Origin of the sequence: Hymenobacter defluvii (assembly GCF_017589435.1) — a bacterium.
GTDB classification, from domain to species: Bacteria; Bacteroidota; Bacteroidia; order Cytophagales; family Hymenobacteraceae; genus Hymenobacter; species Hymenobacter profundi.
This window is the reverse complement of the sequence record NZ_JAGETX010000001.1, coordinates 461372-692057: the sequence shown is the minus strand read 5'-3', so window position 1 is coordinate 692057 and position 230686 is coordinate 461372. Positions and strand designations below refer to the sequence as shown.

Sequence of the window (230686 nt, the reverse complement as noted above, 5' to 3'; positions counted from 1 at the left end):
GTGACGCGCACCGGCGTAACCAACCTCGGCGGCAACGTGGTGTGGCTGGCCGATGCTGAGCACGGTCAGCACATCTACTATGCTCACCTCGACAAACAACTCGTGCAGCCCGGCCAGCAGGTGCGCCAGGGCGACACGCTGGGCCTGGTAGGCAACACTGGCAACGCCCGCACCACACCGCCTCACCTGCATTTTGGCATCTACCGGGGCGGACGCGGGGCTGTAGACCCCTACCCTTTCATTCGCCATGCCGATGCTACCCCGGCTGCGCCGCGCACCAAGACAGAGCGACTGGGTGAGTGGGTGCGCGTGCAGGATAAAAGCACTGATTTACAGTACAGTCCCGCAAAGAAAGCCGGGCGCGTAGCGGCGTTGCGCCGCCACACTCCCCTATTGGTGGTAGGCAGCCAAACTGACTGGTACCGTGTACAACACCCCGATGGCCAACTGGGCTACGTGGCGGCCCACGCCGTGGTACCCGCTACCACGCCCCTACGTCGCGAGAGTCTTACCCGCTCCACCGACCTCCTGGCTACTCCCCTCCCCACGGCACCGATGCTGGACACCCTACCCGCCCAAACCAAAGTAGCTGTGCTGGGCGAATTTGGTGGCTACCAGCTAGTACGCGCCGCCAGCGGCAGCCTGGGCTGGCTGACAAAAACGCCTGCTTCCTGATGAACAGTTAGCTGTTCAGATACGCTTAGGACCGCATAGCAGCCGAAGGTTTGCAAAAGATAACTCAACAATAAACTCAGCAACTTCATCTTTCGCTCATGCGCCACGCTCTACCTTCGAGCCGGTGATTGGAGTACAGCGCGGCATATTCTCTTCGGAGGGTGTGCCGCGTTTGCGTTGGCGACACCCTGATGTAGCTCTAGGACTTGTTTCCAACTTAGAAATGGCGGCTAAACTTTGGCGGTCATGCTGAGCCTGCCGAAGCATCTCGCATGCTTCGGCAGGCTCAGCATGACGTTCTTTCTTCGTTTCCTTTATGTAGGAACAAGTCTCTATTCAAAACAAAAAAGGCCGCCCCGCAGTGTATGCGGGGCGGCCTTTTTGTATCAATTTTGACAACAACTACTCGGCAATAACGACGGCTTTGCCCAACGTTTTGGCGTAGGCAATGCGCCGCTCACGGCCGGTATTCGAGGTATAGTCGAAGCCCACGGCTTTGGTATCGGCTTTCACGGCGCGCCAGTTTTCGGCATCTACGTTGGCGGGCTGGGTAGCGGCACGCGGCACAGCCGGCTGCGTAAACCGGTCGTCGGCAAAGAAAGCATTCATGGCCTGTAAAATGGCAATTTCCTTGGCGCGGGTGGTAGCTGCCTGCGGGTCTTCCAGGTTGCGGGCTTCTATGAGGGCAACAGCCGGAATCATTTCCTTACGCAACGTATCGCCGGTGCTGGTCAGGATGATGAAGCGGGCCTGAGCGTTCAGAATCTTTGCGCCTTGCAGTTGCAGAATGAAGTTATCCTTGGTTTTGGCGCTGGAAAAATAGTGCGTAGTGCGCACCGTATTCAAGATGCTGCGGGTGGTAAGGCGGTTGCTTTCCGTAGGCGGCGAATACACTTTGTCGGCATTCTTGGAGTTTCCTACTTCGCGCTCGGTATTGATGCAGGAAGTGACCTGGAGCAACAAAGCAGCGGCGACACCGGAGAGAAGAAGTTTTTTCATTGTGCGGCCGTGGCCAATTAAAATCATGCGGCAAGATACGCGGCTGACTCGCTTCACAAATCAACCCACCGCGCCCGACCGCGAATTTTATACCAGAATTAACAGGCGGGCGCGTTCTTTTCTGCCTTTCTTATACGCATCAGGTAATGTCAGGGTCACACGCCCGACGCGTTCTTACAACCAGCTCAACTCCAGCCCAAGCGTCCAGCGGGGTAGCTCGGGGTAGCGCGTTTGGGCACTGGAAGTGAAGGTATCGGCCAGGCGGTAGCGGCCTACCAGCGCAAAGCGCCCGATGCCGGCGCGGGCACCTACGCCGTACGGCCAGCGCCGCACATAGCTCAGCCCCCGCTCGGATATGCGCTGCTTGCGGGCTCCATTCGGGCCGGGGCGGTCCTCGTAGAAGTGCGTGCTACCCATTACCCAGCCGCCCCAGCCCAGTAGGTCCACGTAGCGCCCAATGGCGTTGCCGCGTCGGCCGTAGTTGATGCGCACAAAGCCGTGGGCCTGCGCCTGGTGCAGCGCCAGATACTCTGTGTGGTGCTGCGCAGAAGTGGGCAGCACTTTCTGGTCGTTCTGACGCAGGTAGTACGCCAGGCGGTCGTAGCGCAGATCGGCGCCTAAGGACAGCGTTTGGTTTAGGCGCCACTTGTTGCGCAGACCCACAAAGATGTCCGCCGAGCGGCCATATTCCAGCTCTGCCCCCGTACTGGCCGAGGGCCCCACCACGGCCGCGTAGCCGAAGTAAAAATGATTGTAAAAAGCCCGGTTGGGGCCATAGTTCTCGTAGGTAGTATCGTTGGCGACATTGGCGCACAGTAGTATTCGTTGTGCCTGGGCGACGGGTAGCCACCAGGCCAGCAGCAACCCCAGCAAGCCTATTCGTTTCAGTACCAGCATCATGGCGCAGCAGTGTAGGTTTGCGTGAAGCCCCGGTAGTGCACGCGTAGCATGTCGCCGGGCTGGAGCAGGCGCCGGGGCACTTCCAGCACGGCCCGCTGAGTCACATCGCGCACCTCGTAGCGGCGCAGCACGCCCTGGCGGTTGGCAATGTGCCAGTAGAGGTAGCGCGGCGGCTCCTGAAGCACGGGTTCCTCTTCGGCGGGTGTCTCGGGGGGAGGCACGGTCGATTCCTTCCCCAGAGCGGGCACTTCGTTGGGGCGCGCGGCCGGCGTCACGGCCCGCACCGAATCGGCGTAGAGCGGTAGCGTGCGCGCGGGCACCGTTGCCGCAGCCACCCGAATGACAACGGCCACCACCGAATCGTGTCGCACAAAATCGAAGGTAGGCGCCGGGGTTGCCGCTACGCCAGACGGCGCCAGCAGAGACGCAATTTGCGGACGGCCGTAGCCGTGGGCGTAGTCATAATACGGATATAATTCCCCTGCCTTTTCCAACTTTCGAAACACCTCCATTGCCGTGAGCTGACGCTGTTGCTGCCATACACACGCCGCCAGCCCTACCATCAGCGGACTGGCAAACGAGGTTCCCTCAATGCGCTCATACCCACCGGGTGCGGCCACCAGGGCTGTGCCGAAAGCCACCACGTTGGGCTTCAGCCGCCGGCCGGCGCCGGGGCCATAGCTGCTAAAGTCGCTGTGCAGGTACGTATCAGGGTCGAGTCCTCCGACGGTCAGCACCGAGTCGCCGTCGGCGGGCGTACCGATGGTGTGCCACTCTTCGTCCTCACCGTCGTTGCCGGCGGCATTCACCACCAAGATGCCTTTGCGCGCCGCCATTTCGGCCGCGCGGGCAATTAGGCTGATGCGGCCGTTCATCTGCTCGGGAAAGTAGCGGCGGTTGGTGTACCCTAAAGAGGAGTTGATAATATCGACGCCTTGGCGGTCGGCCCACTCGGCGGCGGCCAGCCAGGCTTCTTCCTCGGCATATCGCTCCCGAAACATCTGCTCGGTGCGGGCCAGCAGAAACTCGGCACCGGGGGCCAGGCCCAGGTAGCTGCCATCGGGTAGGGCGCCTGCCACGCAGGACAGTACCTCGCCGCCGTGGTTGGCTCCGTGGTACACGTTGGGCTGACGTTTAAGAAAATCATACGTCGCCACAATGCGCTTTTCGGTGCGCAGATGCTCAAACGCCGGGTGGCTGTCTACCCCATTGAAGCCCGCGTCGAAGATGGCAATGCGAAGGCCGCGGCCGTTGAGGTGGGCCCGGCGGAGTTGCACGGCGCCCAGACTCTCCGTCTGACGACGGGCCAACTGGCGGTTGACGGTCGAAATTTGCATAGAAGCTCCTTCCGCTGCTGTGGTGTGCGCTGCTAGTTGTAGCTGACGTTCCGGCAACAGCGTCACGCTGAGCACGCCCGGCAACCGGCGCAGTACCTGCGCCTGAGCTGGCGTAGCCCGGCACACTACCCCATTCAACCACCGGCTCACCAAGGTCACCGAGTCGGCAGTGGCAGAGAGGGCGCGCAGATAGGCCGGGCGTACGGGGTAGTCGGTGCTATCAGCCGCGGGCAGATGCTGGCGCACACGTCGGGCTAGTGTCGCTGGGACGAAATAGGCTTTAGGATTAAAATTAACGCCTTTTTTGTCGCGCAACTGCACCCAATAGCGGGTGGTAGGTGCCTGCGCCTTTCCTGTCGAAGGTAGCCATACACCTATCCCCAACAGCAACTGGCAACACAAGAAGTAAATGCGTTTACTCACAAAGTTCAAAAGCCAAAACGAAACGAGGCGTAAGGTACAACGCGAATGGCATACCCGTTGGCCAAGAACTAGTGCATCATCAGTCAAGATTAGCGCATCTGTAGATATTCAATTTTCCTACTATTATTGCTGATGGCCAACTGCTCTATGCAATTTACCTTTCCCGGAAAAGCACAATATATTATCCCGGCCAGAGTTTTTGCGTATACAACACAGTTCGCCGGTAAGCCCAACGGTAGCCGGCCCATCACTTTGTTTATTCCCTGAATCTTAAATACATGACCTCTCCTCTTTCCCGTGTGGCATTGACTGCTCTTCTGGGCGGCACCCTCTTGATTGCCCCCGGATGTAACAAAAAAGAAATTGCTGCCCTTCAGCAGCAAAACCAAGAATTGACCCGTTCGCGGGAGCAATTACAGGCCGAAAAAGATGCGCTGGCTCAGGAAAAAACGCGTTCGGAAGAAGAATTGCGCTCCAGCCTGCTCAACAAAAACCAGCAGGTAAGTCAGCTCAACGAGAACCTGGGCATGACGCAGCAGCAGCTCAAGGAGCGTGAGGCCCGCATTGCGGAACTACAGCGCGTGCTAGACGAGCAGCAGGAGCGGGTGCAAAATTTGCGGCAGCGCGTAGCCGACGCACTGCTAGGCTTCAACGCCAATGATTTGCAGGTGCAGCTCAAAAACGGCAAAGTATACGTATCGCTTTCGGAGCAATTGCTGTTCAAATCGGGCTCTACCAAGGTAGACCCCAAAGGTCAGGATGCCCTCAAAAAGTTGGCAACTGCGCTGCAAGGCAACAAGGATGTGAACGTACTAGTAGAAGGCCACACCGACGATGTGCCGATTGCCCGCGGCACCGCCGGCATGCAAGACAACTGGGACCTGAGCGTGCTACGCGCCACGGAAATTACCCGCCTGCTCACTACCAACGGCCTCAACCCCGACCAGGTAACCCCCTCAGGCCGCTCGAAATATTTGCCGATTGTAGCTAATAATTCGGCCCAAAACCGTGCACTCAACCGCCGCACAGACATCATTCTGACCCCAAAACTGGACGAGTTGTTTCAGATCTTGGAGCAGAATTAGAAAGTGGTGAGGTTGTACAGTGGCGAAGTAAAAATACGGCTGTCATCCTGAGCGGAGCGAAGGACCTTATCACGTCAGAGCGACAAGCGTAACAACGACTTGTTCTAACGTGATAAGGTCCTTCGCTCCGCTCAGGATGACAGCCGCTTTGCTATTCACCACTGTACAACCTCAAAATTTCACCACTTCACCACTTCTCACAGCCCGTATTTGCTGATGAGGTAGATGAGGGCGGCCATGCTGGCACCACCCATTTCCAGCTCGCGGCGGTTTACCTTGTCGAAGGTGTCGGCGGCGGTGTGGTGGATGTCGAAGTAGCGCTGGTCGTCGCAATCGTAACCGATGAGGGCTTTCACCTGGCCTTTCAGCGGGCCGATGTCGGTGCCGCCGTGGCCGGGGCCGATTTCCTCGCTGTGGTAGGGCACGAACAACGGTGCCCAACTCTGGATTTTGGCCAGCGTGGCGGGGTCTGCCTCTACCCCGAAGCCGCGGGGCGTAAACCCACCTCCGTCCGATTCCATAGCGGCCACGTGCTTTTCGTTGGCGGCTTTGGCAAGCTCGGCATATTTCAGGCCGCCGCGGGTGCCGTTTTCCTCATTCATAAAGAATACGGCGCGCACGGTGCGCTCGGGGCGCAGGCCGGTGGCTTTTAGCAGGCGTAGTACTTCCATGCTTTGCACAATGCCGGTGCCGTCGTCGTGGGCGCCTTGGGCCAAGTCCCAAGAGTCGAGGTGGCCGCCTACACTGATGATTTCGTCGGGATATTTTGAGCCTTTCAGCTCGCCTACCACGTTGTAGCTTTTCACCTCGGGTAGCTGCTGGCATGCCATTTCCAGCTCGAAGGTGAGGGTAGGATTGGCTTTGAGGAGTTGGCTGAGCTGGTCGGCGCCGTTGGTGCTGAGGGCGGCGGCGGGCACTTTGGTCACCTTGTCGTCGTAGCTCATGGTGCCGGTGTGGGGGTAGTCGTCGTGGGCCAGGGAGAGGCTGCGCACCAGGGCGCCCACCGCGCCGCGCTTGGCCGCTTCGATGGCTCCGCGGCGGCGCTGGTCGCCAGCGTCGCCGTAGGCCCTACCCGTCTCGATGAAGGTAGGGTTCATGGGGCGATTATAGAAGATGAACTTGCCCTTCACCTGGTTGTCGGGTAGGGCGGCTAGTTGGTCCCAGCTGGTCACTTCCACCACGCCCGCTTTCAGCTTGCCCTTGGTGGCTACCGAGCCGCCCAAGGCGCACACGTTGAACTTGGTGGCTTTGCTGCCGACCTTGGCTTCGGCCTTCTCTTTGGCGCCGCGCACCCAATGCGGCACCATCACTTCCTGCAAATACACGCGGTCGAAGCCGGCTTTTTCCATGGCGGCTTTGCCCCACTCCACAGCTTTTTGCGCCTCCGGCGAGCCGCTGAGGCGCCCGCCTACCTGGCTGGTGAGCTGGCGCAGGTTCTCGTAGCTCTGCCCGCGCAGCAGGGCCTCGTCGTAAATAGTGCGGATGGCCAGCGAGTCGATTTTGGAGGCCGACTGGGCCTGGGCAGCGGGAGCCAGCAGGGCCGCCAGGGCCACGGCCGCTACCCCGCGAGAGAGAAAGCGCATGTAGAGAGGAGTATGGTAGAGAGTCAGAAAAGCAACCAGAACGAAGTCGCAATATAGAAAGCCTGCCCAGGGGAAGAAACGAAAGCGCCTTATTTCGCCCCGGCGCCGTAGTGCTGCACTGCCACCGTACCGGGGCCACCAGCGCGGGGCAGCTTCACCTCAAACAGATAATCATACTCATTATCAGCTATTTCCTGTAGTGGGCGCGTCACCTGCAACTCGTTTAGCAAGGGCAAAATCGTATTGGAGTGCCCAACTACCACCACGGTTTTGCCCGCGTATTCCTGCCGGATTTGCTCGGCCAGGCCCCGTTGGTTGCGGGGGTTGTACACAATGGGCGGCAGCCGTAGCGCGGTGGCCAGCGGGGCCACCGTCCCGCGGGTGCGGCGGGTATCGGTGGTGAAAATGGCCGTTACGGGACGGCGCTCCAGCAGTTCGCGTAGGGCCACGGCGCGCTGTTCGCCGGCTGGTGTCAGGGCCGGATCCGGCAGGTTGGGACCCGGGTCTTTCTCGGCGTGACGCACGATGTACACCGTGGTAACGCTGGCCTGGCCGGGGTTGGCCGAGCGCGTGCTACCACAACCGGCGAGCAATAGAAAAGAGAAAAAGAGAAGTAGAATGTTGCGCATAGCGGGTGGAAGTAGGGGCGCCTGGTAGCCGCCCGTGAGGGTGAGATAGTTAGAATAGACAACTGCCAAAATGAGGCCCGCTCAGCAACAAAGCAGGCGAACGGGCGCCCGCAAGTCGCTTCTACAGGCTCATAATCTGCTTCAGTTCAGCGGGGCTCACCGTGAGCAGTCCTACCTTGGGTAGGCGCCCGGTGAGGATGCGCCAGTTGGGTTCCTGCTGAAAAATAGGCCGCAACAAGGCCAGCGCGGCGGGCACTTGCTGTTTGTTAGCCAAGCTGATGGCGTGCCAATACTTCATTTCCAGGTTCTGCGGAAACATTTTCTCAGCGGCCTCATACTCGCGGATGGCGCCGGGCACATCGTTTTTCTCTACGGCCAGGTCGCCGGCGTTCATGTGTTCGTAGGCGCGGTGCAGGTTTAGCAGGCGGCGCAGTTCTTGGAGCGGCTCCGCGGCATCATCCACGCGCAGGTCGATGAGACGGTCGGCCCAGGGGCCTTCGGTGGCGGTGCCGCGCACCATCAGCAGTGCTGCCGACTGTCGCCCGCGGATGTCGCCGCCGGCGGCCTGGGCGGCATCGAGGGCCGCTAGCACGCGCTCGGCCAGGGGTAGGGCGGCGTTTTGCTCGTAGGCCTTGGCCATGGCGGCGGGCACCGTATTATTGAGCATCATGTTGGCCTGCACCGAAAACTGGTTGCCCTTGACGTGGCCGGCCTCGTCGATGCACTTTTTGCCGGTGTGGGTGGCTACGTTGCCCTTCGCGTCGAGGATGGCAACCTGTCGCACGTCGCGGCTTTCGTCGGCGGCCAGCAGCGCATCTAGCGCCTGCTGAGCGGTTTTGCCGCTTTTGAGCAGGGCCAGCCCGCGTGGCCCGAAGGATTTGTTGGTGAAAGACTGCGTCGCCACCACACCTACCCCGGCCTCGCCCCAACTCACGGACGTACCCACCGAAAACCAGTGGCTCTGCACGGCCACGGCCATATCGCCGGTTTTCAGGTCGCGGGCCACGATGGAAAACGTGTGCGCCAGCGGGTCGGTGACGGAGTATACCTGCGCGGTGGCGAAACGGCTAGCAAGCAAGGCGAGAAAACACAGGATGGTTTTGCTGAACATAGGAATGGCGTGAAGTCGGTTTCAAGATAAAGCAGAAGACGCACATACGGCCCTCCCATCATGTCTCCGGGCATATGGAAACACGATGAAAGAGCCGCATGTGCGTCTTCTTACAGTACCTGCCAACTTCCGGGCACAGCAGGACAACCTGTTACTGCTGTGCCCAGTAGCCTCTTATTTCGCCTTCAGCAAGCGGAAACTTTGAGCCGTTTCGCCCGTCGTCAACCGCACCAGGTACATACCTTCCGCCAGGTTTCGGCTGTCCACCGGGAATTGATAGTTCCTGCCGGCTTCGGCGGTACCAGCAGCAATGCGCTGGAGCAACCGGCCGGTTACGTCGTAGAGTTCGAGCACGTAATTTTGCGTTTGGGCCTGCTGGAATTCAATGACTGCTTCCTCCGTGAAGGGGTTTGGATAAATGTTGAGCTGCTTATTCATGCCTCCTACCTCATCCGTGAGGTGCTGGGCACTGCTCGTAGCGGTGGCTAGTAGCTTAGCAGAGTTGCCATCCAGAGGACAGCCGGCACTGTTGAGTTTTTCGAGCTTATCCGCTAGTGCGTTTGCTGCTTTTTTATCCTTGCTCGTGAAGGCCGCATTTACATCGCTGATAAGCTTCTGCATATCGCCCCGGTAGGGCGCGCCGTAGCCTACTGTGCTGCTACAAATATTTTGCAGCGCCGCTACCGATTGCCGGCCCAGATTGTAGTTGCCACCACCGCCGGACTTCAGCACTTCCAGCAGCGTTTTGGTCTTGAGTTCGGCGGGGGCTGACTGAAATATATTCCGGTAGAGGGTAGTGGGGGTGTAGCACCCCCACCGGTCGGGGTGGTTTTTCCAGTAGCCTAGCCCGCAGCCCTGGGCCACGGCATTGTCGTTGACCGTTACCGACACCACCGCGGAGGTAGCGGCCAGCCCTTTGTCGTCGGTGGCGACGGCCGTGAGGGCGTAGGTGCCGGCTCCTACCCCACTCCAAGTATAGGTGTAAGGAGCAGTCAGCACTTCCCCTAGCTTGGTGGTTCCTGCAAAGAATTCCACCTTCGCTACGCGGCCATCGGCGTCGGTGGCGTCGGCTGTGAGGCTGATGGTGGCCGGCGCACTGAAACTGGCGCCAGGGGCCGGCGACGTGAGACGAACAACGGGCGCTTCATTGGCTCGGATGGTGATGGTGTAGTCCTCTGCCTCACCGTAGGTCATCGACGACGATGACTGCCCGCTCGTTATCTGAGGGCTATACGTGCTCCGTACCCGCATACGCGTGGTGCCCAGGCGCGCTGTGGCCGGAATAGCAATGGTAGTTGCGAAAGGAGACGTGGAAGAAGTAGGCGAGGCATACACAAACTCTCCTTCGTCGTCGAAATCCTTGTCTTGGTTGAAATCGATCCACACGCCAAAATACATGGAGTAGTTGGCCGCCTGCATTTGCATGGCGTAGCTTTCGCCGCGGGTAAGGGTAGTGGTGAGCGTTCCAGTGGGGGCGTAGTTGGTGTAGCCATTGGCCGTACCACCTCCACAACCCGAATTGGCATTTGCCAACGTACTGAAGCTGAAGTTATTGATCAGCGTTGCGTAGTTAGTACAACCATCGGCGTACGTCGGTTGCTCGTAGTCTTTTGTGGCAATGGAGTAGGCCCCCAGGGAAGCATAGTCGGAGTTGGCCCCGAGTGCTCCCACCGTGCCGTCGATGGTTAGGTAGTAGGTGCCAGCTGGCCATGTGCCCTCCAAGGTGGCTGAAAGCGTGGCCGGGTCGGCCGTGGCTACTACGGTGCCGGCCGCGTCGCGTAGGGTCAGCAGCACGTCCAGGTTAGGATGCGCCGGATCGGGGCGGACGCTGAGGGCCAAGGGGCCGCCGGCGTGTTTGATGGAGAAGACATCTACATCCGTTGCGGTGGAGATGACGCCCTGGTTGGCCGCCCCCGACACTAGCCCGCCTGAGCCTACCACCAGTGGGGTAGCCGCAGCGAGGGTATTGCCGTGGTCATCGGCCCGGTAGCCAAAGCCGTTCATGGTGCTGATTTTCAGCAGATCATCTTCCATATTGTTGGCGTAGGGATACTCGCCCTTGCTCCACTGTGCCACCGGCACGTAATAGCCCACTCCCATGATAGGAGCCCAAGACTGCTGACCAGCAAAATAGCCTTCGGCGGGGGTAGTGCGGCCATCGTGCCCCAGATACAGGGTGTGTCCGCCCTCGTGCGAGCCGGCTTCGCCTGCCCCTTTCACTCCTTCGTTGAAGACCCAGCAGGGCGTTTCGCCGTAGCTAGTGCCACCCCAGGTGAAGGACCCGATATAGGCTACGCCCCCGGCCCCAGGGTAGAAGTTGGTGGTAGGCGTGAAAATAACCCGCATCCGTTGGTTGGCCGGTGCCTGGTTGAACACGGCTTCACTCGTGGTTACATTCAGGGCAAAGGGGCGGTAGTCCTCGCTAACCAGTTTCCACACCTCTATCATTTCCCGTTCCGACAGAGTCGCGGGGGCTGCCTCAATGGGGTTGCCGTCGTTGAAATTGTAATTCCAGAGGGTATTGGTTACCGTCTGCCCGTCAAAATCGAGGTACAGCACGGCACCGGCACCCGGCAGGCTCTCTAGGGCTGGCACGGCTGCTGCCACCGTTGCGCTGGTAGTCGATTGAGTGGCAGGGGCGATGTTCTCCCGGTCTTGGTAGCCCACGCACAGCACTTTGTCGATGTCTTCTTCCGTCAGAAACACCGAGCCGTCGGCGGTAGAGGAAAAGCGGTAGTATTTCTTTTCATCGCGCAGTATTACCGAGCCCGTGGCCTCCCGGTCCGACACCTTCAGGTAGAACGTGCTGTGCTTGGTGCTGGCTACTTCGCCGAAGAACAACTCGGCGGCTCCCTGCCGCTTACTTGCCGTGAGGGTAAGCGCCAGCGCCTTACCTTCGGGTAGGGCCTGACGCACTGCTGCGCCTCCCCCCTTGGCGCTGACCGCCGCCTGGACGGGCTTTTTGTATCGCGCGGCAACTTCCTTCAATTTGCCCAAGTAGAGCGGTTTCTGACCGTAGGCCGGCACCCACAGCCCCCCAAACAAGAGCAGAATCAATACGCAGTAGATGTTTTTCATAGAATGTAGAATGAAGTGGAAAGGATGAATGGTGTGGTTTAGTGTGGGGAAAGAGCCGGCACGACACAGCGTACCCTTTCGCTGCCGGAGAGCGGCAGCGCTTACTTTCTAGTTAGCGTAACTTGTATTTCTGAGCCTGGCCCTGCGGGCGTGGTAGTCGCCGGCGTAAAGAGGTTGGGCGAACGTATGGTCAAACGTTCCGCCGTTAGCTCATAGGTAGCGAGCCAGACCATATCCTCCCGCGAAAAGCTGAGAAACTGGCCATTAGCCTTATAGTCCATCACCGCACAAGGCTTACCGGCAGTAGCGTATACAGCAAGGGTAGCAGGACCAAACGTGATAGTGGAGCCCGGCCGGATAGCCTGACACAGCGTAGCAATACTCACTGGAGTAGCCGATTGCTCCACAACAGTCCACTCCCCTACCAGTGTAAGTGCCGAAGCCTTACTCTTTTCTGGATGCTGCACCTGCGCGCACCCCACGCAGTGCAAGGCCAAAACGAGCACTTGCACGATAGACAGCGTCATGATTAGTTTCATACCTCCCTATCACCTTATTCACAAACTATACAGGGCTAGGCACCATGCACCAGCTTCTCTATTTCTTATTCTCTCCTAATCCTTGATCCGTCCGGCAGAAGGCAGGCTAATGGGCTACCCTCTGGATATAAACTACTGGCTACTGCGCAGCTATAGGAGCATCAGCGAAGCAGAATAGATGCGGCATAAATAGACTGCATGCTAGAACTATTACCTTACTATTCAAAATATAATTAGAATGTTTATATGAAATCAGAAATATTAAAATGCTCCTCTCCTATGCTATCTACACGTGAGGGCTAGGCATCCTAACTATCTTCACTGACGGGTGCATGCTGTGGACCGCAAACAAAATTTCCTTCTTCTCGCTTACCTTGACGCTTTGTAGCATAGCTCTCCTACCTTCTTCTCATCACTCTCTTGCCTACCCCCGCTATCCACGTCCGCAACCTGACCAAACGCTACCAGGACCGCGCCGTGGTGCAGGATATTTCCTTTGCCCTGGCCGCGGGCGAAACGCTGGTGCTGCTGGGCCCCAGCGGCTGCGGCAAAACCACGCTGCTCAAGATGCTCAACCGCCTCATCGAGCCCGATAGCGGCAGCATTGAAATCAACGGCCACGACATCCGGCAGGAAAATGCCGCCGAGCTGCGCCGTAGCCTGGGCTACGTGATTCAGCAGGTAGGGCTGCTGCCCCACTACACCGTAGCCGAGAACGTGGCCGTGGTGCCCAAGCTGCTGAAACACAAACCGGAGCAGATTGCTCAACGCACCCAGGAATTGCTCACGCGCCTGCACCTGCCGCCCGCGCAGTACGCCGGGCAGTACCCGCGCCAGCTTTCGGGTGGGCAACAGCAACGCGTGGGCATTGCGCGGGCCCTAGCCGCCGATCCGCCCATTGTGCTGATGGATGAGCCCTTCGGCGCCCTCGACCCCATCACCCGCGCCGCCATCCGGCAGGATTTCCGGGAGTTGGACGAGCTACGCCGCAAAACCATTGTGCTCGTGACCCACGACGTGCAGGAGGCCTTTGAGTTGGCCGACCGGATTGCGCTGCTGAATGGTGGGCAGATTCAGCAGATGGACACGCCGCGGGAGCTACTGTTCCGCCCAGCCAACGACTTTGTGCGCCAGTTCTTTGCCGCCGAGCGGCTGGCCTTGCAGCTGCGCGTGCTGTGCTTGGCCGATGTCCTGCCTTTTCTGCCGGCTGTTCCCGCGGCCACTGAAGAAGCTCCTACCCTACCCGCCACTGCTTCGGTGCAGGAAGCCCTGGAGCTGCTCAGCGGCGCGCCTGGTAGCCAGGTAGGCATCAGCGGGACGAACAAACGAGTAGACCTTTCGGGGCTGATGGCGGGGTTTGAGCGGGCATTGGCAGCGGCGGCAGCCTGAGCTTCGGACCGCGGCTTCGCCCAACGTTGCGCCAGTTGTGGCCCCCTACCTAACAGTCGGCGCTAGTAAACCCAGGCCGCTACACGCAGTGTATTGGCGGACTTTCGGGTTGCTAAAATATTTAGTGCGCTGTACCTTAGCTAAAAAATGTACTTGATTCCGTATGGCTACCCTTAAGAAAAGTACCGCCACATTTGTACCCGATGTCATGCACGTAGCTGACTCAGACGCCATGCAAGTGCTGGATACAGAACCAGCGCCCGCGCACACCTCCGATCTGGATGCCTCGTTGTGCGCCACGTGCGGGGAGCCGCTGGCCTGGCACGAAGAAGCTTGTAGTGTGCCCGACGCCACTCCTGAAAGTCGGCCTACCCGCTCCGTCTTCGAAGTCCTGCCGGAAACCGACCCCGGCCTGACTCCGCGCCCTTTCGCCTATGCGCTGGGCCAAACCGTGCAGCCTACCCCCGATGCGCCCGCGCATACCATCGTCTGGCGCGGCCAGGTGAAAGCCCGGCACCCGCGCCTGGGGCTTATCCATCGCGTGAACGTCTACCGGCTCGACAACGGCTACTGGGACTGTTACTACGAAACCGACCTGCGCGCTGCATAAGGTCGCCGTTTCTATGCCGGGCTGCTTCTGCTACGAGGCTATTATTCGTGATTCCTACGCTGTATCCGCTACCCTACCTAGCTTCTCCAATCATCTACACCAGCCCCCGTGCAAACCCTCTCCGACCTTTTCTCCTTCTGGCACGAGCAAGCCGCTAAACTTGGTCAGCAGACCATTCAGCACATCGGCCTGACGGCGGCGGCGTTGCTGCTGGGCGTGCTGGTAGGGGTGCCCGTGGGGCTGGCGGTGGCGCGGCGGCCGCGGTGGGCAGGGCCGGTGCTGGGCTTCGCAGGTGTCTTGCAAACCATCCCGAGTATTGCGCTGCTGGGCTTTTTGATTCCGCTGATGGGCATTGGCTACGAGCCGGCCATCTTCGCGCTGTTTCTGTATTCGTTGCTGCCCATTGTGCGCAATACGGTGGAAGGCGTGCGCGGTGTAGATGCCGGTGTGGTAGAAGCCGCCCGCGGCCTGGGCCTCACCAATTGGCAAATTCTGCGGCTCGTGGAACTGCCGCTTGCCCTACCCGTTTTGTTTGCGGGCATCCGCACGGCCACGGTGATTAACGTGGGCGTAGCCACGCTGGCGGCCTACGTGGCGGCGGGTGGTCTGGGCGAATTCATCTTCGGCGGTATCGCCCTCAATAACCCCGTTATGATTCTGGCCGGCGCTATTCCGGCGGCTGGGCTGGCAGTAGCCTTTGATGTGGCACTGGCGGGCGTGCAGCGCCTGAGTGCCCGCCAGCTCACGCGGGTAGGCACGGCGCTGTTGGTGGTGCTGCCGCTATTGGGTGGCCTCTACTTGATACCCCGCGCCAGCGCACGGCTACGAGCCGGCTTCAGTCCCGAGTTTGTGGGTAGGGCCGATGGGCTACCGGGCTTGGCCACGACCTACGATTTGCACCCCAGCAACGTCATTCTGGCCCCGGCGCTGGTATACGAAGCCGCCCGCGCCGGCGAGGTAGACCTCATCGATGGCTACTCCACCGACGGCCGCATCAAAGCCTACGATCTGCGCGTGTTGCACGACGACAAGCAGGCCTTTCCGCCCTACTACGCCGCGCCGGTGGTGCGCCCGCAGGCACTGGCCGCCTACCCCCAACTGGCGCCGGCGCTGGCCAGACTGGCCGGGCAGATCAATGATTCGATGATGACTGATCTGAATTATCAGGTCGATTATCTGCACAAAGCCCCCCGCGCTGTGGCCGAAGCCTTCCTGCGGCAGCGCGGTCTGTGGTCCGCACCGCGCCCTACCCCAGCCGGCGCCCCTACCATCACGCTGGGCGCCAAGATTTTTGCTGAGCAAACTATTCTGGTAGAAATGTACGCAGCCCTCATTCGAGCCAATACTGATCTGAATGTAGCTACCAAGACCGGCCTGGGCGGCACCAGTATTTGTTTCGAGGCCCTGCGGCGCGGCGAAATCGATCTGTACCCGGAGTACACGGGCACGGGCTTATTGGTACTGTTGCAACCCTCCGCCGCCGTGCTAGACTCGCTTGGCGGCAACCCGCAAGCCGTGTATGACTACGTGCAACAAGGTTTCCGACGGCGCTACAACTTGGAGTGGCTGGCGCCGCTGGGCTTCAACAACGCCTATGCCCTGTTGATGCGGCGCCAGCAGGCCGCCAACTTAGGCATTGCCTCTATTTCGCAGTTGGGCGCCTACCTGCGGCAGTAGAAAAACTGTCGGCTCGCGGAGGCGGAGCTTTGCGAAAACGTACTTTTTTTTACTTTATTGAAACATTGTTGCATATATTTGTTGTCTAGTTATTCTTCTACCTTCTTGCTTTTTGTTATGTCTTCTGACACGCTTTTTGATGCACTGGTTGTTGGTGGCAGCGTAGCTGGTCTCAGCGCCGCGCTGATGCTGGGCCGCTCACGCCGCCGCGTGCTGGTACTGGATGCTGGCAGTCCGGCCAATCGGCAGACGCCCCACTCCCACAGCTTTTTCACCCGCGACGGGGCTACCCCCCAGCAGCTGCTTGCCATTGCCCGCGAGCAACTCCTACCCTACACCACCGTACAGCTCCGCACGGCCACCGTCACGCACATCACCCCTGACGGCCCCTATTTCAGCCTGAGCACCGAGGATGGGCAGACTTTCCGGGGACGTAAGCTACTACTTGCCACGGGCATCCGCGATGAAATGCCCGCACTGCCGGGCTTTGCTGACTGTTGGGGCATCTCGGTACTGCACTGCCCCTATTGCCACGGCTACGAAGTGCACAGCCAACCTCTGGGCGTGCTCGGCAATGGCGACATGGGGTTTCATTTTGCCCGCATGATTCAGCATTGGTCCGCTGATCTACGTGTGTTCACGAATGGGCCTTCTACCTTCACCGCAGAGCAAACCCAGCAGTTGCAAGCCCATTCTGTCCGCATTATCGAAACACCCTTGGCGGCGCTGGAGCACGAGGCGGGTCAGCTGCGCTACCTGCGCCTGACTAGCGACGAGCAGGTACCGCTTACGGCCTTGTTTGCCCACGTACCTTTTTCCCTGCCGCTTGACTTTCATGCACAACTTGGTTGCGAACTCACGGAGAACGGGCACCTGCGCACCAACGAGATGGGCGCTACTACGGTGCCCGGCGTATTTGCGGCGGGCGACCTGACTACGCCGATGCGGCAGATATCCGTTGCCAGCGCTCAGGGTGGCATGACAGGTGGTGCTCTAGACCGGGAATTGATAGCAGCAGACTTCTAACGCTATTGCTTCGCGGTAGGCGATGCAAGAGGGCGCTGGTCAACTTTACTTAGCCGAGCCAGTATCAGTACTATACTCACTGGCTACCCACATGCTCGATTTTATCCGCAATACATTTCAGGCGGCGTCACCGGCGGCGCGCACACCTTCTACTCACTCCAACGCTTCCAAAGGCCCATTTGACCCGAAGCAGCAGTCGGATGGCTTCATGACGCGAGTGCTGATTGTGGTAGGAACGGTGCTGTGCGTAGGGCTACTGTTGTGGTTTCTGTGGGCCAGCATTTCCATCCTACTCTTGAGCTTTGGATCGGTGCTGTTTGCGGTGTTGCTGCGGGCCATTGGCCGTATATTTTGCCGGATTTCCAGCAAAATCCCGCAGAAGTTAGCAGTTACGCTGGCTTTGTTACTGCTCATCGGACTCATCACTGGGTTTGTAATGCTAGCCGCGCCGCGCATATCTGAACAGGCAAGCACGCTGTCGTCTAATCTGCCGGCGGCCGTCAACAAAATTGAGAGCCAACTGGAAGAGACGCAATGGGGCCACTACATTATCGATAAGGTGCGCTCCGATGCCTCGGCCCCCAACCTCAGCCGGATGACGGGGTATGTGGGCAGCTTCCTGGGTATTGTGGCCAATACCGTGGTGCTGCTCATTGCGGGCTTCTTCCTGGCTCTCGACCCTAACCTGTACGTGAACGGCTTCACACGCTTATTTCCAATAGCCCGCCGGCAGCGGGCACGCGAGGTAGTGGGTTGCGTGGTACAGCAGTTGGAAGGGTGGCTGCTCGGGCAGTTTATTGCCATGCTGGCCGTGGGCATTCTTACCTGGGCGGGCCTAATGCTGCTAGGCATTCCGTTGGCGCTGGTGCTAGGAGTATTGACGTTTATCCTGGACTTCGTTCCCTTCATTGGGCCTATTGTGGCGGCCGTACCGGGGGTGCTGCTGGCGGTGCTGCAAGGCCCCGAAATGATGCTGTACGTGGGCTTGGTGTACCTGGGCGTGCAGCAAGTGGAAAGCTACGTGGTGGTGCCGCTGGTGCAGCAGCGCACCGTATCGGTACCACCGGTGCTGGTGCTGCTGGGGGCGCTGCTGGGTGGCGTGCTAGGTGGCTTGCCGGGTACCATCATTGCCATGCCTACCCTCGTCACGTTCATGACCCTGATTCAGGAACTCTATATTAAGGATGCACTAGGTGACCACCAGTCAACGGACGAAAACAAGTAGCCCCCACTGAAACCGCTTCTCTGTGGTTTCGGTATGGCTATGGTCCGCTTTATTCACTATTGCTTTATCAGCTTCTGCTGCGTTATCTGACCGTTTACCAGCACTTGCAGCAGGTATAGGCCCGGTTGTAGAGCTGGCACATTGCGCAGCACGCAAGCCGCTTCGGCCAGCTCATCGGGCGTGAAAACGTGTTGGTATACCTGCCGCCCATCGGCGGCCAGCAGACAGGCGTGGCCGGTAGTAGCTAAAGCGGGCAGTTGAAGCCGTAGCGTTTCACGGAAAGGGTTGGGTGCCACCTGCACCTGCCGGTCTTCCGCAGACGGTAGAGCCACGGCCGTTACCGGGGAGTAGGCACCAGTGCCGTCGCGGTCGAGCTGATGCAGGCGGTAGTACACCACGCCCGTTGCGGTAGGGCGGTGCAGATAAGAATAGTTTGTGTCGGTGGTTTTGTTGCCAGCGGCGGCCACGCGCCCTACCGGCACAAAGGTTTGGCCATCCATACTCGTTTCTACCACAAAAGCAGCAGAGTTCACCTCGCTGGCGGTATGCCACTGCAAACGCACTGCTCCACTGGTTTCCACGCTGCCGCTAAAGGACGTGAGCTGCACCGGCAACACCGTCACCGACCGGCTATTATACGCCACAAACGCCACGTCACTATCACCCGATAGCCTTATTTTAAACCTGGCTATTGCACTGTAGTTGTCCTTCGTAATGCCAAACTTACTGAGGTCGGCGCTCCATAGCCGGATAGGCCGTTCTGTTTTCGTAAAACCTAATGTCAGCGTTCGAGGCGTTTGAGACGCTTCGTAGAAGTCAGCCACCCAGTTTCCTACCGCCGGAAAATCTGTATTATACGTAACATCCACCGTATTGCCAATCAGCACATCTGCGGCATCGTAGAAGCCGTAGGTGTCCGATAGACTTGCATTTGGCGAGGCAATCTGCGTAACCAGAATATCCGGTACGCCATCGTTTAGGGCAGCGGCCTGCACATCGCGCACTACAAAGGCAATGTTACCGGCCGGCAGGTTGGCAATGCCCGTCCCGATATCCAGACCATTTGGCCCATCGGTAAGGTAGGAAGCCAACTCTTTGCTGGGGGGCGGGTTGCTGGGACCATTATCTACGCCGTCGTACAGTTGACCGAGCCCCACTTTCGTGTTGCTGTTGGGCGTGCCAATGGTTATAACGGGCAGCGCCTGAAAGCGAGTGGGCGTAATCACCAAGCCCTTATCTAGTAGTAGCTGGTCGTTGACGCCCGTAGAATAGCGCACACCATTCGCCGTAAACGACAGTAGGTTGTGGGAGTTATCAGGTTTTATAGGATTGATGCTGCCTACCCCACTCTGCCAATAGCCACCGTAAGATGTTACAATTTCCGTTACGTAGTTGATACTCGTTGTTTGGGCCAACGCTGGCGTCACACAAACACTACCCAACAGTATACTCAGCGTAAATAATTTATTCATCGAATCTATAGGTTCGTGCGAAAGTATTGCTGCTTTACCTTACTCCTCGAATTCCCTCTGAAGTACAAGTCACCATAAATTCATTTTCAATGAGAAGTGAGTTGTACATATTTGGGACAAAGGTAATAGAGACAAATATTTATATGTATATAAAAAATGTTATATTTCTAACATTATACTATCCTTTCAATCTGGGTCTTGTCGAAACAGTAAATTTTTCCAGATTTGGTCCTACCTGTTTCACCGGTAGGTAACAGCAGTGTACAGCACTTCACCTGTCCTTCAGATGGCTTTGCGTATGTTGCTGCCCTGAACTTTTCCCCTTACTCGTCTGCCTTTAGCTTATGTATGTACTGATTGTCGAAGACGAAAAAAGCCTGCACCAGGAGGTGCGCCAGTTCCTGACGCAGTCGCAGTATATTTGCGACTCGGCCCGCACGTATGCCGAGGCGTCGGAGAAAATCTTCGTGAATAGCTACGATTTCGTGCTGCTGGACCTGGGCCTACCCGACGGCGACGGCCTGGACTTGCTGCGTGAGGCCAAGGAGAACGAAAACCAGGAGGCCGCATTCATCATCCTCACGGCCCGCGGTGCCATCGACGACCGCATCAAAGGCCTCGACCTGGGCGCCGACGACTACCTTCCTAAGCCCTTCTCGCTCATGGAGTTGCAGAGCCGGATGCAGGCCATCACGCGGCGTAAGTTTGGGCTGAAGCGCCAGGAAGTGGATTTCGGCAATGGCTTTCACCTAGATGTAACGGGGCGCACGCTGCACTACCAGGGCCAGGAGGTGACGCTCACCAAAAAAGAGTTTGACTTGCTGCACTACCTGCTGCTACACAAAAACCGCGTGCTCACGCGCCTGCAACTAGGCGAACACCTGTGGGGCAACGTGCTGGAAGACGATTCCGACTCCAACTACATCGACGTACACATCAAGAACGTCCGCAAAAAACTCGGCCAGTTTGCGCCCACCGATTTCCTGGAAACTGTGCGCGGCATTGGTTACCGCATTACGGAGGGAAATTAAACGTCAAACACCCCTGTCATCCTGAGCAGAGCGAAGGACCTTATCACGTGAGAGCGACTAGCGTATCAACGACTTGTTCAACGGACATAAGGTCCTTCGCTCTGCTCAGGATGACAGGGTTTTAGCAATAGTAAACCATGCGGTTAGAAGCAAAGCTGGTCTTATTTAATGCGCTGTCGAAGCTGCTGCTGGTGCTGCTGGGCGTGGTGGTGCTGCCGCCAATTGTGAGTAGAGTATCCGTGGCGCACACCGACCAGCGCCTACGCGAGAAGCAAACGGAGCTGCTGGACCTGATCCGGCGCGACGGCATATCGGCTTTCGTACGGCAGGAGCAGAACGCCGAGGCATACGCCGATTATAATATCCTGAAACAGGAGTACATCAGCCTCACCCCCCTACCCGACACTACCCCCGAGGAACCCGTGCGGATGTTGGAGGAGCAGCGCCAGGTAGACAATGAGATTGAGGACTTTCGGATTCTCAGCCACGTATTTCGGCGCGGCGGGCGGGCCTACCGGCTGGAAATCGGGAGCAGCCTGGCTACGGTGGAGTTGCTCACCTATACACTGCGCCACCTGGCGCTGTGGGTGCTGGTGATTGGCGCCTTGCTGACGGTGTTTACGGACGCTGCTTTTGCCCACTACCTGTTGCGGCCGTTGGGTAGGCTGATCACCCAGAAACTACAGGCCGTGAACCACCCCTCGGCGTTTCCCTTTGAGCCGCTGACCACCACCACCGCCGACTTCCGCCGCCTCGACGACAGCCTCAACGGCATGATGCACAAGATACAGCGGGCTTTTGCCAAGGAGCGGGAGTTCATGTCGAACGTGTCGCATGAGCTGCTGACGCCGGTGAGTATCTTGCAAACGCGGTTCGAGAACATGCTGCAAGACCCGCGCCTGAGCCACGCGCATTCTTTGAAATTGGTGGAGTCGCAGAAAACACTCTACCGCCTGCGCAACACGGTGAAAACGCTGCTGCTCATCGCCAACATCGAAAACGAGCAGTATCTGCGCAACGAAACCGTATCGCTGGCGACGGTGCTGGCCGACGTGACCAATGAGCTGGAAGACCGCCTAGCCCAGCGCGAAATAAAGCTATTAGTGGAGTTGCACCCCGATTACGTGCTTCCCAACGCCAACCGCACGCTACTCTTTACGCTGCTGTTCAACCTGATTAGCAACGCCATCAAATACAACCGCGAGGAAGGCAGCATCACCATCACGGGCCAGCTCCTACCCGATGGCCGCTACCGCCTGGGCGTGCACGACACGGGTCCCGGTATTGCTGCTGAAAATATTCCGCACCTGTTCGACCGGTTCTTGCGCTTTCATAAAGGTGCCGCTGCGCCGGAGGGCTACGGCCTGGGCCTACCCATCGCCAAAACCATTGCTGACTTTCACGGCGCCGACCTGCGGGTGGAGTCAACTGTGGGCGAGGGCACTACCTTCATTCTGGAGTTTGCGTGAGGTAGTGCGGCCGCTAGGCTAGCACCGCTACGCACGGGAATTTTTCCTAAAAAAGACGCTCTGACTCAAATCAGAGCGTCTTTTTTTGTGATAGGCTGACTTGGTATCGACTGGTTTCACGCAGGCTTCATTTTGCTGCGCGTAGCTTTCGGACACAGAATTTTTCTCAGGCCATGAAGAAGCTGCTGCTCTTGCTACTAGCGGTGCTACTTGGGCTGATCGGTGTGTTGTGGTACCAGCAGGCAACACACCACCGGCTCCCCGTTAGCACCAGCATTCCTGTCATTCATAAATCTGACAATCCCGCCTTTGAGCACAAGCACGTGCAGGCGGTGCACACAGCTATTCTGCACCACCGGCCGCAACAGGTACTATAGCGGCCGGCTAGGCGCACTACCTTGCAGACAGGAAAAGCCTCATCCTTTGGACGGGGCCTTTTTTTTGCGCTCTACTTTCAAACCAAAGAATTCCCTACCCCAAGACCTACACTATGCGTTGCTGGCTTTAGTTGACAGTTGAAATGCAAAGGTGAAACCAGAGCCATTGCAGCGCAAGGGAGTGTTATGCTGCTAAAGCAGTTGCTTTGGCAGCATAAGCGGCCACATGACGAGCATGGGTATACATGTGTGCCACTGCGGCCGCCTGACCAGCAGCACGGGCAGCGGCTACGGCGGCTGGTTGGCTAGCGGCCCGTGCCGCCGCGTGTGCACCAAACGCGGCTTTCCGACAAGACAGCATGCTCGTCTGCCCTTGCACCCAAGCCCGCAACGTGGCTAATGCCTCGCGGGGACGCATATCGTGGGGGCATACCTGCTCAAATAAAGGTAGTACCCCCTCCGCGCAGTCAGCGGCTTCCAGCGCCAGCGCATGATGAATAGGCAAAGCAGGATTTTTAAATGGTGGTTTAGGAAAATCATGCATAAGTGTAAGCAGCTCATCAGTAACAGCCCGAGTCAACTCTACGAGGAGAAAGGATCGGGAGGTATGGCACCACGCAAGAACAGCAGAGTGAAAACTCGCCTAGCACAGCATTCGCCAACTCGCCAAGCTGCCATGTGTATCATTCTTTTAATCAACGTCTTTGCTATGCCGCAGTAAGCGCAAAGGTCTGGACCACCTGCCATTGCTGCCCATCGTGGCGAAATAGCTGGAATGCCGCTACCTCAAAAGTAGCCGCGTAGGTACGCGCCGCGAACAGGGACCGTAATTCGGGCACCTGTCCGGCGGGCAGGTCGCGGGTGGCGAGGGTGACATGGGGCGTAAAGGGCCGGGTTTCGCGGGGCACTTCTGGCAGCTGCGCCGCGCACCACGCCTGCAAGGCCGCGTGGAAAGCCCGTACGCCTTCGTCCTCCGGCACGCGCACAAACAACGTGCGGTTGCCGAACCACGCAAAATCCTCCACTCCTACCCCAAACGGCCGCTGCGTAGCAGCAAAAGCCGCCAGGGCTTGCCGCGCTTCCTGCTCGAAATCGGAGGATTGGCGCAGGGGTGGAATGAGGGTGATGTGCGGGGGTAGGCGCACGGCGTTGCGGCTGCCCGTGCGCTGGTGCACCTCCTGCTTCAGCGCCCACACCTCTGCTAGTGCGGGCTCGGGTAGCAGCAGCGCTACCAGGTACAGCGGTTTCGTGGGCACTGGAGTGGGGCCTACCCTACTCCGGGCGCGGGTCGGTGGGGGTAGCGCTGCCGATGTAGGGCGTGTGCGGCTGGGTAGGACGGCGTGGCGGGTGGTCGCCCAGCGTCAGGTCCCAGCTTTCATTGAGCTGACTGAGGCCGTAATGCGCAGTGAGGTCAAACTGGCAGGGCACCACGGAAATGTAGTTGTTGGCCAGTGCCCACTCGTCGGTGTCTTCACCTTGATCTTCATTCACGAAGTTGCCAATCAGCCAATAATAAGGACGGCGGTGCGGGTCGTGGCGCAGGTCGAACTCCTCCTGCCACTTGGCGCGAGCCTGCCGGCACAGGCGCGTACCCAGAATGGGCTGCTCCTGCTTCTTGGGAATGTTAATATTGAGGGCCGTACCCACCGGAATACCGTGGCCTAGAGCCTGCCGGGTGAGGTGCTCCACCCACTCTTCTACGTGCGAGAAATCGGCCTCGTGGCCGTAGTCGCAGAGCGAGAAGCCGATGGCAGGTAGCCCCTCAATGGCCGCCTCAATGGCTGCCGACATTGTGCCCGAGTACAGCACATTCACGGAGGAGTTGGAGCCGTGGTTGATGCCCGAAACTACTAGGTCGGGGTTGCGGTCTTTTAGGACCATGTGTTTGGCCAGCTTCACGCAGTCGGCGGGTGTGCCGGAGCACTCGTAGGCCTCGATGCCCTCGTCGGCAAACACGCGGCTGGGGTCGAGGCGCAGGGGATGGCCAATGGTGATGGCGTGGCCCATACCCGACTGGGGCGAGTCAGGCGCCACTACCACCACCTCGCCCAGGCGGCGCATCACGCGCACCAGCACGGCAATGCCGGGGGCAGTAATACCATCGTCGTTGGAAATCAGAATAAGTGGTTTGCGGGCAGAAGCGTCGGGCACGATCAGAAAGGTTTTGGATGAAAAAAGCTCGGCTAAAGGTACGCAAGTCGGCTGCCTTCGGTCGTAAAGTTTTGGTTATGCAGGTTTCCTCTCAACACCAAGCCGCTCGTTGCCGTAACTCGGACATGCTACCTTCAACTTTCTTTCTTCCCGGTATAGGGCTGCTGCGGGCCGCCCTGCTGCCCCTGGCGCTGCTGGCTGGGCTGACCGCCTGCGACTCGTCTACCACACCCACGGCCTCTAGCGGAGCATCGCCCTTTGCCGGCGACTCCCGCGCCACCGACCCCGACGCGGCCGCACAACGCATTGCGCAAACTCCGAATATGCCCGATTCGCTGCACCTGATCAGCCCCGGCCAGGCCGGGCGGCTGCGGGTGCGGATGCCCGAAAAGCTGCTCCTGGCCCGCGTACCCGCTGACCAGTTGCGCAAGCTCACGCGCACGGTGGGCGACAGCACCTACCCTGCCTACGAGATGCGCGATGCGCAAGACCCGTCGGCGCCGCCTACCCTACTGGAAATGGCCGGCAACCAGCAACGGGGTTTTTACCTGCGGCGCATCATCGTTACCGATCCGCAGTACCGCACTGGCGAAGGCGTGGGCGTGGGCTCGCCCTTCGGTGCAGCGCGTCAGCTGTTTGGCTTAACGCGGGTACGCACCACTCCCGATGGCTTCGCAGCCGTCTCACGCCAAGCCCGCATGGCCTGGCTGCTAGACGAAAACTCCCTCCCCGCTGACCACAGCACCGACATGCCTTCGGCTGAAATCCCTACCGCTACGCGTATTACAGGAGTTGTGGTGTATTGAGTTTGTAAGATTGTGCAGTTGTAAAGAAGAAAGCGTCTGTCATCCTGAGCTTGCGAAGGACCCTATTTCAGTGGAACGACCATTGTACTAACGACTCGTTCTACTGTGATAAGGTCCTTCGCAAGCTCAGGATGACAGACGCTTTCTTCTTTACAACTGCACAATCTTACAAACTCACTCAGTCACTCGTCTAGCGTCCGAAGTCGTCTTGTACGCGGACGATATCGTCTTCGTCGGAGGGTTGCTGGGGGTCGGTGTGCTGCCAGATTTCGGCGATGATGCCCCAGTCGTCGAGGCCGATAAGGCGGTGCCGCTCGCCCTGTTGCAGGACAATTTGCTCGCCGGGCGCGTAGGTTTTCAGCTCACCTTCTTCGTCGGTATCGCTGGTGATAACGCCCACAGTACCACGTACCACGCGCCAGATTTCGGCGCGGCGGTGGTGGTACTGCCACGACAAGCGCTGGTGAGGTGCTACTAGCAGGATCTTAGGGCTGAGCTTGCCCGAGATGCGCAGGCTATCCACCGACAGCCCATCGAAATAGGCATCGGCAAAAGCCTGGGCCTGTTCCTCGTCCAACACAAAAAAACCGCCCCACGGACGCGTATCGTCCTTGCGGTCGACGGTGAAGCCCTGCTGTTGCAGGTGCTCGGCTACTTCGGCAAAAAGCGCGGATTTAGCAGCGGTAGTTTCCATAAGAAGAAAAAGGTAAAAGAACCAGATAATTAAAACAGAGGCTAGTGTATGCGGCGAATCGATGACTGCCGGATGAGTAGGGACGGCGGCAGCTGCACTTGCGTGGTCCGGCCTTTCTCGTCGCCCCCTTCCAGGGCGGTTAGGAGCGTGCCAATAATATTATCGGCCATCACCTCCATGGGCTGCGCAATAACGGTAATTGTGGGCGAATACAGCCGAAAAAGGTCGGAATCGTCGAAGGAAACAATGGCAATATCCTCCGGAATGCGCAGCCCCAGGCGGCTGATGGCTTCCAGCCCATACACGCTCAGGTAATTGGTAGAGAACAGGATAGCATCGCACAGCGGATTGGCGCGCAAAAACTCGTGAATGCGCTGAATCATCTGTTCACGTTCCAGCAGAAAATCCACCTCCAGTACCAGCTCCGACAAGCCGTATTCGCGCATGGCCTGCGCGTAGCCCTGCCGTCGGCCCAGCATCTGGGTCTGCCCGGAGTTGATGGTCACAAAGGCCACCGACGAAAACCCCTGGCTCAGCAAGTGCCGTGTGGCCTGGGAGGTGCCGGCGGCGCCGTCTACCACCACGGCATTGGCCAGCACGCCCGGCAGCAGGCGGTCAAACAGCACCACGGGTTTACCGTTGCGCACCAAGGCACCAATTTCTTCTTCTACCCCGTTGGGAGGCGCCACCACGTAGCCATCCACGTGTCGCTCCTGAAACATGGTGAGTAAGTCGCTGGTCTTGGCGGTGTCGTTGTTGGTGCTGCAATAGATGATGCGGTAGCCGCGCTCCAGTGCCTTCTTCTCAATCAGGCCCGCCACCGTGGCAAAAAACGAGTTGGCAATATCCTCTACAATTAGCCCAATAACGTGGGTTTTGCCTGTGCGCAGGCTTTTGGCCAGTTGGTTCGGCTTGTACCCAACTTCCTCCACATATGTTAGCACCTTCTCAGCCAGCGCGTCGCTGATGCGGTTTTCTTTCGCTTTCCCGTTAAGCACCAACGACACAGTGGCAATGGACACATCCAGGTGCTGCGCAATGTCGCGGATCAGGGTTTTCTTTTTCAAGTATTTGGGGTCTTGGGGTCTTGGGGTCTTGGATGACGTTCAGGTATTTCATTGAACATTATCCATGACCCTAAGACTCTATTCATACACTTCTTTTGGGCGATTAGCCGCGGCAGCGCCGAAGCTTGTATTGGGCTGTGGGCCCATGGTAAGCTCCAGCGTGCCACCGGCTACTACATCTTTGTGCAGCAGGTAGCTGTTGGGGTAGGGCTTGCCGTTGAGCTTAGCAGATTGAATATAGGGGTTGGCGGCGCTATTGTTCTTCGCTTCCAGCACGAACACCTTACCTTTTGGCAGGCGAATAGTAGCCTTATCGACGATGGGGCTACCCAGTACGTAGGCGCCACTGCTGGGGCTCACGGGGTAGAAACCCATAGCCGACATAATATACCAGGCCGACATTTGCCCGCAGTCCTCGTTGCCGCTGATGCCGTCGGGCTTGTCGAGGTACATTTCGCGCAGCACCTGGCGCACCTTGGCGGCGGTTTTCCACTGCTGGCCGGCGTAGGGGTAGAGGTACACCGTGGCGTGGCTGGGCTCGTTGCCGTGGGCGTACATGCCAATCAGCCCCGATATATCCGGCGAGGCGCTTTCGCCCAGGCTACCCTGCACCACAAACAGGCTGTCGAGCTTCTCCACAAACGCCGCATCGGAGCCGAACAGTTTGATCAGGCCAGGTGGGTCTTGCGGCACCAGCCAGGTGTACTGCCAGGCGTTGCCCTCGGTGTAGTTGTTCTGGCGGTGGATGGACTGAATGGGGTCGAAGGGCAGCTGGAACTTGCCGTCGGAGGTGAGGCCGCGCATGAAGCGGGTGTGCGGGTCGAAGTACTTCTTATAATACTGGGCGCGTTTGCTGTAGTTCTGATAATCTTCCTGCTTACCCAACTTTTTGGCTACCTGCGCAATGCTCCAATCGTCAATAGCATACTCCATGGCCTTCGCTACCGACTCGCTTTCTTTGTCGGCCGGTATGAAGCCCAGTTCCTTTACGTACTTCACGCCCTCGTCGTCGCGGGTGCTGGAGGCGCGCATGGCATCCAGCAGCTGGTTGCCGTCGAGGCCGGGCGTGCCTTTCAGGTATGCTTCGGCCAAGGCTGGCACGGCGCTGTAGCCTACCATGGTGTTGGTTTCGTTGCCCATCAGGTGCCAGATGGGCAGCTTGCCCTGCTGCCGGTAAATAGCCAGCATCGACTGCATCATGTCCCCTACTCGCTCGGGTTGGGCCAGCAGGAAGAAAGACTGCGCCGTGCGATAGGTGTCCCAGAGCGAAAAGATAGTATAATTCTGAAACGGCGCTTTTTCGTACACCTTCTTATCGGTGCCGCGGTAGTCGCCGTTGGCATCGTTGAACAGGGCCGGCGCAAACAGCGCGTGGTACATGGACGTGTAGAAAATGCGCCGGGCCGTTGCGTCCTTGGTTTCGATGGTGACCTTTGCTAGCTCCTTATTCCACTCCGCATCAGCGGCCTGCTGCACCTTGGCGAAATCCCAGCCGGGAATCTCGGCCTGAATATTCGCTAGCGCATTATCGGTGCTTACCGGCGAGATGCCTACCTTCAGCAGCAAGGTACTGGGAGCCTTCGCAAAGTTGAATACGCCTTTAATAGCCTGCCCCTTTCCCGATTTACCCGTGAGCTTTTCGGCCTCGTTGTAAATAGCAAACTGCGGCACCGGCGCCGACGTCTTGATGGCGAAGTATAGGCGCTGGTCGCGGGCCCACCCTTTGGAGAAGCGGTACCCCACAAACGTCTGCGCATCTACCTGCTCTATATACGTATCGGTGGCTTTGTCGTCGATGCCTTCTTTAAGGTCGATGATAACATGGGCCTCTTTACCGCCAGCAGGGAAGGTGTACTTGTGCATGCCTACCCTTGCGGAGCTGGTCAGTTCGGCCCGGATGCCGTAGTCGTCCAGCGTCACGGCATAGTAGCCGGGTTTTGCGGTTTCGCGCTGGTGCGAGAAGCGCGAGAGGTAGCCTTGGTGGGGCGCTTTCTGCTGGCCTTTATCGGTTTTGAGCGGACCAGTGTAAGGCATGATGAGCACGTCGCCGAGGTCGGAGCCGCCGGTGCCACTGAGGTGCGTGTGCGAGAAGCCAACAATCAGACTATCGGAATAGTGGTAGCCTGAGCACCAGTCCCAGCCCTTGAAAATGTTCTGCGGCCCTACCTGTACGGCTCCAAAGGGCACATTAGCCCCCAGAAATACGTGGCCGTGCCCGCCGGTCCCAATCATCGGGTCGACGTAGGAGGTGAGTTTTTGGTTTTGAGCGTGAGTGGTGGCGCTAATTAGCAACAGTCCGCCAAGCAGCCAGCGAAATGGCCGAGCAGCGGCCTGCCGGAAGTGAGTATGCGCTTTTCGCATGCGAATAGGTTAGGATAAATGGCGATGGGAAAGCAGCCTGTATTGGGTGCGGCCGGGTGATGTGGGCCTGCAATTCTTAGTGGCAACAGTATGGCCTTACAGTATTATAGCTTCTGGCTTGCCGGGCAAATATGCTAAAAGCTTTTAGCAGTTGTTTGGTAGATCAAAATAAATACTTGATATTTTCGCTCACAAACCGCTTTTTTGCTTTAGGCTAGTGCAATGGTTTCTCTTTGCTGCTTACGACCTACGCTCTAATTCAGCTCTTTTCCTAACGCGTCAGCTACCTATTCTATAGGTCATTATAGCTGTCTTCCCTACCCTACCCCGAGCAGCTGGCCCGGGTAGCCCGTAGCTTTTCACGCGCTAATCTTCAGCTTTTCGCTCTTGCCTCGCTTTTGATTTCACTTTATACATCGACATGCTAAAACGTTTAAGTTTTCTTTGCAATCGATTTCTACAAGGGTGAACATTTTAGAGAGACAAGCCTACTTCATTGTTTTTTTCATTTCCATCTTCCACCAAATCTTACCTTATGACCTCTTCTTTATCTGTTAAACAGTTGTGTAGGGTACCGCTGCTGGCGCTTAGTGTGGCAATGGTGTTACCTCTCACACAGGCTACGGCCAACAACCATGCGGCAGAGACCTTCCGTCGTGTTGATGTGACGGTGCAGGGCCAAGTGCGGGATGACCAAGGCAACCCATTACCCGGCGCCACCGTGGTACTTAAAGGTGCTACGGGCGTAGGGGCCTCATCTGATGCGGAGGGTCGTTTCTCTCTGACGGTGCCTACCGGCAACGAAACGCTGGTCGTTTCTTCTATCGGTTACGTAGCCCAGGAAGTAGCTATTGGCGGCCGTACCACGCTGACAATACGACTGGTAACAGATAACAAGGCGCTGGACGAGGTAGTGGTGGTAGGCTACGGTACGCAAAAGCGTTCCGACGTGACGGGAGCTGTGGGTAGCGTAAGCAGCAAGGAGCTGGAAGAACGCCCTATCGTAAACGTAGCGCAGGGCTTACAGGGCCGGGTAGCGGGTGTTGATGTATCTCTGAATTCGGGCCAACCGGGTAGCAGCCCACTCATTCGGGTGCGGGGCTATGGCTCTATTAATGCGGGCAACAACCCACTTTATGTAGTAGATGGCGTATTCTGGGATGCAGGTATTACCTCGCTGAACCCCAACGATATTGCCAGCATTGAAGTACTAAAAGACGCTTCAGCTACAGCTATTTATGGTGCGCAGGGTAGCAATGGTGTTATTCTGATTACGACCAAGCGCGGCAAAAAGGGCACTCAGATTGGTTACGACACCTTCGTGAGCGTAAGCCGCATTGCCCGCAAGCTGGATGTGATGGACTCGCAGCAATTTCTGGCCACGGAAGACTTGGCGTATCAGAACATTCAGAAATATGACCCTGCTGGCTGGGCCGCTGGCCGCTACGCCAACCGTGACCCGCGTATCAAGCGACGGGCGCTGACTGCTGCCAATAGCCCGCGTCCGTTGTTTGACGACAACCTGAATCCACTCTACAACACTGACTGGCAGGATGAAACCACACAGACAGGCGTGACCCAAAGCCACAACCTGTCGTTTTCGGGCGGTAGCGACCAGCTTACGTACGGTTTGTTTCTGAACTATACCAACGCTCAGGGCACTATCCTGAATACGTTTCAGAAGCGCTATAATGCCCGCTTGGTGATTGATAACCAAGTGAAAAAGTGGTTGAAAGTGGGAACTACTATCAACTACAATAATATTGATGAGCGTATCGGCAATGACTTCGTGGGCGGCAACAACATTCCGCGCATGATGATTGAGATGATTCCTATTATGCCCGTCAGATACCCGGATGGTACCTACGCCAGGCGCCAAGACTACCCGGATATGGAAACGGGAGACAACCCGGTTGCCATTGCTCAGGAGGATGAAGAACTCCGCCGCCGGCAAGTTTTCTCGGGTAACGGCTACCTGGATTTCACGATCCTGCCGAGCCTGAATTTCCGCAGTGTCCTAGGCGCCACAATACAGAATTACAACGACCCATCCTACGCTACCACCCTGATTCAATTACGGGGGCAGCAAGGCTACGCCAGCATCAACGACTACAACGCTACTAGCTTGCAGTGGCAGAACTACCTCACGTACAACAAACAGTTGAACGAAGACAACTCGTTGAACGTGGTGGTAGGTGTAGACTCCCGCCGCTTCCGAAGCCTGGCAAATGGCAGCAGCACTACCCTATTGGTAGACAATGCGTTCAGCTTTTATAATCTAGGAACGGGCTCTACCCCCAACCCACCCAGCTCTGGCTACAATGCCGACCAATTCTTCTCCATCTTTGGACGCGTGAACTATGGCTACAAGGACCGCTACCTGCTGACTCTGACCACCCGTCGGGACGGCTCGTCGCGCTTCGGGGAAAACAACAAGAATGCGATTTTCCCATCGGCGGCTATTGCCTGGCGGATTTCGGAAGAAGATTTCCTGAAGGAAAACCGCATTTTCTCGGATCTGAAGCTGCGCTTCGGCTATGGTCGTACCGGTAACAGCGGTCCTGATTTTGGCAACTATGTGTCGCAGACGTTTTTGGGCACCAACGGCTATATTTTTAGTGGAACCCGCACAAACGGTATTACATTGGGTTCCTTAGGCAACCCAGACCTTAGATGGGAGACGGCCGATCAGTTTGACCTGGGTCTGAACGTAGGGTTGCTGCAAAACCGCGTCACCTTTGAGGCAGATCTGTACCAGCGTACCACTAAAGATCTGCTTCTCAACGCACCCGTACCACGCAGCAGCGGCTATGGCTCTATTCCGAGCAACGTAGGTAGCGTGCGCAACCGGGGCTTGGAGTTGTCGCTGAATACAGTAAATATTCAGAGCACAGACTTCACTTGGAATACGACCTTCAACGTTTCCTTCCTGCAAAACCGCATCCTACAATTGGGCGCAGCTGGCGACGATATTTTTCCTGGTCCGAACTTCCTCAACCAGACCACCGTGCTGCGCGTGGGCAACCCGGTAGGTTCGCTATTTGGACTGGAGCGTCTGGGCACTTGGAACACCAACGAAGCGGATGAAGCTGCAAAATATGACCGCCTACCCGGTGACCTCAAATGGAAGGATCAAAATAACGATGGCCAGATCAACGACCAGGACCGGGTGATCTTAGGTAAGAACATTCCTACTGGCTTCGGCTCGTTCATCAACAACTTCCGCTACAAAGGCTTTGATCTGCTTGTGGACTTACAATTCACTTATGGCAACAAGGCTATGAACTTGACCCACCACTCGGCGCTGGACCGCACCGGGCAAGCCAATAGCTACGAGCAGGCTCTGACAGGCGCCTGGACACCGGAGAATCAGAATACCAGCATTGCTGAAGTGCGTCCCTCTTACATCCGCTACGATTCGCGCATTGACTCTTATAAAGTGCAGGATGCATCGTTCCTGCGGGGTCGTAACCTGGTACTGGGGTATAACTTCTCCAACGAGTTAATTCAGAAGATTTCGCTGAGCCGCCTCCGTGTGTATGTGTCGGCGCAGAACTTCTTCCTACTCACTGATTACTTCGGCTACGACCCTGAGACGTCGACTTACGGCAATACTTTCTCCCAAGGCATTCAGTTCTTCGACTATCCCAAGGCTCGCACTTTCACAGCTGGCCTGAATGTATCTTTCTAGTTGTCAATTATCTGTTGTCAGCGATAAATCGGCATTGCTTGCCAACTGACAGCTACTTAAGAACAACTACTCTTCATTCTTTCAAACGTCTTTTCTTATGTTTTCGAATATACAACGCTTCGCCCGAACTACAGTCTTGGGCACAGGACTGCTCATGGCAGTTACTAGTTGTGATGATTTCTTGGGTGTTGATAGTCGTTCCCAAATTCGTCCCGACGACTACTACAGCACCGCCGGCCAAGCGCAAGCTGCTGTGAACGGCCTCTACAACAATCTGCGTATTGTGCAAAACGACACGGGCTATGGTGAAAGAATTTGGGTGACGCTGGAGTTGATGGCTTTACACGCTACTACACTGGGGCAGAGCTTCAACAACAACCAATTCATTAACCAGAGCATTGACCCAGCTAACCCCTCCTTCTCCAGTGTTTGGAACACCGCCTACAATGGCATCGGCGCGGCTAACCTAGCCATCACTAGGATTCCGGCCATCGACATGGATGAGACGCAGAAAACGCAACTGCTGGGCCAAGCCTATTTTATCCGGGCCTACCTCTACAACCTGCTGGTGCGCCTCTACGGTGATGTGCCTTTGCTGACGGAGCCGGTGAATGGCCCCGGCCCCAACCTCTACCCTAGCCGCAGCCCCAAGGCCGACGTCTATAATCTTATCATCAGCGACCTACAAACAGCTGAAGCAGCCGGCCTACCCGTGGTAGATCGTACCGGGCGCATCTCTCAGTCGGCCGTGAAGGCCCTACTGGCTGATGTGTATTTGACTACGGCAGGCTTCCCCATGCAAATCAAGGAGAATTACCAGAAGGCTGCTGATAAGGCCGCCGAGGTAATTGATGCGGGCAGCTATCCGCTGTTCGCCAACTACATCTCGCTACACAACAACACGGACAAAAATCAGGGTGAATTTATTCTGCAGGCCCAATATGCCAACGGTATTGCCACCAACGCTATCAGTCCCCTGATTGTACCCTACAACGTGGGCATTTCGGCGTACGGCGACGAGTATGGATCCCTGATTCCGACGGAGGAGTTTTATAACTCGTACGAAGCAGGTGACCTACGGGCCCAGGAACAACAATTTTACTTCTCTGAATATCGGGCGTTTGATAGAAGCACCAATCAACAGAAGACAAACATTGTCAAATTCAACCGGCATGCACTTTATAAGTATTTCCACTTGGAAAGCGCTTTGAACCGGAACTACAACTGCGACGAAAACTGGACGCTGATCCGTATGCCTGAGGTGATGCTTATTTACGCCGAGGCCATCAACGAGGCTAGCGCCGCTACCCCCAAAGCATACGAACAAATCAATAAAATTCGGGCACGGGCTAAACTACCTGCGTTGAGCGGCTTAAGCCAGGACGCGTTCCGTCAAGCTGTATGGAAGGAGCGTTACCACGAACTGGCGTACGAGAACAAGGCCTATTTCGACATTCAGCGTACCCGCAAAGCCTATGATGTAAAGAACAACACGTTTGTCAACGTCATCGGCTTTAAAGGCGAAGTGGGACCAGCCTTTCAGGAAAAATACCTGTTGTGGGGCATTCCGTCAACTGAAATAAACAACAATAAGGAACTCACTCAGAACCCTGGGTGGTAGGTAAGTAGAACGTCATGGCCGGGTGCGCGGCAAGTGTGGGTGGTGGTTCTGGGAATTTCTGTCACTTCGCTACCCCACCCGGCCTGACGTTCTTTTTTTGTGCTTGTGCTAATATGAAGCCAAGGTTTCTAGCACTTTTCATTCACCTCTGACGCAACCATTTGGAGAATACTTCTACATTATTACACTACCCGTTCCACTAACCAATCTGCATGCCAGGACTTTCGCTGAGTTTTTTTCTCGCTTCGCTGACGGCTCCCCCCTCGCCGGCACTACCAACGCTTGCTCCCTTACCCCAGCAAGCTGCCGTCACCCGGGACTCCTTAACGAAAAAGGGATATACCCTGATCTTTATCTCCAAAGATCCAGCCCTGAACTCCGTTACCAAGCAACGCATGATTGATGCGTTTTACACGGTATATCCGAAGGAGGCCAAGCGGTTCAACCCTAGTACCTTGAAGAAAGTCACCTTCATCGTGGATCCGGAATACAAGGGGGTGGCGGCTACCCACAATGGCATTGTGCGCTACAACCCTACCTGGCTGAAGGACCACCCGGAGGACATTGACGTGGTGACGCACGAGGTGATGCACATTGTGCAGGGCTACCCCAGCGGCTCGCTGGGCTGGCTCACGGAAGGCATTGCCGACTATACTCGGTACGCGCTCGGTATCAACAACCAGCAGGGCAAGTGGGCTCTACCTGATTATAAAGAAGGCCAGAGCTACACCAATAGCTACCGCATCACGGCTCGCTTTCTGGCGTGGCTGGAGCAAAACGGCTACCCCAAAATTGTGAACGAGATGGATGCCGCGCTGCGCGCCCACGCCTACTCGCCGGAGCTGTGGCAGCAAAAAACCGGCAAAACGCTGGACGAACTGTGGGCCGCTTACACCGCCAACCCTACGGCCGTGAAGCTGGCCTATAAGTAAACCGCTACCATGAAAAAAACAGAACGTCCTTTTGACCAGCGGGAGAAATCTTGCGTGCTCCCGGTAAGTACTCTCCGGGGTCAGCACGCGAGATTTCTCCCGCTGGTCAAAAGGACGTTCTTTATATACCCTTCAGTTACCCTACTCTTTCCCTAACCGAATGCCTAAACTCTTTCCTATTCTTTCTGCCATGCTGCTGACCGCAGCCCCTACCCTAGCGCAGGGTCCGGTGGCGACGAAAGATTACGCCCAGTGGGTGAACCCCATTATCGGCACCGATTCCAAGCCTAGCTTGTCGAATGGCAATACTTATCCGGCCATTGCGCTGCCCTGGGGCATGAACTTCTGGATGCCGCAGACCGGCAAAATGGGTAATGGCTGGGCCTACCAGTACTCGGCCGATAAAATTCGGGGCTTCAAGCAAACGCACCAGCCTTCGCCGTGGATGAACGACTACGGGCAGTTTGCCATTATGCCCATCACCGGCCAGCGGGTGTTTGATGAGGATGCGCGTGCCAGCTGGTACTCGCACAAGGCCGAGGTAGCCGAGCCCAACTACTACAAAGTGTATTTGGCCGACCACGATGTAACGACCGAAATTGCGCCTACCGAGCGGGCGGCCCGGTTCCGCTTCACCTTCCCCAAAACCGACAGCGCTTACGTAGTGATTGACGCGCTGGACAAGGGCTCGATGGTGAAAATCATCCCCCAGCAGCGCAAAATAATTGGCTACACCACCCGCAACAGCGGCGGCGTGCCCAAGAACTTCAAGAACTACTTCGTTATTGAGTTCGACCACGACTTTACCAGCACGGCCGTATTCAAAGACAAGGAATTGGCCGTGGGGCTGATGGAAGCCACCGTGAACCACGCCGGCGCGGCCGTGGGCTTCAAAACCCGTAAGGGCGAGCAGGTGCAGGCCCGCGTGGCCTCGTCGTTTATCAGCCCCGAGCAGGCCGAGCTGAACCTGAAAGAAATCGGTGACCAGAACTTTGATGCCGTGCGCCAGAAAGGCCGCGATGCCTGGAACAAGACCCTGGGCCGTATTGACGTGGAAGGTGGCACTGCCGACCAGAAACGCACGTTCTATTCCTGTCTATACCGCGCCCTGCTTTTTCCACGCAAGCTCTACGAGCTGGATGCCAATGGCAAGGTGATGCATTACAGCCCCTTCAACGGGGAGGTGTTGCCGGGCTACATGTATACCGATACGGGCTTCTGGGACACGTTCCGGGCTTTGTTCCCCTTCCTGAACCTGCTCTACCCCGACCAAAATGCGGAGATGCAGCAGGGCTTGGCCAACGACTACAAGGAAAGTGGTTGGCTGCCGGAGTGGGCCAGCCCCGGTTTGCGCAGCGTGATGGTGGGCAACAACTCGGCCTCTGTGGTAGCCGACGCCTACCTCAAAGGCATTCGCGGACAGGACATGAACGTGCTGTATGAGGCGTTGGTGCACGGCGCCAACAACGAAGGTCCGCTGGATGCCGTGGGCCGCAAGGGCGTGGCGTATTACAACAAGCTCGGCTACGTGCCCTATGATGTGAAAATCAACGAAAACGCGGCCCGCACGCTGGAGTACGCCTACGACGACTTCACCATCTATCAGTTGGCCAAGGCGTTGGGCAAGCCCAAGAAAGAAATCAACCTGTACGCCAAGCGTAGCCAGAACTACCGCAACCTGTTCGACAAGGAAAGCGGGCTGATGCGCGGCAAGAATGAGAATGGTAAGTTCCAAACGCCGTTTAGCCCCTTTAAGTGGGGAGATGCCTTCACGGAGGGTAATAGCTTGCACTACACCTGGTCGGTGTTTCATGACGTAGCGGGGCTGATGGACTTGATGGGCGGCAAGCAGAAGTTTGTGGCTACGCTGGATACCGTATTTGCCCTACCTCCCGTGTTTGATGACTCGTATTACGGCGGCACCATCCACGAAATCAGGGAGATGCAGATTGCGGGCATGGGCAACTATGCCCACGGCAACCAGCCCATCCAGCACATGATTTACCTGTATAACTATGCTGGTCAGCCTTGGAAAGCGCAGTATTGGCTGCGCGAGGTAATGAACCGCCTCTACCTACCCACCGCCGACGGTTACTGCGGCGACGAAGACAACGGCCAGACGTCGGCGTGGTACGTGTTTACGGCGCTGGGTTTCTACCCCGTGTGCCCTGGCACCGACCAGTACGTGCTGGGCGCCCCACTCTTCCCGAAGGCTACCCTACACCTGCCCTCTGGCAAAGATATCGTGCTGAATGCACCCAAGAACTCCGACCAGAACCGCTACGTGAACCAGCTGACCATGAATGGCAAAGTCTATGACAAAAACTGGCTGAGCCACGAGGAGCTGATGAAAGGCGCTACCTTAGATTTTGACATGACTTCTACGCCTAACAAAACCCGAGGCACTAGCAACGCCGCCGCGCCGTTCTCTATGTCGAAGTACAAGTAAGGCCTGACGAATATCCCACCCCCTAGCCCCCTCCCCTCCGGGAGAGGGGGGACTAATCATTAGATTCCTAGAAGTCTAGTTTCTAGAGTTAGTTCCCCCTCTCCCGGAGGGGAGGGGGCTAGGGGGTGGGGTACCGTTGCACTAATTACCCTACCCACCATTTTCCATGAATCGCAGAAATTTTCTTCACGGCTTCTCCCTTCTCTCCACTAGCGTTTTCTTCAACCAATACTCTTTCGCTGGCACCGCGCCCAAGTTTCCGGTGGTGCGGCCTACGGCTGATAAGCGCCGTTTCCGCAGCAAAGCCGTGGAGGCAGCCATTACAGAGTTTCAGAAGAAAGTGAAGGACGAGGAGCTGGGTTGGCTGTTCAACAACTGCTTCCCCAGCACCCTGGACACCACCGTGACCCACGGCACCCGCGACGGCCGCCCCGATACCTACGTCATCACCGGCGACATCGACGCCATGTGGCTGCGCGATTCCTCGGCCCAGGTGTGGCCCTACCTCCAGCTAGTGGGCAAAGATGCCGAGCTGCGCCAGTTGATTGCCGGCGTGATTAACCGCCAGACCAGCTACATCCTGAAGGACTCTTACGCCAACGCCTTCTACGACGACCCCAACAAGGTAGGCGAGTGGAAATCGGACCACACCAAAATGCTGCCCGGCGTGCACGAGCGCAAATGGGAAATCGACTCGCTGTGCTACCCCATCCGCTTGGGCTATCACTACTGGAAAACCACCGGCGACACCAAGCCCTTCGACGCGCAGTGGCAGAAGGCTATCAAAACCGTGCTGCAAACCTTCCGGGAGCAGCAGCGCAAGGACGACCGCGGCCCCTATTCCTTCCAGCGCGAAACGACCAACGCCACCGATACCCAGCCCATGAAGGGCTACGGCTACCCCATCAAGCCGGTGGGCCTGATTTGCTCGGCGTTCCGCCCCAGCGACGATGCCACGCTGTACTCTTTCTTGGTGCCCAGTAACTTCTTTGCGGTGGTGAGTTTGCGCCAGGCTAGTGAGATGATGACCAAGCTGGCCAAGGACGCCAAAACAGCCAAAGATCTTACGGCCCTCGCCGACGAGGTAGACGCTGCCCTGAAACAGCACGCCATCGTCAACCACCCGAAATACGGCAAAATCTACGCCTACGAGGTAGATGGCTTTGGTAGCCAAGTGCTAATGGACGACGCCAACGTGCCCAGCCTGATTGCCCTACCCTACCTGGGCGCCATGCCCGTATCGGACCCTATCTACCAGAGCACCCGCAAGATGCTGCTCTCCGAGGACAACCCCTTCTACTTCAAGGGCACGGCCGGTGCAGGCATTGGCGGCCCGCACGTGGGCCAGGACATGATCTGGCCTATTGGCCTCGTTACGCAGGGCCTCACCAGCACCAGCGACGCAGAAATCAAGCAGTGCATTCAAACGTTGAAGTCTACCCACGCGGATACCGGCTTCATGCACGAGTCCTTCAACAAGGACAACCCGGCTAAGTTCAGCCGCTCGTGGTTTGCCTGGGCCAACACGATTTTTGGAGAGTTTTTGTGGAAGACGTATAAGGAGAAACCGCAGCTGTTGGCGTAGCCAGCAGCAGGAAGTGTAGCACGCCCGTTTGGGGCGGGTTCTGTTGAAGGGGAGCTATTCGCACGCTTTCCTTCAGCAGAACTCGCCCCATTCTTGTTGCTTGGACCTATTTAAGCAGCTGTGCATAGGCAAACGCACATTATTCATATTACAACTATCTGTTAATAAACTAGTAAGCTAAAATCGAATGGCTTACTACTTATGTGAAGCGCAACGGGTCGGGGTCCGCGGTAAGCAGTAGGTCCACGATGCGATTTAGGTCGGCGTCGTGGGTGGTGGCGGCGGCGCGGCCGAGCTGCACCAGCGCCCGCAGGTTAGCCGGGGAGGCGTTGTCGAGGTCGGGGCTGGCGGCGCCCAGGTCGGTGGTTTGCAGGCGAAAGTACTGACTGCCTTTGCCAGCAGCGGAGAAGATGCGCTTGGTTTGGTAGTCCGTGACGGCCGCGCCGCCCGACATCAGAATGTCAATCAGGGGCTTGGGCCATTCCACCTTGCCCCAATCCTTAGCCTTATGGTATGGGTAGGGCTTATCGACCTGCCCCGTGCCCAACGACACCAGCAGCATGTCTTCGGTGGTGGGGTTGCTGGCGGCGTTGCGTACCTCGGCGTAGGCGCACAGGGCGGGATTGTTGGCAAACACGCCCCCATCAATCAGCGGGTAGGCTTTGCCGTCCAGGGCTGGTGTCAGGGCCGCCTCGAAGTAGGTAGGCGCCGCGGCGGTGGCCCGACACACATCTTTGAGCAGAAAATCATAGGCGGGGCCGTGCCGCCGGGCATCGTGCTGGGTGAAAAAAAACTCTTGCCGGGCCGTAATGTCGTAGGCCGGAATCAGGCACGGGCGCAGCAGTTGGCTCAGCTTCAGGGAGCCAAAGTGCCGGTCCAGCACCCGCCGCAGTTCTGCGTCGTCGTACTTCTCGTCGGTGAGGCTGTTACCCGAGCGCACCTTCTGCCACAGCGACACTTCGAAGATGGCGCTGCCGTTTTCCACGTATAAGTCTACGGCCTGCTGGGCCGAGAAGCGGGCTTTGGTCGGATCCTCAGCGGCCGGGCTCAGGTACAGACACGTCAGAATCCCGCCCGTGCTGGTGCCGGCCACGAAGTCGAAAAAGTCGGCGAGGCGGGCTTGGGCATTGCCGCTGCGCTGCTGTAGCTTCTGCTCCAGCGCCACCAGCACCTGTCCCGGAATAATACCGCGAATGCCGCCACCGTCGATAGAAAGAATCTTTTTCATGCTCGCTTATCCAAACGTCCGGTTCACCATGTCATCCTGAGCTTGCGAAGGACCTTATACTATGTTGAACAACTGACATACCAACGACTCATTCCAACATAAGGAGGTACTTCGCAGGCTTAAGATGACCATTTTTTAAAAGATTACTCGACAGCTACTAGCAGCCGTGGGGAGGCACTACCTATCACTTCTCTACAAACGGCAATTCTCCCAACTAGGCGAAACAACAACCCGTTGAGCAGACAAGGCTGCCCGACCGGCGTGCGTGAGAGAATCGGCGCATAGTAGAAACGTGCGTCCGCAAGGCCAGCAGGAAAGTCAAGATGACTCTTTGCCATTGATTTCTATAACACCAAAATCCCACTAAGCTCGGCGCCTAACAGCACTTATCCGTACAATCTGAGCCGCTAGCTTGGCTTTTCTACTCCTGACTTTTCTTTCTCCTGCATGGCTTCTGCAAACGACCCTACCCTACGCTCTTGGATTGACATTCCGCCAACCAGCGACTTCCCGATTCAAAACCTCCCCTTTGGTATTTTCGAGACCGACGAGCGGGGTGCCCGCGTGGGCGTGGCCATTGGCGGCTATGTGCTCGATCTGTACGCCGTGAGCCAGTGGGGCTTCTTTGATGACTTGGACTTGCAGGGCCAACAGCCAAAGGTATTTCGGCGCCGGTCGCTGAATGCGTTTATCCGGCTAGGTCGCCCCGCCTGGCGGGCCGTGCGCGAACGGGTGAGCGAGCTGCTGCGCCACGACAATGCCGTGCTGCAAAGCCCCGAGGTGATGCGCGACTGCCTGGTGCGCCAAACCGACGTGCAGCTGTTGTGCCCCGTGAAGCCGCGGCAGTTTGTACGTTTCGCGAGCCGCCTGGCTTCCAACACACCTACCCCTACCGATGAAACCAGCCCTACCCCCACGGGCAGCTATGCACCGGCAGGCAGCCTGGTGGCTTCGGACACGCGCATGCGGCGACCCACGCGCACCTACCTGCTCGATGCCGAAGACACCCTGCGCGGCCCCGTGCAGTGCCTCGACTTTGAGGTCCAGCTGGGTTTTGTAGGCGGACAAGCTACCGACCTGGGCACGACTCTATCCGTAGAGCAAGTGGAGGAAACGTTGTTTGGTCTGACGTTAGTACTGGGCTGGTATGCCCACGATTTATGCCGAGGCTCGGCGCCGGCCCCTCTGCTGGACCGTAGCTTTGGCAGCACGCTCTCGCCCTGGGTGGTGTTGCTGGATGCTTTGGAGCCTTTCCGGGTAGCTGGGGCGCTGCAACTGCCAGAGCCAGAGCCGCATTTGCGCCAGAATGGCCAGCACCATGTAGCCGTGCAGTTGGAAGTAGCCTTGCAACCCGCCGACGGCCCCGAAACAGTGGTTGCCACTCCCACCACGCGCAGCCTGTACTGGAGCATCGGCCAGCAGCTTGCCTACCTCACCAGCAGTGGCACTCCTTTGCAAGCAGGCGACCTATACACCAGCGGCACCGTGGCCGATGGCAGCCTGTACGACCTCACCGCCAACGGTACGCAGCCCCTAGTTCTCAACGATACCACCATGCGTATCTTTCTGGAGACCGATGACAACGTGCGGCTCTGCGGCTACTGCGAGCAGGAGGGCGTGCGCCTGGGATTTGGGGAGGTAACGGGCGTAGTGAGTTAAGTCATGCTATGCTGATGAGTTGATGGACTGCCGGACTGACAAACTTGTATAAAAGCTGTCATCCTGAGCTTGCGAAGGACCTTACCACGTGCGGACGACAGGCGTACCGTACCAACGACTTACCCGCACGTGGTAAGGTCCTTCGCAAGCTCAGGATGACAGCTTCTGTTTCAGCTTATTCTTTATAATCTAGAGGTCGAACGGAATGTTCGCGCTGCTGAAGATACTGCGTACTTCACCCAAGCACATACAGTGATGCATCCGTATTAACACCCATTTACCCCGCGATTAACCGCAGTTTTACAACCCTATAGGTACGCTAGCTGGTACTAGTAAGCACCGCAGTCTATTGCGCTTGCGTACCTGCTGCCTGTAGCTATAGGACCGCTTCTATACTACTCCTACTCTTTCTACTCCAAAACCAACACCTATGTTAGCAATGGAATACCGGGGTCCTAAGCGGATCCGTGCCGTTCAAAAACCCATACCCGAAATCAAGCACCCGCAGGATGCCATTGTGCGCGTATTGCGCACGTGCATATGCGGCTCCGACTTGCACCTCTACAACGGCAACATTCCCGACACCCGCGTGGGCTCCACGTTTGGCCACGAGTTTGTGGGCGAAATAGTAGAAGTGGGTGATGCCGTCACGAAAGTGAAGGTAGGCGACCGGGTGATTGTGCCGTTCAATATTGCCTGCGGCGAGTGCCACTTCTGCCGGCAGGAAATGTACGGCAACTGCAACGAGTCGAACACCGAATCCTCGGCCATCGGAGCCTTCTATGGCTACTCGCACACGTCGGGCGGTTTTGATGGCGGCCAGGCCGAGTACGCCCGCGTGCCCTACGCCAACTTTGGCCCTACCATCATTCCCGATGACATGGACCTGGATGATGCCGTGCTGCTGACCGACGTGATACCTACCGGCTACCAAGGTGCCGAAATGGCCGGCATCCAGACCGGCGACACGGTAGTAGTGTTTGGGGCTGGTCCCATTGGGATTGTAGCCGCCCGCTGCGCTTGGCTATTTGGCGCGGGTCGGGTTATCATTATCGATAAAGAAGATTACCGCCTCGAATTTGCCCGCAACTACTCGTACTGCGAGGCTTATAACTTCCAGGAGATAGGCGACCCAGCGTTGTTTATCAAGAAACAAACCGACTGGCTGGGAGCTGACTGCGTAATTGATGCCGTAGGCGCCGAGGCCGCCGGTAACACTATGCAAACCATTACCGGCCGCAAGCTGCTGTTGCAGGCTGGCTCGGCCACGGCATTGCACTGGGCTATCAACTCGGTGAAAAAAGGTGGCGTGGTGTCGATTGTGGGCGTGTACGGCCCTACTGATAACCTGATTCCGATTGGCAACGCCATGAACAAGGGCCTGACCATCCGGGGCAACCAAACGTCGGTGAAGCGCCTGCTGCCGCGTTTGATCGACCACGTGCAAAACGGCGTATTGAAGCCCAAGGAGCTGATTACGCACCGCATGCCGCTGGAAGAAGTAGCCGACGGCTACCGCATGTTCTCCCAAAAGCTGGATAACTGCCTGAAAACGGTGCTGATGCCCCCTTCCGCCAACCAGTAATTCGCCTTCCCATGAAAGATAACGCAGTGAATACCCCCATCGACCCGAAGACGATTAAGGGATGGGGCATTGATGCCGACCCCGAAAACGACCCTACCTACCCCATGCGTCGCCATCGCATGAACATCGGTGAGGACCCCCAAGCCGGCAACCGCCCCGACAACTTGCAACCCGTTGACGTGGAGGTGCTGAAGTCGGTGGAACGGCCCAACGTATCGGCCGTGTTTGGCACGCCCCGGCCGCCCAGGGGACTTAGTGGCGCAATTCGCCGCCAGACCTATAAATACAGCGAAAACGAGTACAAGCGCTGGCTGCCCCTGGTGCTGGCCGACCGCGTAGACATGGTAGAAGGCGTGTTGTCGGACCTGCTCCACGGCAAGCTGCCCAACATCTGGGCCGAGAAGGGATACGACGTGGAGATGAAGTACAACCGCACGGCTTTCCTCACCAAAATGGCCACCATCGGCGCCGTCACGGCGGGTTTGGTTGTATGGTTGAGCGCTGACTCGAAGGATAAAAAGTCTAAGCGCAACTAGCGCGCAACTACCGGCTGACAGCCAAAGAAGCCGCCGTTGGGGTAGGAAAATGTGTTTCCTTACCCCAGCGGCGGCTTCCTTGGTAGTCATGCTGTTTAGGGGGTTGATTAGTGCCACTAGGCGGACATGCTAAGCTTGTCGAAGCATCTCGCGTGCTGATGAAAGATAGTATTCAACATCAGCACGCGAGATGCTTCGACAAGCTTAGCATGACGGCCTTACGGGCTACTTCCTACCTTCCACAATCTTCTCCACAATCTCAGGGTCGAGGAGGGTCGTGATGTCGCCGAGGTTGCTGGTGTCGCCCTCAGCCACTTTGCGCAGGATGCGACGCATGATTTTGCCCGAGCGCGTTTTGGGTAGGCCCTCCACAAACTGAATCTTATCGGGCTTGGCAATGCGGCCAATTTCGGCCACAATGGTTTCGATGATGCTGGCCTCTACGTGCTTGCGGCTGATGTCGTCGTCGCAGGCGCCGTCGCGGCAGATCACGTAGGCGTAGATGCCCTGGCCCTTCACATCGTGCGGGTAGCCCACCACTGCCGATTCTACTACTGTATTATTCTGGTTGATGGCGTTTTCGATTTCGGCCGTGCCAAAGCGGTGACCCGAGACGTTAATCACGTCATCTACGCGGCCCTGAATGCGGTAGAGGCCGTCGGCCTCACGGCGGGCGCCGTCGCCGGTGAAGTAGTAGCCCGGATACACGCCGAAGTAGGTTTGCTTGGCCCGCTCATGGTCGCCGTAGGTGGTGCGGATGATGCCCGGCCACGGCGCTTTGATGGCGAGGTAGCCCTCCACGTCGTTGCCCTCAATCTCCTGTCCTTCCTGGTTCAGCAACACAGGCTGCACGCCCGGCAAGGGTAGGCCGGCGCGGGCCGGCACGCTGGGCGTAATGTTCGCCAGCGCCGAAATCATGATGCCGCCGGTTTCGGTCTGCCACCACGTATCTACAATGGGGCAGCGGCCCTTGCCGATGTGGGTGTGGTACCAGTGCCAGGCTTCCTCGTTGATGGGTTCTCCTACCGAGCCCAGCACCCGCAGCGAGTCGAGGGAGTAGGCCAGCACGTGGTTGATGTCGTGGGCCATGAGCGAGCGGATGGCCGTGGGCGACGTGTAGAACACGTTCACACCGTGCTTGTCAATCACCTCCCAGTAGCGGCCGGGGCTGGGGTAGGTAGGCACACCCTCAAACATGAGGGTAGTAGCACCCGATAGCAGCGGACCGTAGAGCAGATAGGTGTGGCCCGTTACCCAGCCAATATCGGCCGAGCACCAGTACACGTCGTTTTCCTCCACCTGAAACACGTTGCGGAAGGTGTAGTCAGCCCACACCATGTAGCCGGCGGTGGTGTGCACCACGCCTTTGGGCTTGCCGGTGCTGCCGGATGTATAGAGAATAAACAGTGGGTCCTCGGCGTCCATTTCCTCGGCGGGGCAGGTTTTTTCTACCTCCTGCACCTCGTCGTGGTACCACACGTCGCGGCCATCCTTCATGTGCACGGGCCAGCCCAAATGCTCCACCACAATCACACCGCGCACGGAGGGGCAGTGCTCCAGGGCCTCATCTACCACGCGCTTCACCGGAATTTGCTTGGCGCCGCGCTCCAGGCCATCGGCCGTAATCACTACGGTGGCTTGGGCGTCGTTCACGCGGTCGGCAATGGCATTGGCCGAGAAGCCGGCGAAGATGACAGAATGCACCGCCCCAATGCGGGCGCACGCCAGCACCGCAATGGCCAACTGCGGAATCATGGGCATGTAGAGGCACACTCGGTCACCCTTCTCTACCCCATTGTTGTGCAGCACATTGGCAAAGCGGCACACCTCCTGGTGCAGCTCGCGGTAGGTATAGCGAATCTGGCGGATTTTGGGGTCGTTGGGTTCCCAGATGAGGGCTAGTTTATTGCCGCGCGTGCTCAGGTGGCGGTCGAGGCAGTTTTCGGTGATGTTGAGCTTGGCACCTTCATACCACTTGTTGTGGCCTTCTACCAGATCAGCCGTCAGCACAGTGTCCCACTTGCGGCGCCAGGTGAAGGGCTCGGCCACATCGGCCCAGAACTGCTCGGGGTTTTCCACGCTGCGGCGGTAGGCATACTGATACTCTTCGGTCGTTCGGATGCGGGGATGGTCGGTGGGCATGGGGAAGGAATTAAGAATTAGAAAGTATGAATTATCAATCGGGAGTGGGGTGGTTCTAGACTGTCATACTGAGCTTGCCGAAGCATGACAGTCTTTACCTAAAAAACCAGCGCGGGTGTAGCGTAAACTACGCAAAACACGGGAGCAGAGCCTACGCAGCCAGCAGCCCCCGCACCTGTTCCATGAGCTGGCGGGTGCTGAAGGGCTTGGGCACGTAGAGGTCAGCGCCGGCAGCGTAACCCTTCTGCACATCGGCCTCCCGACTCTTGGCCGACAGGAAAATGACCTTGGTTTCGTGATGGCGCGGGTGGTTTTTCACGTGTTGGCATACTTGGTAGCCATCTACGTCGGGCATCATCACGTCCAGCAAAATCAGGTCGAAGGGGGTGCGGTCTACGGCCTCCAGGGCTTCCATGCCATTGCGGGCAATGCTGACCTGGTAGCCATTCTTGCGCATCAGAAATTCCAGCGACATCACGATGTTCGGTTCATCATCAACGAGTAAAATGTGGGCTTCTTTCATAGCCAAAATGGTTTTCGAGGGCGGCGGGTACTAGGACTTATTCAGTGGGCTGCGGCTGTCGTTGCGGGTGCAGCGGCAGAGTTAGGGAAAAGCTGGCGCCCTGCTCCGGCGCACTTTCCACCCAAATGCGCCCTTGGTGCAGCTCCACAATGTTGCGGGTGATGGCCAGGCCCAGCCCCGAGCCCTCGGGCTTGCGCATGGTCTGGTGCTGAGCCTGGTAAAACTTGTCAAAAATCAGGTGATGGTAGGCTGGGTCGATGCCCTTCCCGTTGTCGGTGACGCGCACGTGCAGTTGTCCGCCGATGGCTTCGGCCCCTACCCAGATGCGGCCAGAGCCATCGGCCGGGCAGGCTTTCACGGCGTTAGATAGTAGGTTGACGAGCACTTGCATCAGCCGGTCACGGTCGGCGGGTAGGTATGGCAAATCGGGCGCTACGGCTACGGTGAGCTGAATGCGGCGGGCCTGCGCCAGCTGCTCTACCGCGGCCGCGGCTTCGGTTATCAGTTCGCCTACCCCTACGGGGGTCGTAAGCAGGGTAGCCTTGCCCGACTCGTACTTTTCTAGATCGAGTACCAACGTAATCAGCCGGCTCAGCCGCTCCGATTCCTTGGTGATGGTGTGCAGGAAACGCAGGCGTTCCTCCTCGTCTAAATCGGGGTTGTCCGACAGGATTTCCGACAGTGCCCGAATGCTGGTGAGTGGGGTGCGCAGTTCGTGCGTCACGGTATAGAGAAACTCGTCCTTGCGCTCGTCTAGGGCTTGCAGCTGCTCGTAGGCCGCTTGCAAATCGGTGGTGAGACGCTGCAACTCCTGCGACTGGCGGCGCAACTGGCGGTTGGCAGCCAGCAGTTGCTGGCTTTCGCGCAGAATCCCTACTACGTTATCAAAACGCAGCTCCTCTACCCCAATGGCCGAAGACAACAGCAGGCGCGCCGAGGCCGGCCCGATGCTACCGGCCAGCAGCTTCTCGGCGTAGGCCAAGAGGCGCGGGTCGGCGTCGGCGGGGGCAATGGGCTCGGGGGGTAGGGCGTCGGGGAAGCGCGTAGCGAAGGCCTGCAACGCCTGCACGGTGCGCTTCTTCCCCAGAAAACCGCGCAGCAACGCCCGCACCGACAGCACCGGGGCTGCGCCGCGCCACTCGGCGCTAGTGGCCGGGCGTGGCCGGAAGGCATCCACGAACTCCTCAGCCTGACGTAACTCCAATCCCGTAGGCACGCGCCCCAGCACCGATACGCCCACGTACAGCCCCACGTTGAAAAACCAGCTCCAGAACAAGCCGTGCGATAGATAATCTAAGTCTGTAAGACCAAACAGTGCGAATGGTCGCAGGGCCCCTACCCCGAAAAGGCCGTCATCCATGATGGAGGCCGACAGCAAACCGGGCGCAATCATAGTAGGCATCACCAGCGTAAAAAACCACACTGCAAAGCCCGCCAGAATGCCTGCCGTGGCGCCTTGGCTGGTGCCGCCTTTCCAGTACAACCCACCCAGCACCACCGGCACAAACTGCGCCACCGCCGCAAACGACACCAGCCCGATGTTCACCAACGACAGCAAATGCCCTACCGTGGCGTAGTAGCCATAGGCCAGCAGCAGCACCAGCACCACCGCCAGCCGGCGGCTTTGCAGGGCTACTTGCCCCAAATAAGCAAACCACCGAGCCGACTCGCCCCTAGCGGCCGGCACGCGCACCAGCAGCGGCATCAGCAGGTGATTGCTCATCATCACGCTCAGGGCAATGGTTTCCACGATAATCATGCTGCTGGCCGCCGACAGCCCGCCCAGGTACACCAGCAGCGCCAGCCAGCGGTGCCCGGCGCCCAAGGGTAGGGCCAGCACGAAGGTGTCGGCATCCAGTTGTGTGCCGTAGCGCAGCACGCCGCCAAAGGCGATGGGTAGCACAAACAGATTAATAACGATGAGGTAGAGCGGAAACAGCCACATGGCTTTGCGCAGGTGGTCCTCGTTCACGTTCTCTACCACCGATACCTGAAACTGCCGCGGCAGCAGCAGCACGGCCGCCATGCCCAGCAGCAGTAGCGTGAGCCACTGCGCCCCACCAATGCCAGTGGTGTGCAGCGTGAAGAGCTTTTGCAGCCCCGGCACAGCCGCGGCCTGGTCGAACACATCGGCAAAACCATCGAACAGGCCGTAGGTAGCCAGCAGGCCAGCCGCCAAAAAGGCCACTAGCTTTACCAGACTTTCCAGGGCCACGGCCAGCACCATACCCTCGTGGCGCTCGGTAGCTTCCACCGAGCGCACCCCGAAGATGATGGTGAAGAAAGCCAATACGCCAGTGGTAATTAAAGCCGTGTTATCGTCTAGCCCGCCCAGATCGGCCCCACCGGCCATCACCTCAAACGATGTGGCTATTGCCTTAATCTGCAAGGAGATATACGGAATCACGCCCAGCACGCACACCGCCGTAGCCAGCGCCCCAAGGGCAGCACTCTTGCCATAGCGCGCCGAGATGAAGTCGGCAATGGAGGTGAGGCGCTGGGTGCGACAGATGCGGATAATCTTACGCAGCACCAGCCACCACGCGGGCGCCAACAGGGTAGGCCCCAGGTAGATACCCACAAACTCCAACCCAAAATGCGCCGCCCTACCCACCGAGCCGTAGTACGTCCAGGCGGTGCAGTACACGGCCATGCTCAGGGCGTACACGTAGGGGTTGCTCACCAAGCTCCGCCGCGCCGCCGAGCGTCGCTCAGCTGCGTAGGCCACCCCGAACAGCAACGCCAGGTAGCCAAAGGAAAAGCCAATGAGCAGGAGTTTGGACAAGGAGATGAGGTTGTGAGTTTATGAGTGATGGAGTGGTGAACAGAGCTCATCTGTCATCCTTCGCAAGCTCAGAATGACAGATGGTTCACAGTCACTACTCCACCTTTCTAACAAGCCAGCCCGTGAGTAGCACGATGCTAAGCCAGAGCAACAGCAGGTAGAGGTAGAGCACCGGGATACCCCCTACCCTACCCTCGTGGTCGAAGACGGCTAGCAGGGGAAAGTTGAGCAGCACGGCAAACAAGCCGCTCACAAACAGCAGTCGCTGCCCCCGTCGCTGCTCGGCGGCTTCAGTTGATTCGGGCATAAGTAGGTAAAATCGGTTTAGAGAGTAGAGACACAAGATGTTGTATCTCTACCTATTTGCCTCGCAAAAAAGTCCGCCGACCCAGCGGCCCGACGGACTTTTTGTACCAGACCAACTTCACTTAGTCCTTCTGTTACTCAGCCACTCGCTCGTCCATCAGACGCACGTTGCGTATGTCTTTCATGTAGATCATACCCACCACAAAGCAAATCAGCGCCACCGTAATGGGGTAGATCAGACCCAGCAAACTGCTGTGCTCTTTGGCAAACGTGCCCTCGGGTTGCGTAGCGGCCCACACGCCAATGGAGGTAGCCACTAGCGGCACAAAGCCTCCGAAGATACCGTTGCCAATGTGGTAGGGCACCGACAAGGACGTGTAGCGCACCTTGGTGGGGAACAGTTCCACGAGGTAGGCGGCAATGGGTCCGTACACCATTGTCACGAACAGCACCAGGCAGAAAATCAGGGCTGTCATGGCGGGGATGTTGGGCGTCAGGGCTTTCATCACGGCAGGCACGGCCTTACCGGCGGCGTCTACGGTGGCGGGCGTAATTTCGGTGAGCGGCCCGGCAAAGGCCTTCACACCGTAGAACAGCGGGGCGGTGAACAAGGCCCCGCAGATCATGCCCGTCATGATGATGCGCTTGCGCCCGATGCGGTCCGAAAGCGACCCGAAATACACGAACAGCGGCGTGGCCAGCAGCATGGATACCACCATGATGATGCTCGAATCGACGATATCCAGCTTGAGGGTAGCGTTCATGAAAGTGAACACCTGAAACTGGCTGGTGTAGAAAATCACGCCCTGGCCCATGGTCACGCCAAACAGCGCAATGAGTACTAAACGGCGGTTTACGGGGTTCATGAAGGAGTCGCGCAGGGGGCTTTTGCTGGTGGTACCAGTAGCCTTGGCCTTAGCAAACAGCGGAGACTCATGCAGCTTGCGCCGGATGTAGTACGAAGCAATGACCAGGAAGCCTGAGAGCAGGAACGGAATGCGCCAGCCCCATTCTTTAAAGGCGTCTTCACCTACAATCTTGCGGGTAATCAGGAGCACCGAAATACTCAGGATCAGGCCACCAGTGGCCGTAATCTGGATGAAGCTGGTGTAGTAGCCGCGCTTTTTGTCGGGGGCGTATTCGGCCACGTAGGTGGTAGCGCCGCCGTACTCGCCGCCCAGAGCCAGGCCCTGCAACAAGCGCAGAATCACAACTACCACAGGAGCCGCTACGCCAATGGTATCGTAGCTGGGGATGAGGCCGGTAACGAAGGTAGCCCCGCCCATAATCAGCAGCGTGACCAAGAAGGTGTACTTGCGCCCGATCATGTCGCCCAGCCGGCCGAAGAACATGGCCCCAAATGGTCGCACCACGAAGCCCGCCCCAAACACGGCCAGAGCGCCCAGCAGCGTATCCTCAATCTTACCCGCGTGCCCAAACAGCACCGGCCCGATAATGGCCGCCAGCGAGCCAAAAATGTAGAAGTCGTACCACTCAATAACCGTCCCCACCGAGGAGGCCGTAATTACCTGCCAGATGGTGCTGGTAGATACTTGGTTGTTGTCGTGCTCGAGGGGCGCATCCGCCACCTTTCCGTAACCGGGATTAATGCTTTGTTCCATTGAAAACGGGGAATTTTAGTGGAAAATTAAAGCGTCGGAGGCCCGGCGGTCAGGCCGTAGCGCTCCTGTTTCAAGCCGCATTTCAACTATAAATAGTTGATCGTCAGCTTGAATAAGCGGTAAGCGGGTGGCCGATTACGCGGCCGGTAAGCGCAGAGGGGAAAGCGGATTACACAAGACCATTCTTTCGACCAGCAGGAGAAATCTCACGCGCTGACACCGGATAGTACTCCTAGTCAGCGAGAATTATTTACAAGCGAAACTTCTCCGGCTGGTCGATATGGCAGATTAAGCAGGCAGGAAACAGCCTGCTCTTACAGGAAAATCTGGGTTTGCAGCGTAATTTCTGGCTTGTAGTCGAGACGGTTGAAGTTGCCCGTGGTGGGAATGTAGCCTTCAAAGTCAGGGCGGGCGCGGTAGTTGAGCGTTACTTTCGCGTTGTGGCCATCCAGCAGCACGTTCACGCCGGCATCGTACACATTCACGGCTTTGGTGTCGCCATTGGCATAGTGTAGCCCTTCGTAGTCGCTGTGCAGGTAGGCCACATAGGGTTGCAGGCGAGCCTTGGGTCCCAGCAGCTTTTGCGGCAGCAGGTAGCCTACCTGCCCGTAGAAGGAATTGCCCGTACCCGACTGTGGCACCGCGTTGCCGCGGGTGGGTGCCGCGCCATACCCGGGGTTTTCAGGCCCAATGAAGCGGACGTGGTTGGGGCCCATGTTGTAGTTGTAGTACACACCATACAGGGTCAGGGCCGTACGCGAAGCTGTATCCAGGGGCACGTCATAGAAGGCATCAACCCCGAACATCTTCAGGCTGTGCTTATCAGTACCTACCAGCCCAAACGGATTGGCTGAGACGGCCGGGGTTACGGTCACCACGCTGGAAGTGGGCCGCGAATACATGGCATCTTTATTATAGAGGAAGCCGGCACCCACGCTGAACACACGCTTCGTACCGAGGTAAGTACCCGTGAAGTAGGGCAACAGGTTGGCCTCTGGCTCCAGGAAGTTGTAACTCACATAGCCCTGGTACACGTGCTTGGTGTTCTGCGGGCTGTAGGTAGCAATGCCGGTGCCGGTATTCACGTTGTTCACAGTGGTACCCAGGTTCAGCGGGGTGCTGGCTTGGTTGGTCAGGAACGGGTCACTGACCGAGAAGCGGTAGTCGAGCTTGCCAACGCGGCCCTTGGCGTATACTCCTAGCCATCGGGCAAACTGGTCGGTTTGCTCGATGGTAGGGAAGTTGGTCAGTGGCAGATCCATCGGCAGAATGCTGGTTGTGCTGGCGCTGGTAATCCGCGAGATGCCGTTGAGGTAATGTAGGCCACCCCCTAGGCTCAGGTACTTATTCACCTTGTACTCGGTCACAGCCTCGTGAATGAAGAACTGAGGCTTTTTTCCGTCGGTTGTTGGAGTTAGCCCCCCTCCCACGGCATTCTGGTTGTTGATACCCATGTGCGTGTAAATCACGAAGCGCGGGTTAAGCTGGGCCAGAATGACGAGGCGGGAGCGACGCAGACCGAAATCAACCTGACCTTTCTGCGGTTTGCCCAGGGCACGGATGGTACCTTCGTTGTTTTTGGTGTAGCGCGTGTAGACCTGGTGCCAAGTCAGGAAGCGGATGTACTTGGAGCCATCGGGCGAGAGGTTCACCTTCAGGCCAGCACCGTAAGGCACCGATTTGGCGGGCGCGGCAGGCGCGGGGGGTGGGGTAGGCGCGGCGGGCGGCGGGGCCTGACCACCAGCAGGAGGAGGTTGCACTTGAGCTGAGGCCGCGGCAGCAGTCAGCAAAGCACCGGTAAGCAATGCGTAGCGAGAGGGGCGCATAGAGGTGGGATGGGGTGAGTGAGGGTAGCGCAGCAAGCAGAATGCTCCGGCTTGCATCAGCAAATCGATCTGACACAACTAAATAGCAAAACCCTCCTATCGAATCCGCTGCGTTGCTGTCGTTCTGCTAACCCTATAGCTCTACCCCTGCTTAAACCGCTCCCACCGAATCATCATGTACTTATCACCCAGCTCCGTAACCACCAGGCCCGCGCCCTGCACATTAGCCGGGTTCTGAAAAAACTCGGCCAATTCCTTTTGATTGAGAATTTTATAGGTCGGGTGATAATCGGTTTGACGGGGGGCTTTCACGCCGTATTTCTTCACCCAGTTCATCACGCTCACGTGGCTCACGCCCAGCAGGCGCTCAATCTCGCGGTAGCTCACGCCTTCTATATACAGTTGCAAGGCCTTGATGACGTAGTAGGAGTTTATCTCCTTGCCTACCTTAGCCACCGTGTAGTGGTAGCCGCACTGCTTGCACTTAAACCGCTGACGGCCATCGATTACACCACTTTTCGTGGCTTCGGAAGAGTTGCATTTGGGGCAAACAGGTGCTGACATAGAAAGGGCTGAAAGGGTAAGCTATAGCTATTTAGTAAATATATAGTATTTTAGCAAGTATTGAACGTCAGACCAAGCTATAGAACCTGTTCATGAGGAAACTATATGGTACAGAGCGGCTTGTTCAACCTCTCATCAGCTTACGAGTGGACCCCGAGGTATTATAGCGTAGGCATATAGTAGGTGTCTTTGATAATAAGACTACCCTTTCAGGCGCGGCTAGCGTACAAGGAGGTACTTCTCATCAAAAACCCTCTCTCCTATGACTTCCTCTGACTCTACTTCCGACCTGTCGCAACTAATCCGCTATTCGCTTACCATTGATAATCTGAATGATGAGCAAGCCGTGGGCCGCGCCCGCATGGCGCTAACTGCCCTCACCCTCATCGTCGATCAGATTGAAGCGGGCACGCCGGGTCGGGCAGAGGTAGCCACCGTCCACGCTGAAACACCGGGCACAGACGATATCCGCTTGGCCCTCCGCGAAGAAGGCTTCGAGCTGCTGGATATATCCCGGCAGGTAGGATAAAGCACTGTATTTCAGTATACCTGACAGGCCCTTGTGCGGACTGCGTGGCTCAATTACATAGTTCAGAAAGCCAATTTCAAGAGCTTGCAAAGTCACATTCACTAGTCCTCCCACGAGAGAATAGTAGTGAAGCGCAACAGGTTCGATCTTTTTAAAAGCAGAAAGCGCCTTACTTTGCATCCTTACTTGGCGGCTAGATTTCCTGACCGTATCCTCGAAACTCAGCGCCAAGCTCAACCGTTGTAGGCACATGAATCTGAACCACATCGTGTATATCAGCCGGGCCGTGCGCCCGCTCACTGACCAGGATTTGCACGAACTCCTGGAGCAATGCCGCCGTGATAACAGCAAAAACCACATCACGGGCATTCTTTTTTACAGTCACGGCAATATTGCCCAACTCTTTGAGGGCGAGCCAGAAATAACGGAGGCCCTTTTTAAGCGCATCAAGCGCGACGGTCGTCATTCGCACGTGCAGAAGCTTATAGATAAGCCTATTGATGTCCGGAGTTTCCCAGACTGGCACATGGCCTTTCATCCGCTGGAAAGCGTTGGGTTCTCGCAGCTACAAGGGTTTCTGATGCCCGACCGGGTGCCCGCCCCACCCAGTACGCTTACCATTGCCGACGCCATGCTGATTGAGCTAGTTCGCTTGGCTGTTTTTGGCACGCCTACAGAGCAGGCCTTCCCGGCATTGCCTGGCCCCACCTCCGTCTAGCTGAACCTTTAAGGCCTTCTTCTGCTTATTCAACGTACCTTCTCTTCTTTCTGCCACCCTACTCTATCCTTTTATGCGTGAACAGCACCTTCACGCCCTTCTGCACCATTTGCCTGCCGGCGTTGCTACCTTACAGGGTCTCGACCTACGGTACGGGTATTTAAACAAAGCGATGCAGGAGTTGCTGGGCACTGATGTGGCAGAAGGCCAGTGCGTGGCCGATCATCCGGGCGTACTCCCCTCCGATTTAGTGGATGTGCTACACCAAGTGTATCGCACAGGTACTCCTTACATAGCCAAAGCCTGTTCACTGCCCCTACCTACCCAAGAGGGGAAGGAGTCCGTATCCCGCTGCTACGATCTGGTGCTAGAACCCGTGCGCGACGAGGAAAACCAGGACATTACCGGCCTGGTATTGTTTGCCGTAGATGTGACCCAGCAGGAGGAAGCCAGGCAGCGAGCCCACACACTGTCGATGGAAACCCGCCGCCTCGATGCCCGCCTGCGGGTGCTGACTGAAACCGTGCCGCAAATCACGTTTTCGCTGGATGCCGAGGGTTTATATGAGTACGTTAGTCCGCAGTGGTACTACTTCACCGGCCAGCCTCCTACGGCCGACCTGAATGCCATCTGGCCCCTCCTCATCCACCCCGACGACCGGCTGCGGGTGCTCTATCAGGGCGATGCTGCCCGCAAAGCTGGCAAGGGCTGGAGCTACGAGTACCGCCTGCGCCGCCACGATGGCCAGTACCGTTGGATGCTAAGCCGCGCCCTACCCGAACTGCACGCCCCCGACCAGCCCGTGTTCTGGCACGGTGCCCTCACCGAGGTGCACGACCAGCGCGAGTTATCCGACGCCTTGCGCCGGGGCGAGGCCGAGTTACGCTTTCTGGCCGACAGCATTCCGGAGCTGATCTGGACGGCCACGGCCGAGGGCTTCATCGACTATTACAATCACTACACCGGCGAGTATTCAGGTCTCACCAAAGAAGAGCTGGGCCCTACTGGCTGGGTGAACCTGCTGGAACCGCGCAAGCAGGCCGAAGCAGCCCGCCAATGGGTGAAAAGCGTGGCCACGGGCGAGCCGTTTGAGGGCTTGTTCCGGATGCGCCGGCACGATGGGCAATATCGTTGGCACATCATCCGGGCACGGCAGCTGGCCGACGAGCGCGGCCCACGCTGGTTTGGTGCCTGCACCGACGTAGACGACCAGCACCGTCTGCGCGAGGTGCTACAGGTGCAGTACGACGAGCTGGCCCGCACCAACCGCGACTTGGATACCTTCGTCTACACAGCCTCCCACGACCTGAAGCAGCCCCTGTTCAACCTGCGCGGCTTGTTTGAAGAGCTGCGCCGCAGTGCTAGCTTCGACGACCCCGAGGAGGAACAGCTCCTCTCGATGGTAGACGACTCGCTGCACCAACTCGACAGCACCTTGCAGGAGCTAGCGGCCACTGTACAAGACCAGCGGGGCCTCTCGGCGCCAGTGGAAAAGCTAGACTTGCGCCACATCACCGATGAAGTGCTGTTGGGCCTGCGTGCCCAGATTCAGGCTTCTGATGCCACGGTTCATGTGGAAGTAACTGAGGCCCCTACCCTGCTCTACGGCCGGGCCAACTTGCGCTCGGTGCTGCATAATCTACTCAGCAATGCCCTCAAGTTTGCGCACCCCGAGCGCTTGCCGGTTATTACGTTGCGCAGCTACTTGTCCAAAAACAATAAACCGGTGCTCATGGTGCAGGATAATAGCTTGGGGATGAATATCCCCAAAACCTCGACTGCCGCATTTCAACCCTTCACCCGCCAGCACCCCCAAATAGGCGGCTCGGGCGTGGGCTTGTACTTGGTGCAGCGCATTCTTACCTCCCGCGGCGGCCGCCTAGAGGTAGCCAGTACTATGGGCGAGAGCACCACCTTCACGCTGTACTGGTTTGAAGCGTAATTTCCTTTACCTGCTTACTCCTACCTGCTACCGTGCCGCCGCTTATGTATGAGCTATACTTATTTATAGCGGGCGACTCTCCCAAATCCAGGCAGGCGCTAGCCAATATTCAACGGCTGACGGAACACCATTTGGCCGGCCGCTACACCCTCACCGTCGTTGATATTCAGCAGCACCCTGAGCGGGCACAGGAGGAAGGTCTGATTGGCGTGCCCATGCTCCTCAAAAAAAGCCCCGGTCTGGTGCGCCGTCTTGTAGGCGACCTGTCCGATCAGGAGCGGGTGTTGAAAGCGCTGGGACTCGCGTAAACACCTCACTGCCCTACCCTTCTACCCTTAACAATTTGTTAGTTGCGCACGGCAATCAGCAGTCCCAGCTCCTTGTAGCGCATATTGAAGCGCTTGGCAATGGTGGCATTGGTGAGGGAGCCTCGGTAGATATACACACCTGAGCGGAAATGCTCGTTGCTGAACAGCACCTCATTAATGCCACCATTCTGGCTGATTTCCTGCATGATGGGCGTGAAGATATTGCTCAACGCATTGGTGGCAGTGCGCGGCACCCGCGAAGCAATGTTGGGCACGCAGTAGTGAATCACATCGTACTTGCGGAACACCGGCTTGTTATGCGTGGTCACCTCCGAGGTTTCAAAGCAACCGCCTTGGTCAATGCTCACGTCAATAACCACCGAGCCGGGCGCCATAGTGGCAATCATGCTCTCGGGCACCATAAACGGCACGCGGCCATCCTCGGCATTGAGGGCACCAATCACTACGTCGGCCCGGCGGATTTGCTGGCTGAGGGCAAACGTGTCGAGGGTGCTGGTGTAGAGCTGGGTACCTAGGTTTTCTTTGAGGCGGCGCAACTTATAGAGGTGATTGTCAAACACTTTCACCTCAGCCCCCAAGCCCGTAGCGGCGCGGGCAGCGTACTCGGCCACTGTGCCTGCGCCCAAAATCACTACCTGCGACGGTGGCACGCCCGTGATGCCCCCCAGAATCACGCCCTTGCCCTCGTTGGAGCGCGCCAAGTACTCGGCGGCTACCAGCATCACGGTAGAGCCCGCTATTTCGGACATGGCCCGCACCACCGGCCGTGCCCCGGAGGGGTCTTTAATCAGCTCGAAGCTGATGGCATTGATTTTCTTGCGCAGCAGCGCCGTGATGTATTCGGCTGACAATGAACCGAATTGCAGGGCTGAAATCAGCGTTTGACCATTGCGCAGCAGCTCCACCTCCTCCAAGGTAGGCGGCGCCACTTTCAGCACGATATCCGCTTCGTAGACTTCTTTGGGCGAGTAGGCAATGGTGCCACCCGCCTCGGAGTAGTCGTGGTCGGAGTACTTGCTGGGCTCGCCGGCGCCGCTCTCAATCACCACCTCGTGGCCGCCCTCTACCAGGTGCTTCACCGCCTCGGGCGTGAGGCAAATGCGGTTTTCCTGCAACGACGACTCCCGGGGCAAACCAATAAACAGCTTGCGGCGGCGGGTTTCGATGGCCAGCATCGACTCCTGCGTGAAATAGGCGCGGCTCGCGGCCAGCGACTCAAATCCAGGGGGAACGGCTTCGGGCATTTGTTTTCGATTAAAAATTAAGAATTAAGAGTTAAAAATTAGCTTGCTGCCGGTCCATCTTCTTTCAAATGGTTAGTAGGCAGCTTTTAATTTTTACTTCTTAATTTTTAATTCTCGGGAGGAGGGTCCGGTAACGGTGAGGGTAAGAAGGAGATGATCCGGCGGCAACAAGTCAGCTATGCGGCTGGGCCATTCTATCAGGCAAAGATAACCCGAATCAAAGTATTCCTGTGCGCCCATCTGTGCAGCTTCCTGCGGGTCGTTGAGGCGGTAGAAATCAAAGTGGTAAATAGGGCGGTTTTGGGCGTCGCGGTATTCGTTGACCAGCGAAAAGGTAGGCGAGCTGATTTCGTCCGTTGGCACGCCCATGCTTTCGCACAATACCTTAATAAACGTGGTCTTACCTGCGCCCATTTCCCCTTCAAAACACAGCACGGTAGCGACGCCCAGGTGGGCACGCAACGCGGCAGCGGCTTCGGGCAGAGCCTCCAATGAGGGAATGGTAATGATCAGATCTTGCGCCATAGCATGAAATAAAGCGGCGCAAGTTCCGAAAGTTTTGCCGGAGTGGTGACATAAGAATATTCCTCCGAATAAAATACGCCCCAAGGCTGAATCCCTGAGCACGGAGCGGTTTCGTCCACCGTTCCACTGATCTACTAAAGCTTCAGCTTTGAGGCGTATGGGTAGCGAAACTGCTCCACTGATTAGCCCAGGGTCTCAGCCCTAGGCCGCATGGGTAGTGAAACCGCTATATCTTTTGTCAGCACGCAAGATTTCCCGACAAGCTCGAAATGCCATTCAACAAATAGTTTATTGTAGCTTTCTACCTCCTCCACACCACACCTACCTATGCGCAAACCCTACGCCCTGCTCCTGCTGTTGCTACCCGTGCTGGCTTGCTCGCACCTACCCACCAGCACCACTACCCACACCTACTACCCCGGCCGGGGCAACGCCTGGAAAACCCGCGCGCCTGAGCAAGTAGGCCTAAATGCCACCCGGCTCGCGGAGGCCATTGATTTCGCCAAAAGCCAGGAAACCACCCAGATTGCTCCCGATTTCAGCAACCAAGCCGAAATCTTCGGGACGCCGCTGGGGCCGCTGCCACCCGGCCGGGCCGCTACTAATGGCCTCATCCTGCGCCACGGCTATATTGTAGCCGAGTGGGGCAACACAGAGCGCCCCGACCCTACCTACAGCGTGGCCAAGAGTATGCTCTCCACGGTGTTGGGCATCACGCTGGACAAGGGAATGATCAAGGACATTCATGATCCGGTAGCGCAATATGTGACCGATGGCGGCTACGCTTCGGCCCACAACCAGCCCATTACGTGGGAGCAGCACGCCCGCCAGACCAGCGAGTGGGAAGGCGAGCTGTGGGGTAAGAATGCCGACTTCATCGGGCACGAGGCCTTTGGCAAAGGCGAGCGGAAGCCGCGCACGCTGCAAGCGCCCGGCACCTATTGGGAGTACAACGATGTGCGGATCAACCGCTTCTCGCTCTCGTTGCTCACGCTTTGGCAAAAGCCCCTACCCCAGGTGGTGAAAGAGCAGATTATGGACCCCATCGGGGCGTCGGACACATGGCAATATTTGCCCTACTTCAACTCGATAGCAATGATAAAGGGCCGGCCCCTCCCCTCGGTGAGTGGCGGCACGCGCTGGGGTGCGGGTCTGTGGATCAGCGCCCGCGACGAGGCCCGCTTCGGCTACCTGCTGCTGCGCCAGGGCCAGTGGGGCACCCGCCAGATCGTATCGCGCGACTGGGTGCGGCAAGCCACCACCCGCGGCCCCATCGGCCCCGACTACGGCTACCTCTGGTGGCTGAACACCGAGCAAAAAGCCTGGCCCCACGCTCCCGCCACCAGCTTCGCGGCCCTGGGCGCCGGGTCCAACACTATCTGGATTGACCCCGAGCACGATATTGTCGTTGTGTGGCGCTGGCACAATGGAAATCCCGATGAGTTGATTAAGCGGGTGCTGGCGGCGGTGGAAAAGTGAGGTGATGGTTTTTGATATGAGTTGATTTGTCATCCTGACGAAGGAAGGACCCTATTACGTACGCAGGAGTCATAGCATACTTGCCGTTCGCACGTGATAAGGTCCTTCGTCAGGATGACAGGACTGGTTCAGATATTCCAGCTAACTCACAACTACTTGCATCGTACCTTCGCGGGCAGTTACTCTGTCACCACTTAACGACCCGCAAATGCAAGTTTCTCGCATGGCTGGCAGCCTCATCGGCTCCGAAATCATCAAAATCGGCAACGAAGTAAACGATATGATTCGCAAGGGGGAGCAGATTTGCAACCTCACCATTGGCGACTTCACCCCCAGCATCTTCCCCATTCCGGAGCAGCTGCGCGATAATATCACGGATGCCTACGCGGCCGGTCACACCAACTACCCGCCCGCCAACGGCACGCTGGACCTGCGCACCGCCGCCGCCGATTTTCTGCGCCAGCGCCTGAGCCTGGACTACTCGCCCAATGATTTGCTGGTAGCCGGCGGCTCACGGCCGCTCATCTACGCTACTTACCTAGCCCTGGTAGACCCCGGCGACAAGGTAGTGTTCCCTACCCCCTCCTGGAACAACAACCATTACTGCCATCTCTCCGGCGCCGAGGCGGTGATGGTGGAAACGCTGCCCGAAAACAACTTTATGCCCACGGCCGCCGAGCTGGTCCCGCACCTGCCGGGCGCTACCCTGCTGGCCCTGTGCTCTCCGCTGAATCCCACGGGCACCATGTTCACCCGCGAAGGTCTGCTGGAAATCTGCGACCTGGTGGTGGCCGAAAACCAGCGCCGCCAGCCCGGCGAAAAGCCGCTCTACGTACTCTATGACCAGATTTACTGGATGCTGACCTTCGGCGATGCCCAGCACTTCGACCCCGTGAGCCTGCGCCCTGAGCTGCGCGACTACACTATCTACATAGATGGCATCTCGAAGTGCCTGGCCGCTACCGGCGTGCGCGTGGGCTACGCCTTCGGGCCGGCCGTGGTGATTGATAAGATGAAGGCTATTCTGGGCCACGTGGGGGCCTGGGCACCCAAGGCCGAGCAGATGGCTACCGCCGCCTACCTCGCCAACGACGCGGCCGTAGACGAGTTCATCCCCACGTTCAAAGACAAGCTTCAGCACAGCCTGACCACGCTGTACGACGGCTTGCAAAACCTGAAAGCGCAGGGCTACCCCGTGGATGCCATTGTGCCGATGGGCGCCATCTACCTCACGGCCAAGCTGGATGTGCTGGGCAAAACCACGCCGGCGGGTCAGCAACTCACTACGACCAAGGAGCTAACGTCCTACCTTATCAGCGAGGCGCGGTTGGCACTGGTGCCGTTCAGTGCGTTTGGCACCAGCGACACGGCGCCGTGGTTCCGTATGTCGGTGGGCGGGGCGTCGTTGGAGTCGATTGAGGCGGCGCTGCCGCGGTTGCAGGCGGCTCTAGACGCACTGCAATAGAGGTATTTCCGTTGCTTGTTCTGCCCGATGCGGGGCCGGCTATTGTTGCAGCAATAGCCAGCCCCGCATCGGGCCGATTTCGTTTTAGAGTGAATCTGCTGTATTATAGAGGTAGATTATGCTTCTATTAATAAAAGTCATGCACGAGTTGTATGATTTTACTTTTTAATAGCATATTCTTGCAATTAGGTTCATCTGAGAGTTGGTAAGCGTCTGCTGATTTGCCTTCTTTCACGAACTGATTTGCACTGCCCTCCGCCCTACCTACTTTATTGCAATACCCGTGTTTTATCTTATTACCTGTACATTTTTTCTTTCATGCGTCATTATGTTGCGCGGCTATTGACAAAACGTTTCCTTACAAGTCTAGTTGCAGTAGGATGCGTGACAACCGTGCCGCAACTACGCGCCCAGACTACTCCTACCCTCACCGGCACCGTGCGCGATGCCGCTGGGCAACCGTTGGAATACGCCACCGTTACGCTGCATCGCGCTGCCGACTCAGTGGCGGTTAAAACGGAGTTCTGTGATGCGCAGGGGCGCTTTGCCCTACCCACTTCGCCAACGGGGGAGTACCTGGTATCGGTAGCGCTGGTAGGGTACAACCGCGTTTGGAGCACGCCCGTGGCAGCAACCAGTCAACCGCAGACCCTTGGCCCGCTCGTGATGCAGCCCAGCGCCGCTGCTACCCTCGGTGAGGTGAAGGTGGAAGCGCGCCGCCCTTTGTACGAACGCGAGGCCGACCGCACCATCGTGAACGTGGAGGGTAGCACCTTAAGCGCCGGCGCTACTTCGCTGGACGTGCTCGGCCGCGCCCCCGGCATAACCCTAGACGCCACCGACAACTTAGCGCTGCGTGGCCGGCAGGGCTTGTTGGTGCTTATCGATGGCAAACGCGTCCCTATGAACGGCACGGAGCTGGCCGACTATCTGCGCGCCCTACCCGCCGAGCAACTCGCCAGCATTGAGCTGCTCAGCAACCCGCCTGCCAAGTACGATGCCCAAGGTGGGGCCGGCGTCGTTGCCATTCACCTCAAAAAAGACCAGCGCCTGGGCACTAACGGCACCGCCAACCTCAGTTACGGACGCGGGCGCTACGGTAAGTTCACCACCGGCCTCACGCTGAACCATCAGCGTAAGAACCTGAATGCGTTCGGGAGCTATACCTACACCGACCGCCGCAATTTCCTGGACCTGGATTTCTACCGGCAATTTTACGGCAGCAATATGCAGCCCGGCAGCAGCGAGCAGTTCAATCGCAATACCAGCCATTTGCAGTCCCATAGCTGGAAAGCAGGTCTGGACTACAACCTGTCGGCGCGCACGCTGCTGGGGGTGAGCGTGAGCGGGCTGGTGAGCGAGACGCCCAGCTTCAGCAACAACCAAACCTTCATTACAAATACGGGAGTGGGGGGCGGTTTCGCGAAGGAGCGCTACGCTTCTACCACCGACCAAACGGTGCAACGTCCCAACCTGGCTGGAAATCTCAACCTGCGCCACGTGTTTGCCGACTCCACCAACGCTCCAGAGTTGACTGTTGACCTGGACGTGGCCCGCTACGCCACCGACCGCCTACTGGCCCTGACAACCGTTTACGCGCTACCCGACGACCCTACCAACGTGCTGCACGGCGACCAGAAGAACCACGTCACTATTCAATCGGCCAAGGCAGATTACAGCCGTCTGCTACCCTACCGCATCCGCCTGGAAACTGGCGCAAAAGCTACGTTCATCAACTCCGATAACGACGCGGTATTTACAAATATCACTGAGGGCACCATCACGACAGTGGATACCAACAAAACCAACCGCTTCCGCTATGATGAGAACGTGAATGCCGCCTACTTCAGCCTGCAACGCGCTACTGCCCGCACCACTACTCAACTAGGGCTGCGGGCCGAGCAAACGAACACGTTGAGCCGGCAGTCGGTGGGCGACGAGCGCTATGAGCGGCACTACTTGCAGCTGTTTCCAAATCTGTCGGTGAAGCGGACGCTTTCGGAGCAGCATGAGCTGGCCCTCTCCCTGAGCCGCCGCCTCGACCGGCCCAGCTACGGGCAGCTTAACCCGCTACGGGTGTATTTTGATGCTACCTCGTACCAGTCGGGCAACCCAGCCTTGCGGCCCCAGACCAGCTATAACCTGGAGCTGACGCACACATTTCAGCAGAAATACATCAGCACCCTCGGTTACGCCCGCACCAGCAACCTTATTCAAAATGTGGTGCAGCCCGCCCCCGAAGGTGGCCGCACGGTGGTGAATCAGTTTGCCAACCTGGGCACGCTGCACTTCCTTACGCTCACGCTCACGGCGCCCGTGGAAGTCACCAAGAGCTGGACCATGTACAACAACCTGGTGTTGTTCTATGGTCGCTACCTGGGCAACCTGGCCGGCACTAACCTCGATAGGGGCCGTCCAGCTTTCACTTTCAACACCAACCAAAGCTTCAGCTTCGGGCGTGGCTGGTCGGCGGACGTAACGGGGCTGTACCAGTCGCGGGAAGTGGCGGCCTTTGAGGTGGTGCGCCGCCGCGGGCAGGTGACGGCCGGCGTGCAGAAGTCCTTGTGGGACAAGCAGGCTACCCTGCGCCTGAACGTGTCGGACATTTTCTACACTACGCCTATTCGCTCTACGGCCACTTACGACAACTTCCGCGAAACCTTCTACAACCGCTTCGACAGCCGCGTAGCTACCCTGGCCTTCACCTACCGCTTCGGGGGTAGCAAGGTAACGGCTGCCCGCAAACGCACCGTGGGAGCCGACGAAGAACTACGCCGGACGGGCGGGTTTTAAGGAAGTACGACAGGGAAACAACTACCCGCGCCGCTTTGCGTCTAAGGAGGAGAGTTCAGCTCATTCTTCCCTCCTCCTGTATGCTTCTCGACACCAAACTACCCGTTGCCTACATCCTCACGCGCATGTGGCCCGATATTATTCGGGTACTGGTCATTTCCCTTTCGTTTCAATTGCTGAAATATTTTCTGGGCGACTACCTCCCCGAAATTCCCTTGCAGCTGCCTACCATCCTGGGTAGCTTGATTTCGTTGCTTCTGGCCTTTAACCTCAACCAATCGTACGATCGGTGGTGGGAGGCGCGCAAGTTGTGGGGTGCCATCGTGAACGACTCGCGGATGCTGGTGCTGCAAATCCTGCACTTTGTGCCCAACGACCTGTTGCGCAGCCCTACCCTCGGTTCGCCTTTGCAGGCCTTTGCCTACCGTCAGATAGCGTGGTGCTACAGCCTGGGCCAGTCCCTCCGCGGCCAGGATGGGCTAGCGGGCCTCGACAAGTTTCTCCCGGAGCAAGACTTGGCTTATCTGCGCAAACACAGCAACAAGCCCGTCGGGATTCTGGCCCTGCACACGGCGCACACGAAAGAATTGTATCAGCAGGACGTTATCAACCCTTTCCAGCAAGTGCAGATTGACAGCACTATCGTGCGCTACACGGAGGCAATGGGCGGCGCGGAGCGAATCAAGAACACCGTATTTCCTTCCAGCTACCGCCAGCTCATTCATGTGCTGATCTATGTTTTCTTGATTACCCTTTCGCTGAGTTTGGTGGAAACGATTGGCCTATGGGAAATCCCGGTGCTGATGACCATTGCCGTTGCCTTCCTACTCCTGGACCGCACCGCCCGCTACCTGCAAGATCCTTTCAGCGACACGCCCACCGACACACCAATGACGGCTGTGGCCCGCACCATCGAAATCAATTTGCGGCAGTTGTTGGAAGAAGATAAAGAGAATATTCCCGCGCCGATGGTATCGGGGTCGTTTTATTTGATGTAAGCTTTCACTCATATCCCATCCACATAAGTGAGCCCCACAGCTAAGCATTGTTACTCTAATGAGTCAATGCTCAGCTGTGGGGCTCCTTCGTCACAAACATACCATCTGCTACAGCCAATCTGACCTAGCGCCTTTAATATCATTAATAGTGAATTAGAGTAGCATTCAAATTTGCAAATATCGTCAACAAACTAAGTGACAGAAGTTGATAGTGCAGAATCCTTATTACTACGATGTGCTTCGTACATAACATTGTCTTCACAATCAAACATGTCAACTACGATAGAATATCATTTGTGGCAAAATCATTCTTTACAAGCAGTATACACGCTTTTTTGATAATAAAGGTGTGCATTTACGAATGAGTGTGCTCTCACCGAGATGAAGTTTTTATGAAAAAATAGCTTTATGATGCGGCGAATTTTGAGATTTTGCTTTTAATTAGCAGCATCTGTTGAAAGCATGTTAATCGAATATGTAGTAGTAAATGAAGATTTCACCTTGTATTTATAAAGGTATAATTTGTCTCCAAAGCCTTCCAATAATAGGAAGAAGTGTAAAGTTTTAGGGGTATCGGCGAAACTTCGTTCTTTTCGCTAAACACACGAGGGTCTTTTCTCCCCTATATAACCTTCAATGCGAATATGCTACTACGCCGCCAGCTATCTTCTAAAGCTGCAAGCTATGGCACATACATCAATTTGAAGTCGTACCCATTTACGCAGGCAACTAGTAGGCAAATTGCAGGTATTCGGCCGACAAGCTCTTTGAGCAGCGTTATTAGCTATCGTTCTAATAGCCGCGAAAGAAACCCATTCTAGGTTCACCTAAAACAGTAAAATCCTTTGTTCCAACCTACTAACCCTAATTTTGCATGAAGAAACCTTTACTTCTCAGCTTTATTCTGATGCTAGCACTGCTCACGCAGGCGTGGGCTCAGAATAGAACATTAACAGGCCGAGTGACGGATCTAACTACTGGTGAAGGATTGCCAGGGGTAACCGTTCGTCTCAAAGGCACCTCTACGGCAGCTCCTACCGATGCTAGTGGCAACTATAGTATCGATGTTCCTGCCGGTGAGGCAACACTTGTATATTCCTTCATTGGGTATATCAACAAGGAAGTTTCGGTTGGCAGCCAGTCTACGCTGAATGTAGCCATGGCCAGCGACACTCAAAATCTGGATGAAGTAGTAGTCGTAGCCTACGGCACAGCCGATCCGGCCACCTACACCGGCTCCGTCACCCAGATTGGAGCCGAAAAACTTTCGCAGCGCCCGGTTACTAACATCACCAACGCCGTGGCCGGTCAGGCCGCCGGCGTGCAGGTATCGGGCGGCTCCGGCCAGCCCGGCGCCGGCCCCGACATCCGCATCCGTGGCTTCAGTTCGGTGAACTACTCCAACGACCCACTATACGTGGTGGACGGCGTGCCCTATACGGCTGGCCTGTCGAACCTGAACCCGGAAGACATCGAGAGCATTTCTATTCTGAAAGATGCTGCCTCCACGGCGCTCTACGGCTCGCGGGCCACCAACGGGGTAGTGATGGTGACCACCAAGCGGGGCAAGAAAGACCAGGTGCAGGTGAACGTGCGAGCGTTGCAGGGTGTGTCGTCGCGGGCGGTGCCCGAGTACAACCGCGTGAGCGCCCAGCAGTACTACCCCCTGATGTGGGAGGCCTACCGCAATAGCCTGGTGAATGCCACCACCACCCGCGAGCAGGCCAGCCAGCGCGCCACCAACGACATCAAAGGCCTGTTGGGCTACAACCCTTTCAACGTGCCCGACAACCAGATTGTGGGCACCGATGGTACGCTAAATCCCAATGCGCAGTTGCTGTGGGGCGACGACCTGGACTGGGAGAAAGCCTTGAGCCGCAATGGCTCCCGCTCCGACTACACCGCCAGCTTCAACGGCGGCTCCGGTAAAAGCAACTACTACGTGTCGCTGGGCTACCTCAACGAGAAGGGCTACCTGATCAAATCGGACTTCGAGCGTTTCTCCGGTCGCATGAACGTCAACTCGGACCTGACCAAGTGGCTGAAGGCCGGCGTGAACATGAACTACACGCTCAGCAACTCCAACCAGGCCAACACGGGCAGCTCCACGGGCTTCGTGAATCCGTTCTTTTTCAGCCGCGGCATCGGCCCCATCTACCCCGTGTACCAGCACGACCCCGCCACGGGCGCCTACGTGCTGGATGCCCAAGGCAACCGGGTGTATGACCTGGGCGGCTCCTCGCCGACCATGACGCGCCCCGTGTACCCCGGCCGCCACATTGTGGCCGAAACGGAGTACAACAACAACCTCTACCGCCGCAACGTGTTGGGCGGCCGTACCTACGGCGAAATCACCTTCCTGAAAGACTTCAAATTCACGGGCAACTTTGCCATCGACATCACCAACTACGAGGAGCAGACCTACGAAAACACCATTGTGGGCGACGGTGCCCCGGCGGGTAGGGCCGGCCGCCGCCTCTACAATCTGACTAGTTACACGGCCAACCAGCTGCTGAACTACAACAAAACGCTGGCCGGCGTGCACAACGTAGAGGTGCTGCTGGGTCACGAGAACTACAACCGTAGCTTCGACGACCTGACTGGTTCAAAGTCGGGCGAAGTCATTGCCGACAACACGGAACTGCAAAACTTCGGTACCACCAACAACTTCAATACCTACCACCAGGACCACCGGATTGAGTCATACTTTGGCCGGGCCAACTACACCTTTGACGACCGCTACACGGTGTCGGGCTCGTACCGGCGCGACGGCTCCTCCCGTTTCTACAAAGACGTGCGCTGGGGTAGCTTCTGGTCGGTAGGCGGCTCCTGGCGCCTGGATAAGGAAACGTTCTTCACCACGCCTACCTGGGTAGACATGCTCAAGCTGCGCTCCTCCTACGGGCAGGTAGGCAACGAGAATATTGGTGATTATTACGCCTGGCAGGCGCTGTATACGCTGGGCCGCAACAACGCCGCCGAGCCGGGCTTTTCGCAGGCAACCTTGGGCAACCAGGGCCTGATCTGGGAAAAGAACAATAGCTTCGACGTGGGCGTGGAGTTCTTCCTGTTCCGTAACCGCCTCACGGGTACGGTAGAATACTTCAACCGGACGTCCAAAGACCTGTTGTTTGAGGTGCCGCTGCCGCTGTCCAGCGGGGTAGCCAACCGCATCGAGAACATCGGCTCGATGTACAACCGGGGGGTAGAAATTCGCCTGGCTGGCGACATCATCAAGACCAAGGCCTTCACCTGGAACCTGGATGTGAACTGGACCACCTACAAAAACGAAATCACCAAGTTGCCCTACACTGAGCTGGTAGACGGCACCAAAAAGCTGAAGGTAGACCACAGCCTCCAGGAGTTCTGGCTGCGCGAGTACTACGGCGTAGACCCCGATAACGGCGACGCGCTGTACCGCGCCATCACCTATAATGAGAGCAACAGCAAGATCATTGGGGGTGACACTGTGACCTCGAACGCCAATAATGCGCGCTACCACTACGCTGGCTCAGCCATTCCCAAATTCTCGGGCGGTATCACCAACACTTTCGCCTACAAAGGCTTCACGCTGACGGCGTTGCTGACCTACTCCGTGGGCGGCAAGTTCTACGACAGCCAATATGCTAGCCTCATGAACCACGGCACCTACGGCGGCGCCATGCACGAGGACATGCTGGGTCGCTGGCAGAACCCTGGCGACATCACCAACGTGCCCCGCTTGCAGGCTGGCAACACCAACAACCTGGCCGCTGGCTCCGACCGTTGGCTGATTGACGCCTCCTACCTGAACTTCCGGTCGGTGAGCCTGGGGTATAGCATTCCGGCGGCCCTCTCTACCCGGCTCAAGCTGCGCAACGTCAACATTTTCGCCACCGGCGAAAACCTGGCGCTGATTACCAAGCGCAAGGGCATGAATGTAGCCCAGACCTTCTCTGGCACCACTTCGGCCGTGTACGTACCCGCCCGCGTACTGTCGCTGGGTATGAATCTCTCCTTATAGTATAAGAGTAATAGAACTGCTTTGTCATGAAAAAGACGATATACGGCGTTTTTCTAGCCACCGCCCTGGTTTTTTCTTCCTGCGATAAGGACTACCTGGAAACCGCGCCTACTGATGCCGTAACGGCCGGCAACGTGTTGGCTAATACCGAAAACGCTATGGCTGCCCTCAACGGCATCCACCGCCTGCTGTACTCTCAGTTCAACAGCCAGCAGAACCAGGGCGGGCAAGGTTCTATGATGATTATGATGGATGCCTTGGGCGAAGACTGGGTGCAAACCCTGGGCACCAGCTGGTGGGCCACGGAACACAACTGGATTTCGCACCGCAACGCTACCTCGGGCTCATCCTATAACCACGCCTGGTACTATTTCTACTACCGCATCATCGCCAACGCCAACGTGCTCATCAACGGCCTGGACAATGCTACCGGCCCTGTGGCCGAGAAAAATATGGTCATTGGCGAGGCGCTGGTTTACCGGGCGTGGTGTCATTTCCAGTTGGTGCAGGCCTTTGGCCAGCGGTACGATGCTGGCAAAACCAACGACCAGTTGGGCGTACCCTTGATGGTGACGGCCACCACCGAAGGCCAGCCCCGCGCCACCGTGGAAGCGGTGTACAAGCAAATCAACGAGGACCTGGACGAGGGCATTAAGCTGCTGACCGGCGTGGGCGCCCGCCCGGCCAAGTCGCACTTCAACGTAGCCGTGGCCAAAGGCATCAAGGCGCGGGTAGCCCTCACGCAGCAAAATTGGGCCTTGGCCGCTACGTCGGCGCAGGAAGCTATTGCGCAGAGCGGCGCTACCCTCATGAGCCGCACGCAGTACACCAGCGGCTTCAACAGCATCGACAACCCGGAGTGGCTCTGGGGTAGCCAGGTGCAGGCCGACCAGACCAACTACTTCTATTCCTTCTTCGCCTACATGTCGGCCAATTTTAACTCGACCGCTATCCGGCAGAACCCGAAGAAGATCAACTCGGTGCTGTACGCCAAAATTCGGCCCACTGATATCCGCAAGTCCTTGTGGGACTCCACCGGCGCCAGCATTCCGGCTCCGCCCAATGGCGTGAAGGCGAAATACGGACAGAAGAAATTCCTGGTAGCCAACACCAGCCTGAGCATCGGCGACGTGCCGCACATGCGCTTAGCGGAGCTCTACCTGATTCAGGCCGAAGCCGAGGCCCGACAGGGTATGTCGGCCGCCGCTGCCACGCACTTGGCCACGCTGTTGACCGCCCGCAACCCATCGTACGTGAAATCCACCAGCACGGGCCAGGCTCTGGTCGACGAAATCCTCATTCAGCGCCGGATAGAGCTATGGGGTGAAGGCTTCCGCTTCCTGGACCTAAAGCGCACCAACAGCGCCCTGGACCGCACCGGTGCCAACCACATCCCGCAGTGGGCCTGGGCAGTTAGAACAAACAACTTCAAGGTTGAAGCCGGAGCCAACGAATGGCAGTTCCTCATTCCGCAAGCCGAAATCAACGTAAACAAGGCCATTGTGCAGAACCCACTGTAGCGTACCTACCGTCTTGATGACAGTAGATTCCAATAGGTCTAGCCCAGTGGCTTGAAAAGACAAAGGCCGTTGCACTACTTGTGCAACGGCCTTTGTCGTTGTATGGCTTACTTAACGCCTACCTTATCATCCAGCGCGGCTCGGTATAGCTGCGGATTATTCTCCGCGTACCCCACAAATCTTCTTATTCCTTTGCCCCGGCTATCGGCTAAGATAACCAGCGGAATAGCGCTGAAGTTGAATTTTTGCTGCACGGATTCGATCTGCTTTTTATCGACGATGAGTTGCTGCCATCCCATCTGCTCTTGCCCCAAGGCCTTCTGCCAGCTTTCTGGTTGCTCATCGATGGACACACTAACCAGGTTCACGCCCCGGTCCTTGTACTCGGAGTAAAGTTCTTTCAGCTGGGGTATCTCCTTGCGGCATGGTCCGCACCAGCTGGCCCAAAACACGAGCATATTCACCTTAGCACCATTGTCCATCATCCAGCCCTGTTGCTTGTCAGGTTTCGCAAGAGGTAGGTTAGGTAAGGGCTGATCCGGATCAACTCTGTTCGCTAAATAGTTTTTGACTTTTGCGCCGAAAGCTGATGCCTGCACGTCTGGGTTGAATAGCGCCAGAATCTCGCGTAGCTCCTGCTCGGAGTACTGCTCTTTCGCATTATATATCTCCTTTATGAGGTAGTAAGAGTAGGGATTCTCTCTAATTTTCTTTTTGAAAGACTTAATTCTAGCTGCCCGTTTTTCTCCGTCAATATTGCCTAACCAACCAAAATCGGCCATCAGCAGGCTGAACATAACGTCAGTCTCTCTATTATCAAATACCATTAACCCGTCTTTATTCCGTGCATCACCTTCTATTCGCGTATGCCCTTTGTCTAAAACAATTGCTGTGCTACCATTAGAAAATGGCACGCCCGCAGCTCTTAGGCTATCTGGGTTGCTAATAGTGTAATTATGAAATAAGAGCATCCTATGTCCTAACCGTTTGAAGAACTGCTCAGTAGAAGTTGTAGTATCAAATACTGATTTAGTATCGGTATAGTGTATGGAAACCAGACTAGGAATGAAAGACGAATCAGGTTTAAGCGTGAAGCGGAAATGTCCATCCTTGCACTCCGCCGAATCCAGTAAGATTTCATACCTGTTGCCATCGGCTAAATACACCTTGCCATCTGGCATATTCTTGATATTTCCCTCGACGATAATTTCGTCAGCAGGTTTCTCTTTGGCACAAGCACACAAGCAAGCGAGTAGGCTAATTTTCACGAACGAATTTCTCATGAGTTAATAGGGTAGTAAATTGATTTCTAGAACACTGAACGTTAAAAATCTAATATATAGTATATTCTTTATCATACATTAAAAAGCGCCGCGTCAGCACCAACAGAATCGTACTGTTGGTGCTGACACGGCGCTACGCGTTACTACTACTCTCCCTACCCTTTCGCCGTGAGGGTGATGTACGGGATGATACATTCCTCCAGCGAGATGCCGCCGTGCTGGAACGTGTCCTTGTAGTAGTTCACGTAGTAGTTGTAGTTGTTGGGGTAGGCGAAGAAGTAGTCGCCCACGGTGAACACGTAGGCCGTGCTCACATTCTCGCGGGGTAGGAAGATGCGCTCGGGCTTGCGCACCACGTACACGTCGCGGGAGTCGTCGAAGCCCAAGTTTTTGCCGTGCTTGTAGCGCAGGTTAGTGTTCGTGTTTCGGTCGCCCACAATCTTGTAGGGGCGCTTCACGCGGATGGTGCCGTGGTCGGTGGTGATGATGAGCTTACCCTTCTTCTCAGCAATGGTTTGCAGCATCTCATATAGCGGCGAGTGCAGAAACCACGAGCGGGTGATGCTGCGGTACGCCGACTCATCGGCGGCCAGCTCCCGAATCATGGCCATGTCGGTGCGGGCGTGGGAGAGCATGTCCACAAAGTTGTAGACGATGACGTTGAGCTTATAATTGTTGTGCAGGTTGCTCATCTTGCCCAGCAAGTCTTTGCCGGCCTGCAAGTTGGTTACCTTGTGGTAGCTATGCTTGTACTTCTGGTTGGCGCGCTGGAAGTTGATTTCCATGAACTCTGCCTCGTGCAGGTTCTTGCCCTCGTCGTCGTCGTCGTTCACCCACAGGTTAGGGTATTTCTTCTGAATCTCGCCCGGCATCATGCCCGAGAAGATGGCGTTGCGCGCATAGGCCGTGGTGGTGGGTAGGATGGAGTAGTACATCTCCTCCGAGTCCACGGTAAACAGGTCGGCAATGATGGGCTCCAGAATCTTCCACTGGTCGTAGCGCAAGTTGTCGATGAGCACGAAGTATACGGGCGTATCGCCGGTTTCCTTGAGCAGCGGAAACACGCGCTCCTTAAACAACTGGTGCGACATGAGCGGGGCGTCCTCGTCGTCGCCGTTCACCCAGTCCTCGTAGTTTTCGGTAATGAAACGGCCGAAGTAGGTATTCGCTTCGTCCTTCTGCATGTTGAACACGTCGGCCATGCTCTTGCCTTCCGTCTCATCAATCTCCAACTCCCAGTAAGCCAATTTCTTGTACACATCAGCCCATTCTGTAGGGGAGAGCCGGTCGCCGAGCTGCATGCCTAGCTGGCGGAAGTCGCGCTGGTAGCTGCTGTTGGTTTTCTCCGACACCAGGCGCTTGTTGTCCAGCACCTTCTTCACCGACAGCAAGATCTGGTTGGGGTTCACGGGTTTGATGAGGTAGTCGGCAATCTTGCTCCCGATGGCCTCTTCCATAATGTGCTCCTCCTCGCTCTTGGTAATCATCACTACCGGCACAGTCGGCTTTATCGCCTTAATTTCGGTGAGGGTTTCGAGGCCAGTAAGGCCGGGCATATTCTCATCCAGAAACACCAGATCATAGGTTTTTTCCTGAATTTCCTCAATGGCATCAGCGCCAGAGTTCACGCCGGTTACATCGTAGCCTTTTTCTTTGAGAAAGAGAATGTGAGGTTTGAGCAAATCGATTTCGTCGTCGGCCCAGAGAATGGAATATTGCATAGGGGGGTCTTGGGGTTGCAGCGCCAAGTGGTGCTTCGCGCCTTATTGAACGAACTGTTGTAGCCTTGCATTGTCGCGCGGTGGCAAGAAATGCATTCTGGCAAGCCAGCAGCTACCGTTTCGTGAGTAGCTTTACCGTTGATTCGGCACTTTGGGTTTTAGAAAATTAAGGCAAGGCTATATTCTTCTACCCCATTATCAACCAGGAAAAACCGAAAATAGTTAGCAACCAGTGCAAAGCAGTAGCGTTGAGCTTGTGCAAATGTGCTGCATCGCTAACAGCTACGGTAGCTTTATAGCACGAACTTGGAGCTTGGCGCTACGTTCTATCATGAATAAGAAAAAAATCTTCAACGACCCTGTATACGGCTTCGTGACCATCCCCACGGAGCTGCTGTTTGACCTGATTGAGCACCCGTACTTCCAGCGGCTGCGGCGGATTCAGCAGTTAGGTTTGACCAACTTTGTGTATCCGGGGGCGCTGCACACGCGCTTTCACCATGCGCTGGGTGCTATGCACCTGATGTCGCTGGCGCTACGCTCGTTGAAGGATAAGGGTGTGAAGATTTCGGCCAAGGAAGGCGAGGCGGCCATGATTGCCATTTTGCTGCACGACATCGGCCACGGGCCACTTTCGCACGCGCTAGAGCACAGCATTTTCGATGGGGTGCCGCACGAGCAGCTCTCGTTATATCTCATGCAGCGGCTAAATACAGAGTTTGACGGGCAGCTCGATCTTGCTATCGAGATTTTCCAGGGCTCCTACCCCCGGCCGTTCTTTCACCAGCTGGTGAGCAGCCAACTGGATATGGACCGCCTCGACTACCTCAACCGCGACTCCTTCTACACGGGTGTGCAAGAGGGTAGGCCAGGCGCTGACCGTCTCATCAAAATGCTGACGGTAGTAGACGAGAAGTTGGTACTAGAAGAAAAAGCCGTGTACAGCATCGAGAACTTTCTAGTGAGCCGCCGCCTGATGTACTGGCAAGTGTACCTGCACAAAACCGTTACGTCGGCCGAACAGATGGTGATTCGCATTGTGCAGCGCGCCCGCGACCTGGCCCGCGCCGGACAGGAGGTAGGGGCATCGTCGTGCCTGCACTACTTCCTGAGTCGGCCGGTCAGCATCCGCGAGTTTGACACCGACGACAGCATTTTACAGCGCTTCGTGCAGCTCGACGACTACGACATTTGGGGCGCGGTGAAGCAATGGGCCACTCACCCCGACAAGGTGCTCAGCTACATGGCCAGTAGCATCCTGAATCGTCATCTGTTTAAAATAACCTTGCAGTCCGACGCGTTTGAGGATGATTTCAAGCTGGGTGTGACGGAGCTGATTGCCGAACATTTTCAACTGCCTGCTGATGAAGCTGCCTTACTCATGCTGCACGGCCGCATCAGCAACAACGCCTACGACGCCGTAGGCGACACCATCGACGTGCTCACCAAGCGCGGACGCGTGGTAAACGTAGCCGAGGCCTCGGACCTACCCAATATCCGCGCCCTCAGCCAACGGGTGGAAAAACACTACCTCTGCTACCCCAAGGAGATTATGTAGTGATTAACAGCTAGTTGCTGAGCTTGAAGCTAACTAGGTCACGCTCACAGTAGAAAAAGGGATATTTCTCTAATTTTGCCCCCTATGGAATTTACGGTAAGTCAGGTGGCGGAAGTGCTGCGCGGCACAACAGAAGGAGATGCCACGCAAAAGATTGATCGGCTGGCGAAGATCGAAGAAGCCCAGCCGGGTTCGCTCTCTTTTCTGGCCAACGCCAAGTACGAGCCGCACCTATATACCACGGGCGCGTCGGCCGTGATTGTGAGCCGGGACCTGGTGCTGCGCCAGCCCGTTACCGCCGCCCTCATCCGCGTCGATGACCCCTATTCCAGCTTTACTACCCTGCTGGAATTCTACCAGCAGGCCACCCGCACCGGCCGCCGGGGCGTGGAGGAGCCGACCTTTCTGGGCGCGGGCTCGGAGGTAGGCGAAGGCCACTACCGCGGCGCCTTCTCCTACGTAGGCGAGGGCTGCAAAATTGGGCGCGACGTACTAATTTTCCCGCACGCCTACCTCGGCGACCGGTGCACCATCGGCGACGGCACTATTATCTACGCCGGCGCCAAGCTCTACCCCGATACAGTAGTAGGTGCCCGCTGCGTAATCCACGCCGGCGCGGTACTGGGCTCCGATGGCTTCGGCTTTGCGCCCCAGCCCGACGGCTCCTACCGCCCCATTCCGCAGATTGGCAACGTGGTGCTGGAAGACAACGTGAGCATTGGAGCCAATACCACGATTGACTGCGCTACCATGGGTTCCACAGTCATTCGAGAGGGTGCCAAAATTGACAACCTGGTGCAGCTGGCGCACAATGTAGAGGTAGGCCGGCACACGGTTATTGCGTCACAAACGGGCGTGTCGGGTTCTACTAAAATCGGTGATTTCTGCGTGCTGGCGGGCCAAACAGGCATTGCCGGGCACCTTACGTTGGCCAACCATACCACGGTTACGGCGCAGTCGGGGGTAGGCAAGTCCATCAAGGAAGAAGGGGTCTTCTTACAAGGTGCGCCTGCCTTCCATTTGCGTGACAGCTTGCGCGCCCAAGCCGTTTTCCGGCACCTGCCCGACCTGGAGCGCCGCCTGAGTGTGCTGGAACGTGCCAATCCAAAGCCGGAAAAGTCATAGCTTTGTCGCTACAGAAGCTGTTGGCTATTGGCTGTTCGCTGTTCGCCTTGGTTTCTCACCTCATACGTCACCCTTCTGAATATCCGTTTGTGGTATTCAGCTAACAGCTAAAAGCCAGTAGCTACTAGCTTTACATGAACGACAAGCAACACACGATTAAGGCCCCGGTAACCGTGAGCGGCATTGGCCTGCACACGGGCGTGGTGGCCACCATGACCTTCTGCCCGGCTCCGGTCAATCACGGCTACAAGTTCCAGCGCATCGATTTGCCCGGCCAACCGCTCGTAGATGCCGATGTGGACAATGTGGTAGACCTTTCGCGCGGCACGACCATTGAGCAGAATGGTGCCCGCGTAAACACCGTGGAGCACACGCTGGCTGCCCTAGTAGGCCTGCAAATCGACAACGTGCTCATCCAGCTCAGTGGCCCCGAGCCGCCCATTATGGATGGCTCGTCGTACGAGTTCATCAAGCCGTTGCAGGAGATAGGGCTAGAGGAGCAGAACGCGCTGCGCAATTACTTCGAGATTCCCGACGAAATCCGCTACCAGGACAACCCCCGGGGCGTGGAAATTGCTGCCCTACCCCTCGATAACTACCGCCTTACGGTGATGGTAGACTACAACTCGCCGGTGCTGGGCTCGCAACACGCCTCCCTCACGGAGATGTCGCAGTTTGCCACCGAAATTGCTTCGTCGCGCACGTTCTGCTTCCTGCACGAGCTGGAAGCGCTCTACAAGCAAAACCTCATCAAAGGCGGCGACCTGAGCAACGCCATTGTGGTGGTAGACCGTGTAGTGAGTGAGGATGAATTGAGCGAGCTAGCTGAGATGCTGGGCAAGCCCAAAGTGGCCGTGAAGAAGGAAGGCATCCTCAACAATGTGGACCTGCGCCACAAAAATGAGCCCGCCCGCCACAAGCTCCTAGACCTCATTGGCGACCTGGCCCTGGTAGGCCGCCCGTTGAAAGGGCAGATTCTGGCCGCCCGGCCCGGCCACGCCGCCAACGTGGCGTTTGCCAAGCGCATCAAAAAGAAGATGCTGGAGGTAGATTCCTCGCCGGTGCCGCACTACGACCCCGCCCGCGTGCCGGTGATGGACATCAACCAGATTTCGGCCATCCTACCCCACCGCTACCCCTTCCTGCTCATCGACAAGATTATTCACCTGGATGCCACCACGGTAACCGGCGTGAAAAACGTGACGATGAACGAGCCGTTTTTTCCCGGTCACTTCCCCGGCAACCCCGTCATGCCCGGCGTATTACAGATCGAGGCAATGGCACAAACCGGTGGTATTCTGGTACTTAACACTGTACCTGACCCTGAAAACTACTGGACGTATTTCCTCGGTATCGACACCTGCCGCTTCCGCCGCATGGTGAAGCCCGGCGACACCATTATCTTTAAGTGCCAGCTATTAGCCCCCATTAAAAGGGGCATTGCCAAAATGAGCGGCAAGGCTTTTGTGAACGGGAAAGTGGTGATGGAGGCCGAAATGAGTGCCAGCATCGTGAAGAAAAGTTAATTAAGAATTAAAAGTTAAAAATTAAAAGATGGCTCCGGAGCGTTAGCTGCTCTCCCCATTCTTGTCAATTCTTAATTTTTAATTATTAATTTTTAATTGAAAGAAAGCATGAACCAGCCGTTTGCCTATATCCACCCCGAAGCAAAAATTGCCCATAACGTAGTGGTAGAGCCATTCTCCACTATTTATCAGGACGTTGAAATCGGGGAGGGTACCTGGATTGGTCCGAACGTGACCATTATGCCGGGCGCCCGGATTGGCAAGAACTGTAAGATTTTTCCGGGCGCCGTCATTTCCGCCGTACCGCAGGACCTGAAATTTGCGGGCGAAAAAACCACGGCCCACATCGGCGACAACACCGTGATTCGGGAGTGCGTGACGGTGAACCGCGGCACCGTGGATCGGCAGCGCACGGTGGTGGGTAGCAACTGCCTGCTGATGGCCTATGTGCACGTGGCTCACGACTGCGTGATTGGCGACAACTGCATTCTGGCTAATTCGGTGCAGGTGGCTGGCCACGTGGAGATTGGCGACTACGCTATTGTAGGTGGTTCCTCGGCTGTACACCAGTTTGTGAAGGTAGGCCCACACGCTATGATTTCGGGCGGCTCGCTAGTTCGAAAGGACGTGCCACCATTCGTGAAAGCCGGTCGTGAGCCTCTCACTTATTCTGGCATCAATAGCATCGGGCTGCGGCGCCGAGGCTTTTCTGATCAGAAGATTTCTGAGATTCAGCAACTCTACCGCTTGTTGTTCCTGGGTGGCCTGAACAACAATGAAGCGCTAGATAAGATTGAACTGGAGTTGGCTCCCTCGCCCGAGCGTGACGAGGTGGTGAACTTCGTGCGACAGTCGGGCCGAGGCGTTATTAAGGGCTACGGCCGCCACAACAGCAGTGCAGATTGAGGTCCATGGCTTAAGCAAGCGCTACTTGCGCGAGTGGATTTTTCGGGACTTGACTCACACGTTTCAGCCGGGGTCGGCCACGGCCATTCTGGGCCCGAACGGCTCGGGCAAAAGCACGCTGCTCAACACGTTGTCGGGGCAGCTCCTGCCTAGCCAGGGCATGCTGACCTACTCCTGGCAAGGCAAACCGGTAGCCGTAGACGATGTACCACGCCTGCTGGCGTACTGCGCGCCCTACCTGGAAGTAGTAGAAGAGCTAACGCTCACGGAGCTGCTGCACTTTCACACCCGCTTTAAGCCTCTGCGCCCCGGCCTCACGCCCCAAAAGCTGATTGAGTTGATGTACCTCGAAAACTCGCGTCATAAACTGGTGCGCGACTTTTCCTCAGGCATGAAGCAACGCTTGAAGCTAGCCCTAGCCCTCTACGCCGACGCCCCCCTACTCCTGCTCGACGAGCCGACGACCAACCTCGATCGGGTCGGCGTGGCGTGGTATTTGGAGCACGCCCACGCCACCATTGCCGAGCGCACGGTGTTGGTCAGCTCCAACGTGCCGGAGGAATACGAATTCTGCCCGAACCGCCTCAACGTCACGGATTTTGGAGCGCGGGCAGCCCGCTGATTATGGCTGGTAGCGCGTATATTTGGTTATAACCTATTTAGATATGTCAGCCCAACCACAACCCTATATCACACCCGAGGAGTACTTAGCCGCTGAGCGCGCTGCCCATCGTGATATAGCTGGTAAGCACGAATACTTTCAGGGAGAAGTATATGCCATGGGCGGCGCTAGCCGGCAACATAACTTATTGGCAACCAACTTGATTGTGGGACTAGATACGCGTATTGGTGATGCCTGCAACGTGTATCCTAGCGACATGCGTGTACATGTAGCCAGCAATGATTTATACACTTACCCGAATGTAGTGGTAGTGTGTGGAGACGAAGAATTTCTACCGGACGCCTACCTGGATACCCTGTTGAATCCGGTTGTGCTGGTTGAAGTTTCTTCCCGCTCCACAGCACAATATGATCAGGAAGGCAAGTTTCTTCTATACCGCAACATTTCCAGCCTGCGGCACTATTTGCTGGTTGATAGCCAACGTGTACGCATACTCTGCATCACGCGACTGGAGGCCGATACGTGGAACTTTCGCGAGTATACTCAGCTGACTGATCAAGTAGTATTATCCGCTTTGGAAGTGGAAATTCCTGTCAGCGAAATCTACCGAAAAGTACCTTTGCCGGCTGCTAATGGCGCTTTGTAAGATTCTCTTTACCTTTCGCCCAAACTTCTAAATGCCCTCGCCGTATCTTCGCCCTTGGGCAGCGGCGCAACGAAGCTGCTTTATTTTTTTCACCTCTTTTCGCCCCTTACCACGGCTATGAGAACGTACGACGACTTCGACGACGACAACCTCGACGATGACGACGAGCTTGACAATTTTGCTAAAGCCGGCGGCAGCAAAACCCGCGGCAGTGCCGAGGATAAGCTCTCGGCCAAATACTCCGACTACCTGATGTGGCGCGACACCGGCTCCTCGCACGACGAGGCCCTGGACCTAGCCAGTATGACGGAGGAAGAATACGCCACGGCAGAGGCTGCCGATGATTCCAGTGACAGCAGCGGCTTCGGCAGCTTCGATGACGATCTGGATGATGAGGATGACCTGGATGATGACGACACCTACAGCAGCCGCAGCAGCAAGCGCGGCGGCAAAGGCCGTTACGACGATGATGATTACTAATGTGCTGATTTTTTGATGTACTGGTGTGCTGATTTTCTGCACATTTAGCACGCAACAAATACAAGAAAAGAAGGCCCGTGCTTATGCAAGCACGGGCCTTCTTTTCTTGTATTTCCATCAACAATCAGCACATCAACTCTTGCCAAATACACGCTTCAGCAGCTCCGTAGTACGGGCTACGGGGTTCTCACGGATATTGGCCTCTTCCTGCGCTACCAGTGTAAACAGGCCATCGATGGCTTTGCCGGTGGCGTACTGGTTAAGGTCAGTTTGTACGGGCGTAACCAATGGGATTCTGTTGTAGCGGGTGGTAAGGGCCGTGTAGTAGCGCGTGGCGTTCACTTTATCCAACGACTGCTGGATGATGGGCTGGAAAGCCGTAGTGAGTTGGGCGGTAGTGGTGCGCTTGAGGTACTGGGTAGCGGCGTCTTTCTGGCCAGTCAGGATACCCCACACGTCTTTGAACGTCAGACTTTTGATGGCAGCCAAGAAGATAGGTTTGGCGCTCTTGGCCGCGTCTTCGGCCCCACGGTTCAACGATAGCTCAAACTGGTCTACCTGGCTACCCAACCCAATAGTGCGCAACGTGTTGGCTACGCGCTGGGCATCGGGAGGAAAAGGAATCCGAATGAGCTTGTTAAGGTAGAAGCCGTCCGTTTGAGAAGCCTGATCGGTGCCTTTGCTGATGCCCTGGATCAGGGCTTGTTTCAACCCTTCCGCCGCCTCAGTCTGACTTACGGAGCCGGTGGTAGAAGTAGTGGTGGTCTTCTTGGTAGTAGGCAATTTGATACCGCCAATTTTGGGCAGCTGGAATATCTGGGCCGAGGCCATCGTATTCAGGCCCAACAGCAAACCAGCAAGAAGAAAGGAGGAGCGAAGATTTTTCATAACTCAAAGCAGCGTTTCACAGTTAGTGGAAGCGAATCTTTTCTTGAAAAGACACAAACCGGACCAAAAACCTTCGCCCCTCTCCCTTCCCACGCTATGCAACAGGTACCTAATGCGGAAATCATAACCATCGGCGACGAGCTGCTCTACGGCCAGGTTATCGACACGAACTCGGCCTTTATGGGGCAGGAGTTGGGCAAGCTCGGCATCCGGGTACGGCAGATTTCCAGCGTATCGGACCGGGGCGCCGAGATTGTGCAGGCCCTGGACGCCGCCCGCGAACGGGCCGACGTTATCCTACTCACGGGTGGCCTTGGCCCTACTAAGGACGACCTCACCAAGCACGTGCTCACCGAGTATTTCCGCTCGGAGCTGGTGCTGCATGAGCCTACCTTGCAACACGTAGAGGCCATCTTTGCCCGCTACAACCGGCCCATGCTGGAGGTCAACCGGCAGCAGGCCTACGTACCGCGCGTGTGCCAGGTGGTGCCTAACCCCATGGGCACGGCGCCGGGCATGTGGTTTGAGGACTGGGGCACGGTGTTCGTATCGATGCCGGGCGTGCCGTTTGAGATGAAGCGCATGATGACCGACACGGTGCTACCGCGCTTGCAAGAGCACTTTCATACGGCGCCCATTGAGCACGTAGTGGTGCAGACGGTAGGGCTGGGTGAGTCGTTCCTAGCGCAGCAGATTGCCGATTGGGAGGACGCCCTACCCCCCAACGTGAAGCTTGCCTACCTCCCCTCGCTTGGGGCCGTACGCCTACGCCTCACCGGCACCGACGACGGCCAGCCCGACCTGCGCGGCCGCATGCTAGCCCTACTCCCTGCGCTGCGCGAACAGCTGGGCACGCACATTTTTGCCGAAGGCGAAGTGAAGCTGGAAGAAGCCGTAGGCCAACTGCTGCGGGAGCGGGGGCTTACGGTTGGCACCGCCGAGAGCTGCACCGGCGGCTACATCGCCCAGCGCATCAGCAGCGTGCCGGGTAGCTCGGCCTACTTTCAGGGTAGCATCGTTGCGTATCATAATGATATTAAGATGAAAGAATTAGGTGTGAAGCCAGAAACGCTGGAAGCCTACGGCGCCGTGAGCGAGGCCACTGCCCGCGAAATGGCCGAAGGTCTCCGTCAGCACTTGGGCGTAGATGTGGCGGTAGCTGCTAGTGGCATTGCCGGCCCCGGTGGCGGCACGCCCGAAAAGCCGGTGGGCACCATCTGCATTGCGTACGCCGACGCTCATCAAACCGTTAGCCGCCAGCTTAGCTTCGACCGGGGCCGGCAACTCAACATCGAGTATACCTCCACCGCCGTTTTGAATCTGCTGCGTTTAAGCTTGCCACCGATAGTGTAAGGGCGGCTTGCTCGCTCAGCCGCTCCTTACCTATTGCGTGCAGCCTAGCTGCTTTCTGCTACCTTTGCGGCACCAATCCTCCCCCACCCTTAACTTCTCTATACCTCCCGCAACCTATGGCACGAGTGGAAATGACGATGCCCAAAATGGGCGAATCCATTATGGAAGGCACCGTTCTGAAATGGCTGAAGCAAGTAGGCGACACCATTGAGCAGGACGAATCGGTGCTGGAAGTAGCTACCGATAAGGTAGATACGGAGGTACCCGCCCTTCATGCCGGCGTGCTGCAAGAAATTTTGGTACAGGAAGGCGACGTGGTACCCGTGGGTGCGCCCATTGCTATTGTCGAAACCGATGCTGCTGGCGCTAGTGCTAGCGCTCCTGCCGCTGCGGCAGAAGCTACGCCGCAGGCTTCTGCGCCCGATACATCTGACGACGAGGAGGAAGCTGCTGCTACGGTGCCGCATGTGCCCCATGCTACGCCCCCAGCTTCTAGCGCAGTTGCGCCAGCCGCGGGCCGCTTCTACTCGCCTCTGGTGCTCAGCATCGCCCGCGAAGAAGGCATTTCTCTGGCTGACCTAGAGCAACTGCCCGGCACCGGCGCCGAGGGCCGCGTGACCAAGAAGGACATTCTGGACTACGTAGCCGACGGTAAGAAGCCGCTAGCTCAGCCGCAAGCCGCGCCGGCCCCTACCCCTGCTCCGGCATCTCAGGCAGAAACCCCTGCGGCTCCCGCAGCCCAGCCTGAGGCAAAAGCTACTGCTGCACCGAAATCCGCTGCTACCACGGAATCGAAATCCAAGCCAGAAGAGCAGAAGGCCAAACCGGCTCCATCGGTGAGCGGCAACGACGAGCTGGTGGAAATGGACCGCATGCGCAAGATGATTGCGCAGCGCATGATCGACTCGAAGCGGATTTCTCCGCACGTTACCTCCTTTGTGGAGGCCGATGTGACGGAATTGGTGAACTGGCGCAACCAGCACAAAGACGCGTATAAGAAGCGCACCGGCGAAAACCTCACGTTCACGCCGCTGTTCATTCAAGCCATTGCCCGCGCCATTCAGGACCTGCCGAACATCAACGTATCGGTGGAGGGCGACTACATCATCAAGAAGCGCGACATCAACATTGGTGTGGCCGTGGCCCTACCCTCCGGCAACCTGATTGTGCCCGTGATTCACAACGCCGACCAGCTGAACCTGAACGGCCTGAGCAAGCGCGTGAATGACCTTGCCAACCGTGCCCGCCAGAATAAACTGAAGCCCGAAGATCTGGAAGGCGGTACCTATACCGTCAGCAACGTAGGCTCGTTTGGCAACGTGATGGGTACGCCCATCATCATGCAGCCGCAAGTAGCCATTATGGCCGTGGGCGCTATCAAAAAGAAGCCGGCCGTAATTGAAACGCCACAGGGCGACCTGATTGGCATTCGACACTTCATGTTCCTGTCGCACAGCTACGACCACCGCGTGGTGGATGGTTCGCTGGGCGGTATGTTCGTGCGCAAGGTAGCCGATTACCTGGAGCAGTTCGACCCCAATACTACCATCTAGCGCCGTATCTTCGCGCACTGGTTTCGCATAAGCCCATCCAGCCGGATGGGCTTATCTTTTTGCTTATTTATCCTGATGAAAAACTACGTTTTCCTGGCTGCTTTGCTTATCGCGCTGGGCCTGATTCTCTACCTATTCCGCCAGCTCACGGCCACCGAAGAAGCCTTGAAACTGGCCGAAAAGCGCTTTGCTGACTGCGAGCAGGTGACGTTTCAACTGCAAATGCAGAACCGTGGTGTTGCGCCCCGCGGCCGGCAAGATATCACGCGAGACACGTTACAGTAAGGTAATTGTAAATAAAACAGCCGTGTCATCCTGAGCTTGCGAAGGACCTTATTACGCCAGAATGGTCATCATAGCAACGACTCGTTCTCACGTGATAAGGTCCTTCGCAAGCTCAGGATGACACGGCTGTTTTTACTCCAAACAACCTACGCCCGCATGCCCAGCACCAGCATCATAAAGGCATACTGCCGGGCCGTGTCGTGGAGGGACTTGAAGCGGCCGGAGGCGCCGCCGTGGCCGGCAGCCATGTCGGTGTGTAGGAGCAGCATGTTGTTATCCGTTTTCATCGTGCGGAGTTTGGCTACCCACTTGGCCGGCTCGAAATACTGCACCTGCGAGTCGTGCAGGCCGGTGGTAACGAGCATGTTGGGGTAGGCTTGCTTTTTCACGTTGTCGTAGGGCGAGTAGGACAGCATATAGTCATAGTACTGCTGCTCGTTAGGATTGCCCCACTGGTCGTACTCACCGGTAGTCAGGGGAATGCTTTCGTCAAGCATGGTGGTTACCACGTCCACAAACGGCACGCCAGCAATGATGCCTTTGTATAGGTCGGGGCGCATGTTTACTACGGCGCCCATTAGCAGACCGCCCGCCGAGCCGCCCATCGCAAACAGCTTCTCCGGCGAGGTGTATTTCTGCTGAATCAGATACTCCGAGCAGTCGATGAAGTCGGTGAAGCTGTTCTTTTTGTGCAGCATACGGCCGTTCTCGAACCACTCCCTACCCATTTCCTGCCCGCCCCGAATGTGGCAGAGCACGTAGGCAAAGCCCCTATCGAGCAAGCTCAGGCGGGCCGCCGAGAAACCGGGGTCCTGCGAGAAGCCATAGGAGCCATAAGCGTACTGCAACAGCGGCGCTTTGCCATCCTTTTTGAAGCCTTTTTTGTAAACGATGGAAATCGGCACCATAGCCCCGTCGCGGGCTTTCACGAATGTGCGCTCCGTCACGTAGTTCTCTTTCTTAAAGCTGCCCACTACCTCCTGCTGCTTGAGCAAAGTACTTTTGCCGGTCGCCATGTTGTAGTCGTAGGTAGAAGACGGCGTGGTGAGCGAGGTGTAGTTGTAGCGCAACACCGGCGTATCCAGCTCCGGATTTACGCCGATGGTGGCGGTATATGCCGGCTCACTGAAGGTCATGTAGTTTTTCTTTTTGTCCTTCAGACCCATAATGAGCAGCTGGCGCAGCCCTTCCTTACGCTCATTCACCACGAGATAATCCCGAAACACGTCGAACGCATCAATAAATGCGTCTTTGCGGGCCGGAATAACATCTTTCCACGCCGATTTGGCGGTGTTGCTTACGGGCGTCGCCATCAGGCGATAGTTGGGGGCCTCCCAGTTGGTGCGCACGTAGAACTGGTCGCCTAGGTGCTCCACGTCGTAGAGGTGGTCCTTTTCGCGAGGCAGGAAGGTTTTGAACTCACCAGTGGGCGTGGTAGCATCTAAATACCGTAGCTCGTTGGAGAGGGAGCTGCCGAGCGCTAGGAAGATATATTTCTTTGATTTTGAGCGACCTACCCCTAGGTTAAAAGTGTTATCCTTTTCCTCGTAAATCAGCTTATCCTGTTTGGGGTCGGTGCCGAGGGTGTGGCGGTAGAGTTGGTAGGGTAGCAGCGTGGTCACGTCTTTTTTGGCGTAGAACACGGTTTTGTTGTCGGCGGCCCACACGGCACTGCCGCTGGTGTTCGGAATGGCTTCGGGGTAGGCCTTGCCCGTTTTCAAATCCTTGAAACGCAGCGTGTAGAGGCGGCGGCTCACGGTGTCCACGCCGTAGGCCATCAGCTGATTGTTGTCGCTGACTTCGTAGCCACCCACGGCAAAATAGCTCTTACCCTGACCCATTTGGTTGGCGTTCAGCAGCACTTCTTCCGGCGCTTTCAGGTCGCCCTTCTTGCGGCAGTAGATGGGGTACTCGCCGCCTTTTTCGTAGCGGGTGTAGTAGTAATAGCCATTGTCGCGGTAGGGCACCGACTCGTCCTGCTCCTTGATGCGGCCCTTCATTTCCTGATAGAACTTCTCTTCCAGGTCCTTCACCGGCGCCATCATCTTATCGAAGTAGGCATTTTCAGCATCGAGGTAGCTGATTACCTGCGGGTTGGTGCGCTCGTTCAGCCAGTAGTAGTTGTCGGTGCGCACGTTGCTGCCCATTTTCAGCTCTTTAGGCTTCACCAAGGCCACAGGCGGGGTAGCCGCCTGCTGTGCCTGGGCTCCAGCGGCCATAGCTAAAGCGCTGAATAGGATAGTAGATTTCTTCATCGTTGTGGAAGGGGTAGGGTTTGGGAGGGAAAGATACAGCCGTGGAGCGAGGGTTGCACCGAGTTACACAGCACATACAAAAACGTCCTTTCGACCGTAGAGAGAAATCTCGCGTGCTGATGAAAGATACTATTCTTTGTCAGCACGCGAGATTTCTCTCTACGGTCGAAAGGACGTCCTATTAGTTTACTCCTACCCTTTACAGTGCCGCTAAGCTCTGCTCTAGTGCCGTAATCTTGGCTTCGGCGTCGGCTAGCTTCTGGCGCTCACGCTCTACCAGGTCTGGCTTGGCATTTTGCACAAACTTCTCGTTGGCCAGCTTTTTCTGCACTGAGTCGCGGAAGCCTTGAGCGTATTCCAATTCCTTGGTCAGGCGCTCTTTCTCGGCACCGAGGTCAATCTGGCCTTCCAGCGGAATAAAGAACTCCGAGCCACCCGAAACGAAGCCTACCGCCGCGGCGGGTGCAACGTCTACCACATTGATTTCAGTTAGCGCCCCCAGCTTGCGTAGGATGCCATCGTAGTCTTGTAACAGCTGCACGTCGTCGGTTTTGGCGGCCAAAGTCAGCGGCTTGTTGGGGCCGAGGCCTTTCTGATTGCGGATGTTGCGGATACCGGCCACCACGTCCAGCGCCTGGCTCATGCGGGCCAGCAGCTCGGCGCCACCAGCTACCGGCTGCGGCTTGGGCCAAGCGGCCACGCAGAGGTAGTCCTTGTCGGTGCGCTCGGCCAGTTCGTGCCAAATTTCCTCCGTGATGAAGGGCATGAACGGGTGTAGCAGCTTCAGCAGCGTTTCGAGATAGGCGGTGGTATGGCGCAGGGTTTCGGCGTCGATGGGGGCCTGGTAGGCGGGCTTCACCATTTCCAGGTACACCGAGCAGAAGTCATCCCACACCAGCTTATACACCGTCATCAGCGCATCCGACATCCGAAACTTCTCGAAATGCTCGTCCAGCTCGGCCAGCGTGGTTTGCAGCTTCGCCCCGAACCACTCCACGGCCTTTTGGTTGGCGAAGGGTAGGGCGGCGTCTACCTCCCAGCCTTGGATGAGGCGGAAGGCGTTCCAGAGCTTGTTGGTGAAGTTGCGTCCCTGTTCTACCAGCTTGATATCGAACAGCAAGTCGTTGCCGGCCGGCGAGGAAAACAGCATGCCGGTGCGCACGCCGTCGGCGCCGTATTGGGCAATGAGGTCGAGCGGATCGGGCGAGTTGCCGAGCTGCTTGCTCATCTTCCTACCCTGGTCGTCGCGCACGATGCCAGTGAGGTACACGTTGCGGAAAGGCACTTCCTTGCGGTACTCCAGCCCGGCCATAATCATGCGGGCCACCCAGAAAAACAGGATTTCGGGAGCCGTTACGAGGTCGTCGGTGGGGTAGAAATAGTTGATATCGGCGTTGTCGGGGTCCTTGAAGCCATCGAATACCGAAATCGGCCACAGCCACGATGAGAACCACGTATCGAGCACGTCTTCATCCTGGCGCAAGTCGCTGGCTTGCAGGTTCTGGTTGCCGCTTTGCTCGCGAGCGAGCTTCAAGGCTTCCTGCGCGTCCAGGGCTACCACAAACGAGCCATCGGGCAGGTAGTAGGCCGGAATGCGCTGCCCCCACCACAGCTGCCGCGAAATGCACCAATCGCGCACGTTCTCCATCCACGAGCGGTACATGTTCTTGAACTTGGGCGGGTGCAGCTTGATTTCGTCGTTTTCAACTACTTCCAGAGCCTTTTTCGCCATGTGGTCCATCTTGCAGAACCATTGCAGCGACAGGCGCGGCTCAATAACAGCCCCGGTGCGCTCCGAAGTTTGCAGCACGCTGGCGTACTCTTCTACCTTGTCGAGCAGGCCGGCTTCCTCCAGGTCCTTCACCACGTTGCGACGCGCTGCAAAGCGGTCCTGGCCCACATATAGCACCGCTTTTTCGTTGAGCGTGCCGTCGTTGTTTAGAATGTCTATAACGGGTAGGTTGTGCTTCAATCCCAGCTCGTAGTCGTTCAAATCGTGCGCAGGCGTCACCTTCAGCGCGCCCGTTCCGAAGTCGATGCTTACGTACTCGTCGCCAATCACCGGAATTTCGCGGCCCAGCAACGGAATCCGAACCCGCTGCCCAATCAGGTGCGTGTAGCGCGGGTCATTCGGATTCACTGCTACGGCTACGTCGGCCATGATGGTTTCCGGGCGCGAAGTAGCTACCGTCAGCGCCTGCCCTTCGGCCCCTACTACCTCGTACTTCAGATGGTACATCTTCGCCATCGTATCCTTCGGAATCACTTCCTCATCAGATAGCGCGGTGCCGCCTTTGGGGTCCCAGTTCACCATGCGCACGCCGCGGTAAATCTGGCCTTTGCGGTATAGGTCCACAAATACGCGCAGTACGGCCTCGGTCAGTTCGGGCTCCATGGTGAAACGCGTGCGGTCCCAGTCGCAGCTGGCGCCCAGCTTCTTGAGCTGCTCCAGAATGATGCCGCCGTACTTTTCCTTCCAGTCCCAGGCGTGAGTCAGAAACTCCTCGCGGGTCAGGTCTTTCTTGCTGATACCTTTTTCCTGCAACAGCGCCACTACCTTGGCCTCGGTGGCAATGCTGGCGTGGTCGGTGCCGGGCACCCAGCACGCTTCCTTGCCCTGCATGCGCGCCCGGCGCACCAGCACATCCTGAATGGTATTGTTGAGCATGTGACCCATGTGCAGCACGCCCGTTACGTTGGGCGGCGGAATCACCACGGAGTAGGCGGGCTTGCGCGGGTTGGGCTTGGCGTGGAAAAAGCCTTTTTCCTGCCAGCGCTGGTACCATTTGGCTTCAACGTCGGCGGGAGAGTAGGTTTTGGCGATAGACATCGACGGGAGAATCTAGTTGAAAGAGCAAAAATAGGGATTTAGTAGGGTCTGGGGTAGTGGGTTGACATGGGACTGGGTAGGGCCTGTCATCCTGAGCTTGCGAAGGACCTTCTCACGCAAGAACGACAGGCGCAACAACGACTCGCCTTCACATTCATCGTGCTAGCGTGAGAATGTCCTTCGCAAGCTCAGGATGACAGCTATTTTCCAGTTCCCCAGTTCTACTAACCCAATCCCCTACCCCACAAAAAAGCCTACCCCTTGGCAGAGGCAGGCTTCTGAGGGAGAAGAAAGTAGCTTACGCCTCGGCGTGCAGCCACTCTTTCTTTTTCAGTAGCTCCGGCTCCGATTCGCGGTAGTCGGGGTCGTCTACGCAGCAGTCTACGGGGCACACGGCGGCGCACTGGGGCTCCTCGTGGAAGCCAACGCACTCGGTGCATTTATCGGACACGATGTAGTAATACTCGTCGGAAATCGGGGTTTGCGGGGATACACCCGACACCACGGTACCGCCGTCCATTTCCACTTCTTTCAGGGCCGTGCCGTCGGCCCAGCGCCATTGGGCACCGCCTTCGTAAATGGCATTATTGGGGCATTCCGGTTCGCAGGCACCACAATTGATGCACTCGTCGGTTATCATGATGGACATAGCCGTCTGTATTTTTATGCTGAAGTAACGTCGTTGCTTACGTAAAAAGCGCCGCAAACGTAACGCGGGTCGACAAAAATAGAAACTAACTCGCAGTGCGCGTAATTTTAAGCGTTGAATGTTGACCTGAGACAGGTTTTTACAGCCTTGCTTCACTCAAACTTCAGCCTTCCACCCCATCTTTCCTCTATGAATCATTCTGACCGCCTGGCGGCCTTTGTGGCCCTGGGCCAGCGTTTGCAGAACCTATCCGAAGACGAACTAGCCAACCTCGGTGCCCGCGCCCGCAACCAGAACAACTGGTTTACGCCGACCAACGTGGCGTATGCCATCAAAGGCATTGCCGAGCTACTGGCTGAGGAACCGATCCGGCAGTGGGCCGGCCGCTACCCCGCCGAGCCAGAGCAGCCCCGCCAGATTGGCGTGGTCATGGCCGGCAACATTCCGCTGGTAGGCTTTCACGATCTGCTGTGCGTGCTGCTCAGTGGCCACATTTTACTGGCCAAGCCTAGCTCCGACGACACCGTGCTCATGACCTGGATTGCCGGCGAGCTAGTAGACATCGAGCCGCGTTTTGAAGCAGCTATCCGCTTTGCGCCGCGCTTGAATGCCGCCGATGCCTTTATCGCCACCGGCTCTGACAATACCGGGCGCTATTTCGAATACTACTTCGGCAAGAAGCCCAACCTGATCCGGCGCAACCGCACCAGCCTGGCTATCCTCACGGGCCGCGAGTCGGACCACGACCTAGGGTTGCTGGGCGAGGATATTTTCCGGTACTATGGCCTGGGCTGCCGCAACGTGAGCAAACTGTACGTGCCGGTGGGCTACTCCTTCCCTACCCTACTCGATGCGCTGCAACCCTGGCACCACATTCTCGACCATCACAAATACCAAAACAACTACGACTACAACAAAAGCATTCTGCTGGTGAACGGCGTGCCGCACTACGACAATGGTTTCCTGCTGCTGACGGAAAGCCCGCAGCTGGTGTCGCCTATCTCGGTGGTGCACTACGAAGGCTACCAGCACGAGGTAGACTTGGTGGAGCGCCTGACTACTGTGGCCGCTCAAACGCAGTGCCTGGTGTCGGCCGGGGGGCAGTATCCGGGCAGCTTTGCTTTTGGGCGGGCGCAGCACCCGCAGGTGTGGGACTACGCCGACGGCATCGACACCATGAAGTTTTTAGCGCAGTTTTAATGGAAGTATAATGCCGTTTTAATACGCTTCAAATCACTACAAGCGTTCTTTACTTACTTTCTTACCCTACTCTACCCATTTAGCTTTTCAACCTATGCCCTTCACACCTTCGACAGACACAGCCGAAATCATTGAGAAAGAAGCTATTCCAAGTCTGCACTTTCCTACCGAAGATGTTCTCAAAGATCCGATCGACCGGCAACGCCGCCAGCACGATGCCGACCGCGCCATGGCTCTCGGCAACAACTATCAGGGTAAAGTCGACATCTATTTCCGTACTTCCGACTACATCACCCGCCGCGTGCACACCAGCATCTGGGCTTGCCATGACAACAGCCTCACGCTGAAAGCTGGCGTGTCCCTACCCTTGCAGGCTGTGCTAGGGTTTGATTTCTACTAAGCGAAACCCATAAAGCGTGTCATCCTGAGCGCAGCGAAGGACCTTCTCACGCGTGAACGAGTCGTTGAGACGCCTATCGTTCACGCGTGAGAAGGTCCTTCACTGCGCTCAGGATGACACGCTTTGTTTAAAACTTCTAAATGAACAACTCGTCAACTACACTCGGTCCAGCGTTTTCACGATCAAATCATTGATGACGTTTTCCGAGTCGGTAGCAAACTCGCCGGTGGCCCGGTTGGCTACGATGGCGTTTAGCGATACTACCTCGTGGCCGAGCATACGGCCCAGGGCATAATAGCCAGCCGTTTCCATCTCGAAGTTGGTAAGACGCAACTCCCCTTCGGCGCTTTGGTGACGGAAATTCTGGAACTGCTGGATCAAGTCGGGTTGGCGCAGATCGAGGCGCAGCACGCGGCCCTGGGGCCCGTAGAAACCGGGGCAGGTGAGCGTATTGCCTACCACCATACCTTTCCCGAGCTGCTCGCGCAATAGATCGGAGCCACGCACGCAGTAGGGCCGGTAGGGCAGCTGCAAGGCTTGCTGAATACCGGTAGCGACTTCCACTTCCAGGCCTGTTTCCACCAAGGGGTAGAACTGCATCAGCGAATCTAAGCCTACGGCGTGCTCCGTGACGAGGTGCGAGCCCACCGGAATATCGGCCTGCAAGGCGCCACTGGTGCCAATGCGCACAATGCGCAGCTGAATCCGCTCGTCGTGTGGGCAGGCCTCCCGCGCCATGAAGTCAATGTTGACCAGCGCATCCAGCTCGTTGAGCAGAATATCGATATTATCGGTGCCCATGCCGGTTGAAATCACCGTGAGACGCTTGCCTTTGTAGTAGCCTACGTGGGTCACAAACTCGCGCTTCTGAATCTTTGTCTCAATGGAATCGAAGTGCTGGCTGACCATCGGCACCCGTTCCGGGTCGCCCACCGTGATGATGGTTTCGGAGATATGATCGGGTAGCAGGTTGAGGTGGTAGATGCTGCCGTCTTTGTTCAGGATCAGCTCCGATTCAGGAATAGGCATGAGAAAGGTGTTTTAGGTGGGAGAAAGCGAATATAGAAAAAGTGTCATCCTGAGCAGCGCGAAGGACCTTCTCACGCCAGAACGAATCGTTGTTATGATAGTCGCTCTAGCGTGAGAAGGTCCTTCGCGCTGCTCAGGATGATAAACTATTTATAATGCCTACTTAGCAGGTGCCCTATACGATAACAAGCCCTGCTCAGGATTATAATTGTTGCTGTTTTTGGGGTAGGTACCCGTGCCATCGTAGGGGCGCTTGTCGGGGTGCTGCTGGCAGGTAGGCGAGCAGGCGCCTTCCAGCTGCTCGGCGCAGGTTTCGCAAAGGGGCAGGTGGTCGTTGCAGTGCGGGTTGGCGCAGTTTACCATGCGCGCCGAGGGCGTATGGCAGTGGTGGCAAGTGGAAATAATCGTCGGGTTGACGCTGTTCACATCCACGGCCACACGGCCGTCGAAGACGTAGCATTTGCCGTCAAAATCCTCACCGCCGGCTTCGAGGCCATATTTAATAATACCACCGTGCAGCTGGTACACGTTCTCGAAGCCCTGCTCCAGCAGAAAGGCGCTAGCTTTTTCGCACTTGATGCCGCCAGTGCAGTAGGTCAGGATTTTCTTGTCCTTATACTGCGCCAGCTCTTCTACCTTGCCCGGAAACTCGCGGAAGTTCTCGATATCAAGCGTAACGGCGTTTTTGAAGCGGCCCAGCTCGTGCTCGTAGTCGGAGCGCACGTCCAGCACCACTACGTCTTCCTGGTCCTTCATATCCTTGAACTCCTGGGGCGAGAGGTGGATGCCGGTGCGCTCGTAGGGCTTGATGTCGGGTAGGCCCACGTGCACGATTTCGGGTTTCACGCGCACGTGCAGTTTCTGGAATGTGTGGGCATCAGCGGGTTCTATTTTGAACTCCAACGCCGCGAAGCGCGGATCAGCTTTCACCACGCGCATGTATTCTTCGCAGTCAACCCGCCGGCCCGACACTGTGCCATTAAGGCCTTCTGGGGCCACAATAATGCGGCCGCGCAAGTGCAGGCGCAGGCACAAGCGGTGGTGCTCCTCCCGAAATACGTCTACGTCGTCAATGGGCGCGTAGCAGTAATACAACAGAACGAGGTAATCCATTTTTCAATCGAAAATTAAGAATTGAAAATTAAATAGCTGATTCACTGAATACTCGAACAGAACTTATTCAATTCAACAGATCAGTTTCTGCTTTGTAGCAGCTGTTCTTAACCGACTTTCGCGGCGGGATTACCGAATACGGTTTGGTTAGCGGGTACGTCGGCCACTACCACCGAGCCAGCCCCTACCCTGGCTTTCTTGCCAATCTTGACACCTGCCACCACAATGGCCCCCGAGCCGATAAAGGCTTGGTCGCCTACTACCACGCCGGTGTTCAAGATGGCGCCGGAGCCGATTTGGGAGTATTCCCCTACCTCAACTTTGGTCTCCACTACAGCGTTGGCTCCAATGATGCAGCCGTCGCCTACCTTGGCGGTGCTGGCTACTACGGCATTGGCGCCTACCAGAATGCCGTGGCCCAGCCAAGCGTGTTCCGCCACGCTGGCACGGGCATGAATGGCATTAACGGGCGCTACCTCGTACTCGTCGTGCAGCATGCCTGTGAGGCTGCGGCGGCTGGCCGCGTCCTCCGTAGCGACAAACACCTCACACTTCTTGCCAAGCAGTTTCAACAGGTCTTTGTTATCGGTGTTGCCCATCACAGGCACGTCGTTTACTTCGGTATTTTGCAGTTGGGCGTCGTCGTCGAGCAGGCAGTAGACCACCACGTCGTTGCTCAGAAAGGAGTCTAGGGCAGCGGTGCCCACGCTCTGTGCGCCCAGAATGATTACAGGATTTTCCATAAAATGAGAACAGCCCACGCGGGGCCGGAGTTTGCAGCGAAACCACAAAGATAGGTTGAATGGGGAAGTTGTGAAGCGTTTGTCATCCTGAGCGTATGAAGGTCTGCCAGTTGCATGAGTCGTTGTTACACTTGTTCTCGCGTGATAAGATTCTTCCGCACTGGCTTGCTGCGTCACATGCTCAGGATGACAAACGCTCCACTACTTCACCATTTTAATACTCTCCGCACGTAGTCGTTTTGCAACAGCAGTAGCAGCAGAAACGGCAGCAGCACTGTCCGGTAGCGGTTAAGGGTGCCCAGGTTAGGGGTAGTCAACCCCAACAGAATGGCCAGGCCCAGGCAGTACACTACCAGCACCAGCACCAGCGCGAAGGGTAGGCGCCCTCCCCTACCTCGTGCTACGGCAGCCATTGCCGTGAGCAGCAGCGCCAGTAGCACGAGGTTTTCCAGACTCACCGTTAGGTAGTTCCAACGCAGGCTTTCCCAAGGCCACGGGCGCACCACAGTATTCAGGGCAGCGGCTGGGGCATTGGTGACTACGCTCTGCCAGGTAGGCGCCAGGTGCTCATACTCGATGTGCGGCTTGTGGCGCGACTGCTCCAACATGCTGTAGTAATTGCGCAGTAGTTGGCTACTAAATCTATTGAAGCGAAAGATGGAGTTTACTTCGCTCAGCACAAAGCCACCGCCTACTAACAGGAGCACTACTAGTGTTACCTGCATCCCGCGCCGCCGCACGCCTAGCCGCTCCCCTACCCTGATAACTGCCAGCCCCAGCAATGCCACGAACAGCAGCACCGCGAAGAAATACCGCATCTTGAATGCCACTACCACCAGCACCACCGCCCCTACTACCGACCACGCGCGCACGGGCCGCCCTCCATAAAGCCAACCCAGTACCAGCGCCGTCAGCCATGCCAGCGTACCTACTAATACGCTCTCCTTCGTCAGCCCCGAGGTCCAGTACAACACGCTGGGCCACAGCAGAAAGGAAATAGGCACAGACAATATCGGCGTATCGGGGAATAGAGGCGGCAGCTTCCGCACCAGTTGCCAACACCCCACAAAGCAGAACACCGACAGATACATCGCATTCAGCCACACGCTACCCAGCGAAGCCAGGTTCAGCGCTGACAGTATCTTAATGAGAAAGAACGTGTTGGAGTATCCGTGGTAGATCAGCTGCCGGTCCGGCGCGTGAAACTCATCGCCCAGCAGCGTACCTACCCAGGCCGTGGGTGCAGTCCAGAGTTGGTCGGTGAGGGCAATGCCCCAGTACTGAAAATAGCGGGCGTCCTCGGTCAGCAACACAACGGTTGCCAGCGTGATGACCAGCTTCAGCGTCAGTACGGGTAGCAGCAGCCACCCTACCCCCGCTGCCTGTTGCTGCTGGCGCACCCAGCGCCACAGCAGCCATACTAGGCCAGTATTTAGTCCAACAGCCAGTAGTATCCTCAACGTAGCATAGGTTTGGGTTGTAGAATGCGGTTGCCAATGGCGCAGCGCAGGCACTGGCGTGGCTGGCAGTAGCCGTGGTGCAACGCCAGCAGGCCCTGCGAGTCGGCGGCAGTGCGGTGCTGGAAGCCCAGCAGATCGTAGGCGTCCGTAATGGCATTGCGCTCGGCGGGCAGTTGCGTGAGTAGCGTTACGGCCTGCTCCACTAGCTCCGGCTGGCCGACGTGGCGGGCATAGGCTACGCGCAAGGGCACTACCACGTTAGTTATCAGCAGATGGGCACTGCTCCTACCCAGTTGATGCGGCACCTTGCCCGGCCTGCCCGGCCGGGTATGGCCGCGCCAGTACTCCGATACTGGCGCGGCGAAAAACTGTTCCAGCGTCAGCACGTCCTGAGCCGTCAGTAGGGCATCGAACAGGGCGGGACGGGCGTGCAGCACGGCTGCCAACTGGGCCAGCCGCACCGGTGGAAAGTTGGCCGGACGCAGCCGCAGAAAATTCCAGTCGTGCGGGGCAAGAGCCGCAGCTTTCAGTTGGTATTTATGAGCCAGGAACTCGTATTCAGCCCGCAAATCGGCTACAAACAGGTCGTGGCGGTTTTCGTCGTTTTCGGTTAAAAAACCAGCTTGCCCAAACAGCAGGGCTTCCAGCTGGCGTCGGTCGTGGCGGTGGCGGCGCAATACGGGTAGCGGCAGGGCTTTGGCCAGACGCTGCAAGGGGTCGGTGTTTTTCTTGAAGCCAAAGGCTGCTAGCAGGGCATGGTAGGTGGTGGCCTCCCAGTCGCCGCCGAGATGCTGATGCAGGGTTTCGAGGGTAGCGGCTTTCTGCTCCACGCGTTCCAGTAAGGTCCGCTCAGCCATCATCACCCGCGCAATGACGGGCACTTGCTCCAGCAACGGCGCGCAGGGTAGGACGGGCGTATCGGTAAGCAGTTGTTGGTAGCGACCTAGTAGCTCCGGTGCCAGACGGCCTTCCAGCACCAGCGCGGGCACTTCGGAGCCGTTGGTACGGCGCACAGGCTCATCGGCATGCAACACTACGTGCAGAATTACCTGGTCGTACTTGGGGTCGTGCTGGTGCTGGTGGCGGTGCCAATCGGAAGCACGCAGGTGGATTTCTACAGCGCCGTTCCACTCCACCTCGCCCAGATGTAAGCGGGCACTCAGAAAATCGGGGCCGGCATCGTGGTTGTGCAAGCCGGGCTTGAGGATGGTAATGGCTTCGCCGCTGGTAGTGCGCAGGTTGGTTTTATCGAAATATTGCTGTTGCCAGACGTAGTGGAGGAAATCTTCTTTCATAGCAAGTATAAAAGCACATGGATAACTAATCAAGATCTATTTTCTTCTGTCATCCTGAGCATTCCGCGCATCAAGCGGCGACGAAGGATCTGCTCACGCGTGAACGAGTCGTTGTTAAGAATGTCGTTCTGCGGGCATAAGGTCCTTCGCAAGCTCAGGATAACAGACGATTTTTAGGCTTACAACCAAAACTTGTACGTGTCTCCCCACAAAGCAAAAACCGGCCCGCCTCCTTTCGGAAGCGGGCCGGCCAAAACGGCAGCGTGGCTGTCAATTAACGCAGATCTACCACTTTCACGCCTTTGTACTTCGATTTGTCGAAGTTGAAAGTGGTGGCGTCTACCGGCGGGTTGGGCTGGAACTGCTTGATGGTGTAGGTGTAGCGGTTGCCGTTCTTTTTGAACATCTGCCAGCTTTTCACCGATTTATCGGCCTTGGCTACCTTGATACGCACTTTATATACGGCATTGGAGCGGTCTTCCGGCGATAAGTCGATGATGTCGATAGCCTGGCCACCTTCCTTGGCTTCCTGTACGTAAGTGTACTTGTAGCCTTTCTTGTATAGAGTAAATATCTGAGAAGGAGACACTTCCTGATCATCGGGCTCGTAATCCGAAATGTTCACCTCGTTTTCCGACTTCAGGTAGGTCCACATCGTCTGACCGTTGTTGATGACCTCCTGGCCGTTCACTTTCAACCGGAATTTGGGGCCACTCACGATAATGTCGCCGCTGATATTTTCCTTCACCTTGGCCTTATCGTTTTCCAGAGTTTGGGTGAAGTTGGCCCGGAACGCCTTCATCGCCTGATACTTGGCGCTCATTTGATCAAGGATTTTACCGGCTTTGGGGTCCTGCTGTGCACTGGCAGCTTGCATAAACGAAGCAGACAAAGCGAGCAGAGCGAGAAATTTTTTCATTGCAGAAATTGGTGTAGCGAGCTTAGATGGTAGAGCGAATTACTCTGCGAAGGTTTAAACGGAGAAAACTAAAAGTAGAACAACGTTATGCTCTTATTTTCTCTCGGCTAAGTTCTATTTCTGCATAGTATTCAACAACTGTTCCAAACTGTACTCATCAGGGATGAGGACTTCGCGGGCTTTGCTACCCTCGAAAGGCCCCACAATGCCGGCATGCTCCAGTTGGTCGATGAGGCGGCCGGCGCGGTTGTAGCCCAGCTTTAGCTTGCGCTGAATGAGCGAAGTGCTACCCTGCTGGTGGGTCACAATCACGCGGGCAGCTTCCTCAAACATCGAGTCGCGGTCGGCGGGGTCAAAGTCCTCACCGCCGTTGCCACCGCCGTCTTCGCCCGCTACCTCCGGCAGCTGGTAGGCGTCGGGGTAGCCCTGCTGCTCGCCCACAAAGTCGCAGAGGCGGTCTACCTCGGGCGTGTCGATGAAGGCGCACTGTACCCGAATGATATCGGACCCCTGCGAAATCAGCATGTCGCCCTGGCCCACGAGCTGGTCGGCGCCGCCCGCATCCAGGATGGTGCGCGAGTCGATTTTAGAGGTCACCTTGAAGCTGATGCGGCAAGGGAAGTTGGCCTTGATGATACCCGTAATTACGTTTACCGAGGGACGCTGGGTGGCCACAATCAGGTGAATACCGATGGCGCGGGCCAGTTGGGCGAGGCGAGCAATAGGCGTCTCTACCTCTTTACCGGCCGTCATCATCAGGTCGGCCAGCTCATCAATCACCAACACCACGAAGGGCAGGTAGCGGTGGCCTTTTTTGGGATTGAGGCGGCGCTCCACAAACTTGCGGTTGTACTCCTTCAGGTTGCGGCAGCCGGCGTCTTTCAGCAAATCGTAGCGCCGGTCCATCTCCATGCACAGAGAGTTGAGCGTGTTTACCACCTTTTTGGTGTCAGTGATGATGGCTTCCTCGGTATCGGGCAGCTTAGCTAGGAAGTGGCGTTCAATCTTGTTGAAGATACTGAGTTCCACCTTCTTGGGGTCGACCAGCACAAACTTCAGTTCCGAGGGGTGACGCTTGTAGAGCAGCGAAGCCAGTATCACGTTCAGCCCCACCGACTTACCTTGACCGGTAGCACCAGCCATCAGCAAGTGGGGCATCTTGGCCAGATCGACCACAAACACCTCGTTAGTAATGGTGCGGCCAAAGGAAATCGGCAGGTCCATTTCGGTGTTGATGAACTTGTCGGTGGCAAACACCGAGCGGATGCTCACCATCTCTTTTTTGGTATTCGGCACCTCAATACCAATGGTGCCTTTACCCGGAATTGGCGCGATAATACGGATACCTAACGCGGCCAGGCTCAAGGCAATATCATCTTCCAGGCTCTTGATTTTGGAGATGCGCACGCCCGCATCCGGCACAATCTCATAGAGCGTGACGGTAGGTCCAATGGTGGCCTTGATACTGGCGATGTTGATGCCGTAGTGCCCCAGCGTTTCCACGATGCGGTCTTTGTTGGCCTCCAACTCCTCCTTGGTTACCTGGGCTTTGGGGGCACCGTAGTCGTTGAGCAGCTCCAGGGTAGGGTACTGGTAGCGGGGCAGGTCGAGGGTAGGGTCGTAGTTGACGGCGGGCATGGCCTCGGCGTCCTCGTCTTCCTCGGCAATAACGGCCATATCGGCACCAGCCGAAGGATCGAGCTCACCGGTTTTATCCTCGATTTCGAAGGGCGCTTCGGGCTTGGCAGGCTCTACGGTCAGTGGCAGTGCCGAGGCCGTGGCAGCTGGCAGCGGCGCATCAGCGTCGGCGAGGTCAGCCAGGGAAAGTGGGGTTGGCACCCGCGATGCGGGTGTGGCAGTAGGCGCTACCTCCGGCTCGGCGGTGGGCATTTCGAAGGAGAAGCTGGGGCCGCTGGCGGCCGCTTTGGCCGCTACGGCACCCGCGCCAGCCACGGTAGCCGCCGCTCCTGCGGAGGCAGCAACGGTCGGCGCCGCAACGGCTGCTGGGGCTACGCTCAGGGCCACGGCACCACCGGCCACGGCACCTGTATGTACCACTTCCGGCTCGGCGGGAGCGGGGGTAGCAGCCACTGGGCGACGGTCGTGCAGAGTGATGTTCAACGCCTCATCGTCGTCGTCATCTTCTGGTTCCAGGGCGTCGTCTTGCTCCAGCTCTTCCTCAGTAGTTGACGAGAAACGCGGGGCATTACCGGCCCGATTGGCCGCAGCGGCCGGTGTAGCCATAGCGACAGGAACGGCCTCCTCCCCTACCCCCCGGCCTAGACCCAGAGTAGTCACATTGAAAAAGAATACTACGAAGGAAATCAGCAGGAAGGCCAGCAGTAGCACCGTGCCCCAGCCAATGAGGCTGCTCAGCCACAGGGCTGCCTCGTAGCCTACCCCCCCGCTCAGGAAATCGAGGCGATGCGCTAGGTTGGGGTCCGCTTCGGGGTCCTGCATGCTGATCACCACGTAGCCCATTAACACGCTCAGCCACAGCATCGTAAACAGGCACAGCGCCAGCACGTAGCTCACCGACACATCGGCTCGGCGGAACACAATTTTGTAGCCCAAGAAAAACACCACCGGAATAACGGCAAAGGCCGCCACGCCGAAGCCCTTGTAAATCAGGAGTTGTGCTGCCCAGGCTCCTACCAGCCCCAGCAGATTGCTGGACTCCTGCCCGGCTTCTTTCACCGGCGTATTGGCCAGGTTCTCCACCACGCTCTGATCGGCGTGCCCCGTAAACAGGAACGACACGAAGGCAATGGTGAGGTAGATGGAGCTGAGCAGGAAGAAAAAGCCTAGGAACAGTTGAAAGCGCCGGTCGCGCAGGAAGCCCAGCACCCCGCCCAGACGTACCGTGGGGAAGCGCATGGGCGGACGAGCGGCGCGGGGCGCGGCCTTAGGTTTTTCCTTGTTGCGCGGCTCGCGGCGGGGTTGCTCGCGGGCGGGTGCTACCTCGTCGGCTACTGGAGCCAAAGCCCGCGCCGGGCGCTGCTCATTGGCGCGGGAAGCCGGAGCAGTATTCGTTTGCTTGTATGTATTCTTTGCCATTCGGATGCTCACTAAAAAGCCAAATCTAGCAATTTTGAGGGGGAAACGGGGGTACCAAAACCGTAAAACGGTGAAGCAGTGAAGATACTATTTCCACTGCTCGATTTGTTTGCATATTCTTTCTGTCTTCGCCGCACTCCCTCGGCTCGACCGAGTGAGGACTACGCTTGAGAGGCTGTGCTCTGAATCCGTCCGCGTCGATTGCCCGAGGCAGGGCTAACGTGATGCAGGCGCGCGCAGCAGAGCTGCTTGGGCGTAGTGCTCACTCAGCGGAGCCGAGCGAGTGCGGCGAAGACACCCCCTCCTACCCTCCTACCTTCGACTCACTCACTCACTCACTCACTCACTCACTCACTCACTCACTCACTCGGCAACGCTACCTCATACACAAACAACTGCCAGTAGGCTGCAGCATCGGCCTGCACGGCCAGCAGCCGCAAGCCGCTCTCTTGCGGTCGGGCCAGGCGCGCCGCCGAGAGCACAAAGCGCCCGCCCAGCCGCCGAAATGCAGCGGCATCGAAGGCCCAGTGCTGCACTACCCTACGTTGCACAGCGCCTACCCGAAAGTTCCTTCCTAGCTCGGCCGAGAACAGGTAGCAGCGGTTGCCCCAGGCATCGAAGTAGGCGCGCAGGGCGGGGTCCTTCGCTAGCTCGCCGGCAATAAGGGGCCGGAACTGGTGCTTATAACGCAGGGGGTAGTTGTTCTGGTAGCTGTCGAGGGTGTAGAAGCCGTTGAGCTGGGCCACGCTGGGCGGTAGGCCCAGGCAGGCCACACGGTAGGCGGGCGGCTCCTGGCCGGTGCGCTCGTGCAACAAGGCCCGCACCCGCGCAAACAGTCGGGGTGCCACGTAGGCCGCGTAGCTGGGTTCGGTGGCGGGCGCTACGCCCGCCAGGTGGCGCAAATTGGTGGTCCACTCGGTGTTCATGGCCAGGCCAAGGAGTAGCTGCGCCACTGCCAGCCCTACCCGCAGACGGCCGGGGGGTAGGGCTGGCAGGCTCAGCAGCAGCACTACAAACCAGAGCAGCGGCGTCAGAAAATGAAAACGGCTAATGTTGAAAGTGCGCAGCAACGGTATGTATGCCTGCAACGCTGTGAGCAGTTGAGGATAAAAACCGCAGAAGACGGCAGTCAGCACCAGCACTATTCCCAGCGGCAGCAGCCGCCGGCCAAGCGCCCGGCGCGTTGCTGGCTCGCCCTTAGTTAGTGCCACTGCCACCGCCGCCAAGATCACGCCCCGAAAAAACAGACCGGGGAGGTACTGCCCCATCAGCAGGTAGTGTAGGGTGCTTTTCAGCCCGATAAGGAAACTCATGGGCAGTAGCTGACTGATATCAAACTCCACCCGGTGCGACACGAACTGCTTGGCTATCAGCAAAGAGTAGAGTAGCGGGTATTCTACCACCAGGTAGCTCGCCAGCAACAGCCCGGCGCCCAACAGCACCGCGCCCAGGTGGGCGCGGCGGCCGTGCCACCAGTCCCACGCCAACAGCCCGCCTATGCCCGCCAGCAAAAACGGCCCCACATACACAAACATCGACCACAGCGGAAACACCGCCAGCGTCAACCAGCTCAGCCCGCGCCGCCTACCCTCCCGCAGATTCAATACAGCCCATAGCACCCATGGCTGCCCTCCCACCGACAGCCCGTAGATGGTATGCATCGGCAGCGTGGCCCAGGCCAGTGCCAGTAGTGCCGCCAACTCGGTATCCTCGGGCTTACGCAGCCAGTGCGTGCGGGCCAGCGCGTAGAAGCCCAGCAACGCTACCAGCCGCACCAGTAGCGCGTGCAGCAGGTAGGCCGGCAGCGGGGGCAGCACGGCAAACAGTTGCATGGTCACGCTCAGGCCGGAGCGCAGGGCATTGCGGGGTAGGCCGTCCATCAGGGGCGGCACCACCGCCGTGGAGCGGTAGTCCAGCAGCACGCCAAGGCGGGGCAGCAAGTAGGGCGCTACCAGCTCCGAATCGAGGTTGTCGTTGATGGACAGGTAGGCGTGTTCGCCCAGCAACCACACGGGCAGTAGCAGCAGCACCAACACCAGCAGCGCCTGGCGAAGTGGAGTGGTAGGAAACCGGAAAAGGGCGGGCATACGATGTGAATCAAATAGGAAGGCAAAAATATCTTGTACCAACCGTAGTTCTTGTTCAGGTTGCTATTCGCAGGAAATCTACCCAGTTTCGCACACTCAACCTTTATCACTTTTCCCGGTTTTCGTTTTTGTCATGCTCTTAAAATCTGCTACCGACCCCTCTGACGGCAGCTCCTGCGTCCTCACATTCGACGAAGTGAACCAATGGTTACGTGCTACTTGGAAAGGGTTTGTTGATACAGGCGAAGCCACGAAAGGCGCTGATAGCTACCTCACTTCCATGCAAACTTTCAGCTGCCCGTATCTATTGAATGACAACAGCCAGCTTGTAGGACCATGGTTCGATTCGATTGAGTGGTTGCAGCGGATATGGGGACCCCAGGCCAGTCGGCTTGGCCTGCGCTACGTGGCCCACGTCACGCACCGGCTGCGCAGTGAGCTGGCAGTCTTGGACAAGCATCATCCGTTTCAGGATCAATTTGAAGTACAGCTTTTTGAAACTGTAGCTGCCGCCGAAGACTGGCTCCGGTCTTGTCAGAAACGGTAGGAATGCTCACCACTCAGCTTCGCGGGTGGAACTCCGTAATCACCTGCTTGAGGTAGTCGCGGTCGAGGTGGGTGTAGATTTCGGTGGTGGTGATGCTCTCGTGGCCCAGCATTTCTTGCACGGCACGCAGGTCGGCGCCGCCTTCGATGAGATGGGTAGCAAAGCTGTGGCGGAATGTGTGCGGGCTGATGCTTTTGCGAATACCCGCCTGCTCGGCTAGCGCTTTGATGATGTGGAATATCATCACGCGGGACAGCTTGCCGCCGCGCCGGTTCAGAAACACAATGTCCTCGTCGCCGGGCTTCACATCGAGGTGGGCGCGGATGCCGCTGAGGTAGAAGCCCAGGTGCTTGAGCGCGTCGCGGCCGATGGGCACCAGGCGCTCCTTGCTGCCCTTGCCCACCACCCGCACAAAGCCTTGATCTACATATACATTGGAAAGGCGCAGCTCCGTGAGTTCCGATACGCGCAGGCCCGACGAGTAGAGCACTTCCAGCAGGGCGCGGTTGCGGGTGCCCTCGGGCGTGCTCAAGTCGATGGCCGCCAGCAGTTGCTCTATCTCGGGGTAGCTGAGCGTATCGGGGAGGTGGCGGCCGGTTTTGGGGGCTTCCAGCGTATCGGTGGGGTCTAGCTGAAGCAAGTCTTCCATAATCAGGAAGTTATAGAAAGCCTTGATACCCGACAACGTGCGGGCCTGGGAGGTAGCACTCAGGCCCAGTGCCCCCAGCCATGTCAGGAAAGCGCGCAGGTGTTCGGGCGTGATGTGCTCGGGCGTGATGGGCAGCTGGTGCAGCTCCAGGTACTGGCGCAGCTTGCTTACGTCGCGGGAGTAGGCCTCCACTGAATTGCCGGCCAAGGATTTTTCGAGCCGCAGATAGCCATCGAATTGCTTTTGCGCGAGTGGCCAGGTCATGGAATAGGGGACTGGGTTGTGGGGGACTGAGGGACTGGGTTGGCGCGGGACGGGGTAGGCAAAGGTCGGTGTTTTTTGCAGGTTGGGTTCTTTCGACTGCTTCCTGGCTGTATCTATCCTGGCGTTGCTGTATGCAGATCAGGTTGTGGTGTGCAGCGAAACCCGGCCGTTCGTTTCCAGCAGGGCAAACTGCTGCCGGCTGGTTGTAGGCAGCACGGCCACTACCTGAGTGGGTGTTTTAATTCTTTTCACCCACTTTGCACCGTCTTCTGTCAGATGGTAGACGGTGGCTTGGTCATTGATGGCCACCAGATGCTCTACTCCAACGAAACTCGATGCTGCGCTCGACAAGCCACCATCAAACACCACTTGCTGTGGCGCTTCATCAGCCCCTTGGGTAGGCATCCATAGTTGCAGCCCTTCTTCTGTGGAAACGGCGAAACAAGGGTTCGGAAGGTAAGCCGAGCGCGTCAGCGAGTAAGTATACTCGTCTTTACTATATACCTGACACCGGCCATCTTCTGCCGCCCACACCACCGCATTATCAAAACAGGTATAGTACAGGCTATCATAATATAGCAACTCGTATGGCTCAACCCGAACACCCGAATCTACCAGGGGTACAGGTACGTCAGGCTGGTAGGTTTGGGTGGCTAACAGCAGACCCGACGGGCCGGCCGCGTCGTAGCGGTGCAGTAGCAGCGTGGTGCCCTCCAGCCACACGCTAGCTATGCATTTATTGGGGAGTAGGGCTACCCGCGTGGGCCAGGGTGGCAGCCAGCTGGGGCACCGCACGGTGAGGCTCTGCGGGAAGTGTTTATTTTGAGACAACTGCTTGGTTTCGAAAGCGGCGCCGGCCGCCGAGCGCAGAATTATTTGGTTGCCGTGCTGCTCGTCGGCCAGCACCTGCACGCGGGGGTCTTCCAGGGGCGTGGTCCAGGAGTAATACTCTACGTGGCCATACCAGTTGGCGCGGGCTAGGTGCAGGCGCTGGTTGCGCACGCCTACGGCCAGCCACTGCGCCCCGTACCCAACGGCCTGCTGCCACTGCACAGTGGCATCGAGCTGCGGCGCCTGCATGTACAGCGCGGGGGCAGCATCCGTCAGGCGGCAGGCCTGGCGGGTGGTGAAGCGGTTGCAATCGGAGGCCAGCAGGGGATCGTCGGGCAGAAAATGGTGCAGCAGGTTCAGCGGCACAAGGTTGCCAGTGGCGGCCTCGGCACCCACAATCTCGTAGGCCACCTCGCGGGTGGTCGTGCGCAGTTCCGGCGCCGCATATTTTTCACTTAACGTACTGAGCACTTGTAGCAACGGCACGAGCTGCTCCCGGGGCGTGTGGTGCTGAAATACCTTGCGCACCTGCGTGCTCAGATCCGCCCCAGGCACGGCCGCTACCACGTTGAAATGCTGTCGCAAGCAGGCTTCGGGCTGCCTACCCACCGTCCAGCCTTCGATCAGCACCGTCTGGGCGCGGTCGGGAGACGCCAGCTTATCGTTCAGCAGGCGAGCGGCGGCGGGATGGTCGTGGTTGGTGAGCAGTAATGCTACCCCGCGCTCGTAGTGGCGGGCGGCCAAGTCAGTTTGGGCGAGCTGCTGATACAGGTCGCCGACTTTCTCGTGCTGCTCCAGCTCGGCAAACAGCGTGGCTGCCTCCAGCAGCAAGCCGCCCCGCTCCAGGCATTGCGCCGCGGCCGGCCGGTTGTGCAGATGCTCCTGGTAAAGCGTGGCCGCTTCGCGGTAGAAGCCGCCCTGTTCCAGTACGCGGGCCGCGCTGGGGTAGTCGCCGAGCAGATGCGCGTAGATATAGGCCGCTTTCTGATAGTGCCCGGCAGCCGTTTCGCGGTGGGCGCTGGCCTGGTACCGCTGGCGTAGGTCTTGCTGGTAGGCGTCCAGGTTCCAGGCATCTACCCTACCCCCGCCCCCCAGGCGGCCCAGGTTGAACTCCGTGGCTCGCGGCCCTAGCTGGGCCGAGGGCGCCGCCGTGCCGCGGTCTTGGTACGGACCACCGAGCGGTATGGCGTACTTCAGCGCTTCGTCGGGGTTGTCGGTAAACAAGCGCAACAGGCGCTCAATTTCATTGTGACGCTTCTTTTCCAGCTCGGCCAAATTGCTGCGCCACCGCTGTTGCAGGCGCGTGAGTAAACCAAGTTTGGCGGGCCTACGAACGGGTGGATAGGCTGGTTGAGAACTATTGTCCTTTTGCTGGGCCGCACGCAGCAAGTGGCTCCCTAGTACCACTAGTACAATCAACATGGTACTCCATGGAAACGAGTCAAGGTCTACACCAACTATCGCATGCAGCAACCATATTACTCCAGCCAGTAACAGCCCTAACAATAGAAGTCCCACCAGTAATTCTCCAGTGGCTAATGGACCCGGCCGTTTCTTTTCGGTAGGGTTTGGCACTCGCTGCATTAGTTGCAACGTCCGACGCAGCATTCCACGTCGCAGGTTATCCCATTGCTTTTGTAGCATACCTGGCGTGGTGCCAGGGGGTCTGGGCAAATCTGAGAGGAGTGCGGTGCCAACGTCCTCTTGCATCTCCTGCATTACGTCGGCCGCCGTGGGCGCCTGCACCCGAATCTGCTGCAAGGGTGGCCTAGGCTCATTACCCATCTTGGCACGGCCCCAATCGGTAGCTTGCGGCGCCTGCAACTCCAGTAGACTAGACAGGTCTAGCTCATCCTCCGTATCGAACCCTACCAGCCCGATACTGGGGTGCAGCAGTTGCCGCGGCCACACCAAGGCGGCGCTCAACTCCTCGGGGGTGGTAGCCGGCCACAGCGCGGCGTGCGTGGGCACGTACAGCCGGCCGGCTTCTACTCCGCAGGGTTCCAGCACGTCGGCGGGCAGCGTGCCCTCTGGCGCTACCACCAGCAAGCCCGCCACGCGCACCGAGCGAATCGACTCGGGCACCAAGTAGCAGCTGAGCTGCTCGGCACTAAGGCCCCACCGACCTATTTCGCGCAGCCACGCCGCCGGCTCGGTCCCACGCAAAAACGCCGCGCACGCCGGACGCTGAGCCGCTGGGTGGTAGCGCAAGGCGAGCTGCATAGGGTAGGAAAACGCGGTAGACATCAGTGATACAGGCTATGTTCTTGAATTTCCAATAATGGTACCCCCGCGTTTGCCTAGCGAAGCTGCTCGATAAGCGGCCGGAGGTAGCGGTGGTAGAACTCCCCTACCGGCGCGCTCGGTGTGGGCGCCGCTCCTGTGAAGTACATGGAGCCGCAGACGGTTCCATCCGAAGCCCAGGCCGCCGTGGCCTGCCCGAGTACCAGCACTATGGTCACTTCCGGCAGCGCGGCATCGGTGCTGCGCAGGTGCAGCAGCCCCCGCGAGTCGACCAAGGCCGTGCTGCCGTTGGGCCAGGCTACGCGCCGGAACCGCACCTGGTTGTTGGGAGTGAGCCCGGCCACTTCTTCCTCCACCTGTATATTCGGCAACGCCTTATCGAACGGCGTCTGCACCAGCTGCAACGTTGGGGAGGTGCTACTGTCTACCAGCCGCAGCGTGTGCCCATCAAGCACTAACTCCCGTTCGGCGTTGACAGCCATCCGGCGCACGCGCTGCAATACACTATACCCATTGTTGACGTGGCGCTTCAGATGCCCAAAATCTGCCCGAAACGCAGTATTCGTATTTGTGGGAAAGGTAGTGGTAGTACGTTCCCAGATTTTCCACTGCATGCAGTCAAACACCAGCGTTCCGCTTGGTTGCCGCACGTAATAGCTGCCGTCTTTGAATACGACTGACGGCTGCGCATCGGCGGCCTCCAGTTCACTTGATAAATCGACCCTCACCGGCTCCCCACTCAGAGAAAAACCGTAAATCAGCAGCTGCGTGCGGTTACTGACCAGCACACATATTCCCTCACTATCGGTACCGAAATAATAGTCGCCCGGCTCAATAACTGGCAGCAGCTCCTCGGCGCCTATATCTTTATCGGCCCAATACAGCACGCGGCGCGTATCGGAGATGCTTACCACGCCTAGCTCGGGTACGTAGAACGTGTTCTTGATAGATAGCCGCACGCCCGCGGCTGGGAAGAACAACGGGGCAGAATCACGGTGCAAGAAGGCCGGCGCCGCCGGGTGGCCGGGGCGGCGGGCCGGGCGGCGTGGCGCTTGGTGTAGCACGTCGAGGTCGTGGCGCGTGGTGCTGAGCAACGTGCGGCGGCCCTGCTGGTACTCGAATAGCTGTAGCTCTCCGCTCCGGTCTACCGTCAGCAGGTAGCGCAGCGCGGTTTTCGCCTCGGTCAGCGCGGCCGCAAACTCTGGCAGCTGAAGCAATTGTGCCTCCGTAATCAGCAAGCAGTCGGTAGCGGCAGCCGGCATTTGAGCGAACTGCCGGAGGGCGGGGCCGCCGTGCGGGGCCACATCGAGTTGGCTGAGGGCTTCTACCACGCCATCCAGGGAGGTTAAATCGAGTAGCGTCATTTCCTGCCCGCCCAGCGCATAGGCCGTGGCCGGGGCTTGCCGGCGTGGCTGCCTGGCGGGCTGTACCCAGGCCAGAGCGGCCGCCAGCGCAAATACCCGCGGCACGCCCCACATGCGGAGGGTGCTATCGAGCAGCACTACCCGCGGGCGCACCTCGGGCAGCGGGGGCGCCTCGCGGCGCAGATACAACGCCTCGCCATTCACCAGCCGGGCCAGCAGCAAGGCATCATCCTGGGCCAGCTCGCTGAGCAGCAGCCGGTCGTAGCTGCCTTGGTTGGTGATGTCGGCCACGCCGCCCAGGGGCTTTTCGCTGGCTTGGTGCGTGTGCGGGGGAATGCGCAGACTGGCTACCAGCCGCTGCGTGAGGTGGGCCAGGCCGGCCGTACGCGGGTCTTCCGCCAGCTGATCGAGCAGGCTGCGAGGTGGCTCAGGCTCGGCGGGGGTAGGCAACTCGGGCGCCGGCAGCGGCGCGGGGGCTTCGGGCAGGCCGGTGCGCAGGTGGTGGTCCAGGCTACCCGGCATGGGAAAGCGTTGCAGAGCGCGGTCCAGACACTGCAAATCAGCCAGAAAAACTTCCAGAGTAATGAGGCTACCCGTCACGCGCAGACTGGCGTCCAGCTTCCCGCTGGTCCAGAGGTGTAGTGCCTGCTGGCTGCGGGCCTGGGCTACCCCCTGCACGAGGGCCAAGGGGCGCATTTTCTTGCCAACCGGCTCTGGTTGCAGGACTTCGCGGAACAAATGCAGCTTCGGCGGACCGGTGCGCAGCTCGCGGGGCAGGCCTTGCACCACCTCCGCAAACTTGCTGAAGGTAGTCAGGTAGAAATCGAGCTTATCGGCTTCCCTCCCATATCGGACCCGCTGGCTTACCGCCTCCAGCACCGCCCTACCCCCCGAGGCCGACCAGGTATCGGCGCACACGGCTAGTAGCAGCAGCACCGCGCCCAGGGGCGGGAGGCCCGCCGGCACCAGCGTATGCAGCACCGCTTCCAGCTCTTCGCGGTAGCAAATGGTGGTACCGTTCTGCCACTCCGCCAGCGCACCTTCTTCGGTCCAGCGCCAGAAGTAGTTTTGCGGAGTCTGAAAATATTCCAGCGCCAGCTTGAAAGGATCGGGAGCGGACGACTTACTCATGCGAAAAGCTAGCGGCTGTCAGGCGCACGGCGCTGCGGGTAACGGGTAAAAGATGCACAGTGAGCACCCGCTCCCAGGATCCATCCGGAGCAAATAAAACGAAAGCATCGTTTTCGGGTGTCAGCTGGCGGATCAGCAAGGGAGCGAGCAAGGAAGCTTCCAGGTCGAAGCCGGCGGGTAGGAGTAGGTTTTGCTGCTGCCAATACTCCTGCCCCGGCAGCGGCGGCAAGGGCGTGCCCAGCACCAGCACCAGCTGCTCCGCCGACACAGCAAAGCGCAGGGCACGCAGCCGGATTTCGGGTGCCGTTTCGGCGTACGCGTGCCAGCTAGCCCAGGAGGTAAGCAGGGCAGCGCTGGCGGCCGCACGGTCCGAGGGCACCAGCTGCACCGAGTAGCGGGGCGGCGCTTGGGCCGGCAAGGCGGCACTGGATACAGCCAAGGGGGCAAATTCCTGTATGGGTTGCCACGCCAGCGCTGGCAGCGTGCCAACGGGCGTAGTGCGCCCCACCGGGAACAGCCGCCCCGCCACATCGAGGGTGTAGGCGGCCACGATGGGTAGGGTCCTCACAACTAGCGGCAACGGAGCGGCGGCCGGCAGACCGCGCAGCCACACCCTACCATCGGCCCCGGCCGCCCGCAGGTCGGGCACCGCCCGCACGGCGCCCAGCGCTGCGCAATCGGTGGCAGCCAGTACCAACACGTGCTCCGTCATGCCTGCAACACTTTTTGCCAGAGCGCGTCCAGCGGTTCTTGCACATACTGGCGCTGCACCTCGTTGGTGAGCCACTGCGTGCGGCCGTGCAGGTAGCGCAGCTGGTCTTTGATAGCGGTGCGTTCCGCCAACGACGTTTCGGGTTGGTCCCACTGGGCCGTGAGGGCAGCCACTTCGCGCAGCAGGACGTCGGCATTGGGGGCATCCTGGCCGGCGGCGCGGGGGTGGCGGTTGGCCTGCTCGTCGGCGTGCACCACCGCATCCACAATGCCGGCAATGATTTCGCGCTGTTCGTCGGTATCCCAGATGTAGCGCAGCACCCACATATCGGAGGGAATGACCGTGGTGCGCTGGTAGAGCAAGGCGCTGGCCGCTAGCAGCCGTTGCAGCTTCACGGCCCGGCGGTCGGATACGGCTACGCCCGCCAGGCGCAGCTTGCTCACGAGGTCGACGTACAGCGGGCGCACGGCCGTCAGATCGACCGTGGGGATGGCGGCTTGCAGGTGCAGCACCTCCTGGGCCGTGATGGTAGGGGCTTCGGCCGGGGCGCGGCGCTCCAGCGCCCAGCCAGCCGCCAGTACGTCGGTCAGCGCCTCGGGCGCCACGTAGTCGCAGTGGGCGCGTACCAGGAAACGATCGAACAGGGCGTGCAGGGTTTCGTCATTGGGCAGGTGGTTGCTGGCCCCCACCATCAGCAAGGCCGGCAACGGGCGCGACTCCTGCCCACGGCGAAATACCCGCTCGTTCAGCACCATCAACAGGCTGTTGAGAATGGCGCTATTGGCATTCAACAGCTCATCCAGAAAGACTAGGTGCGCCTCAGGTAACATGCCGGCGGTGTTTGTCACCAAGTCGCCTTCGCGCAGCTTGCGGATATCGAAAGGGCCAAACAGCTCGTTGGGCTCGGTGAAGCGCGTGAGCAGGTACTCGAAGGTTTGGCCTTGCAGGCGCTGGGCTATGGCCCGCACCAGGGCACTTTTGGCGGTGCCGGGCGGCCCCAGCAGAAACAGATTTTCGCGGCCTACCAGGCACAGGCACAATAGGTCAATGATATCGTCTTTGCCCACAAACGTGGCTTTGAGGTGGCGGGCTACGTGGTTGAGCTTGTCAACCAGCGGTCCTACCTCGGGTAGCAGTGTTTCCATCAAACAGATCAGACAGCGAAAAGGATAAAATCGTGAAAATCGGGCCAAAGCGTGGCGGCGTGGCCGCCCAGGGCAGCGCGTACCAGTGGCAGCAGGTGCGGCTGCCTGGCCCGTTGCTGGTCCTGCTGCCGGATGATGCGGTCGACGTAGGCGAGTTGCAGCGCCGGGTGCGACAGCACGGCTGCTTCTGCCGCGGCGTCTACCTCTGGGTGGCCCACGAACGAGAAGGGCCATTGCCGGGCAATGTCCTGCAACTGCGCTACCAGGGCGTCACCGGGGGCCAAGCCTTTTGCCAGGCGCAGCAAATCCGGCAGGTAGCGAAACGTGAGGTCGACGGAATAGATGGTTTCGGGCGTTACGTCGCCCGTGTAGGCTGGCAAATACTGCTGCATCATGTCTTCGTCCAGCTCCCGCACCAGTGCCAGCTGTAGGGTGTGGTAGACGTACTGCGCAGCCCAGTGCGCCGCCGGAGCCGCAAAGGCCGGGACCGTGCCGGGGAGTTCCAGCGCATCTTCGGCGTGGTAGTCGGCCAGTAGCGTATCCGCCGCGTGCAGGTCGTCGGCCTCGAAAGCGCTGGGCTGGCTGGTTAGCGTAACTGCGCCCGTCGACACTAAATCACGCAGAAAAGGAGTCAGTAGCACGAGTGATGTGATAGGTAATGAATAGTAATCAGTAAATAAAACAGCAATTAAAAAGATACTACTTGATAAACAACATTTTGCGCTGTTACCGAAACCCAAGCTGTGTTGTAGCTGGTGGCTAGATAAGCTTGCCTTGATCAGTTTTTTTTGGTAGATCAGCGTGTCTGAGTTGGTTTACCAGACGCCTAAGTAGCAAGAAATGCGTCATCTTGCCCTGCAATGCCCGCTATTAGCACAAGACCATTTCCTTTTCAACCATATGTCCTCACCCGTTCTGTCTATCCGCGCCTTCATCGGCGCCCGAGACTTTGCCGTTTCGCGTAGTTTCTACCGTGCCTTCGGCTTTAGCGAAGTGGTTATCTCGCCGGCTTTATCCTATTTCTCTCTCCAAGGCATAGGTTTTTATTTGCAAGACGCCTACGTGCAAGATTGGGTTGACAACTCCATGTTGTTTTTGCAAGTAGCGGATGTGGAGCAGTATTGGGCTGAGCTTGCGGCGCTGGACCTGCCCGGCACGTACGAGGGCGTACGGGTTACGCCCATCCGGCAGGAAGCCTGGGGCAAAGAGGGTTTCGTGTATGACCCGTCCGGTATTCTGTGGCACATTGGCGAGTTCAACCGCGAGTAGTGGGTTCCTATTGCTCACTCCTTCACAAACCGACTGAATACTATACGTTCCGGCAATTGAAACCTAATCAGGTAGTTGCCGGACTGTAGGTTGCTGACGGGAATGGTGTGGCCGGGTGTTAGCACGCTCGCCCGCAGCCGCTGCCCGAGCAGCGTGGTTACCTCATAAGGCAGCGGGTGCGCCACAGCCGTCACCACTAATTCTGTTCGGGCCGGATTAGGGTAGAGTGATAAGGTTGACGCTCTATTTGCCAGCTCGGTCCCCCTGGTAGCAGGCAACACCAGGGTGGGGTTACCATCGAGCACATACATAGGCTGAAAACCGGTAGAAGCATCTTCTGTGTACTCTACCACCCGGACATAATAGCGGCGGCGCGGGTCAAGGTGGCTTACGTACACCGAGTCTGTAGCCGCGTTGGCCACCACGTAGGTGCCCGTGCCCAAGGTAGCCCGGCCTTCTCCCCAGGTAGCAGCCGTATAGCGAATGCCATCCAGCGGGAAATCCGCAATTGGCTGATCGGCTTGCAGCAGCACCAGGCAACGCGTGCCGGCGCCGCGCTGCCAGCGCAGCATCACGCCCGCCGAATCGGGTAGTGCCGTGAGTTCCGACGCGTTACGGGTAGGTGGCCGCAGATCGTGGGCGGGTAGGCTTGCCGCGCGTTGCACCGCTACCCAGCCCAGTTGGTCCAGCTCTTTCCAGCACATCTCACTGGTTGGGCGGGCATTCAACAGAATGGCCCAGGTGAAGCCGCCGGCCGTGCGCACCAGATAGGTGCCGGTGCCGTCCATCTCCCCGCGGTGCCAGCGGTGGCCGGCGGCGTTTACCATCCAGCCTTTGCCATAGTGCGCATTCACGGCCGATGGCTGCGCCATGGTAGCCAGCGTAGCGGGCGTCAGCAAGCCCGGCTGCCCAGCCCTACCCTCCACCGTTTGCAGAAGCTGCACCAGGCTGCGGGCCGAGCACACCCAGCCGCCGTGGGCACTCATGGCTTCCAGATTGAAGCCGCCGTACGCCGCGGGCACTATCCGGCCCGAGCCGTCGCAGGCCTCGGTTTGATAGCGGCTCTCGTAGGCCACTTCGCGCTCCAGCTTATCGGCGGGCAGGTTGCGGCCCAGGTGGGCTTCGAGGGCGCCAGCTGGCTCCAATAGTTGCTGGCGCACCCACGTTTCATAGGACTCGCCCGTTATGGCTTCCAGTAGCTTGCCCAGCACTAGATAGCCAATGTTGGAATAGGCGTAATGCGTGCCCGGCGCGGTATTCAGCCCGCGGGTTAGCAAGAAACGTATTAGGGTGGAGTCGGCTACGGGCGTGGGGGCGTGTAGGGTGCGGGCCACGTGCACGGGAAAGTCGATAGGGTCGCAGCCGTCCTGGCCGTCGCAATCGGTGTCGCGGTCCCAGCCGGCGGTGTGCTCCAGCAGCTGCTGTACGGTGATGTCATAGATGCGCTGGTCGTGGATGGCTTCGGTATAGTAGGAGCGTTGCAGGTAGCCCTGCGGCCCAAATACCTTATCGGTTAGGTGCAGGCGCCCCTGTTCCACCAACTGCATGACTGCCAGCGCGGTGATGGGCTTCGATACGCTGGCTACGCGCAACAGGTGGTAGGGCTGCATAGGCTGCGCACCCGCCGCGTCGGAGGTGCCGAAAGCTCGGGCGTACACCACACGTCCCTGCGCCCCAAACGCTACCGAAGCGCCCCGGATACCCCAGCGCTGCACAAACTGCTGCATGGCCCGGTCGAACGGTTGAAAGGCAGGTACTGCCACACCGGTTTGCGCGCCTGCCCGCAGAGAAAATAACAAGCAGATAAAAAGGTATAATTTCCTCAATGAATCAGCTACTAAAAACGTGCAACATCTACCCTAAGGCTCTTATACAGCCCAAGTGTTTATTGCAATTTTTGTAGCACAATTCAGCTTAATCAGATGCTTAAAAAAGTATGTTATATAAATTTTTAAATAAAATCAATAGATACACCCTCCTCCATTAGCCCCACCAAGCAGCATGCATATAATTGAATATTATTTATACAATTGCTTTGCATCACCCTTTCTGCATGTTATACGTTGTCCGTGACAAATCCCGTTGCCGTCAGTTATAGCCTTGTTCATCGGCTTTTATCGTCCGGCATCTTCCCTACCTTGCCAACTGGTTTTTGGCGCTTGCCTCCATTCGTTTTACGTGTTCTTTCATGCAAATTCTCATTCTCAACGGCCCCAACCTCAACCTGCTGGGCCAGCGCGAGCCGGGCATCTACGGCACCCGCTCGTTTGACGACTACCTGCCCGAGTTGCAAGAGGCCTTCCCTAACCTGACCATCGAGTATTTCCAGAGCAACCACGAGGGCGAGCTGATCGACAAGCTGCACGAAATCGGCTTCACCTACCACGGCGCGGTGCTGAACGCGGGCGGATACACGCACACCAGCGTGGCCCTCGCCGACGCCATTGCGGCCATTAATACGCCCGTGGTGGAAGTGCACCTGAGCAACCTGCACGCCCGCGAGGAATTCCGCCAGAAAAGCCTCATCGGCAAAAACTGCGTGGGCAGCATCGCCGGCTTCAAGCTCGACAGCTACAAGCTGGCTTTGCATTACTTTGATGGACTACGGCCTAAGCGGGTAGGGTTTCGGGTGTGAGTGGTGAAATGGTGAGTTTTCGTTCTGTCATCCTAAGTTGTCTGTCATCCTGAGCGGAGCGAAGGACCTTATGCCCGCAGAACGAGTCGTTGTTACACTTGTCGTTCTGCGGGCATAAGGTCCTTCGCTCCGCTCAGGATGACATGCGCTTTCTCAATTCACAAGCTCACAACTTCACCATTTCGCCTTTCCCTACCTTTGTTTTTCCTCACTTTTTGACTTTCCTTCCTATGTATACTTTCAATCCGGGGCCGGCCGCTGTGTATCCGGCAGTGCGGCAATATTTAACCGATGCGTATGACCAGGGCTGGCTGTCGGCCCAGCACCGGGGCGAGCGATTTACGACGTTGATGCGCCAGATTGTAGCCGACCTCAAGACCAAGCTCAACATCCCACAGGACTACACCATCTTCTTCATGAACTCGGCTACCGAGTGCTGGGAGGTACTGGCCCAGAGTCTCACGCCGCGCAAGAGCCTGCACCTGTACAGCGGTGCTTTCGGGGAGAAGTGGTACGAGTACGCCAAGGCCCTGCGCCCGGCCTGCGTGGGCTACCCCTTCGGCATCGACGAGTTGCCCGACGTGGCCGCCCTACCCCTCCCCGACGATGAGCTGGACTTGGTGTGCATCACCCAAAACGAAACCAGCAACGCCACCCAGCTGCGCGACGGCTTCATTCTCAACCTGTTCAACAAAATCGGCAACGCCCTGCTGGCCGTGGATGCTACCTCCTCGATGGCGGGCGTGCAGTTGAAGTTTATCAAGGGCGATATTTGGTACGCCTCGGTGCAGAAGTGCTTCGGGCTGCCGGCGGGCCTGAGTATCATGGTGTTGTCGCCGCGGGCGGTGGCGCGCTTTCGGCACATCAACGAGAGCAGCCATTACAACTCGCTCACGGCGCAGTACGAGAAGATGCTCAACTTCCAGACTACGCACACGCCCAACGTGCTCAACCTCTACCTGTTAAGCCGGGTGTTGCAGGATCGGGAGCCCATCAAAACCGTGCACCAGCACCTGCTGGACCGCGCCACCAAGCTCTACGATTACTTCGACCAGGCCACCCAGCTCAAGCCTATGGTCACGAACCCCGAAACGCGCTCGACTACCGTCATCGGCCTGCAAGGCCCGCCCGCCCTGATTGACGAGGTGAAGCGCAAGGCCCTGGAGCAGGGTATGCAACTCGGCAGCGGCTACGGCCAGTGGAAGCCTACTACCCTGCGCATCGCCAACTTCCCCGCCGTACCCGATGCGGCGTTTGAGCAGTTGGTGCAGTTTTTCGCCCGCGAATTTGCGTAACGGTGAACTAGTGAGATGGTGAAATAGTGAGTTGTTGTGTTGATAACCAGTATTTCATCCTCTCACCGCTTCATCATTCAGTAGTCTGCTGATGTTCAGTTTAAAAGAAATATTCTCCGTCACACTCACTCTGTTTGCCATCATCGACATTCTGGGCTCGGTGCCGATTATCCTGCAAATCAGGCAGCGCGAGGGGAAAATTCACTCAGAGAAGGCCACGCTGGTAGCGGGCGTGCTGATGGTGGCGTTTCTGTTTCTGGGGCAGAGCATTTTGTCGCTTTTTGGAGTTGACTACCAGTCGTTTGCTTTGGCCGGTGCCATTATCATCTTCCTCATTGGTATGGAGATGATTCTGGGAATTGAGCTGTTTCGGCACAACCCGGCGGCTTCGTCGGGTTCCATTGTGCCACTGGCGTTTCCGCTCATTGTGGGCGCCGGCACCATGACCACCCTGCTCTCCCTGCGGGCGGCCTATTCCCTACCCAACGTGCTGGTGGGCATTGTGCTGAACCTGGTGTTTGTGTACGCCGTGCTGAAAAGCTCGGCCTGGATTGAGCGCAAGCTTGGCAAGGCCGGCGAGGACATTCTGCGCCGCGTGTTCGGCGTGATTCTGCTGGCCATTGCCATCAAGCTGTTTAAGAGTAATTTTTAAAGGGGGTCTTAGGGTCTTGGTTGATGTTCAACGGATCATCTTTCATAACATCAATCCAAGCTCCCAAGACCCTACTAATCACCGCATGATTCACTTATATACCGATGGCTCGTCGCGGGGGAACCCGGGGCCGGGCGGCTACGGGGCCATTCTGCGCTTCGGGCCGCACGAGAAGGAGCTCACCCAGGGCTTCCGCTTGACCACCAACAACCGCATGGAACTGCTGGCCGTGATTATAGGCCTGGAGGCCGTCACGCGCCCAGAAATGCCCATCACCGTCGTCACCGACTCGAAATATGTGGTAGATGCCGTGGAGAAAAAGTGGGTGTTCGGCTGGGCCAACAAACCCGGTTTCGGCAAGAAGGCCAACGAGGACCTTTGGCGCCGCTTCATGAAAGTGTACCGCCAGCGCACCGTGCGCTTCCAGTGGGTGCGCGGCCACAACGGCCACCCCGAAAATGAGCGTTGCGACCAACTAGCCGTGTGGAGTGCTACACAGGGGAAGTTACTGGTGGATGAAGGGTATGAGTTGATAGAGCAGAAGCGGTGAGGTGGTGAGGGTGTGAGTGAAAAAAGCGTGTGTCATCCTGAGCGCAACGAAGGACCTTATGCCAGTTGAACGAGTCGTTATTACGTCATTCGTTCTAGCGTGATAAGGTCCTTCGCTGCGCTCAGGATGACACACGCTTTTTTCACTCACACCCTCACCACCTCACCATTTCACAAACTTACCTTTCACCGCCTTGCTGCGGGGGTAGGCGTATTCAACGTTTTCGGAACGGTAGGGGCTTGGGGTAGCGTGATGGGTACGGCGCGGGGTGCGGGCTGGCGCACAGGCCGGAGTGGGGTACGGCTGAGCACCAGCGTGTCCTGTTGCAGGCGGGCTTGCAGAAACTGGTAGAGGCGTTGGGTTTCGGCGGAGGTAGGCACGGTATCGGGGCGCTGCCAGGCTACGGCTACGGTGAGCAGGGTGTCGGCGCGGAGGGTATCGGGGGCAATATCGGTTTGAGGGCGGGCCACGCTCAGGCCGGCCACACGCGGAAAGGCGGCACGGACCTCGCGCAACACTTGCGCCGCCGAGGGCAGCGGATTGCTGGCCGGGCTGCTGGTGGTGCGGATGGTAGGCGCACGCGTCAGCTCCGCTTCTAACTGCATGTTTTGAAACAGATTGCGGGCGGCTTCTTCACTCAGCTGCGCTACTTCCTCCTTTGAAATATTCACCCGCGACACTTCCACTTGGTAGTTTTTGAGGTCGCGCTGGTGCAGCCGCTTTTCCATTTGGGCCACTTGGCGGGGCACCACATTCAGGCCCGAGAAGTACACCCGCACCAGGTTGGTTGAATCGGTGTGCGCGATATCCCAGCGCAACACTTCGTTGCCTTGCGCCCGCAATCCGTCTACCACCACCTCTTCCACAATGCGCCGGTCGCGCTCCTGGCGGTATACACTCACCAGAAAATAGACGCTGGGAGCCACAATTAAAGCCAGCAGCAGACCCATAATAATGTTGACGCGGCGCTGCTGTCCTTCCTCCACGTAGGTGCGTTGCGGAAAGCGCATTACCCTTACAATCATGTAAGTAGCCAAGCTGATGAAGGCGGCGTTGATACAGTATAAGTACAACGCCCCCAGAAAAACTGACCAGTTGAGATGCGCCAGGCCAAAGCCGGCCGTGCACAGCGGGGGCATAAGCGCCGTAGCAATGGCCACGCCCGGAATGGCGTTGGTCTTATCGCGCCGGGAGCTGGAAATGATGCCGGCCACGCCCCCAAACAAGGCAATGAGCACGTCGAGCAGGGTAGGGTGCGTGCGCGCGAGCAGTTCGGGTGTGGCTTGCCCCAGGGGCGTGAGGCTGAAATAGAGTACGCTGGCTACCAGGCTGATAGCAGTAGCCAACCCCAGTTGGCGCAGCGCGTGCCGAAACATAGCCGAGTCGTTGATACCCAAGCTCATGCCTACCCCCAGGATCGGACCCATCAGCGGCGAAATCAACATGGCCCCAATGATGACGGCGGCCGAGTTGGTATCCAAGCCGATGCTGGCCAGCAGCGCCGCGCACATCAGAATCCAAAGCACCGAACCTCGCAGTTCAATATTGGCTTCAATGTCCTCGACGGTACCGCCGATGGACGCGCCCGTGCGAAGGTTCAGCAAACGGAGTAAACGCAGCAGCATAGGGAAACTTTAGGTAGTAAGGACGAAGGTAAAGCCAGCATACGGAAAGCACGACAGGAAGGTAGCCTATCTTTGCCCGCGATTATGCCGTTTTAGTATCATGGCCAATTCCTACTTCCAGTTCAAGCAGTTTCGGGTAGAGCAGGCGCACTGTGCCATGAAGGTGTGCACCGATGCCTGCGTGCTGGGCGCCATGGCGGCGGTAGCCGGCGCCCGGCGCGTACTGGATATTGGCACCGGCACCGGCCTGCTGGCCCTGATGGCCGCCCAGCGCAACCCCACCGCCACCATTGAAGCAGTGGAATTAGATGCCGCCGCGGCCGCCCAGGCCGCCGACAACTTTGCTGCCTCGCCGTGGGCAGAGCGCCTACGCGCCTACCCCATTAGCCTAGCCCAATTTGCGGCCACCCACCCCGCCCCCTACGACCACATCCTGTGCAACCCGCCGTTTTTCCGTCAGTCGCTCCGCTCGCCCGACGCGCAACGCACCACGGCCCGCCACACTGCCAACGACACCCTGACGTTCACCGAAATCAGCCGGTTTGCCGCTGATTTTTTAACTGAACAGGGCAAACTCACGGTGCTATTACCGCCACCCGAGATGCTGCATTTTGAGCAGGACGCAGCGGCCGTGGGCCTCTACCCTACCGCTCGGCTGGCGCTGCACCACCGCCCCGGCAGCCGGGCGTTGCGCCACATTACCGCCTTTGGGCGGCAGCCACAACCTGTGAGTACGCAAACGCTACTGCTGCATGATGCAGATGAGGCGGTGTATTCGCAGGAGTTCCGGGCGCTGCTAGGCGGGTTTTATCTGCACTTGTAGCGCTACACTAGTTGCCGGAGTCGGGTAAGTTTGTCTTGGTAGAATTCGTCGAGCAAATCGGTACTTACCTGGTCGAACTCGGGGCGGGTGTAGTGGCGGCGCACGGTACCAGCGGCCAGAATAGTTAGCTCGTCACAGATTTCGGTGAGGGTGCCGAGTAGGTGTGATGTCAGGAGAATACCAGTGCCGCGTGCGCGCAGCCGCAGCAGTATTTCCTTCACTAGTAGGTTGGTACCCAGGTCGAGACCGTTGAAGGGCTCATCGAGAATGAGGTAGCGGAAGTCCTGCACCAGCACTGCCAGTAGGGCCAGCTTCTTTTTCATCCCAGCGGAATAGTCTTCGGCGTAGGCATCAAGCGGTAGTTCCAGCAACTCATTCCACTCCGCGAAATCCGGCACTTTACGGCCTCGCGCCTGTAAGCAAAAAGTGAGGTATTCGCGGCCAGTGAAGCGCGGATAGAAGTAGGGCTCGTAGGGTAGCAGGCCCGTATGCTGGCGCAGGCTGAGGCCGGTAGTCTCGCGCACCGTGCCGTGGTAATCGGCAATCAGCCCGTAGATGCAATTCAGCAGCGTGGTTTTGCCAGCCCCGTTCACCCCTACCAACCCGTGAATGGTACCAGGGCGCAGGTCGAGGCTGATGTGGTGCAGCACGGGCTGCGCGTCGTAGGCTTTGTATAGGTCGCGAATTTCAATCATAGCGAAAAGCAGCCAAGCGCCGTCGGCTTTTGGTGAGCAATACAGGAAACGCCGCCACAAATACTGCCCCGTACACGGTATTCAGCACAATCAGCAAGCCCAGCACCACTACGCCAGCTTGCACCGTACGACTCAGAAAAGTGTTGGGGTAGAAAGCGTATTTGGCAAGCAGCGCTCCGGTTAGCACCGCCAGGCTCCACAATAATAGTCCCAAGGCGCTTACCCAGGTAGCAAGCCCGGTTGCCATTACGGCGAGGAAAGGAGTTGCCGTGAGCAGGTAGTAAGCCCACAGCAGCCACACGCGTCGCCAGAGGAAGGCGCCTACCCCACGGGCGGCCGTTAGCACCATCGTGGATGGCTCGGCCGTGCCGTAGCAACTCAGCACCCACAACAGCCATAGTACCGCCGCTCCAGCCGCAACGAGGGGTAGCTGATGCTGCCACACGCTCACGCCGAACAGCCCCAGCCATACCAGCATGCCGCCGCTCTGCCGCCAGCCGCCTACCCACTCAAATGCCTCGGCCCGAAACAAGCTTTTCCCACCCCGCTTACGCGCCCGCACGGCCGGAACCGGCAGCCACGGTACAGCGGCAGCGGCCAGCACCGTTAGCAGCGCGACGCCTACCCTGCCATAGGCTAGCAGGGCAATGGCAGCCGGGCTCAACAGCAACGCGTACTCTACGGCCAGCCACTGCCGAAACATGGGGGCCGTTGTTTGTAAAAAGTCCAAGTCGTTTCGCCGCCAGTGCGCGCTGAGGCACAGCCACGCTCCCATTATCGGCACGGCCCACTGGCCTACTGGATGGTGCGCCGCTGTAAGCAACGCCTTGCTACTTACTGCCAACAGCATAGCCCCCAGTATGAGCAACCGCCACCACCCTAGCTCCAGCAAGTGACGCCCCAGTACGCGCAGGCGTAGACGAAAGTAAGACTGCATAGCCGCTACAACGGCGAACTAGCATCGCTCTATATAGTCAGACACCTATTTTTACGAGTTGCCTGCCGGTCCGACGCCGGAGGCGTCCGACCGGTTGCCGTAAGCTGGCTGCTGTGAACGAGCTTCGTGCGGATGTTACGGAGGCGGCACGATTGTCAGCAGGCGGCAAACGGTCGGACGCCTACAGCATCGGACCGGCAGACGTCCTCTTCATTCAGCCATCAGGCATCTTTCTTCTCCCTCCACAAATCGAATTCCGTATTCCGTGGCCAGTTCATCGAGAATAGGCTCATAGATTTCTGCTTTGGTAGGAATCATGATACCGTGCGAGGCAATTTGCCCAGCGGCTAGCCGGCGCACGGCCATGCCCAGCGGCATCCCTACCGTCTTGGCCATGGCGGTGTGCGTGGCGTCGTCGCCCAGCACGACCAACGAGGCGGTGTTCGCATACACCAATCCGGCTAGTTCATACTCAAATTGGTGCTGCATCACCACCATGTCGCGGTCGTGGGGGTGGAGCGCCCATTTGCGCAGCAGCAGGTGCTCCAGCAGCTGGGCTGGCGTGGCGTTGGCGAGGCCTACCGGCTCCAGCGAGAAGATGCCCAGCCACGTCAGCAACTGCATTTCGGGGCTGTTGGGTGCAAGTTGCAGGTAGTCCGTCACCCACCCCACCGGCGACCAGTGGGGAAGTGGTAGCCGCGGCAAACAGGCGGCCACCAGCTCACTCCACGGCAGGCTCGCGGCGTTGCCCAGGCGCACCGAGTCGTCGGTGAGGCCCAGCTGCACCAGCGCGTGCCAGGCGGCGCAGTAGCCGGGGCGGCGTAGGGTGCCGCGCAGCATCGTAGGGATGCCGTCGAGGCCGTAGAGGGGGCGGTAGCCGAGCGAGTCGCGGTTGGGGTAGCCCTCGAAGTCGCCGTAGCCGGGTACGCTGAGGGGCTCGGCGCGGGCAAATAGTTGGTGGTAGGGCACCAGCCGCGGGCGGCCATCTTCTAGGTACTGCGCCGTGCTTTGCCCGGCCAGCACCACGTTGCGCGGGTTCCAGGTGAACTTGTAGCGCCACGGATTATCACCTTCTGAATTAGGGGCCAGCAAGCCGCCACAGTACGATTTGAAACTGGTGAGCCGCCCGCCCCGCGCCCGAATGCTGTCAATCATCTGCATAGCCGACATATGATCCAGGCCGGGGTCGAGGCCGCACTCCATGAGCAGCGTGACGCCCGCAGCACGGGCCTCCGCATCCAATGCGCGCAGCTCGGGCGTGGCGTAGCTGGCGGTGGCCAGGTGCCGGCGGTGGCGTACGCACACCCGCGCCACCACCGGGTGCAGAAACGCGGGCAGCATCGAAATCACAACGTCGTGCGCTTGCACCAGCTCGTCGAGGCGGGCGGCATCGTCGGTGGAGAACAGCACGGCGCGGGCGTAGGCAGCGTGCGCGGCCAGTACGGGCGCCAGGGGAGCGGGGTCGAGGTCAGCAATGGTGAGCTGCCAATTTTCCGCAGGTGCGTGGCGCAGCAGGTAGGCAATGAGCGCAGAAGCCGAGCGGCCGGCACCGAGCAGCAATAGGCGGGTGGGTAGGGACATGTCGGAAGGGTCGGGTGTATTGTCAAAGCTAACAACTCCGGGAACATACGCCTGCCGGTCCGACGCCGCGGGTGTCCGACTGGTTGCCATTGCTGACTACTGCACCACATGCCTAGCCATCAGTAGGAAACCCAGACCGTAACCGGTCGTCGGACGCCTACGACGTCCGACCGGCAGGCGTATGTCCTGCCATTCGCCCTACCCCCAGCGCAGTTCAACCCGCTGTTGTACCGTTCGCTGAAAAACAATTTTTCCCGGCTGAAAGGCCCGCTAGGTTTGAGGTATCAATCGCACTACAAACGTCTTATACCCCTACCACGATGAACTTGACAGCCCTCCTCCGTCCCTTCTGCGCTGCCCTGCTTACCAGCGCCACACTTTTCACCACCGCACCCATAGCCAGCGCATCGGCCCCTACCCTTCTGGTAGCCGATAACCCAGCCGCTGCGCACCCCAACTTCACGGTGCGCGTGGTGGGCAAAGGCCAACCCATGCTCCTGATTCCGGGCCTAACCTGCCCCGGCGCGGTGTGGGACGAGACGGTGGCACACTACCAGAAACAGTACCAGTACCACATCATTTCCATCAACGGATTTGGTGGCACCGCCGCCCCGGCCAGCACCGAAAACCTGCTCCAAAACGTGCGCGACCAGCTCCTCACTTACGTCAAAACGCAGCACCTCCACAAGCCCGTAGTAGTAGGGCACAGCCTGGGCGGCTTTCTGGCCCTGTGGATGAGCACCACCCAACCCGACGCCGTGGGGCCGCTGGTGATTGTGGATTCCCTACCCTTCCTGTCGGCGGTGCAAAACCCTATGCTGACCGCCGAGGCCGCCAAGCCTATGGCCGAGGGCGTACGGCAGCAGGTAGGCCGCGGCCACATGGACGCCGCCACCGCCCGCCAGATGTCGGCTAGCCTCATGACCGACACCGCCCGCATCCGACTGGCCACGCGCTGGAGCGTAGCCTCTGACCCAGCTACCGTGAGTCAGGCCATGTACGATATGTATACCACCGATTTGCGCCTAGACGTGGCCCGCATTCAGCAGCCCGTATTGGTGCTGGGTGCCTGGGCCGCTTACAAGGCCTACGGCTCTACCAAGGAGAGCACCCGCGCTATTTTCGAACAGCAGTACGCCAAGCTACCTCAGCACCGGATTGAGATGTCGGAAGCCGGCAAGCACTTTCTGATGTGGGACGATACGCAGTGGTTCTTAGCGCAGTCGGACGCTTTTTTGAAGCAGTACGCAGTCGCCAAAAAATAGAAGACCGTCATGCCTGATCAGGCATGACGGTCTCCCCTGGCCCCACTGCTACTCTCTAGAAATCAGAATACGCCATTGGATGCAGGAATTGCATATCGATGTGCGATACGTTGTCCTGGTATTCGGGCCGGGCCGAGAGCTTTTTCCAATCCGCTGATTCTCCAAACTGCTTCCAGTGCGCGTCGCGGGCGGCTTTATTCTCGAAGGTGGTCATATACATCAGGTTGGGCATGTGGCTGCCCGCCAGAACCCGGCCGTAGAATACCGCATTGAAGCCCAGGCGCTTGAATAGCCCTACTTCGTCACCCTGCACAAACATCTGCACCTTGTTGAGGTGCTGGGCTTGGGTAGCGCTTTCGTAGCTTCGCAGCTCGTAGATGCGCTCGGGGCGTGGCCCAGTCAGGGGCGGCGTCTGGAGCTTGAGTTGATCAGAAAACGACTCTAGCAAAATATTTTCCAGGCGGGTGTAGGGTGCTTGATCGTGGGCGGCCTGCCAGTATTGTTGTCCAGCGGCGCCATACACCTTCGGTTGCTCCAACTGCGTTGTTACGCGTTGCCACTGTTGCAGCGACTGGTAGGGCACCAGCACCAGCAGGCGTCGGTCGGCAGCCGTATCGTTGCCAACTGGCTCGAACACGCCCACTTTCGGGATACCCAGCTTGTGCAGCGCCGGCAGGTAGGCGTCTTTCAAAAAGGCCTCTACCCGCTGTTGCTGTTGTTGATCGCGCAGATGATAGACTTGTATTTGGTAGTACTCACGGCCGGCGGCGCGGGTGGTCGTTGCACTCAGCAGCATACCGGCCAGGAGCAGCAATTGGCAAATTGTGGTGCGGAAACGTGGAGGGGATTTGGGTGTCATCGGTACAGTTCGGAATAGATTAACTGCTTAAACATACCGCAAATTCGGCAACCGTCGGCTTGCTTTCTCCTAATTCTACACAAACCCTTCTTGCCATGATAGCCCCTAGCTCATCCTTAGATCAGCAACGTGCGCAGTTTACCGCCCAGCGCCTGCTGGCTATGCCGTTGGCAGGCACTGTGGCTTGGGCGATAGTAGGCGTGGCTGGCCTCACGCTGTCGCCGGTGCAGATGGTGTGGGCGCTGTACCTGAGCACCGGCAGCATTGTGTATCTGGGCCTGTTTTTCTCCCGGTTCACCGGCGAAAACTTCCTGGACCGCACCAAACCCAAAAATGCGTTTGACACCTTGTTTTTCAGCACGGTAGCGATGTCGTTGCTGGTGTACGCCATTGCCATTCCCTTTTTTCAGGCCGATTATACCTCCCTACCCCTCACCATCGGTATCCTCTCGGGACTGATGTGGCTGCCGCTGTCCTGGATTATCCAGCACTGGGTAGGAATTTTTCACGCCGTGGCGCGCACGGTGCTGGTGCTGGCCACCTGGTACGCTTTTCCGGCCCATCGATTCATTGCTATTCCATTTCTCATCGTGGGGCTGTATGTTGTGACGATCCTCATCCTGGAATACCGCTGGCGGGCCGTTCGGCGAAAAAACGCGGTGGCTTTATCAGCTTAATTGTATGTCTTCCTTATCCGTCGATAGCCCTACCCCTGCGCCTACTCCTACCCATCGTCGTTGGTATTGGAGCCTGCAAGTAGCGGGCTGGCTGCTCTACGCCTGTCTTGGCCTGATACTAATTCGGTTGTTTGCGGCGCGCGTGGTCATTGGCTGGCATCTTCTTGCCATTCAATTAGCTATGGCTGTGGTGCTTCTTCTTGTCAGCCACTGCGTGCGCGCTTGGATGAAACGGCAGCATTGGAAGCAGTTGCCTTTTGGGGCGTTGCTATGGCGGCTGCTTGTAGCCAATGGGGTAGCCGCCGTGCTCGGCCAGATAGTGCTGGGAGTTATTATTGCCTTTCTGATCCGGCCGCCTGCCAGCATGGGTGGGTTGGCCGGTGGCGCTCAATTTGTGGGCTATATTCTTAACACTTACTTCGTGCTTTGGCTCTGGACGGCCTGCTATTTCGGCTGGCACTACCTCAGTCGCTACAAGCAGGCCGAGGTAGATAAATGGAAGTTACAGGCGGCCGTGCGAGAGGCGGAAATGAGCACCCTGAAAGCCCAGATCAACCCGCATTTTCTATTCAATGGCCTTAATAATATTCGGGCCTTGGTGATGGAAGACCCCGCCCGCGCCCGCGCCATGATGACGCACCTCTCCGACCTGCTGCGCTACTCCATTCAGCTCAATGGCACCGAGCAGGTGCCGCTGGCCCGCGAGCTGGAAATTGTGGAGCATTATCTTCAGCTGGAAGCTATGCAACTAGAGGAACGCCTGACGTATACGCTCGATATCGACCCTGTTACCCTAGCCGTACCCATACCCCCCATGACCTTGCAGCTGCTGGTGGAGAATGCCATTAAGCACGGCATCGCGCCCCGGCCCGAAGGCGGCGTCATCACTATTTCGGCCCAATTGGCGGCCGATGGCGCGCAGCTGCACGTGGTAGTGCGCAACACCGGCAGCTACCAGCTGCCTGCGCCGGGCCATACGGGTATCGGGCTGCGCAATGCCCGCGAGCGGCTCGCACTGCTATTCGGACCCGCCGCTACCCTCACGCTCACCAACGACCCAAACGCGCCCAATCAGGTACTGGCGCACGTGCAGCTACCCGTAGCTGCCGCCCTGCCCTCCCACTCCACGCCCGCTACGGTAGCCAGTGTATAGCTATTTTTTACGCTATGAATATTCTATTAGTTGATGATTCGCGCCTGGCACGCCAGGAACTGCGCCACCTGTTGCAAGCCTACCCCGAGGTGACGGTAGTAGGCGAAGCCCGCCACGCCGCCGAAGCCCGCCAACTCCTACCCACGCTCCGCCCCGATGTGCTGCTACTCGACATTCACATGCCCGGCGAAACCGGCTTCGATCTGCTGGCCTCGCTGGACACGGCCCCACATGTCATCTTCACCACCGCCTACGATGAATACGCCCTCCGTGCCTTCGAGGTGAATGCGCTGGACTACCTGCTGAAGCCCGTGCAGGAACACCGCCTCGCCGCAGCCTTGGCCAAAGCCCGCACCGTCCTAATGCCTCCCGACGATAACCCGCCTCCCCCCACACCCGAGCTGGCCCCTACCCTCCTCACCGAGCACGACCAGGTGTTTGTGAAGGACGGTGAGCGGTGCTGGTTTGTGCGCTTGGCTGATATCCGCCTGTTTGAAATCAATGGCAGCTATACCCAAATCTACTTCGACCAGCAGCACCCCCTCATCCCGCGCACCTTGCAGCACCTGGAGCAGCGCCTCGACCCGCGGGTATTTTTCCGGGCCAACCGGCAGCAGATCATCAACCTGAAGTGGATTGCCGGCATTGAACCCTGGTTCAGCAACACGCTCAAAATTCAGTTGCGCGAGGGGCCAGAGGTGGAAGTTTCGCGCCAGCAGTCGGCCCGCTTTCGGGAGTTGATGAGTCTGTAGAGGGATTGTTTTCAACCAGAACGTCATGCTGAGCGGAGTCGGAGCATCTCGCGTGCTGATGTGAGGTAGTAATTCTAAAAGTTGAAATTCCCAAGAGCACGCGAGATGCTCCGACTCCGCTCAGCATGACCATCTAACGAGCCCAAACCGATTTATCAGCAGATAATTGTATTTTCGCCGCCCCTCTTCACAAACGGGGCCGCTATTCGGCGCCGTCACTTCTATTGCCCTGCCGATGGCTCACCCCCTGCACCTCACCATCACCGTCGACGTACTGGCGTCGGAAGCGGAACTGACGCCCGCCGAAGCCACTGTGTGGCAGGCTGCCCGCGCCGCTACCAACCATGCGTACGCTCCCTACTCGCATTTTCACGTGGGCGCGGCGCTGCTGCTGGAAGATGGAAGTGTGTTTCGGGGAAACAACCAGGAGAATGCGGCCTACCCTTCTGGCCTCTGCGCCGAGCGGACGGCTCTGTTTGGCTGGGCAGCCAGCCAGCCAGCCCAGCGCATAGTGGGCATGGCCGTGGCCGCCCGTCCCGCCAATGGTGAGTTCACGCTGGCCTGGCCCTGCGGCGCCTGCCGCCAGGTGATGACGGAGTACGAGCACCGCCAGCAACACCCCATTCCGCTGCTGCTACCCGGCCCCGATGGTACCATCTACCGCTACCGCAGCGTGGGCGACCTGCTACCCTTCAGCTTCTCGGCTGAGAATCTGCCTACCCCCCAACCTATCGTATAACGCTGCTGGTGGCTGCTCAGGAACATCATATGCACGTTCAGCGCACGGCGCGCTACTATCAACTAGGCACTCCTGGACCTACCACGCGCCGCGTGTGGGTGGTGTGCCACGGCTACGGACAGCTGGCCGCCTACTTCATTCGGCACTTCGCTTTCCTCACCGAGGACGACCCAAACACGGTAGTCTTGGCGCCCGAAGGACTTTCACGCTTCTACTTACAGGGCACCAATGGTCGCGTAGGGTCTACCTGGATGACGCGCGAAGACCGCCTCACCGAAATTGAGGATTACGTAGCCTACCTCAACCAGCTCTCAGATACCATTCTAGCCCAATGCGCGCCCGACGCGCAAGTGCTGGTGCTGGGCTTTTCCCAAGGCGCCGCTACTGTAAGCCGATGGCTGGCTCACGCCCCGTTCCGGGCGGCGCGGCTGGTGCTCTGGGCCGGCGCCTTCCCACCCGATATGGACTTGTCTGTGGCCGCCCGCCTGCTTCGGCAGGTGCCCGTCACGCTGGTATGCGGTACGCAGGACGAATACGTAACCGATGAAGCCGTAGCGCAGCAGCAAGAGGCGCTGCATGGACTAGGCGTAGAGCCGGAAATCATTTGGTTCGAGGGACGGCATCAGCTGGATAGAGTGGTACTGCAGCAGCTCCGTGAAGCTTTGGAACACTAGAAAATGTCTGTCATCCTGCGCTTGCGAAGGACCTTCTCACGCGTGAACGGCCAGCGTACCAACGACTCGTTCACGCGTGAGAAGGTCCTTCGCAAGCGCAGGATGACAGATAGCGCCCTACCCCTTCTGAATAGCAGTAGCCGCGCCCTGCGCGGTGGGTAGCAGCAGCACTTCCGCCACGTTGACGTGCGGCGGGCGCGTGACCATAAACCGGATAACATCGGCCACATCCTCAGCGCGGAGCGGCTCAAACCCCTGGTACACCTTGTCGGCACGTTCCTGGTCGCCCTTGAAGCGCACCTGCGAAAATTCTGTTTCCACGGCGCCAGGGTTTACCTCTGCTACCCGAATACCGTGGGGTAGCAAATCCAGCCGCATGCCTTTGGTGAGCGAATCTACGGCGGCTTTGGAGGCGCAGTACACATTGCCGTTGGCGTAAGCCTCTTTGCCGGCAATAGAGCCCACATTCACGATGTGGCCCTGCTGGCGGCGCGTCATGGTGGGGAGCACGGCGCGGGTCACGTAAAGCAAACCTTTCACGTTGCCGTCCAGCATGGCATCCCAATCCTCCGGGTCGCCTTCCTGAATGGGCGCCAGGCCGTGGGCATTGCCAGCATTATTGATTAGCACGTCAATCTCCTGAAACTCGGTGGGTAGGCTGCCAATGGCTGCCTCCGTAGCAGCCCGGTCGCGCACATCAAAGGTGAGTAAATGGGTAGGAGCAGGCGCCAGTTGCTGCGCCAGTTCTTCCAGCTTCTCGCGCCGACGCCCCGTAAGTACCAGCCGGAAACCGGCTTCGGCCAGCGCCACCGCCGTAGCTCGGCCAATCCCCGACGAAGCGCCTGTGATTAAAGCAGTTTTCATACAATGAAAGGGTAGATGGCTGAAAAACGAAAGGGTGAATGAGTAATCCAGCGACTACTCATTCACCCTTTCGTTCTTCACCTTATTCAAAATTCAGATACAGCGTCACGGTGTGGCTCCTCATCCGTTGCAAACTATTGTTATACACATCCGTCTGGCCTTCTTTCTGCTGAATGTTGCGCAGGCCGTGCGAGAAGCGCAGTTCCGGGGCAAACTTGAACAGCGGATAAAACAGGTCAAGCCCTACCCCGTACTCGATGGCAAGGTCGGTTTTGTTGACGCGTAGCAGGTTGTTTTCCGGGTCTTTGATGCGGTTGCCCACGTTCACACTCGGCTTGATCCCACCCACCATATACACGCGGGTGTTGCGCCGCCGCTGCGAGTGAAATTTCAGTAGAATCGGAAAATCCACTTGGGTGGTTTCCACCTCCTGGTTCTGGATTTCTCTGGGCATATCTGGCACGTTTAGGTCGGGTGTGTAGCCGTAGGGCTTAAACTCCACCCGGCGCGTCATGAAGCTCACGCCCGGCGCAAAGCGCAGGCTCAAAAACTCCAACAAGCGCGCGTCGCCCACAAAACCCACCGAGAAGCCGGGGCTGTTGATGGTATTCGCCGTTACGCCCAGGCCGCTGTCTCGCCGGTCAATGTAGGTTTGCGTATGCTCGATGCGGTAGCCGGAGAAATTCGGTGCGATGTAAAAGCCGGGGTGAAACCACCGGTCATCGTAGCCCGGCAAGTTGTTGCTGGTCACCGATTTCACTTGGCCACGCCGGCCGCGGCTGGCTGTAGTAAGGCTTTTTTTCTGGGCGTAGGCGCCAAAAGGAACCACGGCAGCCAAAGCGGCCACCACGGCCACTCGACCTATTTGTGCGCAGTATAAATGGAGCTGATGCCGAAAGTAAGAGGCTGCCATGCGGGGGTAATAAATCCAACCTGTGAAAGAATTGCCAGAAAATCAGGACCATCGGGAAACGCCTGCACCGACTCGGGCAAGTAAGTATAAGCCGCTTGGTCCTTGGAAATCAGCTTGCCAAACACAGGTAGAATGTGCTGAAAATAGAAATTGTACGCCTGCTTCATAGGGAAAGCAGTGGGCTTGGAAAATTCCAGAATCACAAGCTTTCCGCCGGGCCGCAGTACCCGCCGCATCTCCGTTAAGCCCTGCTTGAGGTTCTCAAAGTTGCGCACGCCAAAAGACGCTGTGACGGCATCGAAGTGGTCGTCGGGGAATGGCAGGTTTTCAGAGTCGCCTAGTTCGAGCTTAATCCGGTTGGTGAGACCTTTAGCCTGTAGCTTGCGCCGCCCTACCTCCAGCATTCCCTCCGAGATGTCCACGCCCGTTACCTGCGCGTCGGGGGTGGCGGCACGTAGCGTTTCGATGGCAAAATCGGCGGTGCCGGTGGCAATATCCAGAATCCGGGCCGGTCGCAGTTGCTTCAGTTCACCCACTGCTTTGCGCCGCCAGTAGATATCGGTGCCGACACTCAGGAAATGGTTCAGAAAGTCATACTTGCCGGCGATGCTGTTAAACATGGTAGCTACCTGCGATTTTTTGCCGGCAGCGTCGTCTTTGTAGGGAACAACGGACATATAGTGCAGAAACGAAGTAAGGGGCGCTGAATTGCTCAAACATAACGCCCCGGCGCGGATAAAGTTGGGATAAGGTCTCGCAACTTCCGCAGTAGGTGCCTGTAAACTAAACGGGCCGGGCATGATGCCCGGCCCGCGTTGTTGGCAGACAATGACTTATTAATTGTCAGTCTTCACTTTGGTTTTCTCGCCGGTAGCGGTCTTTGCTTTCGCGTCGATGGTACCGTTCTGCGTAACCGTCTTCGACTTGGAGCCTTCCGGACCTTTGGTTTTAATTTTCACCTTGTCCGAATCCTCGTCTACTTTCACCTTCACTTTGGTGCCATCGTCGAGCTTCACCGTGTTCTTGCCGGGCTCCAGCGTGGCGCTGGTTCCGCCAGGAGCGGCATTCATGGGCCGGGTCATGCGGGGCTGCGAGCTAGGGCTCATCATGGCACCTCCGCCCGAGTTAGTGCTCGTGCCGCCGCCATTCATCTGCGGCATAGTTTCACCCTCACCCAAAATCACGCGGAACTCGGTGCGGCGGTTTAGCTGCATGTTCTCCGGCGAATCGTTTGGAGCTGCCGGACGACGCTCACCGTAGCTCACCGTTACCATGCGGGTTTCAGCTACGCCTTGCTTCTTCAGGTAGTTGTAAGCAGCATTGGCGCGGTTCTGACCCAGTACCATGTTGTACTCGTCGGTATTACGCGAGTCACAGTTACCTTCCACCGAGATATTGATGCCAGGGTTGGCCTTCAGAATGCGGGCGATGTTGTCCAATTCCGTAATCGACTCCGGCCGCAGGTTGTACTTGTCGGTATCGAAGTAGATGTTATTGAGCGCGACTTGCGAAGTGGTATCTACGTAGGGCACATAGAAGTTCTTCACAATAGTGGTAGAGTCGTTGGTAGAGATAGGCACCTCAAACTCCTGCGTCTCGATGTTCTTACCGTCTTTCGACACGGCTACCTGGTAGGTACGACCCGACAGCAGGCTTACCTGATAGTCGCCGTTGCCGGGCTTGGTTACATCGCGGTAGCTCAGGGCCGTGTTATCGGCTTGTTTGCCGCTGAACACCAGTTCCACACCCGGAATCACAGAAGCGCTGTCGCGTGCCGAGAACACCTGGCCGCGAATCGTCACGTTCTTGATGTAGTTGATGGTGTAGATGTCCTTCTCACCGTAGCCACCGATGCGGTAGCTGGAGAGGTAGGCGTAGCTGCCATCGGGGCTGAGGCGGTAGTAGGTGTCATCGTCGGGCGTGTTGATGGGGTAGCCCATGTTCTCGGCCCGACCCCACTTGCGACCTACCTCATCCCACTCCGACTTGAAAATGTCGTAGCCACCCATGGTGTTGTGGCCGCGCGAGGCGAAATACAGCGTTTTGCCGTCGCGACTCAGGTAGGGGCTATCGTCGTCGTAAGGTGTATTAATAGCGCTACCAATCGACTTGGCTGGTCCCCAATCACCACCTTGCTGGCGAGTAGAGTAGTAAATGTCCAGCGTGCCGTCTTCCGAGTACTTCGAGGTAGAGAAGTAAATCGTCTGGCCATCGGGCGTGATATAGGCGTCCGACTCGTACGACTTGGAGTTGATATTGCTGTTCAGCTTCTTCGCCTCCGTCCAGTCGCTACCTACCTTCTCCGAGTAGAAGATGTCGCCATCTTCGTCGTTGCGGTACATCAGCAGCTTGGTGTCGTTGTCGAATACCTGAATAGAAGCGTCGTGACCCTTGCCGTTGAGCACGGTGCTCAGCGAGCGAGGCTTCTCCCACTCCTCATCGTTGATGCGCTTGGCCTCGTAAATGTTTTCGTAGTACTGGCCGTCGGCGGCTAGTTTCTTGTCTTTTACTTTGCTCTTGTTATTCTCCGTCACCACTGGCGTCTCGTTCATATTGTCCGAGCGCGAGGTGAAGAGCAGCACCTGGTCGTCCTGCGAGATAACCGGGCTGTGCTCCGACCACTGGGTGTTGATGGTCGGCCCCAGGTTTTTCACGAAGATATCCTTGGGCGTATTGAACTGCACCTTAGCGTTTTTGCTGTGCTGAATCAGCTGGGCCAGTTCTTTTTTGCGGGTATCCTTGGCTTTCAGGGTGGTGTTGTAGGCCTGAAAGTGGGCAATAGCTTCGTCGAAGTTGTAGTTGAGGTGATCTACGCGGCCCAACCAATACTCCACATCACGCGACACACGTGGTTTCAACTTCTGTGCCTTATAGATATAGTCGCTTGCTTTTTCCTTATCAAACGACATATAGGCAATACCAGCCCGGAACAGTGCTTGTGCGTTGTTAGGGTCCTGCGCCAACACCTGCTCATAGTAAGGAATAGAAGCCCGATAGTTCTCCTGCTCGAAAAACTTATTAGCGGTCTTCAGCTGCTTGCGGGTACCTTGGGCCAGCGCAGGCTGGGCCATAGCAGTAGCAAGGGCAAAAGCACAAGAGGCCTTTAATAAGCTTTTGACTACGTTGTCCATTGGGGGAGATGTTTGAAAAATAAAGCGGTGCGGTAGCTCGTTGGTAGAGCAGCTTCGCCCTGCAAACTTAGTTTTTATTAGGCTGCCTCTTATACTTAAAACCTGCTACAGGGTTAAGGGCAAGCAAATAATTTAGTAGCGCTGGTACGACGAAGTGGAACTAATTGTTAGTAACAGTCTGTTGTAGAGCTTCCCCAACAAGCACGTTTGCGGGCAAAGATAGAAATTTTATAATACGCCCTTACTCTTATCCTATCCATTCGAAAATATTGAGGTGACGCTCATTGCTCGGAGATTTGGCCATCCAAAAAGTATACCTAGTATTTCAATTTTTTACACGAATATAGGATTATAACGCTATTTAAAAGGAAATAGCAAAGTTTTTTCCTGTCGCTTCATACTGGCGTCTCATTGTACCTTTGCGGTTTCGCCTAGCTGCCTATGCAAATTCACGATGCTGCCTTCCTGGCTAGCAATACTCGCCTCGACGCTTGCCCACCGCCTACCCTGCCGGAATATGCCTTCATTGGGCGCTCCAATGTGGGCAAATCTTCCCTCATCAATATGCTAACCGGGCAGAAGGCGTTGGCTAAAACGTCCTCCACTCCTGGTAAAACACAGCTGATCAACCATTTCCTGATCAACAAAAACTGGTACTTGGTCGATTTGCCAGGCTATGGCTACGCCAAAGTGAGCAAAGTAGCGCGGGCGCAGTGGGGAAAGATGATCAACTTCTACCTGCGCAACCGCGAGAACCTGACGTGCCTATTTGTGCTGCTCGACTCGCGCCTACCCCCGCAGGCTGTGGACCTAGAGTTTATGGAAATGCTAGGCACGCAGGGCGTTCCCTTCGTGATGGTGTTTACCAAGGCCGATAAGCAGTCGGCCACGCGCACACGCCAGCTGATTGATGCGTATCTGGAAAAGATGAGCGCGATTTGGGATGAGCTGCCACGCCACTTTATTACCTCCGCCGAGTCGAAGGAAGGCCGGGAGGAGATACTAGGTTTTATTGGTGAAATCAATCAGCAGCTGGCCGAAACACCAGAGAACCCATAATCTGGCTTCTTTCTTGACGTTAGGGGTAGGCAGCGCGGCCGTATGTTTTCTTGACCCCTGTCTTCTCATTCACTGAAACGATTAATAACTCGTTTACTTTCGAACGATTACTTAATTCCCATGAAAAAATTCGCTTTTCTTCTGAGTTGTGGTTTGCTGGCTGGTGCAACTTCCGTGGTTGCCCAAACCAAGCCTGCAGCCCCGGCACCAACCGCTACCCAAGCGGCTCCGGCCGGCGGCGTTGCCAAAGCCATTCCAGTGGCCGAGTATTACGAGGGTGGTCAGGAAGCCATGTATGCCTTTATTGAGAAGGAGCTGAAATACCCGGTGCTGGCCAAGCGCAACCGCATTCAGGGCACCTGTATTGTGAGCTTCACGCTGAACACCGACGGCACTACCAGCGGCTTTAAGCTGGTGAAAGGAGTAGGCGGTGGCTGCGGCGATGAAGCCATGCGCGTAGCTAAACTGCTGCAATTCAAGAAGCCCGATTACGCGGTGCTCACCAGCCTGCCCATCGTGTTTAAGCTCTAATTGAATCTTCGGGCGGCCATCCGGCACCAACTCGTTCGGAATGCTACCTTTGCCGCCTTCTACACCAACCGACTTTACCCTTATGCCCTACGACCTGAAGGAAATTGCCGCCATTAGCGGAATGCCCGGTCTGTACCGTCTTGTAAGCCCCACCCGCACCGGCGTTATTATTGAAGCCCTCGATGGCCGCGGCACGCGCTCCATCGCCTCGGCCCGCAACAAAGTGTCACTGCTCCAGGAAATTTCCATCTACACCCAGGACTATGACCAGACTGTAGCTCTGACTGAGGTGTTCGACCGGATTCACCAGCAGTTTGGCGCCGAGCTGGAGCTGACCAGCAAATCGGATGACCGCGACCTGACGGCTTTCATGGGCCAGGTAATTCCGGATTACGACCGCGACCGGGTGTATATGTCTGATATCAAGAAACTGGTGACTTGGTACGGCATTGTGAGCAAAAACCTGGAATACCAGGCTCCGGCTACCGATGAGGACGACGCTACCCCCGCAGCCGACGAGCCCCTCAGCACGGGCGGCGAGATTTCAGCGGATGCTACGGCAACGGACGACGCGGCGGCTGCCAACCCAGAGGCTGCCACGGAAGCACCCAAAAAGAGTAAGAAAAAAGCCGAATAGTCGGCTTCGATTACACGCGAAAGCCCGCTCAGGTAATTCCTGAGCGGGCTTTTGTACTTGTTATCTGCGAATTCAATTCCGGAGCCGCTACTTTTGAGCCATGCAGCCACTACCCACTCTAAAGGTTTTTAAGTTTGGGGGTGCCTCCGTGAAGGACGCCCCTGCCATCCGCAATCTGGCCGCCATTGTGCGGATGTATGAAGGCCAGGGCCCGCTGCTGATTGTGGTATCGGCAATGGGCAAAACCACCAACGCGCTGGAAGATGTCTTTCAGCGGGCCTACACAGGAAAGCCGTACGTGGAAGCTTTGCAGGCGGTGGAAGACTACCACCTGCAAACCGCCCGGGAGCTAGCAGAGCCTATCCGGCAGGATGCTCAACCTACTCTACAAGGACTATTTGCCCAGCTTCGGCAGCAGTTGAGCGAACTCACGCCCGCGCAATACGACCAGCAATACGACCAAATTGTGAGCTTTGGGGAGCTACTGGCTACGCGGCTGGTAGCCCACACGCTGGCGGCGCAGTGGCTGGATTGCCGCCCTCTGCTCCGCACCGATAGCACTTGGCGCGAGGCGCGCGTGGATTGGGCCACCACCGAGCAGCACCTACAGGCTACTCTACCCCCACTGCTGGCCCAAGGCCCCGTGGTGACGCAGGGCTTTTTGGGCGGCACCGCCGACGGCCGCACCACCACGCTCGGCCGTGAGGGCTCCGACTACACCGCCGCCATTCTGGCGTACTGCATGGGCGCTGAATCCGTTACTATCTGGAAAGACGTGGCGGGCCTACTCAACGCCGACCCCAAGTTTTTTGCCGACACGGTGCGCTACCCCGAAATCAGCTACCAGGAAACCATCGAAATGGCCTACTACGGTGCGTCTGTGATTCACCCCAAAACCATTAAGCCGCTGGCGGTGCGCGGAATACCGTTGCTGGTGAAGTCGTTTTTGCACCCCACGGCTGAAGGAACGCGCGTGCATGACTGTCAGCACGGGCTGCTGGCGCCGGCCTACATCCGTAAGGCCGGCCAGTGCCTGATTTCCTTTGAGTCGAAAGACCTCACGTTTATTTCGGAGGAAAACCTGGAGGTAATTTTTGGGGCGTTGGCACAGGTGCGGCTCAAGATTCACGTGATGCAGAACTCGGCCATTAGCTTCTCGGTGTGCACCGATTTTTCGGCTTATCGGTTGGAGCAATTGCTGAGCTTGCTGCGCGACCAGTTCACTGTGCATTATAACACGGAGCTAGTGCTTTACACCATTAAAAACTACACTACTGATAGCCTGGAACGCCTTACGGCGGGCCGTACGCTGCTGCTGGAGCAGCGCACCCGGCAAACCTTCCAGATGGTGTGCCGCGAGGAGGTATAAGTGAGATGGTAGTGCCAGGCTAGCCGAAACATTGTGGCGGCTCCTGCGCTTTTCACCTTATCTTTGCGGTTCATTCCTCCTGACCAGTGCCGGTTTCTGCTGCTTCTACAACTCCTTCCTTGCCTACCCCTGCGCACGTGCGCGGCCTGCTGGCTCGTGCTGGATTGCGCGCTACCCAACAACGCGTTCTGATTCTGGGCGGATTGCTGGCCCTGCGCGACCACCCCACCGCCGAGCAGGTACACCGCCAGGTTGCGGCCGAAGCCCCTACCCTGTCGCTGGGTACGGTGTATAAGGCGCTGGATAGTTTTGTGGTGGCGGGGTTGGTGAAGCGAGTGGCTGTGGCCGACGGCGCGGCCCGTCGCTACGATGCTGATTGTTCGCCTCACCACCACTTGTTTTGCACCGCTACCCAGGAAATTCTGGACTACCGCGACCCGCAGCTGGACGCTCTGATTCAAGAGTTTCTGGCGGCGCGGGGGTTTGAAAACTTCCAGCCGCATTCGTTCTCGCTGCACATCACCGGCGAGAAAATCATCCGCTCTGCCTGACCCATCCCGCCCAACGATTCCCTTGCTTTTTCATTCCCTTTTACCCCCAATTTCCTAATAACCATGGCAGTTCTCGTTGGCAAGCGTGCTCCTTCTTTCAAGGCTACGGCCGTTATCGACGGCGAATTCGAGGAAGAGTATTCCCTCGACCGTTATCTGGGCAAGAAGCACGTATTGTTCTACTTCTACCCTTCCGACTTCACTTTTGTGTGCCCCACCGAAATCCTGGCCTTTCAGGAGCGGCTGGCTGATTTCGAGAAGAAAGGCGTAGCCGTGGTAGGCTGCTCCACCGACTCGCACTTCTCGCACTTTGCTTGGCTGAATACTCCGCACGACCGGGGTGGCATTGAGGGTGTAACCTACCCGCTGGTAGCCGACGCTACCAAAACCATTGCCGCCAACTACGACGTGCTGGGCGGTCATTACGATTACAATGAGTCTGGCGAAATGATTTTCGTAGGCTCACCGGTTGCATACCGCGGCTTGTTTCTGATTGACAAAGATGGCATTGTGCGTCACCAGCTCGTGAACGATGGCCCGCTGGGTCGTTCCATCGACGAGGCAATGCGCATGGTAGACGCCCTGCAACACTTCGAGAAGTTTGGCGAGGTATGCCCCGCCGACTGGGAAGAAGGCAAGCAAGGCATGCAGGCCACGCAGGAAGGTGTTTCGAATTACCTGGGCCAGCAGGGCCGCTAATTCACCCCTTATTAGTTGCTTTCGGCAAAGCCCCGGTCCTGCTGGACCGGGGCTTTTTCGTGGGGCAGCCGGAACCCGCTACTTTTGCAGAAACCACCAGCGCGTTGCTGGTTTTTCTTATCCGTTATTTCCTCATTTGCTGTTGAGTTTTCTGTATTCCGTTGCCATGTATTTGTATGGCCTGCTGCTGCGGCTGGCGGCTCCCTTTGTGCCTAAGGCGGCGCAGTGGGTAGGCGGCCGCAAGGCTTGGCACACCCGTTTGCGCGAGGCGCTCCAGCACGAAACGGCGCCGCTGGCGTGGTTTCACTGTGCTTCGCTGGGCGAGTTTGAGCAGGGCCGGCCACTCATAGAGGCTTACGCCCGCCAGTATCCCACGCACAAAATCGTGCTAACGTTTTTCTCGCCCTCGGGCTACGAAGTGCGCAAGAACTGGCCCGGCGCGGCCTATATTCTATATCTGCCTTTGGATACGGCCGCCAACGCCCGCGCCTTTCTTGACTTGGTGCGGCCTCGGCTGGCAGTGTTTGTGAAGTATGAATTCTGGCATCACTTCCTACGGGAACTACAACGCCGCCAAGTTCCTACCCTATGCGTATCCGCTATTTTTCGACCCGAGCAAGTCTTTTTCAAACCCTGGGGCGGCTTCTTCCGTGATATTCTGAACCGATTCACGCATATTTTCACGCAGAATGACGCTTCGGTTGAGTTGCTCCGCCAAGCTGGCATTCAGCAGGCGAGCGTGGCCGGCGACACGCGCTTTGATACGGTAGCACGCACAGCGGCGCAACCGCCCATTCCTCTACCCCTCGTAGATGCTTTTCAGGTCGATGGGGCGTCGGTGATGATTGTGGGTAGCAGCTGGCCCGAAGACCTGCCTACCCTCACGCCGATATTCCAGAATTACTGCCAAGAGCTACGCTTTATCGTGGCACCGCATGAAATTGGCGAGGCCAATCTGCGGCAGGTAGAGGCGGCGCTGCCGGGCCAAGTGGTGCGCTACTCAACCGCCACGCCGGCCACCGTGGCGCAAGCCCGTGTGTTGCTCATCGACAACGTAGGGCTGCTCTCTCAGCTCTACCGTTTCGGTCAGTTTGCCTACGTGGGTGGGGCCTTTGGCAAAGGCCTACATAACACATTGGAAGCGGCGGCGTTTGGCTTGCCGGTGTTTTTTGGGCCTACTTACCACAAGTTTCAGGAAGCCGTGGAATTGGTGGCGCTAGGCGGCGCGTTTCCTGTGCACTCAGCACAGGAGCTGGAAAAAGCACTGCTACCCCTGCTACGCAACGAAGCCGCCCGCCTATTCGTCCAAGACCTCAACCTGGACTACGTATTTCAACACGCCGGCGCCACCCAGCGCATTATGGCGTGGCTTGATGGTGAACTAGTGAGTGATAATAAAAACCGTCTGTCATCCTGAGCTTGCGAAGGACCTTCACACGGTAGAACGACAGACGTACCAACGACTCGTTCTACCGTGTGAAGGTCCTTCGCAAGCGCAGGATGACAATACTGTATTACACTTACTATCACGCATTTATTCACTCATTCATTCAGTTACTCGCTGTGGTAGGTATTGTTGTTAAATCAACTGGGTCTTGGTATTTAGTGCGCGATACAGCTACTGGGACGCTGCACCGCTGCCGACTGCGGGGCAAGTTCAAGCAGAAGGGCCTGAAGGTGAGCAACCCACTGGCCGTGGGCGACCAAGTGGAGTTTACGGTGGAGGAGCAAACCGAAGGCGCGGGCGTGATTCATCACATCGAGCCGCGCCGCAACTACATCATCCGGCGCTCGGTGCATAAAACGGAGCATTCCCACATTGTAGCCGCCAACCTCGATCAGGCGCTGCTGGTGGTTACGCTGGTATCGCCGGCCACGTCGTTCGGGTTCATCGACCGGTTTCTGGTTACGGCGGAGGCGTACAGCATTCCGGTCACGCTCATCTTCAACAAAGCTGATTTGCATGACGACGACCTAGCCGATTATCAGCAGCAGATTGGTAAAATGTACCAACGCGTGGGCTACCCCAGCCTACTCACCTCGGCCCAAAGCGGGGTAGGCGTGGAGGAAGTTGATGCTTTGCTCGATAGTAAAACCACGCTGCTTTCGGGGCACTCAGGGGTAGGCAAAAGCACGTTGATCAATGTATTGGTGCCCGATCTAGACCTAAAAACCGCTGAAATCAGCCAGTTTTCCGATAAAGGCGTGCATACCACTACCTACGCCGAAATGCTGGAAGTGCGCCCCGGCACCTACCTGATCGACACGCCCGGCATCAAGGAACTGGGGCTGGTGGACGTGCAGCCAGGCGAGTTGGCGCACTTTTTCCCGGAGATGCGCGCCCTGCTCAACCAGTGCCGCTACCACAATTGCCGCCACGTGCAGGAGCCGGGCTGCGCTGTTATCGAAGCCGTGGAAAAAGGCCGCATTGCCCTACCCCGCTACGACAGCTACCTAAGCATGCTCCACGACGAGGATAATCGACATTGATTGAGCTATTGACATTTAGAAAATACACCCAAAGGGCGCTTGTTGGGCTTGTTTTGAATTAGGTGAACATGCGGAAGAAAGCCTCTACCTGTCTTCCTATCCCTCTAACCGAAACTGAAGTTGCTGATGAACAGCCAGCAGCAACTAGCGTAGGGAATAAGTTTAGAACAAGAGCTAGTGGCTGATAGCCAACAGCTAAAAGCATCATAACATGGTCCACTGCTTCTTATTTGCACCTTTCGCAGACGCCGCCCGGCAGCGGCAGTACGAAGCAGTATGCGAGGTATTGGAGGCCGAAGTAGCTACCCCTACCACGTTGCTACTAGGAAATTTAGATGTCGCGGGTATTGCCCTCGATGCCGTGGTAGTGCGGCCGCGCAGCATCACAGCTTTGGTATTGGAACCTGGAAGCGGCCACCTGAGCGTACCTACCCTGGAGTACGGTGCCTGGAAGCTAAATGGCCAGCCCCTACCCAGCCGGGCGGCAGCCGATAATCCGTTTGACCAATACCAGCAGCAACAAGCAGCGCTGGCAGCTTGGCTGAGCAAGGAGCTGCATCGACCAGCGGCCGAGCTACCGCCCCTTACGGGCATGGTACTATTTGAAGCGCCGTTGTCGTTTGGGCCGGAGGTGGAGCGGCAGCTTCGCCACTATCCCGGCGCCGGGGATTTCCAACTCCTAAGTAACGCGCAACTGCTGCCGCGCCGCTTGTGGCAGCTAGCGCAGCCAGAATTACTCCTGGCCGAACACGAGCTGCTGGCCTGGGCTGACCGCCTGACAGTTCTTTACCAAGACGAAGACCCCGCCAATGAAGCTACCCCAGCAACGGATGCAGAAGCCGATGGCTACTGGACGCGCAAGCTACGGCAGCTTTGGGGCTGGCTGGGCGCCGAAGACGTTCCCGCCGATCCACCCTACGGAGCACCTTCGCCTACCTCGCTAGCCGAGCAACAGCAGGAACAAGTGCGGCTAGAGCAGTTGCGGCGAGAGTTGCAGCAGCAGCTTGCGCAGCAACAGCAAACCGCTGCTGCCCGCGAGTCGGTGCAGGCGAAGGAGCTGGAACAGCTACGGCAGCAGGTAGCGCAAGCCGGTCAATCGGATGCGGCGCGGCGGGCCGAGCAACAGGAGCAGGCGTTGGAAGAAGCATTGCGTACCGTGCGCGCTGAGGCAGCCGCCCGCAATCAGGAATTAGACGCCCGCATTCAACAGCTCGGCCAACTCCTGGAACAACTGCGTCATTCAACCCTAACTCCTGCTCCTACCCCAATGGTCGAAGTACCGCTGACTGTTTCGGCCCAACCTCAACGCCCTAGCGCTTCACGCACGCCGCCGCCTCCTGGGCGTGTGGCTAAATCTCAAAAGCTGGTTCGTCTGGAACGGGTAGCCCTGCTGGTGTTGGTCTTGCTACTGGGTCTGGTAGCAGGCATTTGGGGAGTGAAACATTTCACCCGCCCCACCACGCGGCCGCACGCTCCTACTAGGTCTGTTCGACACAGAACACCTCCTGTGGAGGAGGTTATGATGGCCCCTGATTCCGCCGAGACAAGTGATTCCGTTGAAACACTACCTGCTTCGCCCGAGCCAGCTATACTGGAAGAGGAGGAGTTGGAGCCACAGGACCCAGACCAAATCATGCACACGCCGTCCGACAGCATCGCCCGTGCCCTTCAAAACGAGTAACCGGCGGTCGACAGTCTCTTTTCGCACTTCCTGCGTATACCCAGCCATTTGCACCTTCACTTTTCACAAAGAAAATGGCTGAGAAAATTGCCTTTTTGGGCTTGGGCAGCATGGGCGCCGCCATGGCGACCAACTTACTGAAAGCCGGTTTTCCGCTCACCGTATACAATCGCACGGCTAGCAAAGCCGAGCCACTCCGGCAACAGGGCGCTACCGTAGCCGCTACCCCTGCTGAGGCTGTCCGTGAAGCCACGGTTGTGTTTACGATGGTGACGGATGATAAGGCGCTGGAAGAACTAACCATTGGCCCCGAGGGCTTTCTAGCGGCCCTACCTCAAGGTGCTATTCATGCTTCGTGTAGCACTGTAGCCCCCGACACCAACCGCCGTCTGGCCGAGGCGCATCAGCAACATGGCTCTACTCTGGTAGCCTCGCCCGTATTTGGCAAGCCCGACGTGGCCCAGGCCGGTAACCTGTGGGTAGGCAGCTCTGGCCCCACCGAAGCGCGGCAGCGACTGGAGCCTTTGCAAGCGGCTTTCGGCCAAGGCACCTATTCATTCGGCGACGATGCTGGCGCTGCCAGCGTAGCCAAGCTTTGCGGCAACTTCCTACTCGGCACCGTGATTGAGGGCATGGCCGAAGCTCTCACCTTGGCCGAAAAAGCCGGTCTCGATCGGGTGGCCTTCTACGAAATGCTTACCAGCACGCTGTTCAACAATCCCATCTACAAAAGCTACGGCAAGCTGATAGCCGAGCGCCACTACCAGCCCGTGGGCGCCCCACCCTCCATCATTCGCAAGGATATGAACTTAGTAGTGCAGGAAGCCTACAGACAGGGGGTACCTATGCCCTTCGCTAACATCATCCGCGACCAACTCACCGCAACCGTCGCGCTCAATGAACAAGATGTTGACTGGGCCAGCTTCGCAGAACGCGTGGCCCAAGGTGCTGGGCTGTAGAGGCGCGTTGCACGCGCCTCTCACAACAAAAAAAGCCCAGCCGAAACAGCTGGGCCTTTTCAACCAATCAGGAAATCGTTGATATTATTGAGCGGTGGGCAGCAGCACACCGTCGATGACGTGGGTTACGCCATTGCTGGAAACTACATCGGCAGTTTGCACGGTAACAGGTGCGTCTTTTCCGTTGCTGATCATCACTTTACCACCTTGCACCGAGATTTTCACTTTCTCGCCATTCATGGTGGTCAGTTCCTGCCCGTCTTTGAGGTCAGCGGCCAGCAGGCGGCCCTGGATAACGTGGTAGGTGAGTACACCCTTCAGCTTTTCCTTGCTTTCAGGCTTCATCAAGCCAGCCAGTGCGCCTTTCGGTAGCTTATCGAAGGCGGCGTTGGTGGGCGCAAATACGGTGAACGGACCAGGGCCGCTTAGGGTACCGTCGAGGCCAGCAGCTTGCACAGCCTTCACCAGCGTGCTCACGCTAGGTGCCATCACAGCATTTTGCACAATGGATTTGTCTGGCGTCATGGGTACGCCATCTACCAGCACGCCCTCGGGCTTGCCCATGCGCGACGAGTCGTTGGGCATAGTAGCTAGCGTGTCGGTCATGGCCGATTCGGTGCCGGGGGCTTCCGTGGTGGTGTCAGCACCCTTGTTGTTGTCGCAGCTGGTCAGGCCAAACCCTACCGAGGCAACAGCGCAAAGCGCCAGAAAGGAATTGCGGAAAGTCTTTTTCATGAAGACAGGAAACGAAATGAGGGTTAAGAAAGAAAGTATGTTTGGCCCGAAAGCCACCGCAAGCTCGGCTACGGTGGCCGTTCTACCAAATACCTACGACAAGGAATTGGCCACCGGATTTCCTACCCCCGCAAATTGGTTACTTTTGCAGGGCTGCCACTTCTTCGGCAGGTATTCTTTCCACCCATCTAATCTTCCGTTTTTCATATGAAAACCGCTGAAATCCACACCAATAAGGGTATCATGAAAGTAGAATTCTACGAGCAGGATGCCCCCAAAACCGTTAAAAATTTCACCGATCTGGCGCAAAAAGGCTTCTACGACGGTTTGAAGTTTCACCGCGTTATCCCCAACTTCGTGATTCAGGGCGGCTGCCCCAACTCCCGCGATGGTGCCAAGGGCACACCCGGCACCGGCGGCCCCGGCTATAAAATTGACTGTGAGCTGACCGGCGACCACCAGTACCACGAGCGCGGTGCTCTGAGCATGGCTCACGCCGGCCGCAACACGGGGGGTAGCCAGTTCTTTATTGTACACGACCGCCAGAACACCGCCCACCTTGACCGCAACCACACTGTATTTGGTAAAGTGGTAGAGGGCGTGGACGTAATCGACGAGATTCGCGCCAACGATACGATTGAGAAAATTGTAGTGAACGAGGCGTAGCTCTCGGTTCCTGATTTCTGATAAAGAAGGCCTGCCAACTTCGTGTTGGCAGGCCTTCTTTATTTTAACGCCCGCTCAACCAGCTAGCTGGTCTCACGTACATGACAGTATAACAATGCTTTTCACTTATGAAATTCTTTCCTAAAACAATTTTCTTTGCTTTCCTATCTGTTGCATCACTCAGCAGCTGCTCTGTCTTCCGATCCGACGTTAACTCGAACAATCCGGTAATAGCCGAGCAAGCTCAACGGGTAGAAGGTTTGGAGCGAGACATTGACAGCCAGGAGCGCATTGTTGATGCTGAAAAGGCAAAACTGAAGTCCATGGAATATCAACTGAAGGCTGCTAAGCAGGAGCTGAAAGCGCGTAAGTTGTAATTCTCTCTTTCTATTACAGAAAAGGCCCAGGCTATCAATAGCCTGGGCCTTTTCTGTGTGCATTAGGATGGGTCTCCTACCCTACCGGCGCTTGCGCTTGCGCGACGACTGGTAGTCTTCGTCATCGTCGTCGTCATCCCCGAAGTTGGGCATAGTGAACATGCTGCTGAGCAGGTCCTTGAACTGCGCTCCGGCCGTGAGGCGGTTGCGCGAAATCAGGCTGTGCTCGGCCATGCCGTGCAGGGCAAATTCCATCCAGAAGTAGCGGTTCTCCTTGCTCAACTCGCTGGGTACGCTCTGCTGCACCAAGTCTTGCAAACCCGGCACCACGTCGAGCACCTTGCGGTAGTCTTCGTCGGAAGCATCGTGTAGCAGGTCGATGGTGCGCGAGCCAAACCAGTCCTGGATGGACTTGTAGGGATTCGGCTTGTCTTTCTGCTTCTTCGACTTTTCAGGATCGGGGAAGTAGTTTAGGAATTGCGTGCGTAGGGCCTTGCCCATCAGCTTTTCGGCCACAATACCGGCGCCTTCCTGTTCGCCTTCGTACACCAGCTCTACCTTACCCGTTACGGCAGGCACGGCTCCTACGAAGTCGGCAATGCGCACGTACGTGTTTTTCTCACCGTTGATGAGCGCCCGGCGCTCGGCGGCAGCAATTACCTGCTCGTAGGCCGAGATAGTAAGGCGGGCCGACACGCCCGACTTGGCATCCACGTACTCCGAGCCGCGGGCCTCAATGGCCACCTGCTCCACCAGATCGTGCACAATTTCGTTGGTGGTCACCAGGCCTTTTTGCTCCTCTTTAATACGGGCTTCCTGCTTGGTGATACGCTTACCGATTTCGATGCTCTTGGGGTAGTGCGTGATAATCTGCGCGTCGATACGGTCCTTCAGCGGCGTTACGATGCTGCCACGGTTGGTGTAGTCTTCGGGGTTGGCAGTGAAGACGAACTGGATATCCAGCGGCAGGCGCACCTTGAAACCGCGAATCTGAATATCACCTTCCTGCAAGATGTTGAAGAGCGACACTTGAATACGGGCCTGCAAGTCGGGCAGCTCGTTGATAACGAAGATGCCGCGGTGCGCACGCGGAATCAGACCGAAGTGAATCACCCGCTCGTCGGAGTAGGGCAGCTTCAGGGTAGCGGCTTTGATGGGGTCGGCGTCACCGATGAGGTCAGCTACGGATACGTCGGGGGTAGCCAGCTTCTCGGTGTAGCGCTCGTCGCGGTGCAGCCAGGAAATGGGCGTATCGTCGCCTTTCTCCTCAATGAGGTTGCGGGCAAATACCGACAGGGGCTGCAAAGGGTCATCGTTCAGCTCCGAGCCTTCCACTACGGGAATGTATTCGTCGAGCAAGCCTACCAGCAGGCGGGCAATACGAGTTTTGGCCTGCCCACGTAGGCCCAGCATGTTGATGTGGTGCCCGGCCAAAATGGCGCGTTGCAGGTCAGGAATAACGGTTTCCTCGTAGCCATAAATGCCAGGAAACACTTCTTCTTTGGAGCGGAGCTTGGCAATCAGGTTGTCGCGTAGCTCCTGTTTCACAGAGCGGGGCTGATAACCAGATTGTTTTAGCTCGCCGAGGGTACGAATAGTGGGTACGTTCATATAGAAGGGAAAGTGCCAGGAAAGCTTCGCGCTGCATCGGCCAAGCCATAGTAGGGCAACTGAAGCATACAACTGATTCGCTGGGACATTGGTTTCGGGCTACCTCGGTTGCCGCCCGAAAATTATAGGGTGGCGCATATCTTTTTCCTTTCCACATGAGAACTTCTTTCAGTGGATAAGCACTATATCGTATTTATAAAATATAATTTATAATTATATGAAGAGGATTGTAAAAATTGGGGGCGCTGTGCTGCTAGTTATCCTTGTAGCTGTACTCGGGTTTGTGGTGTGGGTGCAGGTGTGTGGCGTGCCTACCTACGAGGTGCCCACCAGCCAACTGCCTACCCCTGTGGTAGCGGCTACCCCTACCCAGGTAGACTTGGGGGAGAAACTGGTTATGGCTAGTTGCGCCGATTGCCACCTCAATCGACAAACCAATTCACTATCTGGTCATCAACTGCTGAATATTCCGAAGGAATTCGGAGCGGTTTATTCGGCCAATATCACCCAGGATAAAACGCACGGCATCGGCAACTGGACCGATGCGGAGGTGGTGACGCTCCTACGCACCGGTATCGGGCGCGACGGGCGTTATCGTCTCATTATGCCGCATTTCGTGCATATGTCGGATGAGGACATGAGCAGTATGCTGGCCTTTCTGCACTCTGGCAGCCCGTGGGTGAAACCCGCGCCTACCCCTACCCCCGCGCAGCAGCCTTCATTCCTGCTTAAAGCATTGGCGAATACGGTAATGAAGCCCACGCTCCTACCCACCGGCAGCGTGGCTCCACCCGAGCCAACCGAAGCCATAACCTACGGCCGCTATCTGGTAGTGGGCCGATACCAGTGCTTCGAGTGCCACTCCAAAGACTTCAAAACCAACAACGCGGAGCACCCCGAGCAGTCGGAAGGTTACCTGGGTGGCGGCAACCAGCTAGTCACGCTACAGGGCCAGTCCATCTACTCCCGCAACATCACCGCCGACCCCGAAACCGGCATCGGCACCTGGACCGAAGCGCAGTTTGGCCAGGCCATGCGCTACGGCATGGCACCTAGCGGCCCTCTACAGAACCCCATGCCCAAATACTCCCGCCTGACCGACGAAGAAGTGCACGCCCTGTACGCCTACTTGCAATCGGTGCCCAAAATCAAGAATGCCACGGCGGAAGATGGCGTGCGGGTAGCAACGCGGTAAGAACGTTGCTGTCATCCTGAGCGCAGCGAAGGACCTTACTACGCCTGAACAAGTAATAGTAAATGCTAATTACCTAGTGCTAGTCGTTCAAGCGTGATAAGGTCCTTCGCTGCGCTCAGGATGACAGATAAAGGCTTCTACAGGGACTTCCTGCGGTTCTTTTTATAATCCTCAAATACCAAGTGCCCCAGCCCTTTCAGGCCGCTGTAGTAAGCCTTGCCCTGGTTCACCTCCGTGAATTCTTCCACAAACTCCCGCAGGTAGGGGTCCTGGGCAATCATGAAGGTAGTGATGGGGATTTTGAGACGGCGGGCGGCGGCGGCCAAATTTAAGGTTTTGTTGACCACTTTGCGGTCCAGGCCGAAGCTATTTTTATAGTAGCCGGTAGGCTCCTTCAAGCAAGTCGGCTTGCCGTCGGTAATCATAAAGATCTGCTTGTTAGCGGTTTTACGCTTGCGTAGCAAATCCATCGCCAGCTCCAAGCCAGCTACGGTGTTAGTATGGTAGGGGCCTACTTGCAGGTAGGGCAAGTCTTTCACCTTGATTTCCCAGGCGTCGTTGCCGAACACGATTACGTCGAGGAAATCTTTGGGATACTTCTGCTTCACCAGCTCGGCCAGGGCCATGGCTACCTTCTTGGCGGGCGTGATGCGGTCCTCGCCGTACAGAATCATCGAGTGCGAGATATCAATCATCAACACCGTGCTGGTCTGGGTTTTGTGCTCGGTGTCGCGCACTTCCAAGTCGCCTTCGGTCAGCATGAAGTCGCCGCTGAGACCGTGGTTGAGTTGGGCATTACGCAGGGATTCGGTCATCTGAATCTGCTCCAGCGTATCGCCGAACTCGTAGCTGCGCATGTCGGTACCTGCCTCGTCGCCCTGACCGCTGTGGGGAGTAGCGTGGTTGCCCGAGTTGCCCTTCTTAAGCTTACCGAAGATTTCTTCCAGCGCCGATTTGCGAATATTCTGCTCGCTTTTGGCGGTGATGTTGAACGCACCCGGCTCCTGCGGGTTCTCATCGATATACCCTTTTTTCTTCAGGTCTTCGATGAAGTCGCCCATACCGTAGTCATTGTCGGTGAGGCCGTATTGCTTGTCCAGCTCGTTGAGCCATTGCAGAGCCTCCCCTACGTCGCCGCTCGTGATGGTCACGAGTTGCATGAATAGTTTGAAAAGCGTGTCGAAGCCTTTCTCACCCGATTCCTCGGGCACAAAATCCTGGAAGCGAAAACCTAGTGCCATGTGTGTCTGAACTGCTTGAATAATCGGCACTGAGCTTCGTGCATGAACGAATGCGTAGCCGCGCCAAAAACTAACACCGCCTTGCGCAGGAATGTTTCCTGTGGGGCCAGGCCTACGTGTTGCGCGAGTGCAGACGGCGCATGAGCGCCATGCGGACCGCTTTGGCCTGCTGTAGCAGCCATGGTAAGCGGTTATAGGAAATAGTAAGATATGGTACCGCTGCTGAGCCAAAACTGCTATAAAACTGTACTAAATTAGGGATTTCGGGAGCTTCAAAGTCAAAAAGCAAATTGGTTTCGGCATGAGAAGACAGAAATTCATCAATGAGTAAAGAAATAGCGCGAGTGGCTTTGCCTTCGATTGAGGAAGAGTTAAATAAATAAGTCACCTCATTGTTATGCTTCAATAATAGCATACTGGCTACTACTTTTCCATCTGTGGTTTTCACTTGCCATATAGACGCCTTTGCACGCCGTTGCGCCTCACGATACAAACTGCGCAATAAGGGATAAGCATGCCCTTCACCTATAAGACCATAGATTTTTGGAGCTGTATGTTCATCAAATAGTCGAATTAGCTGCTCAATATCGGTAGTGGATTCAATCGTCAGATTGTGATTACGGGCCTGTTGGAGTTGGCGTCTGCGACTAGGTTTGTAATCGGCAAATAGTTGCGAATAGGTGGGACGCAACGACAAATGATAAGTGGAGCGGCTTACACCAGGCAGCAACAAGCTATCAGTAATTATGGATGGTGAATTACTTATGTTGAAAGCATAATTGGTGATGAGTCGAAATTCTCTACGTAGGAGTTGACCAATTTCTTTCCAGTCTTCGGTCGTAGGTGTTTCGAGGGAAAATACGCCTAACTGCTGCGCAAACAACGGTTGTTGGAGGTAGCGAAACCCAAATTTTTTGCGTACTGGTAGCGGCATCACAGCCACGTAACGTCCTTGATCCTCTTTAACCAGTGCCTCCCAACCGGGCGATACAATATCGAGGTACCAAGTAAGGGCATAGATGAGGCCGTTGGGCGCTAGCTCAATCAGCGCATCCCACTGCACTCGGTCTATTTTATTGTGTCGGATGTGACGCATCATTTACCTTGTTCTACTCTCAGAAAATAGCGAGGTATTAAAAGTAGTAACTAAAGTCAGAAGCACTCTTCCGGCGGCCACACAGCTCTGCTGGCAAACCCAAAACTTCACCTAACCTAAGGTGGTTATATTAGTCAAAACTCATCCGTAACAACCCTAAAAATCCCTTCCATGAAAGCTATTTGGAACAACGCCGTACTAGCCGAAAGCGACGACACAGTGGTGGTGGAGAACAACCACTATTTCCCGGCCGACTCCCTCAACCGCGAATATTTTGAGGACAGTATTGCCGGTACTACCTGCCCCTGGAAAGGGCGCGCCAGCTACTACTCTGTGCGGGTAGATGGAGAGCTGAACAAGGATGCAGCCTGGTATTATCCCGAGCCCAAAGAAGCTGCACAGCAGATCAAAGGGCGCGTGGCTTTCTGGAAAGGTGTGCAGGTGACTTCCTAATGGGCGTAACCCTCCGGGCGGGCCGGCGTTTGTAGAAAGATGCAGCCGTGGCTGTCTCCCTTTCCAATCTAATTTTTGCTCCGGCTAAGCCTATGCCTGCTCTTTCTTTACCCCGTTTTTTACTACCCTTACTAGGTGCTGCACTGGTGCTGACTGCCTGCGATTCGCAACGCTCTACCACCGAAATGGCCGACCCGGCTACCATGCGCTCGGTGCCTACGGAGGCCGTGAGCTTCCGTAAAGAAGTGACCGACGGCGACCATCGTTTTGTGGTGCAAACCACTGGTGAGGGAAGCCAACGCCAGCTCATGCTCCGCGCCGAAAAGAACGGCAGGGAACTAACTACTACCCGGCAGCCACTCAACGGCCAAGTGTCTGATGTGGTCGTTACTAACCTCAACGAAGACAATTCTCCCGAGTTGCTCATCTTCGTGGCCGACGCGGGTAGCGGCTCCTATGGGCAGTTGCTGGGGTATGAGTTTATGAACCAGGGGCGCCGCCCAGTCGATCTACCCGACCTGAGCGGCCCTGCAGCCCAGGGCTATCAGGGGCACGACGAATTTAAAGTAGTAGGTCACGAAGTGCAGCGCATGTTTCCTATCTACCAGCCCGCCGATGCCAACTGCTGCCCCTCCGGCGGCACCCGCACCGTGCGCTACACCCTACCCCCCGAAGGCCTCACGCTACAGCAAGTAGCTTTTGCAGATCAGAAGTAAATCGCATTCAGACTTAAATAAAACGCCCCTTCAACTGTCGGTTGAAGGGGCGTTTTATTTAACGGGGGTTGTTTTCAGCTATGTGGTTAGTCGATCCACTTGAATTTGTACTCTAGCTTGGGTACAGGCATCCGGTCGGCCACGCGGCGCAGGCGGGCGGGTAGAGCCATCACGTAATCGCGGGCTTTTTCGGCGGCAGGAGTCAGGCCGGTTCGGTCACCTACTTTCCAATCTATCAGCAGCGTGTCGAGAATATCCGTGTAATCGGCGCTGGTGTACACGCCGATGCGCTGGGCAGCATCAGTGAAGTGACCAAATGTTTTGCCCATCTCCACGCCCAGCTCGCGCATGTAGTGCGCCGGCATCACAATTTTCTTGCGCATCATATCCTCGAAAGCCAACATCATTTCGGAGGGGTCTACCTCAAAAATCTTGTCGACGAAGGTTTTGTAAACGCGGGCATGGCGGGTTTCGTCGCCGGCAATCATGCCGCAGATTTTGGATAGCTGATCGTCGCCAGCTTTGCGGGCAAACTGGCCCACGCGACGGTGCGAGATGTTGGTGGCCATTTCCTGGTAGCTGGTGTACACAAACGCCCGGTAGGGGTCGTGCGCCGTGCCCAGGTCGAAGCCATCGGCGATAAGGTGCTGGGTAGAGGCTTCGAACTCGCGCATGTTCACGCGTCCCGAGAGGTAGAGGTAGCGGTTGAGCAGGTCGCCGTGACGGTTTTCCTCAGCCGTCCAGCCCCGGACCCACTGCGCCCAGCCGTTGTCCCGGTCGCGGTTCAGGTCGTCCAACTCATGAAACCACGCCTCGTAGTTGGGTAGGGCTTCTTCAGTAATCGTGTCGCCTACCAGCACGGCTAATAGGTCGTAGCTAAGGCCCGCGGCGCGCTCACGGAGCAGCTTTACCTCATCGAAAAACGTATCGAGACGCGAATCAGGAATATAGTCAGAGGGCTGCCAGCTATCTTCTACGGTACGAAGAAAAGTGCCAATGTTTTCCTTTACGAACGATTCTAGGTGCACGAGCACTTCGGCGCGGGAGATGGCAGTGGAAAGCATAACAGGGGGGACAAAAAAGAGAGAAAAAAGCAATTACGCGTCAAATGTATGTATTCAGTACCCCGTATCGGATAGAATAAGTCCATTTATACCCTAAAAAATTTTGGCCTTATTGAGCTACTTCACAGATTGCACATCTGGCACGTACGGCTGCGGTTGGTTGGGCAGATAGGAGGAATCGGGTGCCAGCGCACGCAGTTGCACCGCTGGTTGCGTGGCAGACAGCATATGTTCAAGCTGGTTATTAAGTAGTTCTGCCCCCGCTGGCGTTAACACCCATTGCACGCCCTGCTTCTGAGCAGCCAGATAACGTAGCGCATCGGGAACAGCCCGCGTGCCGGTGTGTGCTGCCCGCAAGGCTGACTGCTCGGGGCTGAGGGACTGCCAGCCCGAAAGCGACAAGATACGCCCCGATAGCGGCCACGTTGCGTCGAACGGGCTGCGGGATTTGTAGTAGGTTTCCAGGCCGTCGGCTACCAGCAAGGTAGTGGCTGACTGCGCCAGGCTGCGCAGCATGTGGCTATTGGCACGTTGCTCGGCATAAAGCACCTGCCGACGGTGCACAGTTTTGTAGCCATATAGCCCAATCACCGCTACCAACCCTACCACCACCGGCCACGGACGGCGCGGCAGCCGCTCGGCCCGCTTCAGCATAAAGATACCATTGGCCAGCACCCAGGCATCGAGGTAGGGCAATGCCAAACGTGGGGGCAATTTGAGGATACCTGCCAGTAGCAGCAGCCCTACCCCAAAGCCAACTTGCACCAATACAAACTCGCGGCGCCCAATGTGCCTGGCGCGGCGCGCCACCCATATCCAAGACAGCAACAACAAGACAAGCAGCGGAAAGTAGTTCTGCACCAGCAGTTGTGCAGTTTCTCGAAGCTTGGCTGGCACTGTTTCCTGCACGAAATACGTCGCATCCAACGGCAGCGCCCGCTCGAACAGTCCCTCATTGACCAGGGTAGAATCGGCCAGCAACCAGTGCTGCACGGCGCGCACGCCCAGGCTGTCGGTGGCGGTGCGGGGGGTAGGGCGCAGCAGCTGGTAGTCGTTGAGGTTGGATTTGAGCACGTCGAGGCGACGGAAGGTAGCGGCTGTGGGCGAGCGGGTGAGACTGACGGCCAGCGCGCCTACCAGCGCCAGCGCGGCCGCGCTGGCCAACACCCGCCAGCTACGCCGCCCACTCAGCCACCATGCGCCCGGCACAGCCAGCAGCAGCCCCAGCACCGCCGCGCTCGGCCGAATCAGCCACGCTATTCCGAAAGCAAGTATTCCTATTACGAGTGCAGTATTCCGGGCAGGCCGGGCCGCCGCGTACCACACGCCCGCCGCGGCCAGTAGCAGCGGCACCCGCATGTAGTTGAACCACATGGCGTGTTCCAGCCACCCCACCAGAAAAAACAACACCAGAGCCAGCACCGTTTCGCCTGGCCGCAGCCAGGCCCGCAGCAGCCGGTATAGGACCCTAAAAAGCAGCGCAGTAGCCAGGTAGAGCAGGCCGTACAGCAGTAAGCCATACCAGGGCACATCGGGCCATTGCTGGTAGAGATACGCCAGCGGCGCGGCTACTCCATGAAAGTACAGGTGCAGACTGGTGATGGGCACGGCGCTCATACGGCCCTGTAAAAACAGGGTCAGCACTGTGTCGTCGTTGGTTTCGTAGTAGCTGCCGAGCCCCACTATTGTAGCCAGTAGCAGTAGCGCGGGCAGCAGCCAGACAAAAAGCCAGCGCCGGGATTTGCGGTATACCATAGTCCGCAAAGAACGGGGATTTGGGAGAGTGTTAGCAACGGACTTCCTTGATTATACTGCTTTTCGGTAGCGCAACTATTTAACTTGCCGCGTGAACTTCTCTGCCTCTCGCCTACCCTTGCTCACGCTGCTGTTTGTGGCGGTGATGACCGTCGCGTTTTTCATCTTCACCCACGAAGGACTATACGCGCTGGACGACTATTTCTACTCCCGTTACGCGCACCAACTGCTTACTGGCGCCTTCCGGCTACAGCCCGACCCGCTTGGTCTATTGCACGATCCGCTGAAGGAGCGCCCTATGATCTTCGGGCCAGTGGCAGGGTTGTATGCATTACTAGGTGTCAACATCATTTCCACTACGCTGTGGCCGCTGCTGGCTACGGTGGGCTGCGCCGGCATTCTCTATTTCCTATACCACCGCCAGGCACCAGTTGTGGCCAGCGCGGCCATGCTGCCCAGGCGTGGCTGCTACTCAACCGCGCTACCCTCAGCAACGACGAGCTAACCCGCAAGCTCATCCGCTACTCCCCCGATTCGGTGCTGAGTTGGTTTCCGCGCCGCCGCTTGCTAGCACAGGACGGCCAGGTAGAGCTGTATATCGTAGGCCTTAAGTAACCCGTAAAAAAAGGTTATGCCTAGGCAACCAGGCCCACAGCGTGTAGGCCGGCCGTAGCTTAACGTGGCTCCGCCTAGCACCAGCCAAGCCGAGTTAATCTTATAGCGCATCAGCATAAGCTACTCCCCCTATAACACTTTCGCGTAGGTTTCCACTACCTCTGCTCTGGCACCGAACCCTTCCTTATAGCTCAACAGGCCATAATTAACCTCCCCTTCCACCGTGGAAATACCAAGGGAAAACCGCTGGTACTTGCCCTGTGCCTGCTGCATAATATGATACAGAATGGCATCAACCGCACCTACCTGCCTACCCTCGGCATTTGTTGAAACGTACTGGCTATGCAGATAGCCTTTTTGTAGCTCCTTGAAAACTACCACCCCCGCTAGTATTCGGTTTTCAATCTGCGCTATGTATAATTCTATATTCTCGGGGTGACTTTCGCGCAAGTATGTAATTTCTGCTAGTGTGTGCACCGGTTTCACGCCGTGTACTTGCCGGAGATTATCAATTAATATTTGCCAAAACGCATCAAGTCGCTCTGAAATTTCTACTCTTACGTTATTTTTCTTCGCTTTACGAAGATTATTCTGCTGCCTGGAGCCAATCTTAAAATCCTGCGTTAAATCAACAACAGAATTCAACTCCCTTCTTTCCAACTCAAAGCTACTTTTACTAAGTAAAAACGAACTATTATCGGAGTAGTATTTACAAAATACTCTTGGTGTAAGTTTTATTTTTAACTGCGTAAACCCGTTTTCTTTCAGAAAATTAAATAAGGCCGTGTAGAGTGCTTCCAGCACGGAGTACTTTAAATTGTGCGCTGTAATTAACCCGCCGTAGGTCAGACCTGGATGCGCAATAAGCAATCTGTCATGTGCACGTTGTCGTGGCATAGCGGCCGCAAACACAGCGAGAAGTTTGTTATTGCTCCATAGTAAAAATGAAAAATCATCAAATCTTTCCTGATGATATTCCATAAATGAACGCTTCAGAATAAAGCCACCGTTAACAGATTGCTCGATCAGCTCATCCCAAATATGTGCATCGCTTGGGGCATAACGTTTGATTTGAAAAGTAGTAAGCATAGCACGATCAAACACTACGCTTTCGCAATAACGCTTTGAAAAACAAACATTATTGATTAGCTAAAGCTTGAAATACTTCAAAATCTCTTATATAATCAGCCTCATTGTATTCAGTGGAAGCTAAGCATAGTAAAACGGCGTCATGAGAGAAATTAATGGTGCGCCAGTGCATTTCAGGAATAAATAACCCAACATTGGGTTTTTCTAAATGGAATATAGTTTTTTCTCCTGCTACGTTTTCCAATACAAATTCAATACTGCCATGCACAGCAATTACTACTTGTTGTAGCTCGTGGTGTGCATGATGACCTCTGGCTACCGTTTCTGGCGTACAATAAATCCAGTAGGTTCGCTTTATCTGAAATGGCAATGCACTATTTCCAGCTACAGCTATATACCCTAAATCGGGAGCACCTATTGTATCGAAAGTAAGCAAATACGGTTTTTGCACGTTCATTATTCTTTTTAAAATACTGCTCAGCGTATCCTTGCTGGCGTGGTGGGCAGCACGTACAGTGCCAATTCTAGCTACGCAAAAACCGATTTATCACGCGGACTACCTTCGGAGCTAGGCGATACGTCAGCCAGTCGAGTGGGCGCACGGCGTGTAGCTGCCGGAGCAGCCGGTACAGGTCGTGAATCTCTACGTGGTTGCCCCAACGTACGGCTTGGCGCAGCTCCCAGCGTACGCGCACTGCCAATGCATCCCGTTCGACGGATGTACGACATAGCGCTAACGCTTTGTAGCACACCCGAATAGTAGAAGCCAAGTAAGGGTCTTGCGGGCGGTAGGCAACGCTAGACTTACTGCTTGGGTGTAGCCGCTTATGGGTAGAAACGACATCGAGAAAACGAAATTGCCATGTGCGGGCAGCCCGCACCCAGAAATCGAAGTCCTCGTATGTAAGCGTTTCGTCGTAGCCGCCGAGGCTGAGCAGCGTAGTACGGCGCATCATCATGGTGGGCGCGCTAATGAAGTAGCGCCGCAGCACATCAGCAAATACCCAGCCCTCGGCAGGACGAGGATGCAGCCGACCGCGGGCGTCGCGGCGGTAATGCCGGCGCACGGGGCGCGAGGCTTCATCAATCAGTTCAGCATCGGTATATACGACGCCATAATCAGCAGAAATCTCCTGAAAAGCAGCTACTTGCTGAGCTATCCGCGTGGGAAGCAGCACGTCATCGGTAGCAAAATCGATGATAAACTCGCCGCGCGTTTGCTGGAACGCCGCGTTGAAGGCAGCGCAGTTGCCTGCGTTTTGGGGTAGGAACAGGGTTTTCCAGTGTGGGTTGGCCTGCGCATAACGCGTTAACACTCCTTGGCTGTTGTCGGTGCTGGCGTCGTCTACCAATATTACCTCCAAGTGAGGATATGTTTGGGCCAAAATTGAATCCAAGGCCTCAATTAGGAAAGGCGCGTGGTTGTAGCACAGCGCCACAATGGATACCAACGGCATCCCGTCCTCCTGAAGAGTAGGCGGTGCAGAAGGATGGGAGTTGGCAGCGGTACTACTCATGGTGAAGTGCGCCAATCGGCCCGGAAATATACGGCGCATGCTACTAGCAGCAGGCAATAGTGCACGGCGTGAGTTAGTGTGGCGCCCAGCAGTTGGTAGCGCGGCAACAATACGGCCAGCAAGCTTACGTAGAGTATTGCCGCGCCTATTTGCACCGCCACGTAGCGCCCTACCTGGGCGCGGGCCGTGAGCTGATACAGCAGCAGCCAACTTAGAAATTTGGCCCAGTCGCCGAGCAACTGGGGCGCAAGCAAGGGTCGGGCTGCCAGAAAGCGCAGCTCGAACAGCAGCGGCAGCAGCCAACTTTGCAGCAAATAAAGAAGGCTGAGGCCCACAGCCAGCACTGGTGCCAGTAGCAGCAACACCGTGCGGACGTAGCGACGCATGGCGGCGGGCTGCCCTACCAGCGCCGCCAGCCGGGGGTAGTACACGCTGCTTATTACCGCCGAAAACACCATCGTGTAGTTGTCGGACAGCTTCACTACGGCCTGCCACAAGTCGGTGCGGGCCAGGCCGTAGCGGGCTATTAGCAGGTCGCGCACGGCAAAGTCTACGGCTTTACCGAACAGCAGCAGGCTCACGGCCATCAACAAAAACCGCCCCAGCCCCCGTAGCGCGGCCGCACTCATCTGGCCCCGCCAGCGGTGCACCAGCCTACCTCGAAGCGTCAGCCACAACGCCGGTATGGCCATGCTACCCTGGGCCAGCAGGTAGGCCAACAGCGCCTCTCCTGCCGAACCGCCACGTAGCAGCACTACTGCCACGGCGGATACACTCAGCCCACTCAATAACACTGTGATCAGTACGTAGTTGCGCAACCGACCAGCAGCCAACAACAGCGTTTGCAGCAGCGCGTAGCTCACTAGCAAGACTATCCCTACCCCAAAACCCAGCCGCAGCGCAAGGCTCGTTCCCAACAGCTCTGTGAGCAGAGCCGGACGCAGCAGCAGCAACGCCATACCCAGCAGCAGCGTACCCGCATTCAGCAGCACTCCTGCGCCCAGCCACGCCCGGTAGCGCCCCGAGCCAGCCCGTAACGGCGCCAGGTATTTGGTGATACCTACGTTCACGCCCTCGCCGGGCAGGGTAGTAAATAGGCCCAACAGGTTCTGAAAGTGCGCCAGCAGCGTAAGTCCACCAGGGCCGCCATATATTGCTAGCAACTTATTGAGCACTAAGGCCCCTACTCCCCGCGCCGCCACGGCCACGCCCGCCCCCGCCGAGCCTTTCAGAAACCGTTGTAGCGTGGACATGGGGAGTGGCGCGATAGTGAAATGGTGAAACCGTGAGTTTGACGTTCTAGACGCACAGATGGCGCAAGTTGCACTAGCGGAACGTCAAACTTACTATTTCGCCATTTCACTATCGCGCCACTCCAACGTCAGGCGTGAGCTGGCTACGCCGCCGAGGCGTCGCTTGAAGGTGTGTAGGGACTCGCTAGGGCCATCGGGGAGTGTGGAGGTGCCAAGGTCGAGGAGGCGGTAGCCGCTGGCCTGCCCGAAGGCGTGCAGGCCCTGGGTGAGCAGAATGGCGGGGCTAAACGTATTCCAACTGAGTGGACTGGCTGGGGGAATGCAGTGCAGCACCTCGTCGCTGACACGGGTGAGTACCGTCATGGCAGCCCAGACACCGGCCGCATCGCGCACCGAGAAAAGGAAATAGTCGTTGGGAAAGGCGCGAAATAAGGCTTGCAGCCGCTCCAGCGACAACGACATCCTTTGGTTCTTTTCTTGCCGACACTGCTGCATGAACGCATACGCCAGAGGTAGGAACAGCGGCGTTTCCTGCTCCACACGTAGGCCATGGCGGTGGCATTTGCGCAGCCGGCGTCGCGCCGAGGGATGTAGTCCTCCTTCAAAAGACTGCGCCAATGGCAGTGTGTAGCTGGTTTCCGTCAGCGTGATGCGGTAGCCCAGTTCCTCAAAAACAGGGAGCAACACGTTGCTAGCGGCCTCGTCGTAACTTGTGGGGTAGGCGCGCAAGTGCACCCGTGCTACTCCGTTTGTCACTAGGGTTTGGTGCACCGCCGTCGCAAAGGCTCGCATGGTGGCCACTAGTACCCCGGGTGCTACCTGCATGCCCCCGAACGGCGCTTGCCAGGGGCTGTAGGCCTGGTGTTCTACTACGGTCAGCGGCCACTGCCCTACCGTCTGGCCCTGCTGATGATCTTCGAGGTAGAAGAATAGCGTCTCGCCGGGGGCGTGTTGCAAGGCTACGTACGCCGGCCGCAGGTACAGATAGGGCTCGTAGGCCAGCGGCAGGGTAGCATCGGTTGCGGGCGGCACCGCGCACCGCACCCGGTAGCGGTCATCAGACGAAAAAAGCGGCGTGGAAGTAGGAAGCAAAGCGGCAGGACGAATACTGTTCAAAAGTACGGCAGATTTCGCGTTTGCTGGAAAAGGGCGCTTTAGCCCGTCGGTTTCCATTCGATGGGAAATACTACGGGTTGAGCCTAGCCGTCATTCTCTACCGCACTCTTTTGGCTGTGCCGAGTGAGCACTACGCCCAAGCAGCTCTGCTGCGCACGTCTGCATTCGGTTCGGACGGCTTCGTGCAAGCGGCGCGGACGGCTTCGGGGCGCAGCCTCTCAAGTGTAAGCCTCACTCGGCACAGCCGAGCGAGTGCGGTAGGATGACTAGTGTACCAACGACTCGTTCTATCGTGAGCAGGTCCTTCGACACTGGCTTGCTGCGCCACATGTTCAGGATGATAGACTCCTACCCTCTTTCCTACTCTCCTACCCTCGCCTCACCCAACCAAATGGTGAATACTGTGCGGCCGGGAGCCACCGTTTCCAGCCGGAAGGGGAACTGATGTTGCAGCAGAATGTCGCGCACGAGCGTGAGACCGATGCCTTGGCCGTCGCGTTTGGTGCTGAAAAACGGCATGAATAAGCGTTGTTGTACCTCGGGCGGAATGGACGGGCCGTTATTTTCCAGCTCGATGAGGGGCGGACTGAGTTGGGTGCGTACAGTGAGCGTGCCGCCATCGGGTAGGGCTTCCAAGGCATTTTTGGCGATGTTGAGCAGCGCCTGTTCCAGCTGTTGCTGGTCCAGGGAGGCCCACAGCGGCTCGTCGGTTAGCTGCCAGCGCCAGGTAATCTGGCGCCGCTCGCTCACTACGTGCAGCAGGCGCGCCAGCTGGTGCAGCAGGGCGTGCACATCCGTGGGTTGCAGCGTAGGCGGGGGTAGGCGCACTAGGTTGGCGAAGCCGCCCACAAAGTTGCTCAGGTTGATGTTGCGCTGAATGGATACATCGAGGGCCTCCCGGAAGTCGGGCTGGTCGTCGGGGCGGAGCTGAGGGGCGTAGTGGTGAAAGCTTTGCAGGATGGAGTTAATAGCCCCAATGGAGTTGTTGATTTCGTGGGTCATCATCCGAATCAGCTGCTCGTAAGCTTGCTTTTCCTGCCGAATCAGCTCCTGGGTCAACTCTTCCAGCAGAATAAAATAGCGCGTGAAACCCCGATCGAGAAAGTGGGCGCGGTGGGCGCGGTAGGTTTGTACGCCTGAGAGGCGCACCACCTGGGGCGCGTCGGGCAGCAACGTGCTGAGCGCTGTGCCCCAGGCGCCGGGTAGGGCGGCCAATGGCTGGCCCAGGAGTGCAGTGGCGGGTAGTTGCAGCATCCGCTCGGCGGCAGGATTCACACTTTCAATGGTGCCGTCGAAGCTCAGCAGCAGCACCCCGGCCGGTGAGGCCCGCAGCAGACTATCCAGCAGAAAACTCTTTTCGTGCTGCGTCACCCGCTCGCGGCGCAGCTCATCAATCATGTGGTTGTATACGCCGATGAGCTGGTCCATCTCCCGCTGGCCTACGGGCACAAACTTCAACGAGAAATCCTTGGCCTGCATAGCTTCCGTACCGGCCGCAATCAATTGAAACGGCCGCACAAAGCCCCGGTACAGTTGCACCGTCAGCCCGATGCTCACCAGCAACAACACCTCCGCACCGATGAATAGCGGCACGTTGATATGCCGCAATTGCGCCGCCAGCACCAGTAGTACCGCGTGTATCAGCGTGACAAAAAGCAGAAACTGAAGGCGAAGGGACATGGGGAGCAATAATAGCTATTAGCTGCTGGTGGCTACTAACTGTTAGCGTTTTGTAGAACGAGAGCCAATAGCTAATAGCCAGCAGCTAACAGCTATCATTCGTAGGGGATTTCGTATTTTTCTAGTCTCCGATACAAGGCCGGTCGACTCAGGCCCAGGGCTTTAGCTACGCGGCTGATGTTGCCCTGATAATGCTCCAAGGTGTTGCGAATCATCTGGGCTTCCAGCTCGTCCAGCGTCATGGTGCCCGGTGGGGGCAGCTCGCCGGGCTCGGGGGTGCGGGTGGGTAGGGACTGCGCCTGGGCCTGGAAATCCTCGGGCAGCAGTTCGTCGTGGCCGGAAACCAATACGGCGCGCTCCACTAGGTTTTTCAGCTCGCGGATGTTGCCGGGTAGCGGCTGTTGCTGTAGCCAGTGCCCGGCGCGGGTGCCTACCTTCAGGGCCGGGCGGGCGTAGGTGGTGCGCAGCCCGGCCACAAAGTGCTGCACCAACAGCGGAATATCCTGGGGTCGCTCGCGCAGGGCGGGTAGGCGCACTGTGATGAGGTTGATGCGGTAGAATAAATCCTCGCGGAAGCGGCCGGCGCGCACCTCCTCGGCCAGCGTGCGGTTGGTGGCGCAAATCACCCGAATATCGAGGCGGCGCGGCTTGCTGTCGCCCAGCACCTCGTAGGTGCGGTCTTGCAGCACGCGCAGCAGCTTCACCTGCGAGGACAGGTCCAACTCCCCAATTTCGTCCAGAAAAATGGTGCCGCCGTTGGCTAGCTCGAAGCGCCCTACCCTGTCGGTTTTGGCATCGGTGAAGGCCCCGCGCCGGTGGCCAAACAGCTCACTCTCAAACAGTGATGCGGAGATACCGCCTAGGTTCACCTTCACAAACGCCTTGTTCCGGCGTGGGCTGTTGCGGTGCACAGCCTCAGCAATCAGCTCCTTGCCCGTACCCGATTCGCCCTCAATCAGCACCGAGGCATCAGTGGCCGCCACCTGCCCTACCTGACGCAGCACGTGCAACAAGCCAGCGTCTTGCCCCACAATGTCCCGAAAATCGAATTGTTGATCGAGCTGGCGGCGCGTGGGCTCTGGCCCCCTACCCTGCGCCACGGGTAGGCTTAGTAGGGTGCGAATGGTCTGGAGCAGGGCGTCGTTGTTCCAGGGCTTGGTGATGAACTCGGCGGCCCCGGCCTTCATGCCTTCCACGGCCAGCGCAATGCTTCCCCAGCCGGTGATGAGCACCACGGGCACCTGTGGCGCCAGTTGCTTCACCTGCGCCAGCAGTTGCAGGCCGTCGCGACCCGTAGTATCGAGGGAGAAGTTCATGTCCATCAGCACCAGCTCCGGCGGCGCGGCGGCTACCGCTTGCAGGGCTGCTTCGGGGTTGTCGACGGCCTGCGTGAGGTAGCCAGCTTGCTTCAGCAACAAACCAAGCGAAATGCGAATGGCGGGGTCATCGTCGATTATCAGGAGCATTTTTTCATTGCTTATGGATCAATGCCAAGGTTATTTCAGATTTGGTGAGACTGCTCAGCCGGATTTTAATCCGGCTGAGCAGTCTCACCAAATGGCCATTAGGTTGCTTCGCCTACTCTTCCCGCAGCGCTACGGCCGGCTGAATGCCAGCGGCCAAACGACTGGGGTAGAGCGCACATACGGTAGCCAGCAGGTAGAGCAGCCCTGCCGCCAGCGGCATGGCCGTGAGGTAGACGCCAGTTTGTACGCCCATCACGCCCAGTAGCGGAAACTGCGCCGCCACCAGCAGCCCCAACCCTAGCCCGAAGGTAGTGAGCACCAAGATTTCGCCCAGCACTTGTAGGCTGATGTTGCCAGCGGTGGCGCCCATGGCGCGGCGCACGCCAATTTCGCCGCGGCGGCGGCTGATGTTGAGCCACAGCACGCCGAATAGGCCGAGGGCCACGTTCACAATCAAGAATATGCATACCATACCTAGTATTACGGGCGGTGCGAGATTCACCTTTAGCTGAGCCAGACGTTGTGTAGGTAAAGGATTCACACCCATTTCCCAGCTAGCATTAATCGCACGCACATCATTCGTAATGCGTTTTTCTAGGGCGGCGCCTGCACCAGGGCGCACCCGCACAAGCAGAACTTGCATTGCCCGTGCCGTATCCTGCGGGCTTACATAGAGAAAGAAGCCGGGCCGTGGTTCGCTCAACTCACCGCCAGCCCGGTAGGGCCCGCTCACGCCTATCACCTGAAACTCTTCGGGTTTGCCTAGGCTGGCGCGCACTGTTTTTCCTATTGCTGACTGGCCATCTGGGAAAAGAGCCTTTTGCATAAGCTCGGTAATTACTACCGGTGGGCGGCGGCTTACGGCATCGTCGCGGCGGTCGAACCACCGGCCTGCCACTATCCGTAGCCCCATTACCTCAGGTAGCTCGGCGCCTGCATCGTATACATCACCATATCCTTGTGGGGTGCCCTCACCTGTATCCAGCGTTGTGCTGTTTTCACTGAATGCAAACGGGGTGTTGCTCACGCTACGCGACACGCTTACTATCCCTGGGGTGCTCCGTAGGCGCTGCAAGATGCGTTGCAGGGTTCCAAATTGTTCTGCGCGGGGCTGCGTGCCAGGGTTAAGATCTATCTCCCACACATCTTGGTAGTCAAAGCCCAGAGGCGTTTGGTAGTTGCGCCAAGTATATACACCCACGCTGCCAACCGAGAACAAGACCACAAAGGCCAGAAATATCTCCACAATGAGCAAGCCATTAGCTCGCTTGCGGTTCCACATAAGGGTAATCAGGTGGCGTATCATGCGGCAGTTTCTCCTTTTAAGGCCTTCACGGCTTGTAGCTTCGACATTTTATAAGCCGGGTAGGCTCCCGACAGAATTCCAAAAAACAGGATTACTCCTAGTGCCACCGCGCATACCCGCCCGTTGAGAGCGAATGTGGAGTACGCCAGAAAATGACTGTCATTGACTAGGTGCAGTGCTCCCGCTGCCAACCCCAGCCCCAGTATGCCCCCCAATAGGGTCAGAAAGATATTTTCGAGCAGAAACTGACCTACCAAGTTGCCCGCTGTTGCTCCAAATGCCTTTCGTACTCCAATCTCAGCCGAGCGCTCCAATGTGCGGCTCACGTTGATGTTGATCAAGTTCAAAGCAGGCAATAGCATAAATAGCAACCCCATACCTAACACCACTTTCATGAAGCGCCCTACGCCCCCCTCAACGCCAGCATCGTTGTTGAAGCGTGCAGTAAGCGATGCCAGTAGCGGCTGAGCGTAGGAGTTTACCTTCTTGTATGTTTTGGGGTCGGGTACAGGTAGGCGATTCACAACCTGCTGATATTCGTCTTGTATCTGCTGCAAATCACCAGCCCGGCGAGCCAATATGATAGCCTGGTAGCTGCCCAAGTAGTTGGGGTCTTTTAGGTTATCGGTAGTTGTAGTCACCGGGGTCCAGATTTCTGCGTAGGAGAAGATTCGCGAAATAGAAATGTCGCGTACCACTCCTACCACTCGATACGGCACCGCATCGAGCACCAGTGGCCGACCTATTACCCCGGTTGTGGTTCCAAAGTAGCGACGGCTAGTCGTCTCATTGATGACGACCACGCGAGCCGCGTCGCGCACTTCGTCTAAGTTGTAGGGCCGCCCAGACACGAAGTCGAAATCTAGGACCTGCCAGAATTCCCCATCGGTGCGTTTATGGTCTAACTTTAGTACCTGTTGTCCTACGTAGGCTACCGTCGTACCGAAGTTACTTTCGCTGAGCGACACCTTTTCTGGTGTGTGCAGGGTGCGTACGTGCCGCGTCAGAAAGTCGTAACCGATGGAGGAATTGCTCTGTCCGCCTTCGCGATACATTAGCTGCATCCGATTCGCGAACAGCATGCGGTCGACGCGTTTCTCGGGTGTGTGCGGCCCTATCGTGTAATCGATCATCGCATAGAGCACCACTAAGATCATCAGCGTGAAGCTAATGCCGAACAAGCTGATGAAGGTGAAAAACTTGCGCCTGAGCAAGACCTTCCAGGCTATCTTGAGGTAGTTGAGAAGCATAAGAATAAAGGTGAAATGGTGGGTAGTAAAATGGTGAGTTATGGTGCTAATGGCGCAGTTTGTTCTTCAAACTCACCATCTCACTACTCACCATTTTACCATTTAATTGACCTGGCTGCCGTCGAAAAACCGGATAATGCGCTCGGTTTTCAGGGCTTGCTGCTCGTCGTGCGTTACCATCACGATAGTGGCGCCCTGCTGGCGGTTCAGGGTCAGCAGTAGGTCCATGATTTCCTCGCCCATCACCGAGTCGAGGTTGCCGGTGGGCTCGTCGGCGAGGATGATTTCGGGCCGGCCAGCCAGGGCGCGGGCAATGGCTACGCGCTGGCGCTGCCCGCCCGAGAGCTGGCTGGGGAAGTGCCGGGTGCGGGCGCTCAAGCCCACCGTATCGAGGGCAGCCAGGGCGCGCTGACGGCGCTCAGCTCCCCCTACCCCTTTGCGGTAAAGCAAGGGCAGCTCCACGTTGTCGAGCACCGACAGGTCATTAATCAGGTGGTAGCTCTGAAACACGAACCCGATTTTGTGGTTGCGCAGGTGGGCCAGCTCCCGGTCGGAGTAACTGGTCACCGACCGGCCGTCAATAGCCACGGTGCCGCTGGTGGGCTCATCCAGCAAGCCCATGATGCTGAGCAAGGTAGACTTGCCGCACCCGCTCGGCCCCATCACCGACACAAACTCCCCGCGCTGAATCGACAGGTTCACGTGGTTCAGGGCCACCGTTTCGATGGTTTTGGTCTGGTATACCTTTTCGATGCCGGTGAGCTGAATAACGGCCTCAGCAGCGGCTACTGTCGACGCTGGCTGGGTAGCAGAGGTAGGAAACTGGTTCATAGGAGTAGGCGAAGGTGGAAGAAGTGTTCGGTTTTATGTAGCATGGTGCTCGTCTCTGATAGAAGTAGCCAAGCCGCGTGCCATTCACTTAAAGTTTTTATTATCAATAATTTACATTCATCATTCATAAAATGCGCTTGCTAAAATATGTCCGCAAACGAACAGGTTGTTCGGATTCATCAACCCAGTATTTATCACCGTCTTTCCTGGATTGTCATCCTGAGTGCAGCGAAGGACCTTATGACGGTAGGACAAGTCATTGGCGCGGCTATCGTTCTGGCGTGAGAAGGTCCTTCGCAAGCTCAGGATGACAGCCATTGTTGGTGTCGTTTTTATCATGACCTTTCCGCTACTCCCGCGCCAGCGGCTGTTCTTGCTCAAAATCATACAGCGTGAGGGCGCGCAGGCGATAGTGCGCCACCCAAGCGGCGCGCAGGGCCGCAATGTAGGCGCGCTTGGCCTGGTCTTTTTCCGCAAGGGCAATGTTGAGGTCGGTGAGGCTGATGCGGCCAACCTTGTAGGTAGCCTGGGCAATATCGTAGCGCTGCTGGGCCAGGGTGTCGGCCTGGGCGGCCAGGGTTAGCTGCTCGTGCAAGCCACCTAGTTGCGCGGCCTGCGTGGTGATGCTCTGCTCGAAGGTTAGCTCCTCCTGGGCTACCGTGAGGGCTACCTGCTGGCGGCTCAGCTCGGCCGTCTTCCGCACCGATTTTTGCCTACCCCAGTCCACCACCGGTAGCGCAAAGCCCAGACTGATTTGCTGCTGTTGCTGCGGCTGATGGTAAGTGCGCCAGAAGTCCTGCGCGCTATTGGTATAACCCACATTCGCCTGTAGAGTAGCCACAAACCCCGTGGTTCCCCGCGCCTGGGCTACCTCGCTTTCGGCCTCCAGTAAGCGCCGCCGGAAGGCCAGGGGCGCGGCGCGGTATTGGCGGGCGTAGGCTAGCGCCTGGGCAGGAGCCACCACCGGACGCGGTGCTACGACGGGCACCGCGAGCAGGAGAGTATCGGCGCGCAGGCCGGTGTAGCTTTGCAGACCGATGGCGGCTTGCTGAGCATCAAGGCGGGCTTGCACCAGCGCCTGGCGCGAGCGGAGCAGGTTCAATTCCAGCAGCAGCAAGTCGTTTTGCGACAGGCGGCCGAGCTGTTGCCGTTCCCTACCCAGGCGCAGCAGCTCAGCATTGGCCTGGGCGTTTTGGGTGGCTACGCGGGCATTCACTTGTTGCAGCAGCACGTCAAAATACAGTTCCGTGATGCGCTGAGCAATGGTTTCACGTTCCTCCACAAACTGCCGACTGGCCTCTTGGTAACGCAGCGGCTCAATGCGGCGCGCCCAACGCAGGGCGTTGTAACGTCCCAGCGGCTGCGTGAGGCCCAGGCTGAAGGGCTGGTTGTTGTAGAGGCGGGTGTTGCGGTTGAAATCGTCGAAGCGCTGGGCCTCGGAAGTCACATACACCGAGCCGCCCGTGACACCAATGGCCTGACTTAAGGTAAGACCCAGGGTAGAGTAATTCTGGCGCACGGCCTGAAATTCAATGGTGCCGTCGGGCTGCACTACGGGCGTAATCACGCGGCTGAAGTTGGGCACGGTGCCCTGCAACGCCAGCTGCGGCCGGTAGTTCGACTGATACGTGCGGTACTGCCAATAGCTGGTTTCGCGGGTGGTAGCGGCCTGCCCCGCCACCGCCGACTCCTTCAGCGCCGCGCCGATGACACCAGGCAGCGTGAGGGTTTGAGCGCGCAAGGGTAGGGAGCCGAGGAGCAGGAGAAACAATACCAGCAGGCTGGGGGGTGAGGCTATCTTTCTCATTTCCCTATTCCGTTATCCGCAGGCGCGGCGTGTCTTGGTGTTCCTTCATGTCGCTGAGCACGATTTGCTCGCCGGGGCGCAGGCCGCTTATTACCTCCACGTAGTCGAAGTTGCTGTCGCCGAAGCGCACGGTGCGGCGCTCGGCCCAGCCGTCTTTTACCACAAACACCGGCTGCTCGCGGCCGCCTTGGTAGAAGGGGCCGTTTTTCACACGCACGGCCTTTGGATGCGCTTTGGTCACCACAAACACGTCGGCGCGTAGGTTGGGGCGCAGGTCGGGGTGGTGGTCCTGGGCCAGTTGGGCGTAGAAGGTGACTACCCCTTTGTCGGCGGCGGGGCTGATGGTGCCGATGGTGCCGCGCAGATCGGTGTCGTTGTTGAGGCGCACCACTACGGCGCCGCCGGGGCTCAGCTGGCCGGCGTAGGTGTCGGCAATGGTGGCGCGCACCCGAAAGCTGCTCAGGTCGGCCACGCGGGCCAGCACGTCGCCCTGGCGCACGGTGCTACCTAGGTCTTCGTTCACCCAGGTGAGCACGCCGGGCCGGGGGCTGCTGATATCGGCCTGGGTGAGCTTGCTGGCCAACTCCGCAATGCTGCGCTGCTGCATCTGCATGGTGTAGCCCAGCTCGCGCACATCGGCGGCGTTGGCGCGGCGCTGGTTGCCAATCTGCTCCTGCAAGCGGCGCAGTTCCAGCTGGGCTACCTTTAGGTTCAGCTCAGCCTGGCGCACGCTTTCGGCAGTGCCACCTCCTATTTTCAGTAAGTACTGTTCGTCGCGCAGGGCCGATTGCAGGCTGCCTACCTTCACGCGCTGCACCTGTTCCTGCGACTGTAAGTCGTTGAGGGCGCGTTCCAGCGTCAGGCGTAGTTGGTCGTGCTTGTTGCGGTTTTGTTGCTGGGCATCTTCCAGCTTGGCCAGCTCCGTGGCGGTCAACTCCTTGTCTAGCTCCAGAATGGGCTGGCCGGGCTGCACGGGTTGCCCTACCTGCCGCACCACACGCCGCACGGTGCTGGCGATAGGGCTGGTGAGCACAGCTTCGTGGGCGGGAATGAGTAGGCCCGCGGCCGTTAACGACGCCTCCACGGGACCGGTATCCACGGTGGCCGTCAGGATTTCGGGGCGGCGAATGCTGGGTTGCAGCACCGTGCGAAAGGCTACCAGGGCCGCGCCCACGGCCACCACCGCGGCCACCAGCCACAGGCCGAGCCGCCAGTGACGCTGCCGCTGCGTAGCAGATGATATAGCTCTGTCCATTTTTGTACGGGATAAAGGGTGTTTCCCGTACTGATAGCCAAGCGCCAAGCCAAACTTATAAATATCTATTATACAATTATTTACATCTTAACGCAGTTTTATCAACTGTTTAAAAACTGTCCGCAAGTGGACAGCCTGTTCGCTGGTAGCGCCACAGGTAGCATCTTGCCAACAGTTTACCTTTTACCAACCAACCTACCTACGTAGTTTACCCGTACGTTTTCCTTTTTTGCTTTTTATGGATTCCACCACGGCCCCTCCCGTTGCTGCCCCTTCCACCCTACCCCATCCAGACGACGACCACGACCAGGACCTTGCGCACAACAGTGGCATTTCGGACCGCGACGCCACGCGCGAGGCCCGTGACCAGGTAGTAGGGCAACGGCCAGGCACCCTGGTGATTTCGCCCCGCGCCCTGCGCCCGCGCCTGTTTTTGTATTCCTACGACGAGCAGCACATGTTGGAGGAGGAGTATGATACGTACGACGAGCTGATGCGCTATTTCCGCGCCCACCCCGAGCAGCGCCACTGGATTGATATACGCGGCTACAATAGCCTGCCTATGATGGAGCAGTTGATGGTCGATTTCAATATTCACCCGCTGCAAATGGAAGACGTGCTGGGCGACTACCAACGGGCCAAAGTGGAGCTGTTCGACGAGAATCGGCTGTTTCTGGTGTCGCGCATGACGGAGTTTACCGCCTCCCGCGACATCGACGACGACCAGCTGTCCATCTTCACTGGCGACAACTACGTGCTCACGTTTCAGGACGACTACGAGGACTGCCTCGACAGCGTGCGGCAACGCCTGCGCTCGGGCTTCAGCAGCATCCGGCGGCGCCCCCCGCAGTACCTGGCCTACGCCCTCACCGACGTAGTGCTCGACCACTACTACCCTACTATGGCCGCCATCGGCGACTACATCGAAACGCTGGAAGACCGCATTCTGGCCGACCGGCCCAGCCGCCGTTTGCTCAGCCGCATTTTGCAGGTGAAGAAGGATATTGTGCGTTTCCGCCGCCTGGTGTACCCCGAGCGCGAGAAAATTGCTGAAGTCCTGCGGATGCCTGACGAGGTGGTGCCCGAGGAAATAAAGGTCTTCTTCCGCGACTGCTACGACCACGCCATCCAGGCCATGGACCTGGCCGAGAGCTACCGCGAATCGGTGAGCAGCTTAGTGGACTTGTACATGTCGAACCAGAGCAACCGCATGAACGAGGTGATGAAGGTGCTCACCATCATCAGCAGCATCTTCATTCCTCTGAGCTTTGTGGTAGGGCTCTACGGCATGAACTTCCAGCGCGAAGGCCCCGACGGCCGCATCAACTACCTCAACATGCCCGAGCTCTACAGCCCCATCGGCTACCCCGTGCTGATTGTGGTGCTGGTGGTGATTGTTGTTGGGCAGCTGGTGTATTTCTGGCGCAAAGGCTGGTTGTCGGATAAGTAGTGAAGTGGTGAGGTGGTGAGGTGGTAAATGTGAAGTAAAAGAGCGTCTGTCATCCTGAGCTTGCGAAGGACCTTCTGACAGCTGAACGAGTCGTTGGTACGATAGTCGTTCTACTGTGAGAAGGTCCTTCGCAAGCTCAGGATGACAGACGCTTTTTATTATCCTCACTAGTTCATATCTACCACGGTACCAGTGTGCGGTGCAACTCAGAACCGGATACGCGGTAGAGCTGGTAGGCGCGGCGGGTAGCATCGTAATTGAGGGAGATGGTGGGGGCAGTGCTGGGGAAGGGGCGGCCGCTGATGAGGCGGCCTTCTGTGTCGTAGAGATACACGTTGCCGGGACCGGGCTCAGAGAGGGCTACCACCTGAAGTTTCTGGCTGAAGTTGAAATACTGCACCGGCTTAATACCCGACGTCAGGAAGCGGCGACTGAGCAACTGCCGGCCCGCTGGGCTAAATACTGCCAACTGGCCGCGGTCGTCTTCCCGTACCACCACATACGTGGCATTGTTCTGATCAGGAATCAGGCGGAAAATGGAAGTACGGCTCCAGGTAGCCACCCGGCTCCGGCTCACAATCTCGCCGCTGAGCGCAAACGTCACCCGCTCGCCGTGCTGGGTTACCATCGTCAGACGGGTGCGGCGTAGCGTGGCGCCCTGCTCCACAAACACACCGCTTTGCAGCCGTGCTCCCATGCTGATGGGGAAACCAGGGTAGAGCCCGCCCTGCGCATCGTAGGCGTAGACATATCCATTTTCCAACGGCACCACAATGATGTCGCGGCCGTTTATGCTTAGGTACTGCGGCTCGCCGGCCAGACTGAACTCTACGCGTTTGGGCTGCCAGCCAGCGTAGGGCTGCCCGTTGGTATCATACAAAAACAGATTGTTGCCGCCCCCCAGCACCAGCAGGCGCGTGGCGGTATTGCCTACGGGAGGCGAGGCCACCAGCCCCGTAGCCTGCACGGTATCAGGAAGATTGAAGGGGAAATGTGGCGCTTCTGTCCCACGCTCGTTCAGCAGATGCAACTGGGTAGGCGTTAGCAGCAGGTGCTGATTGCTACCGTCGCGCCGCAGCCGCTGAATAGGCTGCACCAGCGGCCCCGGCAGCGAATCAGACCACGCCACCACATTTTCGGGCGTTACGTAGTGCAGCACTTGGGCCGCGTCCTGCACCAGCACACCAGCATTGCGAGTGCCCGGCACGGCCACCAGCGCCGGCCCCGAGGTAAGGGCTGTCTTAAAGGTAAGCACAGCGTCGTTGCCGTTGGCGCCCTGTGCCTGCGACACCGCTGGCCCAATAGCCGGATGGCGTAGCAAAAACTGCGTGAAGTACTGCGCAGTCGTATCGTTTTCATTGGTGGCAGGCACCCACTGAAAAGCAATCTGCGGAAAGCGCTTGAACAGGTTCTCGTTGCGCAGTAGGCCTGCCCGACGGTCTTCCACGGCGGCACGCAGTAGCAAGTTCCAGGCGTTGCGCATGTCCAGCAGTACGCTCAGGCGAGTCATTGAAGCGGTTTCCTGCAAAAAAGCTACTTGCACCGGCGAGCGGCTCCACACTTCCCGGGCGGCTATGTCCGTCAGCCAGGTGCGCAGGGTAGCCGCATCGGTTCCGAAGGCCACGTAGTTGCCTACCTGCGTCATCACGGGCTGCCCAAAATTGGAGAACTGCGGCCCCAACAACCGGGCCGGCAGCTCGGGCACGCCGGTTTGGTACATCTGATACGGCCCTACCCGCTCAAACGACGGCGTAGTTCCCGTAGCCCGGCGCAACTGCCCCAATAGGATACCAGCGCGGTCGGGGGTAGCACAGTACGCCAGCGCCAGCTTGCCCGGCACCGCCCGCGCCGACGGAGCCGCCAAATAGCACAGGGCCACTTCGCGCGAGAACTGCCCGGCCAGGCTATCGAGCAACGGCTGCGTAAGCTGGCTCAACGAGTCGGTATCAAGGGGATGAGGGTCGCGCAGTACGCTGGCCGGCCCTACCCCCATGTGCACCAGCAGCGCCGTGCGCAGCGAAAGCACCTCGGCCATTTGCAGGCGTTGCGTCGGCTGCCCGCGCAGGCGCTGGTGCAACGAGCCGCGGGCAATTTCGGGATTACTGAATCCACTCAATATCACCTTATTGCCCGCCAATCGAATACCCAGCATGCCGTTGCGGCTCAGGCTGGTGAAAGCCGTCAGGTCGCCTTCCAGCTCCGACCTGAAAAACACACCCAGGAGCTGCGGCAGCCGCCGGTAGTTCACCAGCAGGGTAGCATCGGTATTGGGCATGTTCAGGTAGTCGGTGTTCTGAAAATCGGCGGCTACTGTGGGGGCATCGGGGTGTTCCAGGCGCAGCACCACGGCTTCTACCAACGTCGGGTTGGCGCTAATGAGCAATTGGTTGCGGTAGTTGAAGTAGGTGAGACTGGTGCCGTTGCCACGCTGCTGAATGGTCACGAGCTGGTTGTCGTGAAACGTGCGCGTGCTGACTTGGTAGCGCGCATCGCGGCGCAGGGCGTCTTCCAGAGCCCGCACTTGCCGGTACTCGCGCACAGTGGCAACGGGCACCTGAAACAGCACATCGAACGTGCCCGGCGCCGTGACGTGCACAGAGGTGAACACCCGCTTGTGGCCCAGGAAACGCAGCACTACGTTGCGCCCCCCTACCAGGCTATCGGCTAGCGTTAGGTTGTCTTCTACTTGCTGGAAGTAGCGCACGGCCGTGAGGTTGTCCCAAAGCTGACTTTCCTGCAAGTGGCGCACCAGCGTGGGGTGGTCGTCGGTGGTAAGCACCAGCGCCGCATCGTCGGGCACCAGCGTCCAGGGGTCTACGGGCACGGCCGCCACAGTATGGCGATAATACACATAGGAGCCCAGGGCCGAAACCAGGAGCAGCCCAATCAGAAAGACGAGTAGCTTATGCGACATGCAACCGCAAAAGTAGCTATTCGTGATTGGGCACGACAAAGTTGTGCCGGCAGGTTCCCCGTTTGGCTAGCTGGCTACCCAACAGAATCTAATTATCTTCCGCCCCTGAATACACTCCTACTCTCTATCTATGTCTGAAAAACAAGGCCACTTTCAGCGGGCCATTACGCTGTTTGATGCCGTCATGATCGTGACCGGCGGCATGATTGGCTCCGGTATCTTCATCGTTTCCACCAGCATTGCCCGGCAGGTAGGCTCGGCGGGTTGGCTGCTGGTGGTGTGGGTCATCACGGGCCTCATCACGCTGGCGGGCGCCGTGAGCTACGGTGAGCTGTCGGCTATGTTCCCGAAGGTAGGCGGGCAGTACGTGTACCTGCGCGAGGCCTACAACAAGCTGGTGGCGTTTCTCTACGGCTGGTCGCTGTTTACCGTCATCCAGACCGGCGTTATTGCGGCCGTGGCAGTGGCGTTTGCGCGCTTCACGGGCGTGCTGGTGCCGTGGTTCAGCGAGGAGCACGTACTGTTCAACGTCGGCCCGCTGGCCTTCACCACCGTGCAGCTGCTGGCTATTCTGATGATTGTGGGCCTCACCTGGATCAACGCCAACGGCGTGCGCAGTGGCAAGCTGATTTCCAACGTATTCGGCAGCACCAAGCTAGTAGCGCTAGCCCTGCTCATCTTGTTCGGTCTGATTCTGGGTGTCAACCACGAGGCTGTGCAAATCAACTTCACCGATATGTGGCAGGCCGCCAGCTTCGACGATCTGGGCAACGCTACCCCCTTGGACACCTGGGGTCTGGTAGGCGCCATCGGCCTGGCCATGACCGGCTCTCTGTTCAGCTCCGACTGCTGGAACAACATTGGGTTTTCGGGCGATGAAATCGTACGGCCCGAGCGCACCATTGTCCTCAGCATGGCCATCGGCACGGCCATTGTCACGGCGCTCTATCTGCTCATCAACGTGGTGTATCTGCTGGTGCTGCCCATCCCCGGCAGCCCTACCGCCGCTGCTACCGATGTGGTAGGGCGCGGCATTATGTACGCCGCCAACGACCGGGTAGCCACCGCCGTGGCCGAGAGCATGTTGGGCCGCACCGGCGCTTACGTGATGGCCGTACTCATCATGATCAGCACCTTCGGGGCCAACAACGGCATCATCCTCAGCGGTGCTCGCGCCTACTATGCTATGGCAAAGGATGGCCTGTTCTTCCCGCCCCTGGCCCGCCTGAACCGCGCCGGCGTGCCCGGCGTAGCCCTCTGGACCCAATGCGCCTGGGCTTGCCTGCTTTGCCTTACGGGTTCGTATGGCGAACTGCTCAACTATGTGATGTTCTCAGTAATTCTGTTCTACGTCATTACCATCATCGGCATCTTTGTGCTTCGCCGCACCCGCCCTACCGCGCCGCGTCCCTACCGGGCCTTTGGCTACCCGCTGGTGCCGCTGTTCTACATTGTGGTAGCCTCAGCCTTCTGCCTCATTCTGCTGTTCAGCGACGCTACAGCTGCATTTTCTCAACGCGGGTTACTCCTGCTGGCGCTGGGTGTGCCAGTTTACTTTTTGCTGGGCCGGCAGTTCAACAAACAACTACCCAACGAAGAGCAGTAAGTAATCTAAGTTGTGGACTAACCGCTATTTTCTTCCCACAAAAAAACGCCCCGTTACCAGTAACGGGGCGTTTTTTTGTGGAAAATCATTTCACTTAACGCTTGATGCGTTTGAAAGCATCCGGCCGGTATTTCAGCACTACTGTCTGGTTGGTGGCCGTTGGACGGGCAGACACCTCATCATCGTAGTAGCCCGCTGAGCCGCAGCGGAGCGTATAGCGGCCCGCAGGAATGGTGAGTTTGTAGCAACCGTCGGCATCCGTGATACCGATGATCTGGGTGCCTTCCACCATAATGGTAGCTCCTACCAATGGATCCTTGTCCACGTCTATCACGCGCCCTTGAATCGTCATCATGGGCACTCGGGCGCTAGCCGTTGTTGTCGTTACACGGGGCGCCTCTGCCTCTTTTTCATCTTCTGCTACCTCCCCTACAGTCGTTGCAACGGTATTGCTAGCCAGCAAAGCGTCATCTGCATATCCTTGAGCATAGCTACCTATGCGTACTGCGAGTAGCAGCACAACAAGAACGAGCGTGGTAAGCAGTGACTTCATTTGTGCTGGCTTGATAATGTTCGTAGTAACAATATCGCCCCGGTTGTGTCATGGCTAAAGTTCAACTCATTGAACCGTATCCTTCTTCCGATCAGGCATACAAATATATTGTACTATTATCAGAAATCCATATCACTTTAAAATTTTTTATTCCAAAATTGACTAAAATTACTCTAATAATGAACCAATGAATTTTCACTGAATCAGGCGTATTTAAGGAATGTTCGCATATATAGTTTCATAATGGGTTGCGTTATGCTATTATACTCCCTTTGCTACTTACGAGTGAAAAGAGCGTTTTACTTATAATGAGCACACATACAGCATGACACGAACCATAATTACTACCTTGGCAATACCATATTATCAGAATAGCCCATCTGTCTTGCAAATGCAAGAATCCCGCACGTTGTCGTACGGGATTCTTATTAGACAGTGTAATCGTGAGAAACGAAAACGCTAGTCGTGCGCCGGGCGCGAGGGGCCGCTTGGGGCATCTTCGCCAAAATCCTGGTCCTGGGTGCGGATGCTGTTGCCCATTTCGTAGCTACCTTCTTTGGTGAAACCCGGCCCTTGGGCATTTTCGCCCTCAGCATGGTGCTCGTTGCCACCCTGGGGATGGGTTTCGTCGCCGCCGATGTGCAGGTTTTCAAGCTGATCTTTCTGGTTGCTGCGCTGTTTGTAGCCGTTGGCCCCGGTATAGCGTGCCGCCGAAGGGTCGCTCATCTCTTTGCCATTGCTCTGGCTTTCGTCAAAATCCTTTTCGTTTTCGAGCTGCTCGTTTTTCGGAATAATGTTTTCCTGGTCGGTGATGCTACCGTCTTTATCTGTGGCCATATGCTGGGGATGAATTGCGTGGGAAAATACTCCTTAGCAATACGCAGTCTGGCAGGCATGGTTGGGAATGTCCAGAGCCAGTATATGGTTTGAGGCCGGGCTCGTACAGATACCTGAGCGCAAACAGCATGGCGTTGCACGTAGTAGATGACTACCAGATTGGTACGGGAGCCTTACTCCGTCCGCACCCATCATCTGACTACCGGAGACTATGCGGCTGGGGTTACTGCTTGCCCCCCATACCAGCGACGACGAAACCAGAAAGCCAGGTTGACTAAAGCAATCAGGGCCGGCACCTCAATCAGCGGACCAATAACGCCCGCAAAGGCCTGGCCCGAGTTCAACCCAAACACGCCAATGGCTACCGCAATAGCCAGCTCGAAGTTGTTGCCGGTGGCGGTGAAGGCAATGCTGGCATTTTCGGCATAATCGGCTCCCAGGTACTTGCCTGCCGCAAAGCTGAGCACAAACATGATTCCGAAATATAAGGCCAGTGGCAAGGCGATGCGTAGCACATCGAACGGAATACGCACTATAGCTTCTCCTTTCAAACTGAACATCACGACAATCGTGAGCAGCAGGGCTACCAGCGTAATGGGGCTAATAGCTGGGAGGAAGGTCTGCTCGTACCATGTGTCTCCCTTCAGCCGCCGTAGCACCAGGCGCGAAAGAAAGCCAGCCGCAAACGGAATACCCAGGTAGATGAGCACGCTCTGGGCAATGTCGCCAATGCCGATGTTCACGGCGTAGCCTTTCAGGCCGAAGTAGGGCGGCAGCACGGTAATAAACAGCCAAGCCAACACCGAGTAGAACAGCACCTGAAAAATAGAGTTGAGCGCCACCAACCCGGCCGCGTACTCGCGGCTACCGTCGGCCAAATCGTTCCATACCAACACCATAGCAATGCAACGGGCAATGCCAATCAGAATCAGGCCCATCATGTACTCGGGCTTATCAGGCAGCAGACACACGGCCAGAAAGAACATAAGCACCGGCCCCAGAATCCAGTTCAGAAACAAGGATAAGGCAATAATGCGCGTATTTTTGAAGACTTTCGGCAGCTGCTCGTACTTCACCTTGGCTAGTGGTGGGTACATCATCAAAATCAGGCCTAAGGCCAGCGGTACGTTCACTGTGCCTACGGAGAAGTAGTTCACGGCTTCGTTGATGCCGGGCACGAAATAACCCAGCGCAACGCCCAGCGCCATCGCCAGGAATATCCAGAGCGTAAGGCCCCGGTCAAGACCCGAAAGTTTCTTTTCTGCCAGCACGACAGGAGTTGCCGGAAGGGGTTGAGGGAGCGTGTTCATAGGGAGGTAGGGAATACATTACGTCAGGCCGATGTACGGGCTGCGCCGCTCCAGCAGCACGGTGTTGCGCCATACACCGTGCTGCTGGCCAATCCGCTCGCGGTAGCCAACGACGCGAAAACCAGCCTGCATGTGCAGGCTAATACTAGCTGTATTCTCAGCAAAGGTGCCGGCTTGTAACGTCCAGATACCATGCGCTTCCGAGTCGAGAATGAGGCTTTGCAGTAACTGCCGACCCACGCCTTGCCGGCGGGCTTCAGCGGCGATGTACAGGCTGATTTCGGCAACCCCACCGTACACACAGCGGCTCGATACGGGCGAAAGGGCCGCCCAGCCCAGCACCGCGCCACCATCAATAGCGACCAAGCGGCTGTGAACCAGGTGCGCTCGGTCCCAGGCCTCCCATGTGGGTGCCTGGGTTTCAAAGGTGGCGTTGCCAGTGGCTATACCCTCCTCGTAGATAGTACGCACGGCGGGGTAGTGCGCGGCGGTCATTGGTTGAATCTGCATGGCAGAATGGCTTAATACGCCTTGCGCAGCATATCGGCATACGCATTGGGTAGCGGCGAATCTTCCACGGCTTTTGCCGCTCTCTCTACATCATACGCCACACGAATCAGCTCGGAACGCACGCCGTCCGGGCTGGTTAGTTGGGTGTTCTCGTCGAGGTGCAACAGCTGGTAGGCGGCGCGGGGGTCGCCGTCTTTGGGCTTGCCCACCGAGCCGATGTTGAGCGCATGCCGGTATCGGGTTTCGCCTTCTACCTCGTAGGCAAAGGTGCGGTGGTAGGGCTTGTGCGTGTGCCCAAAGAGTAGAATGTCGGCGTGAGCATCGGTCAGCACCCGCAGAAAGCTGACTTCGGGCCGGTCTTCAAATAGGTATTCGTTGATTTTGCGCGGGGAGCCGTGCACCATCAGTAAATTCAGCGTACACGGCTCGTCTTCGAAGTCGAGACGCATGTGCTTGGGCAGCAAGCGCAGGTAGCGCCGCTCGTCGTCACCTACTACGTGGTTGGTGTAGGCAATACTCTGCGCCCCCAGGTCCTTGTCGGTGTCGGTTTTGTAGGCACAGCCGCAGTTGCTACTGGCCAAGCCAATGCCTTGGTCGTAGTTGCCGGCCAGGGTAGGAATACCCCGACGGCGCACCTCGTTCACTACCTCATTGGGCCAGGGCGCGTAGCCCACCAGGTCGCCGAGGCAGAAGATCATATCGGGGCGGCGCTGCTCCATGTCGGCCAACATTGCTTCCAGGGCCGGCAGGTTACCGTGCACGTCGGAAAAAAAGGCAATCGTCATCAGAAACAGAAAGATGAAGTCAGGAAAGAGGAAAACAGACCTGCAAAACGGCGCCGCCCTTCCAGGTAGCGCCGTTGAAAAGGGTTAGCAGCATCCGCTGCCGGGCGTGCAGGCCATCACGTGCAGTTGGGGTAGGGCAACCTCTTTGTTTGGAATACCACAGGCATCCTGCGCCAGGCAGGCCGTTTGCTTGGGTAGGAGCACAAAATCCTGGCCGTCGAACGCGAGGCCAAACTTGCCAATGGTAGCCTGCTGATACTCAACCTCGATATCTAAATCCTCTTGGCCCAGAATTTTCTCCGACAGCGCGAGAATGTGTAGAAATTTCTGCGGAGCCAGGCGATGGTCGTAGTCGCCGGCTTCCCAGAGCTGGAAGTTGGCAACCGTTTCCTGGCGCTCCACGCCGCCGCAGTCAATGAAATACTTGCTCACCAACCCCACTTCCGTCACATGGAAATGCGGGGGTAAATACTCGCCCGAGGGTAGGCGAAAATGAACAGCGTCGAGCCCAGCCAATGACTGCTTCATTTCGGAGATTTTCATCGTCAGTAAGTAAGGTGAATAAAAAGATTAGCAGGCGCAGGCATCGTCGGGGCCGCAGGCCGCGCCACTCGTTGCCTCTATGAAAAAGCTGACAAACTGCTGCTGCACCCGTTGTAACAGTTCGGTGTTGAGGCAATAGCAGACCGTGAGGCCGTCAATTTCTCCTTTTATTAACTCCAGCGCTTTCAGCTCCTGTAGGTGCTGCGACACTGTGGTGCGCGAGAGCGGCAACTCAGCAGCAATATCGCCGGAGATGCAGGTTTGCTTGCTGGCCAGCAACTGGATAATAGCTACTCTGGCCGGATGGGCCAGGGCTTTGGCCACGCGGGCTAACTGCTGCTGCTCGGCGGTGAAAGCCTCGGTTTTAGCGTAAGTCATGGATAAATGGATGACAACAGTAACTTTATGTCGTAAATATACGACATAATATGACGCATGTTTACGACATGCGGTTTTTAGTTGTAATTAGCTACGCTAATCTGAGTTTTGCAGCCATGTGTAACTTGACCACTACGACCAAACCTGCGTACTCAGAATGTTTTCGGACCTTTGCTCCTCTTTCAGCCGGTAGCGTCCTTCTGCTTACCCTTAGCTCCCTCCTACCCGTGGATTTTTCTAAGCTTTACCATCCTAGCGCCCTCAACAGCTATCAGTTCATTGCCCTCACAGGTCTCATCATGAGCGGTGGGGCGCACCTGTTGTTGCATTTTGTGTTTCACCACACGGTGCAGGGCTTCAATTGGCTCTACGTGTGTTGGGCTGCTTTATATGTGATAGGTACGCTACGCAACCTCTTCGGCAAGCCTGATGCGGGCCACCATCATCACCACTAAGAAAAGTGAAGTTAAGAAAAGTGAAGTTGTGAAAAGTGAAGTTGTGAAAAGTGAGATTGTGAATGAGTATAATTCTGAACAGCACGCAGGCCCTTTTCACGGCTGAACCAATCGTTGTTACGGTTGTCGTTCAGCCGTGAAAAGGGCCTTCGCGCTGTTCAGAATGACAGTTTGCTCTAACGCACTACCCCGCTATTTCTAGTTGTTCTTCAGGTAGATTTGGGCTTCACGGCACATGTCCGATTTGCGCTCGGCGCGCTCTGCTACTACGGCGTAGTACTGCTTGGCGCGGCGCACGTCTTTTTCGCCGTTTGCCAGGTGTGCTAGGTTCAGGTTGGCGTAGAGATAGAAGCCGCTCTGCGTTTCGCTAGTGCTTTCGGCAAATACGATGCAGCGCTGGTAGTATTCCTTGGCTTTGGCCAGGTTGCGCACTTTGTTCTGCATAATCCACCCCATGAAGTAGGTCGCGTATCGGCCACTAGTGCCTTCGTAGCCGGGTAGGCCCCGGTTTAGCTTGTCCAGAATGTCCTTGCTGATCTTCTCGCACTCCCAAAATTCGCCTTCGTTGAAGCACAGCATGGCGTATAGGCGCTCGAAGTAGGCATTGTCGGGGTAGGTTTGGTGGAGTTGCTGGGCTACGGCCAAGGCTTCGCGGGCCGAGTTTTTTTGCTCAGACAGCACTTTCATCAGAAAGTACTTGGCCTCCGGCGCGGCATAGAAGCCATTGTTGGCCACTATGCGCAATTGCTCAACACCTAATTGTTGGTTGCCTTTCGGGAAAAACAGCAGCACGGGCCGCAACAGCTTGTAGGTTTCTGACAACCACACCGAGTAGTAGTTGATCAAAGCCTGACCGCACAGAAACTCGGGGCTCAGGTCGTTGGCCTGCTTGCTAATTTCGAGGTAGTCGAGGGCGCGTTTGCTACTTACGGTCACGCGGCGCCAGTTGTGCCGCTCGCCGTTCAGGCGGGCATCAAACCCGTAGGCGGCAGCCAGAAAAAAGCAGGCTTCGTAGTTTTTGTTATCGGCTTCGTAAAGGCGAGTAGCGTAAGTAATGGCGGTATCCATGTAGGCAAACAGCAGGTTATCATACTGCTTGGTTTGCGCAATGTTGGGCATAATCTTCCACCAGGTAGTCAGGCCCATCAGGAAGTAGGGCATGGGGTGCTGGGGGTAGCGCCGCCGTAACGAACGGAATTGCTTCTCGGCTTTGTCGTACTTGAAGTTGTAAAGGTTGTGCATGGCCCCATCCAGCTCCGTCTGAATGTCCTTGTCCAGCAGCAGCCAGCCGTCGATTTCCACCGCGCTAGGCAACACGTCTACGTTCTCTATATCAATGTTGCGGATGGGTGCCTCTTGTCGACTGGTCGTGTCTGGCTGTTGCTGCGCGTGCAGCAGTAAGGGTAGTAGCAGAAGTAATAGGAAGGAGTAAAACTTTTTGCTCATACACGAATGGTTGGGGCGGGCGTGGCAACCAATAGTAACATAGGCTTTTTGCTATCTACACAGCCAGCAGCCATTTCATTTTATCCAAGAAGCGGTGACATCATCTTGATAGTATCGCTAGTAGTTAGCTGTAATCTCTTATCTATGCGATACAACAAGCTTGGCTTAGCAATATTAATGCTGTTTTTGCACTTCATCCATATTGAACCAATATCATAAGCACAATTTGCCTTTTTAGATATATTTAAACTGTACTTTTACATGATAACACTATACTAATACACGAAGTATATTCTTGTTTATATACTGTAATTCCCAAAAAAACACTCGTAACATAAAAAGAGAAGCCTTTCGGGCTCCTCCTTATTATATACTACGTTCTCAACTACCTATTTTCTATAGGAAAGCCAATAGCGCTTTGTAAAACTGATCTGGCACCTGCACATGCGGAATGTGCCCTACTCCGGCTAGCGGCACTAGTTTGCTTCCTTTTATCTGGTTGGCAGTGCGGCGGCCAAGCGCCGGGTACTGCCCCAACGTTGCCAATACGCTAGGGTCACGCACGAGACCTTTACCCACTACCGTGCGGTCGTCTTGCCCAATAATGAGCAGGGTAGGCACCTGCACCCGCGCAAACTCGTAGCACACAGGCTGTTGATAGATCATGGCGTACGTGAGGGCGCTGGCTAGGGCCACTTTGGCGTAATCGGGGTGGGCGAGTTGCGCAATGAGCGGAGCCAGCCACTCGTCGTGGGCGTCAGGGTAGCCATTGGGGTAGTAGCTCTTATGGTAAGCACGCATGCTTTGTGCGGTAGTGCGTAACTCCTGCGCCGTGGCTTCGTCGATGCTTCGGAAAGGTACCGCCAGCCGGTAGTCCTCCAGCCCAATGGGGTTTTCGAGCACCAGTTTCTCGGTGGTTTCGGGGTAGATCAGGGAGAAGCGCGTGGCCACCATGCCACCCATGCTGTGCCCTACCACCACGGCCCGCCGGATGCCCAGCGTATCGAGCAGGTGCTTGGTGTTGCGCGCCAATTGGTGAAACGAGTAGTGGATATCCGGCTTATCCGACTTGCCAAAACCAATCTGGTCAGGCACTACTACCCGGAAGCCGGCTTGCGTGAGCGTTTGTACCGTGCCGCGCCAGTAGGCGCCGAAAAAGTTTTTACCGTGCAGCAACACCACCGTGCGCCCGTTGGCTTTGGCGGTTGGTGCCACGTCCATATAGGCCATTTGCAGGTGCTGGCCCTCTAGGCGCAACGGCAGGTGGTGCACGGGGTAGGGATAGTCGTAGCCATCGAGCGTGGCGTTGAGTGGCGTCAGCCCTACGCCCGATTGGGCGTACCCAATGCCAGCCGTTCCCAACCACCAAGCCAACACGAACAGAAAAACCGTAAAACGCATACAAAAGGTTGTTGATGATACCTTCCCAACAACCCTATTCCATTAGGGTTTACTTTTCTGGCTTACTCGTTGGATTGAAGCTTCAGGTGCAATTCTATTACGCGGGTGTCCTCATCACTCCATACTACGTTGCGGACATCCTCCACCCGAATTGCCGCCAAGCCATCGGCCACTCCGAATTCGGTGTAGCATTCCAGTAGCGCTTCGCGCTCCGTTAGTTGCCGCACGTAACCATAAAAACTAGTGGAAAGGTATGTGCTTAAATACACCAATTGCTCGTGCTCGCGCGCCATTTCCAATAGGTAGGGCGTGCTTAATTCACTTACCGTAAGGAAAGAGGGTGTTTTCACGCTAGCGTACACTCGATCCAGATTATTGGCTTTAAACTCCACATTGCGAATGTATTGGTCGTTGAAATCAACTTGAAATACATCGCTCAGATTGAATGACTGCATGCCTGTTTGCATACCATCGCGATTGATGACGCGCAGCAGAAGCACATCTTCACTGTAGCTCTGCACAAACCCAACGGCAAAACGCCCCGGTTCACCCGCGTTGCTGCGGATACCTACCATTCGCTGCTCCTCTTGGGCACGCGCAAATAAGTCGTTATAGACACTCATAGCCGTTGCTTGCCATATGTTAGCGCATCGACGACTCGCGGATGTGCAGCTGAGGCTTGAGCACGACACGGTGGGGCGCAAAATTGTCGCTGCGCTTGAGCATTTGCAGAAACAGCTGCACCGCCGAGTGCCCCATCTGCTCGCCCCGCTGGTCCACCGAGGTGAGCTTTGGTGTGGTGAGGGTAGTGAACGGCTCGTTGCTGAAGCCCGCCAGGGCAATATCCTGCGGCACCCGAATGCCCTGGGCATGCAGCACCTCCAGCGCCCCCGCCACAGGAATGTCGCCGGACCCGAAAATAGCATCAGGTGGCTCGGCGAGCTGCAGCAGCTCACGCATGGCCTGCTCGCCGGCGTTCTGCTGGAGCTTGGGTAGGAAGTGCATCAGCTGCTCGTCGTGGGGTAAGCCAAATGCTTGCAGGGCGTTGAGGTAGCCCTTATGGCGGTTGCTGTAAATATTCAGGTGCTGCGGCCCGGCAAAGTGGGCAATGCGGCGGCAACCCTGCTCCAGCAAGTGGCGCACGGCCATGTAGGCCCCCTGGTGGTCGTCGAGCACCACGCCGCTCACGCTGGACACCTCCGGCATCCGGTCAAAAAACACCAGCGGAATATTCTGCTGCCGTACTTTCTCGAAGTGCTGAAAATCGTGCGTGGTGCGGGCCAGCGACACCAGAATGCCTTCTACCTGCGCGTTCAGCAGGGCGTCGATGTTGTTCTTTTCGCGCTGCACGTCCTCGTTCGACTGGCAGATCATCACGTTGAAGCCTGCCTTGCTGGCTACGGTTTCGATGCCGTGCATGATCGACGGGAAAAAGTGCCCGTTGATGTGAGGCACAATCACACCCAGCATATTGCTACGGCCCCGGCGCAGGGCGGCAGCCAGGTGGTTGGGCTGGTAATTCAGCTCTTTGGCTACTTCCCACACGCGCTGCTTGGTAGCCTCGCTGATGTCGGCGTGGCCATTGAGTGCCCGTGAAATAGTAGAAGGCGACAGGTTCAGGATCTTTGCAAGGTCCGTGATGGAAGCGCGTTTGTTGAGTTTTTGTGCCACGGCGTTATGCGTATACGGTAAGGTAAGCATACGGAGAATACCCGCATACCATTTTCCGCTCATTGTTCAGAAAAGAAGCCAGGGCTAACGATGCAAGTATCCATCCGAGGACACCCGTTATTGGCCGCTTACTGGCTTAATCAGCAAATTACCGGCATAAATGCAAATGCAAGCAACGTTAGTACGTTATTTCTTATTTAATTTTTTCCGTGTACTCTCCCTGTAATAGCTGCATCGTTGGTGATGCAACCTTCTCAACGGAAAACAAGCGTAAATAAGTCTAACCCGGCAGCCTAGCTGCTTGTTTAAGTGCCCTACCCTACTGCATGCCATAAGGTGCCCGGGTTACGGACTTTAGCCGACGCAAGCGGCCGTTCCATGTAATCTGGCGCAACAGCAAATGCGGGTAATCGTGGGCAAACCAATACACGTTTTGTTTCTCCTTATTAAGATTGATGGTTACGCGCCAGCTGGCCGCCAGCGTATCGGTGGCAGCCTGATCGGCTACCGTTACGTGGGCCTGGTAGAGTAGCGGCGGCGCGGCGCTGCTGGTTTGCTGCTGCCCGGCAATGGTTACATCAAACGAGGGTAGATCTGCAAACCTGAGGCTGCGTAAGCAATAGCTCAACGCATCCTCAAAAAGCACCTCGTGGCGCAGCAGGCGCCGACCGGCACCCTGGCCATCGTGGTAGGAGTTGTAGGTTTCTACGTACTGCAAGTCATCATCCACAAACGCCTTAAACGTGTTGCCGGCGGGCTCTTGCAGGGTAGTAGTAAGCTTATGTAGCACCGTGGGCCGGTCGCGCCGGAAAAACAGCGTGGTTAGAAAATGAAAAGGCGGCATAGCCGTCGGCAGCGAGCCGAACTGGCTGATGTGCATCACCGGAAAAACATCGTTGCGCCGGAGACTGTCCGTGCGCACATCAAACTGCTGGTTGAACTCCTCCAGCTGCGTTACCTGGGTCAACTCGTAGGATAGCGCCTCGCCGTTGATAACCTGCTGGGCGTCGTAGCGCGCAATTTCTGCTAGGCCGTCTTCCCACAGCGGGCGCATGGCCCAGTCATTATCAAAATACGCATCGAAGTGTTGCCGCCGCAAAGCTGGCACCGACTCTCCTCGCTGCTCGCCGGGGTCGGTGGGTCCTGAGGAGCAGCCAACCAGCAGTAGCATGGTGCCAATGCAAGTCATTATCGCCTTCCAGTGCATTGTTCTACTCATAAGCTATGTGCGCCAGATCCTGCTGCTGCCTCTACAGGCGCGTGTGTTTATTACTACTATATACTTCGCTCGCTCGCAGGTAGGCGCCACTAGGCGAGCAAGCGCACTCGCATTTGTACCCGCTCGCCATTTTCGCTGGTAAGCGGCTCTACTATAATACGGTCTTCCTCATCGAAGTAGCGCGCCAAGCCGCGCACAATGCCTAGCGCCAGCCCCCCCATACGCCGCGGCGACACATACTCAATAAATACTTCGTCGGGGGCCACGCGGCGCACGTCCAGCACAGGCGGCCTATAGCCTTCGTGCGCGGACCTCACCCGTGTGTGCATGGCCGTTTCGGTGTGCTCCAGCATATCCAGCGTCCGCCACTCCGGCCGGATGTACTTCTGGTACATATACAGCAAGTCCGGCACCAAGTACTCCCCAAATTTCTCGTGCAACTCATCGGCCGAAAGGCCAGTCATTTCAGCTGCCTGCCTTACCAGGGCATACATGTGCTTGTCGGGGTACACGTTGCGGTGGTCGAAGTCCACCTCCGTAAGCCCAGAGTGCTCCACCAGGCGCACCCAGGTGCTATGGTCGTACTGCGTTTGCACGTAGCGTTTCAGCAGCGAAAAGATGGTCCCGTGCACGAATTAAAAGGCGAAATAGATAAAATCTAGCCTATATACGCAAAAAAGCGCTTCATAGCCAATAGTTCAGCTACGAAGCGCTCGTGAGGTGAGTGACAGGCAACGGCTTCTAATGAAATTGTTGCCCGTTGTTATTAGATATTGCCTACCACCGTCATCGTCGATAGTGTGGGGGTAGGACTGCCGCCGGCGTCCTCTACCGTCATGGCAAAGGCTTGGGCGCTGGCAATATCTTTCATGTGTTGCAGGCTTTCGCCGGAAGCGGTGGCGTAGTCCAGCACACCCGCGTCTACGGGCTTGCCGTTATCGAGGGCCCACAGTTGGTACTGCTTGCCTGCGGGCGGTTCGGGTAGGCTGCGCACATCCACATACACGGTGCGAGTGTTGGGATTATAGAGCACCTTAGCGCGGGCCTTGGGCGCAGCGGGCGTGCCGTTCAGCGCTACCGTCCGAAACTCGTCGCTGCGCAACACCGACAACTCATTGGTTTGATCGCCCAATCGTTTCTCCACCGCCATGTGCGAGGCCGCCAGCAGCGACCGGTCGCTTTCCACGGCGGCCAAGCTGGTTTCGGCGTTCTGCCATTTCGAGTAGAGCAAGAAGTTGATGCCCACGCTCAGCAGCAAAAACGCAATGGAAGCGGCCATCAGCCAGTTGAAGCGAGGCGCAGCTGGTGCCGCTTCTTCTACCGGCGCCAAGCTGATGGAGCGCACCACCGGCTCGGGTGCGGCCACGGGCACCGGAGCAACTGCATCGGCGTCGATGGCAGCTTTCCAGCCGGCCAACACCCGGTTGCGCATGTCGGCAGGAGGTGTTTGGGCATACTGTGCCGCATAGCCGCTAAGGGCTTCTATTACGCTGTCCAGCTCCTGCCGGATAGCGGGGTGCATAGCAGCCAGGCGTTCTACCTCTGCCTGTTCTACTGCTGGTAGCTCGCCGAGGGCGTACTGCTCCAGAATGCCTGATTCGATGTATTCCTGAATGTCCACGGCTATCGAATCAATTTTGATAATACCTTAATTGCTGCCCGGGCCCGAGTTTTTACGGTGCCCAACGGCAAGTCGAGTTCTTCTGCCACTTCGCTTTGAGTAAAACCGCCAAAGTATAACAGGTCAATCACTTGTTTCTGTTCAGGGTTGAGCTGATTTGTGATTTCCTGCAATCCAATATGCTCAGGCTGAAACCCGGAGGAGGCCGCCTGACGCATGGCACCACTATCCTCCAATGGTGTCATGCGAGTACCTACGCGGTACTGTCGAGAGCGGATTTTATCAATGGCTAAATTGCGGCAAATATTCAGTACCCACGTAAAAAGCCGCCCTTTGGACGAATCGTAGAACTGAAAGGAATGCCAGATTTTGACCAGACCTTCTTGCAACACGTCTTCGGCTATTTCTTCCTTCTTTACGATGCGCAGGATGACCCCGTACAGCGCTGCCGAATATTTGTCATAAAACAAGGTCATGGCTGACTCGTCGCGGTCACGCAAGCGCTGTACGAGCAGTTCCTCCGGGTAGGAGGTCGATGACTCTAGGGTAGTAGCTGACACAGATTAGTACAATAAATGGGCGAGTGAAGCAGCGGTGGGGAGGGCCCGATAGGGTGGCAAAATACGGTATAAAGTTTTATTCGCGTAGTGCGACTTGCTTTCCCCGGTGTGGCCCCTGCCCTACCCAGCCTTCTACGTGCAGTATAGCTATGGTTGTGTTACAAGTTTTCGGGTGGGGTAGCCGCAAGCAGTAGGGCACGCGTAACTATATCCTTTCGACGCTTGTTTTTCCATGATGGCTATCTCCTCTATCAATCCCTACACCGGGCAGGTGCTGCAAGAATTTGCGCCCTTTGCCTGGTCCGACACCGAAGAAATTCTGCGGCAGGCGCACGAAGCTGCTGCTACGTGGCGCACTACCTCCTTTGCTCACCGTGCCGAACGGATGCGCCGCGCCGCCGCTCTGCTGCGGGAACGGGCGCAGGAGCTGGCCCGCCTGATGAGTATCGAAATGGGCAAGCCCATTGCCGATGGCCGCGCCGAGGCGCAAAAATGTGCCACCACCTGTGACTACTACGCCGAGCACGCTGAGGCCTTTCTGGCTGATGAAGAAATCCAGACGGAAGCCCAACGCAGCCTAATTGCCCACGAGCCGTTGGGCGTGGTGCTAGCCATCATGCCCTGGAATTTTCCGCTGTGGCAAGTTATCCGCTTTGCCGCGCCGGCGCTGATGGCTGGCAACGTGGGCCTGCTTAAGCACGCGCCTAACGTGCCGCAGTGTGCCCTGGCGCTGGAAAAGATTTTCCACGATGCCGGTTTCCCGCTCGCTACCTTCCGCACGCTGCTTATCGACACAGACCAAGTAGAACCGCTGTTGGCCGACGACCGGGTGCGGGCCGTGACACTCACGGGCAGCACCCGCGCCGGCTCCAGCGTAGCAGCACTAGCCGGCAAATACCTCAAGAAAAGCGTGCTGGAACTAGGTGGCTCCGATGCGTTTATTGTACTGGCCGATGCTGATTTGGACGTGGCAGCCAAAAATGCCGCCCAGGCCCGCATGATCAACGCGGGGCAGAGTTGCATTGCAGCCAAACGCTTCATTGTGGAGCAATCGGTAGTGGCCGAGTTCACTCAGAAGCTGAAAGAGCACATGGCGGCCTTCCAAACCGGCGATCCGCTCGACGAAGCCACCCAGTACGGCCCCCTCGCCCGCCCCGATCTGGCCGATACGCTGACCCAGCAAGTGCAGGACTCGGTAGCCAAAGGAGCCCACGTTGTGCTGGACGGCGGCCAGGACGCGCCCGGCGCTACCCTGTTCCGGCCCATGATCCTGACCAACGTACAGCCCGGCCAGCCGGCCTACCACGAGGAGTTCTTTGGCCCCGTGGCGCTGGTGCTGGAAGCCCGCGACGCCGATGATGCCGTTCGCCTCGCCAACGACTCGCCCTACGGCCTGGGCGGCTCCATCTGGACCCGCGACGTGGCGCGCGGCGAGGCCCTGGCCCGCCGCATAGAAGCCGGCGCAGTATTCGTCAACGCCATCGTGAAGTCGTCACCCGAAATGCCGTTTGGGGGCGTGAAGCAGTCGGGCTATGGGCGGGAGCTTTCCTACCTGGGTATTCGCGAGTTTGTTAATCAGAAGAGCTTGTGGATTGCGGCGGAGGAGAAGCCGGAAGAGAAGAAAACGGAGTAAGTTGATATAAAGGCATCTGTCATCCTGAGCTTGCGAAGGACCTTCTCACGCCTGAGCGACAGGCGTAACAACGACTCGTTCAAGTGGCAGAAGGTCCTTCGCTCTGCTCAGGATGACAGACATTTTTTCTACTTACCATTTCAACAATACCCCAGCACCTTATACACCACATACCCAACCAATTCGTGGAGCAGTATACTCCAGTTCGCTAGGGCGCCTGCATCGGGTAGCAGCCAGTAAGCGGGGGTTGCCTGACGGTTAGCGGAGTAGTAGCCCGCTGGGAAAGGTATGGGGTGCAGCCCTACCTGCCGGAAGCAGCCCAGTGCTCGGCGCTGGTGAAAGGCGGAAGTCACCAGCACCAACGATTTGATTTCCGGGTGCTGAGTGAGTAGCTGCCGGGTGTACAGCGCATTTTCGCGGGTGTTGCGGCTGCGTTCCTCCAATAGAATGTCCTGCGGCGGCACACCCGAGAGGCGCAGCAGCGTAGCCAGTTGGGCAGCCTCGGAGCGTCCGATTTTGCTACCCCCTACCTCACCCGAGCCTCCCGACACGATGATGCGCCCGATGCGGCCGGCTCGGTACAGCCACAGGGCATTGGTGAGGCGGTCGGCACCGGTGCTGAGGTATACCCGGTCGTGGGGCGACTTGCTGCCCTTGGTGATACCCGTGAGCAGCACACCGGCATCTGACCGAGTTGGCAACTGCGTGGGCCGCACCGGCGGCAGCTCCCAGGCCAGCAGCGCTTCGTTGAGGAGGGCGCCGTTGGTGAGCACCACAAACAGCACGGCGCAAGCCACTAACAACCGGCGCGACCACCTGGGACGGCGCACAACTACAGCACCCAGTAGCAACGCCAGCAGCCACACGGCTGGCATAATGGCGTAGAACAGAATCTTGGAAAGCAGAAAAAACACGCCCGCAAAACTACACAAGTGTAGAGTTGCGGGCGTGTTTAACGCGCAAATAACATAATCCTTACACGACTGGCGTAGGCGTATAATTCAGTAGCTGAACAAGATACGCCTTCACTTCCTCTTCCGTTTTCAGCGTATCGCACTCCAGCATACGGCCTTTGTAATAAATGACAAAAAACGGAGCAACACGCTCATCCATCATCTTCTTCGCTACGGGGTTCTGGTCCGAATCGAGTCGTAGGAAGGCAATGCCCTGGTAGGCTGGTTCGGCAGCAAACTTCTCGAACGGCGGCGCCAGCAGTTCGCAGACAGCGCAATTTGCTGAAGTGAACTTGGCAATCACCTTGGGGTAGTCATGAATCAGCGTGCGTAGGCCTTCGTCGTTCGTATCGATTATTTTCATGGACAGCATATTTCGGGCGGCAAAGATAGAGGGTTGAGTGGGTGTCTGTCCTGCGCAGACACAAAAATGAACCCATAAATTCCCATATTGACATATTGCGTGGGCACACGCTACCATAGGAAGTAGATAGTCTACATGGAAAAGCCAGACGACGGAGTTGCTTAAACACCGTCGTCTGGCTTTTCCATGTGGGCTATCAAGAAGCTTCCTCTACGCTACTCAGCCTTTCTCAGCATTAGCTGCCGGATGTATTTCACCGGGGCGTTGCCGTAGCTCAGGAATTGTTCGTTGAACTTCTTCACGCTGAAATCGTTACCCTCGCGCTTTTTCACTTCTTCGCGCAGACCATAGATATCGGTGTAGCCGCTGAAGTAGCTGCTGAGCTGCACCTGGCTCAGGGTAGCGCGGCGCCACTTGTTGCGGGCCTCCGTTTCTTCTTGGAAACCGTCGCGGCGCAGCATGGCCACGGCTTGCGCCTCGGTGATGTTGCCGGCGTGCACTTCGTGGTCGAGGATGGCATTCAGGGTCACGCGCATGTTCCATTTGTCCCACATCAGCCAGATTTCGTCGGAGCCGCCAGCGTAGCCATTTTCCAGCATCATGCGCTCCGAGTACACGGCCCAGCCCTCAATCATGGCGCCGTTGCCGAAGATGCTCTTGATGAGCGAGGGCGCGCGGTTAGCATACACCAGTTGCGTGTAGTGGCCCGGAATAGCCTCGTGGATGTTCAGGATTTGCAGGGTGTAGTCGTTGTACTCGCGCAGGTAGCTCTCGGCCTGAGCGTCGGTGAGGTTGTCCAGGGGCTCCACGTTGTAGTAGGTGTCGGCTCCCTTATCGTAGGGGCCGGGGGCTGATACGCTGGCACCCGCGCCACCGCCGCGCATATATTTGGGCGTTTCGCGCACTACCAGCGGCTTGCTGGGGTCCTGAGTCAGTAGCTTCTTATCGTCGACGAACTTGGTGAGGGTAGGAATCTGCGCTTTCACCGCGTCCACGAAACCATTTTTCGCCACGTGCTTGGCGGATAGCTTGCTGATGACTTGCTGAATCAGGGCCAGCGTGTCGGCGGGCTGGGGCTGATTGGGGAAATATTTGGGCCAGAGATGGGTAGCGCGTACTTGCATATCGCGCAGCAGCTCCTGCTTGTGCGCCAACGCCTTCTGATACACCTGCTCAGCGGTGTAGCTCGACTGAATATCGTAAGCGAACTTCTTATCAAACAGCGCTTTGCCTAACCGGAAGCTGCGGAAGTTCTTTTTCGGCAGCACTTCTTCCTTCAGAAAGCGCACGTACTCCTGCATGGCCAGCCGCGTCACGCCGATACGCGTGGTGAGCTGCTGCTTTTCCTGTTCCGACAGCCCCGAGCGAGCCACTGAGTCGGCCAGTGCTTTCCCAAATACGTCCATCCCGCCCTGCGTTTGCAGAATGGCCAGCTCGGTGTGCTCTTTTGTAGGCCGACTAATATTGGCTTTGGCCGCTTCGTAATAGTCCGTGGTGCGGTTAATTTTCAGGGAGATATTGCGCAGGCGGCGGTCCAGGGGCTGGTAGCGGCCGTTCAAGATTTCGGCTACCCCCCCGCTAACGTTGTAGTTCGAGGGGTCCCACTGCCAGGCTTGCAGGGTGTCGTTGTACCAGCGGGCGCCGTGCAGGTAGTTCTGCATCAGCTGGTAATCAATCTGGTTGTCGGTTGATAGCTCGTTGAGCTGCCACGTTTGCATCTCTTTCAGGCGACGCGCCACAAAGGCGGCCTCTACCTGCCGCCGCCCCGCCGAGGGAATGGTCAGCAGCGAATCGTAGCGGTGGTAGCCGGCGCCGGAAGCCCACTCTGGATTGTAATACCACAGCGAATCAATGAATTGCGTTTTGTATCGCCCGAAGGCAGCATCGGGCTTGGCTTCGGCCTCCGCTATTTTACGGCTTTCCGAATCGCCTCCACAGCTAGCTAGCAAGGACGTGGCAGCCAGCAGGGTAGGCAGGATAAGTTTTGAGGAGAAAAAGTGTGGCATAGGGGGTGGTTGAATGGGGAGACAAGGTAGGAAGGTGAGAGATAATAGTTTATATGAGTCGTTTGTCATCCTGAGCGGAGCGAAGGACCTTATGCCCGCAGAACGGGCGTATGCGTGTCGTTCTGCGGGCATAAGGTCCTTCGCTCCGCTCAGGATGACAGGTATTTTTCTATTCCTACCTTGTACTTGCGACGGGCGGCTGCAAGCCGCCCCTACCCCAACCTTTCCCTTCCCCTACCCTCCCAGCAACCCCAACAGCTTCTCCAGGCTCAGGCCGCGGCGTTGGAACTCAGTGCCGAGCTTGAGCAGGTGCAGCAACGGGCCGGTGGTGCGCGTGAGTAGGGCGTGGGCATGTGGGTCGGGGGTGAGGGGGATTTCCAGTTCCTCCAGCACGTCGGCGTAGAAAGTAGCGGCCACGCGGGCGTCGAGGATGACGAAGGCACCCCGGTCCTTCTCGCGGCGCACGAGGCGGCCGAAACCCTGGCGCAGCTTCAGGCGGGCAGCGGGACGGTAGAACTGATTCCAGAACACGTCGTCGGCCTCGTAGCGCTTGCGGTGGCTGATAAGTACGTCGCCGAGCGAGGGGAACGGCAGGCGCCACACAATCACCTGCGAGAGGGTAGGCCCGGCGAAGTCCACACCCGTCCACATGCGGTCTACCCCCAGCAGCACCGACTGCGCCACCCGCCGAAACCGCCGGATTTCCCACTGGCTGGCCCCACGCTGACAAATCAGCTCGATATCGTGCGCAGCCAGCGGTCCAGCCAGCCAGTCAGCGGCAAAGCGCAGGTCTTCCACGGAGGTGAACAGCACCAGCGTGCGGCCTTCCAGCGCCACCAGCAGCGGCAGCAACGTGCGCAGTTGCGCCACGCGCCAGTTTTCCAGCGCCGCCGGTGTCAGCCCCGCCCGAAACGGCGGCAGGTAGGCCGGAATGCTGCCCAGCACCGGCTCGCGTTCCTCATCCTTGAAATCGAATACCGACGCAATGCGCTCCTCGGCCACAAACGGCACCCGCTGGTCTAGCTGTCGGCGGAAGTAGTCGAGCTTATTCTCCACATACAGCGTGGCCGAGGTGAAGATGACTGTTCGGAACAAGTCGAACAGCGGCGTGGCGGGCTCGTTGGCCAAGCGGCCAGCGGCTTGCCGGGCCACGGCCTGGCGCTCGGCAAAGGTGGCGGCGGGCTCATCTTCCAACTGCTCCAACACGGCCAGGGAGGTAGGGTCGTGGGTGGTGAGGTAGGGCCAGAGGTCGTAGGGCTTGCGGATGAGGTTCCAGCCCAGCTCGTCGTGGTCGCGGGTGCGCTCCAGCACCGGCACGAAGCCCCGACACGGAAACTCCCCTAGCAGGCGCGTGAGTACTTCCACCTGACCCAGTGCCGTATCGACCAGGCGCACGGTGCGCAGGCGCAGGCGCTCGTCGTGGTCGGGCGGCGAGTCGGATTCTTCCTCGTCCATGTCCACGGCATTGCACAGGTTGAGGGCCGTGCCGAGCTGCCGGGCAATGAGGCCCAGCTCGCGGGCGGCAGCCGTGAGGGGAGCCAGCAGCGGCCGAAGCGCAGCTTGCAGCGGCTCGGCCAGGGCCATGCGCCCGCCTCTACCCCCGTAGGCTGGGCGCACCCATACCTCGTCCTGCCAGTGCGTTTCGCCTAACGGAAACGGCAGCCGTACCGCTTCTCGTCCGGCTGGCAAAAAGTGCTGCCCTATCTCCTGCAACGCATTCCGACTCACTAGCAACGGCTCACGTACGGCTTCTACGGCCTGCCGCACCGTGCGCAACGCCCGCCGGCGGCGCAACGGATCAGCAGCAGCAGCGGCGGCCGCTGAGGCCAAGTGGGCCGTATGGAGGGCATCGGCAGCGGCGGGCGTGTCGTGCATGGCCTCGGCTACCTGGTGCAGCAGGGCGGCGTGGTTCACGAGGTCATGCAGACGGGCTTCGTCCCAGGCTTCGTAGGCGCGCTGCTCAGCATCAATGGCGCCGGGGCGCTCGTCGAGTGGAATTTTGCTCCAAAGGGCGTACTCTTCGTCGCTGAAACGGGCATCCAGCTCGCGCAGCAGGCCTTCGGGCGGACGGCGCGTGCGCTCTTTTTCCGTTGGAGCAGCTTCTTCCAGCCGGCGCGGCACGGCGCTGGGGCCACCCAGCAGCGGCTCCACGATTTCCTCCACCAACTCACGGGCATTGAAGGTGCGGGCCAGCGCCGAGCGGAAGTTGTCGGGGAAACGGTCGGCTTCGTCCACAATGCACACCTTGGCGCGTTCCAGCAACTGCGGGGGTAGAAGCGCCAGCTTGTGGTGGTTCACAATGATGAGGTTGGCCTCCTCGGCGCGCTTGCGGTGGGCGGGGTACACGCAGGCGGTGCGGTCGGGCAGCTTGCCGTGGCGGCAGGCGCGGTCGGCCGTCACGCGGCGCAACAGCCCGAACAACGCCCCGCCGAGGCGGTCGGCTACCTGGGGCGCAATGTTTTCTACCTCGCCGTGGGTGTCGCGCAGACGCAAGGCCAGGTACAGCCACGCCAGCCGCTCGGCCCAGTCGGCGGTGCGCTCGAAGCTGGCCTCGAAGTTCCTACCCAACGCCTCGGCGCAGAGGTAGCAATTTTTGCCCTTCAGCATGGCGGTGCGAATGGCGGCGTAGCGGGGCACGCGTTTGCCATCGGGCTGGCGCAGCAGAGCGGGCAGCTCGCCGTGCTGCATCTGCTCCTGGAGGTTTTTGGTGGAGGTAGCTACAATCACAGCCGCGCCCGGCGCGATGCGCAGGTATTCCAACGCGGGCACCAGGTAGCCAAAGGTTTTGCCGGTGCCGGTGCCGGCTTCCAGGGCATACGGCCCTTCTTCGCCTGCAATGGCCCGCGCCACGAAGCGGGCGTAGCGCAGCTGGGGCTCACGTACTTTCAGCTCGTCGGCGCCTACCTGCTTGCGCAGATCGGCAAAGGCTTCGATTACGTGTTCCTCCTTAAGCACTTGGTTGATGCCCAGGCCGGGCGTAGTGGCATCGTCGGGCTGGTCGCGCCAACGGGCTAGCCACTCTAGTAGCAGCTGTTGCGCCTGCTGGGCCTGGGGGCGCTCGGGGAAGGGCGCGGGCTTCGGCAACCGGCGCTGGGTGGCTTCGCGGGTGGTTTCGGTGGGAGCTAGAGTATCGTCGCAGCAGTCGGGTTGCTGGGCTAGGGCGCGCAGCAGCCGGAAGCCGCGCAGGGCCACCGGCCGGCGCGTGGCATCAACTACAATGCTGTGCAGCAAGGCGTAAGCGGGCAGCCAGGAGCCGCTGCCGGCGCCCTGCACACGCAATAGACTAGCCAGTACCCAACGCACGCTTCGGCGCATGGCGTGCAGCACGAAGGGCAATTGAGGTAGGCTTTTTTCGTAGCCAAGCCGCTCGCGCCAGGCTTTGTCGGCGAGAAGCTTTTCCTTGAGGTCATCGGCGTCATCGAGCACCTCGTGAGGTAGGAAAAACGCCAGCAATTCGTCCAGAGCCACGCAGATGGGCGCTTTCGGCATGTCGGCCAGCACCACTTGTTCCAGCCACAGGCGCTCGGGTGAGGGTTGCCCAGCGCGGTCCAAGATCAGCAGGGCATCGAACTGTGCGAAAGCGGCTTGCACCTCCGCTTTGCTTTCCAGCCAGGTAGGCGCTTCGGCAGCCTTTTCGTTGCTGATGCGGCAGGCCTGAAACACGGCCGCCGAATGCTCCCGCTCGGGGTTCAACAACCACGCTTGCACCTGGGCATCGGGCACCAGCGGCAGCAGGCCCACGTGCAGCAGCCCGTGCCCGTTGCCGGGCTGGTAGGGGCCGGTGGCAAACACGTGCACCACGGCCGCCCGCACAGGTTTCGCCGCCGAATCGAATAAGCTCATACTTCTTTGACCCGGCGCGAAGAGGGTGATGGCGCGCCGGGAGAAGCTTCAAAGATACGGTAGATGCATCGGTACTACACATGGCCATTGCACGACGCTACGCTGCCACTTGGTAGTTTCTGTGTCACCGTTAGCTGTACCGTTCAGGACTTTCGCTTTAAAAAGAAATGTCTCACAGCACCACAACCATAGCGTTCCACGTTCATTACGAATTTTATAAAAAATATTATATAAAAATATATAAAATCCTATTACGATTTGTTTTTTATTAAAAAAAGTTAATCAGTATTAAAGAGTTACTGAATTAAATAGTATTTATGAGTTGGCATAGTAGGCTCTACTGTATCATACGGCTCCATTCATCGCGCAAACTTTATTTCTGATTCTACTAATTTCTCATGCCTTCAACTGAAGAAGTATTGGTGTTATGGAATCTTTTCAAGCAAGGTGACTGGAGCGCTTACACTGCTTTGTATGATCAACATTTTACTCTATTAAATAACTATGGCTATAAATTCACTAAGAATGTTACTCTAATTGAGGATGCTATACAAGATTTATTTATTAGTTTATGGACCAATAGACAAAACCTAAGCACTCCTGTATCAGTCAAAAACTATTTATACAAATCCTTACGTAATATCTTACTTCGAAAAGCGCAAAATCAATCCCGCTTTGTTGAGCTTTCCGATGACAGTTCAATACCGTTTGAAATTTCTTTCGATCAATACATAATAGTAGGAGAAGAAGAAAAAGAGCTACGAACTAAGGTTAATTTTTTTCTTACTAAGCTTCCGCCCCGGCAGCAAGAAATTATTTTTCTTCGTTTTTATGAAGATTTTGATTATCAAGAAATTGCCGATATCATGGGTATAACGGTATCCTCAGCCTACAAACTCCTTTACAAAGCGTTGCATAGCATGGAAGTGGCCTTGAACAAGTAACGCCACAGTTTGAGTGCTTTCACGCGGCTGGTAATCTAGCGCTTCCTTACAACATATAATGCGTTGATATTCAATTTGTTTGGCAAATAAATTCTATTGTCGTTACGCCATCGTTATGTTTTTTTATTTTTTCTTTTGGGGGAGGGATAATTCAGTACCCCCCAAGTCTATAGGAAGTGTACAGTTCGTGCGCTTCTATGGATTTTGCCAAATACGCTTCCTTCACCACAACCGACCTGTTGGCAGACGATGACTTCGTTGCTGCGGTGCTTCGTCCCACAGCCGAGTCTACCTACTTCTGGCAGCAGGTAGCAGAGCGCTACCCAGCTGTACAGGTGGCCATGACGGAGGCAACCAGCGTTATTCGCGCTTACCGGACGCAGGACACATTTTCCAACCAGGCACGGCAAGCAGCTGTCTGGCAGCGCATTGCGGCAGAGATAGGACCAGTAGCCCGCCCTACCCGGCAGCTTCCCCTACCCCTGCCCAGACGTCGCTTGGCGAGGGTGCTGCGCGCCGCGGCCGTGGCCCTACCCGTGGGCTTGGGCTCTTTTGCGCTTTGGTACAACCAGGAACAGCGTTTTCAAACGGCGTTTGGCGAGCTGAAAACCGTGGTGCTGCCCGACGGCACGAGCGTACTACTAAACGGCAACTCGGTGCTGACTTACCAGCGGGGCTGGGGGAAAAACAGCCGCGAAGTATGGCTGCAAGGAGAAGGCTTTTTTCGAGTAGTACACCTCAATACGGACCCTGCGCACATTAAGCCCACCGAACGTTTTGTAGTGCATTGCTACGATTTATCCATTGAGGTACTAGGAACTACATTCAATGTGCACAACCGTCGCAAAAAAGTTGATGTGGGATTAGTATCGGGTAAAATTAAATTAACCGATACAGCAGCAACTGCACCTACCTCGCTGGTTTTAGCACCAGGCGACTATGTAGAATATGCTGCCCACACCATTACGGCTAAACAAAAGTTAGCTCATCCCGAAAAACTAACTACATGGTCGAAACGTCAATTTGTTTTTACCAATGCTAGGTTAGTAGATATTTTACAGACGTTAGAGGATTCTTATGGCTACCAAATTAAATACGCAGATAACGCCATTAAGCAGTTAAAAATCGAAGGAGAAATACAGGTTACAGGGGTAGCGCCCTTATTAGAAATTATTTCAACCTCCTTACACGTGAACATCTACCAAAATGGAAAACAAATAATTGTTCACTAACTCTTTCAATTTAACTGCATGAGAAAACTTGACTCTACGGGTTCCGGTAAGTGGTGCGTTCCATTGCTGGTCGTTTTATTGAAGAGTGTTCCTACCCACGCGCAAGTGGCGTTTGCGGCACACACAAGACCTCAAAAATCGTCCTATGATCAGCAGGCGCAATACCCCGCCGAAACCGCAAAAAAGCCGTTGCGGGAGGCTATCGACGAGCTGAAGTCCCGCTATCAGATTCAGGTGGCTTTCCAACAGGGCCTACTGGATGATAAATATGTAGTGGCAGCGGATGTTGCGGACCTTGGCAGTTCAAAACAAACCGCAGAAAATAGCCTCGCCCAGCTACTGGTTGCGGCGCATTTGCAGTTCAAGCGCATTGGTGCCAAGCAGTATGTTATCTACTCCTCAACCAACACCCAACTCGCCGACGAGGTAGTAAAAGGCAAGGTGGTGCTGGAGGATGGCTCGGGTGTGCCGGGCGCCACGGTGGTGGTGAAAGGCACGCAAATTGGCACCGGTACCGATGCCGAAGGCAACTTTGAGCTGAAGCTCCCTCCTGCCTCCCAGGGCCAACCCGTGGTGCTGGTGGCGTCCTTTATTGGGTACGCCAAAATGGAAGTGACGGTGACAAATCGCGCGGCTCCCCTCACCATCAAGCTCGCCAAGAGCGACCAGACCCTGGACGAAGTGGTGGTGACGGCACTGGGCATTGCCAAGCAAAAGCGCGATTTGGGCTACGCTGTGGCCGAAGTGAAGGGTGAAGACCTGGTGCAAGCCCGCGAAAACAACGTGGCCAACGCCCTGACCGGCAAGGTAGCGGGCGTGAACGTGGCGGGACTTTCCACGGGGCCGGGCGGCTCCAGCCGCGTGATTATTCGCGGCAACGGTTCGTTGTCTGGGTCTGCCAACAACCAGCCGCTGTACGTGCTGAACGGTATGCCCATGGACAACTCGGTGCCGGGGCAGGCGCCTACCGCCAACGGCGGGGGCACCAACGTGGACCGCGGCGACGGTATTGCCAGCATCAACCCCGATGATATTGAGTCGATTACGGTGCTGAAGGGCGGTACCGCGGCGGCCCTATACGGCTCGCGCGGCGGCAACGGCGTTATCCTGATCACCACTAAAAAAGGTAGGGCGCAGAAGGGTATCGGGGTGGAATTCAATTCGACCTCTACCATCGAATCCATTTCCGTTATTCCTGAGTTTCAGTACGAGTATGGGCAGGGCGACGGGGGCGTGAAGCCGACTACCCTGGCCGCCGCCCAATCGACGGGGCGCCGGTCGTGGGGCGCGCGGCTCGATGGCTCCACTGACTACGTGGGCGTGGACGGCCAGACCCACCCCTACGTGGCGCAGAAGGATAACCTCAAGCATTTCTACCAGCTGGGGCGCACCTTTACCAACACGCTGGCCTTATCAGGTGGTAATGAGGGTATTGCCTACCGCTTTTCGCTGTCGAATCTGGACAGCGAGGGCTTGCTGCCAGGCAGCACCTACAACCGCAAAACCGGCAATTTGAACCTGAGCGGCAAGTTGAGCCCGCGGCTGAGCTACGAGGCCTTAGCCCAGTATAACATCGAAACGGCGAACAAACGCCCTAGTGCCGGCGACGCCCTGGCGAACCCCAACTGGTCGCCCTACATGATTGCCAATAGTGCCGACGTGCGCTGGCTGAAGCCAGGCTATGATGCGAATGGCTACGAAACCGTGTGGAACGACGCCAGCGTGGCCACCAACGGCTATTTCGTAGTCAACAAATTCCAGCAGGACGACCGCAAAAACCGCTTTATCGGGCAGGCCTCGCTGAGCTACGAGCTGGCGAAAAACCTGGTGCTGAAGGGCACCGTGAGCCAGGACCACTACGATTACAACTACCGCAACATCACGCCCACGGGCACACTTTATGCGCTTACGGGGCAATACGCGGGCATCAAATCGGATGTGAGCGAAACCAACGCATTGGCTACCCTTACCTATAACAAGCAGATTAAGGAGGTAGGGCTGTCGTTTCTGGCTGGGGCCAACAAGCGGCGCTCGTCGCTTAACGAGCTGGACCAGGCGGGCACGGGCTTCACCATTCCGTTTTTCTACAGCTACAACAACCTGGCTTCGGGTACCACACTCGCCCTGGCTCAGCGCCAGGATGTGAACTCGGTGTTTGGCTCTGCCGATTTCAACTACAAAAGCTTGTTTTTCCTGACCGTGACTGGCCGCAACGACTGGTATTCTACGCTCAGCCCCAGCAACAACAGCAAGTTCTACCCCAGCATCAACGGCAGCTTTATCGTGTCGGATGTGGTGGACATGCCGCGCGCCGTGAACCTGGTGAAGCTGCGCGGCGCCTACGCCCAGGTGGGGCAGGGCGCGCCCGAGCCCTACGCCGTGAACCTGACGTACAGCAACGTGCCCAGCTCGGGTAGGCCGTTGCAAAACGTGAGTAGCAACGTGCCCGGCTCCGGCCTGGCGGGCATCACCAACGCCAACCTGGGCCCGGTGCTGTCGACTACCACGGAGGGCGGTTTGGAAGCCCAGCTGCTGGACAACCGCCTCAGCCTCGACCTGACGTATTACAACCGCCTGACGGACAACGATATCGTAAATACCACGATCAGTCCTACCTCGGGCTACAACAGCGTGTATCTGAATGCGGGCAAAGTGCGCAACCGCGGCATTGAAGCCCTGGTGAGCGGTACACCTATTCGGACGGCTAATTTTTCGTGGAACACCAGCTACAACCTGGCCTACAACGACAACAAGGTATTGCAGCTGGTGGAGGGCATCAACTCCATCAACCTGGCCTCGACGGTGGGTAACTGGGCCTACATCAATAACACGGTAGGGCAATCGGCCTTCGAGATTGTAGGCACCCGCATTCAGAAGGACGAAAACGGCAACACCGTGTTCGACGCGGCCAGCGGCTACCCGGTGGCTACCGCCCTGCAACCGCTGGGCAAGAGCGTGGCCCCGCTGACCATGGGCTTCAGCAACGATTTTCGCTACAAGCGCTTGTCGCTGAACGTGTTGCTCGATGGCAAGTTTGGTAACAAAGTCTTCTCTATCAGTGAGGTGTATGAAACCCGCTTGGGTCTGCTGAAATCGACGCTACCGGGCCGCGAAAATGGGTTGCAGCTGACCGGCGTAACGAGCACCGGCGACGCCTATTCCCGCCTGGTGCCGGTGAGCGGCCTGCGCGCCTACTACGACAACTACAAGAACTACTCGGAGCTATTCCTGCACGATGGCGGCTTTATCAAGCTGCGCCAGGTGATTCTGGCCTACAACCTGCCGGCGTTTCAGATCAGCAGCTTCAAGCTGCAATCGGCCACTATTGCTTTCGTGGCGCGCAACCTGCTGATTCTGATGAAGCACACCAACTTCGACCCGGAGCAGAGCTTCAGCAACAGCAACTACCAGGGTTTGGAGTCCATTGGCCTACCCCGCACCCGCTCGTACGGCCTGAACCTGTCCGTGAAATTCTAACTCTCAGCCCCCACAACGATGCATAGATTTTTCCTTAAGTGTGTTCTACTGGTCGGGGTTGGTGTGCTGACGCTGACCGCGTGTACCAAGGATTTCGAGGAAATCAACACCAACCCCAATGCTGTGGGTACCATCACCCCGGAGTACGTCTTCACCAAGGCGCAGTACGACGGGGTAGCCAACATGCTGTACCTGCTGCTGGGCACCATGCAGTACACCACCAGCTTCAACGACGTGGCCGGGTTTGGCTCCAAGTACATTGCCAGCCAAGTAAACTCGTCGTCGGCGGCCTTTAGCACCGCCTACCCCAATGCGCTGAACGAAATAAACCTGGTCATCAACGCTGTGAAGGACGACCCCGCCAAGGTAAACATGCTGGCCGCGGCGCGCATCTGGCGGGTGTACTGCTACAGCCGCCTCACTGATGTGTATGGCGATGTGCCTTACTTCCAGGCCAACCAGGGCTACACCGATGCGCAGTATACTCCTGCCTACGACCCGCAGAAGGACATATACGCCGATATGCTGAAGGAACTGGACGAAGCCGCCACGAGCCTGGACCCCGCCAAGCCGACCTTCGGCGCCGCCGACCTGCTTTACAATGGCAATACAGCCCAGTGGAAAAAGTTTGCCTACTCCCTAATGCTGCGCCTGGGCATGCGCCTGACCAAAGTAGATGTGGCCGCCGCTCAAACCTGGGCTACCAAGGCTCTGGCTGGCGGCGTGATTACCGAAGACGCCGACATTGCGAAGGTCAACTACCTGGCTAGTGGACAGATTATCAACCAGAACCCGCTGGCGTACAACTTGCTCATCAACGACTACATTGCCGCCAACGGCAGCAGCAACCAGGAGGGCGGCAAGTACCAGAAGGTGTTTATCGACTACCTCAAGCAAACCCGCGACCCGCGCCTGGGCATCATTTCGGTGGTGTATACCGGGGGCACGCCCAACCAGACCGACACGGCCTTTGCCAAGCAGCAGGGCATGCCGGCCAACCTGAGCGCCAAACCCGCCAACTTTGCCCAACTGAGCGAACCGAATCCCAAAACGGTCTTGCTCCTAAACTCGCCCCGCCTGGTTTTCACGGCGGCTGAGTCGTATTTCCTACAAACCGAAGCCGCCCTGCGGGGATGGTCGAGCGGGGCAGCCCCTACCCTGTACAGCAACGGCGTGCGGGCGGCCCTGCGGCAGTGGGCCATCATCAGCCCCACCGACGGCGCCCTTTCAGCCCAACGGATTACGGCGTATGTGAACAACAACCAGCTCATGGCGGGCAGCTTTGAGGAGCAGATGCAGCAGATTTACACGCAGTTTTGGGTGAGCATTTTCCCGGATGCGCAGGAGGCCTTTGCCAGCTATCGGCGCACGGGCTACCCCGCCCTCACGCCCAACAACTACCCCGGCAATGCTACCGGCGGCCAGTTTCCGCGTCGGTTCCTGTACCCAGTGTCTGAGCAAAACCTGAATACGGCGGCCTACAACGCGGCCATTGCCCGCCAGGGCCCTAATACGTTGCTCACGCGGGTGTATTGGGATAAGTAGACGGTTCACCCCACCCCCCGGCCCCCTCCCCTCCGGGAGAGGGGGAGCCTGACGATTGGTCTGTTAGCGACTAGCTGATAGCTGATGGCTGATAGCTTCTGTTGAACGAGGCTAACGGCTAAACCGTCTGGCTCCCCCTCTCCCGGAGGGGAGGGGGCCGGGGGGTGGGGTAACCATCAAGCCGATCAATAGAACCTTACGCTTTCAGCATGAATAGAATACTAAGTATCTGTTTACTCCTACTCCTCGGCGGCCACGCCGCGCTGGCCCAGAACGACGTGGTGAACGACGACGAGAAAAGCAGTTACAACCTTAATAAGCCTGAGCGCGAGCAGTGGCTGAAGAATACCGCCGCTGGTTTGTTCATCCACTTCAGCGTGGATGCGCAGCTGGGTGTAGTTATCAGCCACTCGCTGGTAGGCGCTTCGGATGAGTACGCTGACCGGTTCTTTAATGAGTTACCCAAGACCTTCAACCCCAGCCAGTTCGATCCCTACCAGATAGCGGTGCTGGCCAAGCTGGCGGGCATGAAGTACATTGTATTCACCACGAAGCACCACGCCGGCTTTTGCATGTGGGACACCAAAACCACGGATTTCAATATTACCAAAACGCCTTATAAGAAGGACCTGCTGAAGGAGTTTGTGACGGCCACCCGCGCCGCGGGGCTGGACGTGGGCTTCTACTTTTCGCCAGAGGATTTCTACTTCCTGCACGCCAACCACTTGCCTATCACCCGCGACAACGTGAAGATGGATGCGGCCCTCACCAAGAAATACGAAGACTACAACCGTCGGCAGTGCGAGGAGTTGATGACCAACTACGGCAAAATCGACGTGTTCTTTATCGACGGCGAGCCCAAGGAAGTGGTGAAGGAAACCTGCTGGCGCTTGCAGCCCAACCTGCTCATCACGCGCGGGGCCATCAAAACGCCGGAGCAAACCCTACCCGGCACACCGATTACGCAGCCCTGGCTATCGCCTATTACCATTGGCACGGCGTGGCAGTATCAGCCTACCAATGAGCGGTATAAGTCGGGCACGCAGTTGATTGACTTATTGGTGGAAGCCCGTTCCAAGGGCGGCTCCCTACTGCTAAACGTGGGGCCAAAACCCAACGGCGCCCTACCCCAGGAGCAGGAAGACCGCCTGCGCGAAATGGCCGCTTGGTACTTCCTCAATCACGAGGCCATCGACAGCACCCGGGCCTGGGTGGTGAACAAGGAAAACAACGTGCTGTTCACGGCCAAGGGCGACGCCCTGTATGCCATCGTAACGGACGTGGCCGACTGGAAGGAAGGCGAGCGGCGCACCCTTACGCTGCATTCGGTGAAGGCGCAACCCAATACCGTGGTAAGCGTGCTGGGCCAGAACAGCCAGATTATGGAGTACAAGCCGAACCTCGACGTGGGCACCCGCTACAAGCAGACCACCAACGGCCTGGAGGTATCGGTGGTGAAGGCCCAGCGCATCTACGACGACCACCGCTGGCCTAACGCCGTAGTCATCAAACTCGACCACGTAGCGCCCGCCATGGCCGAGGCCGTGACCGTGGAAACCGGCGCCGCCAAACCCGGCACTGCCGGCACTGCCCTGAGTGGCCGTCTCTACAACTACAAAGGCAAGCAGGTGACGCGCGCCCGTTTTGCCTATCGCGCCTACCGTGGCCGCGTGGAAACCCTCTACGCCGACCCATGGAAATATTCTGACTGGGTGAAAGTAGGACCCGACGGCCGCTTCACCGGCACCCTAAAATCCACCAAAGGCGCTATTGAGTACAAAGCTGTGGCCGAGCAGACCGGGGTAGCCGTGGAGGGCGACACTAAGCTGGTGAACTAGTAGCATGTACCGCGCAGCGCTGCTTCGCAACCCGGCTGCCCCTTTACACTTCTTGCGCCTGGTTGCGAAGCAGCGCTGCGCGGTACATTCTGGCCTTAAGCGCAACGGTGACTCTCTTTGGGTGTCTCTCCCCTATCTGTATTTCCTAAACGCCCCATTTTGCTGCACTTGCTTTCCTTTTCCTACCGCCTCTGGATGTTGCCACTGCTGGTGGTGCTAGGGTGGGTAGGGCTGCTACCCACAAGCCAGGCGCAGACCACGGAATTGCCCCTGCTTCCGCAGCCGGTGCAGGCCACTACCACCGGGCAGGTGTTCACCCTTAGCCGGCACACAGCGTTGCGGGTAGGCCCTGGCCTATCGGCCGGGCCGGCTACCCGCTTTCGGCAATACGTGCGCCAAGTCAGCGGGATGGTCTTAGAGCTAAAGCCCACGAAGCGGCGTACCGATGTGCTAGTGCTGCAATTGGACAGCACGGCCGTGCCGCAGTCCGAAGGGTACACGCTCACCATCGACCAACGCCGCGTGACAGTGACCGGCCACGACGAGGCGGGCGTGTTCTACGGCTTGCAGACGCTAAGCCAGCTGGTGCCGTCCGGTAAGGCTGACCGCGTATCGCTGCCCGGCTGCACCATCACCGACTACCCGCGCTTTCCCTACCGCGGCATGCACCTGGATGTGAGCCGGCATATGTTTCCGGTAGACACTATTAAAAAGTGGCTCGATGTACTGGCGTTCTACAAAATCAACACCTTTCATTGGCACCTGACCGATGACCAGGGCTGGCGCATCGAAATTAAAAAATACCCGCGCCTGCAAACCGTGGCTGCCTACCGCGACGAAACCCTGATTGGGCACAAGCGCGACCTACCCCACCGCTTCGATGGGCAGCGCTACGGCGGCTACTACTCCCAGGAGGAGGTGCGGGAACTGGTGCGCTACGCCGCCCAGCGCCACATCACCATCATCCCCGAAATTGAAATGCCGGGCCACGCCTCGGCGGCACTGGCGGCCTACCCAGAGTTGGGCTGCACGGGTGGCCCCTACCACACAGCTACTTTTTGGGGCGTGTTTGAGGATGTATACTGCGCCGGCAATGAGGACACGTTCACCTTTCTGACTGATGTGCTGGATGAAGTAGCGGCGCTGTTTCCAGGTCAGTACCTGCACATTGGCGGCGACGAATGTCCCAAAACCCGCTGGAAAGTTTGCCCCAAGTGTCAGCGCCGCATCCAAGAGGAGCACCTGCGCGACGAGCGGGAGTTGCAGAGCTACTTCGTGCGGCGCATCAGCAAGCACTTGGCTACGCTGCATAAGCGGCTACTGGGCTGGGACGAAATCCTGGAGGGCGGCCTACCCCCCGCGGCCACGGTGATGAGCTGGACCGGCGAACAGGGCGGCATTGAGGCGGCGCGCCTGGGCCACGACGTAGTGATGACGCCCGAAAAACAGGTCTACTTCGACTATTTCCAAACCCTCTACCCCACCGACTCGCTGGCGGCCGGCGGCTACACGCCCTTGCAGCAGCTCTACCGCTACGAGCCGGTGCCCGCCGAACTCACGCCCGCCCAGGCCCGCCACGTGCGGGGCGTGCAAGCCAACGTCTGGACCGAGTACATGCCTACGGCCGGCAAGCTGGAGTACATGGTGTTTCCGCGCCTATTGGCTCTGGCCGAAATAGCGTGGTCGCCGCCAGGCGGGCGCAACTACCCTGCCTTTCTGCAACGCGTGCGCACCCACGACGCCGTGCTGCGCGCACAAGGCGTGGTGCCTTCCCGCACCTACGACTGGCTGACCGATTCGCTGTGGGCTAGTCCCGCAGGCCTACCCATGCTGCAACTGCGCGCCACCGCACCCAACGGCGTTATTCACTTCACCACCGATGGCAGCGCGCCTACCCCGCAAAGCCCGGTGTACCAAGTGCCGCTGTCCATCGACCGGAGCTGCGTGGTGCAGGCCGCTGTGTTTGAGGGAGCTACCCAAGTACAGCCCCTCTACCGACGGGAGTTCACCCTGGGCCTGTCCACCGGCAAGCCCGTCGTGCTGGCCTACCCGGTGGCGGGCAGCTACCACCAGGGCCGCCCGCTATGGGGACTGGTGAATGGGGTGGCGGGCAGCCCCCGCTACAACGAAGGGCAGTGGTACGGCTTCAGCGGCACCGACCTAGTAGCCACGCTCGATCTGGGCGATGTGCAGCAGATTCGTACCTTGGGCACCCACGTGCTCAACTATCACTGGCAAAAAATGTGGCCGCCCACCGCCCTGGTCTTCGCCGTTTCCACCGATGGCGTGCACTACCGCGAGGTGTACCGGCACACGCAGTTTCCCGCAAACGGCATCAACCCGGTGCGCGCCACCATTGCCCCGGTGGCGGGGCGTTACGTCCGAGTTACGGCCCTCAACCAGGGCACTATTCCGGCCGGGGAGTACGGGGCGGGCGGCAAGGCCTGGCTGCTGGTAGATGAGCTGTACGTAAACTAAAATCTCATGACCCTCGCTCTTGTTCTGCTCTGCATTGTAGGCCTCGTCTTGCTGATAGCAGTTGGTAAAATCAACGCGTTTTCGGCCTTTCTGCTAATTTCCGTAGTCGCCGGGGTGGTGCTGGGCATGCCGCTGACCGATATTCCGAAGTCCATTGAGAAAGGTATTGGCGATACGCTGGGGTCGTTGGTGATTATCCTGTGTTTCGGGGCCATGCTGGGCAAGCTGCTGGCTGAAAGCGGAGCCGCCGAAAAGCTGGCCGCCGCCCTGATGCGCGCCTTCGGGCCGCGCTACATTCAGTGGGCTATGGTGGTGGCCGGCTTCGTGATTGGCATTCCGCTGTTCTACGGCATTGGGTTTGTGCTGCTGGTACCGCTCATTTTTTCGGTGGCGTATCAGTACAAACTACCTACTATCTACATCGGGCTACCTATGTTGGCGGCCCTGTCGGTCACGCACGGTTTCCTACCCCCCCACCCCTCGCCTACGGCCTTGGTGGTGCAGTTTGAGGCGAATATGGGCCTGACGCTGGTCTACGGCCTGGCTGTGGCCATCCCTACTATCATCATTGCTGGGCCGCTGTTTGCCCGCACGCTCAAGAGCATTGTAGCCCAGCCCTTGCAGGCGTTTGCCGCTACCACGCCCGCCGCCAACCCACCCGGTACGGCCAACAGCTTTTTCACGGCGTTGCTGCCGGTACTGCTGCTGATGCTGGCCGCCGTTTATCCTTTTCTGACGGGCCTACCCTTCCAGCGCCTGATGGCCCTGCTGGGGCAGCCGTCGGTGGTGATGCTGCTGGCCGTGGCCTACGCCACCTACTCACTGGGGCTGAAACAGGGCCGTAGCATGCCGCAGATTATGGGCATTTACGGCGACGCCGTGAAGGATATCAGCATGATTCTGCTCATCATTGGAGCCTCGGGGGCGCTCAAGCAGGTACTCACCGACAGCGGCGCTAGCCTGGCCATTGCCGAGCAGCTCCAGCACGTGGCCCTACCCCCGCTGGTACTGGGCTGGCTGATGGCGGCCATCATTCGGGCCTGTGTGGGCTCGGCCACCGTGGCGGGCCTCACTACCGCCGGCCTCATCGCCCCTTTGCTGGTGCAGACGCACACCAACCCCAACCTGATGGTGCTGGCCGTGGGCGCGGGCAGCCTGATGTTCTCGCATGTCAACGACTCGGGCTTCTGGCTATTCAAGGAATATTTCAACGTGAGCGTGAAAGACACGCTTCGCTCCTGGTCCGTGATGGAAGCCCTGGTGGGCGGCCTGGGCCTGGTAGGTGTGCTGGTGCTGGATGCGCTGGTGTAGCGACAACTACGTCTGTTGGTTATCTTATATAACTAGTGAACGGTGTAGAGACGCATACTTGCGTCTCGTCGTTGAACGACATCGGCCATGCGGCGCGGACGATAAGACGCAAATATGCGTCTCTACACCGTTCAGGTTGACTCAAACTACCGTCAGCCATTCCACTTAAATGCCACTCAAAATTCAACACGTAAAACTCAATTCTTCTACCATGTCCACTCCTTCCGAAAACTTTGCCGCCACGGGCCTGAACCTGCCACCCGCCCCTACCCCCCTGGGTGTGTACAAGCCCTACCTCATCGACGGCAAGTACCTCTACGTATCCGGCCACGGCCCGGTGCAGGATGATAAGAGCCTAATTATCGGCCGCATCGGCGACGCCCTGGATATGGAGCAGGGCAAGCTGGCTGCCCGGCAGGTAGGGCTCACCATTCTCTCCACCATCGCTACCCACCTGGGCAGCCTGGATAAGGTGAAGCGCGTGATCAAGGTGCTGGGCATGGTGAATTGCACCTCCGATTTCGAGCGACATCCCTACATCATCAACGGGTGCAGCGAGTTGTTTGCGCAGGTGTGGGGACCCGAAAACGGCGTAGGTGTGCGCAGCGCCGTGGGTTTCGGCTCGCTTCCGGATAACATTCCGGTGGAGATTGAAGCGCTGTTTGAGCTGGCGTAATCATCTTACCCCACCCAACTTGCTTCCCCTACCTCTCCCTATTATGCCAGAAGATTGGTTCCGCCTCAACAACCCCGACCAGCTGGATACGCCTACCCTAGTGGTGTACCTGGATAGGGTACAACGCAATCTGGCCCAGCTCACGGCGAGTATTGACGACGTAGCCCGGCTGCGGCCGCACATAAAAACGCATAAGAGTGCGGAAGCCACACGGCTGATGATGTCCGCCGGCATCCACAAATTCAAGTGCGCCACTATTGCCGAAGCCGAGATGCTGGCCGGCTGCCACGCCCCCGATGTGCTGCTGGCCTACCAGCCCGTGGGGCCTAAAGCCCAGCGCTTTCTTCACCTGGTACAACGCTACCCGCACACCCGGTTTTCCTGTTTGGTAGATCAGTACGAAACCGCGCGCTACCTCGATGAGCTGGCCGCCGCCAGTGGCGTAACCGTTACAGTTTTTCTGGATTTGAACGTGGGCATGAACCGCTCAGGCATTGCGCCGGCTGCGGCGTTTGCGCTGTACCAGCAGTGCGCCGCCCTACCCCACCTCCACGTGGCCGGGCTGCACGCTTACGACGGCCACATTCACGAACCGGATCTGGCTGAGCGCACGGCGCGCTGTCACGCGGCGTTTGCGCCGGTGGAGGAGTTGATAAAGCAATTGCAGTCTTCTGGATTTCATCCCATTGTGGTGGCGGGCGGCACGCCTACCTACCCCATCCACGCGGCGCGGCTGGTGGTGGAGTGCAGCCCTGGCACGTTCATTTACTGGGACGGTGGCTACGGCCAGGCGTTTGTGGAGCAACCGTTTGAGCCGGCGGCCCTGGTGCTTACGCGAGTGGTGTCGTTGCCTACCCCTACCACTCTGTGCGTGGATTTGGGGCACAAGGCCATTGCCTCGGAAAACACGTTGGACAAACGTGTGACCTTCCTAAACGCCCCCGAATTACGGCCTATCGGGCACAGCGAAGAACACCTCGTGCTGGAAGCCGGCCCCGGACATCCATACCGGGTAGGCGACCTGCTCTACGGCCTGCCCCACCACATTTGCCCCACGGTGGCGCTCTACGAGCAGGCCGTCGTCATTCAACATCACCAACCGGTTGCGACGTGGCAAACCGTCGCGCGCGGCCGGACTCTTACCGTATAGCTTATGCTGATAGTCGACGCGCACCTGGATTTGAGCATGAACGCGCTGGAATGGAATCGGGACCTGACCCAGCCCGTGCCCGCCCTCAACGCCCGCGAAGCCGGCCTCACCGACAAGCCCGACCGGGGCAACGCCGTGGTGAGCCTGCCCGAGCTGCGCCGGGGACACATTGGGCTGGTGGTAGCCACCCAAATTGCCCGCTTCGTGGCGCCCGACAACCCGCTGCCCGGTTGGCACTCGCCGGCCCAGGCTTGGGCCCAAACCCAAGGCCAGCTGGCGTGGTACCAAGCCATGGAAGCCGCCGGCGAAATGGTGCAGGTGCACGACCTCCCTACCCTGGAGCAACACCTAACCCTGTGGGCAGACGATAGTATGCCCGCCGAAACCAAGCCCATCGGCTACATCTTGAGCCTGGAAGGCGCCGACTCGCTGATAACGGTGGACTATCTGGAACAGGCTCACCGCTCTGGCTTGCGGGCTGTGGGGCCGGCCCACTACGGCCCCGGCCGCTACGCCCAGGGCACCGACGCCACCGGCCACATGGGACCAAACGGCCACGCCTTGCTGCGCGAGATGGAGCGCCTCAACATTATTCTGGATGCCACGCACCTGTGCGACGACAGTTTCTGGGAAGCTCTCGACCACTTCAACGGGCCGGTGTGGGCCAGCCACAACAACTGCCGCGCCCTGGTCAACCACAACCGCCAGTATAGCGACGAGCAACTTAAGGCCCTAATAGCCCGCGGGGCCGTGATTGGCGGCGCCCTAGACGCTTGGATGATGGTGCCCGGCTGGGTACGGGGCGAGTCGACGCCGGTAGGTATGGGCTGCAACCTGGCGGTGGTAGTCGACCACCTGGACCACATCTGCCAACTGGCCGGCAACACCCTGCACGTGGGCATCGGCTCCGACCTAGACGGCGCTTTCGGCCGCGAGCAGTGCCCCTACGACCTCGAAACCATTGCCGATCTGCAACGCCTACCCAACTTGCTAGCCAAGCGCGGCTACTCCGATCAGGACATCGAAAATGTGCTGCACGGCAACTGGCTGCGCTTTTTGCGACGGGCGTGGGCGTAGACAGCACTGGGTAGCAACACCTTTACCCGTTGCGGCGGGGGATAGTGGTGGGCTTCTAAGTTTAGTCTACCAGCACCAATTCCGCATACAGGGGAAAATGGTCGGAGTCGACGCTGGGCAGGCGTTTCAGCTCTACTAGCCGAAATTGTTTGGTGACAAATAGATGGTCGAGGGGCCAGCGAATGGGAAACCAGTGGGCATCGAAGGTGTTGAACAGACCGCGCCCCAGGCTCACGTTATACAGCTCGCCATCGGCCTCAAACATGCGCGTGGTGTGCGACCAGGACACGTCGTTGAAGTCGCCGCACACGAGGGCGGGGCGGGTTTCCTGCTTCACCATGCGGCCTACTTTGCGTAGGGCTACGTCCTTCATGCCTACACTGTTGGGGTAGTTGTCGGGGAAGGGCGGGGTAGGATGCACACCGTAGAACGTAACCACGCGGCCGTTGGGCAGGCGCAGGCCGGTACGGATGGAGGGCACGTTTTTCTGTTGCAGAATGTGCTCCTGTGGGTCTACCAGCGGCAGGCGCGAGTACAGCACCAGGCCGTAGGTATTGTCGCGGGGCAGCTCTAAGCGGTAGGGGTACTGCGGTTGCAGGGGGCGCAGGGCTTGCACCCACCACGTGTCGGTTTCTACAGCCAGCAGCACGTCGGGCTGCACGTCGCGCACCAACTGGAGCAGCGGCGCGGCCTTGCGGTTTCTCATGTACACGTTGATTTCAAGCAGGCGCAGGCGGCCCGCCGGATTGCTGGCCTGGGCGGGCGTGGCATCGGGCACAGGCTGGGTAGCCAGCGGGGAATACGGCAGTAGCAAATGCGCCTGCAACGCCAGCCCTACCCCCGTGCCTACTAGCAGCAGCAGGCGCGCTGTGCGGTGGCGTTGCCAGCCCAGCAGCACCAGTCCCAGCAACACCAGCGCGTGCAGAATCAAGGTCTGAAACCGAAAAAAATCGAGCACCTGTAGCCACCACACCGATGCGTTGAATAGCGAAAGCAGGGTAACTACCAGGGCCAACGTACCCACCACGGCCAACAGGTAGCCGGCAATCCGTTTAAAAAAATGCATGAAAGAAGAGGTAAAGAAAGAACCGCATCAGGCAAAATTGGTCGTCATGCCTTTTCTACGGATATATAAAGCCCCCGGCACACTGAAACTACCATTTCGGCGTGCCGGGGGCCACTTGGGACAGGCAGGGTTCGGTCCTACTTGCCTACCACCTTATAGAGCGTGCCCGCGCTGAGCTTATCCGTGGTTTTCATGCCGTTCAGAATGGCTAGTTCCTCGTAGCGTTTGCTGGGAATACCATTGGCCGCGAAAGCCTGCGCGAGCGTCTGGCCGGCTTTGGCGGTCTTGATGCGGATTTTCTCCGACTGACGGTTCAGCTTACTGGCCTCGGTGAGGCGGGCAAAACCCTGGGCGGTGCGCTGAAAGCTGGGGCCGTAGGTATCGAGCGTGTTGGGCGCGCACAAACCAATGAAGGCATACAATATTTTGCCATCCTGAATCACGTAGGAAAGCGTGCTGGCCGTGATGCTCTGCCGGCCGGTTTGCTGGTCTTGCCCTACCTGGCTCCCTTGGATAGCCACCGCCGGAAAGCCGTTGATGGTGGTGCGCGAAGCCTGCGGCGACTGCAACTTCAGCTGCTCGGCTAGGCTTTGGGCGGCGGCCTCAAGGGTGCCGTTGCCAGCCGTGGTCAGGATTTGTACAGCTTTGCCGTTGGGCTCGGCCATCTGGAACTGCGAAGGCGAGTTCTCCGACTTCCAGCCACTAGGAATCGGGAAGCGGAACTTCAGATCGGGGTGGTAGAACACGCCGCCTTCCACGAAGCCCTGGCGCGGGTCTTCGCCATAAGGCAGCCCTTCAATCAAGCGCAGGTAGGAGTTGCGGTTGACGGTGAGGGCGCGGCCGCCGGTTTGCCGTTTGGCATTGGCTGCCAGTTGCTTCACGGTGGTGTAGCGGTCGGCAGAGTTGGGGTGCGACGACAGGAAATCCGGTACGGCATCGGCCCCGCTGGCGGCCTGCTCGCGTTGCAGAGTCTGAAAGAAATCGGCCATGTTGCTGGCGTCGTAGCCGATTTTGGTGCTGTAGGCCACACCCAGCTTATCGGCCTCGCGCTCATCGTCGCGGCCATACTTCAGGAACAGCAGCCCTACCCCCTGCGACAACGGCTGGGCAAGCTGCGCTATGCGGCTCGAAAAGATGGACCCCAGTAGCAGTGCCCCTGTGGCCAGGGTAGAGCGCGTTTGCTGCTTCTGCCCGTGCTTGGCCGTGATGTGCCCAATCTCGTGGCCCAGCACCCCGGCAAACTGCGCCTCGTTGTTGAAGTGCGCCATAATGCCGCGGGTGAAGTACACGTTGCCATCGGGCGCGGCAAAGGCGTTGATAACAGGCGAATCGACGATGGTGAAGTTGTAGCCGTAATCGGCGCGGTTGGATACGGCGGCCATCTGCTGCCCTTTCACATCAATAAACTTCTGCAAGGCTGGATTATTGAGCAGACCGAACTGCGCAATCACCTGCGGATCGGGTTGTTTGGCTTGTTTGGTTTGTTGGGGCGAGCGAAAGGCCGTGGAACCTGCCAGGGGCAGCAGTAAGCCCAGCGCACCGAGGCGGGCATGGCGAGCAAAGAAAGAGACGAGTGACATGGCAAACAGGGAGAGAGGGTAGGAAAACAGAACAATAGCACCGGCTTCGTTAGATGGAAGCACACTGCTATCCTACGCTAGGCGAAATTTGTACCAATCGTGGCAAAAGTAGGATAACAGCTAGGTATATACGCCATACTGTTCAACTCCCTACTAAGTTGCCTGGCTACTGACAAGGATGCCATATTGACGCAAAAAGTAGTCTGCTGGCTATCTAAAGCCTATTGTCGCAGTCCTGCTTGTCTGTTTCTAAGGCCAGCACACCAGCTAAAGAAAGGAAAGACCATATTTGACAGGTGTAGTACGATGCACTGCTGAGGTAGTCTCCAACTAGCCTAGTACTTTCGTGCTATGGCCCGACTTCTCCTGCTTCTCCCTGTAGCGCTACTTGCCTGCTCCCAGCAATCTGCTGAAACGCGCACGGCGGCCGTGGTGCTCCCTACCCCCGCCCAAACCGCAACTGCCCAGGCAGCCCCGCCCCTCACCGAAACCTTTGAGACGGGTAGCAAAGGCGCCTACGCTACCGCCGATGAGGCCCTACCCTCCGGCTCCTGGCGCTTTGCGGAGGCCCTCATTGGCACGTCGGACCAGGACCATAAGGACGGCCAACGCGCTGCGCGCCTGCGCGAAGGCGGCCGGCTGGGCATGAATTTCGACGCGCCTACAGGCGTGCGCACCATCCGCATCAGCAGCGCCAGCTACGGCACCGACCCCGCCAGCACCTGGGAGCTATGGCTGAGCCAGGACGGCGGCCGGCGCTACGCACGGGTAGGCCAGCCAGTACGCACCGCTGGCGCGGGCTTGCTGACAACTACTTTCACAGTACCGCAAGCAGGACCGGTTCGTCTGGAAATCAGGAAGGCAGACACAGGCAAGGGCCGCCTGAATATTGACGACATTGAACTGCTGCGCAACGGCAGCTCTGCCTCTACGCCCGCTCCCACTTCACCTACCCCCTCACCTACCCCTACCCCCCAGTCGCCCAGCCCTTCAGCCCCCACCCAAGACCCTAATTTGCTCCTTGGCAACCCCAGCGGGGCTACGGCCAGCCTGAGCACGCCGAATAATTACCTGCTGGTGAAGCCGCAGTACACGCTAAGCTACAACGCCCAGCGCGGCACGCCTACCTGGGTGAGCTGGCACCTGAGCAAGGCTGAAATGGGCTCGGCCCCGCGCCAGGACGACTTCCGCCCCGACCCGGCCCTACCCCGGCAGTTCTACCAGGTGACACCGAAAAGCTACTCTGGCTCGGGCTTCGACAAGGGCCACAACTGCCCCTCCGCCGACCGCACTTACACGCTGGACGACAACTCGGCTACTTTCCTGATGACCAACATGATTCCGCAGGCGCCCAACAACAACCAGCGCACGTGGTCGGCACTGGAAGAATATGGGCGCAGCCTGGTGAGGCAGGGCAAGGAAATCTACATCGTGATGGGCAGCTACGGCCGGGGCGGGGTAGGCGCCAACGGCGCCGCCACCACCATCGACCAGGGCCACGTGACGGTACCCAAGCGCGTGTGGAAGGTGCTGGTGGTGCTACCCGAAGGCACTGACGATCTGCGCCGTATCGCGGCCGGGCAGGCCCGCATCATCGCCATCGACACCCCTAACGACAACAGTGTGAGCCCCAACTGGGGCCAGTACCGCGTGAGCGTAGACGCCCTGGAAGCCGCCACGGGGCTGGATCTGCTGAGCGCCCTGCCGGTGGCTGCCCAAACGCGCCTGCAAGTGGGGGTAGATACGGGTTCTACACGGTAAATATTCCGCCTTCTGCGCCAACTCAACACTATGTAACGTAAAACGTGCGGGTTGCTTCGTGTTGGCTGCCTACTTTTGCTTCGTATACTGTTACCAATTTGGCAACCGCTGTACTACACGCAACTTTACAGTCATTATGAGTGCAGATATCCTATTTACGGGAGGCGGGGAAATGGGCGAGCGAATCAGAACACTCGATTGGTCCCAAACCAAGCTGGGGCCAGTGGCTGACTGGCCGCAAAGCCTGATTAGCGCCGTGCAGATTATGCTCGGCTCTCGCTTTCCGATGATGGTGCACTGGGGACCGGAGTTGATTCATTTCTACAATGATGGCTACGCCAGCATCCTACAGGGCAAGCACCCTGGCGCGCTGGGCCAGCCGGCGCAGGCTTGGTGGAGCGAAATGTGGCCTTTTCTGACGCCTATCTTCGATCAGGTGTGGGCCGGCAATACCACGCATTTTGAAAACCAGCTGGTACTACCCAACCGGCAGGGATTCGTCGAAGAAACGTACTTCACTTTCAGCCACAGCCCCATTCGTAATGAAAGCGGGCAAGTGGCCGGCATCTTCGTGACGGCCATAGAAACCACTACCACGGTGCTGAACCAGCGGCGGTTGGCCATGTTCAGCTCCCTGATGGCTCACGCTGCCCTGGCCACCAAACCCGTAGAAGCCGCTCAGCACTTAGTAGCTTCCCTAGCTACCGACTCGCAGGATATTCCGTTTGCGTTGCTGTATAGCATCGATCAACCGGCTCAGCTGGCCCACCTAACGGGGTGGTTTGGCCTACCCGCCGGCGAGCCCACGGCTCCCAGCACTATCCCTCTCTCCTCCGATCGGTACTGGCCGATGGCCGAAGCGCTGTATTCCCGCCAGCCGGTACTGGTTGCTGATTTGGCTGCCCGCTTCGGAAGTTGGCCGGAGGGCGAATGGGCCGTGGACCCAAGACAGGCCCTTATGCTACCCCTGCGGCTACATGAGGCCGACCAGATAGTAGACAAAATCCTTGTGGTGGGCCTGAGCGCCCGGCGCCCCCTCAATGCCGATTATCAAGGCTTTTTCTCCCTGGTAGCCGATTACGCCGGGCGGGCTCTCAACCACGCCGCAGCCACCTACGAGGCCTACCGCCTTAACCAGGCGCTGCAAGAGGCCAATAACTCCCTGGACACCTTCGTGCACATTGCCGCTCACGACCTGAAAGGACCAGTCAATAATTTGCATAGCCTGCTGGAAGTGTACCACGAGGAGCCCGCCGGCACGGCGCAGGAACACGTGATGTCGCTGCTGAGCAAGGAGGTGCACCGGCTCACGAGCACCGTATCGGGGTTGCTGGAAATCCTGCGCAGCCAGCACACGGTGGCTCCGCCCGCCGAGAAGGTAGAGCTGCAAACGATTTTCAGCCGCGTCTACACCGACCTGGTCGGTTACATACAGGCCCAGGATGGAGTCATTACGGCCGATTTCAGCCGGGCGCCGGTGGTGGTATGCCCCCCGGCTTATCTGGAAAGCATCCTCAAGAATCTGCTGCACAACGCCCTCAAGTACCGCGCCCCCGATCGGCCGCCGGTGGTGCACCTGAGCAGCCGCAGCCGCGACAATACCGTGGTACTGACCATAACCGATAACGGCATCGGCATCGACCTCACACGGGATAAAGAGCGGCTGTTCAGCCCCTTCACTCGCCTCACGGCCGAGGGCGAGGGCGCTGGCCTGGGCCTCTACATGGTTCGCTCCTTGGTGCAGCAGCAAGGCGGCATGCTAGATGCCAGCAGCACGCCCGGCGTGGGCACCACCTTCACGGTGGTGCTGCCCGCTACCCGCGTCAACGACTAGGCCTATACAACAAGCGCGCGACAAGTACTTATCGCGCGCTTGTTGTATAGGCCTTTGGGGGTAGTTGCGTCTCTACCTTGGCACGCAGCTCCAGGCTATTATTGCAGCTTGAAGCTGGCCATCTGCACGTCGCGGGAGTTGCCGCCTACCATCACCTGGAAGTCGCCGGGTTCGGCTACGAAGTTCAGGTCGTTGTTGTAGAACTTCAGGGCGTCGGGCGAGAGGCGGAAGGTGAGGGTTTTGCTTTCGCCCTTTTTCAGCATCACTTTCTGGAAGCCTTTCAACTCTTTTACGGGGCGCGAGAGGCTGCCTACCATATCGCGGATGTAGAGCTGGGCCACTTCCTCACCGTCGTAGTTGCCGGTGTTGCGCACCGTTACCTTCACTTCCAGCGGCTGGTTCATGCCTAGCGTGGCAGCACTCAACTCGGGTTTGCCGTACTCGAACTTAGTGTAGCTCAGCCCGAAACCGAAGGGGTAGAGCGGCTCGTTCACCTCGTCCAGGTAGCGCGACTTGTACTTGTCGAGCTGCACGCCGCCATAGGGGCGGCCGGTGCTCTTGTGGTTGTAGTACAGCGGAATCTGGCCTACGGAGCGCGGAAAGGTCATCGTGATTTTGCCCGAGGGGTTGTAGTTGCCGAACAGCACATCGGCTATGGCGTTACCGGCTTGGGTACCTGCAAACCACGTTTCCAGAATGGCCGAAGCGTTTTCATCTTCCCAGGTCAGCGTGAGCGGCCGGCCATTCATGAGCACCAGCACCAGCGGCTTGCCAGTGGCTTTCAGCGCTTTTAGTAGAGCAAGCTGCTGACCGGGCAGGCCAATATCGGCGCGGCTGGCGGCTTCGCCGGTCATGCCCTGGCTTTCGCCCACGGCGGCCACAATCACATCGGCCTGCTGGGCTACCTGCACGGCTTCCTTAATCATCTCCTCCGACGAGCGTTTGTCTAGCTCCAGGTCGCCGCCGTGGTGGTTGAGGCGGTCGAGCATCTGCTGGTCGTCGGCAATGTTGGCACCTTTGGCGTACACGATTTTCACCGCACTGCCGGCCACATTCTTAATACCCTGCTCCAACGACACGGCTTGTTTCCAGTCGCCGGCGCCGCTCCAGTTGCCAATCATGTCGCGCTGGCTCTGAGCCAACGGGCCAACAAGGGCAATGGTCCCCGACTTCTTGAGGGGTAGGGTTTGGTTGTCGTTCTTCAGCAGCACCATGCTTTTGCGGGCAATATCGCGGGCATCGGCGATGAACTCTTTGTTCATGATGACCTTCTTGGCCCGCTTCTCCGACACGCCGTGGTAGGGGTCTTTGAACAAGCCGAGGCGGTACTTGCCTTCCAGCACGCGGCGGCACGCCAGGTCGATATCGGCTTGCTTCACGAGGCCATTTTTCAGGTCTTCGCCCAAGTGCTTTAGGAACAGTTCCCCTACCATGTCCATATCGGCACCGGCTTTCAGCGAAAGGGCAGCCACCTCTTTCTCGTCGCCCATGCCGTGGGCAACTAGCTCATTGATGGCCGTGTAGTCGGTGGCCACGAAGCCTTTGAAGCCCCACTGCTGGCGCAGCAGGTCCGTGAGCAGCCAGCGGTTGGCGGTAGCGGGTATCCCGTTCACGTCGTTGAACGACGACATCACGGACCCCACCCCGGCATCGACGGCAGCTTTGTAGGGCGGCAGGTACTCGTTGTACATGCGCACCTTGCTCATGTCGGTGGTGTTGTAGTCGCGGCCAGCTTCGGCGGCGCCATAGAGGGCGAAGTGCTTGAGGCAGGCCATCACGGCGTTTTCCTTGGTGAGGTCGGTGCCCTGGTAGCCGCGCACCATGGCTTCGGCCATGCGCGAGCCAAGGTAGGCGTCTTCGCCAGCGCCCTCGGCCACACGGCCCCAGCGCGGGTCGCGGGCAATGTCGACCATTGGCGAGTATACCCAATGTAGGCCGTCGGCGGAAGCTTCTTCGGCGGCAATGCGGGCGCTACGCTCCACAGCTTGCACATCCCAGCTGGCAGCCAGCCCCAGCGGAATTGGGAAGATGGTGCGGTGCCCGTGAATCACGTCGTACCCGAAGATCAGCGGAATTTTCAGGCGAGTTTGCTTCAAGGCCAACTCTTGCAGCTTGCGGGCCGCAATGGGCGTGTAGGTATTAAATACGCCGCCCACATTGCCCTTCGAGATATTCTCGTTCACGTTTTGGCTCACCACCGGCCCCGTCACATCAAACCCCACCGACACCAGATTCAGCTGGCCGATCTTCTCTTCCAGCGTCATTTTCTGCATCAGATTATCGATGAACGCCTTCATCTTGGGGTCGTCCTGCATCACTTGGGGGGTAGGCGCTGGCTGTTGCTGCTGGGCGTGCAGCGGCGCCGTGAAGGTGAGGCCCAGCGTGAGCAGCAGGGCAGCGCGGGAAATTTTATTCATGGGTGTTATATGTGGGAAATTTGAGTTTGATGAATCAGTTCGGGAAGGTAACTGCTATGACTATCTCCGTCTTACTCTCAAGCAAGCAGAAACCGCCGTGGCCCCTACCCTACTTGTGTTGGCTGAACAGCCACGGCAGTAGTTCCGGTTCGGCAAAGGCGCTGTCCCAACTGTTGTGGTTTACGCCGGGATACTCGGTGTATTTCACCTGAGCGCCGGCCTGTTGCAGGGCCGCTACCATCTCGCGGGAGTATTTGGGCGCCACCACGTCGTCGGCGCTGCCATGGAAAACCCACAGCGGTAGGCGCTTGGCATAGCGTTTCACCGAAGAAGGCTCACCGCCGCCGCAGATGGGAGTGGCCGCCGCAAACAGCTTCGGCTCGCGGTACAGAGCCTCAAACGTGCCCATTCCTCCCATCGACAAGCCCATGATGTACACCCGCTTTTTATCGACGTGCTCCTGGCGGCGCAGCTGCTGCACCAAATCGAGGGCGGCGCGCAGGGGCCAGTTGGGGCCGTCGGCGTAGCGGAACTGGATATCGAGTGGGTGTTTCGTGCGGTCAATCTGGGTAGCGGCCCAGTAGCTGTTTTCGGGGCACTGCGGAAACACCACAATAGCCGGGAAGCGCTGCCGATTCTCGGGAGTCAGAAACAGCTTGCTGCCGTGCGTGAGTTGCTTTTGGTTGTCAGAACCCCGTTCCCCGGCCCCGTGCATCACTAGTATTAAGGGATACTTTTTGGCGGGGTCGTAGTTTTCGGGATACAGAATGCGGTAGGGCAGCGAGTGGCCGTCTTTGGCGGCGTAGGTGCGAGGCTGGAAACCGGATTCTTGTTGAGCTTGCGCGGTTGTGATACAAGTGAACGTCAGCAGGTAGATGAGCAGGTAGCGAAAGAGGGAATTTTGCATACGTGTAAGTAATCAGGTAACGTGGACCTCAGCCCTATCTCCTCGGAGAGCCAGTACCGGAGCTAATAGCTATTAGCTGCTAGCGGTTGGTTCTTAGCTAATAGCTCCGGTACTGGCTCCTCGAGGAGAGGGGGCTGGGGGCTGAGGTAAATCGTTGCTATTTCTTCAATTGCGGGCTTTCGAGGCCTAGCTTTTTCAAACCTTTCTGCACGTCGGGGCTGCTCATGAAGAGTTTCCAGAGCAAGCCGGTGCGGTGGTTCTCAATCATGCCCACAATAGGGCCTTGGTCGATGGCAAGGTAGGACTTGGCCTGCCAGTTGTGTTCCTCGCTAAAAGCGTCCACAAAGCCATATTCGCCCCAGATTTTGTCGCCTAGGTCGTTGTAGAAGTGCTTCAACGCCCGCATCGACTCCTTAGGCGCGTAGGGCATGGCCGACAGCGCGGCGGTGGGCGAAATCACGCCCAAATCCTCCGTAGGCGAGTGCGCAGCATAGCCTTTGTAGCTATCCGACGCCGTGAGGCCCCAGGTGTCTTTGCCGTAGCCTTTGTACTTCTTGGGGTTCTGCACGCAATAGTCGTAGTTGATGCGCGTGTGCGCCTGGTTTTGCTGCCAGTAGTCGGCGTACTGGTCTTTAAGGCCGCGCGGGTCGATGCCCAGGAAGGAGTAGTGCGAGAAGAACAGTGGTCCGCCGTAGTCGAAGCCCAGCGGCAGGGTAGTACCTAGATATTTCTTGCCGTTTTTGAAGGCGTTGCCGGTGGCCCAGCCTTCATCATACACCTTCTTGTCGATGCTGTAGCGCGGGGAGGCCGCCGCCAGCACGTAGGTCACGAAGCACTCGTTCCAGCCATGAATCTGGTGGTTCATGCTCCAATCGTTGTTGGGGCTCCAGTGCCAGTAGAGCACATTCTGGTTTTGGGTGTACCAGTTCCACTCCACTCCTTCCCACATCCACAGAATCTTGTTGCGCAGGTTGCTTTCGGTAGGCGTGTCCTTCGTGAAATACTGGCGGGCACAGATCAGCCCTTCGAACAGGAAAGAGGTTTCTACCAGGTCGCCGCCGTCGTCTTTGGGGCTGAAGCGGATGGTTTTGCCCGTCTCACCGTTCAGCCAGTGCGGAAACGCGCCGTGAAACATATCGGCCTTCCACAGAAAATTGACGATCTTTCCTACCCGTTCGGCCGCCTGTTCCCGCGTAATCCACTTGCGCTCGGCGGCCACGATAATGGCCATGATACCGAAGCCCGTGCCGCCGGTCGTCACCACTTCGTCGCCGTAGTCGAAGCTCACGTTGCTGCGTTCCCGGGCCATGCCCGATATGGGGTGGCCGAAGTCCCAGAAGTACTTGAACGTCTGGCGTTGCACCTCGTCCAGCAATTGCTCGTCGGAGAGGTTTTTCTGGCGCGGGGCGGTGTAGGTGAGTTTGGCGGCCGGGGCAGTCGTTTGAGCGTGGCTAGCCAAGGGTAGCAGACTAGCGCCTGCCACACCAGCCGCCAGTAGGTAGGCAAAGGAAGTGTTCATAATAGAAGGTGTAGGGTAGGAAAAGCGCGGATTTAAAAGTAAACAGAACGTCGTGCTGAGCTTGTCGAAGCATCTCTACCGCTTCGTTAGGTAGTATTCAACGAAGCGGTAGAGATGCTTCGACAAGCTCAGCACGACGTTCTGTTTTTTATCTACTTAAACCGACAGATTAGTAGCCTGGGTTTTGGGTAATCAACCCGCCGCTGATGTCGATGCGGTTTTGTGGAATCGGGAACACCTCATTTTTACCATCCACGAAGTTTTTGCCTACGGCCCGCAGCACGGTGCCAGCGCGGCCCTGGCGCACCAGGTCCCAGAATCGGTCGTGCTCCATGGCCAGCTCCACGCGCCGCTCGCGCCAAATGGCCTGGCGCAGGGCAGTTGGTTCGGTAATCGTTACGTCGGGTAGCACGGTGGTGCTGGTGCCGCGGGCGCGCTTGCGCACTAGGTTCAGGTCGGTGAGGGCCTTGGCCGTGTTGCCCTGTTGGTTGGCAGCTTCGGCGTTCATCAGCAGCACATCAGCGTAGCGCAGAATGCGAATGTTCTTGCCTGAGTCGCCGAGGCCGTTGGGCGAGCGGGGGTCGGTGGCGCGCACGTAGGCCTTCTGGTTGTAGCGCGGGTTATCAATCACCGTCGGAATGGTGATACCGTCGCCCAGGTTTTCGCCGGCGTAGATGATGGTAGCCTGACGGCGTGGGTCGCCGTCTTCGTAGGCGTTATTCAGGTTTTCGGAGGGCACGTTGAAGCCCCAGCCACCCGTCGGGATGGGTGCGCGCGGGCTCTGTACCTCGGCGTACTGCGAGCCGCCACCGCCTTGCGGCAGGGTAGCGCACTGCACCTCAAAGATGGACTCGCTGGAGTTCTCACCTTCCAGATTAAACAGCAACGCGTAGTTGTTGTAGAGACTGTACTCGCCTGAGGCAATTACAGCGTCGGTAAGGGAAAGCACCTGGCCCCAGTTTCCCTGGTACATATACACCTTGGCGAGCATACCTTGGGCAGCTCCCTTTGTGATGCGGCCTAGGTCGGCGGCGGGGTAAGCAGAGCGTACGGGTAGGGCTTCAATAGCCGCGTTCAGGTCGGCAATGATGAAGTCATACGTCTGCTCGCGGGTGGCGCGGGGCTTAGATGAATTGCTACCGTCGCGGGGTGGCAGCTCGTCGATGATAGGTACGCCACCGTAGGTACGCACCAGATTAAAGTAGAAATAACCACGCAGGAAGCGGGCTTCTGCAATCAGGCGAGCCTTTAGAGCGTCGTCCATCTGAATGTCGGGCACGCGCAGAATTACTTGGTTGGCGCGGGCAATGCCCAGGTAGTGGCCCTGCCAGAAACCATCGAGCAGACCGTTGGCGGCCGTGGCCGTGAAGTTATCCAGCTCGCCCATGGCGGGCGCGTCGCCGGGGGTACTGCCCTTGTCGGCATCATCGGAAGCCACGTTGGCAATTCCGATAAAGGAAAAGGTATGTACCGAGAAGTCGCGCAGCTGATTGTAAACAGCGTTGGTGGCCTGCACGGCGCCATCGGAGGTAGCAAAGAAGTTTTCGCTCAACTCCTCGCCCAAAGGCTGGGTGTCCAGAAAATCCTGGCAGCTGCTAACGGCCATGCTCAACGAGAGGCTGGCCAGGGCAATGATATAGTGTTTCGCTTTCATGATGCGATGTGCTTATCAGGTTCTGAATTACAGAGAAATGTTTACCCCGGCGTTGTAAGAGCGCGTCACGGGCACCACGTTCAGCTCGATGCCGCGGCCGGCATCGTTGCCGCCTACCTCTGGCGAGAAGCCCGAGTAGTTGGTGAAGGTGAAGGGGTTGAGCGCGTTAACGTAGAAGCGGATGCTGCCTACCCCAAACGACTCAGTAAGAGCGCGCGGGATGGTGTAGCCCAGTTGAATGGTACGGAAGCGCAGGAACGCACCCGACTCAAGGAAGTAGCTGGAAACCTGCGGAATGACGTTCGACACACGCGGCTCGGTGGTAGAGGGGTTGGTGGGCGTCCAACGATCCAGGCGCGAGGCCTCGAAGTTTTCGTTGGTGAAGCGCACGGCCTTCTTACCGTTGTAGATTTTGTTGCCCGATACACCTTGCAGGTCCACAGCAATATCGAAGCCTTTGTAGGCGGCGTTGGTGTTCAGGGCGTAGGTCAGGTTCGGAATGGGCGAGCCCAGGCTTACGCGGTCGTTTTGGTCAATCACGCCGTCGTTGTTTACGTCGCGGAAGCGCAGCTCACCGGGAGCTTTGCCGCCGGGTTGGTTGGGCGCGGCTGCTACCTCGTCGGCGGTCTGGAAAATACCTATTACATCGAAGCCGTAAAACTCACCGATAGAGGTGTTCACGCCACTGCGCGTTACCACGTTGCCGTTGCCCAGGCTACCCCCAATGATGGGCTGGCCGCCGTTGCCCAACGACACAATGTTGTTGCGCAGGGTAGAGAGGTTGGCGTTCACGCCGTAAGTGAATTCTTCCTTCACATCG

At 57.6% G+C, this 230686-nt stretch carries 186 protein-coding genes (2 of these 186 cut by a window edge); 86 read left to right on the top strand and 100 right to left on the bottom strand.

Annotated features, from left to right (window positions below; genetic code table 11):
* Window positions 1–675, top strand: the final stretch of a protein-coding gene (locus tag J4D97_RS02740; protein WP_208306260.1) for a M23 family metallopeptidase. Its footprint begins 678 nt before the window's first position; 675 of the gene's 1353 nt are visible here — the last part of the coding sequence; its start codon lies beyond the left edge, outside the window; the stop codon is at window positions 673–675.
* A gap of 402 nt (window positions 676–1077) precedes the next feature.
* On the opposite strand, the gene J4D97_RS02735 is transcribed toward J4D97_RS02740, so the two are convergent.
* The 3 genes from J4D97_RS02735 to J4D97_RS02725 all read right to left on the bottom strand — a co-directional run bounded on the left by J4D97_RS02735 (window position 1078) and on the right by J4D97_RS02725 (window position 4334).
* Window positions 1078–1674: a hypothetical protein gene (locus J4D97_RS02735; RefSeq protein ID WP_208306259.1), complete on the bottom strand. Its 597-nt coding sequence runs from the start codon at window positions 1672–1674 to the stop codon at window positions 1078–1080.
* A 174-nt stretch (window positions 1675–1848) separates the two neighbouring features.
* Window positions 1849–2574, bottom strand: a complete 726-nt coding sequence (locus J4D97_RS02730) for a hypothetical protein (RefSeq protein WP_208306258.1) — start codon at window positions 2572–2574, stop codon at window positions 1849–1851.
* The gene (locus J4D97_RS02725) at window positions 2571–4334 is read right to left on the bottom strand and encodes a S8 family serine peptidase (RefSeq protein WP_208306257.1); all 1764 of its coding nucleotides are present in this window, start codon (window positions 4332–4334) and stop codon (window positions 2571–2573) included. The genes J4D97_RS02730 and J4D97_RS02725 overlap by 4 nt, the downstream gene beginning before the upstream one ends.
* Window positions 4335–4633: 299 nt before the next feature.
* Here J4D97_RS02725 and J4D97_RS02720 point away from each other — a divergent pair, with 299 nt between their 5' ends.
* Window positions 4634–5419 carry an OmpA family protein gene (locus J4D97_RS02720; protein WP_347879319.1) on the top strand — a complete coding sequence of 262 codons (786 nt, stop codon included), beginning with the start codon at window positions 4634–4636 and terminating at the stop codon, window positions 5417–5419.
* Between the two features lie 197 nt (window positions 5420–5616).
* On the opposite strand, the gene J4D97_RS02715 is transcribed toward J4D97_RS02720, so the two are convergent.
* The 5 genes from J4D97_RS02715 to J4D97_RS02695 form a co-directional block, all read right to left on the bottom strand.
* A complete protein-coding gene (locus J4D97_RS02715) occupies window positions 5617–7002 on the bottom strand; it encodes a M20/M25/M40 family metallo-hydrolase (protein WP_208306256.1) in 1386 nt (461 codons plus the stop codon).
* An 89-nt stretch (window positions 7003–7091) separates the two neighbouring features.
* Window positions 7092–7631, bottom strand: a complete 540-nt coding sequence (locus J4D97_RS02710) for a phosphoglycerate mutase family protein (RefSeq protein ID WP_208306255.1) — start codon at window positions 7629–7631, stop codon at window positions 7092–7094.
* A 121-nt stretch (window positions 7632–7752) separates the two neighbouring features.
* Window positions 7753–8742: a DUF1028 domain-containing protein gene (locus tag J4D97_RS02705; RefSeq protein WP_208306254.1), complete on the bottom strand. Its 990-nt coding sequence runs from the start codon at window positions 8740–8742 to the stop codon at window positions 7753–7755.
* 174 nt (window positions 8743–8916) lie between these two features.
* Window positions 8917–11820, bottom strand: coding sequence for a GEVED domain-containing protein (locus J4D97_RS02700; RefSeq protein ID WP_208306253.1), 2904 nt, complete (start codon window positions 11818–11820; stop codon window positions 8917–8919).
* A 101-nt stretch (window positions 11821–11921) separates the two neighbouring features.
* Complete coding sequence (locus tag J4D97_RS02695) at window positions 11922–12347, bottom strand: hypothetical protein (RefSeq protein ID WP_208306252.1); 426 nt, start codon at window positions 12345–12347, stop codon at window positions 11922–11924.
* Window positions 12348–12779: 432 nt separating this feature from the next.
* Here J4D97_RS02695 and J4D97_RS02690 point away from each other — a divergent pair, with 432 nt between their 5' ends.
* From J4D97_RS02690 to J4D97_RS02670, 5 genes are all read left to right on the top strand, one after another.
* Window positions 12780–13748, top strand: a complete 969-nt coding sequence (locus J4D97_RS02690; protein ID WP_347879318.1) for an ABC transporter ATP-binding protein — start codon at window positions 12780–12782, stop codon at window positions 13746–13748.
* 208 nt (window positions 13749–13956) lie between these two features.
* Complete coding sequence (locus tag J4D97_RS02685) at window positions 13957–14358, top strand: hypothetical protein (protein WP_208306251.1); 402 nt, start codon at window positions 13957–13959, stop codon at window positions 14356–14358.
* Between the two features lie 108 nt (window positions 14359–14466).
* The gene (locus J4D97_RS02680) at window positions 14467–16035 is read left to right on the top strand and encodes an ABC transporter permease/substrate-binding protein (RefSeq protein WP_208306250.1); all 1569 of its coding nucleotides are present in this window, start codon (window positions 14467–14469) and stop codon (window positions 16033–16035) included.
* Window positions 16036–16152: 117 nt separating this feature from the next.
* Complete coding sequence (locus J4D97_RS02675) at window positions 16153–17061, top strand: NAD(P)/FAD-dependent oxidoreductase (protein WP_208306249.1); 909 nt, start codon at window positions 16153–16155, stop codon at window positions 17059–17061.
* Between the two features lie 91 nt (window positions 17062–17152).
* Entirely contained in the window at window positions 17153–18286 is a 1134-nt protein-coding gene (locus J4D97_RS02670) for an AI-2E family transporter (RefSeq protein ID WP_208306248.1), read from the top strand.
* A 56-nt stretch (window positions 18287–18342) separates the two neighbouring features.
* Here the strand turns inward: J4D97_RS02670 and J4D97_RS02665 are convergent, their stop codons facing one another.
* Window positions 18343–19758 (bottom strand): T9SS type A sorting domain-containing protein, encoded by a 1416-nt coding sequence (locus J4D97_RS02665; RefSeq protein WP_208306247.1) that lies wholly within the window; start codon window positions 19756–19758, stop codon window positions 18343–18345.
* A gap of 344 nt (window positions 19759–20102) precedes the next feature.
* On the opposite strand from J4D97_RS02665, the gene J4D97_RS02660 reads away from it, so the two are divergent.
* The 3 genes from J4D97_RS02660 (at window position 20103) to J4D97_RS02650 (ending at window position 22635) form a co-directional block, all read left to right on the top strand.
* Complete coding sequence (locus J4D97_RS02660; protein ID WP_185283508.1) at window positions 20103–20789, top strand: response regulator transcription factor; 687 nt, start codon at window positions 20103–20105, stop codon at window positions 20787–20789.
* Window positions 20790–20926: 137 nt separating this feature from the next.
* Complete coding sequence (locus J4D97_RS02655) at window positions 20927–22258, top strand: sensor histidine kinase (protein WP_208306246.1); 1332 nt, start codon at window positions 20927–20929, stop codon at window positions 22256–22258.
* A 173-nt stretch (window positions 22259–22431) separates the two neighbouring features.
* Complete coding sequence (locus J4D97_RS02650) at window positions 22432–22635, top strand: hypothetical protein (RefSeq protein ID WP_185283506.1); 204 nt, start codon at window positions 22432–22434, stop codon at window positions 22633–22635.
* 184 nt (window positions 22636–22819) lie between these two features.
* On the opposite strand, the gene J4D97_RS02645 is transcribed toward J4D97_RS02650, so the two are convergent.
* The 3 genes from J4D97_RS02645 to surE form a co-directional block, all read right to left on the bottom strand.
* Complete coding sequence (locus J4D97_RS02645) at window positions 22820–23140, bottom strand: putative immunity protein (protein ID WP_208306245.1); 321 nt, start codon at window positions 23138–23140, stop codon at window positions 22820–22822.
* A 202-nt stretch (window positions 23141–23342) separates the two neighbouring features.
* Window positions 23343–23891 carry a 2'-5' RNA ligase family protein gene (locus J4D97_RS02640; protein WP_208306244.1) on the bottom strand — a complete coding sequence of 183 codons (549 nt, stop codon included), beginning with the start codon at window positions 23889–23891 and terminating at the stop codon, window positions 23343–23345.
* 16 nt (window positions 23892–23907) lie between these two features.
* Entirely contained in the window at window positions 23908–24792 is an 885-nt protein-coding gene (gene surE, locus J4D97_RS02635; RefSeq protein ID WP_432207205.1) for a 5'/3'-nucleotidase SurE, read from the bottom strand.
* A gap of 119 nt (window positions 24793–24911) precedes the next feature.
* On the opposite strand from surE, the gene J4D97_RS02630 reads away from it, so the two are divergent.
* Window positions 24912–25592, top strand: coding sequence for a hypothetical protein (locus tag J4D97_RS02630; RefSeq protein ID WP_185283502.1), 681 nt, complete (start codon window positions 24912–24914; stop codon window positions 25590–25592).
* 190 nt (window positions 25593–25782) lie between these two features.
* On the opposite strand, the gene J4D97_RS02625 is transcribed toward J4D97_RS02630, so the two are convergent.
* The 3 genes from J4D97_RS02625 to J4D97_RS02615 form a co-directional block, all read right to left on the bottom strand.
* Window positions 25783–26286 carry a phosphoheptose isomerase gene (locus J4D97_RS02625; RefSeq protein WP_208306242.1) on the bottom strand — a complete coding sequence of 168 codons (504 nt, stop codon included), beginning with the start codon at window positions 26284–26286 and terminating at the stop codon, window positions 25783–25785.
* Between the two features lie 41 nt (window positions 26287–26327).
* Window positions 26328–27353 (bottom strand): LacI family DNA-binding transcriptional regulator, encoded by a 1026-nt coding sequence (locus J4D97_RS02620; RefSeq protein WP_208306241.1) that lies wholly within the window; start codon window positions 27351–27353, stop codon window positions 26328–26330.
* A gap of 78 nt (window positions 27354–27431) precedes the next feature.
* On the bottom strand, window positions 27432–29714 hold the full coding sequence (locus J4D97_RS02615; RefSeq protein WP_208306240.1) for a GH92 family glycosyl hydrolase: 2283 nt from the start codon (window positions 29712–29714) through the stop codon (window positions 27432–27434).
* 535 nt (window positions 29715–30249) lie between these two features.
* Here J4D97_RS02615 and J4D97_RS02610 point away from each other — a divergent pair.
* The 5 genes from J4D97_RS02610 (at window position 30250) to J4D97_RS02590 (ending at window position 39992) form a co-directional block, all read left to right on the top strand.
* The gene (locus J4D97_RS02610; RefSeq protein WP_208306239.1) at window positions 30250–33405 is read left to right on the top strand and encodes a SusC/RagA family TonB-linked outer membrane protein; all 3156 of its coding nucleotides are present in this window, start codon (window positions 30250–30252) and stop codon (window positions 33403–33405) included.
* 154 nt (window positions 33406–33559) lie between these two features.
* Window positions 33560–35026: a RagB/SusD family nutrient uptake outer membrane protein gene (locus tag J4D97_RS02605; protein WP_185283498.1), complete on the top strand. Its 1467-nt coding sequence runs from the start codon at window positions 33560–33562 to the stop codon at window positions 35024–35026.
* A gap of 212 nt (window positions 35027–35238) precedes the next feature.
* The gene (locus J4D97_RS02600; RefSeq protein ID WP_208306238.1) at window positions 35239–35958 is read left to right on the top strand and encodes a basic secretory protein-like protein; all 720 of its coding nucleotides are present in this window, start codon (window positions 35239–35241) and stop codon (window positions 35956–35958) included.
* A 160-nt stretch (window positions 35959–36118) separates the two neighbouring features.
* Window positions 36119–38407 carry a GH92 family glycosyl hydrolase gene (locus J4D97_RS02595; RefSeq protein ID WP_208306237.1) on the top strand — a complete coding sequence of 763 codons (2289 nt, stop codon included), beginning with the start codon at window positions 36119–36121 and terminating at the stop codon, window positions 38405–38407.
* Between the two features lie 166 nt (window positions 38408–38573).
* Window positions 38574–39992, top strand: a complete 1419-nt coding sequence (locus tag J4D97_RS02590) for a glycoside hydrolase family 125 protein (protein ID WP_185283495.1) — start codon at window positions 38574–38576, stop codon at window positions 39990–39992.
* Window positions 39993–40191: 199 nt separating this feature from the next.
* Here the strand turns inward: J4D97_RS02590 and J4D97_RS02585 are convergent, their stop codons facing one another.
* Window positions 40192–41220, bottom strand: a complete 1029-nt coding sequence (locus tag J4D97_RS02585) for a patatin-like phospholipase family protein (protein WP_208306236.1) — start codon at window positions 41218–41220, stop codon at window positions 40192–40194.
* Between the two features lie 447 nt (window positions 41221–41667).
* Between J4D97_RS02585 and J4D97_RS02580 the strand changes: the two genes are divergently transcribed.
* The 3 genes from J4D97_RS02580 (at window position 41668) to J4D97_RS02570 (ending at window position 45000) form a co-directional block, all read left to right on the top strand.
* Complete coding sequence (locus J4D97_RS02580) at window positions 41668–42879, top strand: fumarylacetoacetate hydrolase family protein (protein WP_208306235.1); 1212 nt, start codon at window positions 41668–41670, stop codon at window positions 42877–42879.
* A gap of 430 nt (window positions 42880–43309) precedes the next feature.
* Window positions 43310–44464 (top strand): zinc-dependent alcohol dehydrogenase, encoded by a 1155-nt coding sequence (locus J4D97_RS02575; protein WP_208306234.1) that lies wholly within the window; start codon window positions 43310–43312, stop codon window positions 44462–44464.
* An 11-nt stretch (window positions 44465–44475) separates the two neighbouring features.
* Window positions 44476–45000 carry a hypothetical protein gene (locus J4D97_RS02570; RefSeq protein ID WP_185283491.1) on the top strand — a complete coding sequence of 175 codons (525 nt, stop codon included), beginning with the start codon at window positions 44476–44478 and terminating at the stop codon, window positions 44998–45000.
* Between the two features lie 225 nt (window positions 45001–45225).
* Here the strand turns inward: J4D97_RS02570 and acs are convergent, their stop codons facing one another.
* The 7 genes from acs to J4D97_RS02535 all read right to left on the bottom strand — a co-directional run bounded on the left by acs (window position 45226) and on the right by J4D97_RS02535 (window position 54768).
* Window positions 45226–47142, bottom strand: a complete 1917-nt coding sequence (gene acs, locus J4D97_RS02565; protein WP_208306233.1) for an acetate--CoA ligase — start codon at window positions 47140–47142, stop codon at window positions 45226–45228.
* A gap of 151 nt (window positions 47143–47293) precedes the next feature.
* Window positions 47294–47665: a response regulator transcription factor gene (locus J4D97_RS02560; protein WP_185283489.1), complete on the bottom strand. Its 372-nt coding sequence runs from the start codon at window positions 47663–47665 to the stop codon at window positions 47294–47296.
* Window positions 47666–47702: 37 nt separating this feature from the next.
* The gene (locus J4D97_RS02555) at window positions 47703–50450 is read right to left on the bottom strand and encodes a sensor histidine kinase (RefSeq protein WP_208306232.1); all 2748 of its coding nucleotides are present in this window, start codon (window positions 50448–50450) and stop codon (window positions 47703–47705) included.
* Window positions 50451–50544: 94 nt separating this feature from the next.
* Entirely contained in the window at window positions 50545–50757 is a 213-nt protein-coding gene (locus tag J4D97_RS02550) for a hypothetical protein (RefSeq protein ID WP_185283487.1), read from the bottom strand.
* Window positions 50758–50890: 133 nt separating this feature from the next.
* Window positions 50891–52378, bottom strand: coding sequence for an MFS transporter (locus J4D97_RS02545; RefSeq protein ID WP_185283486.1), 1488 nt, complete (start codon window positions 52376–52378; stop codon window positions 50891–50893).
* 314 nt (window positions 52379–52692) lie between these two features.
* A complete protein-coding gene (locus J4D97_RS02540) occupies window positions 52693–54204 on the bottom strand; it encodes a hypothetical protein (RefSeq protein ID WP_243900092.1) in 1512 nt (503 codons plus the stop codon).
* Window positions 54205–54345: 141 nt separating this feature from the next.
* Window positions 54346–54768, bottom strand: a complete 423-nt coding sequence (locus J4D97_RS02535) for an IS1/IS1595 family N-terminal zinc-binding domain-containing protein (protein ID WP_185283485.1) — start codon at window positions 54766–54768, stop codon at window positions 54346–54348.
* A gap of 262 nt (window positions 54769–55030) precedes the next feature.
* On the opposite strand from J4D97_RS02535, the gene J4D97_RS02530 reads away from it, so the two are divergent.
* From J4D97_RS02530 to J4D97_RS02515, 4 genes are all read left to right on the top strand, one after another.
* Entirely contained in the window at window positions 55031–55297 is a 267-nt protein-coding gene (locus J4D97_RS02530; RefSeq protein WP_185283484.1) for a hypothetical protein, read from the top strand.
* Between the two features lie 250 nt (window positions 55298–55547).
* Window positions 55548–56015 carry a BLUF domain-containing protein gene (locus J4D97_RS02525; protein ID WP_185283483.1) on the top strand — a complete coding sequence of 156 codons (468 nt, stop codon included), beginning with the start codon at window positions 55548–55550 and terminating at the stop codon, window positions 56013–56015.
* Window positions 56016–56088: 73 nt separating this feature from the next.
* Window positions 56089–57957: a PAS domain-containing sensor histidine kinase gene (locus J4D97_RS02520; protein ID WP_208306231.1), complete on the top strand. Its 1869-nt coding sequence runs from the start codon at window positions 56089–56091 to the stop codon at window positions 57955–57957.
* Between the two features lie 44 nt (window positions 57958–58001).
* The gene (locus tag J4D97_RS02515) at window positions 58002–58265 is read left to right on the top strand and encodes a circadian clock KaiB family protein (protein WP_185283480.1); all 264 of its coding nucleotides are present in this window, start codon (window positions 58002–58004) and stop codon (window positions 58263–58265) included.
* Between the two features lie 38 nt (window positions 58266–58303).
* Here the strand turns inward: J4D97_RS02515 and J4D97_RS02510 are convergent, their stop codons facing one another.
* Together J4D97_RS02510 and tsaE are read right to left on the bottom strand one after the other, a co-directional pair.
* Window positions 58304–59530: an alanine dehydrogenase gene (locus J4D97_RS02510; protein ID WP_208306230.1), complete on the bottom strand. Its 1227-nt coding sequence runs from the start codon at window positions 59528–59530 to the stop codon at window positions 58304–58306.
* Window positions 59531–59623: 93 nt separating this feature from the next.
* Entirely contained in the window at window positions 59624–60055 is a 432-nt protein-coding gene (gene tsaE / locus J4D97_RS02505; RefSeq protein WP_208306229.1) for a tRNA (adenosine(37)-N6)-threonylcarbamoyltransferase complex ATPase subunit type 1 TsaE, read from the bottom strand.
* 327 nt (window positions 60056–60382) lie between these two features.
* On the opposite strand from tsaE, the gene J4D97_RS02500 reads away from it, so the two are divergent.
* From J4D97_RS02500 to J4D97_RS02475, 6 genes are all read left to right on the top strand, one after another.
* On the top strand, window positions 60383–61534 hold the full coding sequence (locus tag J4D97_RS02500; protein ID WP_208306228.1) for a serine hydrolase domain-containing protein: 1152 nt from the start codon (window positions 60383–60385) through the stop codon (window positions 61532–61534).
* Window positions 61535–61742: 208 nt separating this feature from the next.
* Window positions 61743–62999: a pyridoxal phosphate-dependent aminotransferase gene (locus tag J4D97_RS02495; protein WP_243900091.1), complete on the top strand. Its 1257-nt coding sequence runs from the start codon at window positions 61743–61745 to the stop codon at window positions 62997–62999.
* Window positions 63000–63383: 384 nt separating this feature from the next.
* Entirely contained in the window at window positions 63384–65792 is a 2409-nt protein-coding gene (locus J4D97_RS02490; RefSeq protein ID WP_347879317.1) for a TonB-dependent receptor, read from the top strand.
* Window positions 65793–65872: 80 nt separating this feature from the next.
* Window positions 65873–66790, top strand: a complete 918-nt coding sequence (locus J4D97_RS02485; protein WP_208306226.1) for a bestrophin family protein — start codon at window positions 65873–65875, stop codon at window positions 66788–66790.
* Between the two features lie 874 nt (window positions 66791–67664).
* The gene (locus J4D97_RS02480; protein ID WP_208306225.1) at window positions 67665–70793 is read left to right on the top strand and encodes a SusC/RagA family TonB-linked outer membrane protein; all 3129 of its coding nucleotides are present in this window, start codon (window positions 67665–67667) and stop codon (window positions 70791–70793) included.
* 26 nt (window positions 70794–70819) lie between these two features.
* Entirely contained in the window at window positions 70820–72313 is a 1494-nt protein-coding gene (locus J4D97_RS02475) for a RagB/SusD family nutrient uptake outer membrane protein (protein ID WP_208306224.1), read from the top strand.
* Window positions 72314–72420: 107 nt separating this feature from the next.
* On the opposite strand, the gene J4D97_RS02470 is transcribed toward J4D97_RS02475, so the two are convergent.
* Window positions 72421–73596: a thioredoxin-like domain-containing protein gene (locus tag J4D97_RS02470; RefSeq protein ID WP_208306223.1), complete on the bottom strand. Its 1176-nt coding sequence runs from the start codon at window positions 73594–73596 to the stop codon at window positions 72421–72423.
* Between the two features lie 155 nt (window positions 73597–73751).
* Window positions 73752–75317: a PglZ domain-containing protein gene (locus J4D97_RS02465; protein WP_208306222.1), complete on the bottom strand. Its 1566-nt coding sequence runs from the start codon at window positions 75315–75317 to the stop codon at window positions 73752–73754.
* A 331-nt stretch (window positions 75318–75648) separates the two neighbouring features.
* On the opposite strand from J4D97_RS02465, the gene J4D97_RS02460 reads away from it, so the two are divergent.
* The 7 genes from J4D97_RS02460 (at window position 75649) to J4D97_RS02430 (ending at window position 82180) form a co-directional block, all read left to right on the top strand.
* Entirely contained in the window at window positions 75649–76875 is a 1227-nt protein-coding gene (locus J4D97_RS02460) for an HD domain-containing protein (RefSeq protein ID WP_185283469.1), read from the top strand.
* Between the two features lie 84 nt (window positions 76876–76959).
* Complete coding sequence (lpxD, locus tag J4D97_RS02455; RefSeq protein ID WP_208306221.1) at window positions 76960–78000, top strand: UDP-3-O-(3-hydroxymyristoyl)glucosamine N-acyltransferase; 1041 nt, start codon at window positions 76960–76962, stop codon at window positions 77998–78000.
* A 134-nt stretch (window positions 78001–78134) separates the two neighbouring features.
* The gene (locus J4D97_RS02450; RefSeq protein ID WP_208306220.1) at window positions 78135–79526 is read left to right on the top strand and encodes a bifunctional UDP-3-O-[3-hydroxymyristoyl] N-acetylglucosamine deacetylase/3-hydroxyacyl-ACP dehydratase; all 1392 of its coding nucleotides are present in this window, start codon (window positions 78135–78137) and stop codon (window positions 79524–79526) included.
* A 108-nt stretch (window positions 79527–79634) separates the two neighbouring features.
* The gene (lpxA, locus tag J4D97_RS02445) at window positions 79635–80432 is read left to right on the top strand and encodes an acyl-ACP--UDP-N-acetylglucosamine O-acyltransferase (protein ID WP_208306219.1); all 798 of its coding nucleotides are present in this window, start codon (window positions 79635–79637) and stop codon (window positions 80430–80432) included.
* A 49-nt stretch (window positions 80433–80481) separates the two neighbouring features.
* Window positions 80482–81054 carry an ABC transporter ATP-binding protein gene (locus J4D97_RS02440; protein WP_243900090.1) on the top strand — a complete coding sequence of 191 codons (573 nt, stop codon included), beginning with the start codon at window positions 80482–80484 and terminating at the stop codon, window positions 81052–81054.
* A 43-nt stretch (window positions 81055–81097) separates the two neighbouring features.
* Window positions 81098–81700, top strand: coding sequence for a Uma2 family endonuclease (locus J4D97_RS02435; RefSeq protein WP_208306217.1), 603 nt, complete (start codon window positions 81098–81100; stop codon window positions 81698–81700).
* 117 nt (window positions 81701–81817) lie between these two features.
* Window positions 81818–82180 carry a hypothetical protein gene (locus J4D97_RS02430; protein WP_208306216.1) on the top strand — a complete coding sequence of 121 codons (363 nt, stop codon included), beginning with the start codon at window positions 81818–81820 and terminating at the stop codon, window positions 82178–82180.
* A gap of 132 nt (window positions 82181–82312) precedes the next feature.
* On the opposite strand, the gene J4D97_RS02425 is transcribed toward J4D97_RS02430, so the two are convergent.
* On the bottom strand, window positions 82313–83068 hold the full coding sequence (locus J4D97_RS02425) for a DUF4197 domain-containing protein (protein WP_208306215.1): 756 nt from the start codon (window positions 83066–83068) through the stop codon (window positions 82313–82315).
* A gap of 96 nt (window positions 83069–83164) precedes the next feature.
* Between J4D97_RS02425 and J4D97_RS02420 the strand changes: the two genes are divergently transcribed.
* The 3 genes from J4D97_RS02420 to J4D97_RS02410 all read left to right on the top strand — a co-directional run bounded on the left by J4D97_RS02420 (window position 83165) and on the right by J4D97_RS02410 (window position 86259).
* Window positions 83165–84421, top strand: coding sequence for a competence/damage-inducible protein A (locus J4D97_RS02420; protein WP_208306214.1), 1257 nt, complete (start codon window positions 83165–83167; stop codon window positions 84419–84421).
* Between the two features lie 116 nt (window positions 84422–84537).
* Window positions 84538–85974 carry a dihydrolipoamide acetyltransferase family protein gene (locus tag J4D97_RS02415; protein WP_208306213.1) on the top strand — a complete coding sequence of 479 codons (1437 nt, stop codon included), beginning with the start codon at window positions 84538–84540 and terminating at the stop codon, window positions 85972–85974.
* 75 nt (window positions 85975–86049) lie between these two features.
* Window positions 86050–86259 (top strand): hypothetical protein, encoded by a 210-nt coding sequence (locus tag J4D97_RS02410; protein ID WP_208306212.1) that lies wholly within the window; start codon window positions 86050–86052, stop codon window positions 86257–86259.
* Window positions 86260–86405: 146 nt separating this feature from the next.
* Here J4D97_RS02410 and J4D97_RS02405 read toward each other — a convergent pair whose 3' ends face one another.
* The 3 genes from J4D97_RS02405 to J4D97_RS02395 all read right to left on the bottom strand — a co-directional run bounded on the left by J4D97_RS02405 (window position 86406) and on the right by J4D97_RS02395 (window position 91993).
* Complete coding sequence (locus J4D97_RS02405; RefSeq protein WP_208306211.1) at window positions 86406–88514, bottom strand: S9 family peptidase; 2109 nt, start codon at window positions 88512–88514, stop codon at window positions 86406–86408.
* 199 nt (window positions 88515–88713) lie between these two features.
* A complete protein-coding gene (locus J4D97_RS02400) occupies window positions 88714–91344 on the bottom strand; it encodes a valine--tRNA ligase (RefSeq protein ID WP_208306210.1) in 2631 nt (876 codons plus the stop codon).
* A gap of 298 nt (window positions 91345–91642) precedes the next feature.
* Window positions 91643–91993, bottom strand: coding sequence for a 4Fe-4S dicluster domain-containing protein (locus tag J4D97_RS02395; RefSeq protein ID WP_208306209.1), 351 nt, complete (start codon window positions 91991–91993; stop codon window positions 91643–91645).
* 189 nt (window positions 91994–92182) lie between these two features.
* Here J4D97_RS02395 and J4D97_RS02390 point away from each other — a divergent pair, with 189 nt between their 5' ends.
* Window positions 92183–93193: an acyl-CoA reductase gene (locus J4D97_RS02390; protein ID WP_208306208.1), complete on the top strand. Its 1011-nt coding sequence runs from the start codon at window positions 92183–92185 to the stop codon at window positions 93191–93193.
* Window positions 93194–93287: 94 nt separating this feature from the next.
* Window positions 93288–93593: a hypothetical protein gene (locus tag J4D97_RS02385; protein ID WP_208306207.1), complete on the top strand. Its 306-nt coding sequence runs from the start codon at window positions 93288–93290 to the stop codon at window positions 93591–93593.
* A gap of 156 nt (window positions 93594–93749) precedes the next feature.
* Here J4D97_RS02385 and J4D97_RS02380 read toward each other — a convergent pair whose 3' ends face one another.
* The 8 genes from J4D97_RS02380 to J4D97_RS02345 form a co-directional block, all read right to left on the bottom strand.
* Window positions 93750–94622, bottom strand: a complete 873-nt coding sequence (locus tag J4D97_RS02380; protein ID WP_208306206.1) for a nucleoside phosphorylase — start codon at window positions 94620–94622, stop codon at window positions 93750–93752.
* A 159-nt stretch (window positions 94623–94781) separates the two neighbouring features.
* Window positions 94782–95735 carry a rhodanese-related sulfurtransferase gene (locus J4D97_RS02375; protein WP_208306205.1) on the bottom strand — a complete coding sequence of 318 codons (954 nt, stop codon included), beginning with the start codon at window positions 95733–95735 and terminating at the stop codon, window positions 94782–94784.
* A gap of 107 nt (window positions 95736–95842) precedes the next feature.
* Window positions 95843–96478, bottom strand: coding sequence for a NeuD/PglB/VioB family sugar acetyltransferase (locus J4D97_RS02370; RefSeq protein WP_208306204.1), 636 nt, complete (start codon window positions 96476–96478; stop codon window positions 95843–95845).
* A 206-nt stretch (window positions 96479–96684) separates the two neighbouring features.
* Window positions 96685–97938: a hypothetical protein gene (locus J4D97_RS02365; protein WP_208306203.1), complete on the bottom strand. Its 1254-nt coding sequence runs from the start codon at window positions 97936–97938 to the stop codon at window positions 96685–96687.
* Window positions 97935–99233, bottom strand: a complete 1299-nt coding sequence (locus tag J4D97_RS02360) for a DUF2851 family protein (RefSeq protein ID WP_208306202.1) — start codon at window positions 99231–99233, stop codon at window positions 97935–97937. The genes J4D97_RS02365 and J4D97_RS02360 overlap by 4 nt, the downstream gene beginning before the upstream one ends.
* Window positions 99234–99507: 274 nt before the next feature.
* The gene (locus tag J4D97_RS02355) at window positions 99508–100152 is read right to left on the bottom strand and encodes a LolA family protein (RefSeq protein WP_185283449.1); all 645 of its coding nucleotides are present in this window, start codon (window positions 100150–100152) and stop codon (window positions 99508–99510) included.
* 114 nt (window positions 100153–100266) lie between these two features.
* The gene (locus J4D97_RS02350) at window positions 100267–103209 is read right to left on the bottom strand and encodes an FtsK/SpoIIIE family DNA translocase (protein ID WP_208306201.1); all 2943 of its coding nucleotides are present in this window, start codon (window positions 103207–103209) and stop codon (window positions 100267–100269) included.
* 359 nt (window positions 103210–103568) lie between these two features.
* The gene (locus tag J4D97_RS02345; RefSeq protein ID WP_208306200.1) at window positions 103569–105296 is read right to left on the bottom strand and encodes a DUF6044 family protein; all 1728 of its coding nucleotides are present in this window, start codon (window positions 105294–105296) and stop codon (window positions 103569–103571) included.
* Window positions 105297–105429: 133 nt separating this feature from the next.
* Here J4D97_RS02345 and J4D97_RS02340 point away from each other — a divergent pair, with 133 nt between their 5' ends.
* Entirely contained in the window at window positions 105430–105843 is a 414-nt protein-coding gene (locus J4D97_RS02340) for a hypothetical protein (RefSeq protein ID WP_185283446.1), read from the top strand.
* Between the two features lie 13 nt (window positions 105844–105856).
* Here J4D97_RS02340 and xerD read toward each other — a convergent pair whose 3' ends face one another.
* The 6 genes from xerD to J4D97_RS02310 form a co-directional block, all read right to left on the bottom strand.
* Entirely contained in the window at window positions 105857–106756 is a 900-nt protein-coding gene (gene xerD, locus J4D97_RS02335; RefSeq protein WP_185283445.1) for a site-specific tyrosine recombinase XerD, read from the bottom strand.
* A 138-nt stretch (window positions 106757–106894) separates the two neighbouring features.
* Entirely contained in the window at window positions 106895–109810 is a 2916-nt protein-coding gene (locus J4D97_RS02330; protein WP_208306199.1) for a hypothetical protein, read from the bottom strand.
* A 77-nt stretch (window positions 109811–109887) separates the two neighbouring features.
* Window positions 109888–112326: a hypothetical protein gene (locus tag J4D97_RS02325; protein WP_208306198.1), complete on the bottom strand. Its 2439-nt coding sequence runs from the start codon at window positions 112324–112326 to the stop codon at window positions 109888–109890.
* The gene (locus J4D97_RS02320; protein ID WP_185283442.1) at window positions 112319–113038 is read right to left on the bottom strand and encodes a hypothetical protein; all 720 of its coding nucleotides are present in this window, start codon (window positions 113036–113038) and stop codon (window positions 112319–112321) included. Before J4D97_RS02320 ends, J4D97_RS02325 begins: the two co-directional genes overlap by 8 nt.
* A complete protein-coding gene (locus tag J4D97_RS02315) occupies window positions 113035–114183 on the bottom strand; it encodes an AAA family ATPase (RefSeq protein ID WP_208306197.1) in 1149 nt (382 codons plus the stop codon). Before J4D97_RS02315 ends, J4D97_RS02320 begins: the two co-directional genes overlap by 4 nt.
* 8 nt (window positions 114184–114191) lie before the next feature.
* The gene (locus J4D97_RS02310; protein WP_208306196.1) at window positions 114192–114824 is read right to left on the bottom strand and encodes a hypothetical protein; all 633 of its coding nucleotides are present in this window, start codon (window positions 114822–114824) and stop codon (window positions 114192–114194) included.
* Window positions 114825–115083: 259 nt separating this feature from the next.
* Here J4D97_RS02310 and J4D97_RS02305 point away from each other — a divergent pair, with 259 nt between their 5' ends.
* Window positions 115084–115452 carry a glyoxalase gene (locus J4D97_RS02305; protein ID WP_208306195.1) on the top strand — a complete coding sequence of 123 codons (369 nt, stop codon included), beginning with the start codon at window positions 115084–115086 and terminating at the stop codon, window positions 115450–115452.
* 14 nt (window positions 115453–115466) lie between these two features.
* Here the strand turns inward: J4D97_RS02305 and J4D97_RS02300 are convergent, their stop codons facing one another.
* The gene (locus J4D97_RS02300; RefSeq protein WP_208306194.1) at window positions 115467–117251 is read right to left on the bottom strand and encodes a serine hydrolase; all 1785 of its coding nucleotides are present in this window, start codon (window positions 117249–117251) and stop codon (window positions 115467–115469) included.
* A 389-nt stretch (window positions 117252–117640) separates the two neighbouring features.
* On the opposite strand from J4D97_RS02300, the gene aroQ reads away from it, so the two are divergent.
* The 4 genes from aroQ to rnhA all read left to right on the top strand — a co-directional run bounded on the left by aroQ (window position 117641) and on the right by rnhA (window position 120584).
* Entirely contained in the window at window positions 117641–118087 is a 447-nt protein-coding gene (gene aroQ / locus J4D97_RS02295) for a type II 3-dehydroquinate dehydratase (RefSeq protein ID WP_208306193.1), read from the top strand.
* Between the two features lie 230 nt (window positions 118088–118317).
* Window positions 118318–119382, top strand: coding sequence for an aminotransferase class V-fold PLP-dependent enzyme (locus tag J4D97_RS02290; protein WP_208306192.1), 1065 nt, complete (start codon window positions 118318–118320; stop codon window positions 119380–119382).
* Between the two features lie 91 nt (window positions 119383–119473).
* On the top strand, window positions 119474–120034 hold the full coding sequence (locus tag J4D97_RS02285) for a MarC family protein (protein ID WP_208306191.1): 561 nt from the start codon (window positions 119474–119476) through the stop codon (window positions 120032–120034).
* Window positions 120035–120119: 85 nt separating this feature from the next.
* Window positions 120120–120584, top strand: a complete 465-nt coding sequence (rnhA, locus tag J4D97_RS02280; protein WP_208306190.1) for a ribonuclease HI — start codon at window positions 120120–120122, stop codon at window positions 120582–120584.
* Between the two features lie 185 nt (window positions 120585–120769).
* Here the strand turns inward: rnhA and J4D97_RS02275 are convergent, their stop codons facing one another.
* Window positions 120770–122209 carry a DUF389 domain-containing protein gene (locus J4D97_RS02275; RefSeq protein WP_208306189.1) on the bottom strand — a complete coding sequence of 480 codons (1440 nt, stop codon included), beginning with the start codon at window positions 122207–122209 and terminating at the stop codon, window positions 120770–120772.
* 100 nt (window positions 122210–122309) lie between these two features.
* On the opposite strand from J4D97_RS02275, the gene J4D97_RS02270 reads away from it, so the two are divergent.
* Window positions 122310–123032 carry a tRNA1(Val) (adenine(37)-N6)-methyltransferase gene (locus J4D97_RS02270; RefSeq protein WP_208306188.1) on the top strand — a complete coding sequence of 241 codons (723 nt, stop codon included), beginning with the start codon at window positions 122310–122312 and terminating at the stop codon, window positions 123030–123032.
* Window positions 123033–123034: 2 nt separating this feature from the next.
* Here the strand turns inward: J4D97_RS02270 and J4D97_RS02265 are convergent, their stop codons facing one another.
* The 3 genes from J4D97_RS02265 to J4D97_RS02255 form a co-directional block, all read right to left on the bottom strand.
* Complete coding sequence (locus tag J4D97_RS02265; protein WP_208306187.1) at window positions 123035–123727, bottom strand: ABC transporter ATP-binding protein; 693 nt, start codon at window positions 123725–123727, stop codon at window positions 123035–123037.
* Complete coding sequence (locus tag J4D97_RS02260) at window positions 123720–124664, bottom strand: hypothetical protein (protein WP_208306186.1); 945 nt, start codon at window positions 124662–124664, stop codon at window positions 123720–123722. Before J4D97_RS02260 ends, J4D97_RS02265 begins: the two co-directional genes overlap by 8 nt.
* Window positions 124665–124874: 210 nt before the next feature.
* The gene (locus tag J4D97_RS02255; RefSeq protein WP_208306185.1) at window positions 124875–126245 is read right to left on the bottom strand and encodes a saccharopine dehydrogenase C-terminal domain-containing protein; all 1371 of its coding nucleotides are present in this window, start codon (window positions 126243–126245) and stop codon (window positions 124875–124877) included.
* A gap of 320 nt (window positions 126246–126565) precedes the next feature.
* On the opposite strand from J4D97_RS02255, the gene J4D97_RS02250 reads away from it, so the two are divergent.
* On the top strand, window positions 126566–127510 hold the full coding sequence (locus J4D97_RS02250) for an alpha/beta fold hydrolase (protein WP_208306184.1): 945 nt from the start codon (window positions 126566–126568) through the stop codon (window positions 127508–127510).
* A 55-nt stretch (window positions 127511–127565) separates the two neighbouring features.
* On the opposite strand, the gene J4D97_RS02245 is transcribed toward J4D97_RS02250, so the two are convergent.
* Complete coding sequence (locus tag J4D97_RS02245) at window positions 127566–128369, bottom strand: NIPSNAP family protein (RefSeq protein ID WP_243900089.1); 804 nt, start codon at window positions 128367–128369, stop codon at window positions 127566–127568.
* A 95-nt stretch (window positions 128370–128464) separates the two neighbouring features.
* Here J4D97_RS02245 and J4D97_RS02240 point away from each other — a divergent pair, with 95 nt between their 5' ends.
* The 5 genes from J4D97_RS02240 to J4D97_RS02220 all read left to right on the top strand — a co-directional run bounded on the left by J4D97_RS02240 (window position 128465) and on the right by J4D97_RS02220 (window position 132364).
* Complete coding sequence (locus J4D97_RS02240) at window positions 128465–129046, top strand: DUF7010 family protein (RefSeq protein ID WP_208306183.1); 582 nt, start codon at window positions 128465–128467, stop codon at window positions 129044–129046.
* A gap of 4 nt (window positions 129047–129050) precedes the next feature.
* Complete coding sequence (locus tag J4D97_RS02235) at window positions 129051–130199, top strand: sensor histidine kinase (protein ID WP_208306182.1); 1149 nt, start codon at window positions 129051–129053, stop codon at window positions 130197–130199.
* Between the two features lie 14 nt (window positions 130200–130213).
* A complete protein-coding gene (locus J4D97_RS02230) occupies window positions 130214–130951 on the top strand; it encodes a LytR/AlgR family response regulator transcription factor (protein ID WP_208306181.1) in 738 nt (245 codons plus the stop codon).
* Between the two features lie 235 nt (window positions 130952–131186).
* Window positions 131187–131690, top strand: a complete 504-nt coding sequence (gene cdd / locus J4D97_RS02225) for a cytidine deaminase (RefSeq protein WP_185283424.1) — start codon at window positions 131187–131189, stop codon at window positions 131688–131690.
* Between the two features lie 29 nt (window positions 131691–131719).
* Entirely contained in the window at window positions 131720–132364 is a 645-nt protein-coding gene (locus J4D97_RS02220) for an alpha/beta hydrolase (RefSeq protein ID WP_208306180.1), read from the top strand.
* 117 nt (window positions 132365–132481) lie between these two features.
* Here J4D97_RS02220 and J4D97_RS02215 read toward each other — a convergent pair whose 3' ends face one another.
* From J4D97_RS02215 to J4D97_RS02200, 4 genes are all read right to left on the bottom strand, one after another.
* Window positions 132482–133228: an SDR family NAD(P)-dependent oxidoreductase gene (locus J4D97_RS02215; protein WP_208306179.1), complete on the bottom strand. Its 747-nt coding sequence runs from the start codon at window positions 133226–133228 to the stop codon at window positions 132482–132484.
* 82 nt (window positions 133229–133310) lie between these two features.
* Entirely contained in the window at window positions 133311–134141 is an 831-nt protein-coding gene (locus J4D97_RS02210; RefSeq protein ID WP_208306178.1) for a porin family protein, read from the bottom strand.
* Window positions 134090–134818: a bifunctional demethylmenaquinone methyltransferase/2-methoxy-6-polyprenyl-1,4-benzoquinol methylase UbiE gene (gene ubiE / locus J4D97_RS02205; protein WP_185283420.1), complete on the bottom strand. Its 729-nt coding sequence runs from the start codon at window positions 134816–134818 to the stop codon at window positions 134090–134092. The genes J4D97_RS02210 and ubiE overlap by 52 nt, the downstream gene beginning before the upstream one ends.
* Before the next feature lie 159 nt (window positions 134819–134977).
* A complete protein-coding gene (locus J4D97_RS02200; RefSeq protein ID WP_185283419.1) occupies window positions 134978–137212 on the bottom strand; it encodes an OmpA family protein in 2235 nt (744 codons plus the stop codon).
* Between the two features lie 501 nt (window positions 137213–137713).
* Between J4D97_RS02200 and yihA the strand changes: the two genes are divergently transcribed.
* From yihA to J4D97_RS02150, 10 genes are all read left to right on the top strand, one after another.
* Window positions 137714–138331 carry a ribosome biogenesis GTP-binding protein YihA/YsxC gene (gene yihA, locus J4D97_RS02195; RefSeq protein WP_208306177.1) on the top strand — a complete coding sequence of 206 codons (618 nt, stop codon included), beginning with the start codon at window positions 137714–137716 and terminating at the stop codon, window positions 138329–138331.
* A gap of 120 nt (window positions 138332–138451) precedes the next feature.
* Window positions 138452–138862 carry an energy transducer TonB gene (locus J4D97_RS02190; protein WP_185283417.1) on the top strand — a complete coding sequence of 137 codons (411 nt, stop codon included), beginning with the start codon at window positions 138452–138454 and terminating at the stop codon, window positions 138860–138862.
* 82 nt (window positions 138863–138944) lie between these two features.
* Window positions 138945–139499, top strand: coding sequence for a DUF5606 family protein (locus J4D97_RS02185; protein ID WP_208306176.1), 555 nt, complete (start codon window positions 138945–138947; stop codon window positions 139497–139499).
* A gap of 100 nt (window positions 139500–139599) precedes the next feature.
* A complete protein-coding gene (locus J4D97_RS02180; RefSeq protein WP_208306175.1) occupies window positions 139600–140868 on the top strand; it encodes an aspartate kinase in 1269 nt (422 codons plus the stop codon).
* Window positions 140869–140987: 119 nt separating this feature from the next.
* Window positions 140988–141419 (top strand): Fur family transcriptional regulator, encoded by a 432-nt coding sequence (locus tag J4D97_RS02175; protein ID WP_208306174.1) that lies wholly within the window; start codon window positions 140988–140990, stop codon window positions 141417–141419.
* Window positions 141420–141482: 63 nt separating this feature from the next.
* A complete protein-coding gene (locus tag J4D97_RS02170; protein ID WP_185283413.1) occupies window positions 141483–142118 on the top strand; it encodes a peroxiredoxin in 636 nt (211 codons plus the stop codon).
* Between the two features lie 142 nt (window positions 142119–142260).
* Complete coding sequence (locus tag J4D97_RS02165; RefSeq protein WP_208306173.1) at window positions 142261–143535, top strand: 3-deoxy-D-manno-octulosonic acid transferase; 1275 nt, start codon at window positions 142261–142263, stop codon at window positions 143533–143535.
* 146 nt (window positions 143536–143681) lie between these two features.
* Window positions 143682–144608: a ribosome small subunit-dependent GTPase A gene (gene rsgA / locus J4D97_RS02160; RefSeq protein WP_347879316.1), complete on the top strand. Its 927-nt coding sequence runs from the start codon at window positions 143682–143684 to the stop codon at window positions 144606–144608.
* A 211-nt stretch (window positions 144609–144819) separates the two neighbouring features.
* Window positions 144820–146289 (top strand): hypothetical protein, encoded by a 1470-nt coding sequence (locus tag J4D97_RS02155; protein WP_208306171.1) that lies wholly within the window; start codon window positions 144820–144822, stop codon window positions 146287–146289.
* A gap of 74 nt (window positions 146290–146363) precedes the next feature.
* Window positions 146364–147248 (top strand): NAD(P)-dependent oxidoreductase, encoded by an 885-nt coding sequence (locus J4D97_RS02150; RefSeq protein ID WP_208306170.1) that lies wholly within the window; start codon window positions 146364–146366, stop codon window positions 147246–147248.
* A gap of 84 nt (window positions 147249–147332) precedes the next feature.
* On the opposite strand, the gene J4D97_RS02145 is transcribed toward J4D97_RS02150, so the two are convergent.
* Window positions 147333–147983: a fasciclin domain-containing protein gene (locus tag J4D97_RS02145; RefSeq protein WP_208306169.1), complete on the bottom strand. Its 651-nt coding sequence runs from the start codon at window positions 147981–147983 to the stop codon at window positions 147333–147335.
* A 207-nt stretch (window positions 147984–148190) separates the two neighbouring features.
* Between J4D97_RS02145 and J4D97_RS02140 the strand changes: the two genes are divergently transcribed.
* Together J4D97_RS02140 and J4D97_RS02135 are read left to right on the top strand one after the other, a co-directional pair.
* Window positions 148191–148649 carry a peptidylprolyl isomerase gene (locus J4D97_RS02140; protein WP_208306168.1) on the top strand — a complete coding sequence of 153 codons (459 nt, stop codon included), beginning with the start codon at window positions 148191–148193 and terminating at the stop codon, window positions 148647–148649.
* A 128-nt stretch (window positions 148650–148777) separates the two neighbouring features.
* A complete protein-coding gene (locus J4D97_RS02135; RefSeq protein WP_208306167.1) occupies window positions 148778–149026 on the top strand; it encodes a hypothetical protein in 249 nt (82 codons plus the stop codon).
* Between the two features lie 81 nt (window positions 149027–149107).
* Here the strand turns inward: J4D97_RS02135 and J4D97_RS02130 are convergent, their stop codons facing one another.
* On the bottom strand, window positions 149108–150637 hold the full coding sequence (locus tag J4D97_RS02130; RefSeq protein ID WP_185283404.1) for a sigma 54-interacting transcriptional regulator: 1530 nt from the start codon (window positions 150635–150637) through the stop codon (window positions 149108–149110).
* Between the two features lie 217 nt (window positions 150638–150854).
* Here J4D97_RS02130 and J4D97_RS02125 point away from each other — a divergent pair, with 217 nt between their 5' ends.
* Window positions 150855–151832, top strand: a complete 978-nt coding sequence (locus tag J4D97_RS02125; RefSeq protein WP_208306166.1) for a c-type cytochrome — start codon at window positions 150855–150857, stop codon at window positions 151830–151832.
* Window positions 151833–151969: 137 nt separating this feature from the next.
* On the opposite strand, the gene J4D97_RS02120 is transcribed toward J4D97_RS02125, so the two are convergent.
* Both J4D97_RS02120 and J4D97_RS02115 read right to left on the bottom strand, forming a co-directional pair.
* The gene (locus J4D97_RS02120; protein ID WP_185283401.1) at window positions 151970–153073 is read right to left on the bottom strand and encodes a vWA domain-containing protein; all 1104 of its coding nucleotides are present in this window, start codon (window positions 153071–153073) and stop codon (window positions 151970–151972) included.
* A gap of 112 nt (window positions 153074–153185) precedes the next feature.
* Window positions 153186–154172 (bottom strand): GNAT family N-acetyltransferase, encoded by a 987-nt coding sequence (locus J4D97_RS02115; RefSeq protein WP_208306165.1) that lies wholly within the window; start codon window positions 154170–154172, stop codon window positions 153186–153188.
* Window positions 154173–154340: 168 nt separating this feature from the next.
* Here J4D97_RS02115 and J4D97_RS02110 point away from each other — a divergent pair, with 168 nt between their 5' ends.
* The gene (locus tag J4D97_RS02110) at window positions 154341–154622 is read left to right on the top strand and encodes a DUF427 domain-containing protein (RefSeq protein ID WP_185283399.1); all 282 of its coding nucleotides are present in this window, start codon (window positions 154341–154343) and stop codon (window positions 154620–154622) included.
* A 92-nt stretch (window positions 154623–154714) separates the two neighbouring features.
* Complete coding sequence (locus tag J4D97_RS02105; protein WP_185283398.1) at window positions 154715–155338, top strand: hypothetical protein; 624 nt, start codon at window positions 154715–154717, stop codon at window positions 155336–155338.
* Between the two features lie 86 nt (window positions 155339–155424).
* On the opposite strand, the gene J4D97_RS02100 is transcribed toward J4D97_RS02105, so the two are convergent.
* Both J4D97_RS02100 and J4D97_RS02095 read right to left on the bottom strand, forming a co-directional pair.
* Window positions 155425–156402: an acyl-ACP desaturase gene (locus J4D97_RS02100; protein ID WP_185283397.1), complete on the bottom strand. Its 978-nt coding sequence runs from the start codon at window positions 156400–156402 to the stop codon at window positions 155425–155427.
* 117 nt (window positions 156403–156519) lie between these two features.
* Window positions 156520–158157, bottom strand: a complete 1638-nt coding sequence (locus J4D97_RS02095) for a hypothetical protein (protein ID WP_208306164.1) — start codon at window positions 158155–158157, stop codon at window positions 156520–156522.
* Window positions 158158–158248: 91 nt separating this feature from the next.
* On the opposite strand from J4D97_RS02095, the gene J4D97_RS02090 reads away from it, so the two are divergent.
* On the top strand, window positions 158249–158662 hold the full coding sequence (locus tag J4D97_RS02090) for a hypothetical protein (RefSeq protein ID WP_208306163.1): 414 nt from the start codon (window positions 158249–158251) through the stop codon (window positions 158660–158662).
* A 239-nt stretch (window positions 158663–158901) separates the two neighbouring features.
* Here J4D97_RS02090 and J4D97_RS02085 read toward each other — a convergent pair whose 3' ends face one another.
* From J4D97_RS02085 to J4D97_RS02030, 12 genes are all read right to left on the bottom strand, one after another.
* Complete coding sequence (locus J4D97_RS02085) at window positions 158902–159861, bottom strand: GNAT family N-acetyltransferase (RefSeq protein WP_208306162.1); 960 nt, start codon at window positions 159859–159861, stop codon at window positions 158902–158904.
* A 49-nt stretch (window positions 159862–159910) separates the two neighbouring features.
* Window positions 159911–160318, bottom strand: coding sequence for a sugar 3,4-ketoisomerase (locus J4D97_RS02080; protein WP_208306161.1), 408 nt, complete (start codon window positions 160316–160318; stop codon window positions 159911–159913).
* Between the two features lie 67 nt (window positions 160319–160385).
* A complete protein-coding gene (locus tag J4D97_RS02075) occupies window positions 160386–161378 on the bottom strand; it encodes a glycosyltransferase family 2 protein (RefSeq protein WP_208306160.1) in 993 nt (330 codons plus the stop codon).
* Window positions 161375–162631 (bottom strand): hypothetical protein, encoded by a 1257-nt coding sequence (locus J4D97_RS02070; RefSeq protein WP_208306159.1) that lies wholly within the window; start codon window positions 162629–162631, stop codon window positions 161375–161377. Before J4D97_RS02070 ends, J4D97_RS02075 begins: the two co-directional genes overlap by 4 nt.
* Before the next feature lie 93 nt (window positions 162632–162724).
* Window positions 162725–163723, bottom strand: coding sequence for a hypothetical protein (locus tag J4D97_RS02065; protein ID WP_208306158.1), 999 nt, complete (start codon window positions 163721–163723; stop codon window positions 162725–162727).
* A gap of 384 nt (window positions 163724–164107) precedes the next feature.
* Complete coding sequence (locus J4D97_RS02060) at window positions 164108–165427, bottom strand: sensor histidine kinase (protein ID WP_208306157.1); 1320 nt, start codon at window positions 165425–165427, stop codon at window positions 164108–164110.
* A gap of 95 nt (window positions 165428–165522) precedes the next feature.
* The gene (locus J4D97_RS02055; protein WP_208306156.1) at window positions 165523–166893 is read right to left on the bottom strand and encodes a sigma-54-dependent transcriptional regulator; all 1371 of its coding nucleotides are present in this window, start codon (window positions 166891–166893) and stop codon (window positions 165523–165525) included.
* Window positions 166894–167005: 112 nt separating this feature from the next.
* Window positions 167006–168175 carry an ABC transporter permease gene (locus tag J4D97_RS02050; protein ID WP_208306155.1) on the bottom strand — a complete coding sequence of 390 codons (1170 nt, stop codon included), beginning with the start codon at window positions 168173–168175 and terminating at the stop codon, window positions 167006–167008.
* A 20-nt stretch (window positions 168176–168195) separates the two neighbouring features.
* A complete protein-coding gene (locus J4D97_RS02045; protein WP_208306154.1) occupies window positions 168196–169449 on the bottom strand; it encodes an ABC transporter permease in 1254 nt (417 codons plus the stop codon).
* Between the two features lie 102 nt (window positions 169450–169551).
* Window positions 169552–170280 (bottom strand): ABC transporter ATP-binding protein, encoded by a 729-nt coding sequence (locus J4D97_RS02040; protein ID WP_208306153.1) that lies wholly within the window; start codon window positions 170278–170280, stop codon window positions 169552–169554.
* A 349-nt stretch (window positions 170281–170629) separates the two neighbouring features.
* Window positions 170630–172051, bottom strand: a complete 1422-nt coding sequence (locus tag J4D97_RS02035; protein WP_243900088.1) for a TolC family protein — start codon at window positions 172049–172051, stop codon at window positions 170630–170632.
* A gap of 40 nt (window positions 172052–172091) precedes the next feature.
* On the bottom strand, window positions 172092–173342 hold the full coding sequence (locus J4D97_RS02030; protein ID WP_208306151.1) for an efflux RND transporter periplasmic adaptor subunit: 1251 nt from the start codon (window positions 173340–173342) through the stop codon (window positions 172092–172094).
* A gap of 238 nt (window positions 173343–173580) precedes the next feature.
* Between J4D97_RS02030 and corA the strand changes: the two genes are divergently transcribed.
* The gene (gene corA, locus J4D97_RS02025; protein WP_208306150.1) at window positions 173581–174792 is read left to right on the top strand and encodes a magnesium/cobalt transporter CorA; all 1212 of its coding nucleotides are present in this window, start codon (window positions 173581–173583) and stop codon (window positions 174790–174792) included.
* 178 nt (window positions 174793–174970) lie between these two features.
* Here corA and J4D97_RS02020 read toward each other — a convergent pair whose 3' ends face one another.
* Window positions 174971–177706: a hypothetical protein gene (locus tag J4D97_RS02020; protein WP_208306149.1), complete on the bottom strand. Its 2736-nt coding sequence runs from the start codon at window positions 177704–177706 to the stop codon at window positions 174971–174973.
* A 130-nt stretch (window positions 177707–177836) separates the two neighbouring features.
* Here J4D97_RS02020 and J4D97_RS02015 point away from each other — a divergent pair, with 130 nt between their 5' ends.
* Complete coding sequence (locus J4D97_RS02015) at window positions 177837–179312, top strand: APC family permease (protein WP_208306148.1); 1476 nt, start codon at window positions 177837–177839, stop codon at window positions 179310–179312.
* Between the two features lie 94 nt (window positions 179313–179406).
* On the opposite strand, the gene J4D97_RS02010 is transcribed toward J4D97_RS02015, so the two are convergent.
* The 7 genes from J4D97_RS02010 to J4D97_RS01980 form a co-directional block, all read right to left on the bottom strand.
* Window positions 179407–179865, bottom strand: a complete 459-nt coding sequence (locus J4D97_RS02010; RefSeq protein WP_208306147.1) for a carboxypeptidase-like regulatory domain-containing protein — start codon at window positions 179863–179865, stop codon at window positions 179407–179409.
* A 459-nt stretch (window positions 179866–180324) separates the two neighbouring features.
* Window positions 180325–180702 (bottom strand): hypothetical protein, encoded by a 378-nt coding sequence (locus tag J4D97_RS02005; protein ID WP_185283378.1) that lies wholly within the window; start codon window positions 180700–180702, stop codon window positions 180325–180327.
* 209 nt (window positions 180703–180911) lie between these two features.
* Complete coding sequence (arsB, locus tag J4D97_RS02000) at window positions 180912–182012, bottom strand: ACR3 family arsenite efflux transporter (RefSeq protein ID WP_208306146.1); 1101 nt, start codon at window positions 182010–182012, stop codon at window positions 180912–180914.
* Window positions 182013–182030: 18 nt separating this feature from the next.
* Window positions 182031–182522, bottom strand: a complete 492-nt coding sequence (locus tag J4D97_RS01995; protein ID WP_208306145.1) for a GNAT family N-acetyltransferase — start codon at window positions 182520–182522, stop codon at window positions 182031–182033.
* Window positions 182523–182533: 11 nt separating this feature from the next.
* Window positions 182534–183307 carry a metallophosphoesterase family protein gene (locus tag J4D97_RS01990; protein WP_208306144.1) on the bottom strand — a complete coding sequence of 258 codons (774 nt, stop codon included), beginning with the start codon at window positions 183305–183307 and terminating at the stop codon, window positions 182534–182536.
* Between the two features lie 84 nt (window positions 183308–183391).
* Complete coding sequence (locus J4D97_RS01985) at window positions 183392–183850, bottom strand: DUF6428 family protein (RefSeq protein ID WP_208306143.1); 459 nt, start codon at window positions 183848–183850, stop codon at window positions 183392–183394.
* A 27-nt stretch (window positions 183851–183877) separates the two neighbouring features.
* Window positions 183878–184228, bottom strand: coding sequence for an ArsR/SmtB family transcription factor (locus tag J4D97_RS01980; RefSeq protein WP_208306142.1), 351 nt, complete (start codon window positions 184226–184228; stop codon window positions 183878–183880).
* Window positions 184229–184455: 227 nt separating this feature from the next.
* Here J4D97_RS01980 and J4D97_RS01975 point away from each other — a divergent pair, with 227 nt between their 5' ends.
* Window positions 184456–184683, top strand: a complete 228-nt coding sequence (locus J4D97_RS01975) for a hypothetical protein (RefSeq protein WP_185283372.1) — start codon at window positions 184456–184458, stop codon at window positions 184681–184683.
* Between the two features lie 198 nt (window positions 184684–184881).
* Here the strand turns inward: J4D97_RS01975 and J4D97_RS01970 are convergent, their stop codons facing one another.
* The 8 genes from J4D97_RS01970 to J4D97_RS01935 all read right to left on the bottom strand — a co-directional run bounded on the left by J4D97_RS01970 (window position 184882) and on the right by J4D97_RS01935 (window position 192601).
* Window positions 184882–186129: a tol-pal system protein YbgF gene (locus J4D97_RS01970; RefSeq protein WP_208306141.1), complete on the bottom strand. Its 1248-nt coding sequence runs from the start codon at window positions 186127–186129 to the stop codon at window positions 184882–184884.
* A 396-nt stretch (window positions 186130–186525) separates the two neighbouring features.
* Window positions 186526–187530, bottom strand: a complete 1005-nt coding sequence (locus J4D97_RS01965; RefSeq protein WP_208306140.1) for an alpha/beta hydrolase — start codon at window positions 187528–187530, stop codon at window positions 186526–186528.
* Between the two features lie 62 nt (window positions 187531–187592).
* Window positions 187593–188153, bottom strand: a complete 561-nt coding sequence (locus J4D97_RS01960) for a hypothetical protein (protein ID WP_208306139.1) — start codon at window positions 188151–188153, stop codon at window positions 187593–187595.
* A 19-nt stretch (window positions 188154–188172) separates the two neighbouring features.
* Window positions 188173–189231, bottom strand: coding sequence for a LacI family DNA-binding transcriptional regulator (locus J4D97_RS01955; RefSeq protein WP_208306138.1), 1059 nt, complete (start codon window positions 189229–189231; stop codon window positions 188173–188175).
* Window positions 189232–189520: 289 nt separating this feature from the next.
* On the bottom strand, window positions 189521–190372 hold the full coding sequence (locus J4D97_RS01950; RefSeq protein ID WP_208306137.1) for a hypothetical protein: 852 nt from the start codon (window positions 190370–190372) through the stop codon (window positions 189521–189523).
* A gap of 137 nt (window positions 190373–190509) precedes the next feature.
* Complete coding sequence (locus tag J4D97_RS01945) at window positions 190510–191052, bottom strand: heme NO-binding domain-containing protein (RefSeq protein WP_208306136.1); 543 nt, start codon at window positions 191050–191052, stop codon at window positions 190510–190512.
* Between the two features lie 134 nt (window positions 191053–191186).
* A complete protein-coding gene (locus tag J4D97_RS01940; protein WP_208306135.1) occupies window positions 191187–192041 on the bottom strand; it encodes an anti-sigma factor in 855 nt (284 codons plus the stop codon).
* 2 nt (window positions 192042–192043) lie between these two features.
* A complete protein-coding gene (locus tag J4D97_RS01935) occupies window positions 192044–192601 on the bottom strand; it encodes an RNA polymerase sigma factor (protein WP_258049036.1) in 558 nt (185 codons plus the stop codon).
* A 232-nt stretch (window positions 192602–192833) separates the two neighbouring features.
* Here J4D97_RS01935 and J4D97_RS01930 point away from each other — a divergent pair, with 232 nt between their 5' ends.
* Window positions 192834–194234, top strand: coding sequence for an NAD-dependent succinate-semialdehyde dehydrogenase (locus J4D97_RS01930; protein ID WP_347879315.1), 1401 nt, complete (start codon window positions 192834–192836; stop codon window positions 194232–194234).
* 140 nt (window positions 194235–194374) lie between these two features.
* Here J4D97_RS01930 and J4D97_RS01925 read toward each other — a convergent pair whose 3' ends face one another.
* The 4 genes from J4D97_RS01925 to J4D97_RS01910 all read right to left on the bottom strand — a co-directional run bounded on the left by J4D97_RS01925 (window position 194375) and on the right by J4D97_RS01910 (window position 201400).
* Window positions 194375–195166, bottom strand: a complete 792-nt coding sequence (locus J4D97_RS01925) for a YdcF family protein (protein ID WP_208306134.1) — start codon at window positions 195164–195166, stop codon at window positions 194375–194377.
* A gap of 43 nt (window positions 195167–195209) precedes the next feature.
* Window positions 195210–195551 (bottom strand): thioredoxin family protein, encoded by a 342-nt coding sequence (locus J4D97_RS01920; RefSeq protein ID WP_208306133.1) that lies wholly within the window; start codon window positions 195549–195551, stop codon window positions 195210–195212.
* A 215-nt stretch (window positions 195552–195766) separates the two neighbouring features.
* Window positions 195767–197557 (bottom strand): DUF885 domain-containing protein, encoded by a 1791-nt coding sequence (locus J4D97_RS01915; protein WP_208306132.1) that lies wholly within the window; start codon window positions 197555–197557, stop codon window positions 195767–195769.
* Window positions 197558–197791: 234 nt separating this feature from the next.
* Complete coding sequence (locus tag J4D97_RS01910; protein ID WP_208306131.1) at window positions 197792–201400, bottom strand: ATP-dependent DNA helicase; 3609 nt, start codon at window positions 201398–201400, stop codon at window positions 197792–197794.
* Between the two features lie 398 nt (window positions 201401–201798).
* Between J4D97_RS01910 and J4D97_RS01905 the strand changes: the two genes are divergently transcribed.
* From J4D97_RS01905 to J4D97_RS01860, 10 genes are all read left to right on the top strand, one after another.
* Window positions 201799–202344, top strand: a complete 546-nt coding sequence (locus J4D97_RS01905; RefSeq protein ID WP_208306130.1) for an RNA polymerase sigma factor — start codon at window positions 201799–201801, stop codon at window positions 202342–202344.
* A 197-nt stretch (window positions 202345–202541) separates the two neighbouring features.
* A complete protein-coding gene (locus J4D97_RS01900; RefSeq protein ID WP_208306129.1) occupies window positions 202542–203576 on the top strand; it encodes a FecR family protein in 1035 nt (344 codons plus the stop codon).
* An 18-nt stretch (window positions 203577–203594) separates the two neighbouring features.
* On the top strand, window positions 203595–207053 hold the full coding sequence (locus tag J4D97_RS01895) for a SusC/RagA family TonB-linked outer membrane protein (RefSeq protein ID WP_208306128.1): 3459 nt from the start codon (window positions 203595–203597) through the stop codon (window positions 207051–207053).
* Window positions 207054–207116: 63 nt separating this feature from the next.
* Window positions 207117–208598, top strand: a complete 1482-nt coding sequence (locus J4D97_RS01890; RefSeq protein ID WP_347879314.1) for a SusD/RagB family nutrient-binding outer membrane lipoprotein — start codon at window positions 207117–207119, stop codon at window positions 208596–208598.
* A 209-nt stretch (window positions 208599–208807) separates the two neighbouring features.
* Window positions 208808–210436 carry an alpha-L-fucosidase gene (locus J4D97_RS01885; protein WP_208306126.1) on the top strand — a complete coding sequence of 543 codons (1629 nt, stop codon included), beginning with the start codon at window positions 208808–208810 and terminating at the stop codon, window positions 210434–210436.
* 168 nt (window positions 210437–210604) lie between these two features.
* Complete coding sequence (locus J4D97_RS01880) at window positions 210605–212914, top strand: glycoside hydrolase family 20 protein (protein ID WP_208306125.1); 2310 nt, start codon at window positions 210605–210607, stop codon at window positions 212912–212914.
* 6 nt (window positions 212915–212920) lie between these two features.
* On the top strand, window positions 212921–214225 hold the full coding sequence (locus J4D97_RS01875; protein ID WP_208306124.1) for a gluconate:H+ symporter: 1305 nt from the start codon (window positions 212921–212923) through the stop codon (window positions 214223–214225).
* A gap of 211 nt (window positions 214226–214436) precedes the next feature.
* Window positions 214437–214901 carry a RidA family protein gene (locus tag J4D97_RS01870; protein ID WP_185283354.1) on the top strand — a complete coding sequence of 155 codons (465 nt, stop codon included), beginning with the start codon at window positions 214437–214439 and terminating at the stop codon, window positions 214899–214901.
* A 43-nt stretch (window positions 214902–214944) separates the two neighbouring features.
* Window positions 214945–216051 carry a D-TA family PLP-dependent enzyme gene (locus J4D97_RS01865; RefSeq protein WP_208306123.1) on the top strand — a complete coding sequence of 369 codons (1107 nt, stop codon included), beginning with the start codon at window positions 214945–214947 and terminating at the stop codon, window positions 216049–216051.
* Between the two features lie 3 nt (window positions 216052–216054).
* Window positions 216055–217128: a dipeptidase gene (locus J4D97_RS01860; RefSeq protein ID WP_208306122.1), complete on the top strand. Its 1074-nt coding sequence runs from the start codon at window positions 216055–216057 to the stop codon at window positions 217126–217128.
* 61 nt (window positions 217129–217189) lie between these two features.
* Here the strand turns inward: J4D97_RS01860 and J4D97_RS01855 are convergent, their stop codons facing one another.
* Together J4D97_RS01855 and J4D97_RS01850 are read right to left on the bottom strand one after the other, a co-directional pair.
* Complete coding sequence (locus J4D97_RS01855; RefSeq protein WP_208306121.1) at window positions 217190–218194, bottom strand: endonuclease/exonuclease/phosphatase family protein; 1005 nt, start codon at window positions 218192–218194, stop codon at window positions 217190–217192.
* Between the two features lie 137 nt (window positions 218195–218331).
* Window positions 218332–219774: a M48 family metalloprotease gene (locus J4D97_RS01850; protein ID WP_208306120.1), complete on the bottom strand. Its 1443-nt coding sequence runs from the start codon at window positions 219772–219774 to the stop codon at window positions 218332–218334.
* A gap of 351 nt (window positions 219775–220125) precedes the next feature.
* Here J4D97_RS01850 and J4D97_RS01845 point away from each other — a divergent pair, with 351 nt between their 5' ends.
* Together J4D97_RS01845 and J4D97_RS01840 are read left to right on the top strand one after the other, a co-directional pair.
* Complete coding sequence (locus J4D97_RS01845; protein ID WP_243900087.1) at window positions 220126–221535, top strand: DNA/RNA non-specific endonuclease; 1410 nt, start codon at window positions 220126–220128, stop codon at window positions 221533–221535.
* Between the two features lie 136 nt (window positions 221536–221671).
* Window positions 221672–223369 carry an ATP-binding protein gene (locus J4D97_RS01840; protein ID WP_208306119.1) on the top strand — a complete coding sequence of 566 codons (1698 nt, stop codon included), beginning with the start codon at window positions 221672–221674 and terminating at the stop codon, window positions 223367–223369.
* 98 nt (window positions 223370–223467) lie between these two features.
* On the opposite strand, the gene bglX is transcribed toward J4D97_RS01840, so the two are convergent.
* The 5 genes from bglX to J4D97_RS01815 form a co-directional block, all read right to left on the bottom strand.
* Window positions 223468–225786, bottom strand: coding sequence for a beta-glucosidase BglX (gene bglX, locus J4D97_RS01835; RefSeq protein WP_208306118.1), 2319 nt, complete (start codon window positions 225784–225786; stop codon window positions 223468–223470).
* 109 nt (window positions 225787–225895) lie between these two features.
* Window positions 225896–226693 carry a prolyl oligopeptidase family serine peptidase gene (locus tag J4D97_RS01830; protein ID WP_208306117.1) on the bottom strand — a complete coding sequence of 266 codons (798 nt, stop codon included), beginning with the start codon at window positions 226691–226693 and terminating at the stop codon, window positions 225896–225898.
* Between the two features lie 157 nt (window positions 226694–226850).
* Window positions 226851–228212 carry a glucoamylase family protein gene (locus tag J4D97_RS01825; RefSeq protein ID WP_208306116.1) on the bottom strand — a complete coding sequence of 454 codons (1362 nt, stop codon included), beginning with the start codon at window positions 228210–228212 and terminating at the stop codon, window positions 226851–226853.
* Window positions 228213–228381: 169 nt separating this feature from the next.
* Window positions 228382–229866: a RagB/SusD family nutrient uptake outer membrane protein gene (locus tag J4D97_RS01820; RefSeq protein WP_185283345.1), complete on the bottom strand. Its 1485-nt coding sequence runs from the start codon at window positions 229864–229866 to the stop codon at window positions 228382–228384.
* Between the two features lie 27 nt (window positions 229867–229893).
* Window positions 229894–230686 carry the 3' end of a TonB-dependent receptor gene (locus J4D97_RS01815; RefSeq protein ID WP_208306115.1) on the bottom strand. The gene runs 2501 nt beyond the window's last position, so the window shows 793 of its 3294 coding nt (coding positions 2502–3294); its start codon lies beyond the right edge, outside the window; the stop codon is at window positions 229894–229896.

Bases quoted from the DNA above. Each gene is read 5' to 3' on its own strand.
- J4D97_RS02735 (WP_208306259.1), bottom strand. From the start codon at position 1,674: ATGAAAAAACTTCTTCTCTCCGGTGTCGCCGCTGCTTTGTTGCTCCAG.
- J4D97_RS02730 (WP_208306258.1), bottom strand. From the start codon at position 2,574: ATGATGCTGGTACTGAAACGAATAGGCTTGCTGGGGTTGCTGCTGGCC.
- J4D97_RS02715 (WP_208306256.1), bottom strand. From the start codon at position 7,002: ATGCGCTTTCTCTCTCGCGGGGTAGCGGCCGTGGCCCTGGCGGCCCTG.
- J4D97_RS02710 (WP_208306255.1), bottom strand. From the start codon at position 7,631: ATGCGCAACATTCTACTTCTCTTTTTCTCTTTTCTATTGCTCGCCGGT.
- J4D97_RS02705 (WP_208306254.1), bottom strand. From the start codon at position 8,742: ATGTTCAGCAAAACCATCCTGTGTTTTCTCGCCTTGCTTGCTAGCCGT.
- J4D97_RS02700 (WP_208306253.1), bottom strand. From the start codon at position 11,820: ATGAAAAACATCTACTGCGTATTGATTCTGCTCTTGTTTGGGGGGCTG.
- J4D97_RS02695 (WP_208306252.1), bottom strand. From the start codon at position 12,347: ATGACGCTGTCTATCGTGCAAGTGCTCGTTTTGGCCTTGCACTGCGTG.
- J4D97_RS02685 (WP_208306251.1), top strand. From the start codon at position 13,957: ATGCACGTAGCTGACTCAGACGCCATGCAAGTGCTGGATACAGAACCA.
- J4D97_RS02675 (WP_208306249.1), top strand. From the start codon at position 16,153: ATGTCTTCTGACACGCTTTTTGATGCACTGGTTGTTGGTGGCAGCGTA.
- J4D97_RS02670 (WP_208306248.1), top strand. From the start codon at position 17,153: ATGCTCGATTTTATCCGCAATACATTTCAGGCGGCGTCACCGGCGGCG.
- J4D97_RS02665 (WP_208306247.1), bottom strand. From the start codon at position 19,758: ATGAATAAATTATTTACGCTGAGTATACTGTTGGGTAGTGTTTGTGTG.
- J4D97_RS02660 (WP_185283508.1), top strand. From the start codon at position 20,103: ATGTATGTACTGATTGTCGAAGACGAAAAAAGCCTGCACCAGGAGGTG.
- J4D97_RS02655 (WP_208306246.1), top strand. From the start codon at position 20,927: ATGCGGTTAGAAGCAAAGCTGGTCTTATTTAATGCGCTGTCGAAGCTG.
- J4D97_RS02650 (WP_185283506.1), top strand. From the start codon at position 22,432: ATGAAGAAGCTGCTGCTCTTGCTACTAGCGGTGCTACTTGGGCTGATC.
- J4D97_RS02630 (WP_185283502.1), top strand. From the start codon at position 24,912: ATGCTACCTTCAACTTTCTTTCTTCCCGGTATAGGGCTGCTGCGGGCC.
- J4D97_RS02625 (WP_208306242.1), bottom strand. From the start codon at position 26,286: ATGGAAACTACCGCTGCTAAATCCGCGCTTTTTGCCGAAGTAGCCGAG.
- J4D97_RS02615 (WP_208306240.1), bottom strand. From the start codon at position 29,714: ATGCGAAAAGCGCATACTCACTTCCGGCAGGCCGCTGCTCGGCCATTT.
- J4D97_RS02610 (WP_208306239.1), top strand. From the start codon at position 30,250: ATGACCTCTTCTTTATCTGTTAAACAGTTGTGTAGGGTACCGCTGCTG.
- J4D97_RS02605 (WP_185283498.1), top strand. From the start codon at position 33,560: ATGGCAGTTACTAGTTGTGATGATTTCTTGGGTGTTGATAGTCGTTCC.
- J4D97_RS02600 (WP_208306238.1), top strand. From the start codon at position 35,239: ATGCCAGGACTTTCGCTGAGTTTTTTTCTCGCTTCGCTGACGGCTCCC.
- J4D97_RS02595 (WP_208306237.1), top strand. From the start codon at position 36,119: ATGCCTAAACTCTTTCCTATTCTTTCTGCCATGCTGCTGACCGCAGCC.
- J4D97_RS02590 (WP_185283495.1), top strand. From the start codon at position 38,574: ATGAATCGCAGAAATTTTCTTCACGGCTTCTCCCTTCTCTCCACTAGC.
- J4D97_RS02585 (WP_208306236.1), bottom strand. From the start codon at position 41,220: ATGAAAAAGATTCTTTCTATCGACGGTGGCGGCATTCGCGGTATTATT.
- J4D97_RS02580 (WP_208306235.1), top strand. From the start codon at position 41,668: ATGGCTTCTGCAAACGACCCTACCCTACGCTCTTGGATTGACATTCCG.
- J4D97_RS02575 (WP_208306234.1), top strand. From the start codon at position 43,310: ATGTTAGCAATGGAATACCGGGGTCCTAAGCGGATCCGTGCCGTTCAA.
- J4D97_RS02570 (WP_185283491.1), top strand. From the start codon at position 44,476: ATGAAAGATAACGCAGTGAATACCCCCATCGACCCGAAGACGATTAAG.
- acs (WP_208306233.1), bottom strand. From the start codon at position 47,142: ATGCCCACCGACCATCCCCGCATCCGAACGACCGAAGAGTATCAGTAT.
- J4D97_RS02560 (WP_185283489.1), bottom strand. From the start codon at position 47,665: ATGAAAGAAGCCCACATTTTACTCGTTGATGATGAACCGAACATCGTG.
- J4D97_RS02550 (WP_185283487.1), bottom strand. From the start codon at position 50,757: ATGCCCGAATCAACTGAAGCCGCCGAGCAGCGACGGGGGCAGCGACTG.
- J4D97_RS02545 (WP_185283486.1), bottom strand. From the start codon at position 52,378: ATGGAACAAAGCATTAATCCCGGTTACGGAAAGGTGGCGGATGCGCCC.
- J4D97_RS02540 (WP_243900092.1), bottom strand. From the start codon at position 54,204: ATGCGCCCCTCTCGCTACGCATTGCTTACCGGTGCTTTGCTGACTGCT.
- J4D97_RS02535 (WP_185283485.1), bottom strand. From the start codon at position 54,768: ATGTCAGCACCTGTTTGCCCCAAATGCAACTCTTCCGAAGCCACGAAA.
- J4D97_RS02530 (WP_185283484.1), top strand. From the start codon at position 55,031: ATGACTTCCTCTGACTCTACTTCCGACCTGTCGCAACTAATCCGCTAT.
- J4D97_RS02525 (WP_185283483.1), top strand. From the start codon at position 55,548: ATGAATCTGAACCACATCGTGTATATCAGCCGGGCCGTGCGCCCGCTC.
- J4D97_RS02520 (WP_208306231.1), top strand. From the start codon at position 56,089: ATGCGTGAACAGCACCTTCACGCCCTTCTGCACCATTTGCCTGCCGGC.
- J4D97_RS02515 (WP_185283480.1), top strand. From the start codon at position 58,002: ATGTATGAGCTATACTTATTTATAGCGGGCGACTCTCCCAAATCCAGG.
- J4D97_RS02510 (WP_208306230.1), bottom strand. From the start codon at position 59,530: ATGCCCGAAGCCGTTCCCCCTGGATTTGAGTCGCTGGCCGCGAGCCGC.
- tsaE (WP_208306229.1), bottom strand. From the start codon at position 60,055: ATGGCGCAAGATCTGATCATTACCATTCCCTCATTGGAGGCTCTGCCC.
- J4D97_RS02500 (WP_208306228.1), top strand. From the start codon at position 60,383: ATGCGCAAACCCTACGCCCTGCTCCTGCTGTTGCTACCCGTGCTGGCT.
- J4D97_RS02495 (WP_243900091.1), top strand. From the start codon at position 61,743: ATGCAAGTTTCTCGCATGGCTGGCAGCCTCATCGGCTCCGAAATCATC.
- J4D97_RS02485 (WP_208306226.1), top strand. From the start codon at position 65,873: ATGCTTCTCGACACCAAACTACCCGTTGCCTACATCCTCACGCGCATG.
- J4D97_RS02480 (WP_208306225.1), top strand. From the start codon at position 67,665: ATGAAGAAACCTTTACTTCTCAGCTTTATTCTGATGCTAGCACTGCTC.
- J4D97_RS02475 (WP_208306224.1), top strand. From the start codon at position 70,820: ATGAAAAAGACGATATACGGCGTTTTTCTAGCCACCGCCCTGGTTTTT.
- J4D97_RS02470 (WP_208306223.1), bottom strand. From the start codon at position 73,596: ATGAGAAATTCGTTCGTGAAAATTAGCCTACTCGCTTGCTTGTGTGCT.
- J4D97_RS02465 (WP_208306222.1), bottom strand. From the start codon at position 75,317: ATGCAATATTCCATTCTCTGGGCCGACGACGAAATCGATTTGCTCAAA.
- J4D97_RS02460 (WP_185283469.1), top strand. From the start codon at position 75,649: ATGAATAAGAAAAAAATCTTCAACGACCCTGTATACGGCTTCGTGACC.
- lpxD (WP_208306221.1), top strand. From the start codon at position 76,960: ATGGAATTTACGGTAAGTCAGGTGGCGGAAGTGCTGCGCGGCACAACA.
- J4D97_RS02450 (WP_208306220.1), top strand. From the start codon at position 78,135: ATGAACGACAAGCAACACACGATTAAGGCCCCGGTAACCGTGAGCGGC.
- lpxA (WP_208306219.1), top strand. From the start codon at position 79,635: ATGAACCAGCCGTTTGCCTATATCCACCCCGAAGCAAAAATTGCCCAT.
- J4D97_RS02435 (WP_208306217.1), top strand. From the start codon at position 81,098: ATGTCAGCCCAACCACAACCCTATATCACACCCGAGGAGTACTTAGCC.
- J4D97_RS02430 (WP_208306216.1), top strand. From the start codon at position 81,818: ATGAGAACGTACGACGACTTCGACGACGACAACCTCGACGATGACGAC.
- J4D97_RS02425 (WP_208306215.1), bottom strand. From the start codon at position 83,068: ATGAAAAATCTTCGCTCCTCCTTTCTTCTTGCTGGTTTGCTGTTGGGC.
- J4D97_RS02420 (WP_208306214.1), top strand. From the start codon at position 83,165: ATGCAACAGGTACCTAATGCGGAAATCATAACCATCGGCGACGAGCTG.
- J4D97_RS02415 (WP_208306213.1), top strand. From the start codon at position 84,538: ATGGCACGAGTGGAAATGACGATGCCCAAAATGGGCGAATCCATTATG.
- J4D97_RS02410 (WP_208306212.1), top strand. From the start codon at position 86,050: ATGAAAAACTACGTTTTCCTGGCTGCTTTGCTTATCGCGCTGGGCCTG.
- J4D97_RS02405 (WP_208306211.1), bottom strand. From the start codon at position 88,514: ATGAAGAAATCTACTATCCTATTCAGCGCTTTAGCTATGGCCGCTGGA.
- J4D97_RS02400 (WP_208306210.1), bottom strand. From the start codon at position 91,344: ATGTCTATCGCCAAAACCTACTCTCCCGCCGACGTTGAAGCCAAATGG.
- J4D97_RS02395 (WP_208306209.1), bottom strand. From the start codon at position 91,993: ATGTCCATCATGATAACCGACGAGTGCATCAATTGTGGTGCCTGCGAA.
- J4D97_RS02390 (WP_208306208.1), top strand. From the start codon at position 92,183: ATGAATCATTCTGACCGCCTGGCGGCCTTTGTGGCCCTGGGCCAGCGT.
- J4D97_RS02385 (WP_208306207.1), top strand. From the start codon at position 93,288: ATGCCCTTCACACCTTCGACAGACACAGCCGAAATCATTGAGAAAGAA.
- J4D97_RS02380 (WP_208306206.1), bottom strand. From the start codon at position 94,622: ATGCCTATTCCTGAATCGGAGCTGATCCTGAACAAAGACGGCAGCATC.
- J4D97_RS02375 (WP_208306205.1), bottom strand. From the start codon at position 95,735: ATGGATTACCTCGTTCTGTTGTATTACTGCTACGCGCCCATTGACGAC.
- J4D97_RS02370 (WP_208306204.1), bottom strand. From the start codon at position 96,478: ATGGAAAATCCTGTAATCATTCTGGGCGCACAGAGCGTGGGCACCGCT.
- J4D97_RS02360 (WP_208306202.1), bottom strand. From the start codon at position 99,233: ATGAAAGAAGATTTCCTCCACTACGTCTGGCAACAGCAATATTTCGAT.
- J4D97_RS02355 (WP_185283449.1), bottom strand. From the start codon at position 100,152: ATGAAAAAATTTCTCGCTCTGCTCGCTTTGTCTGCTTCGTTTATGCAA.
- J4D97_RS02350 (WP_208306201.1), bottom strand. From the start codon at position 103,209: ATGGCAAAGAATACATACAAGCAAACGAATACTGCTCCGGCTTCCCGC.
- J4D97_RS02345 (WP_208306200.1), bottom strand. From the start codon at position 105,296: ATGCCCGCCCTTTTCCGGTTTCCTACCACTCCACTTCGCCAGGCGCTG.
- J4D97_RS02340 (WP_185283446.1), top strand. From the start codon at position 105,430: ATGCTCTTAAAATCTGCTACCGACCCCTCTGACGGCAGCTCCTGCGTC.
- xerD (WP_185283445.1), bottom strand. From the start codon at position 106,756: ATGACCTGGCCACTCGCGCAAAAGCAATTCGATGGCTATCTGCGGCTC.
- J4D97_RS02330 (WP_208306199.1), bottom strand. From the start codon at position 109,810: ATGCAGCTCGCCTTGCGCTACCACCCAGCGGCTCAGCGTCCGGCGTGC.
- J4D97_RS02325 (WP_208306198.1), bottom strand. From the start codon at position 112,326: ATGAGTAAGTCGTCCGCTCCCGATCCTTTCAAGCTGGCGCTGGAATAT.
- J4D97_RS02320 (WP_185283442.1), bottom strand. From the start codon at position 113,038: ATGACGGAGCACGTGTTGGTACTGGCTGCCACCGATTGCGCAGCGCTG.
- J4D97_RS02315 (WP_208306197.1), bottom strand. From the start codon at position 114,183: ATGGAAACACTGCTACCCGAGGTAGGACCGCTGGTTGACAAGCTCAAC.
- J4D97_RS02305 (WP_208306195.1), top strand. From the start codon at position 115,084: ATGTCCTCACCCGTTCTGTCTATCCGCGCCTTCATCGGCGCCCGAGAC.
- aroQ (WP_208306193.1), top strand. From the start codon at position 117,641: ATGCAAATTCTCATTCTCAACGGCCCCAACCTCAACCTGCTGGGCCAG.
- J4D97_RS02290 (WP_208306192.1), top strand. From the start codon at position 118,318: ATGTATACTTTCAATCCGGGGCCGGCCGCTGTGTATCCGGCAGTGCGG.
- J4D97_RS02285 (WP_208306191.1), top strand. From the start codon at position 119,474: ATGTTCAGTTTAAAAGAAATATTCTCCGTCACACTCACTCTGTTTGCC.
- rnhA (WP_208306190.1), top strand. From the start codon at position 120,120: ATGATTCACTTATATACCGATGGCTCGTCGCGGGGGAACCCGGGGCCG.
- J4D97_RS02275 (WP_208306189.1), bottom strand. From the start codon at position 122,209: ATGCTGCTGCGTTTACTCCGTTTGCTGAACCTTCGCACGGGCGCGTCC.
- J4D97_RS02270 (WP_208306188.1), top strand. From the start codon at position 122,310: ATGGCCAATTCCTACTTCCAGTTCAAGCAGTTTCGGGTAGAGCAGGCG.
- J4D97_RS02265 (WP_208306187.1), bottom strand. From the start codon at position 123,727: ATGATTGAAATTCGCGACCTATACAAAGCCTACGACGCGCAGCCCGTG.
- J4D97_RS02260 (WP_208306186.1), bottom strand. From the start codon at position 124,664: ATGCAGTCTTACTTTCGTCTACGCCTGCGCGTACTGGGGCGTCACTTG.
- J4D97_RS02255 (WP_208306185.1), bottom strand. From the start codon at position 126,245: ATGTCCCTACCCACCCGCCTATTGCTGCTCGGTGCCGGCCGCTCGGCT.
- J4D97_RS02250 (WP_208306184.1), top strand. From the start codon at position 126,566: ATGAACTTGACAGCCCTCCTCCGTCCCTTCTGCGCTGCCCTGCTTACC.
- J4D97_RS02245 (WP_243900089.1), bottom strand. From the start codon at position 128,369: ATGACACCCAAATCCCCTCCACGTTTCCGCACCACAATTTGCCAATTG.
- J4D97_RS02240 (WP_208306183.1), top strand. From the start codon at position 128,465: ATGATAGCCCCTAGCTCATCCTTAGATCAGCAACGTGCGCAGTTTACC.
- J4D97_RS02235 (WP_208306182.1), top strand. From the start codon at position 129,051: ATGTCTTCCTTATCCGTCGATAGCCCTACCCCTGCGCCTACTCCTACC.
- J4D97_RS02230 (WP_208306181.1), top strand. From the start codon at position 130,214: ATGAATATTCTATTAGTTGATGATTCGCGCCTGGCACGCCAGGAACTG.
- cdd (WP_185283424.1), top strand. From the start codon at position 131,187: ATGGCTCACCCCCTGCACCTCACCATCACCGTCGACGTACTGGCGTCG.
- J4D97_RS02220 (WP_208306180.1), top strand. From the start codon at position 131,720: ATGCACGTTCAGCGCACGGCGCGCTACTATCAACTAGGCACTCCTGGA.
- J4D97_RS02215 (WP_208306179.1), bottom strand. From the start codon at position 133,228: ATGAAAACTGCTTTAATCACAGGCGCTTCGTCGGGGATTGGCCGAGCT.
- J4D97_RS02210 (WP_208306178.1), bottom strand. From the start codon at position 134,141: ATGGCAGCCTCTTACTTTCGGCATCAGCTCCATTTATACTGCGCACAA.
- ubiE (WP_185283420.1), bottom strand. From the start codon at position 134,818: ATGTCCGTTGTTCCCTACAAAGACGACGCTGCCGGCAAAAAATCGCAG.
- J4D97_RS02200 (WP_185283419.1), bottom strand. From the start codon at position 137,212: ATGGCCCAGCCTGCGCTGGCCCAAGGTACCCGCAAGCAGCTGAAGACC.
- yihA (WP_208306177.1), top strand. From the start codon at position 137,714: ATGCAAATTCACGATGCTGCCTTCCTGGCTAGCAATACTCGCCTCGAC.
- J4D97_RS02190 (WP_185283417.1), top strand. From the start codon at position 138,452: ATGAAAAAATTCGCTTTTCTTCTGAGTTGTGGTTTGCTGGCTGGTGCA.
- J4D97_RS02185 (WP_208306176.1), top strand. From the start codon at position 138,945: ATGCCCTACGACCTGAAGGAAATTGCCGCCATTAGCGGAATGCCCGGT.
- J4D97_RS02180 (WP_208306175.1), top strand. From the start codon at position 139,600: ATGCAGCCACTACCCACTCTAAAGGTTTTTAAGTTTGGGGGTGCCTCC.
- J4D97_RS02170 (WP_185283413.1), top strand. From the start codon at position 141,483: ATGGCAGTTCTCGTTGGCAAGCGTGCTCCTTCTTTCAAGGCTACGGCC.
- J4D97_RS02155 (WP_208306171.1), top strand. From the start codon at position 144,820: ATGGTCCACTGCTTCTTATTTGCACCTTTCGCAGACGCCGCCCGGCAG.
- J4D97_RS02150 (WP_208306170.1), top strand. From the start codon at position 146,364: ATGGCTGAGAAAATTGCCTTTTTGGGCTTGGGCAGCATGGGCGCCGCC.
- J4D97_RS02145 (WP_208306169.1), bottom strand. From the start codon at position 147,983: ATGAAAAAGACTTTCCGCAATTCCTTTCTGGCGCTTTGCGCTGTTGCC.
- J4D97_RS02140 (WP_208306168.1), top strand. From the start codon at position 148,191: ATGAAAACCGCTGAAATCCACACCAATAAGGGTATCATGAAAGTAGAA.
- J4D97_RS02135 (WP_208306167.1), top strand. From the start codon at position 148,778: ATGAAATTCTTTCCTAAAACAATTTTCTTTGCTTTCCTATCTGTTGCA.
- J4D97_RS02130 (WP_185283404.1), bottom strand. From the start codon at position 150,637: ATGAACGTACCCACTATTCGTACCCTCGGCGAGCTAAAACAATCTGGT.
- J4D97_RS02125 (WP_208306166.1), top strand. From the start codon at position 150,855: ATGAAGAGGATTGTAAAAATTGGGGGCGCTGTGCTGCTAGTTATCCTT.
- J4D97_RS02120 (WP_185283401.1), bottom strand. From the start codon at position 153,073: ATGGCACTAGGTTTTCGCTTCCAGGATTTTGTGCCCGAGGAATCGGGT.
- J4D97_RS02115 (WP_208306165.1), bottom strand. From the start codon at position 154,172: ATGATGCGTCACATCCGACACAATAAAATAGACCGAGTGCAGTGGGAT.
- J4D97_RS02110 (WP_185283399.1), top strand. From the start codon at position 154,341: ATGAAAGCTATTTGGAACAACGCCGTACTAGCCGAAAGCGACGACACA.
- J4D97_RS02105 (WP_185283398.1), top strand. From the start codon at position 154,715: ATGCCTGCTCTTTCTTTACCCCGTTTTTTACTACCCTTACTAGGTGCT.
- J4D97_RS02100 (WP_185283397.1), bottom strand. From the start codon at position 156,402: ATGCTTTCCACTGCCATCTCCCGCGCCGAAGTGCTCGTGCACCTAGAA.
- J4D97_RS02095 (WP_208306164.1), bottom strand. From the start codon at position 158,157: ATGGTATACCGCAAATCCCGGCGCTGGCTTTTTGTCTGGCTGCTGCCC.
- J4D97_RS02085 (WP_208306162.1), bottom strand. From the start codon at position 159,861: ATGCTTACTACTTTTCAAATCAAACGTTATGCCCCAAGCGATGCACAT.
- J4D97_RS02080 (WP_208306161.1), bottom strand. From the start codon at position 160,318: ATGAACGTGCAAAAACCGTATTTGCTTACTTTCGATACAATAGGTGCT.
- J4D97_RS02075 (WP_208306160.1), bottom strand. From the start codon at position 161,378: ATGAGTAGTACCGCTGCCAACTCCCATCCTTCTGCACCGCCTACTCTT.
- J4D97_RS02070 (WP_208306159.1), bottom strand. From the start codon at position 162,631: ATGTCCACGCTACAACGGTTTCTGAAAGGCTCGGCGGGGGCGGGCGTG.
- J4D97_RS02060 (WP_208306157.1), bottom strand. From the start codon at position 165,427: ATGTCCCTTCGCCTTCAGTTTCTGCTTTTTGTCACGCTGATACACGCG.
- J4D97_RS02055 (WP_208306156.1), bottom strand. From the start codon at position 166,893: ATGCTCCTGATAATCGACGATGACCCCGCCATTCGCATTTCGCTTGGT.
- J4D97_RS02050 (WP_208306155.1), bottom strand. From the start codon at position 168,175: ATGTGGAACCGCAAGCGAGCTAATGGCTTGCTCATTGTGGAGATATTT.
- J4D97_RS02045 (WP_208306154.1), bottom strand. From the start codon at position 169,449: ATGCTTCTCAACTACCTCAAGATAGCCTGGAAGGTCTTGCTCAGGCGC.
- J4D97_RS02040 (WP_208306153.1), bottom strand. From the start codon at position 170,280: ATGAACCAGTTTCCTACCTCTGCTACCCAGCCAGCGTCGACAGTAGCC.
- J4D97_RS02030 (WP_208306151.1), bottom strand. From the start codon at position 173,342: ATGGACAGAGCTATATCATCTGCTACGCAGCGGCAGCGTCACTGGCGG.
- corA (WP_208306150.1), top strand. From the start codon at position 173,581: ATGGATTCCACCACGGCCCCTCCCGTTGCTGCCCCTTCCACCCTACCC.
- J4D97_RS02020 (WP_208306149.1), bottom strand. From the start codon at position 177,706: ATGTCGCATAAGCTACTCGTCTTTCTGATTGGGCTGCTCCTGGTTTCG.
- J4D97_RS02015 (WP_208306148.1), top strand. From the start codon at position 177,837: ATGTCTGAAAAACAAGGCCACTTTCAGCGGGCCATTACGCTGTTTGAT.
- J4D97_RS02010 (WP_208306147.1), bottom strand. From the start codon at position 179,865: ATGAAGTCACTGCTTACCACGCTCGTTCTTGTTGTGCTGCTACTCGCA.
- J4D97_RS02005 (WP_185283378.1), bottom strand. From the start codon at position 180,702: ATGGCCACAGATAAAGACGGTAGCATCACCGACCAGGAAAACATTATT.
- arsB (WP_208306146.1), bottom strand. From the start codon at position 182,012: ATGAACACGCTCCCTCAACCCCTTCCGGCAACTCCTGTCGTGCTGGCA.
- J4D97_RS01995 (WP_208306145.1), bottom strand. From the start codon at position 182,522: ATGCAGATTCAACCAATGACCGCCGCGCACTACCCCGCCGTGCGTACT.
- J4D97_RS01990 (WP_208306144.1), bottom strand. From the start codon at position 183,307: ATGACGATTGCCTTTTTTTCCGACGTGCACGGTAACCTGCCGGCCCTG.
- J4D97_RS01985 (WP_208306143.1), bottom strand. From the start codon at position 183,850: ATGAAAATCTCCGAAATGAAGCAGTCATTGGCTGGGCTCGACGCTGTT.
- J4D97_RS01980 (WP_208306142.1), bottom strand. From the start codon at position 184,228: ATGACTTACGCTAAAACCGAGGCTTTCACCGCCGAGCAGCAGCAGTTA.
- J4D97_RS01970 (WP_208306141.1), bottom strand. From the start codon at position 186,129: ATGAGCAAAAAGTTTTACTCCTTCCTATTACTTCTGCTACTACCCTTA.
- J4D97_RS01965 (WP_208306140.1), bottom strand. From the start codon at position 187,530: ATGCGTTTTACGGTTTTTCTGTTCGTGTTGGCTTGGTGGTTGGGAACG.
- J4D97_RS01960 (WP_208306139.1), bottom strand. From the start codon at position 188,153: ATGAGTGTCTATAACGACTTATTTGCGCGTGCCCAAGAGGAGCAGCGA.
- J4D97_RS01955 (WP_208306138.1), bottom strand. From the start codon at position 189,231: ATGCTTACCTTACCGTATACGCATAACGCCGTGGCACAAAAACTCAAC.
- J4D97_RS01950 (WP_208306137.1), bottom strand. From the start codon at position 190,372: ATGCTACTGCTGGTTGGCTGCTCCTCAGGACCCACCGACCCCGGCGAG.
- J4D97_RS01930 (WP_347879315.1), top strand. From the start codon at position 192,834: ATGATGGCTATCTCCTCTATCAATCCCTACACCGGGCAGGTGCTGCAA.
- J4D97_RS01920 (WP_208306133.1), bottom strand. From the start codon at position 195,551: ATGAAAATAATCGATACGAACGACGAAGGCCTACGCACGCTGATTCAT.
- J4D97_RS01915 (WP_208306132.1), bottom strand. From the start codon at position 197,557: ATGCCACACTTTTTCTCCTCAAAACTTATCCTGCCTACCCTGCTGGCT.
- J4D97_RS01910 (WP_208306131.1), bottom strand. From the start codon at position 201,400: ATGAGCTTATTCGATTCGGCGGCGAAACCTGTGCGGGCGGCCGTGGTG.
- J4D97_RS01905 (WP_208306130.1), top strand. From the start codon at position 201,799: ATGCCTTCAACTGAAGAAGTATTGGTGTTATGGAATCTTTTCAAGCAA.
- J4D97_RS01900 (WP_208306129.1), top strand. From the start codon at position 202,542: ATGGATTTTGCCAAATACGCTTCCTTCACCACAACCGACCTGTTGGCA.
- J4D97_RS01895 (WP_208306128.1), top strand. From the start codon at position 203,595: ATGAGAAAACTTGACTCTACGGGTTCCGGTAAGTGGTGCGTTCCATTG.
- J4D97_RS01885 (WP_208306126.1), top strand. From the start codon at position 208,808: ATGAATAGAATACTAAGTATCTGTTTACTCCTACTCCTCGGCGGCCAC.
- J4D97_RS01875 (WP_208306124.1), top strand. From the start codon at position 212,921: ATGACCCTCGCTCTTGTTCTGCTCTGCATTGTAGGCCTCGTCTTGCTG.
- J4D97_RS01870 (WP_185283354.1), top strand. From the start codon at position 214,437: ATGTCCACTCCTTCCGAAAACTTTGCCGCCACGGGCCTGAACCTGCCA.
- J4D97_RS01865 (WP_208306123.1), top strand. From the start codon at position 214,945: ATGCCAGAAGATTGGTTCCGCCTCAACAACCCCGACCAGCTGGATACG.
- J4D97_RS01860 (WP_208306122.1), top strand. From the start codon at position 216,055: ATGCTGATAGTCGACGCGCACCTGGATTTGAGCATGAACGCGCTGGAA.
- J4D97_RS01855 (WP_208306121.1), bottom strand. From the start codon at position 218,194: ATGCATTTTTTTAAACGGATTGCCGGCTACCTGTTGGCCGTGGTGGGT.
- J4D97_RS01850 (WP_208306120.1), bottom strand. From the start codon at position 219,774: ATGTCACTCGTCTCTTTCTTTGCTCGCCATGCCCGCCTCGGTGCGCTG.
- J4D97_RS01845 (WP_243900087.1), top strand. From the start codon at position 220,126: ATGGCCCGACTTCTCCTGCTTCTCCCTGTAGCGCTACTTGCCTGCTCC.
- J4D97_RS01840 (WP_208306119.1), top strand. From the start codon at position 221,672: ATGAGTGCAGATATCCTATTTACGGGAGGCGGGGAAATGGGCGAGCGA.
- bglX (WP_208306118.1), bottom strand. From the start codon at position 225,786: ATGAATAAAATTTCCCGCGCTGCCCTGCTGCTCACGCTGGGCCTCACC.
- J4D97_RS01830 (WP_208306117.1), bottom strand. From the start codon at position 226,693: ATGCAAAATTCCCTCTTTCGCTACCTGCTCATCTACCTGCTGACGTTC.
- J4D97_RS01825 (WP_208306116.1), bottom strand. From the start codon at position 228,212: ATGAACACTTCCTTTGCCTACCTACTGGCGGCTGGTGTGGCAGGCGCT.
- J4D97_RS01820 (WP_185283345.1), bottom strand. From the start codon at position 229,866: ATGAAAGCGAAACACTATATCATTGCCCTGGCCAGCCTCTCGTTGAGC.